This is a genomic window from Nitrospira sp. NS4 (assembly GCF_049546785.1).
Lineage (GTDB): Bacteria > Nitrospirota > Nitrospiria > Nitrospirales > Nitrospiraceae > Nitrospira_D.
The window spans coordinates 114,171-281,868 of the sequence record NZ_JBMWAN010000005.1 but is presented as its reverse complement, the minus strand read 5'-3'; the positions used below and the strand labels follow the sequence as shown (position 1 = coordinate 281,868).

The window sequence follows — 167,698 nt, the reverse complement described above, 5'->3', positions numbered from 1 at the left end:
CGCGTCCTGCTGGACGGGGTTGTCGAAAGTGAAGGGGCGAAACGGAAAGCCGGTGAGATTGCCATCAATACGGAAAAGGTGAAGTCGGTTCAGAACAACCTGATATTTCCCGAGCAAACAGCAAGTCTTGTTCACCAAATGATTCCTCGATAGAACACCTGCCGATCGCCGGGGTATAAATGTCTTCGGCCAACAAGTTCCTGTCGGGTCGTAAATCCCCCGGCAGGAACTACCGATCCGTAAATCGCTTCAGGCTGCTTCTACTACTCCTTGAAATGGAATTCCCCATGCGCTGCTGATGGAAAGGAAAAAGGGGGCGGGAGTCTTTTCTCGTGATCCTTTCGGCCGTCCTCGTGGCCGAATCGTCGATTCCATGCCGAAGCGCTTGGCCATGTGTGTCACCCAGGCTTTCACCGCATCGGGCGGTGAGCTGTCAAGAAAAAGACTCCCGACCCCTTTTCTTGTCCTCACTCCCACCCAACTCCCCACCCATCATTTTCCCGCTACCCGTTAAAGCGGATGTTTCGTCTGCGGTTCACTCCCGCGAGGGGGCATGAAAACGCCACCGCGTGAGGGTCCCGTCGTCGCTTGTTTGGCCGCCATCAGCAAATCTTACCTCATTACCTAACTTTGATACTGGGGTAAAACACGTATTGCTGTAAGCGGTATACAAGCCTACAAGGCGAGAGGGGATTGGGAAATTCGGACAGTGTGCTAAGTGGTAGCCTGGCTTCACCCACCCCACCGAGGGGTGGTCGACGAAAGGAGCGAGGCGATGAAATGAACGAGACGGAATCATGGAGCCACCTTCAAGGCCCAGGTGGCCTTGGCGGCGGTCAAAGGTGATAACACTGTGGCGGAAATGGCTGAGCAATTCCGTGTCCATCCCACCCAGATCACCGAATGGAAGCAACAGCTGCTAGCCCGGGTGGCAGACGTGTTTGGCGGGACGAAACCTGTAGCGGAGGCGGCGGATCTGAAGATCCTGCACGCGAAGATCGGTTAACTGACCTTGGAGAATGATTATTTAGAAGGGGCGCTCACCAAGGCGGGCTTGCTGAGTGCAAAGCGATGATCGATCGCACGCGCACATTACCAGTGGCGAGACAATGCCAGCTGCTGAAGCTGGCCCGCTCGACCGCCTATTACCACCCGACGCCGGTCTCCGAGACCACGCTGGCGTTGATGCGGCGGATCGACGAACTCCATCTGCAGTATCCGTTCGCCGGAGCCCGGATGCTCCGGGATCTCCTCCGACGCGAGGGGCATGGCGTCGGACGGCGCCATGTGGCCACCCTGATGCGGCGGATGGGGATCACGGCAATCTATCGCATGCCACGGACCAGCCAACGGCATCCCGGCCACCGGATCTACCCCTATCTGCTAAGCCAACTGACGATCGCGCGGCCGAATCACGTCTGGGCCGCCGATATCACCTACATTCCCATGCGGCGCGGCTTCGTGTATCTGTGTGCCATCCTGGACTGGGCGGGTCGCCGGGTGCTGGCGTGGCGGCTGTCCAACACGTTGACCTCAGACTTCTGTCTGGAAGCCGTGCAGGAGGCGATCAGCCGGTATGGCTGCATGGCGATCTTCAACACGGATCAAGGTTGCCAGTTCACCAGCCAGGAGTTTACGGGACTTCTGAAAGCCCGCGGCATTCAGATCAGTATGGATGGGACCGGACGGTGGCGGGACAATGTCTTCGTCGAACGGCTGTGGCGGAGTCTCAAATATGAAGAGGTCTATCTGCACGCCTATTAGACCGTCGGGGTCGCGCGGGAAGGCGTGGCGCGGTATCTGATGTTCTATAACCAGCAGCGACCACATCGGGCGCTTGACGGCCAGACGCCTGATCAGGTGTACGGCACCAACCTGACGACACGGCTCACGGCCGCATAGTCAGTCACCCGCGAGGCGCCACTTACGAACTGAAAGATTTTGTCCAAAGAAGCGGGACCACCTCTCAAGCAGCTTTCGAATCCTTGCGTTGCTCTGACACGAAGTCAGCTAATTCTGATTACTGAGAGAATTAATAAAGGAGGTTACATAATGGAACTGAAGGCGACGTTGCAAGCCACGCCAACCAATTATGAGGGTCCGGTCCCAGCTTTGATCACGTTTGAAGGCACAATCGAGGTAAACGGCTTGGCTGCTGACTGCACTCTTCAGTACCGCTTCCTTCGAAGTGACGGCGCATATGACCGCAATAAGCGCTTGATCGAGGTTAAGAAGCCAGGAGGCGTTTTTCCTGTTTCCACAACATGGACGCTTGCCCCGCCACAGTACACGGGTTGGGAAGCAATCGAGGTTGTCGCTCCCGAACGAGTCGTATCAAATCGAGCATCATTCTCCGTCAAATGCTGGCGTCCGGACCTGACTGTGAATACCTTCCAAGTCCACGTCAATACACAGGACCGTTCGGTAAAGTTCGCCGCGGTGTTGATGAATGTGGGTAACGTAGACGTCAGCGGTCCGTTCAAGGTCATCATAGGAGCGGGCATAGGGTTATGGACAGTTCAAGATACAGTCGACGTGCCCGCTTCTGTTGTCATCCCGCCGAATGGCAGATACGTAACCGATTACGGCGCTACGCAAGAACTGTTTGAAAACAATGAATACTGGGTGGACATCATTTTGGACCCCGATCGAAAGCTTAAAGATCTCAATCGAGCGAATGACCGCCTCCAGGCAAGGTGGATATCACCCGATATGTGAGCGCGACACGTCCCAGTGTATCTCTTGATCCCATGGCGAACATGCCTGACCTGCCCAGGGGAAACCGGTCTAGCATGAGTGCGACGTCACCCCCATATTGAGTAGCGCGACGATTTAGAGTCCAATCCCCTAACCGAAAGGAGATTGGATATGAAGAAGCGGTTTTCAGAGGCACAGATTATCGGGTTCCTGCGGGAGGCGGATGCGGGGGTGGCGGTGCAGGAGCTCTGTCGGCGGCATGGGTTCTCAGACGCGAGCTACTATCTCTGGCGGCGCAAGTTCTGTGGCCTGGAGGTGTCGGACGCCAAGCGGCTGAAGGCGCTGGAACAGGAGAACGCGCGGCTGAAGAAGTTACTGGCGGAGGCGCTGCTGGAGCAGGTGTCAAGGGGCACCCAATTCTCCCCAGTTCGGGGCATCGAAAATTCCCCACCTCGGTTACGTTGCCGGTGACGCTTCTTCGATGCGCACAAGTCCGGCCTTAAGCTTCTCCTTGAGCCGGTAGGAGTGGCCGCGGATATTGATCGTGATCGCGTGGGGGAGCACCCGATCCAGGATCGCCGTCGCGAGTACCCGGTCACCAAACACCTCGCCCCAGGCCCCACGATGAGAAAAGGGGTCGGGAGTCTTTTCTCACGATCCTTTCGGTCGTCCTCGTGGCCGAAGCGTCGATTCCATATCGAAGCGCTTGGCCATGCGTTTCACCCAGGTTTCATCACCGAACGGGCGGCCTCGTTGGACGCTCACCCGGAGCGATTCCAGCTCAGAGGCAGACTGAGGCCGATTCACGCGCGTCATCCAATCGCGTGGGCGCTCGATGGGCCAGTCACTGAGCCAGGCCGTCAGCTTGGCGTCTCCTTGAGCCCGTCGCCAGAGGCTTGACCACTGCCAGTCTTCTGCCTGTGTGACCAGCTTCGCTCGAAGCGCATTGCGTTCGACGTAGCGTGCGACGGTCAGAAAATGCGCATCGGTCTGCACCGGAAACGATTTGAAACGGCCTTGATACACCGGGCCGGTCCCGGCGGTGTGGTGATGGGCATGCCAGCGTTGCGTATGGGTGACGGTGATCCACCGCAGCACATCGGAGAGTTCCCCGTCATGCCGGGGCCAGAGGAGGAGATGCCAGTGATTCGGCATCAAGCAGTAGGCGGCAATGCGGATCTTGGTCTGGGCCTGGGCTTCGGCGAGAATCTTTTCAAAGGCGGCATAGTCAGCAGGCTTCTCGAAGAGGGGGAGTCGTCCAACACGACGATTCAGGACGTGATAGGCGAGGTCTCCGGCGGCGAGGCGTGGGCGACGTGGCATGGCGGGCTTTTACCGAATCGGGCGGTGAGCTGTCAAGAAAAAGACTCCCGACCCCTTTTCTTGTCATCGCTCCGAGGCCTTGATTCTGATGGGTGACTGGTGCGGCTCAGTATGGAGCCGACACGACTGACGACGGCAACCGGGGTGCGAGTCAGTCACGCGAACGGCGCAGTGACGGGAGCGGTCGTCGTCTGGCACTCTGCCCCACGAGCCGCGTGAGGGGGCACGAGGTGTTTTGCCCTCTTGACCAGAGGTTTCGAGATGGGCGACTCCTTATCTTCTCGACCCCTTGACTGCCTTGTCTTCTCTAGGCTATCAGTGCTTTTCTTGCTGGCATTATTCGTAGTCACCTAAGAAGGATTCCCATGTCTCGAATCAATCCATTCCGTCCGAATGCACCAATTGCACCTGGAATGTTCGCCGGGCGTTTGGCACAGGTTGATGCACTTGAAGAAGCCCTTCTACAGACCCGCGCCGGTAACCCAAAGAACTTCATGGTCACCGGCGAACGTGGTATTGGAAAAACGTCTCTGCTCCAATACTTCAAGTGGGTCGCCCAGGGTCACATACCTACCGGAAGCGGGGACACCGTCAATTTCCTAGTCGTAGAGCTCGACCTTGATTCGTCGAGCACTGATGTTGGACTGATTCGCCGAGTCGAGCTCGGATTCAACCGGGAGCTTGCCAAGACAGAACGCGCGCGCTCCTTCCTCTCGCAAGGATGGGAATTCCTCAAGCGGATTGAAGCGTTTGGCATGAGCCTACGCGAGGGCGAACAGATCACTGATCCAGAAGTGTTGCATGACGAGTTTGCTCATTCATTGGCACTGACAACCTCCCGCATTTGTGAAGCGGATGCGGAAACTATGTTCAAGGCGAAGTACGACGGCGTAATTCTTCTCATCGACGAGGCGGACAACGCTCCGAAGTCCATGCGACTCGGCGCCTTTCTCAAGTTGTTGACAGAGCGAGTGCAGCGTGAAGGGTGTAATCGTCTCATGGTGGGTTTGGCCGGCATGCCATCTCTTCGGGAGGTATTACGCGAGGGCCATCCTTCCTCGCTTCGACTCTTTGACGAACTTCCGCTCGACACCCTCTCGCGTGAAGATGTGAGCACGGTTATTGATCGCGCGCTCGATAAGGCGAACAAAGAAAATTCAGAACAAACCTCAATTGACGATGCTGCGCGCAACGCCCTCATCACCCTGGCCGAAGGTTATCCGCATTTTATTCAGCAGTTCGGTTACTCCGGTTTCGCTGCCGACACGGACTTCGTCATTGATATAGAAGATGTTCGTAAGGGGACATTCGGTCCCATGGGAGCGATGGATAAGATAGGCGATCGCTACTACCGAGATGACTTCTACAACAAGATACAGAAGGACAGTTACCGCCAGGTGCTTCACATCATGGCAGATAGCGAAAACCGCTGGGTGAAAAAAGTAGACATTCGGTCGCGATTTAAAGGAAAAACAACCACGCTCGACAACGCCATTCATGCCTTGGTTGAGCGCAAGATCATCCTCCCTAAAGAGGGTGAACGTGGTACGTACCGACTACAGCATCGGGGATTCGCATACTGGATCAAGATGTATACGTCCACCCCGGCAGAAATTCAAACACAGATCGAAGCCAATCAGCCCGGCGAGACCTAGAGCTGGAAAAGGGGAGAGGCTACTTATTCTTGTGCCTTGGTATCTGCTTAGCGTGCTTTACTGATCCATGCCTCGGATTCCGCACGGACAAGTCGCTGGGCACGCCTACCAGATTCTGAATTGAGGTAAGGGGGCGACCGTCTTCGGTATAGATCGATCCCCGCATTTCGAGCATGAACGGGTCACGTTGCGGGCCTGTGTGAATCGGCGGTAGCCATTCGGTAGGGAAGACTGGCAAGCAGCGATAGCTGAGACGTTGGGGTTGGAATCGACGATGCGGTAGCGGGGGAGGCTGAGGAAGCCGCTAGAAAAGTAGCCTTGTATCTTGCCTCCAGGATGGCAATCATACAGCACATTACTAACTGGGGCATGATAGACCGTCGTAGCCGAGGTCCATCGAGACCGTGGGACAGCCAGGGTCGTCATGCCCTTCTCCTGAACGAGCCCGAACAGTTGCATGGGCCGCGGAGCCCGCATGCTGCAAGGCTGGGCCACCAAGGAGGACATGATGACGCACACATCGGTCTTTGTCGGGATTGATGTTTCCAAAGCGCAGTTGGACCTGGCTCTCCGACCAGAAGGCAGGTTCGCCGCCCCCAATACTGAGGCGGGCATTGCCCACGTACTGACGCGTCTGCAAGCCCTCTCTCCCACGCTGATTGTGATGGAAGCCACCGGTGGGTTGGAACTTCCGTTGACTGGGGCATTGGCCGCCGCCGGGATGCCCGTGGTGGTCGTCAACCCACGGCAGGTGCGCGACTTCGCGAAAGCGACGGGGAAATTGGCAAAGACCGATGCCCTGGATGCCCAGGTATTGGTGCACTTCGCCGAGGTGATCCAGCCGGAGCTACGGCCCCTGCCGGATGAGCAGACGCAGCTGCTCGCCACGCTCTTGACGCGTCGCCGACAACTCGTCGAGATGCTGACGGCGGAGAAGAATCGGCTCGCGAGCGCTCGTCTGCCGATCCGTAAAAACCTGCGGGCGCATATCACCTGGCTTGAACGGGCCTTGCATCAGGCGGACGCCGACTTGGCAGAAGCCATTCGGGACAGTCCGGTCTGGCGGGCGAAAGAGGAGTGGTTACGGAGCGTGCCTGGCGTCGGGCCGGTCCTGACCACGACCCTGCTGGCCAATCTACCGGAACTGGGGACGCTGACGCCGAAACAGATCGCCGCCCTCGTCGGCGTGGCCCCGTTGAATCGAGATAGTGGAACCCTGCGCGGGAGACGGACGGTGTGGGGTGGGCGCGCCCAGGTACGGATGGCCCTCTACATGGGTGCCATCGTGGCGGCCCGCTTCAATCCGGTGATTCGGAATTTCTATCAGCGGCTCTGCGCCGTCGGCAAGGCCAAGAAAGTCGCGCTCGTGGCCTGCATGCGAAAATTGCTGGTCATCCTCAATGCCATGTTGAAACACCGGGCTCCTTGGCAGCCCCATGAGACGCAGCATGCTTGACAGTCAAGACAGTTGCTGTCCCCTTTTCTTGTTCTCATTCCGACCCCTTTTCATCGACGACCCATAGTTGTCCGGCGCCGGGAATGGTTCCTGACACCGCTTTTCTCTCCTTATTGTCTTGGCCCTCCGATGATGGAAGGTTTTGTTGTGGTTACCTTCCATCGATCATGCTTACTGACTAATTGCCATAGCAAGTTTGCGACACGTCCTTTGTAAATGTCAGTGTGGGAAGAGAGAATCTTAGAGGCATCGATGTTCCACACATTTAAGTAACGCGTGTTCTCGATTGTAGCCTCATTTGGAAGTGCTCCGCCTTCATCAACTTCTACGCGCGGGGCAAATGGCAATCCGCAAGCGCCAATTGAACAAACTGCCGGATCAGCTCCGTACAACGCTCCTAGAGGGAATAAGAATCGATTTGCCCAGTCATTGCTTGAGTGGACTACGTATATTTGAAGGCCGGGCAAGGAGAGATCTAAAGCGGGACGCGGTTCGTCGTTAGCTGAGTTGCCTCCCGTTGAGAATAGGGGCTCTTTTAAGACTACTGTAAACTGCCTAACGAGTACATTGTTTGACGTAACATCCCTAGGCGAAACAGCTGGTAAGAGTAGTACGAGGTTTATGCCATCAAAAGATTCAAAAAACTTCTGCTTGCTCTCTCCAGTGGCTGCGATTCTCAGTAGCGCTTTGACCAGAATTCTGCCCCCAAAACTATGTCCGATAAGGTGCAGTCTTATCGGAGCATCCTGTTTTCGAGTGATGGCTACCTCGTAGATGGTTCTAAGGATGGCCTGCATTCCCTCTTGTTCAAGATGGTCAGCGCGGTGCCTGATAACAGGATACGAAAATGGCTTAAGTAGGTCTGGATCTGAGATGCTGGGGAAGATTGTGGAAGGCCAGAAGAGGCCAACCATGATTGCATTATCCATCTCTGCTCGTGGTTTTACGGCACCTGACTGACTTCTTTTTCCACTAATGTAGAACCTGCAGATGAAGTCTTGGTAGTCGCGTTCGGCAGTATGTGCGGTCTTGTCCCACCCATGAAGGAATATATAAACATCCTTCAATGATTTATCAGCCCGCAGCCTTTGTTCAAACTCAGTTTGCTGGTCCTGATAAAGAAAGCCTCCTACATCGTTGAACTCGATAGGGAGGAAGAATCTATCCCTGCCCTCGCACGAAAGACTTGTAAGGTCTCTGCTGGTGTAGGTTCTATTTACTAGGAGTGGCCAGGCAATGAGGCCGATTATGCAAGTAACAGTGACGCAAATTGTGATGATTCTCAGCGTGTGTCCGTGATGAAATTGTCTAGACGAGGATAAAACGTTTGTAACCAAAGTCCTAAGAAGTGCCAAGGCTATTCCATTAATTAGCTATTAAGATAGCGTCCGCGTCGGGAATTGGGGCCGGAGGGCGTGGCGTCTGCTGCAACACCTGTTCATTCCTTCACGGTTCAGCAACATGAAATAAGGGTCAAGTCTTGCAATCACACATTTCTCGTGCCCAGCCATCGTTGTCCATGCATGACGCGGCGTGAATTCCTGATCCGATCGGGGTCAGGCCGATGCCAATGCGGCTTTGACGCGTTGGACTTTGATCTTTCCAGCGTGCTTTTCCACTTGCGCCAGGTCATAGGCGGCCTGCATCCGCAGCCAGGTTTCAGCGCCACCCCCAAATGCCTTTTCCAGTCGGAACGCCATTTCGGCGGAAATCCCAGCCTTGCCGCTGACCAGATTGTTCATGGCCTGCCGGGTGACACCCAGTGCCTTGGCCCCTTCCGCAATAGAAAGTCCCAACGGTTCGAGGCAGTCATGTCGCACGGCCAAACCTGGATGGGGAGGGTTCTTCATGCGCATCGTCGGCCTCCTTTAGTGATAGTCCACAAGATCCACATCGTAGGCACTGCCGTTCTCGAATCGGAAAATGATCCGCCAGTTACCGGATACAGTCACGGACCAGAAGCCTGCCAGTTCTCCCTTTAAGGGGTGGAGCCGATAGCCTGGCAGCCCCATGTCTTGCACGGTCATCGCTTCATTTAGCCGCGCCAGGATGCGGGCGATCTTGTCGATCTGTGATGCCGGTAATTTTCGCCGGTCATCGTCCTCAAAGAATCTTGCAAGCCCCTTATGCTTGAAACTCTCGATCACGTCTACCATCCTGCTCGTGTCAGGCGTGACTGTCAAGCATGCCTTTACAGCGATACCGGCCCTTCTTCAGTGCACAGACCATTTCAGTCCCGCCCTTGAATATCCTTCTCTCGCCCCCTTACAATGTGTCCTCCTATAGCTAACCCCTTGGCATTCTTTCGATTTATGAATGCCGGTGCGATAGACGAGGAGCCTCCTTCATGCGCATTGAGTATACGAAGGGCGAGCGGGCTTCCAAAGAACTGATTCTCCTCAATCGTCAGAGTTTCGAAGCTTCCAGCGGCCGGAAGATGAAGGTCATGCTGATCTTCCCGCCCGATTGGTTTCCTTCTGAACCCTATCTGAGTCTTCCCTCCCTCACAGCCGTCCTCCGCCAGGCCGGCCATACCGTCATCCAAAAAGACATCAATCTTGAGATGTGGGACTGGTACTTCAGCGAGGACTTTTTGAAGAAAGTCCTGCGCCGGGTGCCGCAGCAGCTCGACCGGCTCCGCAAGGCCTCGAAGAAGCGGGAACTGAGCGAAGCCGAGATGGATTTGCAGCTCGCGCTCTGCGACGTGACACGCCAGAAGATCGATGAGCTGATCAAGAAAGCGGAGAAGGCGAAAGCGATTATCAGAGGCGAAGTCTTCTACGAAATCGATCAGTTAGAGTGGGCTATTCAAGTCTTCCGTGAGGTCACGTCGGTGATCTCGATGGTCTATGCTCCGGCGCGGATCTGCATGCCGCCGATGGAGACGGATCTGTCCTACAAGGTCTTCGTTTCCTCCGAAGTGATGGAGGCGGTGAACGACGAGCAGGTGAATATCTACCGCGATGTGTTCGACCATCTGGTGAAGCCGGCGATCGAGCAGGCCCAGCCGGATGTGATCGGCATCTCGATCGTCTTGCAGCAGCAGATGTTCTCCTCCATGACCTTCTGTGCCCTCATCAAGCAGCACTTCCCCCATATCCACGTGACAATCGGCGGCAATACGGTGACGCGATTGCGCGATGTGCTGCCGCAGTCGCCGTTGTTCCAATACTTCGACAGCGCCGTGGTCTATGAAGGAGAGACGGCCTTTGTCCAACTCGTCTCGGCGGTGGGGGCGAAGCGGAGCCTGGCCGACGTACCGAACACGATCTACAAGGACGCCACCGGCGTGCATACGTCGGCGACCAGCTACGCCGAAGACATGCATGCGCTGCCGCCGCCGGATTTCGACGGTCTGCCGCTGGAGAAGTATTTCGTCCCGACGAAGATCCTGCCCTATCTGGCGACGCGCGGCTGCTACTGGGGCCGCTGCGAGTTTTGCGACCATGGCGAGGGCTATACCGCCGGATACCGGAGCAAGAAGATTCAGGACATTCTGGTCGAAATCAAACATCTGCGCGACAAGTACGGGGCCAAGCATTTCCACTTCACCGATGAGTCATACCCGCCGGCCCTGTTCCGCAAGCTGGCGCGTGGCTTGATCGACACGAAGATGGATATCGTCTGGACGACGCATATGCGGTTCGAGAAGAGCCTGCTTGAGGATCAAGTCTGGCAGGATGCGAAGGAGTCGGGTTGCAAGTATCTCCACTTCGGCTACGAGTCGGGGAACGAGCGGGTGCTGAAGCTGATGGACAAGGCCACGACGACCGCCATCATGACCGAGCATCTCAAGCGCACGGCGGAGGCCGGCATCTGGAACCACTGCATGGGCTTCTTCGGCTTTCCCGGCGAGACGAAAGAAGAGGCCTGGTCGTCGGTGGAGTTCCTGGAGCAGAACAAGGACTATGTGCATTCGCTGGGCTTCGGCACCTTCGACCTGGGCCGGCATAACCCGGTGGCGAAGCATCCGGAGAAGTGGGGCGTGACGGCCTACAAGAACCCCGAGTGGGACCTGGCGCTCGACTACTACTACACGGTGAAGGACGGGATGAGCATCGAAGAGGCCGAGCGGGTGTTCGAACAATTCGAGCGGAACCATTACTCCGGCTGGGACCTGCGGCTCTACATCCGGGAATATATCTTTCTGTATATCGCGAAGTTCGGGTTGGAGAAGTTGCGGGATCTGCAATATCAGTCAATGAAAACGGCTGGTGTAACGCCGACGCTCGCGGGGAAGATGTGATGAATCGTCGCTCGTCGCTCGTTGTTCGCATCTCGCGAGATACGCTTCACGAACGACGCTTCACGAAAGCTGAGCATGAGTAATTTGGTTCAAATAGACGGTCTTGCTCCACTGGCTAACGTCGAGCGGAAGAAGAGCAAGGTGATGCTGCTGTTCCCGCCCGAGTGGGTGCCGACGGCGCCCTATCTGGCGCTGCCCTCGCTGACAGCTGTCCTCCGTGAGGCCGGCCATACAGTCGTGCAGCGCGATATCAACATCGAGATGTACGACCACTTCTTCACCACGGAGTTTCTGATCTGGGTAAAGGGCCGATTGGGCATGCAGCTCAAGCCGCTGCAAGACAAGGAAAAGGCCGGGACGCTCAATGAGCGTGAAGCGGACCAGAAAGCCGTCGTCGAGCAGGCCTACGCGGTGGATGTGTTCGACCTGGCGGAGCGGGCCGAGGACTCCAAGCGGATCGTGCGGGGCGAGCGCTTCTACGAAGCCGAGAAGCTGGAAGGCGCGCTGAATTGCTTCCGTGAGGTGATGCAGTACATTTCCGCCGCCTACTATCCGGCCTCGCTCGTGTTCTATCCGATGGAAAGCAACCTGGGCTACCGTCCGGGAGTTTCGAAAGAAGTCTTCGCCTGTCTCGACGACGAGCAGGTGAACGTCTATCGCGACATCTGCAACCAGCTCGTGCTGCCGTCGGTGAGCAAGGAGAAGCCGGATGTGGTCGGCGTCTCTATCGGCACGCAGATGCAGCTGCTGGCGGGGCTGACCTTCTGCAAGATGATCAAGGAGACGTTCCCGCACATCAAGGTGGTGGTCGGGGGCAACGTCATCACGCGATTGCAGGAAGAGCTGCCGCATCACGAGCGGTTCTTCACCGAGGTGTTCGACGCGGCGATCCTCTACGAAGGCGAGCATGCGCTGCTCTGGTACATCGAGGCGCTGAACGGCCAGCGGGCGATGGAGTCGGTGCCCAATCTCATGTATCGCCATGCCGACGGGGTGAAGCAGAGCAAGGAAGTCTATACGGAGAAGACGGCGGCGCTGCCGCTGCCGGATTTCGAAGGTCTGCCGCTGGACCATTACTTTGTGCCGGAGCGGATTATTCCCTATCTCGCCACGCGCGGCTGCTACTGGGGCCGCTGTACGTTTTGCGACCACGGGCAGGGTTACTTCGATCAATACCGGGGCATGACGGCGCAGCATGTCGTCGAGCAGGTGACGGCGCTGCGGGACAAGTACCAGTGCAAACACTTCCTCTTCTCCGACGAGTCCTATCCGCCCGCGCTGTTCAAGAAAGTGTCTCAGCTACTGGTGGATCAGAATGTCGGGATCAAGTGGACGACGCTGATCCGCTTTGAAGAGACCTTACAAGACCAGGCCATCTGGGATCTGGCTGCCAAGGCCGGCTGTTGCACCCTCTACTACGGCATGGAGTCGGCGAACGAGCGCGTGCTGAATCTCATGGACAAGCACGCGAAGAAGAGCGTGATCCAGAACAATCTCCACCAGGCGGCCAAGGCGGGGATCTGGAACCACGTGATGGCCTTCTACGGCTTCCCCGGTGAAACGCGGGAGGAGGCGCTGGAGACGCGCCAGTTCGTGATCGACAACCAGCCGGTAATCCACTCCGTCGAACTCTTCTACTTCGTGGCCTACCGGCATACGCCGATGGTGCGCAATCCGGAGAAGTTCGGCATCACAATCCACAAGCAGGAGGAGTACGACCTGCCGCTGGATTACTACTACACGCTGAATGAGCCGAGCACGCTGTCTTGTCTCGACGCCATGCAGCTCTGCGAAGAATTCTACAAGAACGACTTTCAGCCTTGGGCGGTGCGGGTGAATTCCCGCGAGCATGTGTTTCTCTATATCTCCAAGTTCGGGACGAACAAGCTGCCCCAGATCTACGCGCGACAAACTGCGATGGTTGGCTCGCCGGAAGGCGTGTCAGGGCTGGTGACCTGGCCGGTGGCGCATTCGGACGGAGATGAGGGGATGAGCCGGGTGACGAGCCACGACGTGGGTAACGGCTGATGAAAACGCCATATAACTTCGTTCTCGGTCGCATGTCTCCTTGCGACGTACCCCTGAGGGTACGCCTCAGTTGCCATGCTTCCTGCGGCCTTGTTCTATGACGTTTTGCTCAGCCGGGGGGATTCTGTGATTTGTCGTCTGATTCGTCCGGGACGAGTAGCGCTGAGAGCAGGGCGTAGGACGCTTCGACGACCTTGGTCATCTCTTCGGCCTTCTTGTAGGCCTGCATGTAGGCTTTGGGGTTGTTGGTCAGATTCGAGTAGCGGGCGGGGTTCCAGTTGTACAGCTGCACGCGCCTGGCCCGTTCCAGGTCGTCGGAGGTCACGGGGAGCGTGAGCCCCAGGATTTCCAGTGCGTGGGCCACTTCTTTGTGGATGACATCGTCAGTCATAACCGTACTGTGACAAAGCATCGCTAAGCCTGTCAAACAATGCCAACGCCGATCCCAATGCTCCAGGCCGCTCCGATCTTCACGAGGAAAGATTATCGCGAGGTGCTGCGCCGTGAGATGGACGCGGGGAAGATTCCGCTCAGTCTCGGGCGCGATTGCCCGGTGAAGTGCGAGTTCTGCTACGAGCTGGACCATTCTTACCGCGAAACGCTCGATCCGCCCAAGACCAGCGACGAAGACTGGAAGTACATCCTCGACTACATCAGCAAGAAGCCGACCGACCCGAAGCAGTTCTGGTGTCTGGGCGGCAACGAGTACATGGAATGGACCGACCTCTTTCTGCACCCGAAGGCGATGGAGTGGGTCGAGGACTTTCTGAAGTACACGGACAAGAGCATCCAGTTCTTCACCGTCGGCTTCGTGCATGTGCCGAAAATCCACCAACTCGTCGCGCAGTATCCGGGGCGGATCAACTTTGAACTCTCGGTCATCACGCTCAGCGACTATCGCCAGCGGCTCATGCCGCACGCGCCTTCGGTGAAGCATGTGATGAAGGTGCTCGACGGGCCGGCCGTGTCCTCGGCGAATTTCTACTCCTTTGATGCCCATACGATGTCGAAGGACGCCATCGCCATTTCCAAGATCAATCAGAAGTGCGTGCTCTGGATGGGGACGCTCACGCCGGTGCGGGGGCTCAAGGAAGAGACGGCCAGCCTTATGCGCCAGGGCAGGAAACATCTGGCGGACGAGGCGCTGCGGATCTACGACGCGGCCTTGCCGAATCTCCAGACCATCCACACGGAAGCCTATATCACCGCGTTTCTGAGCCGGAAGCGGATCGTCAGCCTCTTCGATTCGCTTGAATTAGAGAAAAAGGATACGATTGTCACTGCCTGGAGCGTGTACAAGATTCTCTCGACGTACCGGAAGAACAAGGCCAGGTTTCTCTATGTGCCGAACGCGATGCTCAGCGGGGACTCCGATTGCACGGTGCTGCTGACGTTCGACGACATCGTGCGGCGCCTGACCACGGAGAAGGTCGTGCACATTCCGAAGTGCATCATGCAGTCGGGGCGCGGGCCTTTCACCGACATTACCGGCGTGACGCTGGAGCAGTTCACGCAGAAGACCGGTGTCAAAGTAAAGGTGCTACACAAGGTCGATACGCGCTTTGCCAACGAGCAGCTCTATCGCAACGGCTCGCTGCAAAATTATGTCGAGAACTATGTCCGCAATCCGATGGTGCAAGCGTATGAGGCGCTCCCGCGCCCCGCGTAAGCGCCTCTCCGTCGTGCGTATCTCGTGAAGCGTATCTCGCGAACGACGAGTGACGAACGACGCTTCACGCTCCCGGAGGCCCCATGCCTGATCGCCGCTCGCTGAAGTTCTATCAAGCCGACGTCTTTACCGCCGAACCCTTCGGCGGCAATCCCGTGGCTGTCTTCCCCGAGGCCGAAGGACTGTCCGATGACCAGTTGCAGCAGATCGCCCGTGAGATGAATCTTTCCGAGACCGTCTTCGTGTTTCCCCCGACGGACAAAGCCGCGGTGGCGCGGCTCCGCATCTTTACCCCGACGCAGGAGATTCCCTTCGCCGGCCATCCGGTGCTGGGCACGTTCTATGTGCTCGCCGAGTTGGGGATCATCCCGGTCAAGGGCGCCGTGATCCGCGTCATGCAGGAATGCAACATCGGGCTGTTTCCGGTCGAGCTCCATGCGGATGAGGGGCAGGTGGAACGGGTGGTGATGACGCAGCCGAGGCCGGAGTTTTTGGGGCCGGTGGAGGAAACGGAAGACCTCTACAAGGTCGCCAGCGCGCTGGGGCTCGCCAAACATGTGATCGCCGACACGAAGTGGCCGATCGAAGTGGTGTCCACCGGGCTGCCGGTGATGATTGTGCCGGTGCGGACGCTGACGGCGGTGCGGTCGATCCGTCCCGATGCCTCGGCGATCACGGATGTGTGCCGGCGATTCGGGGCGAACGGGATCATGGTGTATACGACAGTCACGGTGGAGCCGTCCTCGACGGTCCACGCGCGCATGTTTGCCCCGGCCATCGGGATTCTCGAAGATCCCGCCACCGGCAGCGCGAGCGGAGCCCTTGGGGCTTATCTGGTGCAGAACGGCGTGGTGGATGTGGCTCCGACGACAGAGATCATTGTCGAGCAGGGCTATGCCATTGACCGGCCTTCGCGCATTTTCGTCCAGGTGGATTCGGACGACGACATCATCCAGACGGTCAAAGTCGGGGGGGAGTGTGTGATGGTGATGGAAGGAACCTTAAAATTCTAGCAGGATGATGAAAACGCCATCTCACTGCGTTCTCAGTCGTACGTCTCCTTGCGACGTACCCCAGAGGGTACGCCTCAGTCGCCGTGCTCCCTGCGGCCTTGCGATATGACGTTTTGATCATCCTGTAATTCTGGTCTTCTGCTGCGGGCGGCCGGGCGACCATGTTGGGGCCTTCCGCCACTTCAAAAGTCCTCTTGTCAGGTGGAGAGGGAACGAGATGAAAGCTGTACTCTTTCGTGCGCATGGTGGGCCGGACAAGCTGTCGTACGAAGATTTGCCTGTTCCGTCGATCGGGCTGGATGATGTGCTGGTGCAGGTCAAGGCTTGTGCGCTGAATCACCTCGATATCTGGGTCCGGCAGGGCAATCCGGCCTATCCGATGCCGCTGCCGCATGTGTCCGGGTCGGACATTGCCGGGATCGTGGAACAAGCGGGGGCGCAGGTTGAGAGCGTCACGGTCGGACAAAAGGTGTTTGTCTCGCCGGGGATCAGTTGCTGGAAGTGCGAGCAATGCCTGGCGGGGCGTGACAATATGTGCCGCACCTACGGCCTGATCGGGGCGATGACGCACGGCGGCTATGCGGAGTATGTGAGGGTGCCCTTCCGCAACGTGCTGCCGATTCCTGGAAACCTGACGTTCGAACAGGCGGCGGCTTTTCCGCTCGTGTCCGTCACCGCGTCCCATATGCTCTTTGCCCTGGCTGGCCTTCAGCACGGGGAAACGGTGTTGATCATGGGCGCTGGGAGCGGCGTCGGGATGATGGCGGTGCAGATGGCGAAGCTGGCCGGATCGCGGGTCATCACGACGGTCGGGTCCGACGACAAGATTCCCAAAGCCGTCATCCTGGGAGCCGATGCGGTGCTCAATCATTCCAAGGAAAAGGTGGCGGACCGGGTGAAGCTGCTGACCGAAGGGCGCGGCGCCGATGTGGTGATCGAGCACATCGGTCCCGAGGTCTGGGAGAGTTGTCTGGCGTCTCTCGCGAAGGGAGGACGGTTGATTACCTGCGGCGCGACGACCGGCGCCGAGGTCAAACTGGATCTCCGCTACGTCTATTCCCGCCAGCTGACGATCAAAGGCTCCTATATGGGCACGCGGGCGGAACTCGTAAAGGCGGCGGAACTCATGGGCCAGGGGCGATTGATCTCGGTGATCGACCGGACCTATCCGCTCAAGGAGGCCAGAGCCGCTCAGGAGCAGATGCTGAGCCGGAAGTTTTTCGGCAAGATCGTGTTGACAGTATAAGGAACGCTGAAAACAGTCCCTTTCTCAGTGCCAACGACGGCGCGCCGAGATGCGCCGTCCCGCACCTTCGTTCTCCGTTCATTACACTCCTCAACGTGCTCTACCGGGAATGAGCTGCTGTTATAGCCAGGGGCGGGTGATGAGAAGGGCATGTCTCCGGTTTTGCCTTGCCTGCGGCCTCGCTGGCCAAGCGTTTTGAGCGTTCCTGTCCAGATGTGATAATCTACGTTAAAAGTAACTGAGCGTGCCCGGCGTCCTTCCCGAAGATCACGTTCGCGACGAAAGGAGTGAACCATGTCCACAGTTGCGCAGATCATGACGAAGCGTCCCAAGGCCATCGGGCCGAAAACCTCGATCGTCAGTGCGGCCAAGACGATGCGCACGGCGCGCGTCGGATCGCTGCTGGTGAAGAAGGGGAAGCAGTTGGTCGGGATCGTGACGGATACCGACATCGTCCGCCGGGCCGTGGCCACCAGCAAGCCGCTCGGCAAGCTCACGGTCGATAAGGTCATGACGGCTCCTTTGTGCACGATCGAGGGGAGTCAGCCGGTGGACGACGCTCAGGAAATGATGGGCGATCTGGGTGTGCGCCATCTCGCCGTGACGAAGGGCGGGGCCATCGTGGGCGTGGTGTCGGTACGGGATGTCATGATGTCGTACCGGAAGTATGCGCAGTCGCAGATTCGGCTGGAGCAGGAGTATTCGGAGCCGAAGATCGGGCAGGACTGAGGGAGGTGCTGGGGGTCGGGTGCTGAGTTCTGAGCGAGTTCTCAGAAATCTCTCTGCCTTAACTCAGCACTCAGGACTTAGTACTCAGCACTGTCGTTACTTGGTCAGTTCTTTGACCAGATGTCCGAGTTCCGGAAGTATCAGTCGTTCCATCGCCAGGCGGACGGCGTTTTCAGAGCCGGGCGTCGAGAAGAGGACACGGCCCTTGATGATGCCGGCGGTGGCGCGGCTCATGATGGCCGGTGAGCCGATGTCCAGATAGGTCAGATAGCGAAACACTTCGCCGAATCCATCCAGCCGTTTTTCCAACATCGCATCGACTGCTTCAAAGGTTGAATCCCGCCGCGAGATGCCGGTGCCGCCGTTGATGATGATGGCCTGCACCGCGTCGTTGGCAATCCCTTCCGCGATCCGTTCCTTGATCTGGGCCGGCTCGTCTTTCACGAGATGGTAGGCGGCGATGGTGTGGCCGTTTCCCTTGAGCAGCTTCTGAATGAGCTGGCCGCTGGTATCCGTTTCCGGCGTGCGGGTGTCGCTGCAGGTAATGACCATGCACCCGATGGATCTGGGTGCATGGTGTTTGTGTTCATGAGGCGTCACGCTGGCCATGATTCAATCGGGGAGGCTTACTTCCAGACGGCGTCGGGGTTCAGCTTTTCCGCAGGCTTTCCGCCCTTGATGTGTTCGTCAAGGATCGTGGCAACGTCGGCTTCGGTCACCTTGGAGTACCAGGTGGCGTCCGGATACACGACGACGGTCGGTCCCTGCTCGCAGGGGCCCAGACAGCCGGTCGCGCTGACGAGGACCTGGCCGGGCATGACCCCGCGCTGCATCAGGCCCATGTTGAATGCCATGAGCAACTGGGCGGCGCCGGCGCTGCCGCAGGACGGCTTCGGGTGGCCCGGCGGACGGGAGTTGGTGCAGACGAGGATATGGTGCGTCGGTTTCGGCATGTCGGCTCCTTCGTTATAGGACGAGCTGTCAGCTCTCAGTGTCGGGTGTGGGAAGTTCGGGTGATGGCTGATTGCTTCCCTGCTTCATTTCGGCCGATAGGCTTGCCATTGTTCGATGGCTTCCTCCGGCAGTTTCCACTGTTTGAGCCCTTTGAGGACCCAGTCGAGGTAATGGTCTTTGGGTTTGAATTTGCCGATCGGGTTGGCGGCATAGGTCGTGACGAGTTCCTTGTCTCCGGCCTCGTTCACGACGGTAATCTGGAGGTGCCGGTACGCACCCTGCGGCACGTCGTCCTCAAATTGATCCATGATCTTCAGGTCTTCGTCGGTCAGCTCGAACACGCCGCCCCACACTTTCTCGCCGGGCGAGGGCGCGATGCTGGCGAGGCCGCAGCGCCATTGCGACGACCAGCGGCAGAACTTGATGGTATGGTCCGCCAGGGTCGCCAGATACAGGAACTTATGTTCCGGGGCTCGCCGCTTGAGTTGGGTGGGATTCAGGTTATCGGCGTACAGGAAGAATTTCATGCAATGTGCTCATGGTGTGTCGATGGTTTTGCTTCAAGGTGTGCGGTACTTGTAACACACCCGCTTTTGGTCAGACAAGCGGCTCACACGGCCGGTTGAAACAGGTCGTCAGCAGGACCTGTGAAGCGTGAACGGTAAAACGAGGGGCCCGGATCTCCGGCCTTGCCCGTGGAGCGGCGCGTCTTGGCGCGCCGGGGTTGGGCGGGTGGAAACGGACGATCGTTTGAGCGGCCTGTGAGCAAATTCCTAGCCGTCCATTGACAACCTCCCGGAGGGGTTCCTAAGATGCCGAGGTGCCGTTCAGCGGTCTACTCGCCTAATGTCTGTGGAATTATTTGGGGGGTCATGAGTACCGATTCATCTCGCGCCGTCTCCGACCAACCGCGGTCATCCTCTCTCGTCAGGACTCTGCACTATGCCGTTGTGGCCGTGTTGGTTTTTGGGGGCCTGGCCTATGTCTGGATGAAGCCGCCCTCTCTGAATCCCATGGCGGACAAGCGGGCAGCCGAAGCGCTGGCGCTCGTGCAGACCCATCGGGCATTGGGATTTCCGACGATTCTTCAAGCGATGAATGAACATGTGCGCGCGAAGAAGGAACGGGGTGAAGGGGTCCGGCTCGGGGAGTGGCGGGTCAAGCAGGTGGAGGGAGATCTGTACGAGATCCGTGTCCAGCTGCGGGATCAGAGTGTGAGCGGGCAATGGTTCGAGCGGGAATTCATCTGGCACGCGCATCTGGGGGTGAAGAAGGTCAATGCGGCCTCCTTGCCTGCTGATGGCGTGACGCCCAAAGAGCCGGATTCCGAGCGCCCGCAGACGCCTGCGCCTCCGTTGCCAGGCGCGCCGCCTATGCCACCAGGTCTTCCGGGAGCTTGATCTGAATCTGGCCGTCCTCGACGCGCACTTCGCAGCAGGCCACCGTGAAGTTGGGATTGTTGACGCGTTGACCGTTCCGCACATCGAACTTCCAGCCATGCCAGGGGCATTCCACGATGCCCTCTCGCATCTTGCCTTCGCCGAGCGGCCCGCCTGCATGCGGGCAGGTGTTATCGACGGCATAGAGCGTTCCGTCGACATTGTAGAGCGCGATCCAAATGCCCTTCACGTCCACGGTGCGTCCGGTTCCAGGAGGGATGTCGGCCAGTTGTGCGACGGTCACGAATTCACTCATGCGGCGCAGTTTCCCAAAAAACAGCGCTCTCGTCTAGATGGCGCGGGGTAAGGGGTTGCTTGATTTCACCTGGGGCTTATGGCATACAGAAATGAAATATGCCCCTAGCCCTCTCGATGCCTGTTCGGCAGAGGAGCCCGGTTGGGAATGAGGTTGCTGCATGGAAATGACTCTCCTGCTCAACTCGACGTACGAACCCCTGCGGGTTGTGCATTGGCAAAAAGCGATTGCCCTTCTGTGGCAGGGTAAAGTCGAAGTCCTCGAAGTCTACGACCGTGAAATTCACGGCATTACCCTCTCAATCAAACTTCCCGCAGTCATGCGTTTGCTCAAGCTGGTCCGGCTGAAAGACAGCCACCGGGCGGTGAAATTTTCCCGTATCAATATTTTCACGCGCGACGGCTACACCTGCCAGTATTGCAACCGCAAGTTCAGAACGGAAGAGCTGACTTTCGACCACGTGGTGCCGATCGCGAAGGGCGGGAAAAAGACCTGGGAGAACATCATCACGGCCTGCTGGCGCTGCAACAACCGCAAGAGCGGGCGCACGCCTGAGGAAGCCGGGATGAAGTTGAAGAAGAAGCCGGTGAAGCCCCGCTGGAGTCCGGTCATCACGATCACGATCGGGATCCGCAATACGCCTGAAAGCTGGCGCGACTATCTCTATTGGAATATGGAGCTTGACGCCGATCCCGCCGAAACGTAGCGGGATGTTGAACCAGGCTTCCAGCGGCGTTCTCGCATCGTTCAGACCCTCAACGTAGCCCAAGGGTACGCCTCGGCCCTTCACTCGCTGCGGCCTTGCTGGAAACCTGCTTGATCATCCCGCTTTTCATGTTGCGTTTCTAGTGCACAGAATCCAGAACGATTTCCAGATCGCGTCCCCCCGACAGGGTGGGGTTCTTGGCGTAGCGCCCTTCGATGTCGCCGGGCTGCGCCGGTCCTGCCTGGCCGTCCCGATCCAATCGCGCAATGACGTCGACCATCCCGCGCAGTTCCGATCCCTCCACCATCACATCGGCGTTGGTAATTTCGAACGAGACCGGAAAGGTCGGGTGTTCGATGCGCTTGGCCGCAATGGGTCTGGGAGGGCCTTGCGGCCGCTTGACGATGACGAAGAGCACGTCTGTCGGCTTGACCTGATCGGCGAGGTTCGGGGCGATGGTGACTCGCCCGGCGATGACGCCTTCCCCCGCGGGCGGATCGCAACTGTGCGCCAGGCCCAGCCATGCCGCCATGGCCGCCAAGCCGATGATGCCTCCTGCCATTCCCACTGCTTTTCCTGACATGCCGGCCATTGATCCTCCACGCCAAAAAGAAAGAGCCCATTATAGATGGGTGGAAAAGAAAAAGGGAGGGCACGGTTTACGGTTCCGAAAGGCCTATTGTATGATACGGCCCTTGCAGGATGCTGACACACACCGCCGGCATTCTGCTCGTGTCGCGTACCGGTTCAACGATATATGGGAATTACTGAGCCGTGGGACAGATGGGGGGTTGGATCCCTTTCCCGGCGGCTTAACAGCGGACGGCTCATACGACGTGCGTGATGGAGGAATAGGTTATGGCCCCGAATCCTGGTTTTCCCCTGGTGCTCGATGTCAAAGGCTGGCCGGTCGTCGTCATCGGCGGCGACGAGGAGGCGGCTGAGAAATCTCAACGGCTGCTGGAGTCCGGTGCGAAGGTGACGGTCATCAGCCCGACCTTGCATGAAAAACTTAAGCAACTGGCGGCTTCGGCGAAGGTGATCCATCGCGGGCGGCATTTCCGCGAAACGGATTTGGAGCAGACTATCCTGGTCCTCAATATGATTCGAGGGGACCGGGAGTTTGCGAAGATGCTGCTCGGGAAGGCCCGTGAGAAAGGGTTCCTCCTCTGGTCGGTGGACCTGCCCGAGGCCTCCAGTGTCACGATGCCGGCGGTGGTGGCGTCCGGGCACGCCCGGGTGGCGATCAGCACGAGCGGCGTCGCGCCCGCCTTGTCGGGCTTTATGAAAGAGGATTTGGAGCGGATTCTCGATGGTGAGTTCGCCGCCTTTGTCGAGTGGTTGGGGCAACTCCGTGAGCAGGCCAAGGCCAACGAACCGGATGCGGAGAAGCGCCGGACGTTGCTCCGTGAAGCGCTCGACGGGTTCCGCCTGTTGGGCAAGGTGCAATATCCGAAGGTCTGGCAGGAAGAACGGGCCAAGACGGCGGCAGCCGGCCAAGACGTGAAACGTGCGGAGTCCCAGAGCTGATGGCCGATGGCAAACGTATGACGAAAGAGAGGTCCCGCAACATGGTCTTACTGGAATTCAGCATGTCTCCGTTGGGGAAGGGCGAGAGTGTGGGCAAGTATGTCTCCCGGTCGCTCGACATTATCGATAAGAGCGGCGTGGAGTATCGGCTCAATCCCATGGGAACTGTGCTTGAAGGGGAATGGGATGAGGTGTTCGAGGTCGTCAAGAAGTGTTACGAAAGGATGAGAAAAGACTGCGGCCGCATTTCGTGCAGTATCAAGGTCGACTATCGCAAAGGGCAGTCCGGAAGGCTGGTCAGCAAAGTGGCCAGTGTCGAGAAGCGGCTGAAGCGGCGGGTGAAACAGTAAACGGCCCGGGGCCTCTTGTCTGCTGACGTTTGTATCTCTGTCCTGATAGGTTCTCAGTATCAGACCGGATACTGATCCAGACTCACGGGTTGTGCAACGTTCGGCCGACATGAATACTCAAATGGGAAATGGTCTGTATGTTTTTCAGCACATGGGGGCATATACCGTGCCGACCCTTTCATCATAACCCGGCTTGATGCTGTCCGTGAGGCTGTCTCAGTGTTCATAGTTTGAGACGGAGTGGAACAGGTCTTGTGGGGGCGCTGTGGGGACAAGACGGCGATTGAATGAATGTCAGTCAAGGGGCAGTCGGTCGACAGGCTTGCCGGGTCAATGATCCGGCAAGCCTGTCGCATTTTAGGGGGCTGGAGTCAGACGAAAGAAAGGCGGGCGCAGGATGATACGTGCGCAACAATCCTCCACAGTGCTGCCCTGGATCTTCCGTCTGATCAATCGTGTGTGGCCCTGGCACAAGCTTCCGTTCATCAAGAGCCGGATTCATTTGCTGGCTGCGTTGAGTCCTCAAGTGCTGAATCTGCCGATGCTTCGCCACGACCTGCGTCGCTGGAATCTTCATGACACAAGGACCCTGCCGACTGTGGCTGAGCCGCCCGCGTGCCCTTTCCACGAGCGCGATTTGACGGCTCGTCGGGAAGACGGCACCCACAATGATCTCGCGGATCCTGCGATGGGGCGTGCCGGGGCGCGATTCGGGCGGAATCTTCCGCTCGATCGGGGATGGCCTGACACCCGTCGCTTGATGACGCCAAACCCGCGCGAGGTGAGCCTGAGGCTGATGACGCGCCGGCAATTTACCCCCGCCACGAGTCTGAACCTGCTGGCGGCGGCGTGGATTCAATTTCAGGTGCATGACTGGATCCGGCACGAGGTAAGTGAGGAGGAGTTTCACGACGTTCCCCTTCGCCCGGACGATGTATGGCCGAACGCCGAAGACCGACGCAATCCGATGAAGGTCCGGAAAACGCGTCCGGATGGCACCAGGCCCGGCGGCTGCATGGCCGGCCCGCCGACCTTCCGGAATCTCGAGACCCACTGGTGGGATGCGTCGCAGTTGTATGGCAGCTCGAAGAAACGATGCGACGCGCTCCGCCTGCACCGGGACGGGCTGATGCGGATGGAGGTCGCGGGAGAACATCATGTCCTCCCGCAGGAAACCGACCCGCTCTTGCCGGGCGTGGATTTGACGGGCATGAACGACAACTACTGGGTGGGATTGAGTCTGCTCCACACCCTGTTTACACGCGAGCATAACGCGATCGCGGCCCGCTTGCAGCGGGACTATCCGGACTGGACCGATGAGCAGTTGTTTCAAAAGGCCAGGCTCATCAATGCGGCGCTGATTGCCAAGATTCACACCGTCGAATGGACCCCGGGCATTCTGGCCCGTCCCTCCATGCAAATCGCCATGAACGGTAACTGGTGGGGCGGGATCGGTGAACGGTTGCATCACATGCTGGAGCCGGTCGGGGAGAACGAAGCAATCTGGGGGATACCGGGAACGCCCACCGATCACCACGGCGCGTCCTACTCTCTGACGGAAGAGTTTACGTCCGTCTATCGGCTGCATCCTTTGATTCCGGATGAGTATCGATTCTCCTCGCTGACCGATCCCTCCATGGCCATTTACAGAGACTTCGCCGAGGTGCAGGGCAATGGCACGCGGCCGGTCATACTCCACCCCGAAATCGGGATGGATCATGCGCTCTATTCGTTCGGGCTGATGCATCCCGGCGCGATTACGCTGGGCAACTTCCCGCGGGGCCTGCAGCACTACAAGCGGATCAAGCCGCTGCAGGGACAGGCGGAGTTTCTCGATCTCGCCGCGCTGGATATCCTGCGCGACCGCGAGCGGGGGGTGCCGCGGTATAACGATTTTCGCCGTATGTTGCGGATGAAGCCGGTCACCTCGTTCAAGGCGCTCAATGCCGAGTGGGCGGATGAGATGGCCGCTCTCTACGGGGGCGACATCGAACTGGTGGATACGCAGGTCGGGTTGTTTGCGGAGCAGCCGCCGGCGGGATTCGGGTTCAGCGATACGGCGTTTCGCATCTTTATTCTGATGGCCTCGCGGCGGCTGAAGAGCGACCGGTTCTTTACAAAGGACTATCGGCCGGAGGTCTATACGCCTGCGGGCATGGATTGGATTCGCGAGAATACGTTGACCTCGGTCTTGCTGCGGCATCATCCGCAGTTGGCTCCGGCATTGGCCGGATCGGCCAATCCGTTTGCGCCCTGGCGCAACGTGCACTCACCTGCGCTGCCGTTGTCTTAAGCTGTACGGCATTCGGGAGGCCGGGGGTGTTCTGACGTCGGCGATTGCGGCGCTCCGGCTTGAAAGGGTCTGTGGCGATGAGGATCTGGGGAGGTCTGCGGTGGAGTCTTCGCCGGGGACTCTGGAACTGGATCGCGAGGACGAAGTTCAAGCAGAATCGACCGCTCGCGATCCTTCCGGTGCCCCGCTCGTTTGGGCTGGTGGTGCCGGTGCCGCTCAGCCGCGTGTTTCCTGACGTGACGGTCTCTTCTGTGTTCGTGGCAAGCCGGATTCCCGCTGATGAAAAGCGCCCCTACGGGCAGTATCTGAAGAAACGGTTGATGTTCGCGGTGCAGCGGCTGTTGTATCGGATCTTCCCGCCCATGGAACGAGGCCTTCCCATGATTGAGTCCGACATGCATGCGGCGCTGGCTCACGGCTATCGCTCGCGCCATGACCGTGCGGCGAAAGCTGCGGCGGCGAAGGCGCGTGTGCCACGGGAACTGGTTCTTGCACGTCCGGTGCTGCCCGCGGAGCTCTGCGGCAAGCCGGATCTCGGGCTGCTTGCGGTCCGCGGGCCCTATGCCGCCTACCTCCAGCGTGTGACGGACGAGGTGTACGAATGGAACCTCCAACAGTTCGCCGAACCGGCTATGGTTTGCCATGAGGGGCTCTATCGGCCCTGGGCGCATGTGCGGTTTCGCCGCGATCCGGGAGCCAGGACCATTCGGGCGGCCGAGATTCGCACGGAGCTGGGGACGGCGCGGCCCGGAGATGCCGCGTGGCCGCTGGCGGAGCGGATCGCCCTCTGCGCGGTTACGACGCATACCGGCCTGGTTCGCCATTGGAATTGGCTGCATCTGATGGCCGGCGAATCTCTGGCCATCGCGACGCGGAATGCCTTTCGCCCGGATCACCCCGTCTGCCGTCTGCTCTGGCCGCACATCTATGGGACACAGCAGAGCAACCGCTTCGGGAACGCGGCCCAGCTGGTGCCCCGCGGGGATTTTGAGGAGACCTACAGTCTGACCCATGAGGGGATGTGTTCGTTGTTGGAGTCTTCCGCCAGGGAATTTCTCCTGGAGATGGGAAATCCGTGGCTTGATGCGGAGCGGCGCGGGCTTGCTGACAGCGGGATCGACTTGCCGACACAGGCCAATCTGGAAGCACTCTATCGCGTCATGCATCGCCATACTCAGCGGTACGCCGGGCTGTATTACAGTCAGGATGCCGAGGTCCATGCGGATGAGGCCTTGCGCGCCTGGGTGGATATGCTGCATCGGCTGTTGCCGCAGGCGGGCCTCGAAGGCCTGTGGCCGCTGACGGCGGCCGGACTTGCGGATATGCTGGCGCGCGTCATCTATCTGGTGACCGCCTATCACGAGTCGGTCGGCGCGTTGCTCTGGAATTACCAGCTATGGACATCGCTGAATCCGGTCCGTGTCTATCGGGACGGGCGGCGAGAGCCGCTCGATGTCTATCAACGGATGGTCAATACGAACTATCTGCTGCAGGTGATTCGAGCCCCGTTGATGGCCGACTATTCCGGGGTGGCGTTGGATGAGCCGAAGAATCCCCGGCGGACGGAGCTGGCCAAGGGGGTGTTTCGAACCTTTCTTGCAGAGTTGGAGGCGCTCCAGCGGGCGATGGACCTGGAGCAGCCGGGTCTGTGGACACTGCATCCCCGGATGCTCGAAGTGAATATCAATGCGTGACGAACGCGGGCGGAATCCGGGCGGCAACCGCAGGGCGGTGCGATCGCGCGGAGCCGGGTCTTCACGCAGGAAGGCCGATTCAACGCACAGGCGATTCTGATTATGGAATTGTTATCTCCTGAACATACCATTCTTGAGCGGCCCTTCATGGCGTATCGCCCGTTCGGGGTCGATGACCGGGGCGAGCGGATTCAAGATTTCGGCGGTATGGTCATCCGCGATAATGTGGAATATCTCGAAGAATGCGTCCGGCAGGTTCGCGGCGAGGCGGAGGCGGCGACGGTGGCCGAGGAACTCTGCCGGCGGCTGAACGCGCGTATCCGCGAGTCCGCCTACCATGTCACGCCGGCGTTTCTGAAGACCGTCTGGAATAGTTACTCGTATGAGTTTGCGTCCTACCTCCGGGAGTTCTGCCGACAGCTGTCCGGGAGTCCGACGTTTCATTACGACGTGGGCAAAGAGAAGCACATCTCGCCCTTGATCCAGACGCTGGGCCGGCCGTTCCGCCTCTCGCAGATCCATCGCATGTATCCCTATTTTGCGCAGAAGTTCGCCCGCGGGCTGGAGTGCACGGTCGTTGAGGTGACGGATCGGTCGGCCGTCTTACGGTTGCAATTTCCCGAGCGGATTGCCAGCCAGTTCGGCCCCTATCGGCGCGCCTGCGCCGCGCAGACCTGCGAGTCTTCCAAGGGACGCATCGTGATGGTGCCGGTGCGGTTGCACGGGTTGCCGCCATCGAGGGTGACGGATCGAGCCTGCATGGTGCGTGGCGACGCGTACTGTGAATGGGACATTCAGTGGACGCCCGAGCGGTCTCAGCCTATATGGCCCTATCGGGGCGTGACGGCAGGCCTGGCGGCGTTCGGCTATCTCATGCTCGCGCATCCGGCGATCAGTGCGCCGGAGGCCCTGGCGGTCGCGCTGGTCCCGACGCTCGTGTCCGGCTTCATGACCAGCCGGAGGATGCAACGGGAAACCCGAAAGCGCGAGGCATTGATTCAGGAACAAGTGGCGTTCGTGGAGGCGCGCCATGAGGAATTACGTGAAGCCTATCTTGAGCAGGAGCAGACGCGGGTGGAGTTGCGCCGGAAGGTGAATCAGCTGACGGCCCTCCACCGGTCCGGTTTGTTGTTCAGTTCGACCCTCGATCGCGAGGCGTTATTGCAGCAGGTCCTGGAAACGTTGATACGGGATCTGAACTATGACCGTGCCATGATCTCTTTTTTCGATCCTGTGCGGCAACTCGTCGTCGATGCGCGGGCGATGGGCGTTGCCCCAGAGGTACAGGCGTTTATCCGGTCGCGTGAAATTGCGGTCTCAGATCCGGAGACTCCTGAAGGCATGGTGGTCTTACAAGGAAAATCCCTGCTCATCGGCGACGTTCAGGCGGTCTGGGAGCGGTTGCATCCCCTCAATCAGCAGCTGATCGCGATGGTCAATACGAAGGCGTTGATCGCGGTGCCGCTCAAGACCAAAGACCGGATCATCGGCACGCTGACGGTGGACCGGATGCAAGAACATAGTCTGACGCGCGACGACCTCGAACTGATGACCACGCTGGCCAGCCAGGTGGCGATCGCCTTGGATAATGCCGCGGCCTACCAGCAGATCGAGGAATGGAACCTGCGTCTGGAGATGAAAGTGCGCGAACGGACGGCGGCGCTGGAGCAGGCCGACCGGTTACGGTCCCAGTTTCTCTCCCATGTGTCGCATGAGTTGAAGACCCCGTTGACCTCGATCACAGGGTTTATTCAGAACCTGCTCGACGGGCTCACCGGTCCGCTGAATGACAAGCAATACCGCTATCTTTCCCGGATGCTGGAGAACTCCGACCGGCTGATTCGCATGATCGACGACCTGCTGGATCGGACGCGCATCGAGACCGGCCGCTTCGAGGTGCTGCCCGCAGAGGTGGATCTGGAGGCCTGCCTGGCGGATGCGATCGAGCAACTGCGTCCATTGGCTCAGGCCAAGCGGCAGCAGATTGAGTGCGTGTATCCGTCCGCCACGCTGATTGTGTGGGCGGATCGGGATCGGCTGATTCAAGTGGTGGTGAATCTCGTCCAAAACAGCGTCAAGTTTACCCCCGAAGACGGCCTGATTACGGTGCGGGTTGAGATGGATACGCCGCGATCGGCTTGCATTGCGGTCCGCGACTCGGGGCCGGGGATCCCCGACGAGTTTTTGGACAAGATCTTCGATCCCTTCTTCCGCGTCCAGCATCGCCAGCGCAGCGGCCCGAAGGGATTGGGGTTGGGGTTGTCTATCGTGAAGACGTTAGTCGAGTTGCAGGGCGGTGCGGTCACGGTGCGGAATCATCCGGACGGCGGGGCGGAATTTTCCGTCACTGTTCCGCTTCTGCCCACGATGGCGCTTCCGGGATCGTCTATGCGGACAGCCGGGCGGCAGGTTCTTGTGATCGAGGGGGATGCCGGCATTCGGCAGCTGCTGGCCGATCGGTTGCGGGCCAACGGTCTGCATCCGCACCTGGCGGCGGATGGAGGCATGGCGTTGGAGATGCTTCGAACTGAGCCCTGTATCGGGGTGATCCTCGAAGTGGATGCGGCGCTGACCGATCGAATGGACCTTGTGCGCGAGATCAGAGCGTTCAACCAGCGGATTCCAATTCTGCTGCTGTGCACCTCCGCATCTCAGAAGCTGGCGGCCCGGGCCATGGGCTTGGGGGCGCACGCGACGTTGCTCAAGCCCTTTGAGGGGGGCGAACTGCAATCCCTCATAGACTATTGGTTCCGTCCTGGGTAGAATGCCGCCGCATTCTCTGGCATCGGTTATTTAGGGATGCCAAGGAATGAGAGGGGTGGCAGAGTGGCCGATCCAAAGTCTCGTCAAGCGGTGTCTGCTTCGATCTGCGCAGGTTTCATCTTCATATTCAGTGTATTGTGCGGGACCGATCTTCTCGCACAGGTCCCCCGCATTCAGGGGCAGGGAACCGCCGCATCGGGGCAAGCCAACGCGTTCGCCGCCCAGGCGGACGATCCGTCTGCGCTCCACTACAATCCCGCTGGTATGACGCAATTGCATGGCCTCCAAGTGATGGCCGGCGGGTTGTTGTCGGGCGGGACGACGGACTTCACCAGTTCCTATCCTCCTACGGCAGGACAGAACTCAACCGGAGACCGCAACGGAGCGCTGGCTTGGCCGCCTCCCGCCCATCTGTTCATTGTCGGGAATCTGGGAGATTTAGGCGTACGGGAACTGAGCGGGATGAGTGTGGGCATCGGGTTGACCGTACCGTTTGGCTCTCTGAGCCGGTATCCGGATAACGGGCCGTTGAGCGCAAAAACCACATTCACCGCCATGCCGCTGATGGACATTAAACCCACGTTGGCCTATCAGGTGACGCCGGACCTTTCGCTGGGGCTCGGGATGGATATCTATACGTTTTCCGATATGTTGGGAGAAGGACATTTCGAAAAGCAGTTTATCTCTTCCGGCGGCGCACTCACCCCGGTATTCGGGTCTCAAGGGGCCAAGGTGGAACTCAATGGCAAGGGCACAGCCGTCGGATACAACCTCAGTCTTCTGTATACCGCCTTACGGAATCCGGACGGAAAACCGATCGCCAACATCGGGCTGGTCTACCGCAGTCAGGCCGGTTTGCCGCTATCAGGCGTCGTCTTGTCAAACGGCGTCAAGACCGCGGGTGCCTCAACGACGTTTGTCCTGCCGCAGGTCATCTCCGGTGCGGTTGCCATCTGGCCGACCAGAACGGCTGCGCGCGAGTGGAAGCTGGAGATGGATATGGATTATGTGGGTTGGAAATCGGTTAGAAATTTGGATATCCATCTCGCCAACGGCACGGTGATTCCACAGCCCCAGAATTGGCGCAGCACCTATACCGTGATGCTCGGGACGGAGTATCGATGGTTGAAGGTGGATGCCCTTCCCGAGTGGGAGTTGGCCTTACGGACAGGATATTCACATTCGCCCGCCCAGGTGCCGGACTCGTCATTCGATCCCGCCGTGCCGTCCGCCGACGTGCATGTTCCGTCGTTCGGGTTCGGGATGCTGTGCAAACAAGGCGGGACGCTGTTCGGTATCCGCTGCGGCAATATGGGGATCGGGTCGATCAAGCCCCAAGCCATTGGTCTGGATTTGTCCTATCAGGTCTCGCTCTATGAACAGCGCACTGTGACGTGCGGGTGCCTCTTGCCGGTGGTGAACGGGCTCTACAAAACGACCTATCATACGGGCGGCCTGTCCGTTCGCGTCAATTTCTAGCAGGGTTTGGGAGGTCTGATCGGGCGTTACGATGTCTGATAGAGGCGGGGTACGCGCGGACCGATCGAGCAGAGGATTTCGTAGGGAATCGTACCCGTCCACTCGGCCAGGTCCGTTGCGGTAATTGCGTCCTGCCCCTGGCGGCCGATCACGATCACATCGTCGCCGACCGCCACGCCGGGAATATCTGTCACGTCGATCATCACCATATCCATGCACACCAGGCCGATGACCTTCGCGCGCCGGCCGTGCACCAGGACTTCCCCGCGGTTCGAGAGACGCCGGTTGTATCCGTCGGCATAGCCGATGGGGAGGACGGCCACGCGTGTCGCGCGTTTTGCGACAAAGGTGGCGTTGTAGCTGACGGTGCCGCCGGCGGGGATCGTGCGCAGTTGGGCCAGGCAGGTCTTGAGCGTCAGAACCGGCTTCAGATCGGGTGCCGGGATGGACCGGGGCAGCGTGTGGTAGCCATACAGCATGATGCCGGGGCGGACCAGGGAGAATTGCGCGTCCGGAAAACGCACGGCGGCGCCGCTGTTGGCTGCATGGATGAGCGGAGCCCGGATGCCTTGAGCCGCGAGCGTCGTCACTACACGGGTGAAAATGGTCAGTTGATCACGGGTCTGGTCGACGGCCTCTCCATCGGCATCCGCAAAATGGGTCATCAGTCCTTCGAGCTGCAGGGACGATGGCAGCCGCCGTGAGAGGAGAAGCTCGATGAGTTCGTCGGCGGCCAATCCCAGCCGGCCCATGCCCGTTTCCACCTTCAGGTGCACAGGGTATGGACTCGGGAGTGTCGCGGCACGCCGGGCGAGACCCGGGAGGACAGTCGCATCGCTGACAACGGGGGTCAGTCGGTGGCTGAAGAGGTCTTCAACCTGGTTGTGAAAGAGCGGACCCAGTACGACAATGGGGGCAGTAATCCCGGCTTGCCGGAGGGCGATGCCCTCGTCGATCGAGACGACGGCCAGACGGGCGATGCCATGTTGAAGCAGGGTTCGTGAAATCTCACCGGCCCCGTGGCCGTAGCCGTTGGCCTTGACGACGGCCATGATGTCGCATCCCGGCGAGAGGAACCGTCGAAGTTGCGTGGCGTTGTGTGCAAGGGCAGCGAGATCGACCGTTGCGGAGGTGGGGGAGAAGGTTGAAATGATTGCCACCTGACGATGGAAGGCCGCGGCTAAACTTCCAGGATTTCCTGTTCCTTCTTCTTGATCACGTCGTCGATTTTTTGCACATAGGAGTCGGTCAGCTTCTGGGTATCCTGCTCGGCCTTCCGGAGTTCATCTTCGGTCAATTTGGTGTCTTTCTGCAGTTTCTTCAACTCCTCGTTCGCGTCGCGCCGAAATCCGCGGATTTGCACCTTGGCGTCTTCTCCGTGCTTCTTGCAGATCTTGCCGAGTTCCTTCCGGCGTTCCTCCGTGAGGGGCGGGAGGGGGAGGCGGATAATCTTCCCGTCATTCGAAGGATTCACGCCGAGCCCCGAGTTCGAGATCGCTTTCTCGATTTCCTTAATGAGGTTCGGTTCCCATGGTTGGATGGTGATGAGTCTGGCTTCCGGCGTGGAAATGTTCGAGACCTGTTTGAGGGGAGTCATGGTGCCGTAGTAGTCCACCCGCACGCCGTCGAGGAGGGCAACCGATGCGCGGCCGGTTCGCAGTCCAGCCAGATCGCGCTTCAAATGCTCGAGGGCATGTTCCATCTTTTCGGTCAGTTTCTGGTGTATGGGGGCGGCGTTCGACATAACAACACTCCATGAAATGGGCTAGCGCGGACCGGTCGTCACCAACGTGCCGATCGGCTCACCGAGCGCAACTCGTTTGAAGTTTCCTTTTTCTTTCAGATTGAAGACGATCAGGGGCAGTTGATTGTCCATGCAGAGACTGATCGCCGTCGAATCCATGACTTTGAGGTTCTGGTTCAGAATTGAAAGGAAGGGGATCTCGGTATATTTTTTTGCCGTAGGGTGCTTGACGGGGTCGGCATCGTAGATCCCGTCGACCTTGGTCCCCTTCATGATCACTTGCGCTCCGATTTCCATGGCACGAAGGGCTGCCGCGGTATCGGTCGAGAAGTAGGGATTGCCGGTGCCTCCGGCAAAGATGACGACGCGTTTTTTTTCCAGGTGCCGGATGGCTCTCCGGCGGATGTAGCCTTCAGCCAGCTGGCGCATTTCAATCGCCGATTGAACTCTGGTGATCACGCCCAGGCGTTCCAGCGCGTTCTGAAGGGCGAGGGCGTTCATGACGGTCGCCAGCATGCCCATGTAGTCGGCGGAGGCCCGTTCCATGCCCGAGGCGCTGGCCGCGAGGCCTCGAAAGATGTTGCCTCCGCCGATCACCACGGCGACTTGAATGTCGAGGGCGACGACGGAGGCAATTTCTTCGGCCAAGCCTTCGAGGATGGACGGCTGAATACCGTAACCCTGCTCACCGGCCAACATCTCCCCGCTGACTTTCAGAAGGAGGCGCCGGTATTTCGCAGGGCTCATGCTTCGCCTAGTTGATAGCGGGTGAAACGCCGGATGTTCATGTTTTCGCCGATCTTGGAGATCTTCTGCGAGAGCAGATCCTTGATGGTCACGGCGGGATCTTTGATGAACGATTGTTCCATCAGGCAGCTTTCCTGATAGAACTTTTCCAGCTTGCCGTCCACGATCTTGGGCCAGGCAGCCGGTGGTTTCCCCAGTTCCTTCGCCTGTCCCTCGTAGATCTCCTTCTCTTTTGCCACGAGATCCGCGGGGATGTCTTCGCGCTTCACGTAGGACGGCTTGGCCGCGGCGATCTGGAGCGCGAGGTCATTGACGAAGGCCTTGAACTCCTCATTGCGGGCGACAAAATCCGTTTCGCAGTTGACTTCGATGAGGACACCGATTTTTCCGCCCATGTGGATATAGGCGTGGATCAATCCCTGATTCGTTTCCCGTCCGGCCTTCTTGGCGGCTGCGGCCAACCCTTTTTGACGCAGGTAATCGATGGCTTTGTCGACGTCGTTGCCGTTTTCCGAGAGCGCTTTCTGGCAATCAAGAATGCCCGCGCCTGTTTTTTCTCTGAGTTCTTTCACCAACTGACTTGATCCTGCCATGATCCAATATCCTTACCGTTATGATGAACAAATCGTGACCAATGTCATGGGGCCAGAGCGATTAGGATGCGGGTGCGCCCTGCGCGCTCATGGCCGCCTGCTTGTCTGCTCCCGCCGGTGCGGCCTGGAAGTCGGCTTCTTCGCGCTGAGACTTCAGATGCGCGCCCTCGATGCAGGCGTCCGCAATCTTCGACGTGATGAGCTTGATGGAGCGAATGGCGTCGTCGTTTCCGGGAATCGGGTAGGTGATATGATCGGGATCGCAGTTGCTATCCACGATGGCGATGACCGGAATATCCAGCCGGGTCGCTTCCTGTACCGCAATGTGCTCGATTCTCGTGTCGAGGATGAACACGGCGCCGGGGACCCCCCGCATGCTCTTAATGCCGGACAGATACTTTTGCAGCTTGACGATGTCCTTCTGCATCAGAAGGATTTCCTTTTTCTTCAGGCCGTGCTCGCTGGGGTTCGCCAGGATGCCTTCCATCTTCTTCATCTTGTCGATGCTGAGACGAATGGTCTTGAAGTTCGTCAACATCCCTCCGAGCCAGCGCTGGTTCACAAAAAACATGTTGGCCCGCTTGGCTTCTTCTTCAAGGATTTCCGCTGCCTGCCGCTTGGTGCCGACAAAGAGGACGGATTCGCCTGCGGCGACGGTATCACGCACGAAGGCATAGGCCTGCTCCATCCGCGTCAGCGTCTGCTGCAGGTCGATGATGTAGATGCCATTGCGTTCGCCGAAGAGAAAACGCTTCATCTTCGGATTCCATCGATTGGTCTGGTGCCCGAAGTGCACACCGGCTTCCAGTAATTCCTTAATTGCGACCACTCCCATGCCTTCACCTCCCCTCAGGGCTTGCAGCACACCCGTAACCGATACGGGTGAGGGGGACCAGCCCCCTTGTCTCAAGCCAAGCAGCGTCCATGCGCTGATGTGGATTTTGTGTAAGAATCCGGTTCAAGCACAATGCTCGACCCCGGGCTGTCTTGTGTGACCCGTAAAGCTTCGGCACGCTATCATAGTCAGGGCGTGTTTTCAAGCCGCCAACGAGAATTTCATTTTAGGATCGATAGCTTGCGTTGATCCTGACATAGTCATAGGACAGGTCGGTGGTCCACATGTGGGATTTGGCGGAACCCTGTCCGAGTCGCACCCGGATGGTAAATTCCTTCTTCTTGAAGACCTTGGCTATCCGGCGCTCGGCAGCCAGGCCCACGCCCATGCCTCGTTGCACCATAAGGACATCGTCAAAGTAGACGCTCAGTTTGGTCTGCTCAATCGGGACGCCGGCGCGGCCGATGGCACCCATAACCCGTCCCCAGTTGGCGTCTTCCCCAAAGAGGGCGGTCTTCACCAGGTTCGATGTGGCGATGGTTTGCGCCACCTGTCTGGCGCCAGCCGGTGTCTCGGCACCTTCGATTGCGATTTTGACAACCTTGGTAACCCCTTCTCCGTCGCGGCAAATGGAGAGGGCCAGGGTTTGGGACACGGTCGTCAGCAGCTTCACAAACTGGCGATAGGCCCCGGTGCCATAGGTAATGGTCGAGTTCTTGGCCAGGCCATTGGCGAGGCAGAGCACGGTATCGTTGGTGCTGGTATCGCCATCCACCGTGATGCAATTGAACGATTCATTCACGGCGGCCTCAACGGCCCGCTGGAGCGTCGAGGGCGCAATGGCGGCATCGGTTGTCAGGTAGCCCAGCATCGTGGCCATATTGGGGTGAATCATGCCGGATCCTTTGGCCATGCCGCCGATCGTGACCATCCGGCCGCCGATCCTGGCGCGCACCGCACATTCTTTGGGGCGCAGGTCAGTCGTCAGGATGGCCTGTGCCGCCTTGTGGCCGCCCCGGGGGCTCAATTGCGCAAAGAGCGTGGGGATACCGGACTTGACGCAGTCGATGGGCAGGCGCCGGCCGATGACTCCGGTTGATCCGACAAAAACCTCGTGCGTCGGGACCTTCAGCCGCTTGGCGACAAGCGTGGCCATTGTGAGCGCGGCGGCCATCCCGGGTTTCCCGGTGCAGGCATTGGCATTGCCGCTGTTGACGAGGATGGCGCGTCCGATGCGCTGTTTCAGGTGATCGCGATCGAGAATGACCGGAGCGGCGACCACCTGGTTCTTGGTGAATACGCCGGCGATCGGTCCGCTCACATCGGATACCAGTAACGCCAGGTCAAGGATGCCGGGCTTCTTGATCCCGCAATGAATGCCGGCGGCTTGAAATCCTTGTGGCGCTGTGACTCCTGTCGCACGTGACGATGTGGTCATGGTCATCTCGGTGTAGTTGATTGAAGGTGACGGTCAGATGTGCGGGCCTCAGGGGTACATGCCCGGAGCCGTCAAGCCGGTTTCTTCGGCGATCCCCATCATAAGATTCATCGCCTGGATTGCTTGACCCGCGGCACCTTTGACCAGATTATCGACAGCCGCGACAGTCACGATCCATCCTGCCCGCTGATCGGCGTAAATTCCGACGTCGCAGTAGTTCGATCCTTTGATGTAGCGGGGATTGGGGACGGAATCCTCATGCAAACGGATAAACCGTTCGCCTTTGTAGAAGTCCCGGTAGAGTGCGCGCAATTCCGGAAGGGGCATGGGCCGGTTCAGTTTGCAATAGGCCGTGCTCAGAATCCCTCGATTCATGGGGACGAGATGGGGTGTAAAGGCGATGGTTACGGCGCCGGTGTTCCCGCCTCTCTTGGAGAGGACTCCAAACAGTTCCTGTTCGATTTCAGGAATATGCCGGTGTTGGCCGATCTTGTAGGGTTCCAATGACTCGTGGGCTTCGGGAAAATGGTAGGGGAGGGCCGCGCTGCGTCCCGCCCCAGAAATGCCGGACTTGGCATCGATGACCACGGTGTCTGGCTGGACCAACCCGTTTGCGAATAACGGGGCAAGCTGGAGAATGGCCGCAGTCGGATAGCAGCCAGGAGAGGCAACCAGCTGTGTCTTGGCGATCGCGTCGCGGTGGAGCTCCGGAAGTCCGTAGACCGCATCTTTCAGCAGTTCTGGATGGGTATGCGGAGTCTGGTACCATTGCTCGTAAGCACCGACATCTTTGAGCCGGTAATCGGCGCTCAAATCGACCACCAGTTTTCCTGCTTTCCTGCACAGCGCCACAGGGTTCTGCGATTTCGTGTGAGGGAGTGCGAGGAAGATCGCGTCCGCCCGTTCGGCGAGCGCCTCGGGTGCCAGTGCTTCAAATGTGTGAGGCACCAGACCCGCGAGACTCGGAAATACCGCAGAGACTTTCTGCCCGGCTGATTTTTCCGACGTCACGGCGGTGATATTGTAGGCCGGATGAGCCGCAGCGAGGCGGACCAGTTCTGCTCCCGCATAGCCGCTTGCTCCCGCGATTGCGATCCGAAGTTTTTCCGTCATGGTGCCATGCCCATCAAGCTAATGAGGATAGGTGTGCAGCCGCCAGGCATAAAAAAAAGGGAAGGCGAGAAGCCTTCCCCTTTCCGGATGTCGGCTTCTTTGTTTACCGCTTCGAGTACTGGAAGCGCTTACGGGCACCTTTCTGACCGTACTTCTTCCGTTCTTTCACGCGCGAGTCGCGCGTCAGCAGGCCTTCTTTTTTCAAAGGTGTGCGAAACGTCGGAGTCATGGTCACGAGCGCTCGTGCGATCGCATGGCGAAGGGCGCCGGCCTGGCCGGTCGGGCCGCCGCCGTATACTGTCGCGTTGATCGAGTATTTGCCCATCACGCCGGCCATTTCCAGCGGGAGCTGGATAATCTGCCGGAGGGTGAGTCTCGGGAAGGCCTTCTCAAGAGGCTTCTCGTTTACGGTGATGTCGCCGGCGGTTCCGGTGACCCACGCCCGTGCGACCGCGCATTTACGTCTGCCTGTTGCGTACTGTGTGACCACTGCCATGCGATTACGCCTCCTTCTAACCTAATTCGCTAGAGAGTAATGAGTTTCGGATCTTGAGCCTGGTGCGGATGGTTCGGGCCCGCATAAACTCGGAGTTTCTTGGCCATATGGTTTCCCAGGGGATTCTTCGGGAGCATGCCTTCGATCGCGCGAACCAGAAGTTCCGTCGGGTCTTTGCGGAAGAGGTGCTGGGCCGTGGTGGTCTTCAGTCCTCCCGGATATCCGGAGTGATGGATGTACAGCTTGTCTTCCATCTTATTGCCGGTCAGATGCACCTTTTCCGCGTTGATGATCACGACATGGTCGCCCATGTCCACATTCGGCGTGAAGGTGGGCCGGTGCTTCCCTCTGAGAATGCTGGCAACTTTGGCAGCCAAGCGTCCCAATGTGTGTCCCTCGGCATTGACGAGGTGCCATTGTTCTTTGACGTCGGCTGGTTTTTCGAGATAGGTCATCATGGTCGTCTTCTACTCCTCGCGATAAGTCAAACTGCGTGTCCTAGACTTCTTGTGTGCCGATATTTTTTGTATCGAGCTTCGTCAGCCAGGCATCTAGGTGTTGCCCGCTGCGTCGTTTCCACACATCCGGTGTCGTGTAGATGGGGGCATGGGTTCGAAGGGCGAGCGCGATGGCATCGCTCGGTCGAGCATCGATCACCCGCTCGACCCCTTTGTTTTCAAGATATACGGTCGCGTAGTACGTGCTGCTTTTGACGTCGGTCAGGACGACCCGCTGGGTCTTGATGCCGAAGTGCTCGCCGAAGTTCTTGATCAAGTCATGGCTCATCGGGCGCGGCGGAATCGTCGAGTCCAGCGCACGACGGATGGAGTCTCCCTCTGGCGCGCCCACCCAGATCATAAAGGTTTCGGTCTCTTCCGGCCTCGTGAGCACGACGATTCTGGTATCCGTGTTGGAGTCTTCGACCACGCGATTCACCGTGAGCGGGATCAGGTCGTCGAGAGAGTGGTGTGGTATGGTGCTCATGATCAATGTCCCGGTTACGAGTCCAGCTTGCCGAAATCTTCCGGTTTGAGATTTTCCAGCCACTGTTCCAGTTCTTCCGAGCTTTGCTTGCGAATGACCGAATCGCTGGCGAAAATCGGGGCGTCGGACCGGATGGCGAGCGCGATGGCATCGCTTGGTCGGGAGTCGATGGCATATTCTGAATCTTCGTACATCAGATGGACTTTGGCGAAGTAGGTATGTTCGTTCAGATCCGTAATCACTGTGCTGATCACTTTGGCGTTGTACGCGTCGAGGAATGATTTCATGAAGTCGTGTGTCATGGGGCGCGGCGGCGCCACGTTTTCCAATGCCAGGCTAATGGCGCTGGCCTCCGACTTTCCGACCCAAATTGGCAGCATCTCCGCCTGATCTTCATCGCGAAGGACAACTATATAAGCGTTGTTATAGGGGTCGAACATCAACCCCTTTACGTGCATTTGTGTGATCATGACAAATTCCGCAGGTTCCTCAATCTATTGAATAGAGCAGATCGGAGAACGGCGGGGAATGAAGGAATCTATCACTTCGGAGACAACCCTGTCAACGAAGTCGGCGACAAGACTGAAGAATCACGGGTCTGGCTCCGATTGGATTCGCACGGGAGAGCGATGCGGAAGCACGGCCACTATATTTGACGCGGCGCTTGCCGACGCTCATTGACCCTGCGGGCGGAAATTTTCGGCAATCTTCGAGGTGTCTGCCTGCTCTCCCAATTTCAGGAACGCTTTCATTTGCTTCCGTACGAGCTCGCGTCCGCTTTCGTCACCCAGGTTCACCTGGTATTCATTAATGACCATTACCCGCATGCCTTCCCATTTTTTCCAGCAACTCGTGCAGACCTTGGCTTTGATTTCGGCTTCCAGCTTGCCAAGGAAGAGTGGGGTGGTAATGGCTTCGCCGGTTTGTCCGCAGGTAATGCATGCTACGTCTGCCATGAATGTATCGGGCTCCTTGTGAAGGTTATAAAGCTAATATTGCAGATTCAACACTTTTGTGGGCGTCTCACGTTTATTTGTTGTGTTGATCCCTCGGTTGTTCGTGCAATCCGTGACTTAAGGGTCATCTTAGCATTCAATTTCTGGTGAAGAAAAGAGGCCAACATGATTGACCCCGATGATTTGTCGTGCTAGAAGAATTCCCGCGCTATTCTATTCGCTGGGGTGAGCCCGGATGGCGGAACTGGCAGACGCGCCGGACTCAAAATCCGGTTCTCGCAAGAGAGTGGGAGTTCGACCCTCCCTCTGGGCACCAAACGAGCTGTTAGGGTAGCGTTGGTACTTCGTGAAGGCAAGTTCTCGTCCCGGTGTCGACCATGCTAATGGCTCAATCTAACCTAACGGCTCAATTTATTGGGGTAGGACTACTTGACAGACCCTGGATATTGGCCTATAGTGCGCCCGTTCATTAAAAAAGACTCATGCACACAGTCACTCAAGGAATCTCGTTGTTCATCACCATCATCCCTACACTTCATCATTTAACTCACAAGGAGGCAGCACATGCGTAAGGTGTTGGCACTAGGAGCTGCGGTTATCATCGTAGGCTCTGTGAGTGTTGCAGGAGCTCAAGAGCGGCTGCAGCAGTCAGCTGGTGGGTCTGCTATGGGCGTTGGAACCGGGGTCGGCGATGTGTCAGGAAGCGCAAACCGCGTTTCGGCGTTTGATCGGAACAGCTTCCTTGATCGTCTCTCTCAGCCAGAGACGATCTATGGTCGTGTGTTGGCGATCGATTTGCCTGGCGGGAAGTTGCACCTGGAGACGGGCGGAAGCTCGCATGACGAAGGACGCGCTGGTGCCGGGTCAATGAATTCCCTTATTGTGTTTCTTGACGACAAGACCAATATGGATCAGCTCAGGACGATCAACTCTGGCGATGATGTTACATTGCAGGTGGTTGAAGCGACGTCCAATGCCCAGCAGTTCGGTGTAGGCCGGAAGCTTGTTCGTGAAATCACTGTGCTTCGTGGTAACGAGAAGCTCGCCGGTTTCGGTGGATTGGGCCAACGCCCGAATCCTTCCACCGAGCGTGCAATTGAAACCAACAGCGGCAGCACAACCGGCGGTGTTGCTGGTACGGTGCTTCCAGGGAAGATTTCAGGAACCGTTGACACCACGATCGGTGAGTTCACTGGTACTGCTCCCTGCTGGAACTGCGAGCCGCAGCCAGGATGGGGCTATCAGACCGTGGCTCCAGAAACAAAGGTTCAGAACAAGTCTGACTATGGAACCGACGCTGCAAAGCCAAATCTCGTGAAGGGGCTCAACTAAGACATCACGAGGTCATGTGTTAGGAAGGGGGCAGCTTCGGCTGCCCCTTTTTTTTGTGGGTGCTTGTTGGGTATCAGTCTTATCTAGTAGGATTAGCGAACTCAGTATCCAGTCGCTGGCCATTTTCTCATTAGCCGATATCAAAAGGTGTGGTATGGATGAGCAACGGCAATCAGAGCCTAGATTAACATCAGACACTGAACTTGATCTGCGCGGGGTCATTTGCCCCTATAATTTCGTGAAGACAAAACTCAAGCTGGAGACGATGGACGAGGGGCAGGTGTTGTCGGTGCTTCTCGATGATGGCGATCCGATCAGGAATGTGCCCAGAAGTGTGGAGAATGAAGGGCACACGGTGTTGCTTCAAGAACGTGTGGATCATGCCTTTCGAGTCCTGATTCGTCGAGAGGAGACTGCCTAAGAAGAAGTCTTTTTGCGTGCGGCCGTTGTCCGTTTCCTTCTCGCTCTCCGTCCTTCCAGGATGATCGTTACCGCACTGGGTGGATTCATTTCGTTGATCAGCTTGAGTATCTGTGGGGCTGTCCCTCTCTGAATCATTTCTCGCGAAGTCGTTAAGTCGTATGCCGCGGTTATCTGCCGCCTTTTATTGAGCCGCGCGAGTGTTTCTATCACGCCCGTGAGGGATTCTGATGAGCAGAAGAAAATGCTCGGGACAGTGTGTTTAAGAGTTGCTGCCAGCCATCTTTTCTGTTGCATCGTTCCATCGGGAATCTGCCCCTGGAAAAAAAAGGAATCTCCTGACCAGCCGGATGCGGCGATGGCGGCAGTGACTGCTGAAGGGCCTGGCACCGATCGTACGGGGATATGTTGCCGGTGAGCTGCATTGATCAGCAGGCATCCGGGGTCTGATATGACGGGCGAGCCGCAATCCGAGACTAAAGCAACATGCGTTCCTCGCCGAAGCCGGTCGATCAGGAGCGAAACTTTTTCCTTCAGATGCCCCGGGCCATAACTTGTCAGGATTGCCGAGAGGCCATGGTATTGCAACAGGGCTTGTGTGGCTGCGGGGGACTCAGAGACCACGATGTCGGCATGACGGAGAATGCGGAGGGCGCGGAGCGTGATGTCGTCAGGATGCCCGATGGGAACACCGACGATAAAGAGTGTTCCCGGTTGCTGGACAGGTATCTTGTCTTGTAAGTTGGCTCGTGAGCTTTGTTGACTCCCTTCTCGTCGCATCGCTATAATTTCCCGCTAATCCCGCAATAAACAGTCTGAAATCCGTCGAGAGTGAGGGAAGACCCATATGGCAGTCGTCTGCTTCATGGTGACAATGGGGATCTATTTCGTTGCCACCATTTCGTTCCTTGCCTATCTCTTGCGACGCTCTGAGGCCTTATCAAAGGTATCACTCGGAATTACGGCTGCCGGATTTGTCGTGCATACCATCGCGCTGGTGGCGCGGATGTTTGCGAGTTCGGCCCCTTCACCTCCAAGCGTCCATGAGGCGCTCTCGTTTTTCTCCTGGATGCTGATTCTCGTGTTTCTGGCCGTGGAATTCCGCCATCGCATCCATGTGCTTGGTTCGTTTATCGTGCCGCTGGCTCTTGTCTCTCTCGTTTCCGCCGCCGCGCTGCCCGATACCGTTCCTACCTTGCAGCCGGTTTTTCGGACCCTGTGGCTGCATGTCACGTTGAGCATGTTGGGGACCGTCGGGTTCGCCGTCGCGTTTGTCGCTGGTGTGATGTATCTCATTCAGGATCGCCTTCTCAAGTCCAAGCGATTCAACGTGTTGTATGCCAAGCTTCCGGCCCTGGATTTTTTGGATCATCTCAACCAGCAATCGATTGTCATGGGGTTTCCTCTCCTCACCCTTGGTATTGTGACTGGAGCGATTTCGGCTGAATTCGCCAAAGGGGCCTATGTGAGTTGGAATCCGGAGCAGACCTGGGCCTTGGTTACGTGGCTGTTCTACTTTGTCGTGTTGCTGGGACGTCTGACGGTGGGCTGGCGTGCCAAGCGGGCGGCGTATTTGACGGTGATTGGATTTGCCGGTGTCATTTTGACCCTGGTGGGCGTGGTGCTCAAGAGTTACGGAACGGTGTCGTGAAATGCATCTGATAGTCGTCGGGCTGAGCCACAAGACCGCTCCCGTCGAGATTCGAGAGAAGCTCGCCGTTCCAGAAAGCCGGATCGGCGAAGCCTTGAGCCGTCTCTGCACCTATCAGGGGGTGAAGGAAGGCCTGCTGTTGTCCACCTGCAATCGGGTTGAAGTCTATTCGGTGGTGGACGATATCGATCATGGCTATGGACGCATCCAAGAGTTTCTCGCCGATACGCATCTCGCGCTCTCCTCGGAACAACTGACGCCGCATTTGTATTGGCATACGGGCGATCGGGCGATCGCCCATCTGTTCCGGGTTGCCGCCAGCCTGGATTCCATGATTGTCGGGGAGTCTCAGATTCTGGGCCAGTTGAAAGACGCGTTTGAAGTGGCCTTGGCGCACAAGACGACCGGCGTGATCATGAACAAGGTCGTCAAAAAAGCCATTTCAGTGGCCAAACGAGTCCGGACGGAAACAAAAATCGCCGAAATGGCTGTGTCGGTGAGCTATGCGGCGGTCGAGTTGGCCAAGAAGATTTTCTCAGATCTCGCCCACCGGACGGTGTTGTTGGTTGGCGCGGGGGAAATGGCGAAGCTGGCGGCCCAGCACCTCATTGCTCAGGGGGTCGGACAGGTACGGATTACGACCCGCACTCCGCAGCATGCCGTCGAGTTGGCGGAGCAATTCGGCGGGACTCCGGTGCCGTTTGAGCAGTTCAAGGATGATATGGCGTCGGCGGATATTGTATTGGTCTCGACCGGTGCCTCGCACTACTTGATCACCGCCGACGATGTTCAGCGCGCCGTCGATGCGCGCAGAAATCGGCCCATGTTCCTCATTGATATATCAGTGCCGCGCAATATCGACCCCGCCGTCCGCCACGTGGATAACGCCTTCTTATTCGATATCGACGATCTGAAACAACGCGTCGAGCAAAATCGCGCCGAGCGCCTGCAGGAGGCGGAAAAGGCCGAGCGTATGGTGGTCGAAGAAGTCGGCGTGGTGCTGGAATGGATGAAATCACTCGAAGTGACGCCGACGATCGTGGCGCTGAAGAATCGGGCGGACGACATCAAGCGGGGCGAGGTCGAGAAAACGATGAGCCGGCTGGCCCATCTTTCGGCCCAAGATCGCGAGATTGTCGAAGGGCTTGCGTCGGCCATCGTGAACAAGCTGATCCACAATACGATGGTGACATTGAAGTCCGAGGTGAACTCCTCAAGCGGAGCGGCGTTTATTGAGGCGGCCAGGCGTTTCTACAACCTGGACAGCCAGCCGTCTGGAGAGGGCCTGAGCGGAGACGCCGCCGCCCGGCCGCCATGTCTCTCGCCTCAACCGCAGGAGCGACAGGGGGAAGAGGCCGCTCCTCAAACGGGCGGTCGCAAGCGGACGAGCTCATAGCGGATTCGGTTTAAGATCAAGATGGGGGAGTGAAGGGTGTCCAGATCAACAGGGCAGCGGTCCACATTGGTGCTGGGGACGAGAGCGAGCAAGCTTGCGCTTCAGCAGAGCGAGATGTTTCAGGCGCGGGTGCAGGAAGTGGCTCCCGGGGTGGCGGTTACGCTGAAGCGGATTCAAACGTCCGGCGACAAGATCGTCGATGTGCCGTTGGCGAAGATCGGCGGCAAGGGGCTGTTTGTCAAAGAAATCGAGGACGCCCTGTTGAGCGGTGAGATCGACTTTGCCGTCCATAGTATGAAGGATGTGCCGACGCAGTTGCCCGAGGGACTGGAAATTCTCTGCGTGCCTCCGCGCGAAGATGCGCGCGATGCCTTGATCAGCCGTGAGGGGCGCTTGTTTAAGGATCTGCCGCCTGGTGCGCGGGTCGGGACGAGCAGCTTGCGGCGGCAGTCGCAGCTTCTCCATGCGCGGCCGGATCTGCGGATCGAGATGTTGCGCGGGAATCTCGATACCCGCTTGAGGAAATTAAAGGAAGGGCAGTTCGATGCCATTGTGCTGGCTGCCGCCGGGTTGCGGCGTTTGGCCTGGACGCAGGAAATTACGGAGTACCTTGATCCGCGACTCAGTCTTCCCGCCATCGGCCAAGGGGCGCTGGGCATCGAGGGGCGGTCGGACGACGGTTTCGTACGGGATATTCTAAACCGGCTCAACCATCCGCCGACCAGGGTGGCGGTCAGCTCCGAACGGGCCTTACTCCACCGCCTGGAAGGCGGCTGCCAGGTGCCGATTGCAGCCTATGCCACCCTGGTCGATGACGAGATACAGCTGGAGGGGCTGGTGGCGAGCGTGGACGGCAAGACGGTCATTCGCGATGCGATTCGCGGCACGATCGCCGAGGCGCAGGCTTTGGGCACGCAGCTCGCAGAGCGATTATTGTCGAGGGGCGCGGACAAGATCCTCTGCGCCATTTACGGGACGGCATAACGTTGAAGAAGACGCGACAAGGCATCGTGTATCTGGTCGGGGCGGGGCCTGGCGACCCGAAGCTCCTCACGCTGCGGGGGAAGGAGTGTCTCGAGCGGGCCGATGTCGTGTTCTATGATTACCTCGCGAATCCTGCCTTGTTGGCTCATGCCCAGACTCAGGCAGAACGCGTCTATGTGGGACGGCGGGGAACGGGACAGTATCAAGCCCAGGACGCGATCAATCGCATGCTCGTTGAGCGGGCCAGGCAGGGTGCGATCGTGGTACGCCTGAAGGGCGGCGACCCCTTCGTCTTTGGTCGTGGCGGAGAAGAGGCTGAAGCGCTGGCGTCAGCCGGCGTCGAATTTGAAGTCGTTCCGGGTGTCACGGCGGCAGTGGCGGCTCCTGCCTATGCCGGTATTCCGGTCACCCATCGAACCATGGCGTCAACCGTGACATTTGTCACCGGTCACGAAGATCCATCCAAGACGACCACGGCTCTTGAGTGGCCCAGGTTGGCGAGCAGTCACGGCACGCTCGTATTCCTGATGGGGATGAAGAACCTGCCTTCCATCGTCGCGAACCTCGTCGCCGAAGGACGCGCTGCCACCACGCCGGTGGCCCTCATTCGTTGGGGCACCAGGCCCACGCAGGTCACGGTTGTCGGAACGCTGGCAGACATTGTGGAGAAGGCCGCCCGCGCGCATCTGGAGCCTCCGACGGTGATCGTCGTCGGCGAGGTGGTGCGGTTGCGCGAGCAGTTGAACTGGTTTGAACATCGTCCGCTTTTCGGGAAGCGCGTGTTGATGACGCGGGCGAAAGAGCAGGCCGCGGAGTTGGCTAACCTGCTCGCTGAGTTGGGGGCGGAACCGGTGGAAGCGCCGACGATTCAGATCGTCGATCCGACGGATTGGACCCCGGTCGACCGGGCGATCGACGGGCTGGGGACCTATGACTGGATGATTCTGACCAGCGTCAACGGCGTGGTGCGTTTCATGAATCGGTCTCGTGAGAAGGGCGCTGATGCGCGGAGTTTTGCCGGACGCAGGATCTGTTGCATCGGTCCGCGGACGGCGGAGGAGTTGGCGAAGTACGGGATTACGGCGGATGTGGTGCCTGCCGAGTTTCAAGCCGAGGGCGTGTTGGCGGCGCTCGCTAAAACCGATCTTACGGGCTGTCGCATTCTCATCCCGCGCGCTGAAGTGGCTCGGGAGATCTTGCCGGACGAACTACGGGCCCGCGGCGCCACGGTGGATGTCATTCCGGTCTATCGGACACAGATCCCCCGCGAGGCTGTTCAGGGCTGGCGGCAGCAACTGGAAGACCGTCAGATTGATGCCATCACCTTTACGAGTTCTTCGACGGTGCGGAATTGTATGAAGTTGTTGGGGGGTGAAGCCCGGGCGCGCCTCCTGTTACAATCCGTGGCGGTGGCCTGCATCGGCCCGATCACCGCGCAGACGGCGCGGGAGTCCGGCCTGACGGTCGCGATCATGCCGGGAGAGAATACGATGCCGGCACTGGCGGCGGCGATGGCGCAGTATTTTGGAGCAGGCACACGCGTTGCGTAGGCGGCGTTCGTAGGGCGAAGTCGGTAGGTTCTTGAATTGTAAAGGGAGGGCACAGCATGGTTCCGGTGAAATCGTTCATGATTCCTCGAGAGAAGTTTGTGACCGTGGCGCGGGATACGGATGCCCAGACCGCGGCGCGCATTATGCGCGATCACGGGATCGGCAGTCTGTTCATCACGAATGACAAGGAAATCATCGGCATACTGACCGATACCGATATGATGCGCCGGGTTGTGGCTTCGGGATCTGATGCGACGAAGACGACTGTCGAGCAGATCATGTCGGCTCCCATCATGACGATCGAGGAGAACAAGACGTTGCTGGATGCCAACGACCTCATGGCGCAGGCGCATGTGCGCCATCTCGGAGTGACGCGTGACGGCAAGTTGGTCGGAGTGATTTCAGTGCGTGATCTCGTCGTGTTTTTGACGAATCTTCCTAGAAAGTAGGGGCTATGGCGTTTCCGATTCAGCGACTCAGGCGCCTGCGGCAGCACGAGGCGTTGCGGCGGATGGTGCGGGAGACCACGCTGTCCCCGGCCGATTTCATTTATCCCCTCTTTGTGGTGGAAGGCCGTGATCGCCGCGAAGAAATCACCTCGATGCCAGGCCAGTTCCGGCTCTCGATCGATCTCTTGATCAAAGAAGCCGCCGAGATCAAAGCGCTGGGAATTCCCGCCATTATCCTGTTTGGGATTCCCAATAAGAAGGATGAGCGGGGGACGTCTGGGTACGATCCCAACGGGATCGTGCAGCGGGCGATCAAGGCGGTGAAGGATCATGTGCCGGGCCTGGCAGTGATTACCGATGTCTGCATCGACGAGTACACCGATCACGGCCATTGCGGGATCGTGAAGGACGGCAAGATCCTTAATGATGAAACGCTGGATTGTTTAAGGACCATGGCCAGGACCCATGCAGAGGCCGGAGCCGACATGGTGGCGCCGTCAGACATGATGGACGGCCGCGTGGCGGCTATCCGGGCGGAGTTGGATCAGGCCGGGTTTTCCGAACTACCCATCATGGCCTACGCGGCCAAGTTCTCCTCCTGTTTTTACGCGCCTTTTCGCGATGCGGCCTATTCGAGCCCGCAATTCGGCGATCGGCAGTCCTATCAAATGGATCCGGCGAACGGACGGGAAGCGCTGCGGGAAATCGATCTGGATGTCGAGGAGGGGGCGGATATCGTCATGGTGAAACCGGCCATGCCCTATCTCGATATCATCGCCAAGGCGCGAACCAGGACCTTGCTTCCCATTGCGGCCTATCAGGTCAGCGGCGAGTACAGCATGATCAAAGCGGCGGGCCGCGCAGGCTGGCTCGACGACACCAGGGCGATGATGGAATCGCTCCTGGCGATCAAACGGGCCGGAGCCGACTTGATCCTGACCTATTTCGCCAAGGATGCCGTCCGGCAGCTTCATTGATACAGCGATGAAGGTGACGCGCGGATATTCTGACGGCGTGACACGGCCCTACCCGGTGGCCACCATCGGCAATTTCGACGGGCATCACCTCGGCCACCGGCAGTTGCTCCGGACGGTCGTGGAGACCGCCCGCCGGATGAACGGCACGGCCATGGTGCTCACCTTCGATCCGCATCCGGTCAAGATTCTCGCTCCACATGTGGACTTGAAGTTTTTGACGAGCCCGGAGGAAAAACTTCAGCATTTTGAAGAAGCGGGGATCGACGAAGTCGTCTTTCTGGAGTTCAGCCATGGGTTCGCGGGCCTCTCGGCCGAGGTGTTCGCCGATCAAATATTGTGTCAGGGGCTTGGAATTCGGCAGATTTTCGTGGGGCAGCATTTCGCCTTCGGGAAGGGCCGGGCCGGGAAAGTCGCTGATTTGGTGGCGTTCGGCCGGCGGTTCGGCTTTTCCGTGGCGCCGATCGAGCCGGTGGTTGCCGACGGAGCCGTTGTGAGTTCGACGCGAGTGCGGAAGCTTGTTCAGGAGGGCTGTGTCGATGGGGCGGCCCGGTTACTGGGACGCCAGTATGCGCTCGCCGGTGTCGTGATGCCTGGATTTCAGCGGGGGCAGGAATTGGGGTGGCCGACGGCGAACCTTCGGCTGCCAACCGAGCGGGTGATTCCGCCGGATGGGGTGTACGCCACGGTGACGGTGTGGAGCCAGCGCCGGTTCGATTCGGTGGCCTACATTGGAACCAGGCCGACCTTCGATGCCGGAGAACGGTTGCTTGAGGTGTACCTGCTCGATGAGCAGCGCAATCTGTACGGAGAACGAATCGAGGTGCAGTTTCTCCAGCGGCTGCGGGGCGACATGCAGTTCGCGGGCGGGGAGGAACTGAGCAGGCAGATCGCGATCGATGTGGCCCAGGCCAAGGCGGTCTTGCAGGCCCATCGGAGTGCGCGACAGGCAGGATAATGGCTACAATGGCCGGAGTCGAACAACGAGCGGTCCGGACCCCCTGGGTGCCGCTGCTGCATCGGGTGGTGAAGACGGTCCGGTCTCGCCGGCTCTTTGAGCCGGGACATCATCTCCTCGTGGCTCTGTCCGGGGGACCCGATTCGGTGGCGTTGCTGACGCTGCTGCATCGGCTTGCCCCGCGGTGGCGGCTACGACTGACGGCTGTGCATTTCAACTATAGGCTGCGCGGCACCGAATCGGACGAGGATGAGGCCTTTGTCGTCTCCTTGTGCGAGGCGCTCGGGATTTCTCTTCATTGTCGGACGTTGGACGTTCGGGCCAGGGCCCGGCGTGTGTCTCTGCAGGCTGAGGCGCGAGAGCTTCGCTACGGGGCGATGATGACGCTTGCCGGGGAATGCGGGGCCGACCGCATTGTGCTGGGGCACACGGCCGACGATCAGGCCGAGACGGTTTTGTTGTGGATGCTGCGTGGCTCAGGCCTGGCGGGACTGGCGGGGATGCCGGCGGTGCGAGAGGGCCTGATTGTGCGCCCCTTGTATGAGGTGCGGCGGCGGGACATTGTGGCCTACCTCACTCAAAGTGGCCAGTCGTATCGGCAGGATTCCAGCAATAGGAAGCCGGTGTATGTTCGCAACCGGATCCGGCATGAACTAATCCCGGTGATGAATCAGATTGCGCCGTCCGCGATCGACGCCCTGTGCCGGCTGGCTGACCTTTGCCGAGATGATGAGCAGTATCTTGAGGCGCAGGTTGCCGGGCTCGCTTCCTCTATGCTGCGTGAAGACGGGCAGGGCGGCTGGTCCGTTGAGCGAGGCGTTGTGCAGGCTTTGCCGGTAGCTCTCCAGCGGCGCCTGCTTCGTGAAGCGTTGCGCCGATGTCATACATCCCGCAGGCCGCCCGCGTTCGCGACGATCGAGGCAGTAAGGGCGTTGCTGTTCAAGCAGACCTCATCTGCCCGCCTCTCTCTGAAATCGGTACAGGCTGCTGTGACCGGAGAGCGCCTGCATCTGGCCCCGCGATTCATTTTAGCCGGCCCGGTGGAGAGGGAGCCTGCGGCTATCGGGGTGATTCTGCCCGTTCCCTCGCACACTGAGTGGGCTGGAACAGGGCAGCAAATTCGGGTACAACTGGTCACAATCGAACAGGTCTGTCGGCCTCCGCGGTCGCAGGCCTGGTCGATGGTGGTGGATGCCGATCGCGTGGGCGGTCCGTTGAAGCTGCGATCGTGGCAGCGGGGGGATCGATTCTTTCCTGCCGGAATGAAAGGCCGTTCGAAGAAGTTGCAGGATTTGTTCGTTGATCTGAAAGTCCCGAAAGCGAAGCGAAACAGGATTCCTCTCCTGGTATCACAGGACGGGATCGTCGGAGTGTTGGGCTATCGGCAGGACGAACGGTTTGGAGTGGGGGCCTCGACGCGGAACTGTCTGATCATTAGCATCGGTGACTCTTTGGTGAAAGAAGGAGTGCGATAGGATGGAACGAGTGTTTGGCCGGCCGGTTGTGACTCAGGAGCAAATGCGTGCCCGTATTCGCGAAATGGGGAAGCAGATCAGCACCGACTATGCGGGAAAGGATCTGGTTCTTGTGGGAGTGCTCAAGGGGGCCTATGCCTTTTATGCCGATTTGGCCCGTGCGATCCGTATCCCGATTCGGGTGGACTTCATCATCGTCACCAGTTACGGATCAAAGGCGAAGACGTCGGGGAAGGTCAAGCTCGTGACCGAGCTCACCGAGGAGATCAAAGGGAAAGATGTGCTGTTGGTTGAGGACATCGTTGATTCCGGTCTGACGGTCCAGTATCTCGTGAAAACCCTCTCTAAAAGGAAGCCCAGGTCGATCAAGGTTTGTACGCTGCTGAGCAAGCCGGAACGCAGGGAGGTTGAAGTTCAGATTGACTACGAAGGGTTCAAGATCCCCAATAAATATGTGGTGGGGTATGGGCTGGACTACCAGCAGAAGTACCGCAATCTGCCCTATCTCGCCGTTCTTGATCAGGTGGATGAAGAGGCGTAGGCTTTTGTCCCGATATTGTCAGTTTTGACAGGCCTGTGTTAACATCACCCACAATCAGTATCGGGAGTTGTGCTCGCTTTTTTAACGTTCCCACAAGGAGATCTGGATGAATTCCAGGGTCAAGAACCTGCTCTTTTGGGTGGTCGTCGGGTTGTTCATGATTCTGCTGTTCAATCTGTTCAGCGTCCCGACTCATGCCCCCGAAGAAGACGTCATATTCAGCGATTTCATGGCCAAGATTGATAAGGGCGATGTTGAGCGAGCCATTATCAAAGGCAGCCATATCAGCGCGGTGCTCAAGGATAAGACGAGGATCAGAACCTTCACACCGGACTATCCCGATCTGGTCAAGGTTCTTCGTGAGAAGGATGTCCAGATCGAGGTCAAGCCGCCGGATGAAAGCCCGTGGTACATCACGTTCTTAGTGACGTGGGGACCGTTTATTCTCTTCCTCGGACTCTGGTTCTTCCTGATGCGTCAGATGCAGATCGGAGGGAATAAGGCCCTGTCGTTCGGCAAAAGCCGTGCGCGGCTGCTGACCGAGGAGCGGAAAAAGGTCACGTTCTCCGATGTCGCCGGGGTCGAAGAGGCGAAGGAAGAAGTGCTGGAGATCATCGAGTTTTTGAAGGACCCGAGAAAGTTTCAGAAGCTCGGCGGGCGCATTCCTAAAGGGGTTCTGATCGTGGGGCCTCCTGGAACGGGGAAGACTTTGTTGGCCAAGGCCATTGCCGGGGAGGCGGGGGTCCCCTTCTTCAGCATCAGCGGGTCGGACTTTGTCGAAATGTTTGTCGGCGTCGGTGCGTCGCGGGTGCGTGATCTTTTCGAACAGGGGAAAAAGCATGCTCCCTGCATCATCTTTATAGATGAAATCGACGCCGTGGGGCGTCTGCGCGGAGCCGGATTGGGCGGCGGACATGATGAGCGCGAGCAGACGTTGAACCAGCTCCTGGTTGAAATGGACGGGTTCGATACGACCGAGGGCGTCATCCTGATCGCGGCGACCAACCGGCCTGACGTGCTGGATCCGGCGTTGCTGCGTCCAGGACGGTTCGACCGGCAAGTCGTGGTCAATCGCCCTGACCTGCGTGGCCGTACGGAAATTCTCAAGGTTCACACGAAGAAGGTCCCGGTTGCGGCAAATGTCGAGCTGGAAAAGATTGCCCGGGGGACGCCGGGATTCTCCGGCGCAGATCTTGAAAACCTGGTCAACGAAGCGGCCTTGTGGGCTGCCCGTCTGAACAAGAAGGAAGTCGAAGTCATCGATTTTGAGATGGCCAAGGATAAAGTTTTGATGGGCGCCGAACGGAAGAGTTTGGTGCTCACCGACGAGGAGAAACGGACAACGGCCTATCATGAGGCGGGCCATGCGTTGATGGCCAAGCTGTTGCCGGGAACGGATCCCGTCCACAAGGTCACGATTATTCCCCGCGGGCGAGCGTTGGGCGTCACGATGCAATTGCCGACGGACGACCGGCACAACTACTCCAAAGACTTTCTCTACAACAATCTGGCCATCTTGATGGGCGGACGGGTTGCCGAAGAACTGGTCTTGCATCATGTCACCACCGGCGCCGGCAACGATCTTGAACGGGCCACCGATTTGGCCCGCAAGATGGTATGCGAATGGGGCATGAGTGAAAAATTGGGGCCCTTGACGTTCGGCCGAAAAGAGGAAGAGATTTTCCTGGGGCGTGAAATTGCCACGAAGCGTGATTTCAGCGAGCAGGTTGCGCTGGAAATTGATCATGAAGTCCGGCGTCTGGTAACGGAAAACTATGAGCGGGCCAAACGCCTGTTGACCGAACATATGACGAGTCTCAAGGCGCTGGCCGAGGCATTGCTCGAAAAAGAAGTGCTCGATGCGCCGGAGATCGACCAGATTCTCTTGCAAGCCACCTCTCAGACGGTTCCCGCCTAGGCTCTATCAGCTTTCGCTGCGCTTCACGGGGGCACCTGAAGCGCGGCGACCGTATCGGGTCAGACATCATCAGTAGGAGAGAGACTCAGGTCTTCTCTCGTTTGAGGGTGTCTGAAGCGATGCAAATCCTGCTCGGCACGATCTCACGCATGTCTGCCGATTTTTGACTCTTGACGGGGGCACAGTGGAGCGCCGTACGTGGCTGGCGAGAGGACGGCGAATTGATGTCGGCGCGAGGCCCCTCATTATGGGTATCGTGAACGTAACGCCGGACTCTTTTTCTGACGGAGGGCGGTTCCTCGATCCCGAGAAGGCCTTGGGCCACGGGATGGATTTGGTCGCGCAGGGCGCGGATATTCTGGATGTCGGTGCGGAATCTACGAGGCCGGGTGCGTCCCCGGTCGATGCAGACGAGGAGCTTCGGCGGCTCATTCCTCTGATTACAAGTCTTGCCAAGCGTGTTCCTATTCCTATTTCAGTCGATACGATGAAGGCGCGGGTCGCCCAGGCCGCGATCGATGCCGGTGCGTCCATTGTGAACGATGTGACGGCCTTACGATTTGATCCGGAGATGGCGTCCGTCATAGCCCGTACCGGGGCCGGAGCGGTCCTGATGCATATGCAGGGGATGCCGGAGACCATGCAGCAGGCACCACAGTATGAGGATGTGGTGTCGGAGGTCTGTGAGTTCTTTGCAGCGCGGGTTGATGCCGCCGAGCAGGCAGGAATTGCCAAAAGCCATATCGTGCTTGATCCGGGGATTGGTTTTGGTAAGCTGCAAGACCATAATGTGCAATTACTTAATCGGCTGTCGGCATTCAGGGGCTTGAATCGCCCGATCCTCGTCGGGGTTTCGCGCAAAGCGTTTCTTGGAAAGATCCTGGACCGGCCTGTGGAGGACCGAATCTGGGGAACTGCCGCTGCGGTCGCATTGGCCGTGGATCGGGGGGCGGACATTCTCCGGGTGCACGACGTGGCGGAAATGCTGGATGTGGTGAAAGTGGCCGCTGCAATGAAAGCGGTTGCGGTTTCCTTGAAACGGGAAGGTTATGCGTAAATTATTTGGAACTGACGGGATACGAGGGGTCGCCAATCTTGAACCGATGACCAGTGAGACGGCGATGCAGCTGGGGCGGGCGGCTGCCCATTTGTTTATGCGGCGCGCCGGCCGGCATCAAATAGTCATCGGGAAGGACACGAGAATTTCCGGGTATATGCTGGAGTCGGCCCTGACTGCGGGAATCTGCTCGATGGGCGTCGATGTGTTGCTCGTGGGTCCGATGCCCACCCCGGCCATTGCTTTTTTGACGAGAAGCCTCCGTGCCGACGCGGGGGTGGTCATTTCAGCCTCGCACAATGCCTACCAGGACAACGGGATCAAGTTTTTTTCCAAGGACGGTTTCAAGCTGCCGGATGAGATGGAAGCGCGGATTGAGGAATTGATTGTCTCCAACGAGATCAGTCACCTTCGTCCGACGGCGGATCTGATCGGCAAAGCCTTTCGTATCGATGATGCGGAGGGGCGCTATATCGAGTTTGCCAAGCGGTCGTTGCCGAAGGACCTTGATTTTCAAGGCATCAAGCTGGTGGTCGATTGTGCGAACGGAGCGGCGTACAAGCTGGCCCCAAAAGTATTGCGCGAGCTTGGAGCCAAGGTCGAAGTCATCGGGAATGAGCCGAACGGCATGAACATCAATGCCGGATGCGGCGCGGTGCATCCGGAACAATTGCAAGAGGCGGTGCGCCGCCATCAGGCGGACATCGGGATTGCGCTGGACGGCGATGCCGACCGGGCCATTTTTGTCTGCGAACAAGGGACGATCATCGACGGCGATCATGTGATGGCCGCCTTGGGGCTCGACTTGCACCAGAACGGGCTCTTGGCCAAGCAGACCATGGTCGGGACCGTCATGAGCAACTTCGGCCTGGAGTTGTCGATGGCGAAGGCAGGTATTACGTTGCTCAGGACTCCGGTCGGAGACCGCTATCTGCTCGAGCGGATGCTGGCGGACGGGTATAATTTTGGCGGCGAGCAATCCGGCCACTTTATCTTTCTGGATCATAACACCACCGGAGACGGTCTGATTTCAGCCTTGCAAATGATTTCATTGATGAAGCGGTCGGGGAAGTCGCTGTCGGAACTGGCTTCGGCGATGTCGGCGGTTCCCCAGATTCTCCTCAATGTGACCGTCAAGCAGAAGCCTAATCTGGAATCCGTGCCGGATATCGACCGGGCGATTCGGGAAAGCGAGCGTCGTCTGAATGGCAGCGGCCGCATCGTGGTCCGCTATTCGGGGACGGAGCCGCTGCTTCGAATCATGGTCGAGGGTGAGCGGGCTGCCGAGATCAAAGAGGTGGCGGAGGATCTTGCCCGTCTTGTGCGCAGGCATCTCTGCTGAGGTTCATTCTTTCTTGTTGCGGGAAGGCTTATGCTGCCGTCCCTCTGTGCCGCCTTTCTCACCGGTCTTGTTCTCGGGGCTCTTCTTCCGTTCTTTCCCGTCTCAGTCGCTCTCGTTCTAGTCCTGTCGATCCTGGGCATGTGGATTGCCGAACGGGCCGGGGTCATGGAGTCATCGCCTGCGACGAAAGGATATGCGGCACTGCTGCTGGGTATCGTGTATTGGGTATCGGTCGTCCCGCCACCCGCCATGCCTCATCCTGTCGATGAGACGCCGGTCGATGTGGGTGAGCTAAGGACCGGGCGAATCATTGGGCCTGTGCAGCATGCACCACATCGTGTCACTCTGCTTGTCAGAATCGAATCGCCAGGGAAGCACAAGGTTGCGCCGAAGACGGTTCGACTCACCTGGCGTGATCCGGGGAGTCCGTTGTTCCATGGCGATCGAATTGCCTTTCGATCCAAGCTGAGGAGGCCTACGGGATCCTTGAACCCGGGAGGATTCGATTATGCCGCCTACGTAGAACGTCAAGGGATCGATGCCGTGGCAACGGTAACGGGACGTGAGGCGGTCCGGGTGCTGGAGCCGGGATCGACGAGTTGGTGGTGGGCCGGATGGGGGCTGATCGATCGATGGCGAGGGACTATTCATGAGGCGGCCTTACGGACGTTGAGTCAGCCGGCACTCGGGATATTTCTCGGGATGATCATCGGCGAACGGGGGTATTTGCAGGAAGATGTTCAGGAATGGTTCATGGTGACGGGGACGGTGCATCTCCTGTCGATCTCTGGGTCGCATCTGGGATTGATCGCGATCGTTCTGTTCGGCCTAGTCAGATGGATGGTGGTGCAATTGCCGGCACCGGTGCTTCTGGATCTGTCGAGACGACTCACTCCAACCCGCTGCGCCATCTTCGTGACGTGGGCTGGAGTGGCCCTCTATGCGCTGCTGGCCGGGGCAGAGACCGCCACGCTTCGCGCGTGGATCATGATTACCGCGGGACTGGCGGCGGTGTGGGTCGGTTCAGAACGGTACCTGTTTCACGCGCTAGCCGGGGCCGCGGTGGTGATCGTTCTCCACGACCCTCGCGCCATCGGTGACATTTCTTTCCAGCTTTCATTTCTGTCTGTGCTTGCGATCGTGCAGGTGGCGGAGTGGCACAGGTCTCGACCGGCTGATGCGGACCAGCGAGAGGAGACACGGTGGGAACGCTATCGTCGAGCCGCTCGTGAAGCTGTGGTTCTCAGTGTGGCGGTCACGATTGTGACGACTCCGCTGGTGGCCTGGTATTTCAACCAAATTCCTTGGATCGGGGTGCTGACCAATATGGTGGCGGTGCCGTTGACAGGGTTTGTGTTTGTCCCCCTTGGATTACTGACGGCCGCCTGGACACTGGTGTTCGGGATCGACGGGCTTTCGCTCGGCATGGTGCAGCAACGGCTCATCGAATGGCTGGTGGGAGGGCTTCACTGGATCGCGTCTTGGCCTGTGACCGACTGGCGAGTATCGGCTCCGTCTGTGCCCGTCATCGGATTGTTCTATGGAGGACTCCTGATGGCAGTGGGGATAACTGCGGGGCAACGATGCCGTGTTTTTGGTCTAACCATGCTGTTCAGCGCGACGTGCCTGTGGGGGTGGGAGGGGAGTCCCGCCTTCGACGAGGATCGGTGGCGGGTCACGTTTTTAGATGTTGGTCAGGGAGACAGCGCCGTGATTGAATTGCCGGATGAGAAGGTCGTGCTGATCGACGGCGGGGCAAAGTACGAGCGTTTCGATGTCGGGCGTGGGGTCGTCGGGCCCTTTCTCTGGAATCACGGCATCCGAAAACTCGATGCTGTCATCGCCACGCATCCCCAACTAGACCATGTCGGGGGACTGCCCTGGATCCTTCGCCACTTTGAGGTCCGGGAATATTGGCATGCCGGTGTTGAACGGCACGAGCCGCTGTTTGAAGATCTTCGTCGCGTAGTGTGGGAGCAAAAGGTGCTCGATCGCCGGGCAAGCCGCGGTCAGGATATTGTGTCTTCCGGAGGCTGCCAGCTTGCCGTCTTGAATCCCTTTGAGAGCGATGCGGCAAGGCCGGTTGCTTCGTCAGTCAGCGGCACGCAGCTGAATAATCACTCGATCGTCACGCAGCTTGAGTGTGGTGCCCATGCCATTCTGTTTGCGGCGGATGTCGAGTCCGAGGGGTTGCGCCGGTTGGCTGCGGCGGGAATATCTCCGGTGACGGTTCTGAAGGTTCCGCATCATGGTGGCCGGAGTTCGCTGGATCAGGAGTGGGTGGCGCGTGTTCATCCTCGCCATGCCGTCATTTCGGTCGGTCGGCATAATGCATACGGACATCCGGTTCAAGCCGTTCTCGACGCCTATGCGGGGAAGGGGAGTGAGGTTTATCGGACAGATCTCGACGGCGCGATCATCGTCACCGGCCGGATTTCGACAGCTGAGGTTCGTATCCAGCGGACGCGCGATGTGATCTTGCGTCCCACTAACCTGGAGAGCCCTGTGTGGCAAGCCGAGTTGGAGAATTGGCAGCGACTCTGGCGCCAGCGGAGCGGCTTGTAGGTCTCCAGCCAGCTAAACTCGTATCCCTAACGTATGGATGGTTCAAGGTTCGCTTTTTGAACAGTGCAAGAGGCGAGATGACGAAGTTTGTCCATTGTTCTACCTCCTCCCAAGTGAGACTCTCGCCTAAGTGCCCATGTTTCCTCACCTTACCATGCGGTTAGCCCTGGTTGTTCCAAGGCATGGCATGTGCAGACCTGCCTCTTCATAGGGATGTAAAGATCGGAGGAGCGTGCGTATCATGGCCAATCTCGTTCGTATTGTGATCCAACTTCCGGAAGAACTGAAGCACCAGCTCGATGCGCTCAAACAGCAAGGCTACACGGCCAGCGGATTTATTCGCGCGATGCTGGAGCGGGAATTGTCCAAGCATACTCCGGCCCCGTCTCCGGTGCTGCAGGTTGTCCCACACAAGAAGCGGATTGCGCGGGCGTAATCCGCTGACCGCGCGCGATACGGTTCGAACGCCCGGTTCTGACGAACCCTCTCCCGTCTTGCACTTCTTCACTAATCACGATACAAGGGCGCAATGGTTCCCACTGTTGAATGGAAAGACGGCGTCGTCCGGTTGCTTGACCAGAGCCGGTTGCCGGAGCATGTCGAGTTTCTTGACTGCCGGGACTATCGGGCAGTCGCCGATGCTATTCGGGGATTGAAAGTGAGGGGCGCGCCTGCGATCGGAGTCACGGCGGCCCTTGGGGTGGCGCTCGGTGCACAGGCTATTGGGGGCGCAGACTTCTCCGGTTTTTCTCAGGCGGTTGCGGCCATCTGTGATCACCTGGCTGCAACCAGGCCGACGGCCGTGAATCTCTTCTGGGCGATCGAGCGCATGAAGAAGAAGCTGGCGTCCCTGGCCGGCCAGCCGATCGCCTCCGCCAAAGCCTCGCTCATCATTGAAGCGCAAGCCATTCTTGAGGAAGACATCGCTCTCTGCAAAGCGATTGGTAAGCATGGCGCGGGTCTGATCAAGGACGGGCAAACGGTCCTGACCCATTGTAATGCCGGTGCATTAGCCACGGCGGGATATGGCACGGCGCTTGGGGTGATCCGGGCAGCCTGGGAGCAGGGGAAACAGATTCAGGTGATTGCCGATGAGACCAGGCCGGTGTTACAGGGAGCGAGACTCACGGCCTGGGAGCTGATGCAGGATCAGATTCCCGTGACGCTCATCACTGACAGTATGGCCGGCTCGCTCATGCGCCAGGGAAAAATTCAGCTCTGTGTCGTGGGCGCCGACCGTATCGCCGCCAACGGCGATGTGGCGAATAAGATCGGCACCTACTCGGTGGCGGTGCTGGCCAAGGCGCATGGAATCCCGTTCTATGTCGCGGCTCCGTATTCTACAATCGACCTCAAAACCAAGACCGGTGCGGATGTTCCGATCGAGCAACGCAACCCCCTCGAAGTCACCACCATTCACGGAAGCCATCCCATCGCACCGACCGGTGTGGCCGTCTACAATCCCGCCTTCGATGTGACACCGGCCGAGTTGATCACCGGCATCATCACCGAACGGGGCGTCTTTAAGCCGAGTGAACTGGCCCGGCAGTTTGCTTTGTGACACAGAACCATCGGCAGGTCTAAGAAGCCGAGGGTTGCGGCTCATTGGCAGCTACCGGTTTCACCAGTTGCAAGCCCGATTTCAGCCACTTATAATGCGCCAGCGCTGGTGAATTTATCTTTTAACTGTGTGGAGGAATCGTAGCAACAATGAGCGAACGGACATTAGCGATTATCAAGCCGGATGCGGTGAAGAAGAATGCCATCGGGGATATCATCAACCGCTATGAGCAGGCGGGGTTGAAGCCTGTGGCGATGAAACTCATGCAGATGTCGAAGCCGGTGGCAGAGGGCTTCTATGCCGTCCATAAGGCGCGGCCGTTCTTTGATAGCCTCTGCACCTTCATGTCGTCCGGTCCTGCCGTCGTCATCGTGTTGCAGGGCGACAACGCGATCAAGAAGAACCGGGAACTGATGGGGGCGACGGATCCTGCCAAGGCTGAAGCGGGCACGATTCGCAAGGCTCATGGGGCGAACATTGAATTCAATGCTGTGCATGGATCCGACTCCCCTGAGACTGCGGCATTTGAGGTCAGCTACTTTTTCCCCGGCATGGAAATTTTCAGTTAAGCCTGCCTCTCGGAGGGCAATGGTTTCTCTGCCCTTCAATCAGACACAACGCATGATGCGAGGGGTAGCGCTCGCGCTATCCCTCGGTTTCTTGCTAGCCTGCGCTCCAAGAGTGGTTCCCTCGCTTCCCGCGCCATCCTCGGTCGAGGAGGCTCACAATGATCCGGCTCGCGACGCTCACCTGAAATTGCTCCAAGAGGCCCATCGGGCGTTTGTGCAGGAGCGATACCCCGCTGCGGTGCTCTTCTTTCGGCGTTTTGTCGATGTGGCGCCAGGAGCGCCGAGGATGGCTGAAGCGCGCTGGTGGTTGGGGCGCTCCTTCGAACAGCTTGGCGATTATCGTGCTGCGATGGCGGAATACCGGACACTGGCCGCTGCTGAGGCAGGGGGTGAGTCCGATCAACAACTGTATCGTGCTCATGCGCTCCGCCGTTTGGATGAGTTGCGTCAAATGCCGTCCGTGGCTCAAACCGCGCCCGGGCGTCAGATTGCTGTGGGGCTTTCTGTCGCACAGGTTCCGGCTGTATCGGAGTGGGTCTCGTGGTTTCAGTCGTTGATCAAGTCCGGTGTGACGGCGTTGCTGGTTGATCCGGCTTTGTCCGATGGCGTAGCGGGAGAGGAAGTCGAGCGTGTCCAAACGCTGGTGGGTGCAGCTCATCTGGCCGGCCTTGCTGTGTGGATTTCGCTTGATCTCCATCAGGGGCGAGGGCTGCCGGTGCAGTCAGAGTGGATCACTATGGCTGTCGGCAGGAGTCAGGGAAGCTCCAATTGGAGCGTGGCCGATCCGACGAGCATGGTCCATCCCGATGTGCTGCATCCCGGTTACCAAGCGGCTGTGGAAGAACGGGCCAAGGTGCTGCTTCGAACCGGGTGCGACGGGATGCTGTTGCAGGCGCGGGAAGGGCAAGGTTTTGCCAAAGAGTATTCAGAGGCTTCGTATCAACTGTTTGCCTCCGCTTTTGCTGTGACCATTTCTCCCCAGCAATTGCTTGGGGGGAGTGGAGGGGGAAGCTTCTTGAGTCCGGAAGAGGAGGCCATCTACTGGCGGTGGGCTGGTTGGAAGGCGAGAGGCTACGCCGTTCTGGCTGCGCGCATCAGAGCACGTCTGCGCGAGGTGAATCCGACCGGGCGGTTGCTGATCGAGACGCATAATCCGATGGTGAACGGACCCCTTGCGGCGCTAGAACAGTACGGTGAGGATCTGGCCGAATTGCTTCAGCGGACCGGTGGGACCATTGTGGTGCGGCGTGAGGGGGCGGGAGACCTGTCTCTTCTGGATCCGTTGGCTCAGCAAACTGGTGCAACTGATCGATTGTGGCTCGGTGTTGCCGCTCTGGAGCCTGAAGGGGCTTCACTAGGGGAACGGGTCAGGGCGACGCTGGCAACGGTCCCGGAACAAGGGAGTTGGAACCTGGTCGTTCGCCTGTCTGACGCTGCCCGATTTCCTTGACAAAGGCCGGTCAGGCCCACTACGATCCGGTCACATTGCGGCTGATTTTTCATCAATTCACGAGCATGGGGAATGTATGATTCCGACAGATTTGCGGTATCACAAGGAGCATGAGTGGGTGCGTCTCAGCGGGACACAAGCGACGGTGGGCATCAGCCACTTTGCCCAGGATGCGCTCGGCGATATTGTCTTCCTCGACATGCCCAAGGTGGGAACGGTGGTGTCTTCCGGGCAGCAGATCGGGGAAGTGGAATCGACAAAGACCACCTCGACGATCTACACACCGGTCAGTGGCACGGTTGCAAAGATCAATGCCGATTTGAAAGACCATCCGGAAGTGGTGAACAGCGATCCATATGGGAAGGGGTGGATTGCCGTGATCGAGCTTTCCAAACCGGCTGAGGTGGATCAGTTGATGACCGCGGCTCAGTACGAAGCCTTTCTTGCCAGCCAGAAACATTAAGCTCTCCCATGGCGACACACATCGCGATTCTGGGTGCCGGCCCCGGCGGATACGTAGCGGCCATTCGGGCGGCTCAGCTGGGTGCCCGTGTCACGGTGATCGAGCAGCAGGCACTCGGTGGTGTATGTTTGAACTGGGGCTGCATTCCCAGCAAGGCCCTCCTGTCCGTCATTGAACTCGGCGATAAACTGAAGAAGGCGGAGGAGCTGGGCATTCTCCTGCCAGGCCCTGCGCGCTACGATCTCGCGCGCATGGTGGCACGCAAGAACAAAGTGGTGGCGTCGCTAGTGAAGGGCATTGCGACGCTGTTCAAAGCCTGGAATATCGAGGTGGTCGAAGGCCGCGGTGCGCTGCTCGATGCACGGACCATTGCCGTGACCGCCGGTGATGGCTCGCAGCGGCAGGTGCAGGCAGACGCGATTGTCATCGCCACCGGTTCCTCATGGCCGCAACTCGCGCAGTTTCCGATTGATGGCAAGATCATCATCACGAGCAAGCAGGCGTTGGATCTGGAGTCTGCGCCGCCGAGGATGATCATTCTTGGAGCCGGGGTGGAAGGCTGCGAGTGCGCCTCGCTGTTTAGCGGGCTCGGAACGCAGGTGACGATGGTGGAGCTGCAATCGGCGGTCCTTCCATTGGAAGACGAGGAGGTTTCCGTGCTCATGGCACGGGAACTGAAAAAACGCGGCGTCGAAGTGAAGACCGGGACGACGATTGAGCAGGTTGCCGTGCGAGACGGGGTCGTGACGGCTCATCTGAAAGACGGGAGCACCATCGAAGCGGAGATTCTCCTGGTGTCGATCGGCCGTGGATTTCAGTCTCGCGACATCGGGGCGGAGAAGGCCGGGGTGGTGCTGGGGCGGCGCGGGGAAATTCTGGTGGACGAGCGCATGCAAACGAACGTGCCGGGTGTGTATGCGATCGGCGATGTGGTTGGGAAGGTGATGCTGGCGCATGTCGCTTCGGCGCAAGGCAAGGTCGCAGTTGAGAATATTCTGGGGCATCCGGTGACGATTCGATATGATGTGATTCCGGCCGGCATTTTCACATTGCCCGAAGTGGGGCGGGTCGGGCTGACCGAGGGGCAGGCCCGTGAACAGGCGCAGGCGGCCGGTCGTGATCCGGCGCAGGCGATCAAGGTCGGGCGCTTCCGGTATGCCGCCTTGGGCAAGGCTCAAGCAACCGGTGACGTCACGGGGCTGTTCAAAGTGATTGCGGATGCGGCCAGCGGCAAGCTGCTGGGGGCGCACATTGTGGGCGCCCATGCGGCCGATCTCATTCATGAAGCCGCGCTGGCGATGGAGTCCGGAGCCACGGTGTCCCAGATAGCGCACATGATTCACGCCCATCCGACGTTGGCGGAAGGATTCCTTGAAGCGGTCGAAGACCTTGAGGGGAATGCCATTCATCAGGTGAAGAAGAAAGCATGACCCTGCTCCAATCCTGCTTGCTCAAGCTCGGCATGTTTGCCATGACAATGGGAGTTGTGTTGTGGATCGGTTGGCAGGTTCCGCAGGCCCTGCCGCGCCCGGCTCTCCCACAGCAAGCGCCTGTCGAACAATCTGAGAGGCTGGATGCACGATTGGCGCTCGGTGGAGTTCCACAGGGTGTTTCTGATCCTGCAAACGGATTGCCGGGTGTTTTAAATGAGCCGCAGCGCATTGATCTCAATCGTGCGAGCCTGGAGGACATTGAGCAGCTTCCCGGCGTCGGACCCGTGCTGGCCAGACGCGTGGTGGCCTATCGCACCTCGATGGGGCCGTTTCATAAGGTGGAGGATTTGCGCGGGGTGAAGGGCATCGGCCAGAAGAAGCTGGAGCGGTTGAGGCGGTTGGTGACGGTCGTTCCATTGGCCGAACCGGACAAGGGGGAGAAGGCCTCGATATGAGCGAACTCAGTCGGCAGCTTGATTTGATTCTGCGTGGAACGGTTGAGGTGATTCAGCAGGCTGAATTGGAGTCGAAGCTTGCCCGGTCCCTCAAAGAGAATCGGCCGTTGCGGGTCAAGGCGGGATTCGATCCGACTGCGCCGGATTTGCACCTCGGCCATACGGTGTTGATCCACAAGTTGAAACATTTTCAGGATTTGGGGCATCAGGTCTTGTTTCTGATCGGCGACTTCACGGGGATGATCGGCGACCCCACCGGCGTGTCGGAGACCAGGAGGGCGCTGACCAAGGAGCAGGTGCAGGACAACGCCAAGACCTATCAGCGGCAGATTTTCAAGATCCTGGATCCGCAGAAAACCATCATCGAGTTCAACAGCAGGTGGATGGGATCGATGACGGCGGAGGGTTTGATTCAGTTGGCCGCGCATTATCGCGTGGCCAGGATGATGGAACGGGATGATTTCCATAAACGTTTCCATGATCAGAAGCCCATTAGTGTGCACGAATTCCTTTATCCCTTGGTGCAAGGGTATGACTCGGTGGCGCTGAAGTCCGATGTCGAGCTGGGAGGGACCGACCAGAAATTCAATCTGCTCGTCGGCCGGGAATTGCAGCGCGATTTCGGCCAGGAGTCGCAAGTTGTGATCACCATGCCGTTGCTGGAGGGAACCGACGGCGTCAAGAAAATGAGCAAGAGCGTCGGGAACTACATCGCGCTCGAAGATAAGCCGGAGGAGATGTTCGGCAAGGTCATGTCGATCAGCGATGCCCTGATGGCGCGGTATTATGAATTGCTTACGACGGAAGATCTGGAACGTGTGAAGACTCTACATCCCATGGAAGCCAAGCAGGTTCTCGCGCAGTTGATTGTGTCGCGCTATCACGGTGAGGAGGCGGGACAACAGGCCCGAGCCGCATTCCAGCACAAGTTTTCGGAGCGCGAGTTCCCTGACGAACCGGATGTTCGTCTGGTTCTTCAGGTACAGGATCTCAAGGACGGCCAGTCCATCGGCCTCGTCGAGATTGTGGCCAAAACCGGGCTGGTGCCGAGCAAGAGCGAAGCCCGTCGGCTGATTATCCAAGGCGGGGTCGAGTTCGATCAGCAGAAATTGAGCGATGCCAATGCCATTGTCACGCTGGAAGCCGGACGTCAGTACCGGATGAAGATCGGTCGTCGCAAGTTTGCGCTTGTCGAGCGGGCTCAGTAAGCAACCTCTTTCTTGACTTGGCATAGAGGCCACGGGTAGGATGCGACTCAGCGAGCGGGCGTAGCTCAGTGGTAGAGTCCTTGCTTCCCAAGCAAGTTGTCGTGGGTTCAAATCCCATCGCCCGCTCCAAATAAGACGTACAACGTGAGGCCTGATACCTCACGCGCAAGTGACCAAGGACTTGAGGAGCATCTGCTTCCAGGTCCTTTTTGCTATTTGCCTGAAGATGAGACACCTTGGGGAGTCATCGGGCGGTATCGAAGGGCGCTATTCTTTCGAGCATTGGTTCATGAGCGATTATTCGATAGTGCGCATATAGTGGACCACCTCAAGGGGTCCTTAACCAGGACTTGGCGAGGGGTGTGGCTAGACGTACGTGATGGGTTTGGACTGGTGCTGGCTCGTGGAAGGCAACAGCAGAACCAGGCCGTTTCCCGCATGGTCAACTCTGCTTCCGTTGACCGCGGGAGCCTGGTTCTGTTTTCAATGCCGCAGAAAATCCCGGGAGTAGCGAAGAGGAGGACTAGACGGCCTTCTTGACCAATCCAGAACGCAGGCAGCGAGTGCACACCCGAATGCGCAAATTCGCGCCGCCGACAACTGCACGAACGGTCTGAATATTGGGATTAAACACCCGTCTCGTCTTGTTGTTGGCGTGACTGACATTATTCCCTGATTGGCGACGTTTGTTACAGAGATCGCATGAAAATGCCACGGTAACACTCCTTGTAAAGAAACCATTCATCAAGAACAGTCAATACTAACACAGCTCTGAGACGCATGACAAGCGGGAAGTCTGAATAGTGGCCGCGGTTAGCATGACACCTCTACCGGGAGTGATCGGTTGAGGCCGTGGTGATTGGGAGGGGCACGCTAATGTCGAAGCTCGGATCTCCTCCGTCATCCAGATGATCTTTCCCCACGCTATAAAGTTTTCGCTGTGTGGGGCTCCAGAGCATCGGGAGGCCCGTAAAGGGGTCGAAGTATCTGGATCCGACTTCCGCCAACCGGGTGGGAATCGTGGCCGTGGCGGTCGGTTTACGCATCAGGATCTGCAAGGAAACCAGCCGGAGGCGTGCGTCCGTTTCTACCAGCCGTTGGCTGAACGGCGTCCATTCCGGCTCAAACTCCAGCGGGTTCGCGACACGCTCGAAAAATGTGCGGTGCGAGTTTTTGGCGATGTCCTGCAGCTTGGGGAGGGGGCTATGGACGGAATCGGCCGTCGTGATAATGGCCTCATAATAAGCAGCGTAGGTATTCCATGTTTGCTGACTTTGAGAAGAGGCTGTCAGGGCTGTGCGGTTCGGCGGGTGTTCCACTTTCTGGAAGGCGTCAGATCGCAGGCGGGCACTGTGTGCAATAGACTCATAGGGGTTCCAGTCGATCCGGGGTTCCGGGAGGGGCGCCAGTTCCGCGGCACGGTTGCGTATATATGCGAGGGTGAAGTGGCTTTGAAGCGGCCATCGGAGCGAGTACTCGCCAGGGGTAAGCGGCTGAAGGAGATCGAGGCCTCGCGCCAACACGCTCCGGTCGACCGAATCCTGGCTCAGGATTCCGGATAATAGTTGCACATCGTCTTCGATCATGACGGTCGCCATGATCTTGAGGGGGAGTGTGCGGGCATCACGCAGGACCTTGCGCCATTTGCCAAGGTCAAGGGAGAGCCGCTCAAGGCCGGAAGCGGTCTGTTGCGTGAATCCCCCGGCAACGTAAAGGCGATGGGCTCCCAGCAGTTCTTCGATACGCGGGGTTCCCTGGTGCGCGTATCCCCAATCTTCAAAGGGCATCTGAAGCCATTGCTCGTAGCGTGTCACAAGGAGCCGATAACGGTCGGCCGAGGTGCGGTACAGCGCATCCTTCTTTTGCAATTCCTCCAGGGGATTGGACGCATGCCATTCGGGAACCACTTGATCGACTGCGACTGGGAGGCGCAGTTCGGATCGCCCTGACTTGGTGAAGTCGAAGCCGGTCTTGGTCGGACGGGTGTCAGATTCGAGCCAGATGTCATAGCCGGTCTGGATCGGGTCTTGCCCCCGTGGGGCCGCTATTCCCAGGAGGAGTAAGTAGCCGTTCTCCAGGGGATGCTCGATGACGCGAGGAGGCGGTTCTGTCAGGGCTAAGAAGGTTTCGCTGGGGTTGTCCTTCTTGAGCGACCACAGGAGTCCTGAGAGCTCTAAAAACAGACCGATCATGCAGACGCTAATAATGACATTTCGCATAGCTTGTTCGAGGCCTCTTACCCGCTGGTTTGGAGAAGGTTTTCCAAAGGATCGACGGAAATGCTTACTATAGATTGGAGCAAACGTCATGCCCATATCGCACAGGTGAAAAGTTGTGATGTAACGGGTACTTCTTGCCATGAGCAGTGCCGCAACAGATGCAACATGTACAGTGTTGAAACATTGATCGGACAATATGGAACTTGACAAATTTTGGCCCCGTCTCCTAGAGTGCCGACAACATATCGTGACTCCGGGGTAAGGGAAGAGGGTGCGACTCCCTCGCGGTCCCGCCGCTGTGAATGGGGACGAAACCCGTGAATGCCACTGTCCGAAAGGATGGGAAGGCACGGGAAGTAGGACGAACCATGAGCCAGAAGACCTCCCTGGAGAGTTGACCATCGTTCCCTCGAGGGCTGGGGAACAGGCGAGGATGAAGAAGCGGGGCAATCCTCAGGGTCTTTCTCAGGCCTTGGGGATTTTTTATTTTTGGCTCATTGAAAACGGTTTCCAGCGGATTCTGCAGTCTGCTCCTCTGTCTTCTCTGGATACCAGTTGGCACTGCACTTGCGTATTATGATGAGATGCCGGATATGAAGCGTCGACAGCAGGGCATTCTGACGGGCATGCCGTTTATGGCCCATGTCTCATCTCGGTCGTTCGTGGATGACATGGGGCGGAAGATCTACCTTGCCAAGGCTCCGACCAGGATTGTGTCGCTGGCGCCCAGTGTGACGGAGACGCTGTTTGCGATCGGCGCCGGTGCACAGGTAGTTGGCGTCACGCAGTTTTGTGATTATCCTCCGGAGGCAACTCAGAAGCCCAAGGTCGGGTATGCCAACCCGAATCTGGAATCGCTGGTTGCGCTCCAGCCTGATTTGATTATCTCGCCGCAGGAGTTTCTGAAGCCGGACCTTCTGGGAAAATTGGAACAACTGAAGATTCCGGTCTTTATTCTGGCCGATAGGAGTGTTGAGGACATCTTTTCGCACATCCAGACGCTGGGGCGTATGTTGGACCGTTCGACGGAAGCCGTCGCCCTGGGAATGGATCTGCGCCAGGAGATCGCGCGTCTGAAAGCCAGGACGCAGGGTCAGCCTCTGGTGCGTGTGCTCTATGTCTTGAACAGCCAGCCGCTGATAACGGTCGGGCCAGGCAGTTTCATTGATCAGCTGATCGGTCTTGTGGGCGGAGTGAATATTGCGGCCAAGAGTGCCACACCTTACCCGAGGCTCAGCATGGAAGTGGTGCTGCAGGAAGACCCGGAAGTCTTGGTGTTTCCGATCGGCAGGGCTGAGGGTATTTCTGACGGTGAACAGCAAGCCTGGCGGCGGTGGACCACGCTCACGGCTGTGAAACAGGGCCGGTTGAGCCAGATCCCTGCCGACCTGCTCAATCGGCCTGGTCCCCGGATCGGGAAGGGCCTGGAACTCTTGGCCGACATTCTGCATCCCGCGTCTGCGTCATCACCAACGACCGGCGGGAAATAATAGAGCCATGACAAACGGTCAAGCCACTCCCGCGCACCTGTCAGTCCCGTCGCCAGAGCTCGCTTCATCGGCTAGCGGGGCGGCAATATCGGATCTGAAAGGGCCGTGGCAACGCTCCGGCGCCATCCTAACCAGGCGTCGCTGGGGCGTCATTCTGGTCGGACTGCTGATGGCCAGCCTCGGCGTTCTGGTCTTCTGTAGCCGATTCGGAGCAGCTTCGGTTCCGGCGGGAGAGATATTCGAGGCGCTCTGGCACGCACTCAAAACCGGAGCATTGGATAGCGCTTCGATCGGCACATCCGGCGTGATCCTGCTGCAAGTCAGGTTGCCTCGCGTGCTGATGGGATTCCTGGTCGGCGGCAGTCTGGCGGCGGTGGGCGTCACGCTCCAAGCGTTGCTGAGAAATCCGCTGGCCGATCCCTATGTGCTCGGCGTCTCAAGCGGTGCCGCGTTAGGGGCGGCGGTGACCATGCTCTTGGGAATCGGCACGACCATGGCGCTGCTGCCGGTCCTCCCCCTGTGCGGATTTGCCGGGGGACTGCTGGCGTTGGTGGTGATCTATCGATTGGCGCAGTCACAGGGTCGGCTGCCGATTCACAGTCTCTTGCTGGCCGGCGTGATCCTCAATGCCATTCTCACGGCGCTCATCATGTTCATCACCTCCATCATGGAGCCCAACCGATCCGCGGGTCTGATGGCCTGGCTCATGGGCTCGTTGACAGCACCGGGATATCCCGCATTGGGTGTCCTGGCCGGATATGTCCTGCTGGTCTCGGCGATCTTGATGCAAAAGGCCCAGATGCTGAATGTGCTGACGTTGGGGGAGGAGACGGCTCGTTCGTTGGGGGTCCATACGGAGCGTGTCAAAAAGCAATTGTTCGTCCTCACGGCCTTGCTCACCGGGGCGGTGGTGTCGGTGAGCGGCATGATCGGTTTTGTCGGGATGGTCGTACCTCATGCTGTGCGCTTGGTGCTGGGGTCGGATCACCGGCTGTTGCTACCGGCCTCGGCCCTCGTGGGGGGGATGTTTCTGGTTGTTGCGGATACCATTGCACGCACGGTGCTTGCTCCTGCGGAGATTCCTGTGGGGATTGTGACGGCCCTGACCGGTGGGCCGTTCTTTTTGTATCTCCTGTTGTGGCGAAAAGATCGGATGTTGTGAGGTCGCCGTTCAAATGACAGCGGATGTATCTAGCCCGTCGACCACGACTGGTCTTGCAATGGAAGTTGAAGACCTGTTTTTTCGCTATGACACCGATCAGCGGGGGCGGACGTGGACGCTCGAAGGATTGTCATTCGTGGTTCAGAAGGGAGAAGTGTTGGGGATTGTCGGGCCGAACGGGTCCGGGAAGTCGTCCCTCCTGAAACTCCTGGCAGGGCTGTTACGGCCAAGCCGTGGAGACCTTCGGCTTGTCGGGCGATCCATTGGCCGGCTCGACCCGCGGGAGATCGCCCGTGCGGTGGCGGTGGTGCCGCAAGAGTATGCTCAAGTATTCCCATTCACGGTGGCGGAAACGGTGCTGATGGGACGCTTCCCGCACCGTCGCGCAGCCTGGTGGAGCATGGGTATTGGGGATGAGACCGAACAGGATATCTTCTGCGCTCAACGTGCCATGGCTGAAACCGACGTGGTTCTGCTGGCCGATCGATTGGTTTCCGATCTTTCCGGCGGAGAGCGGCAGCGGGTGGTGATCGCGCGAGCCTTGGCCCAGGAGCCGAGCATCCTCTTGCTCGATGAGCCGACGGCGTTTCTCGACATCAATCATCAGATCGAGATTTGTGCGCTCATCGGCCGGCTCAAAACGGAGCGGCAGTTGACTGTGGTCCTGGTTTCACATGATCTGAACATGGCGAGCCAGGTGTGCGATCGGGTGCTGATGTTGAAAGAAGGGCGGCTCTGTCAGATCGGGTCGCCGGCGGAGACAATCAAGCCGGATGTCTTGCGAATGGTGTACGGGTGCGACGTGGTGGTCGATCTCCATCCGCAGACCGGTCAGCCGCGGGTGACGATGCCGTCAGTATCTCCGGATCGCTAACACATGCCTGGTCGCCACGTCCCCGGCCACCAGGACCATGCAGGACAGGGGACATGTGATATTGGAGGAAGCTGCGTTTTGTAGAAACGACGCGGGTGACGGGGAAGATGGTGCAAATCCATCACGGTGCCGCCACTGTAAGCGGGGAGTATTTCTGCAAGTTGCCACTGTGCGCTCCGGTGCATGGGAAGGCGCAGAGACACGACGATCCGCAAGTCAGGAGACCCAGCCGGCTGTCGATTCGACTCAACCCTTCGAGCACAAGGGAGATGTGTCATGCTGTTGTTTGTCCGCTGGGCGTTGTGCGTCTGCTTTTTGAGTGCCTGTATTCCTTCCCCTGCCGCGTTCGCGCAAGACGTGGCGCTGGCCGATGAGCCCGACATCATTGAAACTCCGGAGGTTGTCGTCAGCAGCACACGTCTTCCTGACGCCCCTGTTGATGCCAGAACGCTCCCGGCAAAAGTAACTGTCATCACCGCCGAGGATATCCGCAAGTCTGGCGCCAAGACCGTCCAGGAGGCGATTCAGGGAGCCACCGGTATCGTGATGTACGATCTGGTCGGTAATGCATTCCAACAGACCATTGATCTGAGAGGGTTCAACGGCCAGCCGGCACCTTCCACGAGCGTTTTTGTGGATGGTCAACGGATTAACGAGCCAGATTTCAACACTATCAACTTCGACCTGATACCATTTGACACGATTGAACGGATCGAAATTATTCCCAGCCCCGCCACGATTTATGGGAAAAATGCATTGGGAGGTGTCGTCAACATCATTACGAAGCGTGGCGGGGACAAGCGCCAGGTCACAGGCGAGGCCTTGTTCGGCAGTTGGGGCCGCCAACGCTATACCATCAACGCGAGCGGGCCAATCGGCAAGTTCGACTATTATTTCAATCTTGGCAAGGAGAAGGAAGACGGATACCGCAACGACTCTGGCGGCAACATCTCGCGTGTCTATGGGAGGGTCGGCTATCGTCCGGCCGAGGAGACCGATATCACACTCTCATACACCTATGTGACGGACAAACTGTTTCAGGCAGGCACGCTCCCCATGAGTGTGGCAGTAGTAAATCCGAGATCCAATTTTACACCAGGTGACTTCGTCGACAATAATAGTAACGTGGTGAGGCTGACGGGACGACAAGGACTTCCACTGGGGTTCTCGTTGAACGTCAACGGCTTCTACCGTCAACTAGATCAAACACAGTTCGGAGTCGGGCAACCTTTTTTCCCAGGGTCTATTCTTTCAACAGCCCAAACCATTTCAACCACGCAATCGTGGGGTGGAACAGTCCAGCTAGCGCAAAACACTCCGCTTTTCGGGCACCACAATAACTTGGTGTTCGGGGCTGACGCGCAGCGAAATGATTTCGGGAGTCGGTTGGCCTCTACCTCTGGCTTCGGACCATTCAATAATAGGACCGCCACGAATGAGGATATTCTCGGATTATACGCCCAAGATACGTTGAGCCTTCTTCCGCAATTGCTTTTAACAGCCGGTGTTCGCTACGACCAAGACAGAATTTCGTCTGACTTTGAGGACACCTTTACTCCGCCCGGCGTCGGCACAAAGACGTTCTATCGGACGAATCCGCGAGCCGGTCTGACGTATCTGATCCATTCTGATGCCAGCGTGTACTTTAATTATAGTCAGGGGTTTCGGGTTCCCACTTTTCTTGAACTCTTCCCGGTCATCGGTCAGTCGAACCAGTTATTGAAGCCGATTACATCGAATAATTTTGAATTCGGGGGGAAGACGAGGCTGTGGAATTGGGGAGAGGCCAGCCTGTCACTCTTTCAATCCGATGTTCGAAATGAGATCTATTTTACCTGCACCAACTGTGATGTGTTCAGTGGAGGGTATGATGGATTGAATCGCAACATTGATAAGACGAGCCGCCAAGGGATTGAGGCGAGCTTCAAAGGCCGATACAACGAATACTTCGACGGGCTCATCAACTACACTTTTACCGAAGCCACCATCCAGTCCACGTTCAACATTTCCGCGACGAAGTCGGTCATGCCGGGAAGTACCATTCCGCTCGTCCCTAAGAACCGATTGAGCGTGACTGGCAACGTTCATCCTCTGGATGGGACGACCATATCTCTGACAGGATTGTACGTCGGGTCGCAGTATTATCTGAACGATGAAGCCAACGTGCACCCGCGCCTGCCAGACTATTTTCTGCTTAATGGCCGGCTTGCCTACGAGCGACTGGTTCCAGGGGGGCGGCTAACCGCTTTTCTGTTGCTCAACAATATCCTTAACAAAAAATACTTCACCTCCGGTACCATGGCATCCAACACGCTCACGGGAGGAGGGGGCCTGGAGCAATTTGTGATGCCTGCGCCAACGTTCGCGATCTACGGAGGACTCAGCTACCGTTTCGAGGGATTATGAGCGCTGGCAGTTTCAGTTCGAGCGACAGAGGAGGAGGCAACAATGCGCATAACGAAGGTCTATACCCGAACGGGTGATGCGGGGAAGACACGATTGGCCGGCGGACAGCAGGTTTGGAAGGACAGTCTGCGTGTCGACGTCTATGGAACGGTCGATGAGTTGAATGCATCAATCGGGGTCGTGCGCGCAATGAATGCCGATATGGTGGATGAGTATTCTGCAGCGGCGCTCCTCGAAGAGGAATTGCGCTGGGTACAGAACAAACTCTTCGATGTGGGGAGTATTCTGGCTACGGCACCGGGCCAAACCTTTAAGGACATGCCGCAGGTGGCGGCAAAGGATGTCACGCGATTAGAAAAACTGATTGATCGCTGTCAGAAAGATCTGGAGCCGCTCAAGGAATTTATCCTGCCGGGGGGAGGGAAAGTGTCCGGATTTCTACACCAGGCCAGGACGGTCTGCCGCCGGGCCGAGCGTCTCTGTGTGCGGCTGTCACGGGAAGAACCGGTCGATCCCCTGATCATCAAGTTTGTGAATCGGCTCAGTGATGCGTTGTTCGTTCTGGCTCGTTGGGTGGCCAAAACGCAGGGTGAATCGGAATTTCTCTGGGAGCGGGATACCGCAGGGAAAACCATGTAATCCCCTACACAAGACGGCGGTAGTGTCAGGACGGATCATGTTCTTGCTGGCCAATACCTCGCTTCAGAGTGCCGTGATATAGCGGAACCCATAGGGTCATCGGGGCACTCATCGGACACGTTGTGGCCAGCTGCATCACTCATGGTTTAGCCAAGGCGGAGAAGTGGCAGGAGCGGCACACATGAGGGCACGTGCATTGGCGGTTCTGGGGACAGGATCGGATGTCGGGAAGAGTCTGCTGACGTCCGGGTTGTGCAGGCTCTTCCTGCGAGCCGGGGTACGGGTTGCTCCGTTCAAGGCGCAGAACATGTCGAATAACTCCTATGTCACGCCGGACGGGAACGAAATCGGCCGGGCGCAGGCGTTGCAGGCGCAGGCTTGTGGACTTGACCCCGATGCGGACATGAATCCGGTTTTGATGAAGCCGGAGTCGGATCGCAGCGCGCAGATCGTTGTGCAAGGGAAGGTGTGGGGGAAGGCGGAAGCCCGAACCTATTTTCAGCAGCGGGCGGAACTGGCCGAGCGCGTGCGGGAGAGCTACGAACGACTGGCGAACCGCCATGAGTTGATCGTCATCGAGGGAGCGGGGAGCGCCGCAGAAATGAATTTGCGGGATCGCGACTTAGCCAATTGGTCCATGGTCGAACTGGCCGACGCACAAGTCGTGCTGGTGGCGGACATCGATCGCGGCGGCGTGTTCGCGCAGGTCATCGGCACGCTGGATCTTCTCGCTCCTCAGGAGAGGCAGCGGGTGATCGGCATCATCATCAATAAATTTCGCGGTGATGCCACATTGTTTGAGGACGGGGTGACATTCATCGAGCAGCGGACCGGACTTCCTGTGATCGGGGTTGTGCCCATGTTGCGCGACCTCGTGTTGGACGAAGAGGATAGCGTGGAGATCGAGCGAGCCCGTCACCGCGCATTTGCGCCGGATCGGATCAACATTGCCGTCGTTCTGCTGCCGCGAATGAGCAACTTTACGGATTTTGCCCGGTTGGCAGCCGAAGAAGATGTGATCCTTCGCTATGTCGCTGAACCGCGCGATCTCCCCGGGGCCGACATCATTGTGATTCCCGGCACAAAGAACACCATCGATGACTTGCGCCATCTCCGGCAATCTGGTTTTTCTGAGGCCTTCCGTGCGCATACTGCCCGGGGCGGTGAGTTACTTGGAATCTGTGGGGGGTATCAAATGCTGGGGCGCAGCATTGCCGATCCCGAAGAGGTGGAGTCCGGTGGTGTGGCGGAGGGATTTGGGTGGCTGGACGTGACCACGAGGATGCTGCCGACAAAAGTCACTCACCTGGTCGAGGCGCAGGCGCTGCATCTTGACCCCGGAACCGCCGGTGTCGTCCGGGGGTACTATATTCATATGGGTGAGACGGAACGCGGAGAGGCTCGTCCCTGCTTCCAAGTGCGTCCTGCGGGCAGTCCAAACTACAGCAGTTCATCATGGTCAGATCGTCTGGATGGGGCCATGAACAACACCGGATTCATCTGGGGTACCTACATCCATGGGGTGTTCGATCAGCCGGGCTTCCGGCGGGCCTGGTTGAATCAGGTTCGTCGGCGGAAGGGATGGCCGCCGATCAATGAGGAGGCTTCTGATAGGGTCTCACGCCGGTTCGATCGTGAACTGGATCGTTGGGCGGACCATTTGGCCAGCCATCTCCGTCAGATTGACATTCTTCGGATCCAGCCGGGCTCTTAGGCTGCATTCTCATACCGCTGCCGCGTTGTTCTTCATTTCCGTAACTCCCTCCGGGTTCCTCATCCGTCTCCTGAAGTGACAAGAATTGTCTGTCTGCGGGCAACAATGCGCCGGAAATGCCGGTCTTCAGTATTTGTCTGTTCCTGCCGATATTGATAGCACGGTGGGCCGATTGCACAGCCTGTGACAGCATTTGCGGCAGGAAGACCCAGTCAGAACCGTCCCGGGGCGATGGCGGCACAACAGTTGCGATTGTAGATGTGTTCCATATGTTCGTGCCTGAAACCAGGGCGTGAACAAATCAGCGATGACGGCGAACGTGAGGTAACGGATGGTAAAAACCAACCGTTTTCTTGCCAACCTGGCATAAGCGGCTACACTTGCTCATGACCAATGGTGATTTGGTCGCGAAGGAGGGGGGATCTATGAACGTGAAGATAGCGGCGCTCATTGTAGGGGCGGGGCTCTGTGTGATGGCGATGGGAATGCCGTCGTCTGTACGAGCAGGCGATGAAGCCGAGACGGCCGAATTGTTGATCGATCTGCTGAAGGCCGGGCGCGCCGTCGTGTCCGAGCACCAAGAGTTGATCAACGATGCCAGCAAGGGCAACAAGGGATTCACCGATGAGTTTCTTGCTCAACAAGTCATCGAGAAGTTCAAGGCCAAGACGCGCGTGGACCTGAGTCGCCCGAATGGCGCACCCCAAAGCGGCGTGCTGCTGGCTCTCTTGGAGGCGGAACGTGAAGTCGTCCTCGATGGGCAACCGGTCATCAATAAGCAGGGGGTGGGCTTCAAGGGATTCATCCCTGCCGTGTTCGGCCGGAAGGCAGGAGAAAAGTTTTACAAAAAGACCGGGATTCGATTGAAGCTCACCGGGATCGACTATCGCTATCCGGGAAACAAGCCGGATGACTTTGAGTCGGAAGTGTTGCACATGTTTGCCGATGCCCGGCATCCGAAGGGCCAGCAATATGTCAAGGCTACGATGGCCGGCGGGAAACCGGTGATGCGGGTCATGGACCCCGAATACGCCGGTGCCACCTGCCTGAGCTGTCACGGCGGGCCGAAAGGCGAGCGGGATATCACGGGAACAAAGAAAGAAGGCTGGAAAGAGGGAGATCTCGCCGGCGCAATCAGCGTGGTCATCCCTATGCGATAGGGTGTGTCATTTAATTCACGGATGGAGGCGGAGGAAGGACATTATGAGCAAGATTGTCGTCGTAGATGATTCGTATGCCGAACTGCAGATGATCGAAGGCTATTTGAAGGCGGCCAACCATACGGTGGTGTCTTTCCCGAATACGGACAAGCTCGAAGACAAAATCGCGGCTGAGAAGCCCGATCTCATCGTGATGGATGTGGTTATGCCGGGACGCAACGGGTTCCAGGCCTGCCGCGATTTGAAAAATGACGACCGGTTTAAGGGGATTCCCGTTGTGCTCTGCACCTCTAAAGGGCAGGAGAGCGACAAGTTTTGGGGCCAGCAGCAAGGGGCCAACGGCCATGTGGTCAAGCCTTTCAAGGCTGAGGATCTGCTCGCCGCGGTGAAGCGGGCCATGAGTTAACCCTTCGGAAGATTGCGTCCAGCGGACATTCTTGAAGGAAGCGATATGGAACCAGCTCTCGAACTCGCACAGGTACCAGATACGGCTCCGGACCAGACCGGACGAGCAAAGGCCACGGTCTCCTCTCGCATTTGCCTGATGAGCCTCGGGGGAGAACTGTTTGCCGTCGATCTTCGCCAGGTTCGAGAAGTGTTCGAACCGGAATCTGTGACGCCCGTGCCCGGCATGCCGGCGATGTTGGTCGGCGTGGCGAATCTCAGAGGAACGGTGATGCCCTTGGCGGACTTGCGCCCGTCCCTGGGCGTGTCGTCGCACGGAGATCAGAAATTCGCGGTCGTCTTGCGGCACGGGCAGCAGCAGGTCGGGATCCTGATCGATGAGGTGCCGGAGATCCGGACGATTCATTCGGACGATCTTGTAAGTGCCGCATCTCGGGGACTGGCAGAAACTCGGCCGTTTGTCTCAGGCCTGGCAAAAATCGAGGAGCGCATGAGCAGTGTGATGGACGTATCTAAATTGTTGGCCTGTGTTGAAGGGGTAGCCGAGTAAACGCGCGCGACGCGGACAAACTGTCACGAGAGTCTCTAACGGTCTGGTCAGGAAGGATCACCTCGAGGGGTGAGAGGAGGACGGTATGGCGAGGAACGGTAAGTCGGGGTTTTCGGTGCAGTCATGGTTTCGAAACCTGAAGACGCTGCCGAAGCTCATTATGGGGTTTTCGGCGGTCGGGGCGATCATGATCCTGGTCGGTCTGGTCGGTTTGATCGGTTTGAACCGTCTGAAAGGCGAGTTGCAGAACATTTACCACGGATCGACCCTGGCGCTTTCAAATACCGGGGTGAGCAGTACCAACCTGGGCTTGTATCACGATGCGCTGCTGAACGCGGGGCGTCAAACACGCAAGAGCGATTTCGAGGATGCCATCGCTCCGCTCGCGGAATTGAAGAAAGAGACCTTGAGCCCGCTGTCATCGTATCAGGCGAATGAAGCGCATGAGTCGTCGACGGGGCGCAGCGAGGCGAAGGACGTCGCAGCGCTCCGCACTGCGCTGGCTGAATATTTTTCCTCGACGGACGGTGCGGTGAGCGCCTTCGCTGACAGCTTTTCCAGCGGGCTGTCCGACGATCAGAAGCAAAGCATGCGGGACCTGGGTAACTTGGCGCTTAACGTCGAAGTGGCGAACAAGTACAGCACGGCGACGCTTCGGGTGCGGGAATTGATGACGACCATTCGGGAAGTGGCGAAGGATCTGAACGACAACGGGCAGGCGGAGGCCGCGTATCGTACGAACGTTGTGCTTTTGGGAGGGCTTCTGGCCCTCATCGTGGGAGGTGCGATCGGGTATTTCCTGGCGAGATATATCGCCCGCAACATTGTGCATGTGGCCGATGTCGCTGAGCAAGCCGCGGCGGGTAATCTGCAGGCCCGGGCGAAACTCGAGAGCGACGACGAGGTGGGCCACATGGCCAAAGCGTTCAACTCCATGTTGGATCGAATCACAGCCCTGGTATCCACCGAGGAAGAACGAGACATCATGCAAAAGCGGTTGATGCAGTTTCTCGTGCTGGTGTCTGATGTCGGTAAGGGGGATCTGACGAAGCGCGGTGAAGTGACGGCCGACATGTTCGGAAACTTGGCCGACGGTTTCAACCTCATGATTCAGCGGTTCGCGCAGTTGATGCGCCAGGTCCGCGAAGCGGCGGAACGCGTCAATAAGTCAGCAGGGACGTTGCGTGATAACGCCGGACAGATGGCCGGGACGGCCAAACATCAAGCCGATGAGTCGGTCAAGGCCCTGGGCGCGGTCGAACAATTGGCGGCCTCGATGCGTCAGGTGTCGGAGACCGCCGGGGCGTCTTCAGAATCGGCGCGCCAAGTGTTGCAGGCCACCGAACGAGGCCGTGTCGCGGTGCAGGAAACCGTGCAGGACATGCAGAGCATCCGTGCAGCGGTGCAACGCATGTCGAAGCAGGTGAAGGCCCTCGGCGACCGCTCCCTGGAAATTTCGCAAATCGTGTCGACGATTCGAGACATTGCAAATCAGACGAACCTCCTGGCGCTCAACGCCGCCATCGAGGCCGCCGGCGCCGGAGAGGCCGGAGCGCGGTTCGCCGTCGTCGCCGACCAGGTCAGAAAACTCGCCGAAAGTTCGACGCAAGCGACGCGCGAAATTGCCGACCTCGTCAAAGTCATTCAGAGTGAAACGCAGGATGCCGTGGTGGCCATGGAACATGAAACCCAGGCCGTGGAAGCGGGATCCGCCTCGGCCCTGCGCACGGGCGACGTGTTTAAGGAAATTTCCACGATCGCGCAACGCTCCGCCGAATTGGCCCAGAGCATTGCGTCGTCGGCCGCCGATCAGACGGCGTCGACGGATAAAGTGGGTCGATCGATCAAGGACTTCACCGGCGGTGCCGTGGCCACCCAGAAGGCGACGGACTCGGCGCGCATGACCGTCGAAGACATGGCCAAGCTGGCCGAGAGTCTGACGGCGTCGGTGTCCCAATTCAAACTGGCCTAACCAGACTACCCGGAGAACCATGCGTTCTCCGGGTAAGAAGGGATTCGGATGAGCGCGGAATTCGACCAAGAGAATCTGATCGGCATCTTCCTGGCTGAAGCGTCGGATGGGATGGCCACGCTCAAGACGGCGCTCCATCCGGTGGACGGAGCGGTGCCCAGTGCCCAGCAACTACAAAGGCACTACATCGTGGCCCATCGTATTCGCGGTGCGGCGGCGCTCTACGGGTATCAGGGTATTGCCCAGCTGGGGGAACGACTGGAAGCGCTGTGCGAGCAGGCGGAGTCTATCTCCGGGTCCGAATGGCTACGCGCCGTAGGGGCGATGCGGGAAATTATTCAAGCCGTGCAGTCGCAACTCGATGTTATCGGGCAAGGCGGGGCAGAAGATCAGGCCACCATTGAACGGTGTCTGGTCGTGTCGTCCGGCTTTCTTCACGAGGAGTCCACGGGGCGACAGGTATCCGCTGCTCAGCTCGAAGCCAGACCAGCCTGCAATCCCGAGGCGGAGCCGCTGAGTCGACAGTACCTGATTCCCGATTTGGATGAGGAGGTATTGTCCTATTTTGTCCCGGAGGCGGTTGAGTATCTCGATACGATCGACAGTCTGATTCGCGCCCTGCAGGCGCGTCCGGCAGACGATGAGGCGATGTACCGGTTCTTCAGGACGGCGCATACCCTTAAAGGGTCCGGTTATACAGTCGGATTTGCCGTGATCGGCGATCTGGCTCATCCGATGGAAGAATGTCTGGTTGCGGTGCGGGAGGAACGGCGACAGCTCACTGATGAGCTCTTTGAAGGGATGACGCGGGCGGTCAATACGCTTCGGGTCTTGCTGCGCCGGGATCCCGACCAGTTTCAGCGGCTTCAGCAGGAAGTGCCCTCGACAATCTGCCGCTTGCGTCAGATTCGGGACGGAGAGGCGATGGTGATGGGTCCTCAGGTGTCTGTGCCCCTCGCCCAGCCCGCAGCCGCCGCTGAAGTGTCGGGGCCGGATCAAGTGACATCGCCGGTGAGAGGGGCGGAGGAGCCATTGCCGGGCCTTTCTCCCGAGTACCTCGTTCCTCAGCTGGACTCGGAGGTGTTGTCGTATTTCGCTCCTGAAGCCCAAGAGTATCTGGAGACACTTGAGGCAAATTTCCTCAAGCTGGACAAGGATCCTAGCAATGCGGAACTCATTAATCAGTTGTTCCGTACTGCCCACACGTTAAAGGGGTCCGCGTATACCGTGGGATTCCAATCGATCGGCGACCTCGTTCACCATGTGGAAGATTTCATGGGGGCGGTGCGCGACGGGATAATGGCTGTATTGCCGGGCCACACCGACCTCTTGCTCCGCTCGATCGACGTGGTGCGTGTGCTTATGCGACGCGATCCGTCCATGCTGGCCTCCACGCAACAGCGGTTTGCGAAGGCGCTGTCCGAACTCAAATGCCTGCATGAGGGCGGGCTTCCATCAGAGGCTGCGGTGCCGGCGACGGCTGAATCGCTTGAACCATCGGCGCAACAGAGCAGCGGAAACCAGGAGGCGCCAGCGCAGGCTAAGGTTGCCGATGGAAAGACCTCGGAGGATCGAGAGGTCATCCGTGTCAGCCGGGATCGGTTGGAGCGGTTGCTGAATCTGGTCGGCGAGCTGGTGATCGGCCGTGGCCGCTTAGAGCAACGCTTGCGGGTCCTGGAACAACTGTCTCAACAGGTCTTGGCATGCAAGACCCGGCTGGTGGATGCCGTCCAGTCGTTTGAAGAAAAGCACACCTTCACATTTCCGACGGCGCCGTCGAGCCCGTCGGAGCCGAGCGGGCCGGGAATCGCCGGGCTCAGTGATTTCGGGAGTCTGGAATTTGACAAATACGACGATTTCAATATTCTGGCCCGCCGGATCAGCGAAGTGACTGCGGACATTTCCGAGTCCATGTCGCAACTGAGCGGATCGATCCGGCGGTCGCATGACGACATGAGCCAGCTGCAACAGTTGACGCTTGGTATGCGGGATGAGATCGCTCGCGCCCGCATGGTGCCCGTCGGCACGCCGTTCACCAGGTTCCGACGGGCGATTCGCGAAATAGCCCGCGCCTCAGGAAAAGAGGTGTCCCTTGTGACCTCGGGCGAACACACTGAAGTGGATACCGGAGTCGTGGAACGATTGGTCGACCCCTTGGTGCATCTCGTCCGCAATGCGGTGTACCACGGCATTGAGTCTGCCGCGGACCGGCTGGCAAAAGGCAAGCCGGCGGTCGGCACCGTGTATCTGCACGCGGCCCATCGCGGGAACTCGATCATCATCGAAGTGGAAGATGACGGCGCCGGCCTCGATCTCAAGAGGATTCGTGAGAAGGCGGTGAAGTTGGGGCTGGTGCGGGCAGAGCAGGCGCTGTCCATGCCGGATGCCGAAGTCTTGAAGTGTATCTTTGCCCCAGGGTTTTCAACCGCCGACAAAGTGGGCGACCAGGCCGGGCGCGGTGTGGGACTGGATGTGGTCAAGCGAGTGATCGAAGGGATGAACGGGCATATCGACGTCGAATCGGTTCCCGGCGTCGGAACGAAATTTACGCTTGATTTGCCCCTTACCCTGCTCATTGCCACCGCGTTGTTGGTGCGCGCAGGGTCTGAGCGGTATGCGATTCCGCTGCCGAGTGTCCGCGAGGTCACGATGCCGACTGCCGCATCACTCCAACATATGGGCGATCGTGCCATGCTGCACATCGGTGAAGCCGCGGTGGATCTCTATTCGCTCCGCCATCTGCTGCGTCGTGAAGTCGGGACGGTGGATAGCAGCATGCCCGTGGTGATTGTGCGGACCGTCTCCGGTCCGGTCGGGCTGGCGGTCGATGAGTTGCTGGGGCGCCAGGAAATCGTCATCAAGACGCTGGGGGCGTTGAAGCCGATGGAGCGATCATTCTTCGGCGGCGCCACGATCGATCCTGAAGGACGGGTTATTCTGGTCATCGATCCGGGCCGCTTGTTCGCCCGCGAATCGAAGGAATCGCTGGCAGTGACGACCGTGACGGAATCCACGTTGCTCCCGGAGTACGAGGGCGGGCATGGAGCGGCCTCTGAAGAGAAGATTCTCGCCCCGATTCTTCTGATCGACGATTCCCTCAGTATTCGCAAATTCGTCGGACGGATGCTGGAGAATGCGGGGTATCAAGTCGAGACGGCGGTGGACGGGGAGGACGGTTTGAGAAAGGCCTCTGCCCAGGCGTACCGGTTGATTATTACGGACCTTGAAATGCCGAAGCTGAACGGGTTTGAAGTCATTCAGGCTCTGAGGAGCCGTTCGCAAACGCAGCAGACTCCGGTGGTCGTGATGACCACTCGTGCGGGAGACAAACATCGCCAAATGGCGATTAACATCGGGGCCAGCGCGTATATCGCAAAGCCGGTTGAAGAGCGTGCGCTGCTGCAGGAAGTGGAACGGTGGGTGGGGCAGGCGCAGATCGTCCGCCAGTAGTGCGAACGGTGCCGATGGAGGATCTGTTGTGGGCAGGGAGGCGGGAACCCATGGCTGATGAGGCTGCGGCATGAGTTTGCGTGGACAGGGAGCAGGCACTCGCTCGCTGGTGTCGATGGATCGCTATCTCATCGCGACGGTCGGCGCGATGAGGATTGCGGTCTCTGCTGAAACCGTAGCGGGTCTCCTGACGATCGCAGAGAGTGGCTCGATCGAGGCCCCGATGGTACAGGGGCAGCTGTATGCGGCGGTGGATCTGGCCGCCAGACTGGGAGTTGTTCCGGAGGAGGATGGGCCGGATACGAGAGTGATTCTCCTGGCACAGGGGACTGCGCGGGCCAGCGTGCGAGTGGCTTCTGTCCATGGCCTGATCGAATGTGAAGGACGGCGGGTACTTCCCCTTCCGCGTCAGTTTCGCGGGGAGGAGCGAGGCTGGTATGGCGGACTGCTGCTCTTTGGCGAGGGGGTGGCTATCGTGCTGCAAACCCAGTGGCTCTTGGGGGGGGCTGAAGCCCTGTCGTCTTCGGGGCGTGTGTCCCAGGGGTACAGTCAGTCGCTCGTGTCGAACACGGCGGCGCCGGCAGTCGGGAGAGGCATGTCATGTTGAGAGGAACGGTCGGTCGGCAGCAAAAAGTTGAGCCCCGCTCCTGTCACCTCCTGGTGTTTACGGTTGGCGGACGGCGGTTGGCGGCAAGGACTGATGAAGTCGGAGGAATCTCCCCGTGGACAGGGAGCCTTCCGGTTCCCAGTCGGACGCCGTTTGTGTCGGCGGTGGTGAGACAGGACCGCGGCGTCTTTCCGGTATTCAACTTAGCCGGATTGCTGCAGGTGACGGTGCAAGGGGAGTTCACGTTGTGCCTGCTCGCGAAGCAACCGTGGGGCCCGATGGCCATTTGCATCGATGAGGAGATGCCTAGCCTGCATACCCTCGATGTGGCCTCGGTGCGCCCGTATCAGGGGAACGAATTTCCTGCTGCGGGGACGTTTTCAGTGGGGTTCGACGAAATCCCCATCATTTCTCTCGCACGATTAGGAAACGCATAAGACGCATTCAAAGCGGGATGGCGGTAGAAGGGAGCCGGTATGCCGAAGATCCTAGTGGCGGACGATAGCATTGCAGTCAGGAAAGTGGCCGAGCGGTTGCTCACTGAGGCCGGTCTCGGGGTTACCTTGGCCGCGAATGGCGAAGAGGCCTTGGCGTACCTCTCAAAAGAGCACCCGGATGTGATTATCTCGGATGTGATTATGCCCGACAAGAGCGGGTACGAAGTCTGCGCGTTCGTTCGCGGCAATGCCGCGTTGGCGGAAACCCCGGTCCTTCTGATTTCGGGTATTGTGAATGAGGACGTGACCAGGCAAGCCGAGTCATGCCATGCCAACGGGGTGTTGAAGAAGCCCTTTCAGGGGACCTCGCTCAAAGATCGGGTGCTAGAACTCATCGCCAAGCGTCAAACGCCTGCCGCCCGGCCGGCGCCGTCTGTTCCTCAGCCCGCCGCAGCTGTTACGGCTGAACCCTGGGCCGGTCCCAGGATTACCGAAGAGCAATTGGAGACGTATCAGCAAGCGGCAGCTCGGCTGCAGGAGATGGACGCACAATTGAAAGCCGAGCGGGACCGAGCGGACGGGCTCGCCAGGCGTGTCTCCGAACTGGAGGCGGTGGCAGGACGCGCCCAGGAGCTGGAAGGCGCCATGGAGTCCGAGCGTCAGCGAGTGGCGGAACTCAGTTCGCTTTCCGAGCGGGCGGCGTTGCTGGAGGCCGCCTTGCTTGAGGAGCAACAGCAGGTTGCCGCTTTGCGGGTGGAAGTCGCTTCGGGTGAGCAGGTGCAGGCGCAGGTTAAGGAGCTGCAGTCGGCATTGGAAGCTGAACGGGCAGCCGCGCATCAGTATCGGGAGCAATTCACCGATTTTCAAAAGGCGACGGCTCAGGTTGACGCGCTGGAAGAGGCGCTGCAAGCCGAACGTGCGGCGGCGGCCCAACTGGTGCAGCAATTAACCGCGCTGGAAAAGGCGGCGGCTCGTGCCAAGGAATTGGAAGCGCTGCTGGCGCGAGAGGAACGTCGCGCGGCCGATTGTGAACTGCAAGCGAAAGCCGCGGAGACCGCGTTGACGGAGGACAGGGCTCGTCTGGAGGAATTGAGTGCGCGCCTGGCGACAGCAGAGCGCAGCATCGCACGCGTAGCGGAGCTTGAAAGTACATTGGCAGAGATGACGCAAAGGGTCAGTGCAGGGACGGCCAGGGTTGAGGAGCTGGAAAAAGCTGCCGCCAAAATGCAGGAGGTGGAAGGGCTCCTTGCGACCGAGCGGGATCGGAACGGGTTATTGACCCGGCGAGTTGCGGAAGCTGAGCACGCCGCTGAGCAGGCCACCAAACGATTTGAGGACATGGCCCGCAAACTCGGTGAGATCGCAGGATTGGCTTCCCAGTTGGGCAATGGTAAGGGACGGGCTTGACCAGCCGGACCGGACTTCCCGCCTGACCTGTGCTTCGCAGGGGACTACGTACGATGTCCGTCGATGCAGATGATGAATTTCAGAAGGAGCTGATTACTCTCTTTGTCCAAGAGGCGCAAGAGTGGTTGCAGCAGATTCATGTCGCGCTGGATGAACTGCAGCAGGGGCCGCCGGCAGACCGCCATACCAAACTCGCCCAAACCATGAAGGCCGGTCTCACGAATCTTGGTGGGTCGGCCGCCATGATCAGTCTCAGTGAGATCGAACAGGCCAGTTTCGCCGCACTGTCTTTTGTCGAAGCGGTGGAAAATCCGGCTGCGGCGTTGTCCGCAAGCGCCTTTCTTGCCCTCTGTAAACAACTCGGACACATTCACAGTGCATTGACTCGCGCAACCGGTGTGACATTCGATGCCGAGTCATCGGTCTGCTCCGAAGCGGTGCCCGCCACGATGTCCACATCGGATTTGCTGGCCGCGCTGCAGAGCTTGTTATCGCGCCAAACCGGGGCGACCGACATGGCGCGCAATGTAACGCGGACGTTGATTGCCCAAATAGAAGGATTGATACAAACCGGTGTGACGGAATGCGACGCGCATTCACTGCGAAGCTTTCTCATCCGCGTGGCTGACGCCGAGCAGACATTCTTGGACGCGGTTCAGCAACAGGGGCCGATGGTGGTCGATGGCGTGGCACAGATGAGTCGCGGATTACGGGAATCGGACGGGATGTCGACGGGTGAAGGGCAAGCCCTGGTGGACCAGGTCAACGCGTTATGGGCGGCCTCGCAACAGGTCAATGCTCTGCAGGCCATGACGTTCTTTATGGGATTGCAGAGCTTTCTGACAATTGTGACGCAGCGGCGTGTGCTGCCGGAAGCCAGGCAGTTCGAATTGGTGGAACAGCGGCTCCGGGGCATACTGGGTCAGGCTCAGGAGTGGGCCGAGGCCGGCCGTATGGAGCGGGACGCGATCGACGCCCTTTTGCCGGCGGTCTAGATGGTCCATCTCCATGCTGGCACGCACGGGTCTGTCGATGGGTAGCGGTGGGGGGAAGTCGGTTGCAGGAAACGGGTGCTGCTGTATGAGCTTCGAGCGAGTGGTGTGCAACGGGAAGTGAGCATGAACAGAAGGGACCGGATGTCGATGCCGTGGTATCGGGAAACTGAAGCAGAATTGACGCGGTTGGCGTCGGCAGTTCACTGCCAAGATCACATTTGTCTCGATCGATTGACGTCGTTGTCCATGGACTTGGTGTCCTCGCTGACGCGGAATGATGAATTGATTGTGATGGCATTGTCGAGCCCGGCCGGTGATCCGCTCATGACAAATCTCCTGAACGTGGCGATTGTTACGACCAAAATGGGGATGAGGCTGGGCTATTTTGGCAAGGAGTTGGAGCGGCTGGCCCTGGCCGGGCTTGTCCACGATGTGGGATTGTGTGCGGTGCCCCGATCACTGGTTACGAAAGAGGGGCGTCTGAGTCCGGAAGAACGGATGGTCATTGAGCAACATCCCGAATTAGGATACGGGGTCATCAAGCGGGTCGGGCCTGAGTATCTGTGGCTGGCTCAGTTGGTGCGGCAGGCGCATGAGCGCACGAACGGTTTGGGCTATCCAAACCGGTTGAAAGGCCGACAGATCAGCGAAATGGCTCAGATTATCGGGGTCGCGGATGTGTTCGATGCGCTAATCAGCGAGAGGCCCTATCGACGCCGGATGCTCCCGCACGAAGCGATGAAGGAGTTGATGGTCGCAGAACGCCTGACCTTTCCGCGAGAGATCATCAAGGCGCTGGTCGAACAGTTGTCGGTGTATCCGCTGGGGACCACGGTTCGATTGACGACCGGAGAAACCGGCCTTGTCGTGGGGAGCAATCCACGGTATCCGCTGAGGCCGATTGTGAAGGTGGATGAGTCCCGGCTAGAGGATGGACATGCGAGCCGTCAGGTTGATTTGAGCCTGACCCCGCTCGTGGCTGTCATTGAAGCACTGAACCCTCCGGTTGTCGGGGACGTCATATTTGATTCGGAAATCGATGCGGTTGACGGACCGTTTCCTGCCAAGCCTGGGTCAGCTTCCGATCAGTTTTCCTCCTTGCTGGAGAGTCTTGATGTGATTGCCTTGGCCATTCAAGGCGTTGTGCAGACAAAGGAGGAGGAGTCCTCCAATGCGGAAGCAGATGGCAGTATGTCGGCACCGCGACAGGATCGGCAGGATGGGTCCGGTGAAAACAGCAATCCTAGTGCATTTATTCTTGAAGCTCGGGAATGTCTGGGGCATATAAAGCGTGCACTCGCCGAGCTTGCTTCGTGCTCTGGAGGAATTGATCGAACGCCTCTCTATGACTCTGTATTCAATGGAATGATCCGTCTTGTGACGGCGGCATCTAGCTCCCGCATGGAAGAGATCGAAGCACTTGCAGTTCAGGCGCTTCCTCTTTTTCGCCAGGCGGTCGGAGAGTGCCATGAATCATTCCGTGAGTTTGAAGCTGCTCTGGCAGGGATCGTGGCGGCGATCGATCGCTTAGCTTGCGAGGAGCATCACAAACAGGAAAATGCCTCAGCTCTCTGATCTGTATGAGGAACCTATCCTCCCCTGCGGAGTGTATCTTTCAGAATAGGTGCACAACTCCTCGATGTTATTGTGGGGCCCAACAGCTTGTGGCGTGATGGCCAAGCCGGCCGACGCATCTGATCGCTCTGCTAAATCGACTAAAAGTCTGCCTAATAATTGGGCGTATTGGTAGGAAGCGCGTCCGGGAAAGATCTTCCATCCCCATCCACACGGATATCCACAGGTCGCACACAGTTTTTGTGGACACAGGCTTCGGCGTGCCTTGTCCGAAATGCAAAACGCGTTATTGGCGCGGATGTGTACTCCAGACGACAGGCTTGCCGGAATAGACGAGGTACGGTATTCGCTGAAGAGATTTTTCTCGGCACCATCTTCCGATGAGAAATTACCAGCCGGAACTATCGGATGTTCAACGCAATCATGGCAAGCTGCAGGTCAGACGTAAGACAGTTGTGCAGACTGGATCGCGTCATATTGCTGTGTAGGTGGCATCGGATTGTCCGTTGTATCCGATGATGAACGGTTTCAAGATCATCACGGGATCGTTATAATCGGCTCCGGCTCACTTCCATTACCGTATCGTTTTACAGCGAGGATCCCGTGCCAAAACTGATTACCAGACCGCGACCTGAACAAATCGTGCAGCAGGCTCAAGATTATGTGAAATCGTACATCCTCCTTCCATCCGGGATTGTGGGGTTGATTTGCATGATCGGCGGCGTCGGTGGCCTGGGGTATCAATTGCTTGCGACCGACAGCTACACGTGGGGGACGTTTTATCAAAGTACGGGGTTGATTGTGCTTGGCGTGTTGATGGGCATCGCCCAAACACGCTATCATCAGTTTTTGCTTGCGCAGTTTCCTGAGGTACTTGCCGCCAGGATGAGGACGGCCACGGCAAAGAAGGGGAGCAAAGTCAAAAAAGACGCAGATCTTCCATCCATAGACCATCAAGGCCGGCAGCTTATTCCCGGCGCGTACTTCCTGGGTACGGCGTTGATCCTGGGATCCTCGTGGCTTGCGACTATGATGGGGCAGGTGGACGGTGTGCCGGCCTTGCTCTTGCCGTGGGCTGGTTTCTATTGGGCAAGGCTGTTTTTCTGGCGTGGACGGGTGTAGAGCTTCCGCAAGACCTACCGCTTTGAATGGCGTGACGATTTTTTCGGGATCTGCTTGGGAGGCTGCTTCAGTTTTCCTTCCAGTTCTGCCACGCGCTGCTCGAGATTTCTCACCAGTTGCCGGAGTTCAGGAAGGCGGGGAATGACGGCTTGGGCCTTCATCCAGGTTTCATGGGGCATTACCGGGGCACCGGAGACGATCTGATTCGGCTCCAGGCTGCGATTCACCCCCGCCCGCGCCGCGATCATCACCTGATCGCCGATCGAAATGTGATCGGCCAGGCCCGCTTGCCCGCCGATCATGACATGCCGGCCGATCGTCGTGCTTCCGGCAATACCGACCTGCGCGACGATGATGGAGTGCGCCCCGACCGTGACGTTGTGTGCGATCTGTACGAGGTTGTCGACCTTGGTGCCGGTCTTAATGACGGTCTGTCCCAGTGTGGCCCGGTCGATCGTGACGTTCGCGCCCAATTCCACATCGTCCTCGATGATCACGCCGCCGAGTTGTGGGATCTTGTGGTGCCGCCCTTGATGCTGAACGTAGCCGAACCCGTCCGATCCGATGACCGTTCCGCTGTGGATCACAACCCGCTTGCCGATCAAGCAGCCTTCACGCACGACGACGTTGGGGTAGAGGATCGAATCATCTCCGATAGTCGCGCCTGATCCGACAAAGACCCCAGGATAGAGGGTCACTCGGGCCCCGATCGTGACGCGGTCCCCCAATGCGACGAAGGGCCAGATGGAGACGTCTGCGCCGATCTCGACTGCTGTACCCCGTACCAGATCGTCGGCAATGCCTCGCGGGGGGGCGGAAGCGACAAAGAATTTCTGAGCTGTCTGGGCAAATGCCAGTTGAGGGTTGGCAACCACAATCTGAGGCACGGGAAGCTCTGCCAGATGGCGATGAACCAGGAGGGCTCCGGCGTTGCCGGCGCCGGGAGTCTTGCCGGCTTTGTCATTGGCAATAAACGATAGCGAGTGCGCATTGGCGTCGCTCAGCCCGGCAAGAGCGGTGAGCTGCGTATTCCCGTCGCCGTGCAACTCGCCACCCACCAGTTGATGCACCTGAGTGAGCGTCAGCTGAATCGAAGCTGTTGAGGCAGCCATCGGTCAGGCCTTCCTTTTCGGCTTCGGTTTGGCCGGTGGTTTTTGAGGCTTGGCCGCTGGAGCCCTCTTGGCCTGGGCCCGTTTTGGGTTGGCCGCCGGAGTCTTCTTGACCGTGGCCGGTTCGGATTCGGCTGCCGGTGCGCTCTTGGCGGGAGCCAGACGCTTCCCGACATAGGCTGCGACCGATCCCACCGTGGTCATGGCCGGAAGATCCTGGTCAGGGATTTGGAGGTCAAACGTCTCTTCGATCTTGTAGAGCAATTCAATGACCGCCATCGAGTCGAGACCCAGGTCGTCGCGTAAATGGTGCGTCTCTTGAATCGTCGAGGCGTCCCGTTTCAAATAGTCCGCGAGCGCCTGAGTAATCTTGTCAAGGATGGTACGGTGGGCCATGGTGCTGGTTCCTTTTTCGTCGCAGGGGCGTGCTAGGCTTTGAATTGTTTGAGCACAACAGCGGCGTTGTTGCTGCCGAATCCGAAGGCATTGAGCAACGCGGCTCTGATCTTGCGCTCCTGGGGAGAGCGGCTGATGCCGCCCAGACGGCAGGCAGGATCGGGATCATCGTAGTTCGCAGTTGGATGAATGTGACCGGACTGAATGGCCAGGGTCGTCGCGATTGCGCCGATCGCGCCCGCCGCGCCCAAGGTGTGTCCGACCAGAGATTTCGTTGCGCTGATGGCAATCTTGTCCGCTCGATTCTTGAAGAGGATCCGGATGGCTTTCGCCTCTACTGCGTCGCCGATGCTGGTCGAGGTGGCGTGCGCGTTGATGTAGTCCACTTCCGAAGGACTGACGTCGGCGGCCTTTAAGGCCAGTTTCATCGTGGTGGCGACTTCTTCTCCGTCTTCACGGGGAATGACCATATGGTAGGCTTCACTTGTGGCGGCATAGCCTGACAGTTCGGCGTAAATTCTCGCTTTCCGTTTCTTGGCGTGTGCCAGTGATTCGACGATCAGGGCTCCCGCGCCCTCTCCCATTACGAAACCGTCCCGTGCCAGGTCGAACGGGCGGGATGCGCGTTCAGGCTGGTCATTGAACTTGCTGGAGAGCGCGCGAAGCGAACAGAAGCCGGCGAAGACGAGGGGAGTAATGCTGGCATCCGCTCCAACGGCAATCACGACGTCGGCCTGACCGGTGCGAATGCATTGCAGCGCCTGGCCCAGAGCATGGGCGCTGGATGAGCAGGCCGTTGAAATCGTGAGGTTGGGACCTTTCGCTCCTGACGCCATGGCGACGATCCCCGAGGCTGAATTCAGGGTGATCACCGGGATGAAGTTGGGATGCACTCGATGGGGCTTCTGGGACTGGTAGAGTTGCGTGATCTCGCGCTCGCCCATCACCATGCCGCCCATGCCGGCCCCGACAATCACGCCCACACGATGCGGCGCTTCCTGCTCGATGCGCAGGCTGGCGTCGGCGATAGCCTCGCGGCTGGCGGCGAGGGCAAACTGGGCATAACGGTCCACCCGGTCGCCGTGTTGCGAGCCGATATGGAGCTCGGGGGAAAAATCTCGAATCTGGCCCGCGATCTTTGATCGGTAGCCGTCCATGGGGAACGGGTCGAAAGAGTCGATGGCGGAAATGCCCGATCGGCCGGACAATGCCGCTTTCCAGAAGGCACTGACGCCGATTCCAATGGGGGATACGACCCCCAGTCCTGTAATCACCACACGAGCTGTCACGCGATTCGCTCCTCTTGAGACAATGTCAACGGTCTTTACTTACCGGAAGGTGTTCATGCAGTCAACCGCTCTCCGGCTCGCTTAGTACCGAACTTTCAGCAGGAGGTACAGGCCGAAGCTTGCGAACAGGAGATTGGCCATCCATCCGGCGAGCATCGGGTTCAGCGCGCCGCCGCGCCCCAAGGCGATCGCGATGGAATGGGTGGTCCAGTAGCAGAAGCCGACGACGAACGCCTGGCCGATTCCCATGGCCATGCTCCCTCCGCGAACCCCGCTTCGGCGCAGGCTCAAGGCAATGCCGACGACCACCATGATGAGGGTGACAAAGGGGAACGCCAGGCGTCCGTAATAATCCGTGAGAAGACGGGAGAACGAGAACCCTTCGCCTTTGAAACGGGCCAGGTAGTGCCGGATCTCCCGTGCCGTCATCGTTTCGGAGTCTCCTGCCAGCCAGGTGGTAAAGTCGTCGGGGATGAGCGAGAGTTCGATGGGCTGTTGGGTAAACTCGACCAGCGCCACCGTGCCGTTCGGGTTGAAGCGGCGCTGGTTTCCCTGTGAGAGGACCCACCCTTCCGGAGTGTAATGCGCGGTGGCGGCCTCCGTCATCCGGTCCAGCCTGAAGCCATCCTGCAGGTGGTAGAGATGCACGTTGTGGAGGACGGCCCCGCCGATTTCAATCGCTGAAATGTGCATCAGCGTGTTGGCGTCGGTTCTCGCCCATGGACGAGGCGGCTTCACCGCCAAGGGGGCCGGCTTCTTCTCGATTTTGACGAGGCGAATCTGCTCCGCTTTTTCGGACGCCAGGGGGATGACGGTCGAGCTGAAGCTGAGCAGGATGAGGGAGATGCCCATCGCGAAGATCAGAAAGGGAGAGGCGATCCAGGGCAGGCTGATCCCGCAACTGCGCATGGCGGTAATTTCGTTGTTCCGGGAAAAGAGGCCCAATGTCAGGAGCGTGGCCATGAGGATGGCCAGCGGTGTAATTTGGAACGAGATGGCCGGCGTCTTCAGCGCGAAATAGCTCAGCACGTCGAGCATGCTGGCGTCATATCGAAGGAACCGGCGGACTTTTTCGAAGAAATCGATGACGAGGTAAATGGTCATCAGACCGGAGAAACACATGAGAAAAATCTTGGCGTATTCGCGGAGGATATAGCGGAAGAGAATGGTCATGGCGGCTATTGGCGGCTCATGTTGAAGAAGAGCCAGATGGTGAGGAGCGTGAAGAGGCCATTCGGCAGCCAGGCTCCGGCAAACGGAGAGATCATGAGCGTCGTGACGAGAAACTCGCAGGCGATATTCAAAATGTAATAGGCGACGACGATCAGGACGCCGACGGCAAATCCCCCCATGCGTCCCGAGCGTTTCGAGACAATGCCGACCGGGACGCCCATCAGGCAGAAGACCAGCGACGCGGTCGGGAAGGCGAGATCTTTATAATGCTCCATCAGGCGGCGCAAGGCCTGCTGATCCTTCCATTGGGTGGCATTCAGCGTTGCCAGAATACTGGCATAGGTGGGGCGCTCTTCAGTTGCGGCATAGCCGCTTTGACTCAGATTCATCCTCAAATCATAGTTGGTAAAGGAGACCTGCTGGTACTGATCGACGACATCCGGGCGGCTATGAATCACGCCGTTGACCAACCGGAGGGCGACTTGTTCATGCTCGGCGTCCATCAAGACCTGGTAGCTTTCGGCGACAATGATCCGCGGTTCGTCAGGTGCCCGTTCGTCCGAGACGAAGATGCCGGTAGCGGACTGTCCTGACCGGTCGTCGGGGATGTAGATGACCACATTCGGGATCGGTTCGTTGAAGGCCCCGCGTTCAAGCGCCAGGACGAGTTGATCGCGCAAGAGGTTGAGGGCGACCTTCTTCAGATTGAGCGAACTCCATGGCTGTCCCCATTGGGAAAGCAGGAGCGTCAACCCGAATACGGAGATGGCGAACAGAAGGACCGGTTGGGTCAAACGGAAGAGGCTCAGCCCCGCTGCGCGCATGGCGACCAGCTCTTTATCGAAGGAGAGGCGTCCAAAGGCTGTGATCGACGCGATGATGCCTGCGATGGGCAGCGTCAGCACCAGGAAAGAGGGCAGCAGCGTGGCGAAGACTTTCATCACGGCCCAGAGTCCGACCCCTTTGGAAACCAGGAGTTCGACGAGGCGGAGCAACTCCCTGGTGAGCATGATGAAGCACAGGGCTCCGAGGCTCAGGCCAAAGGGGGAGAGCAGTTCGGTAAAAATATACCGGTCGAGCAGGGTTCGTAGAATCACAGGTGCAATCGTTATGGGAACTGTTTCGCCACTATAGGGGAGTCGTCCCGCCTTGTAAACCGCGGGAGATGGCGCAAGGGGATGAAGTATTGCTTGACAAGGGGGAGTCGCTATGTTACTTCCAGCGCGGTTTTTCTTTCACCGATGGGTTCCGTGAGTGATTAATCTTTTTCCGCAGGTTCCCGTCACGTCTTCTCCTCGAGTCTCCATTTCTTTTCATCGCATGTATCCGGGTCCATCTACGGCTAGTCTAGCCGGCTACGCAACTGCGCGTGGTCGTTGAGGAAAGGGGGGTATTGTGAAGACAAAAGGAACGGTGAAGTGGTTCAATGACCGGAAGGGGTTTGGATTCATCCGGCTCGATAGTGGGGAGGATGTCTTCGTCCACTACTCGGCGTTGCAGGGGGATGGATTCAAGACGCTGAAGGAAGGCGAAAACGTTGAATTCGATATCGTCCAGGGGGCCAAGGGGCCGCAAGCCGCCAATGTCCTGAAGTCCGCCGTGGCAGCTTCGTAACCGCGCCAGACTGAGAGTCCGCGTTTCATGGGGGCCTGTCTTTCCTTCGGGGAAGCAGGCCCCTTTGCTTTTTGCCATTTCCTTTACAAACGGGGGGGAGACTGTTAGCGTTTGCGTATTCCTGTGTAAGGAGTGGCTTTTGGCTCTCGACCGTAGCAAGGTTTTGCACAGCGCTCAATCGCTGGCCACTCGCGGCCAGTATGATGCGGCCATCGCCGAGTGGAAGAAGCTGGCGATGGAGGTTCCGAACGACGGGAGCGTGCATAATTCCATCGGCGACCTCCATCTGAAACGGAACAGCGTCGCCGAAGCCGTGACGGCATTCCTCCAGGCGGCGGCGGCCTTCCGATCGGAAGGCGCCACGCTCAAAGCGATTGCCACCTACAAAAAGGTCCTCAAAGTCGATCCCACCCGCTACGATGTCTATCGCCATCTCGGCGATCTCAATGCCGAACGTGGATTACTCAGCAGCGCGATCCAAGACTATCTGACAGTGGGGAAATATTACCTCAAAGAGCGGAAGGGTAAGGAAGCGCTCGAAATCTATAAGAAAATCGTCAGTCAGGATCCCTCCAACCTTGACGCCCAACAGCGTGTCGCGGAGCTGTGCCTTCAGGAAAATCTCCAGGACGAAGCCACAAAGGTGTATCTCCAGCTGGGGAGAGAGCGGTCCGCACAGGGGCGGTATGATGAGGCGAAGGATGCCTATCTGGCTGTGCTGCGGATTGATCCGAAGAACAGCGAGGCGGTGCAGTTTGTGGAAAGTCCGGCAACAGGAAGCCTGCCTTCCCAGCAGGTAGAATCCTCCGGTCGCCCGGTCACGCCGGCCCTGAAGTCGATGGAGCCATTGGATCTTCTGGCCGAAGCCACTCGCCGGATGGATCAAAAGCAATATGCCGGGGCCGAGGCGATCCTGAATCAGTTGCTCACTAGAGAGCCGGGGAACCCGCAAGTCTGTCAGCTGCTGGCCCGGCTGCATTTGCTGCGCGGCGATATTCAGGTGGCGCTCGGGGAGTATCGCTTTCTGGCCGGAGCCGCGTTGCGCGCGCAGGATTATCCGCTTGCCGAAGCGCTGATCACAGAATTTCTGGCTGCCGAGCCCAATTCAGTTCCTTTGCTGGAACTCTATGCGGAACTCCATGAGGAGCGAGGGGCGGCGGGGGCAGCGGCGGAGCAGTATGCCAAGGCAGTTGAGTTGTTGTTAGCCCATCCCGAGCCGGGGATGGAGAGTTTGCACGAGGAATTGTTCGACAAAGTGAAGGCCCTTGCTCCGGGGTCGGATCTTGTGGCCCGGTTAGCGGCGAGGATGGGAGGGCCGGCAACGGGCGAGAGCGCTGTTACCGGGCCTGCAGCCGATGGCAGCCTGACGGCGGGGGTGGTTTCGCAAGAGGGCGACGCCGTTCAGGCGAATGGCTATAAGTTAGTCGGGGATGAATCTGCTTCTCAGCAGGGGGCGGCCATGCCTGGCGCGGCTTCGGATGAATTCGTATGTTCTCTGGTTGCGGCTGATTCTGAGGAGGTTGGTGCTGTGCAGGGCATGCCGGCTCCCTCATTCGATCATCTGACGCCTCCTCCCGATCACTTTGAATGCGAACCGCTGTCTGTAGCCAGCGGGGTCGCTTCTGATGGAGTGCAGGTAGCAGAGATTTCCGTTGCTGCGGTTGTGCCGCCTGTTGAGGAGATCCCGACGATTCCGGCTGCGGAGCCGGTGATCATCGCGGTTGCGTCGGATGTGGTCTCCGTGTCCCCGCAGAGCGTTCCGGATTATGAGGCCCACTACACACTTGGGGTGGCCTATAGGAACATGGGACTGTACGATGATGCGCTGGCCGAGTTTCAGATGTCGAAGGCATCCGACTCCTTTTATCTCGACTCCTGTCTCATGACCGCCGTATGCATGAAGGATCAGCGTCAGTATCGTCAGGCTATTCGGGGGCTTGAAGCGGTGTTGTCGGATCCGCGCTGCCAAGGGGCGAAGGGCCAGGCGATACGGTATGAACTCGGGATGTTGTACGAAACAGAGTCATTGTGGGAACAGGCGGCACAAACCTACGAAACCATTCCTTCATTCCATGATGTGCCGAAACGGTTGGAATCGCTTCGAGGGAAGTATTGCCCGACCCCCACGGAGTTTCGGTTCGCCAGCTAGCGGGCTGTTGAAAACGTCCGCCAGCGGCGCTCTTGCCTCGCTCAGAGGCTCAACGTCAAGATGGCGCCTCGGAGGTACGGAGCGACGGGTATTCTCCGTTCGCCAAGACATAATAGAGGGGCGAACGGATCGCACGAAGTGTGGTGTGTACCTCCTCGCCTCTTCGCTCGCTGCGACCTTGCTGGACGGCCGCGTTGAACATCTTTCGGGGAATCAGGCCGAATACTCTTGTGCGTTGTCATGTCTGAAGGGGGCGTTAATCATCAGCTGATCGAGAGTGCTGGCCCACGGGGTTGAGGGGGGCTTTTCCAGCAAGGACCGCCTCAATATTCTCTAAGCAGATGAGGCCCATCTTGATTCGGGTCTCCTGCGTCGCAGAACCTAGATGTGGCAGCAGCACGACATTTGAAAGCTGTTCCAATCCGGCCTGTATTTTCGGTTCCCGCTCATAGACATCCAGCCCTGCGCCGGCGATCGTCCCTTGTTGCAGCGCCCCCAACAGCGCCGCCTCATCGACTACGGGGCCGCGCGCGGTGTTGAGCAAGATGGCCGTCGGTTTCATGGCGGCGAGTTCCTGCGCCCCGATTAAGTGGCGAGTTGATTCAGTGAGGGGCACGTGCAGCGACAAGAAGTCTGATCGCTCGATGACCTTCTGAAGCGAGGCCTGTTCCCATCCGGCATAGAGCACGGAGTGAGGGAGTCTGTGCCGACTGGTGTAGAGCACGCGCATATCGAATCCCGCTGCCCGTCGCGCCACGGCCCGGCCGATGCGTCCCATTCCGATGATTCCCAGCGTTCTCCCTGAGACATCGGTGCCCAGCATCTGAGTGGGCGCCCAGCCCGGCCAGCTGCCGGAGCGGATCCAGCGATCGCCTTCAACCACGCGCCTGGCCACAGCCAGCATCAAGGCCCAAGTCAGATCGGCGGTGGCGTTCGTCAGCACATCCGGCGTGTTCGTCACCATAATCCCGCGCCGCGTGGCGGCCGCCACATCGATGTTGTTGTAGCCCACCGCATAGTTCGCCACGATCTTCAGGCGGGGAGCCGTTGCCAATAGGGCATCTGTGACGGGATCGGTCAGGGTGCAAATCACCGCATCGGCCTGGGCGAATCCTTTCCGGCGATCCTCGTCGGTGGGAAGGTGGTCTTCCGCCGGTTCGGACACCAACGTGTACCGTTTGCGCAGGGCGGTCATCACCGGTTCCGGCAGGAGCCGGGTCAGGTACAGCAGCGGGTGGGACATGAGACCTCCTAAGTAAGGCGCTATTCTAGGGGATTATCCGCTGAGCCAACAAGCGTGCTCTTGTTCTCCAATGGCCGGGCGTCTAGAATGCCCCACGATATTGCCATGAGTGCACCAACCCTCATTCTGCCGGATCGTTCCCACGCCATTGCCGCTGATCTTCGCGCGGCGCTTGGAACCGACAAGGTCAAAGACGATTTTCCGACCAGGACCGCCTATGCCGTCGATGCCAGCATCTATCGCATGGAGCCGAAGGCGGTGGTGCTGGCGGAGTCGGAGGAGGATATTGCGGCGACCATCGCCTATGCGGTGCAACGCGGCATTCCGCTCACGCCGCGCGCGGCGGGCACGAATCTCACCGGGTCAGCCATCGGTAGTGGGATCATTCTCGACATCTCCCGCATGAATCGCCTGCTCGAGGTAAATCGGGAAGAACACTGGGCCAGGGTTCAGCCGGGCATCGTGCTGGCGGAGTTGAATAAACAGCTCGCGCGACAGGGGCTGCTCTTTGGGCCCGATCCGTCCAGCGGCGAAATGTGCAAACTCGGCGGGATGCTCGCCAATAATTCGTCCGGACCGCACACGCTCCGCTACGGGTCGGTGAAGGACAATGTCCATGGGCTTCGTGTGTGTCTGGAGTCAGGCGCGTGGCTGGAGGCGCGGTCGTATGCGTTGGGCGATCCGGCGCTGGCAGGGCTGCTTGCCTCGACGTCGTCGCTCCGGGACCTGCTGGCCTTGACACAGTCAAACGCCGATCTGATTGCCGCCAAACGACCGACTGTGAGCAAAAACAGCTGCGGCTATAACTTATTCGGGCTGGTCGATGGGCTGGCCCAAGGGCAGCTCGATCTGCCCAAACTCTTCGTCGGCAGTGAAGGGACGCTCGGGGTCGTGAGCGAAGCGACCTTGCGTCTGGTTGATAAGCCGAAGGCGACCCTGACCGCGCTCATCCATTTCCGGCACCTGGAGGATGTGGGGTCGGCTGTGCCGCAGTTGCTCGCATTGCATCCCAGTGCGCTCGAAGTGATGGATGGCAATACGCTGGATCTGATCGGGAGGGCGAAGCATGGCATTCCTGTCGATGCGGCAGCCACGTTGCTGGCCGAACTCGATGCCGATTCAGTCGATGTTGATCTCCGGGAGCAGGCCGGGCGCATGGCGGCGGTCTGCCGGCCTTTCCGTTTGGCCGCCGACCTGACGCTCGCCTTCGATCAGGAGCAGCGCGAGCAACTGTGGAAGGCCCGCAAGGCCTTGTACCCGACGCTTTATCGGTTTGATCCGCGCAAGAAGCCCATCAATTTCGTTGACGACGTGGTCGTGCGCGCCGAGCGCATCAGCGAACTGATCCGATATCTGGAAGAGTTCTTTGCGGGGCAGAGGGTTCCGGTGGCGATCTTCGGCCATATCGGGAATGGGAACGCGCACATTGTCCCGCTGCTCGACGTCAATGATTCCAGCGACTTCGAGAATATGGTTCATGGATACCATGAAATCCATAGCGCCGTACTGAATCGATTCGGCGGGTCGATCTGCGGTGAGCATGGCGATGGGCGGGTTCGCGCCGAATATGTGAGGAAGATGTTTGGAGACGACCTCTACAGTCTCTTCATCCAGGTGAAAAAGAGCTTCGATCCTGCCGGTGTGCTCAATCCCGGTATCAAGATCAGTGAGGCCTCGTTCACCGAGCACATCGATTACACCAGGCTCTCCAAGTCCTGTGCGACCTGCGCCAAGTGCAATGCCGTCTGTCCGGTCTACGACGTGTTTCAATCGGAAGACATGAGCTCGCGGGGCTGGTTTGAGATCGTCACGTCGAAGGACTACAGCTATCTCAACTCGAAGCGGGTCGTCGAGTCTTGTCTGAACTGCAAGTCCTGCCGGACGGCCTGCCCGGCTGGCGTCGATGTCTCCGATCTCATCTTGAAAAAGCGGGCGGAGCATCCCAATCGGCTGGCGGGGTTGATCTTCCGTTGGCAGGCGAGGGGAAAGACCTTCGGTGCCGTGTTGCGGTTGCTGGGACACACGCAATCCTTCTGGGATCGACCAATGTTCCGGCGAGTGCTGGAGTGGGTGTCGAACCCCATCATGAAATTCCTCGCCCCGACGGCGAAATTGCCGCATGACCTGCTGCTGCCTCGATTGGCAGCGCTCCATTTACGGGAGCGGCATGCCGGCCTTGTTCCCCGTGACGGCGCGAGACCGGCTGCGGGAGGCGTCGCGTACTTTCATGGCTGCGCCGCAAATTATTTCGACGACGGGGTGGGTGAGGCGGTGATTGCGGTGTTGCGGAAGCACGGTGTCGAGCCGGATCTGCCGCCACAGCGCTGTTCAGGCACGCCGATTCAAACCTACGGACATCAGGATCTAGTGCGGGAAGGAGCGCGCTTTAATCTCGCCTCGTTTGCTTCATATGACACGATTGTGACAGGCTGTGCCTCCTGCACGCTGATGTTGAAGGACTATCCGGCTCTTTTCGAAGAGGGGGAGGAGCGGAGGCAGGCCGAAGCATTGGCGAAGAAGGTCGTCCATATCGCAGAATTTGTCGCCCGGTCTCCGCAACATCCTCCGATGGGCGCCGCCGCGACCGGAACGAAGCGCGTGACGTACCATTCCTCCTGCCACTTACGAGCCGCCGGCGTCACGAAAGAGCCGCGGAAGATTCTGGCAGGATTGCCCGGGATGGATTATGCGGAAATGCCGGATGCGGACCGGTGCGCCGGCGGCGCCGGCACGTTTCTGGTGAAGGATTACGATACGTCGCAGAAGATCTTCGAGCGGAAAGCCCGGGCGATCGAACAGGTCGGGGCTGAAGTGGTGGCGACCAGCTGTCCGGCCTGCATGATTCAATTAAAACATGGCTTGAAGGGCAGGGCGGACGTAAAGCATGTGGCGCAGCTTCTGCGGGAGTCCTACGAAGCGGCAGACGCTCAGAAGGCGACATCGACATGAAATTGAGAAAAGTGGATTGGCTGTTTGTGCTGTTTGCCGTGGCGGTCGTGGTGGGTGTGTCGTTGTTGCCGACGCCGAAAGACCGGAATCCCATGATTCCCGCCACGCCCGAACATCGCGATGTCACCGTGGAGAAAGGGTGCGTCCAATGTCACCAGGCGGGTGGAGCCAAGCCGGTCCCGGATCGCCATCCCAAGCGGCAGGATTGTCTCCGTTGTCATGCGCGCTCATGAAGGCACGCGCTCTCCGCTCATTGCTCCTGAGTAGGAAGGAACGAACATTGATATGGTAACCGTACTGGTATTCGGCAGAACTCTCCAGGATGCCGTGGGGGAGAACGAGTTCTCCATCGCGACGAGCGAGGCCACAACGGTCAGAAAATTGATCGAGGCCAATGCCGGTCAACTCGGTCCGCTGCTCCGGTTTATCGCCAGCCGCGAAGCGCTGATCACGGTGAACAAGAAAGTCGGGACCGAAGACACCGTTGTGAAGAATGGGGACACCGTCAAGGTCTCGTTCCAGTCGCACAACGCCTACGATGGGACGAGGGACATTCCCATGTAGCCGGTGGCACAGATTGCCTCTATTCCGAGTCTGTTGGAATGCGCCGCCAGTGCGGCCATCTCTGAGTATCCACGAGACAGCGAGCGATTCATGTCGTCACAAGGGTCTTTGCGGTCTCTCACCGCGCTCGGTTGTCTCTCGGCAGGTCTGGCAGTGGCCGCCGGCGCGTTCGGGGCGCATATGCTGAAAAGCGCGCTGGAGCCGTCGATGCTTACGGTGTTTGAAACGGCGGCGCGCTATCAGATGTATCATGCGATCGGAATGGTGGCTGCCGGGTTGGCCGGACGGGCTTTCGACCGCCCTCAGGCAGCGCGCGCGGGATGGTGCTTCGCCGCAGGGACGGTCTTGTTTTGCGGGAGCCTCTACGGCGTGTCGTTGCTCGGCATTCGCTGGCTGGGCGCGATTACACCGATCGGGGGACTGGCTTTTATCACCGGATGGAGTCTCTTCGGCTGGTCCATTTGGCGTGGGCCGATATCATCGCACGATCGAGAGTGTGGCCGGTAGCCGGGCTACGGTTTGCAGTCGCTGGTCCGTTTTCCGCTGATCGAACCCCATCCGCCCTGCGAGTTCACAAAGGTTCCTTCCAACCCCTTCCCTTCTTTGGTGAATTGCAGGCTGTCTTCCTGGACCTGGCCGTTGATTTCCCAACGGAGATAGACATTTTCTCCGAGAACCACGGTTTCGACCAGTCCTGATACCAGAGGATAGTCAGGCCCTGGAGGAGGGAAGATCAAGGAGAGCTTTTGTTCTTGGTGATGCTGCTGATGATTGTGAATGATCCATTGCCAGGTCCCGCAGAGCCGGCTGCGGCCCCGCACCGTTCGAACCCGATCTTTCCATGTTTTGAGTTGGTACCATTCCGTGATTGCCCGCTGTTGTGCCTCGAGCGCCAGCCGTCCCGCTGACAGGGCGAGCGGCGTGCGATCGGCTGCGGCTGCGTCCGGTTTCACCTCGGCCAGCTGCGTCAATTCCTTGGTTGTCTGAGCGAGAGCGGGGAAAGGCAAAGCGGCCTGGATCCAGTCTATCAGCGTTGCCGGAGGAGTGACGACGGGGTTGGTGCGCTCACTGAGGGCTTGCGTCACCCGCTCGGCCGTCTGCCAGGCGGCGAGGCTGGCGATGAGCCGTTGGGCGGAGCCCGTCAGTTCCTGGATGGCCAGCTCTTTGGCGATTTTGGATGGAATGTTTTTCGCCGCGAGCGTCGTGGCAACATCGTGCAGACCGAGTGCCGGACCGATGTGGGCCACGAAGAGCCCCATGGCCTGTGGATCGCCGGTGATGGTGCTGAGCTGCTCGCCGTACTTCTGCATCACGGGCACGAAATCAACCGGCCCGGCCGGCTGCTCCGTCGCGCTGACTGGTGTAGGACCGATGAGATGGCCGGACAGGAGCAAGAGGTTCGACAGGACAATGACGGCGACAATCATGCGGGTTGAGGCGTGCATAGCTCAGGGGTGAGGGTTGCGGATCTGCTCGTTGTGATCTGAATCAGGTTCCCTGGAAACAGGTTTTGAGGAACAGGGCGGTCCGTTCCCAGGCGGCGGCCGTCAGCTCCGGCCGATAGCTGTCACGCTTCATGTCGTTACAGAAGGCATGGGGGGCGTCCGGATAGGTCTGGATCTCGACTTTCTTCCCGTACTCCGTACCGGCGGCGCGCAGTTGCTCGGCGTCGTCGGCTGTCGCCCAGGTGTCTTGACCGGCTTGATGGTACAGGATGGGGGCCTGCACGTCTTTCATCAGCTCGCGGGGCTGGAGCATTTTTCCGTAGTAGGCGACGGCGGCGCGCAGGCGCTTCCGCTGGGTGGCGAAGCGCAACGCGAGCGATCCGCCCATGCCATAGCCGACGACCCCGTGAATGTTCCGTTTGGCAAAGTCGCGCGTATTGAGATATTCGCAGCAGGAATTGATGTCCTGCACGACCAGCGCCTCATTCATTTTTCCCATCAGCGCAGCCGCCACATCGTCGTTGGCCGTGACCATGCCTCCCAGACGGCCATAGAGGTTGGGGATCACGACGACATAGCCTTCACAGGCCAGCCGCGCGCCCAGGTCTTTCATTTGTCCGGTCAGTCCCCACCAGTCATGGAGCAGCACGATCCCCGGATACACGCCCTTTTCCTGCGGCCAGAATAAGAGCGTCTCGACCTGCACTTCCTTCGGCATGCGCGTCTTGATATAGGGGTCCACCATCGCGTCGCTATGGGTGGGGATCGGCACGCCGCTGGGGAATCGGGCGGTTCCGGTGCCGATTTGTTCCAGCGTAAAGGGTGCCGAATGTGTCGTCGTCATGGCGCTCAAACCTTTCCCAGGGGTCTCTGGTGCGGAGAAGAATATGGGGCTGAGTGTCTTGAGAGACCGACTATAGGCAACCGTTTGCGGGAATGTCAACGGAGCGAGCGCACGGTCTCATCGTACGGATGCATTGACCCGGTTTCCCTTCCTGTCTACAGTGTGGGCAACCTGGAGGGCGCATGTCTTCTTCCGTTCCCATCGGTCTCGGCCTCATCGGCGCCGGCCGCCACGGCATTCGCTATGCCCGTCACATTATTCAGGATATTCCACAGGCCCGGCTGCAAGCGGTCTGCCGGCAGCATGCCCAACAGGGGCTCGATCTTCCGGGAAGCGAGCATGTCACGATGTACGGATCCGTCAGCGAGCTGATCGCCGATCCGCTGGTCGAGGCGATCATCGTGGCGACCCCGCCCATGCTGCACAAAAATATCTGTCTTGCGGCGGTGGCCGCAGGGAAGCCGCTGCTGATCGAAAAACCGCTGGCGACGACCTATCAAGACGCCAGAGCCATGGTCGAGGCGGCGGCGAACGCCGGGGTCCCGCTCATGACGGCGCAGACGCTGCGGTTCGATCACACGATCCGGTTGCTGCGGGACGCGAAGCCGAAGATCGGCCGCTCCCATCATCTCGTGCTGACGAGCCGGATTGAAACGAAGGGGCGCGACCCCGCTCATGCGGATGGCTATGGCAGGCGGGGAGCGTTATTGGAGTTCGGCGTGCATCTGCTCGATCTTGTCCGCCATGTGACGGGGGAAGAGGTCTCTGCTGTCCGGTGTATCATGGACCGGCTTCCGCCTGCCGATCCGGAGACCCTGGCAATGGCGCATCTCCTCACGAAGGGCGGCACGCATTGCGTGATCGAGGTGGCTCGCGTCGTTGCCGGCCGCGTCGGACGCGCCGAATGGATCGGTTCGGAAGGGCAGCTGACGGCCGATTGGGGCAACCGTCAGCTGCGCGCGATCCTGCAGACCGCAGTCGTTGAGGAACAGGCGGTTCCTCAAAGTCAGACCGTGCTGGTGACTGTCCGGGAATTTCTGCGGGCGCTGGGACAGCATGCGCCCATGACGATCACCGGTGAAGACGGCTGCCGCGCGGTGGAACTCGCCGAAGCCTGCTACCGGTCCGCACAATCCGGCGGAATTCCGATCGTCTTGCCGTTGGCCGACTAGCCTTCCGCGACGATATGCGTATCCGTTTCCTCCACTCCTTCGATAGAGTGGACTTTCGTAATCACCACGTCCGAGAGGGCCCGTTCGTCCGGCACACTGATGAAGACGAAGATATCCGGCCGGCCGAAGCAGGAGTGGGCCTGCTCAACTCCGGAAATCTTTTTCAGCGACTGGACGACATCTTTGGTTTTGCCGGCCTTCACCTTGATCAGAATGTACGCTCTGGTTGCCATCGGAACCTCCTTGTTTCACATCGAGACGCGATGTCGTTGAACATGATGGATGCCTAACTCGAACCGGCTCCCGGCATCTCCTTCCTGCGTGAGGCGAACACGGTCCGGAATTCGAGCCCGCGCTGGTTGAATGACCGTCGTGCCTCGCGCACGAGCTGCATGAAGCCGTGAAAATCTTCCACGGAGAGATTGAATTGGCCGAATCCTGGGACGAGGGTTTGTCGCACGTCCTCGCCCGTGCGGGCGTCCTCATCGGCGAGCGCCTCCAGCATCTCGGCTGTCCATCCGGTCGAACGGAGCGACGCCAGCATACCTGCCGCCTGCTCCCCGTAGGACGGCGCGAGGGCCCGGCGGGCAAAGGCCTGTACGCTTGCATCCTCGCTTTTCATGAAGACGGATTGAAACTGGATCACCCACTTGACGATGTGATTGGCTTCGGGGGTTCCCTCAGGGGGCAGCACCTCGGCATCCTGCAAGGTGGCCAGCACGGCCATGACAGATCCGATCTGCGGAGAAGAAGCTTTTCCTGATCGCGGCGTCTGAACAAGCTGCGTGGCGGCGTGGCCCGGCGCGGGGGACAAGCCTATGGAGAGGGTGCAGATCAGCGCGAGTTGCGCCAGGCAACGGGCAGGATACAGTCGTCTGATCATGAGGGCGGGGAGATCGAGACGAGAATCCCCTGGGAGAGCCGTCCAGAGGTACATGGACCGCATTATACAGAGTTGGCCGGAGCGGAGCTACCGACCGGGTAGTGCCGGGTCTGTTCCCTTGCAACCAATTCCAGGACTTTCTATAATTCCGTGTCTCCCGGGCACAGAAAGGCTGTGTATCGCATGCTGGCCAAGGTCGCGAGCGCTGCGCTCGTCGGTCTCGATGCCCATCTGGTCGACGTCGAGGTCGATATTTCCGGCGGACTTCCGCAATTTTCCGTGGTGGGCTTGCCCGACGCGACGGTGCGAGAGAGCCGGGATCGTGTCCGCGCCGCGCTCAAGAACACCGGGTTTCATTTCCCCGCCAAACGCATTACTGTCAATCTTGCTCCCGCCGGGATCAAGAAAGAAGGCTCAGGGCTGGACCTGGCGATCGCCATCGGAATTCTGGTGGCAGAGGACATCATTCCCCAATCCGCGCTCGACCGGCGTGTCCTGCTGGGTGAGCTGTCGCTGGATGGCCGGATCAAGCCGATTGTGGGGGCCTTGTCGTTCGGGCTGGCCTGCCGCAAAGGCTACGAGCTTCTGCTGCCGGCGGAGAACGGGCCGGAGGCGGCGCTTGTCGAGGGGGTGACGGCCTATCCGATCCAGGCCCTTCCGGAGGCAGTCGAATTTCTGAAGGGGGCTCAGGCGTTGCCGCCCTGTGTCTCGAATCGGGTGCATCGGGAGTCGCTCCGTCCGGCGGAGGATGAAGATTATGCCGATGTGCGGGGCCAGGATCACGCCAAACGAGCGTTGGAAGTGGCGGCGGCCGGCGGCCATAATCTCCTGATGGTCGGGCCGCCGGGATCCGGCAAGACGATGCTCGCGCGGCGGCTGCCGTCGATCCTGCCGATCATGGAATTGGATGAAGCGATCGAAACCACCCGAGTCCATAGTGTGGCGGGGCAACTGGCTCCTGAGAAACCTCTCTTGATGGTACGTCCGTTCCGGGCTCCTCATCACAGCATTTCCGATGCGGGGCTGGTCGGCGGGGGAGTCATTCCCAAACCGGGCGAGGTGTCATTGGCGCACAACGGGGTGCTCTTCCTTGATGAATCTCCCGAGTTCAAACGGCCGGTGCTCGAAGGGCTGCGGCAACCGCTCGAAGACGGCCATGTCACGCTCACCAGAGCCAGCGGGTCGTTGCGGTATCCCGCCCGGTTTATGCTGATCGCCGCGATGAATCCCTGTCCCTGCGGCTATTATGGTGACCGGTCACGGCCCTGCGTTTGCACGGTGCCTCAGATCCGGCGTTATCGGGCGAAACTGTCCGGCCCCTTGCTGGACCGGCTGGACCTCCATCTGGAGGTTCCTCCGGTGCCGGTGCGGGAGCTGCGGACGGAACAGCCGCCCAGCGAAAGTTCTGCGGCGATTCGCTCGCGCGTGCTGGCCGCCCGCGACCGCCAGCGGGCCCGGTACAAGTCGGACGGCATCTATACGAATGCCCAGTTGAAGCCCAGACTCGTGAAGCGGTATTGTGGGCTGTCCACGGCCCCCCAGGAACTCTTGGAACAGGCAATGGCCCGGCTCAATTTGTCGGCGCGCGCGCACGGACGGATTTTGCGGGTGGCCAGGACGATTGCCGATTTAGCTGACGCGGAAAAGATCGAGGCTGTGCACATCGCCGAAGCGATTCAATACCGGGCGCTCGATCGGGCCATTGAGGTATAACACCAGGCGTGTTTCCCACAATGAAAGTCTTTTTGTGGTGGTTCCTCATCGGAGCAACGATGGCGTTGGCCGTCATCATGCTGCAAGGCGGCATTCGTGAAGTCATGCAGGCGCAAGGGTCTGTGTGGGAACTCAAACTCGTCGAACTGCTGACGACGATCATCGGCGGGGGACTCCTGGGCGGTTGTATCGCGTTGATCCTCGATCGGATCAAGAAATCGTAGGACAGGTCCAGTTACATAACGAACGCGCAGCAGGTAAAGGGGAATCATGGATCTTCAAATCGGCTCGAATCTCTATCGCAATACCGACGGCACGATTGAAGTGGAAGGCGTGCCTCTTATGCAAGTGGCGCAGCATCCCTCGACGGGAGCGCTGCTGGTAAGTTTCGCTTTGTTCGATCAGACGGGGAAGATGCTCGTGAAGCTGGTCGATAGCAACATTACATTCAACGAACGGCGCGCGTACGACGTGACGAAGACTCCCAAGACCGTCGTCCTGAAGGAAACGGCTTCGGGGAAAGTGCTGCTTCAGTTGGAGGCGAAAGCGCCCGATGTCGTGATGTTTTCCAAAGGAGAATTCCGCACCATGAAAGGGCATACCCTGGAAGTGTCGGAGAAGGAGTGGAAGCTCGACAAGCTCAAGGCCGGCGGTGTGACGCAGGACCAAAAGGGCGGGTCGGTCACGATTGGCTAGCAGGATGCCGGCAATCCAGCCGGCTACTGAGCGACTCCTGCTTTCCTGAGCACACCGGGTTTTCGCCGCATCGGCCAGGGGAGGGCATCAGCCCTCCGCCGTGACCGTCGGAGTAATGACCAGCGTATTCTCTTTCCTGTCCACGGAGGCCGTGTCTCCGTCGCGCAGTTCGCCTTTCACCAGGAGCCGTGCGAGCGGCGTTTCGAGTTCCTGCTGAATGAGCCGCTTCAGCGGCCTGGCTCCGTACACCGGATCGTAGCCGCGTTCCCCCAGATAGGCCAGCGCCGCAGCCGTGATCGCCAGGGTGATGCGCCGCTCGGCGAGCCGCGCTTTCAACCGTTCCAGCTGAATTTCAACGATCTTTACCAGCTGGCTGGAAGCCAACGGATGGAACACCACCGCTTCATCCACCCGATTCAAAAACTCCGGACGGAAATGCTGCCGGAGCTCACCCATGACGACCTCTCGCATCTGCTCATAAGAAGCGCCCGTCTGCTGCGCTTCGAGAATCTGCGGGCTGCCGATATTCGAGGTCATGATGAGGACCGTGTTCTTGAAGTCGACGGTCCGGCCCTGAGAATCGGTCAGGCGCCCGTCGTCGAGCACTTGAAGCAGCACGTTGAACACATCGTGGTGCGCCTTCTCGATTTCGTCGAAGAGCACGACACAGAAGGGCCGTCGCCGCACCGCTTCGGTCAGCTGGCCGCCTTCTTCGAAACCCACATAGCCCGGAGGCGCTCCGATCAAGCGGGCGACCGTATGCTTCTCCATGTATTCGGACATGTCGATCCGGATGAGGTTGCCTTCGTCGTCGAAGAGAATTGACGCCAGGGCGCGCGCCAGTTCGGTCTTGCCCACGCCGGTCGGGCCCAGAAAGAGGAAGGAGCCGATCGGCCGGTTGGGGTCTTTGATGCCGGACCGCGCGCGGAGCACGGCATCGGCCACGGCCCGGACGCCTTCATCCTGGCCGACGACCCGCTGGTGCAGCAGTTCTTCGAGCTTGAGGAGCTTATCCGATTCGCCTTCCATCAATCGCGAGACGGGGATACCGGTCCACCGGCTGACGACGGCGGCGATCTCATCCTCGTCGACCTCTTCCTTGAGCAATCGACTTTCATTCTGTTTCTTGCCCAACGACGTTTGTTCGATCGCTAATTCCCGCTCCAGGCGGGGGAGGTCGCCATAACGGAGTTCCGCCACCCGATTCAGATCGTAGGCACGCTCCGCCTGCTCGATCTTCTGCTTGACCTCCTCGATGGCTTCGCGGGTTTTGCGCAGACGCCCCACGGACGCCTTTTCGGAGTCCCACTGCGTCTTGAGCGCCTGCACCGTCCCCTGCTTCTCGGCGAGTTCGCTCTCCAGCGCGCTCAACCGCGCCGCGCTGGCCTGATCCTTTTCCTTCTTGAGCGCTTCGCGTTCGATTTCCAGCTGGAGCACTTTGCGTGAGACTTCGTCCAACTCGGCCGGCAGGCTGTCGATCTCCGTCCGGAGTCTTGCCGCCGCTTCATCGACGAGGTCGATGGCCTTGTCCGGCAGGAACCGGTCCGCAATATACCGATGCGACAGCTTCGCTGCCGCCACCAAGGCCCCGTCCTTGATGCGCACGCCATGGTGGATTTCATAGCGCTCTTTGAGCCCGCGGAGAATGGAGACGGTATCCTCGACCGACGGTTGATCCACCAACACGGTCTGGAATCGTCGTTCCAGTGCCGCATCCTTTTCGATGTGTTTGCGGTATTCGTCGAGCGTGGTGGCTCCGATCAGGTGCAACTCGCCGCGGGCGAGCATCGGTTTCAAGAGATTCGCCGCATCCATCGCTCCTTCGGCCGCGCCGGCGCCGACGACCGTGTGCAGTTCGTCGATAAAGAGGAGAATTTGCCCCTGCGAGGATTGGATTTCCTTCAGGACCGCCTTGAGACGCTCCTCAAACTCACCCCGAAACTTGGCCCCTGCGACTAAGGCGCCCATATCGAGCGAGATGACCCGTTTTTGCTTCAGACCTTCGGGCACGTCGCCTTTGATAATGCGGATGGCCAGTCCTTCCACGATGGCGGTCTTCCCGACGCCCGGCTCGCCGATCAGGACGGGGTTGTTCTTCGTCCGGCGTGAGAGAATCTGGATCACACGGCGGATTTCGTCGTCCCGGCCGATGACCGGATCGAGCTTTCCCTGCCCGGCCAGCTTCGTGAGGTCCCGGCCGTATTTTTCGAGAGACTGGTAGGTGCTTTCCGGGTCCTGACTGGTCACCCGTTGATTGCCGCGGACCTGTTGCAGTCCTGACAGGAGGCGGTCTCTGGTCACGCCCAGCTTCTTGAAGATGCCGCCTTCCTGCACCATGGCGAGGAGGACATGTTCAACGCTGAGATAATCATCCTTGAGTGAGGTTCTTTCGTCCTCCGCCTTGGCGAGGACCTGGCTGAGCCGGCTGGTGACGTGGATCTGTCCCGGTCCGCCGGTCGCCCCTTGCACCTGAGGTAATTTATTCAGTGCCTGGTCTGCCGCCTGACGCGCCGCAGAAACGGCCACCCCGGCTTGTTCCAGCAAGGCGGAGGTCGTGCCCCCTTCCTGCTCGATCAAGGCAAGGAGCACATGCTCCACGTCGATCCCTTGATGGCTTCGCCGCATGGCGTGGGAAGAGGCGGTCTGTAAGGCTTCCTGTAATTTCACCGTCATTCGGTTCATATCCATGGGTGTCTGCTCCGGGTTCGTTTCGATAATTGTCCTATAGGTGTCACATAATCACGGGCCGGAACGAGTCAACCCATAAGGACGGGAGATTACGATTTCCCGAGCCCGAATCTTGACCGCCGGCACGATCCGGACTATGGTGGCCAGCGCATCCTGGCGTGAGTGGTCGGCTCCGTGCGGCCTCTTCAGTTCATCGGTTGAGGGATGCCATAGAGTGCTTCCTCCGTCTGTCGGGCGGGCGGGGCTGTTAATTAGGGGCAACGAGGAGGGGGCGCCTTGAAAACCGCTTTTTCCGGCCTGCGGGACGTGAATGCATAACCATTGGTCTTCAGTGGTCTTGCTGTATCGTGACGCTCTGCGCGCGACCGGCCGGTCCATCTCCCGTGGCTGGGTCGCGATGATCGCGCTGGTCGGATTTGCCGCCTTGTTTGTGGTCATTTCCCAGATTGCCGGCCCTTTGGGGATGGCCGGAGGATTTATTCTCGGAGCGGCCAATGCGCTGCTCGTCGGGGCCACTCTTCATCTGATCGAGCAATCGCTCAGCGGGGCGCGCACACTACAATTTCAGGACATTCTCGACAGTCTGGGGTATTACTTCTGGGATGTCATCGGGGTGGGCTTTGTCCTCTGGCTCCCCATCATGGCCCTGGATATGGGCACGCAAGCCAATCCCTATGGTCAGTTTCTTTCTTCTGCCTGTCTCGTGCTCCTCTTTATTTTGCTCAATCCTGCTCCCGAGGTCATTTACCAGGTTCGGCATAACTCCCCCCTTGATGTGTTCAAGACCTGCTATGAGTTTGTGCTGGAAAACTGGATCGAATGGTTTCTCCCCTTCGCCGTCTTCTTGCTCCCTGTGGTGCTGTCGCCTACCGGTCTGCGGGAGTTTGTTTCCTTGTCCAGCCGGCTCGGTCGTGGAGCAGGGCTCGATTTCTTCCAACTGCTGATTCTGCCTTTCACGGTGCTCGGTGGATGGTTTTCCTACCTGGGGCTTCCTGCCGACGCCTATTGGATTCTCGCCATTCTTCTCACTCCTCCTGTGGCCATGAGCATTCTCCTATTTCGTGGCCACCTCTTTGCATTGCTACACGGATCCTCTCGCCGTCAGCGGCTCTTCGCCCGTGGGTTCGACCCAGGGCGTTAGCGCAACCGCGAGAGCATAGGCTGTCAGGATTCCCTTATCCATGGCGGCGTTGCGGTAGCGTGCCTCCACGTAACGTTGGTTAACAATAATCCGCCAAGCGACCCTGAGGCAGGTAACGCGCTTGAGTCGAGAAGTGAAATAGTGTATGGGTTTAACTACACTTCAGTCTGGTCTAGCATACACTCCACGGACGGAAGTTTCCCGGAGCGTGCAATTGTCGATTTTTTGGCGACTGGTCCTGACGTGCCTGGTGATCATTGTGGTGATGGCCGGCGTGAATTTGTACGCGCTGTTTCAGCTCCGGCAGCTGACGGCGCTGAGCACCGAAATGGCCTTGTCCCATTACCCGGCGGTTGAGGCCGCGAAACATCTTCAAGCGGCGCTGTATGAACAGTTAAACAGCGAGAAGAAATATCTGGCGACCAAGGACCAAACGTTTCTCACGAACTTTCATGAAGAGGTTGAAGAATTCCGGAAGAGTCTGGAGCATTTGCGGACGCAGGAAACCGGGTCGCCGGGGCTGGCGCTGTTGCAGGAAACCGGCCGCATGTTTCAGGAGCGGCTGGTGCTCGCGCATGATGAAATGTCTCAAGCCAACGATCAGTCATTTACGGCGTCGCCGGCCTATGAGGAACGCCGCGATCTCCTCATGGATCAGATGACCGCTGCCATTCAGCGCTACATTGAGCTGCATGAGGCCCGCATCAGCGCGGGAGTAGGCGAGTCGCGCGCGCGCGCCGCTCAGGCCGAAGCGGCGACAGAGCAATTGGTGCTGGTCGCCTTGGTGTTCGGTCTCGGATTGGCTGGGATTGCGAGCTACAGCATTCTCTTTCCGCTTCGCCAGTTGCAGGGCCACATCAAGCACATCGGCCAAGGCCATTTCGGCACGCCGCTTAACATTGCCGCGCCGCCCGAGCTGCGCGAGCTCGTCGATACCGTGAACTGGATGGGGGAAAAGCTGCAGGAGCTGGACGATATGAAAGCGGAGTTTCTCGCGCACGTCTCGCATGAACTCCGCACGCCGATGGCGTCCATCCAGGAGGGCACGCATTTGTTGCTCGACGAAATTCCCGGTCCTTTGAAGGCGGAGCAACGCACGACCTTGCTCATCATGGCGGACAGCAGCCGGCGTCTGATCAACCTGATCTCGACGATTCTTGACTTATCCAAGATGGAAGCCGGTATGATGGAGTATCGAATCGTACCCACCGAATTACGGCGGGTGGCTGATATTTCCGTCAAAAAAGTGCAGTTACTGGCTGATTCCAAGCATGTGCAGGTGTTTGTCGAGCATCCGGAGGAACGATTGTGGGTGAAAGCCGATGCGGCACGCATCGAGCAAGTGCTGGATAATCTCCTCTCCAATGCCCTGAAATTCAGCCCGGACGGAGGCATCGTCAAAATTCAGATTAGGCCGGACCAGAAGGCCGGCACGTTGGAAGTCGCGGTGTCGGATTCCGGTCCGGGCATCGCGGCGGAAGACCTGCCATACATTTTTGAGCGGTTCTATCAGGGGAAGAATAAGTCGAAGCATAACTTAGCCGGCAGCGGACTGGGGTTGGCGCTGGCCAAGAGGGTTGTCGAGGCGCACGGGGGTCGAATTTGGATCGAGAGCGAGGTCGGAAAAGACACGACGGTTCGGTTTGTTCTTCGCTTGACCAAGCCCGGTGGAGCAAGCTGAGCATGGCTGTGCTGAGAAGAGCGGGATGGGTACTGCCGATCCTGTTGAGCGGATGTACCATGTGGACCACCCCCTTGCCCATGCATCAGCCGTATTTCACTGCGGATCCCTCAGACGTCAAGGCCTATCAGGCACTGGTCAAGAAGCAGGACGCGTTAGCGATGAAATGCAACGAGAACAACTCGTGCGATCACGTGTATTTTACCCGAGCGCTGTTGGGTCTCTACGAAAGCCGTGAAGTCGCAGAGAAGTATTTCGGGAAAGTTCTGGCTGTGGCACCCAAGAGCCGGCTCGGAGCTTCGAGTCAAGCCTGGCTGCAGCTGTTGCAGGAGCGGAACGTTCAAAAGGAACAATCGTGGGCGCAAGCGGTATTCAATGCGCCGGCGCTGGCTGACACGCATGCATCGTTGAGTCAGGTGGCGAGTCGGCTGGTGCGGGACTTGCTGGACAAGGAAATCATCACGCAACAGCTGCGTGTTCTCAAAGAATCGGATGCGCAAATGGTCGAGTCGCTGCAGCGGGAAGTCGCCGAGCTGGAACGAAAAATTGAGGTGCTGACGTCGAAGAAAGAAAAGGACGTTCCAAAGCCTGCGTCCGAACCAGTCCCGGTGCAATCGTTACAAAAGCAGTTGCAGGAACGTGACAAGAAGATCGATGAGTTGTCCGCCCAGCTCGACGCGCTGAAGCGGATTGATCAGGAGATGCGAGAGAAGGTCCGCCCGATTCGTCCACCAACAGGGGGTATCCCGGTCCCAAACCAGGAAAGCATTCCCCAATAAGGAAGATCATGGAACACGAACATATTCTGGTTGTTGACGACGACGAGGGCTTGCTGCATCTCCTGAAAATGCGCCTGTCGGCCATGGGATTTGCGGTCACGCCCTGCACAACAGGAAAAGAGGCGCAGGCCGAGGCGAAGAAAACGATGTTCGATCTCGCCATTACCGATCTGCGTCTCCACGGAGAAGACGGGCTCGAAGTGACCGAAGAGCTGCTTCGTCTTCATCCGGAGCTTCCCGTGATTATCCTGACCGCGCACGGGAGCATTCCCAATGCCGTGGAGGCCATGCAGCGAGGAGCCTTCGGCTATCTCACCAAGCCGTTCGACGACAAAGAATTAAAAGCCACCATCGAAAAAGCGCTGTCACAGCAACGGATGAGCCGGGAAATCCTGCGGCTCAAATCGCTGGTCAAGGAACTCTACGGGCTTGAAAATGTCGTGGCCCGCAGCCCGGCCATGCAGCAGCTGTTTCAGCAGGTCGCGCAAGTCGCCGATTCGGATGCCACGATTCTGTTGTTCGGCGAGACCGGCACCGGCAAAGAAGTCATGGCGCGCGTCATTCACACCAACAGCCGGCGCAGCAAGGGCCCCTTTGTCGCGTTGAACTGCGCCGCGATCCCAGAAATGCTGTTCGAAAGCGAGCTCTTCGGCCATGTCCGGGGGGCCTTTACCAGCGCGCATGGTCCGAAAAAGGGACTGTTCCAGAGCGCGAACGGCGGGACCCTGTTCCTCGACGAAATCGGGGAGATGCCCCTCTCGATGCAGGTGAAACTGCTGCGTGCCGTTCAAGAGCGGGAAGTGCGCGAGGTGGGGTCCGAGCTTTCCACCAAAATCGATGTCCGCATCATTGCCGCGACCAATAAGGACCTCGGCGCAGCGGTCAAGAACGGGAGTTTCCGAAACGATTTGTATTACCGCCTCTCCGTTGTGCCGTTGTTCATTCCGCCGCTTCGCGAACGGCGTGATGACATTCCGCTCCTGGCGCAGCACTTTCTAAAGATGAGCGTCAAGCGGGCGAATAAGGATGTCCGCGGTTTTACTCCTGCGGCGCTCCACCGGCTCATGGTCAATCCCTGGGCCGGCAACGTGCGTGAATTGGAGAACGCCGTTGAAAAAGCCGTCGTCCTGTCCCGCCAGGACATGATTACGCCGGAATTGCTTCCGTCGGTCAGCGTGTCTGCGGAGACACCGTTGAAGCCTCTCACGGAGGCAAAAGAGGAGTTTGAGCGCACCTACCTCAAGAATGTCTTGCAGTTGACGGGAGGAAATATCTCGCGGGCGGCTCAGTTCGCAGGCCGCTATCGAGCGGACTTCTATAAGATGTTGCGGAAATACGGCCTGCATCCGTCGTCCACCAAAGACGCGGCGGCGGAGGAGGAGATGGAGGACATGGAGGGAGAGCAAAAGCTGATCAAGTCGTAATCGGCGAGCGAGGTCTGGCGTGCAAGGTACTGAAATCTAAGCGCAAGATTGAAGTCTTCTGATTCGGTACGGCACTGAGAGATGTGTGGAGCTGGCGAGAGGAATTGAACCTCCAACCAGCGGTTTACAAAACCGCTGCTCTGCCATTGAGCTACGCCAGCCCGCTATGTTTCATGCCGCGCACGATGAGCGCAGAAAAACACCCTAGCAACTCCCGAAAGATCCTGTCAAGAAAGTCTCCCTTCCTGCGATCTGACGCGATCGGATAGCCTCCCTTGCATTGCTGACAGCGGCGCATTATTCTAGCCCGAATTTCAACCGCGCTGCACCGGAACTAAACACCATGGCTCAGACGCACATTCTCATCATCGATGACGATCAAGCCGTTCGCGAGGTGTTGGAAGAAACACTCGTAAATGAGGGCTATGCGGTCTCCGTTGCGGAGGATGCCACGAGCGGCGTCCAAATGGTGAGGGATCACCCCGTTCAGATCGTCGTGACAGACTTTCAGTTGCCGGACTTCGATGGTCTCGAGGTCATTGATCGGATTAGCCGAATCGACGCGAAGATTATTCCTATCGTGATGACGGGGTTTGGAACGGTGGAGTGCGCGGTTCAAGCCATGAAGGCCGGGGCCTTTGATTTTATTACCAAACCGTTCGATCCGGAAACCGTGATTGTCGTTGTGCGAAAGGCGGTGGAGTTCCAGCGCCTCCGTCAGGAAAATCATCTCCTTCGAAAAGCGGTCCGCGATCAATATCGGCTTGAGCAATTGATCGGGGTGAGCGAGCCCATTCGCCAGGTTCTTGATTTCGTGGAAAAAGTGGCCGATAGCGACAGTACGGTGCTTATTCAAGGAGAAAGCGGAACCGGTAAGGAGCTGGTCGCGCGGATGCTTCACTTCAACAGTTCTCGAAAAGACCGCCCCATGGTGCCTGTGAATTGTGGCGCGATTCCGGAAAACCTGTTGGAGTCTGAACTGTTCGGTCATGAAAAAGGGGCGTTCACCGGCGCTGCCAACACCAGAATGGGGCGATTTGAAATGGCCAACGGGGGGACGATCTTTCTCGACGAGGTCGGTGAAATGAGTCTCCCGCTTCAGGTCAAGTTGCTGCGGGTCCTGCAGGAACGGGCGTTTGAACGGGTAGGGGGAAACCGGACGATTCAGGTCGATGTGCGTATCGTTGCGGCCACGAACCAGGACCTTGAGAAGATGGTGGAGGAAAAGCGGTTCCGGCAGGATCTCTACTATCGCCTCAATGTGATTCCTATCGTGACCCCTCCGTTGCGCGATCGACGGAGCGACATTCCGCTGCTGGTCGAGCATTTTCTGGCCCGCTTTAATGATACGAAACACACCCAGGTGACGGGATTTGCTCCCGAAGCGATGGGTTTCCTTGCGGCGTATGACTGGCCCGGGAATATTCGAGAGTTGGAAAATATGGTTGAGCGGCTGGTGGTCCTGAAAAAGCAGGGGCTGTTGACTGTGGCCGATTTGCCCGAGAAGATCAGGCACAAGCCCGCGCGTCCCGCCGAAATGAAAGAGCACTTCATCCGATTCACGGAAGACGGGATTCATCTCTCCAACGAAGTAGAACAGTACGAGAACCAGTTGATCGTCGAAGCCTTGCGGAAAGCGAACGGGGTGACGGCCAGAGCCGCACAGCTGCTGCATGTCAATCGGACCACTCTCGTCGAAAAGCTCAAACGTAAAGGTTTTGACGTCAAGGCTCAACTCGACGCGCTCTCCAACTAGTCCCCCCCTTGTCAATTCATTGACTGTCTCATCCGGTGCACTGTCGAGAGTTCTGACAGCGCAATGGATGGTCACCAGGTCAGAGCTGCCGGTTGCTCAATTTTCCCCAGTTATTGCCGTTCCTGCGAAGGGGCATGGTCTTTGCTGATCAAGTCCAGCTGTGAACTCGTTACGATTGGTTTGGAAACAATTCACGCCTGTTCTGCTCCTATGGTGCATCGAGCGTTCCCTTGCGTTCGGTGAATCCCCAAGCGCCACCCAGGAATTCTCACAAGCCCCAGGGCCAGCCTCGTTCGTACAGCCGGAGCCGGTCGATATGCCGGGCGGGACGTTGTCTGATAAAGGGCCGCGTTGTAAAGGCCTTTCCCAAGGGATGGAGAGCCTGGCCCTGCAGGAAGGCATCAGCGCCTGCAAAAATGAGAATGGGCGCGGGTCCGGCATTATTTCGGGAAGGTGCCGGCGCAGTGGCCGGGGATCGCACTGGCTCCCTCAGTCCTCGCATTTACGGCAGAGGTGTTTCTGCGCGAAGGCTTATCCAGCACGCACCGTCTCAATGCCATCAACCTCTATAAGACCATGGCGGTTGAGTCCCCTCAATCAGACAATGCGAAACGCGGCGAGTGGCGCATCGCGGATCTTGACCTCCAACAGGCCTGGTACCAGGAGCGCAATCCACGTATGAGCGCGCCATGGCCCATAGGCGGCACCAGCCGGACGGCCATCGCGTCTTGCTGGCCCTCGGGTGCGCTTTTCTCGCCAGGAAGAAAGGGAACAATGCCGGAAAGGCGATCACTCGGATCGGACAATAGGTCATACAGTGACAGAGGTCTGTGTTCTCCAAGAATTCCGTGCATTTGCTGTGGGAACGATTGATCCACACCACCTCGGCAGTCTGATGGAGCGATAGCGAATCTATGATGAGCAAAGCCGCAGTCAGTCGAGAGCATCCGGCAATTCCCAGCGGAATGGTTTATCGCGAAGAGCTGATCCGGGAGTTCGCGTATGTGATACGGGCCATGGCCAATCGTCTGGCCTTCAGGCTTCCCGCCTATCTGGATGCGGAAGATTTGATTTCAGTGGGGACGATCGGCCTCATGGATGCCATGGACAAGTACGATCCGTCCCGTGAGGCAAAATTCAAGACCTATGCGGAATTCCGCATCCGCGGCGCCATGCTGGATGAAATTCGTTCAATGGATTGGGTGCCGCGATCGGTGCATGAGCGCATCGGGATTTTACAAAAAGCGCATCTCACGCTATTAAACCGGCTGGGGCGTCCGCCGTCTGATGAAGAAGTAGCGAACGAACTCAAGATGCCGATGGAAGAGCTTGACGGTTTTCTCTCGCGGGCGAGAGGAGCTGTCATGATCAGCATCGATGAACTGGGGCTGCAGGAACCGGACGGGCACAAGGTCGTCAAAATGCTCGCCGACACGCATCAGCTTGATCCGCTCTCCAGTCTGGTGAACGGGCGTGAGCGGGAATCGGTTGCAGAAGCGATCCAAGACCTTCCTGAGAAAGAGCGGCTTGTTCTGACGCTCTACTATTTTGAGGAGCTCACGATGAAAGAAATCGGCGAGTTGCTGAAGGTCACGGAATCTCGGGTCTGCCAAATCCATACGAAAGCGATCGTGCGGCTGAAAGCTCATCTTCACGTTAAACAGTGACAGGGTAACATCTCGCGTCTCGCCCTCGCATGCGCGGATGGCGCATTTCAGCCATAGGGTGCAGGCGCTGTTGCAAGTGCGTAACCGGTCGAGCTCTTGTTTGTCTAGCGGATCCGCCGGAGCTTGAGTTCGTACCAGGGTTGGAGGATTACTCTGCGGAGCCCCGTTGGTGTCGATTCTTGCTCCTTGTGTTACGACCTCAAGTCCTTGCTGGATCAGCCGATAAGAATGACAGTCAATCTACAGGCGTTGACGGAGGACATGACGGCCTTGGTCCCGGCCTCTAATAAGCTCGCGAAGTTCATCAATGAGCGGAATCAGTATCATGTCACAACGAACAAATGATCGTGTTTCATGGGATGCCGAAGGCCGGGAGTGCCACGCGCACAAGACGGTTGCGATGGTGCCCGGACATCCGGATAAACCAAGGAAGCCGTGAACATTCAGGGAGACATGATGCCGTCGACTGTCCTACTGGTCGGCACCTCGGCCCTGCATCGAGATCGACGCTGGCATCATCTGGCCGATCGCGGCATATCCTTCGTGCCGGTGCCCCGCGCCGGGTTCCGCCTCGATCACTCAATTAGGGCGGGTGTCCATGCCATTCTCTATCAGGTGGGGCCGGACACTGACGCCACCCTGGCGTTTCTGGATGAAGCCGCCGCAGGCCCAAGCGATCTCTGCATCATTCTGTTGGGGCGAAGCAGCAAGGCGGATTCTGTGGCTCTCTACCTCAGGCGAGGTGCGTATGACTATATCAGCTGGCCCTGTTCGATCGGCCGTCTTGCCGACTCGATTACCAGCGGCCTGGCCAAGCGACGCATGTCCATCGAGGTCCGGAATCTGTCAGGAACACTGGCCTCGGCAAACTCCACGCTGGCGCATGACCGGGATATGTTGAAACAATACAACCAGCGCCTAGCCGGGTTGAACCAGCTGACGCAAGCGCTCGCCGGATCGCTCAAATCCGAGGACGTGGTACAGGCCTTGTTTGCAGGCCTGCCGGCATTGATCGGCGCCGACCTCATCGGGGTGGCTCGAAATACTCGTGCTCAGATCTGGACCTGGTCACGTGAGGCCGACCCTGTGCGCGAAGAAGCGGCCCGCGCGCACCTCCTCAGGAGCGTGGAGCATGCACCCAGCCGGATCACCTCCGGTGCGACGACCTTGAGATTGATTCATTCACGCCCCCTGCCGATTGTATCGTCTGCGACAGATCCAGCGGGGAAGTGCCGGTTCCCGCATGGGGTGGCCTACGACATTCCCCTCGTCTTTGGACCGCATAACAATGGTGTGTTGCATGTCGCGAGATCCGGATCAATCCCTTTTAGCGAGCAGGAGCACCAACTCCTGGCCACCGTGGGCACGTCATTGTCCCTCAGCCTGCGTAACGCTGACACCTATCAGGATATTCAGGAGCTGGCCTCGCGCGATCCCCTCACAGGGGTCCTCAATCGTCGCTCCCTCGACGGTCCTCTCACGCGCGAATTCAAAGCCGGCCTGCGATATGGTGCCTCGGCCTGCCTGATGCTGCTGGATCTCGACTATTTCAAAACCGTGAATGACCGGCTTGGCCATACCGCCGGCGACCGGGTGCTAAAAGATTTGGCGAAACTCATGACTGATACGGTGCGCGATGTCGATATCGTCGGCCGTTACGGGGGAGAAGAGTTTGCCGTGATTTTGCCGCACACGTCGCTTGAACAGGCGAAGAGTCTGGCGGAACGGCTGCGCAGCCTCATCGAACGGCAGGCCTTCAGCCTGGATGATGGAATGGTACGCACCACCGTCAGCATCGGCATCGCCGATGCACCCCATCCTACGATCGCCTCGATCGCCGACTGGGTGAACGCGGCGGATACGGCGTTGTATGCGGCCAAGGCCCAAGGGCGTAATTGCGTTGTCGTTTACAGCCCATTGCATTTGGCGCCCGTTCAGGCGGCGGCGCTTTGCGCGGCGGCCTGAATATCATCTGAAGGAGGAGGGGAGGGCGGTTCCGGCGCATAAAGCATCTCTCGCCCGTATCGCGGAGACTGCGACGAGGATCGTGAGTGGATGCACATCGATAACCGACTCTTAATGGAAGTGCCGTGTCGTGAGCGATTGCCCCTGTGCGACGGATGCAATCCCTGCCGTGATGACAGGTTCCTGTCGGTTGACAGCGGATACCGGCACTGTCTTCGGTTCCCCGTCGGCAAAACCCGAACAGGCATGACCCCTCTCTCGATGGCTCATCCACCGGCAGGCGACACTGAAATACCACTCGCCGCATCAAGCGCCATCGCACTCTCAAGTTTTCCAGCGGTCACACCGATACTCTATTCACTATGAATAATTCTGAAGCAACTCCAATCATGCTCCATGCATCCACAACGGATGGCGAGATCATGACAGTGACGGAAGTGGCACAATTTTTACGGGTGCCTAAATCTACTGTCTACAAACTCGCCCGGATCGGCGAATTGCCGGCGTCAAAAATCGGGAAACATTGGCGCTTTCTCCGACGCGACATCCACGAGTGGATGCATACCCGGTCCCTGGCAGCGTAACGTCTCCCTGCTGTTCCGAAGGCCGACCGTACAAGCCGATGAGGGGGAAGTCTGTCTTCCCGGCGTCAGACAGGTGTCGTTGCGTAGCATTCCTGCGGTGACAAGGGAATGCGATCTGTTGTCCTCTAAGCAATGCAGAAGGCGAACACCGTCGGCATCACCAGAAGTATTGGCTCGTAAGCCGGCTGACATCGCGATTGGAGGAACACAATCTTTCTGCCTATGCCGAATGCTGAACTATCTTCGATTCGAAACCTACTCCAGTTAGATCGGGAGCTAGTCCGCTATACAGGCTGATTGTCACGAATGAGGCTATTGCCATCGTGATCAAGCCCTGCTCGATATCTTGCTTAATAGTATTCTGCTGGTGGTGATCGACACGAATACCGCGTCCCGCTCATTATGCATGTGAAGTGTCGCCCGTTCGTCTGGCGACACACTCTAGCAGGCCGTTGAAAAAGTCCGCCAGCGGCGTTCTCGCGTCTGAGCTCACTGCGGCCTTGCTGGACGGCCTTTTTGAACGGCCTGCGGGCGGTCCTGATGTGGCACGTAACCCCATGCGGATCTGGAATGCACAGGGTACAGAACGGTTCTTCAGCAGCCTGCTACATGCCGGCAATCGTGCTCATCGAGCATGCTCCGCTGGTCAACGGAAATATTGAGAATAACGCCGTCGATATCCGCGAGCCAACTTGCAGGTTGTGTGCGCACGATAGCCACGGTGACGAGAAGGCCAAGCAGCAGATCGTGAGCGATCTGCTCGCCTTGCCAAGGCTGAATGGCTCTCCCGTTACAGGCTTTTCAGAATCGCTCTCGAATCTGGGCCAGGTGTGTTGTGCGGAACGGGCAGGTCGTGTCGGTTCTAATGATCATTCACGAGTCCTATCCATTCCGATGCACTGATCAATGGACTGGTACGTTCCGGTACTGCTGCCACTATCGCCAAGATCGGGTTCTGATTGTGCTGAATCTGAATCTCGCCCTGCTCCCCAACAGGCAATCGGCGATGGAGGATGCGACGAACTAGATGGGCGGCTCACTTGGAGGAAGGTTCTGAGAGTGCCGGTGCTGGGTCTCGATGACACGCTCCAGCAGCTTGAGAGAGTCGTTCAACAGGTCTGCGGCGCAACTCATGGTCGTCTGGAATTGTTGCCTCGCCTCGGCCCATCTGCCTTCCCGTTGGAGGGCCTGAAAGCGGCGATGCTGCTCTTCAAGTATCGCCTGCTTTGCGTCGAGGATTAGACTGTCCGACGAGTTCATGCGGTCCCCCATCGTGCGACCTGGCAACACCGTATCAAAGACCGGATTCCGGGTACAATAGCTCAAAAGTAGTGGTGAGGAATCAGTTGCTTCCATCGCCCTGAGCATTGTCCCGACAGAACCATTTCAACGTGAATATCGCGACCATGGCCGGCATTGCGCCTGCCATCGGGTCGACCATCGAAGGACAGGTCCTTGAAGGGGCACATATCGACTCCATCCTGCAGCTCACCACCGTTATCCTTGTGATCGGGGCACCATCGTTGCGTGTTGTGTGCAACACCCACTGCCCGTTGTTATCGACGCAGTCCGGCGGCATCTTTTCGCACAGGTCCTCTTCTCTCGCAAAGAAGGGTGCGGCCGGCCTCTTAAAGAACGGATAACAACACGATAGAAGTCCAGAGGGAGGGTATGTCATGAGAGGGGAGTGTTTCTCGCTCCGGAGTGCCGGTTCGAATGGGGAGGAGGATCTATAGATCTGAAGACACTCCGTTTCGAGTAGCAAGGATGGCATGACCTTCTCGGTTCTCCTTGATTAACGGGCGGGCTCCGGTCCTCTTCGCCGTGATCAACCTCGATTCTCTCACCCCGCTGTTCTCTCTGGCCTTATGCGGAGGGCCGCCGCTTTGCACCGGTCTGGTCGGGACGGAGTTTACCGGGAATTAACCAGGCCGTGACGTCCCCGGAATAGGGCTCCGGTAGAGTCTCTCCAAGAAAGAAAGCAGACTTCCGCTTCCGGGTAAACAGGAGATCGGAATCATGGAGCATGAGCCCTGGATATTTGTCGCGGTGTGGTGTCTCGCCCTTCTCATTCCACTGGTTTATGCCTGCAACACGCTTCTGGGACTCCGGAGAAAAACCATCATCCCGCTCCTCCGCATCCGCGATGCGGACGGGCTCTCACAGTGCCTGAGTATTCCCGTTCCGCCATCGATTCACAGGAGGTCTGCATGATTACTGTCAGCCACGTTATGACTCAAGGCGTGATTCACGTCGAGACGGGGACATCGGCTATCGAAGCGGCCAAGACGATGACTGTCCATAAAATCGGCAGTGTCTTTGTCAAAAAGAACGATCGTTTCGTCGGGATCGTCACCGAGCTGGATATTGTGAGGAAAGTGGTCGGAGCGGAGCGGGCGCCCTACTACATACCTGTCGAAGAGATCATGAGCAGCCCGATCGTCGGCATCGACGAGCGGCGTCCGATTACGGAAGCCGCCGATCTGATGGAGCAACATGGCACCAGGCATCTCGCGGTACTTAAAGCGGACGAGATCGTGGGGATTCTGTCCGTCCGTGATTTGCTGCATCCGGTTTCGATCGATGAGTTTTAACCGGAGGGAAGTGTATTCATGGCAGAACTGATCGGTGAAGCGATGGGCCTCGGCTTGCAGGGACTGGCGGTGCTGGGACTCTTCCTGTTTGCGCAGTCCTTCTACAAGGATCTAGCCAACTTCTGTTCAGGAAAGGACGGGCGATGACCGGCGCTTCTATGCCTGCCTGGCTCCAATTGCGCTTTCCCAAGCCGGGGCGCGAAGCCGGTCCCTCCGATCTGGCGGCAATCTGGGAGAAGGGTACCCAACTGGTACTGAGCCTGCTGATCGTGACCATTCTGGTAGGGCTTGCCGGAGGCGTGATGAAGACGTTCATCGGCCTGCGTCTGTTATGGACCGCCGACCTTGAGATCGGGCTCCGGCATCTCATCGTCAGCACGCTGACCCTGCTGGCGGTCGTGGAAGTGCTCAAAACAACTCTGGCCTATTTTTCGGAAGGGCGAGTCCGTGTCACCTTTATCGTCGATACGGTGCTCGTCGTGATGCTGACGGAGGTGATCTCGCTCTGGTTCACGGGAGGGGAGTGGGAGAAGCTGGCGCTTCTCGCGGGTATTCTGCTGACTCTCGGATTGATCCGGGTCGTGGCGGTGCGCTTCAGTCCAGCACAGCCGGCACAAGCCGGGCAGACACAGCCACCTGGGCTGTCATTGCCTTAATACGTTCAGGAGGATGCTATGACAACCAATGCTTTGCTGGATGCACCCCTTTCACGTGCGACGTCCGCGGACAGGATTGAAGGAGTCATTCTCAAGCACCTCGACGAGCAGGCCGTGATTGGTCTGGATGCCTTGATCGTCCTGATGCCCGAATATGGCTGGAGTCAGATCTTCCACGCGATCGATCGTTTGGCCCGCTGCGGCCAGATCACCCTGCGCCGGCATCGCTCCGAGTACACCATATTCGCCTCCCACTACGCTGCCTAACCCCCTGCTACCGCCGGTAGAGGCACGCGAGCAGCATGAACCCGGTGCGATCCTTCCCGCCTTTCCTGCTTCTTCAATGAGTCGTATCAGGGTGTGCGGAGGAGGTCATGTGGCGGATGATCTTGCCTTCCACCATGTAGATCACCAACTCTGAGATATTGGTGGCATGGTCGGCAATTCGTTCGATGGACTTACTGATGAAGGTCAGGCGGATGGCACGGGAGATCGTTCCGGGATTCTCAATCATGAAGGAGAGAAGTTCCCGAAAGAGCTGATGCGTCAGATTATCGACAAAGTCATCGTCGGCACAGACTTTCCTCGCCAGCGCCGCATCCGACCGGACGAAGGCATCAAGGCATTCCCGGACCATTCTCATCGCCCAATCGGCCATCCGGGGAATATCGATGTAGGGCTTCAGTTGCGGCTCTTCGTTCAGTTCAATGACCCGCTCGCAGATGTTTTCCGCGAGGTCGCTCATCCGCTCGAGTTCCGTGGAGATTTTCATGGCGGTGGTGACAAACCGCAGGTCTCCCGCGGTCGGCGCCTGAAGCGCGAGCAGCCTGATGCACCGTTCATCGATGTCGACATCGAACCGATTCACCAGCGAGTCTCGCTCGATGACCTGAGAGGCCAAGGCGACGTCCCGATCGACCAAGGCCTTGATCGATCGCTCAATTTGCTCTTCGACCAGGGCGCCCATGCGTAGAATTTGCGCTCTCAGATCGGCGAGTTCGTCATCGATGTGTCGGTGCATCTCCGTCCTTGTTTCTGCCGTCGTTAGCCGAACCGGCCGGTCACATACTCCTCGGTCAGCTTATTCGAGGGGTTGGTAAAAATGATTTCTGTGCGGTCACGCTCAACCAGCCGGCCCTCATACATGAAGGCCGTGTAATCCGAGATGCGCGCCGCCTGCTGCATGTTATGAGTCACGATGACAATCGTGACCTTCTCTTTGAGCGTTGTCACGAGTTCCTCGATACGGGCCGTGGCGGTCGGATCCAACGCTGATGTCGGCTCGTCGAAGAGCAACATTTCCGGGCCGGTTGCCAGGGCTCGGGCGATACAGAGCCGTTGTTGTTGGCCTCCTGAGAGGTTGAATGCGAGGCCATGAAGCCGGTCTTTGACCTCAGACCAGAGCGCGGCATCGCGCAAGGCGCGCTCGACAATATCGTCAAGCTGATCGCGTCGTGAGGTGCCGCGGATGCGCAAGCCGTATGCCACATTTTCATAAATGGATTTCGGAAAGGGGTTGGGCTTTTGAAACACCATGCCGACGCGCATACGGATTTCAATGGGGTCCACGTCAGGGCCGATAAGATTGACCTGATCGGGATAGAGCAGGACTTCTCCCTCGTACCGATTGCCCGGATACAAATCGTGCATGCGATTCAGACAACGCAGGAAGGTTGTTTTTCCGCATCCGGAGGGACCGATCAGGGCGGTCGCCCGTCGGTCGGGAAGTTCCAAGGAGATCTGCTTGAGGGCTTGGACGCTGCCGTAATAAAAACTCAGGTTCTTCGCCTCGGCTTTGAGCAGCGCGTGCGGTTCGGTTGCGATCGTCATGCTGTCACCAATGGATCCGTTTTCTGAAGCGCGCACGGATCACGATCGCGAGCGCATTCATGGCTAAGGTCATTAGGAGCAGCACCATCCCGGCCGCGGCGGCATTTACATGAAAGGCCTCCTGCGGCCGTGACACCCAGTTGAACATCTGAATGGGCATCACGGTAAACGGATCGAAGATCCACTCAAAGGACAGGAAAGGCATCTCCGACTGCCACGGAGGGTGCGGGAGAAAGGCGATAAAGGACAAGGCCCCTACGGTCAGCAGCGGCGCGGTTTCGCCGACAGCCCGGGACAGCGCGAGAATCAATCCGGTCAAGATACCGCCCATTGAGTAAGGGACCACGTGATCCTTGACCGTTTGCCATTTGGTGGCGCCCAGCGCATAAGCCGCTTCCCGAATCTGCGGCGGCACCGCCCGAATGGCTTCGCGCGTGGCGATGATGACCATCGGCAGAATCAACATGGCCAGGGTCAAACCGGCCGTGAGGAAGCTCTGCCCAAGATGAAATTCATACACGAACAGGCCGAGCGCCATCAGGCCATAGACGATCGACGGGACGCCCGCCAGGTTCGCAATGTTAATCTCGATCAGGTCGGTCATCCAATTCCGGGGGGCATATTCTTCCAGATAAATGGCGGCTCCCAGTCCCAACGGAACCGCGGTCAGTGCCGTCAGGAACATGACCAGAATAGTTCCTATCCAGGCGCTCAGAATACCGGCCTGGTCTGGAAAGCGTGACGGGAAGGAGGTCAGGAATTGCCATGACAGGCGACCGGCTCCGTCCAAGGCCAACCGGCCCAACAGGGCTAGCAGGACGACGAGCGCCACGAGCATGGCCAAGAGTCCTGCGACGGCAAAGAGCAGATCGGCGCGCTTGTGGCGCGCGATGATCCCTTGCAGCGGGGCGGGTTTAATAGACTTGTCGATAGCGTTTTCTGAGGACATGGCCGGCAATGTTAAATACCAATGTCATAAGTAAGAGTGTGAGACCTGTCGCAAAAATCGTTTGATAGCCGATGCTGCCGTGCGGGACATCGCCAAGGCTGACTTGTACAATGTAGGCTGTCATCGTGGCGGCCGGTTCAAGCGGGTTCCAGGTCAATGTCGGCTGCATGCCGGCGGCGATCGCCACCACCATGGTTTCCCCGATCGCGCGTGACACCCCCAGCACATAGGCGGCCGCAATCCCCGAGAGTGCGGAGGGAAAGACCACTCGAAGGGCGGTCTGCATCCTGGTGGAGCCCAGCGCATAGGCGCCTTCTCGAAGATAGACAGGAACGGCTCGCATCGCGTCTTCGCTGACCGAACTGACGTACGGCACAATCATGATGCCGATGACCAATCCGGCGCTGAGCATGTTAAAACCGGGTAGATCAGGCCAGATCTTCTGGAGAGTCGGTGTGACAAACAATAACGCAAAGTACCCGTACACCACGGTGGGGACGGCGCTCAAGAGTTCCAGGGCTGGCTTCACCGCCTCGCGGACAGAGTGCGGCGCATATTCGCTCAGGTAAATAGCCACCATGCTGCCGACGGGAATCGCCACGAGCAGTGCGACCGTCGTCGTCACCAACGTGCCGGACACCAGCGAGAGCATGCCATAATGCGGCTCCGCAAAAAGCGGAGTCCATTGCCGATCAGTCACAAACTCGAGGAGAGAGACATGCCGGAAAAAGGAGAAGGACTCGTAGGCGAGCACCCCGACAATGCCTACGGTGATGGCGACTGAGGTCAATGCCGCCAGGAATAACAGCAGCTCAATGCCCTTTTCCTTGGCTCGTGGGAATAGGGGAGTGGCGATCCGAAATGCAGCGGGCTTTTTGAAGGCCGCGGTTTTCACAACATCAGCATCCATAGGGTACCGTTACAGTGTCGCTTCCCGGCGCAGGAGATCTTCGATTTTCATGCCGATGGTGGAAATGCCCTGAAAGGCCGTTCCCAGTTTCCCCTTTTGAAAATGCGAGACCGCCAGGTTATAGGCTTCCTTGGGGAGCGGCACATACTTTACCTGAGGCACCAGGAGCGGAGCCTGTGCCAGATAAAACTCGACGAATCGTTTCACCTCCGGCTTGCCCGCTGCCGTCGCATTCACATAAATGAACATCGGACGGGACAGCGGCTGGTAGGAGCCGTTCTCGACTGTCTCTCTTGACGGGAGCACCGGGCCATGGCCTCCATCCACCGCGACGGCTTTCAATCGCTTCTTGTTCGGCTCGAAGTAGGCGTAGGGGATATAACCAAGGGCATGTTTGTCGTTGGAGATGCCCTGAACCAGCGTGTTGTCATCTTCGCTCGCCGTGTAATCGCCGCGACTCGCCTTGGCCTTTCCGACGACTGCTTCGGTGAAATAGTCGAAGGTGCCTGAGTCTGAACCGGCTCCGAACAGTTTCAGCGGCTGGTCGGGCCAGGTGGAACGGATCTGATTCCACTTTGTCACTTTTCCTTGAGCCGGTGGTTCCCAGATCTTCTTCAGTTCTTCCACAGTCACTGTATCAATCCAAGTCGCTTGAGGACTGACGGCCAGGGTCAAGGCGTCGAACGCGACCGGCAATTCGTAATATTGAATGCCGTTGGCGCGACAGGCCTCCATCTCGCTTGCCGAGATAGGGCGGGAAGCATCCTGCACGTCTGTTTCACCGCGACAAAACTTCTTGAATCCCCCGCCTGTGCCGGAGATTCCCACCGTCACGCGGACCGTTCCGCGAGTCTCTTTCTGAAACTCTTCGGCGACTGCCTCGGTAATGGGGAACACGGTGCTGGACCCATCGATTTTCACGAGGGTGGTAGGTTCAGAATGTGTGGGACTGACGGGCCAGGCCAAGAGCCCCAGGACAGCGAGGCTCATCGCCACTCTCATTCCATTTATTTGCCCAAACCGCATAGCGCTCCTCCTCAGATATGTCATTCCCTAGCCAAGCCAGTATAAGTTCTAGATGTGTCCAAGATAGCCGGAGCCTCTTCCATCTCTGTTACGCGGATGTTAACTCTATGTTAACTTCTCCTGACGAGCAGGGGGCAATCCTTCATATCAGCGTGTAGCTAGCAACCAGGCGTAATGAGCACAGCCATCTCTTGGAAAGGCTCACCCGACAGTTGGGTTGGAGGAGGTTATTGGGCAGGAGATTTCCGTGAGGGCTGCTTCTTGGACCTGGCTGCATCAAGTTCAAGGCGGAGCTGCTCCATTTGCTGATTCAGCTGTTCCATCCGCTTTGTCTGTTCCTCAAGGCGGCTGCGAAGCTCCAGATTGGAACTGGTCAGTTCGCGAATTTGGAGTTGCAGATCTTCCGACGAAACACCGGCCGGAGCCGTTTTCGGGAGCAATGGCGCAGGCGGGGGGAACAGTGGCGCTCTTGCTTCTCTATTTATGCGGGCAGGGAACGGTTTGGCCTGCCTGGCCAAGGTGTCTTTGACGTTCAATGACACATGCACGGTCTCGAAGGGCGCCCATCGCGGCTCTTCGAGGTCGGGCACTGTTGCGGCTTGAGCCTCGTTTGAGACCCAGAGGTTCATGCCTTTGGTGTCACGAACGTCCCGAAGATCTCCCCCGGCCGTGTCGGCAGTGAGGAATGCCGAATGGTCTGTGACGACCACGTGCAAGTAGCGTCCTCGGAGAAACAGGGCCCCGGCTGTTCGATCTTCGCTATAGGAAACGTCCGGTTTGGGTAAAGAAAAGAAGACCCGTTCGGTTGGTTTTGCCTCGCGGAAGGCGGCGACAAGCGCTGATGAGATTGTCGAGAGCTGCCGCTCGGTAAACAGGGGGACCGGTCGTGGTGTTTCCACCATGCCGAGAATCGTTCCGCTCCAGCCGCTGACAAAAATGACGTGGAGCAACGACTGGATTTCTTCTGACGTGAGAATGGCCGGGTGATCGTTGACTGGCTGATTGCCGGAACGAGCTATCGTGGGATCGGCTTCGAGTCCGATGCGAATGCCTTGCTGGTCGTACACCAACCGTTCGGGGTTCAGGAGGCTGCATCCTGAAAGGACTTCAATGCTCAGGATAAGCGCACAGGCCAAAAGGAAGGGTCGAGAACAGGCGCCTATTTGCATGTGAATTGAATCCCCCATATTCGATCGGTCCCGATCTGGGGTCCCCAGGCGCGATCGGCGGCCCGGCTAACTTTGGGGACTCCACCTTCCTTGACGATCTGATAGCCGGACGGACATTTGTCCTCCATGATGCGTAAGGCTTCTTGCCGGCCGTCAGAAGTGAGTACGTCGGCCTCAGATTGAATGGCGAACGTCACCAGGCCTCCGTTTGGGGTTTCGCGTTGGAGCGTTGCATCGTATCCGCAGCTGGCCAGACCGCTCAGGCACATGGCGGCGGTACAGACCCGCCATATGTCGAACGGAACGCGCAGCAAGCATCGTGAGAAGAGAAAAATATCACGGCCTCTTAGGGCTTGGTTGCGCACATGGTCTCTTCCTCAAGCGTTTCATAACCGCCACCGTACGACGGAAAATCCGCAATGTCTCGCCCGCCGGTCTTCCAGAAATGCACACAGGCCGCTGACACGGTCGGAAGACTTCTCGGAAGATCATCGACGTTAACGACCATCGGCGCATGGGTCGTGCCGATCACAATCAATCGATTCCCCGGCTGGAGAAATGCTGAATTGATGGTGCCCTGGTAGGAAATCGCAAACTCGCCGCTCCTCTTTCCGGTATCCTTCGGACCATAGGCGGGATGTTCGACGATAGGAAGCTGAGCGACCACGATGGTCACCGTGTCACCTTTCGTCTCGGCATTCACAATGCGGCCGCCAAGCTGAATCTTTTTTGCTTCGGCCTGGTTCGGCAGCATGCGCCAATGAGCAAAGTCGAAGTTAGGGTCCACGTCCTTTACCACCTCAGGTGGAAACACGGCCTTTGCTGTGCAGGCGCTAAGTGCCAGGCCTGCGAATAGTACTGCGCCCAAGGTGATCGATTTCATACCGTTCCTCCTTACTCCGAGCCAAGGAACAATGCAATGCCAAACTTCTGGTCAGGCTACATTGCCCAAATTATCTTTACATAAACCGAACCTGGAATTGGACAAAGAAGGCGTTGTTCGCAAACGGGTCTGTTGCCGAATTATAACCAGCCGCTGCCGGTCCCGTTCCCAAGCCAGAGTGGTCACGGAATTCATAGTTGAATTGGATCTTGGATTGGATTTTGGGCGGAAAATTCTCGAAGTAATAGGTGAGCCCGATGATCGTTCTCGTGTACATGTCATTGGACATCCACGTGTTGGGATCGAATTGTTCATACATCACTGTCGGTTCAAAGTTCTCAAACGGGCCGCTTGTGATGAGATACTTCGAAAGGACATACCAGGTGCGCCGGTGCATGCCCGGTGCGCCAGACCCGCCGCAGCCGACAGGACAGTCTCCGTTGGCGCCTGTGCCCACCGTCGTGGCGTTGGCCCCGTCGTGCCCCTGCCAATATTCTCCCTGAAGCACGAAGCCGGGGAGTATCTTGGATGTGTAGCGGAAATCGATGCCATACCGGTCGAAGTCGCCTTTGCCGCGACCATTAATCAGGGTCCCGGCGTTGTTCGATTCACCTAGAATCGTCGTGAAACTGATAAACGACACATCATTTCCAAAAAGTCGTACCCGTGTATAAAAGGCTTTGGGCTGGTTGGCCCCGCCAACGCCCGATGTCGTGCTCACGAGAGAATTAGCCTGAAAATTATTATTGTTCATGACGCCAACCACATATTCGAGCCGGTTGGCGATTTTCCCTCGCACATCGATAAAATAGTCGCGCTCTTGGATGAAGTCGATCGCGCCACCGGTACCATTTCTATTTTGTCCCGGTCCTCCACCGCCGCCAACCGAGGTTAGATAGGGGGAACTGATGATATCCCGCAACCCACCGGATGTTTCGGTAAAGATACCGAACGGCATACGGAAGATGCCGAGGCGAATCATATTGAGGTTGGGGGCCCAGGATTGAATCGGACGGACATCGATATAGGTTTCCCGAAAGAAGGTCGCTGAAGCCGGCGACCCGGATCCGCTGGTTGGTGTGTTGCTCGTCAAACCGGTGCTCTGGAACTCCATCAGCACGTGCCAGCGGGGAATCGTTTCACTGATTTTTCCCCAGAAGAGCATTTCTGAGCGTCTGATGGAAAAACTGTCCTGGCTTTTGCCCTCTGGAACTTTGGCGTCGACATGGCCATAGAGGAACTGCAGGGCGTTCAGGCCGAAATTGACCTTGTCTCTGAGCATCGGTAAGAGCTCGGTTTTCGATTTCCATTCTTCCACCGAATCGAGCCGTCTGGTCTGGTCGGCGATTTTATATTCCTGCTCGGCACGGATCTGAATCCATTCATCCATCGTAATCGTGCCCTTTTGGAGGAGCAGATCCTCGACGGAGATTCCACCCGGTGGAAGCTCTCTGGCTGGTGGTGCAGCCTGTATGGTTGAATCCGGGGCGGGGGGCTGAACGGGCCGTGGTTCTTCGGCGTAGGCCGCCGACAGTCCTCCTGTGATCATGGCAAGTGCCGCCACCTGGGCGATACCAGCCATCCTGCGAAATGCTCTCATCACGATCTCCTTCTTCCGTTCCATGAGAAATATGCGTGGCTGCGAGACGTATGTGCCGTTGTCGCTCCTTGCCGCATTACCGGACCGGTGCCGCAGCGGGCGTCAGCCCGATGGCCACGGCGCTCTTTGCCGCTTGGGTAGGAGGCAAGGGGAAAAATCCGGCTTTGACCACCGCCTCTTGTCCGTCCTGGCTCATAATAAAAGTCAGGAATTCTTGCACGGCAGCCGGGAGCGGCGTCTTCGGATCCTTATCAATGTAGAGATACAGCACTCGCCGCAAGGGATAAGTCTGATCCGCGACCGTCGCTGACGACGGGGTCACAAACGGCATACCGGTTGTTTCCGCGAGCGGAACGACCCGGACGGCAGAGGCTTGCAGCCCGAGCCCGCTATAGCCGATCCCCAATTGATCGCGACTCAGGTCCAGAATCACGGAGGCGGCGCCCGGATCTTCGTGCAGGCCAGGCATGAACTCGCCACCGGCTAGGCAATGTTCTTGAAAGAAGGCTCTGGTGCCTGATTTGCGGTCGCGACCATAGAGCTGGATCGGAGCCTTCTCCCATCCTTCTGTCAGCCCAAGCTGTCCCCATTGGGTAATGGCCGATTTGTATCCCCGATTGCGGGTTGTCGAGAACATGGCATCCACCTGATCGAGCGTGAGACCTGTCAGTGGATTGTCCTTGTGCACATAGAGTGCGACCGCATCGACGGCAACCGGAACCGCAGTCGGTTCATAACCATGCTGGGCCACAAACTCTTTCGTTTCGGCATCGAACAACTCACGCGAGGTGGTCATGATAGGGAAGTTCTTGGTGCGTTCTTCGAGCAGCATGACCTTGCCGGTCTTGCTGAGAGGCGGCTGGAGGAACTCTGCAATGGCTTTGGTCGATCCTCCTCCCTTGACCTCAATCGCGACTTTCGGCTGACGCCGCTGAAATTCCATGCTAAGGCGATTCAGGAGCGGATACATGGTTTCGGATCCCTGCACTTTCAAACTCCCGGACACTTGGGCCTGAGGATTGTATCGGGGCAGCGAGGAATCGCCTGGGATAGCCGCCAGCGGCCCAGCGATTTCGGCCGGGGCTTCGCTGACCCAGGAAACCAGCACGAGCACGATGGTCAGAAACATCCCTGCAACTGATCTTCCTTGAAATGATCGGTGATCTGGGTGGTATCGCTGCATCCCGTGTCCTCCCTGTTTGGTGGTAACGTCTCGTAACGGTGCCAACTCTACCGACGGAGGGTTGCGGGGGAGTAACCTCAATGTTACAGGACTGTTAATTATTCGTTTAGAAATGGGGAATGGGCTCGGGAGGTGGAAAAACCGATGGGCAACCGCTCATATGAGTGCTCGGCCGGGGGAGGGAGAAAACGCTTACTTGCTGATAGCCTGTGGCTGGCTTCGGCCAATTGAATATTCACGTGCACGACCCCCTCGTTCAGATTCCGGTAGGATAGTCGGACCTAATCAGCGGGAGGGTATTGGCTTGGGCCTGTTTGGTAATGATGGGGAGGGCCGGCACATAACGGCCGAGGCGACTTTGACGCCGATGAGCTTGGCGCCAGGCTCGACGACCACATGATCGCCCTGCTCTGACCGGATGACGAGCGCCTGCATGCCCACGAACGTGTCGTCGCCGACTTTGGCCGGTCCATGCACCTGCGATTGATGAGCGAGGAGACGCGATTCCCGACATAGACGGAATATTTCTTTCCGTCGACCTCGACTTCGTTTTCGGACAGCTCGTGATCGCCTTCAAAGGTTTCCAACCCGTGCAAGACCACCCCATCCTGGACGTTGCTTTCATGGCCGATATGAATATGCTGGCCTTCGTCGCCGCGCACCGAGGCGGCAGGGGCCACATACACATGGTCGCCGATCGCGACAGATCCGATCACCGCCGCCAACGGACGAATGCGTGTATGCTGGCCGATGATCGGCGTTTCGATGTCCGGCATGAAGGTCGTTTTGACATTCGGCGTGATCCATCCCACCAGGAAGACACTGAGGAGCAACACGTTCAGACTGATCGACAGGGTCAGCCCTCAAGTCGCGAGGAGCTCCTTGCTGGTAAATACGTCAGGCTGAGCTGAGAGCCGAGGAGGGGGGACGCGAACCGTTAGAAGGTCTGTAGATGCAGTACGGCGCTCTCGCCTTTGCCGGGATCGCGGCGCAGGACCGCCCAGGCCGTCTTGGTCGTATCGTTGACCGTAACCGAGAGATGGGTGGAAAAGTAGTCGCTTTTGACGTCGTATCCGCTCTGTGAGGCGCGTAATTGTGCGCCGATCTCCTGGAAGCTGCCGATTCGATCCAAGTCCTCTTTTTTCTTATACGGTCGACCCTGGACAATTTCCATCGCCATGGATTGCGAGATGGCAGGATCGAGCGATTGGATCACTATCAGGTCAGCCGTATTCAGATTGACCAAGGCCCCGCCTCCCGCGGGAAAGACCGTGGCATAGCGGGAGAGCCGGTCGATGATGTCCGGAGTAAACCCTTTGACCAGCCGGAGATCGCCGAGACCGGTGAGGGGTGCATTGGCTGCGCGATAGGGCGGGCGTTGCGACTGGTAATAGAGACTTTCCGCTCCCGCCGGTTCCTGGGTTTCGTCCTGATCGACCCAATCGATCAGGGCCTCCACCAGATCAGGATTGAGCTGCAGCAGCTCGAACAGTCGTTTGTATCGTTGGATCTTGGCCTTGCGTTGCAGCTCGTCTCCGGGGTTAGCGGCCAACTCATTGAGGTTCAATTTTCCGCTCTCGTCTTCAATCTGAGCGTTCAACAATCCGTCGCCGATGGCGTAGTTCTTGATCGGCATGGCCCAGAGGTCGGTGGGCGCATCGTAGGCTTCGCCGGCCATTTTGTCCTTCAGAAAATCCTGTTGTAAGACCGCCCGCGCGGCCTGGACCGCCGCCCGCGTCAGCGTCCTGGCTTTGAAATTATCGCGGAACGCGGCGGCATCGCGATATTCTCGCCGGGCCTCCGCGTCGAATTCGAGGATAAGGGCCGTGAGGAGGGTGAGAATCAGGAGGGCGAGCAGGAGGGCGACGCCCCGTTCATCATCTCGTCGCATGGCTGAGTGGCCGGAGGGTGGCATTGAGACTCACCGGGCAATTGAAAAGGACACTGATCTGGAGTGGCCGGACCGCAATCGTTATCCTTTCACGTAACTGAGCACACGGATCGTCGCGTCCAGGTTCATGGGGTTGTCGAATTTTGGCCGCACCTGGAAATGGCGAATGTGAAGATCGTACGGAGCTTGCTCAATCTCCGTGAGCAAGGCCAACAGTTCAGGCAATTGGACTCCTTCGAGGCGCAAGTCGACCGCCGTCTCTTGATAGCCTTGGGGCAGCGTTTGCATTTGCGGCTGCATGCCGGCAATCCGGTCGCGGATATGCGCCGTGTTTGCGGCATCCTCCATGAACGCCAGGAGGGAAAATCCGCTGTCGGCGGTCGGCATGCGGCTTTCCGCCTTGGCGAGGCGCGCATGCTTGGCCGCATACTCCTGCGCCAGCAGGGCCAGCTCACTGCTTTCCTTTTGCTTCTTGCTCGCCTGGCGGTCCAATCGATCCATGGTCGAGAGGAGGGGATCGACAGCCAGAACAAACAACAGGCTGACGGCGGTGATCACCCCACCGATCATCAGCATCGTCCGCTCGCGCGGAGCCAGGTGTTTCCAGCGGTCACGAAGCTGATGCATCATGGCTGCACCACCGTGGCGCTCATGCGGAAGACGATCTGATTCGGCGAGGCGCCGACCCGGGTCTCGCTGACCGCCACTTCTTTGAATTGGCTTCCGGATGAAAATGTCTGTTTGATTTTTTCCACACTCTCAAACGACGTGGTTTCTCCCTCCAGGAGGACGATCCCTCCGTCCACGGTCAACTCCCGCACCTTGACGGGAAGGCCGGCCGGCATCTGCTTCATAAAGATGGCCATCGTCGCCAGGATACGTCCTTCCGAACCATCGATGGCAGAGAGTGATTTCTCGACGGCGGCCAGGCGGAAGCGGGCCTGATCCAATTCCTCGCCCGGCGCCGCGCCGGGACCGAACCCCTGCTCGTACTGGCTCTGCAGCGTCCGCTTCAACTGGCCCAGGCGTTGTTCCTTCAGGGTCAGATGCACGACGCCGTCGGCGATAGCCAGTGTGCCCAGCAGGACCGCGCCCAGGAAGGCCAGCCGGCGATCCCGCGGCGAGGTCTCCGTTTGAGGCGCTGCGGCATCGGACACCGCCTTCAGATCGACCGCGAGCCCGGCCGGAGTCGGCTTGAAGCGCCAGCGCGGCCGGACGATCTTCGGATGAATCGCCAGACCGAAGGCAATGGAAAATGCGCGCGGGCTGTTGGCCCCGAAGCCCTGCCGCGGGCCGACCGGATAGAGGCCCAGGTGCTGCGCGACGTAGCCGCCGATGTCTTTGAGTTTGGCGCCGCCGCCCGATACCCAGCAATGGGTCAGCCGTCCCCGTTCGGTGCCTTCGTAGGCCTGCAGGGTGACGCGTAATTCTTTGAGGAGGGGTTCCAGCCAGGCCTCGACCTGTTGCACCGCCAGGGTCCGTTTGCGTCGTTCGGCTTCGGCAAAGCTACAGGCGTGCCGCACCGCCAGCGCTTGGGTCAGATGATTGCCGCCCCAAAGGATCGTCCGCAACACGACCGGCCTACCTTCCTGGATCAAACACAGCGTGGTTTTGGAGGCGCCGACATCGATGATCGCCAGATCGCGTGGAACCGTGCCCCCCTGCTCACGCAGGTATTGCGTGACCGAAAACAGGGCCATGGCATCGACGTTGATCGCGTCCGGCTCCAGGTCCGCCTCGGCGAGGAAACGAAGGTGTTCCGATAGCTTATCCTTCGGGGCTGCGGTGACCAGGACATCCGATCCTTTTGTGGTGCGCAGATCGCCTGCGGCATCCATGCCGGGCGGCAGGAGGAGACTGCCGATTGCCAAGTCCTCCAGGGGCATCGGGACGAGATTCTCCATCTCAAACGGTACGACTTGTGAGAGCTTATCGGGGTCTTTGAAGGGAAACGACAAGGTCCGTACGAACAGATCCTGGCAGGGGATTGCCGTTACCAGCCGATCCGTCGCATAGAGTCCGTTCTGCCAAAGAAACCCGCGCAACGATTGCACGCGGCGCGCCGGCTCGAGATCTTCCGGCCTGGCGAACGGCATGGGATGATGGAAATAGTCGATCGTTTCCCGCCCGCTCAACCGGCGGCGAAAACGCACCGCTTTCAGGCCGGTCTGGCCGATATCCAACCCCACACATTCAGTGGCAATGCTCATCGTCGCTCCGATCGTCCCTGCGTATCTTTGCCTACTCTACAATGCCAGCCTGGCCCGTGCCAATGTTCCCTGCACTTTAAACGTGAACGGGGTCCCCGGAGGAAGGGGAGGAATACCGAGGCTGCCCGCCTTTGCCGCAAAACCCGCCCCCGGAATGACCGTCAGCGAGAGGGCCAGCTGACTCTGCTGGACCGGAAGTTGTACGGCAATGGTCCCTTCTCCGGAAAGGGACCCGTCGATGCCGTCGCCCTTCAGTTCCGTGACGGTACAGATCTGCTCTCGACAACTGAGTCCGACTGAGAGGGTGTTGACGGCCAGCGAGAGGGTTCGGCCGTTGCCGACCGGAACCTCATCCAGCGACAGGTCTTTAACGTCCATTCTCCAGGTGCCTTCCCCGAACGAAGCCGGGGAGGCGGCAGGCAGAGTGTCCAGTCGCTGTGTAAATTCGCCTGTGAGCGTCCCTCGACTGACATACTGGCCGACCAGCTTTGAGAGATCGATCTGCTTGATGTTTCCGGTGACTGTCAGCGGTCCGGTCAATGACCAGGAGGGCGCCGTGACGGTCGATGACACCGTTCCCTTGGCCGGGGATTGCGCGTCCAGTTGCGCCGTCAGATCGAGGGCCACGCCTCCGGTCAGGGCCTGAAGGACGCCGAGCCGCGCGCGCATGGCCCCGAGCTCAACGGGAGCCCATCCGGCTTTCGACACAGTCACGTGGCGCCATTCCAAAGCCAGCGGGAATCCGACCGTCCAGTATGCGGCATGGACTTCGATTCCGGTTCGCCGCTGTAATTCACCGATGACCCTGGTGTGCAGGGCCTCATAGGGGAACGTGAGCCCGAGCCAGAGCGCAAACACTACCACACCGCCGCAGACCCAGATCACGGGTTCTTTCCATGCCGCCATATTCTTGAAAGGCCAGCCCGTCATGAGACACCCACAGTGATCCATTCACGGATCGTATAGGGTTCGGCCCCGGCCTCCTGGAATGTCACCTCCACGAGGACGGCCGTCGGCATCGGCCCGTTCGCCGTCCATTCATCGGCCCAGACGCGGCTCTGTCCGCTATAGTAACGGACATTGAAGCCCGTGACTTTGTTCGCCAGGTCTATCTGCTCGAGGGACTCGTCGGTCAGGCCGTAGAGGTTGCGCCGGACAAACCGGATGAGACGATCACCTTCCCTGGTATAGATCACCCGGAGCCGGTCGCTCTCTTGTGCCCCCTGTGCCCCGAGGCCGTCGCTGAGCGTGACGAAGGCCAGCGTATCCGCCGGTTGGCCATCCTGCGTCCCGTTCATGCCTGTCCAGGGATAGATCGGTTCCTGTACTCCGATGGAGAGCTCTTCGGCCATCAGTCGAAGCACGCGCCGGACCGTTTGTTCTTTGGTCGCGGCGGCACGCCCGGCCTCGACGACCCGCGTCGTTGTCACCAGGGAACCAAAGACAATCGCTCCCATCGTCGCCAGCATGGCGATGGCCAGCAGGGCTTCGACCAGCGTGAAGCCGGCTTCCGCGCTAGAACGTGAGACCGGCAAAGACATACGTGCTCACCTCGAGGGTTTCTTCGTTCTGGCCGCGTGGCCAGACAATCTCAATGCGCACTTCCCGGATCAATTGCAGAGGAGTCGGCAGGATGCTCCGCTTCCACCGATACCCGCTGGCCCGATCCGCCAGTTCCGCGGTTGTCGGCACTCCGGGCGGCGGGGCCTGAAAATCGCCCGTGGTCTCGCCGATGGGGAAGGCACCGGAGAGTTCCGTTTCCAGCAGCTTTTCCTGAGCCAGGAGTGTTGCCCTCATGAGCTCGGCCGATCTGGCTTGCAAGTCAAGATCGAAATTCCTGAGACCCAACAGTACAGGCAGGGCAATAGCCAGAATCGCCACCGCCAGTAATACTTCCAGGAGGCTGAAGCCTTGTTCGTTCTGCGGGTCTCGTTTGCACATTGTCGGTTCCATATCCTGACGACGTCAGCGTCTGATCGACCCCGGCGTTCCTCCAGCGGCAATCGCGGTGGATGGCGTCAGAAGGGTTTTGACTCGATCGGGAATGGTCTGCAGCCGCTTCGGTTCAATCCGTTCATCGCTGGTGCGGATCGCTCCGGTCGCGGACTCGACGGCGATGCCCAGGATGTTATTCGCAGTATCGGTCAGATGGAGAATAGCCGGATCGATCCGGCCATTCGGATAGAGCATCAGATCGATGCGACCGGATTCCCGCTTGACCGGGCCGGCCGAGATGTCGGCAAAACGAATGCTTTCCGGAAGCGACCGAGGCGTGACCCAGCTTGCATCCGGCAACGGCCGTTCTTCCTTTCCCTCAAGCGTCACGGCCCAGTAAGTGTTCTGATCGATGTTCATGGAGAGCTTCACCGGCTTTTGAGTGGCCATCGCAATGCCCTGGAGTGTCCGTACCGTCCCGATCAGCTTCCGGCCGGTCGAGGCCAAATCCTCGCCCAGATTCACCCGCGGAATGACGATGCCCAGCACCGCGACAAGGAGAAACATGACGATGATCATCTCCAGCAGCGTAAAACCATTCGCTGCAGGCACGGGGCACGGGGCACGGGGCGAGGGGGCCGGATGTTTTCGGTAGCCTCCTTCGATATTCCGCCTCGTGCCTCTCGCCTCCCGTCTCGAAGCGCTCAGCATGGACTAATCCTTGTCCAGGTTCCAGTTGGTGATGTCGGCATTCACGCCTTCGCCGCCGACTTCGCCGTCCGTGCCGAGGGACATGATTTCATAATCAGCCTTGATTTGCCCGAATTGCCCCTGCTGGACCGGTGCCGGACTGAGATACTTGTAAGGGTTTCCCCAGGGATCTTCGGGAAGCTTGTCGATATATCCGCCGATCTTCCACTTCTTGGGGACCACACCCACCGACGGCTTCTGGACCAACGCCTTGAGCCCTTGCTCGCTGGAGGGATAGACCCCGTTGTCCAGCTTATACAGCTGGAGCGCTCCTTCGATGTTCCGGATCTGCACTTTGGCTGCTGTTCGTTTCGCGTCATCGGTGCGGCCCATGATCCGCGGCACCACCAGCGCGGCAAGGATGGCAAGGATCGCCACCACCACCATGATTTCGATAAAGGTGAAACCGGCGGCTCCGCCGCCGGCGCGAGGCATAAGGCGTGAAGGGAGACGCAGCCGTCGCTTTCTCATCCAGTGCTTCATGGGTTCCGTGCTCCATTCCTGACGATCACTCATTCTCAACCCTCCCTTTCAAACACTTCACTGTCCACTCATCACGCATTCCCGGTTACCGAACCATTTGGCCCATTTCGAAGATGGGCAGGAGAATGGCCACCACGATGAAGAAGACGATCACGCCCATCACGAGAATCATGATCGGTTCCAGCAACGAGGTAAACCGTGTGATGACCCGTTCGACTTCTCCGTCATAGATCTGGCCGATCCGGCGCAGCATCTCCTCCATCTCGCCGCTTCGCTCGCCGACGGCGATCATGTGCGTCACCAGGGACGGGAACTGGCCGCTGCGCTTCAGGGGATCGGCGATGGTTTCGCCCTCCCGGATGTTCTGCCGGGCTCCTTCGACGGCTTCTTCCAGGATACGATTGTTCATGACGCGCTTGGAGACATCCAAGGCGTCGAGTAGCTGGACCCCGCTGGACAACATCGTGGCCAATGTCCCCGTGAGCCGTGAAATCGACACCATGCGGGCGACTTCGCCGATCAATGGGATGCGCAAAATCAGCCGGTCCGCCATGACGCGTCCCGACTCGGTCTGTATGTAGCGGCGAATCATCAGGCCGCCGCCGATCAGCGCCAGCATCATCACAGGCCAGTAGGTGGAGCAGAAGTGGCTGATCGACATGAGCACGACGGTCGGGAAGGGGAGCGCCTGTTTCATGCTGGCGAACACCGCGGTGATTTTCGGCACCACGAACGTCATGAGGAAAAATAGCACACCGACCCCGACGGTCAGCATGAGGGCCGGGTAGAGAATGGCGTTCGTGACTTTGTTTCTGAGCGCCAGTTGTTTTTCCAGAAACTCCGCGAGGCGGAACAGAATTTGATCGAGCGCGCCGCTGGCCTCGCCCGCCCGCACCATATGCACATAGATGGGAGAAAAATCCTTTTCGTACAATCCAAGGGTATGGCTGAGCGCTTTGCCGCCGCGCACCTGTTCGCGCACGTCGGCCAGCAGCGCTTTGGCCGGCTTCTTTTCCGTCTGATCGATCAGGACCCCCAAGGCCTCAACGAGCGGGAGGCCGGCGACAAGCAAGGTGGCAAACTGTCTGGTGAGCATCGCGAGTTCTGAGGAGGACAGGACTGCGGACCGGCCGAGCGGCGGACCGCTCGTCAGCTGGTCCCGCGACACCTGACGGCCGCCGGTCTGGTTCTGCTCCACGACATCCGTGGGGAATACGCCGTCTTTCCGCAGTTTCAGGCGGGCGACTTTCACACTTTCGGCGTCGACAATGCCGGCAGCCGCACCGCCATCGCTCCGATACCCTCGGTATTGATAGACCGGCATGACTACAGTTCGATCTCCTGCTGCGTAATTCGCATGACCTCTTCCATGGTGGTCACGCCCTGCGCGACCTTGGCGGCACCTTCCTGCTTGAGCGTGATCATGCCCTTGGCAATCGCCGCCTGTTTGATCGCAGCCGCGTCGGCCTTCGTCCCGATCAGCCGGCGAACCTCATCATCGAGAATCAGCAGTTCGTAGATTCCCGTTCGCCCCCGGTACCCGGTTTGGGAACAGGCCGGACAGCCCGCGCCTCGATACAACGTCATCGGGGTCTTGCTGTCCAGGCCCAGCCGGACGAGTTCATCTGCACTGGCTTTGTAGGGGCGTTTGCAGTCGGGGCAGATCTGCCGCAGAAGTCGCTGCGCCAGCACGGCCACCACGGACGAGGCCACGAGGAACGGCTCGATCCCCATGTCGATCAAGCGGGTCGCCGCGCTCGCCGCATCGTTGGTGTGCAATGTCGAAAAGACCAGGTGGCCGGTCAACGACGCATGGATGGCGATTTCCGCGGTTTCCCGATCGCGGATTTCCCCGATCATGATGACATCGGGGTCCTGGCGGAGAATCGAACGCAGCCCTGCGGCAAAGGAGAGGTTGATCTTGGGGTTTACCTGCATCTGGCCGATCCCGAGGAGCTGATATTCGACGGGATCCTCGACGGTGATGATGTTTTTGTCCGGCGCGTTGATCTGGCTCAAGGCGGCATAAAGGGTCGTGGTCTTGCCGCTTCCGGTGGGCCCTGTGACCAGAATAATTCCGTGGGCCAGTTGAATCATCTGTTGAATGGCCGCGAGCCGGTCGGCGGAAAATCCCATCTCCGTCAAATTGAGCAGGCGATTTTCTTTTTCCAGGAGCCGGAGGACGACACGTTCGCCGTGAGAGGTGGGGAGGACCGAAACACGCAGGTCTACGTCCTTACCGGCCGTGCGAATAGCGAAGCGCCCGTCTTGTGGCAGGCGTTTTTCGGCAATATTCAGCCCGGCCATAATCTTGATTCTGGCCACGATGCTTGCCTGGAGCCGTTTTGGCGGGGTGAGCACGGGATACAGCACTCCGTCGATCCGGTAGCGGACCACCAACCCGCGTTCGAAGGACTCGAAGTGGATGTCGCTGGCCCGCTGGCGAACCGCCTGGAAGAGCACCGAATTGACGAGACGGATGATCGGGGCTTCATCGGTCGAATCGAGCAAATCCTGTGGTTCATCGAGTTCGTGCGCCAGCTGATCCAGATTTTCCGTCGCCGCGATGTCTTCCATGACCTGCTCGGCTCCGGCGGGACTGGCGGCTTCATCGTAGACGCGATTGAGACAGGCGAGGAGGGCGACCCCGGTGGTCAGGACGGGCCGAACCGGCATCCCCAGGAGCAGCCGAAGATCGTCGATGGCAACGGTTTCCAGCGGATCACTGGTCGCCACGACGATCGCGCCGCTTTCCTCCCGAAGGGGCAGCACGCGATAGCGCCGCGCGAACCCGATCGGAACTCGTTTGATCAGAGCATGGTCGATCTCAGCCGTTTCAAGTCGCGGCATCCAGGGCAGCTCAAATTGCAGCGCCAACGCTTCGAGGAGCTCTTCTTCACGCAACATGCGCAAGTGGAGCAGGGCTTCCCCCAGCCGGCCGCCTTTCTCGTGCTGGTAGGCGAGCGCCTCATTCAGCTTGGAATCGGGCAGATTGAACTTCTGGCCAAGAATCCTGCCGAGAAGCGGTCTCCCGAACCGTGCCGGTTGTTCATCGTTTTCGTCGCTCACAGTCCCTCGCACGCCCTGTCACAGTCCGGAGTCATGACGAAAGTCCTCAGCCTGACCATTCATGTTTCGTGGCACGACCCGATAGAGGAGTGGGGCTTAACACCAAGAAAAATAAGAACAACTGGATCAAACATACTCTCCAATCCCCATACGTAGCAAGGAAATGAGCAGAGATAACCAGCCTACTGCGAATGAGTCAATGAGGTGAAACCTGAGAAAGAGAGATTCTCTGCCCTGCGGAAGACGTCGAGCATGACACATGATCATGCAACCCGGAGCGGAAAGGAGAGGAGACTTACCGCAGGTCGTAGGTCATCGTCACCCGCTGATTATTCCGCACCATATCGACTTTGACCGTCCGTTCATTCTTGAGCTGTTGGAAGAGGCTGAGCATCGTGGACGGATCGCGCACATCAACCCCGTTGACCCGCTGCAGCACATCGCCATATTGGATGCCGATCTTTTCGTAGAAGCTGGCCGGGGCAATGTAGTCCATCCGATACCCGCTGGGAGTTCCGTTGACCATGTAGGGAACCGCGCGGGCTTGCGTCAGGAGCTTGGGCAAGTCCGCCATGGCCTGCTCGACTTCCCGCCGGTCAAGTACTTTTCGCAACGGAGCCCCGGAGGTGGTGACCGCCGGAGGAGCGGCCGCCACCGCCGTCTGGGTGGGCTTGTCGGTAGGCGCCAATTCAAGCAGTTCCTGAAGGTCGCCACTGCGCACCACGATGCCATCGCGGCGAATCTCACTCACCTCTCCGACGTCAGGGATCTGGGCATGCAACCGATAGAGCGACTGTCGTTTGCTGGCCAGCTCTTCGACAATGGCAAAGGCCCCCTGTTGATTGCCGACGACCACTCCGATCAGCCGGAGCTTCGTGGCCACTCCCAGGGAGGCGCGCACCGGCGCGTTCGCCTGTCCGGTTCCTAGGCCGATCAGGGCGGGGGGCAGGACAAACAACCCGCTCGATCGGATTTGATCGATATACTGGTGAGACGAAGGAGCGGCGACGGGTACAGTCGAGTTGCCGGCGGCAGACCCCGACGACTTCAAGCCGGGCAGATAGAGTGACTCGGCCACGAATGCATTGATCGAATGAGCGACAAAAAACAACCCGACCGACAAGTACACCGCCAAAATAACACGGCGAAGATGATGATAATGAGCGGCTTCAAAACCCATAACTAGGTACACCCCATCTTGCAATATATATTTTTATCCTAGCCCATCGGGGGAGGGTCAAGCAAGATTCCTGCCGATTTGGGAAGAAGAATCCAGCCTCTGATCAGGAATCATGGCCAGGAGAGACGCAAGAAAGCGGGGTGAATTTGAACGCCTTCGGCAAAGAATGCGTGCTGATTTCAGAGTCTCTAGTAACGATAACTTGTAAAGCATTGAAATGCCGACAGCTCTACGGCTTGATTTACCGGCTCAATACTTGCTGCATTTGTCGAGTGGTGGTTGGTTTGGGGAAAAAAGGAAACGGTACCGTGAATCATTCTGACGGAATGTTCCCGATTCAAGAAGTTCCAAATGTTTCAAGTCTAACCTCCCTGAAGCATGAACTCACGCCGGCGCCTTCTGTGCCTGAGGTACCGGGGGATAGAGCGCGCGAACCGGTGAACGCAGAGTGCTCACTCGCGCACGAGGCCTTTGAGCGGGGAACCGCCCTCAAGCGGGCAGGGCTATTCAATCAAGCGGCTGCGCATTTTGAGCGAGCGGCGCAGCACCCGGATTATGCCGTCAGAGGTATGGCCCAGATGGGGTTCTGTTTCAAAAGGTGCAGTAGAAGGGAAGAGGCAGTGGCTGCCTTTCAGCGGGCTGTGCAGATCTCTTCCGGATCTTCAAACGAACGTGTGCCCATTTTGTATCTCCTTGGGAAAACGTATGAATGTCTCGGGCGCACATTTGAGGCCTTGGAAACCTATCGCTGGATCAGACGTGAAAGCCCCGGTTACCGGGATGTTGCCGATCGGATTGTCCGCCTGAGCTCACGGCGAGCCAGCACCGGTTCAGGGAAGCCACCGGCGGCTCTGTCCGCGCCTTGGGCAGAAGATTTTCTCACGACATGGTGGGCCATACTTCGCCCACGCAAGTAATCCCACGAATCTTTTCCGGACGTCCGGACTCACGTCAGAAAACCATCATGTCGCCGGGCTTGAAAGCGGAGCCGACGACATTCCGGCGAAGCCTTGTAGTTCGCGTGAGCTTGTGGCGCGCATTCATGCCGTCCTTCGGCCTGTTGCGACGAGTGCCCACGAGAATGTCGGCGATCCCGACACAGAGATCACCCTGGAACAGACTTAGCACGGTGCGACCTTTCTTGGCCAAGATTTGCTGTGGTGCAAACCGGAGTGGCGAACGCTCCTGCGTCCGGCAAAAACGACGGACAGGGTGGTGCCATCTGAGGAGGTTCGGACCATCCTGTGGGGGAACGATAGTTGGCGACACGATCGGGATCTCGATCAGATCATCACTTCACTCAATCTCAAACCGGCCCCTCAGCCAGGAAGCCCAAAGCACATTGCCCAGGTTCCCGGGACCGGGTATCGTCTGATCCGCAAAAAACAGGCTCTCCCCCTCAGCACCTAAACCAGGGCCATCAACTTTCGGGAGGAAGGTGCACGGCGTCGGCCGTCTGTGGTAGCGTCATTCCGATTCCGGAGCACGTTTATGGACTGTATTTTAATGCGCCACGGCATCGCGATTGACGGCGAAGCCTGGGACGGCCCGGACGAGACCCGCCCCTTGACCGGACAGGGGAAGAAAAAGCTGCGGGAAGCCGCCAGGGGGCTTGCAGCGATGGGACTTTCGCCCACGCATATTCTGAGCAGTCCGCTGACCCGGGCACGGGAAACCGCCAGGCTTGTGCGGGAGAGTATCGGTTCATCGCCCGATATCGTCGAATGCAAGGAGCTCGCTCCGGGAACTTCTCCGGAACAGCTGACGGCGTTGCTCTCAGGCTTGCCGTCGGACGCGCTTGTCTTGTGCGTCGGCCATGAACCTCTGTTGGGCGAAACGGCTGGCTATTGGCTCACGGGGCGGTCGCGCAAGAACTTTCCTCTCAAGAAAGCCGGGGCACTCCATGTCCGCTTCGATCAGACGGTCGCAGCGGGACAGGGTATCCTGCGCTGGTGCTGCCAGCCCGCGCAGCTTCGCCTCATAGGGGAGCGACATCCGGACGCTCGGTGACCGTGTTCTCTGATGCCGGACCCAGGGTGTTGTCGATCTCGGGCTCTCCTGTAACAGGGTGATTATCGGGCAAGGTGTCCCATGCTGTCGATGGGGCCGGTCAGGATTTTTCTGCCTGCTGCGACACCGCTGTAAACTGGACCCGTCGACGAAACACCTGTTCCAAGAGATCGGTCCGCTGTTTCGCGGTCCACAGTTCCATCTCCGCATCTCCGCTCACGGTTGCCGCAATCGTCAATGTCTGACCGACTTTGACATGCACTGTCTGAACGACAGAAAAGTGGGTGCGGTCCAGTGCATCGGCCACGCGGAGCAGCGCGGCCAACACCCGCACCGTTCGTTTCAACTTGAGTGAGAGGTTGCCGAATCCCTCGTGCTTGGTCGCGGGCAGGGCCCGGCGATGATACCGGGCCACGTTCGCGACCACGTCGATCTCTTCGGCGGTCAGCCCGCCGATGTCGCTATACTTGATCAGATAGTACGCATGTTTGTGATGCTGCCGGGGATTAATGAGATAGCCGATGTCGTGCAGCACGGCGGCATACTCGAGCAAATTGCGCTCTGATTCACCCAGGCCATGCAATCGCCTGGTTTGGTCAAAGAGCCGCAGGGCCAGACCGGCCACATGCAGCGAATGAACTTCAGGAGCCCTGCAGCGTCTGGCCAGTCCCATCACATTGCGGCGGCGCACGTCCGGAATGTCACGCTCCGCTTTCAACCCGTCACGGTGCCGTTCGATAAAATCGTAAATGACCCCTTCCCGAATGGCCTTGTCGCAGAGGGTCATCTCATCGGACCCGGACAGCTCCAATAGGCGGCGCAGCACGACGGCCGCTGGCAGTAATGTGTCGACGCGTTTCGGGTCCAGCCCGGGAATGGCCAGCCGGGCTCTGATCGAGGATCGTCGAAGCTCGGCCTCGACGGCGCGGACGTCTTTAAGACTCACGGTGGCCAGATTCAATTGCGGCAGGGGACGACCCGTGTGGCGCAGGTGAATCACCTCGGCGAGATTGCCGGCCATCCCGGACGTCGCAACGACGGAGTCGAACGTCTTCACCTTGAATCTTTCGAGCGCCGGTTCAAGCGAGGAGGTTACCTCATCTGACAGACTCTTCATCATGGCTTCCGTCGGCGGTGTCTTTGCAAGGTGCCGCTCGGAGAGCCGGATGGCCCCCAGCTTCAGACTTTGCACTTGCTGCAAACCATCAGAGTTCCCGACGATGAGTTCCACTGACCCGCCGCCCACATCCACCACCATGGCCGGTTTCTCGGAGAGGGCGATGCTGTGTTTGACGCCGAGAAAAATCAGCCGGGCTTCTTCGCCTCCGCTGATCACCCTGATCTTGATTCCTGTTTGCTCCTCAACGAGACCGACGAAATCGCCTCCGTTCCTCGCTTCGCGCACCGCGCTGGTGGCCACGGCCACAATGCGCTCAAAGCCCTTATTGCGCGCCAGCGTCACGAGCGTCTTGAGGACCTCCAAGGCCCGGCCTATCGCCTCGTCGGACAGCCGACGCGTTTCAAACGCTCCGTTGCCCAGGCGTGTCATATCCTTAAAGCGGTCGAGAATTTTGTAACTGGCGTCGGGAAGAATTTCCGCCAACACCATATGAATGGAGTTGGTTCCGATGTCGATCACGGCGAGTTTTGCCATAGGAAAGATGCTCCGAAATCGCAGCGAGAGGGAGGCACGGACCTTAACGAAGGACCGTCATACTGTCAAGGCGCAGTGGCATCCCCGAGAAGCTGGCGTTGTGCGACGGGCACAGGAGAAGCCCTGAACAGTCCTGTGAGAAAGACTGCCGCCGTTACTCTTTTACGACGAAATGGACGCTCCGGTTCTTTTGCCAGCAGGTTTGGGTATGCTCAAAGCAGAGCGGCCGGTCTTTCCCATAGCTGGTTGTGCGCAATTCGACGTTGAGGCCCAGTTGTTGAAGATAGCCCTGCACGCTCTGCGCACGTCGTTCGCCCAGCACAAGATTGTAGGCCGCGGTACCGATTTCATCCCCCCGGCCCTCCAGGAGAATCCGCTTGGTTCCTTCCTCTTTCAAGCGTCGGGCGTTGGCTTCCAGCACCGGCAATGCGTCGCTCCGCAGCGTGGCGCGGTCGAAATCGAAGAGCACGTCTGTAATGGAGATGCTCGCCGCGCCGGTCGCATTGCGAGCCGCCAGTTCCGCTCGCATCATCGGACTGGTACGCGAGGCCGGCGTCGCCAAATCGCTCTGGGCCAGATCCCGGATCCCCGGATCGACAATCCGCTCTTCGTCCGGGGCGTGCGCCTCTCCGCCGGACCTTCCGGACTGGGTCGCGCACCCTTGTGCTCCGAGGGCGATGATGATCACAAATAGTCCCGAGGTGATCAAGTATGAAGGTGTTCGCATATTGCCTCCTGACGTCATCGCACTAGCGTACTGCAATTATTAGGGAAAGGCGACGGCTTTGAACTTTTCATAAAGGGGTCTCACCGGGTGAAGCAGAGGCCATTGCAACACCGCCATCGAATCATCGACATAGCCCGGTGTCCGCATGCCGTTCAGCACACTCGTCACGCCCGGCGTGCTGGCCAGGACCCAGAGGGCTTTGCGTGAGAGTGATTCGCGACGACGTTCTACGGGCAGGAAGGGGTTCAGCGCTTCGGCCACCGCTGCCGTTCGTCGTCGGCTGCGCTCCGTCGCTTCGCGTCGCAGCCCGCGCAGCAGCGTCAGCAGCTCGGGCACGTATCGGTCGCGCCAGGCTTCCCATTGCTCGGCCACAGCCCCGGACAGATGGCGCGACAGGGCCTGCAGGACCTGGTTCACATGCGGAGCGATCATCTGATGTTCGATCTGCTCCCAATGCTCCAGGCCCTGAATCTGCGCGTGGATCCGTTCGAGTTCCTGGGCCCAATTGAAGAACTCCGACGGTACCATGCCCTGACCGCCATGTTGGACGGACGGGGCAATCACGCGTCGGTACTCATCCTCCAACTCCGCGACGCGCTGACGTTGTCCGGGGAAATCCACCGGCTGATCTTCGAGCGGAAAATCAGCGAGACGCAGCATGCCCCCACGCCCTGTCGGCATCGCATTCAAGGGCCGATTCACCAGCACGGCCAGCCCCTCCTGCTGCGCGAGTTCGAGCACCGTCTGGCTGTCGTTCCCTCCGGTATTGGCTTGGAGCGCGGCGCCGGATTCGAAGAGGTTCATCGGACATTGCAGTACCCTGCAGTGATGGGTCGGGTGACCGGCCTGCTGCGCTGCTGCCTGGGCCGCCTGGAGCATGCGACTGAGCGAGGTGGCTTCCGGATCATCCGGAGCCGCCGTCACGGTATTGGACGAGACCCCGTAATACTGAAGCCGCCCGGCGGCAACCTGGGATTCGAAATAGGCGAAGGCTCGCTGCAATCGCCCGTAGAACCTGTTCCGGAGGTCGGCAAGAGGTCCCTCTCCACGATGGGCCGCTTCCGACAAGTAGTATTCGGGATTATGCAGTAGACAAACATCGAGCGTCGCCAGGCCCAATCGATCCAGTGACAAGGCCAATTGATCCGCGAGAAAGTCTGGATGCAGGCAGTGCCAGATCCCTTCCCCGTACTTCACCATATCGGGATAAGGGCGGCCGGATTGTTCCCGCGCCTGAGCCAGCTTCAAATTCTGTCCCTGTACGTAGCCGATCTTGGAGACGACGACGACTGCTTCGCGGGCGAGTTGTCCGGTCTTCACCAGTTCGGCCAGCACCGAGCCTACGAGGCGCTCGCTGTCCCCATCCATGTAGTTGGTCGAGGTGTCAACGAGATTGCAGCCGCCAGCCAAAGCGTTCTTCAATGCCTGACGATGCTCCGATTCCTTGGCGTCTACCCGATAGGTGCCGAACCCGAGCCGCGACGTGGTGAGCCCGGTTGACCCGAAGGAGGTTAACCCGTGGGCCAGGGACCCGGAGGGCGACAGGCCGACCATGCGCGTCGCATAGGCCGCCGTGCCTTGTACCGTGGCCCGGCCGGGCAGCTGCGCTCCTCGCAGCATATTCCCTGTGGCATGTTCCGCGGAGTTCGCGTTTATTCGATTTGCATGAAGGGTTTCGGCCACAGCCTGGGGATCGGTGACGGGTCGCTGGCAACTGAAATTCCGGCACACATACAGAGCCGGTTGACCCGCAACCATCGTCTTGCCTTGCAACAAGGGGAGGTGTGAGCTGTGATTCGGCCCGCTCGTCGCCATAATGCGATTCGGCAGATATTCGTCCGCCACCGCTCGTCGCAGGGATTGGAACGTCGCCTCCTGCTCGTCGCCCACAAGGGCCAATTCCACCGGACCTTCCATCAAAAAATCGACGACGGCCAGGCTCTTGGCAAAGGCGCGGGGATAGCGGGTGATCTGCCGCCCATAGGCCCGCACGGCGCCCACTGCGGCGTCCCGCCAATCCTGCCGATCAAAATGACTCGCCAGCCGTGCGAGCGCCGAGGCTGCGACGGCGTTCCCGCTGGGTGTTGCGCCATCGGCTCCTTCCCGACTGCGGAGAATGAGCGGCTCGTGCCCCTTGGCGGTGGTGAAAAACCCGCCCTGGTCGGCATCAAGAAACTCGGTCATGACACGGTCGGCCAATCGAGCGGCGGCATGCAGATACCGTTCGGATGCACCGGCTTCGTACAGATCGATGAGTCCCTCCGCCAAATATGCGTAGTCCTCAAGATAGGCATCGAGATGCGCGCGTCCGGCTCGAGAAGTGCGCAGGAGCCGGCCATCCTCCCGCATATGGTTCGATAACAGGAAGTCGGCTGTGCGCACAGCGGCTTCGCGATAGCGCGGGGCATCGAAGACGCGGGCCGCCTCGGCCATCGCCGAGAGCATCATCCCATTCCAGGCGGTGATCACTTTATCGTCGAGACCGGGGGCTATACGCTGTTGACGGGCGCGATACAGCAGCGGCGTCACGCGGGCCGCGGTCTCCAGCAATTCGTCGCTCGTGAGATCGAGTTCCTTTGCCACGTCGGGCAGCGGGCGCAATCGATTGGGGATGCTGGTGTGTTCCCAGTTGCCGGATTCGGTGATGTCGTACAACACGCAGAACCGCCGCGCGTCTTCTGTGTTTCCGATCGCGTCCAGCACCTCGGCCGGTTTCCAGACGAAGAATTTTCCTTCGACCCCTTCGGAGTCCGCGTCGGTCGCCGAATAGAATCCGCCCGAGGGCCCGGTCATGTCTCTCAACACATAGTCGAGGACCTCGCAGGCCACCCGGCGGTAATCGGCCTTCTTGGTCACCTGATAAGCTTCGACATAGACGCGAGCCAGGAGCGCATTGTCGTAGAGCATCTTCTCGAAGTGCGGAACCAGCCATCGGGCATCGGTCGAATAGCGTGCAAAGCCGCCGCCGATGTGGTCGTAGATGCCGCCCGCCGCCATCATGTCGAGGGTCTTTGTGACCATGGCCAAAGTTTGAGCGTCGCCGGTCCGCCGATGGCAGCGGAGGAGCAACGACAGTCCAGCGGCCGGTGGAAACTTGGGCGCCCCGCCGAATCCGCCATAGGTCTTGTCGAAGTCCTCTTTGAATGAGACAACCGCATCGTCCAGGACAGATTCACCGACCGAGACGGGGGAGGGGATCCGGCCTTCGCCCTTCAAGCGCTCAGTCATTTCCCTGGCCTGCGTGCGTACGCCCGCCGTATCTCGCTTCCAATAGTCGGCAATCTTTTTGAGCAGCGTCGGAAACCCGGGCCGGCCCCAGCGATCTTCCGGCGGGAAATAGGTGCCGGCAAAGAAGGGCTCTTGATCGGGTGTGAGAAACACCGTCATCGGCCAGCCGCCTTGACCATTGTTCATCGCCACTGTGGCGGCCATGTAAATTTCATCCAGATCCGGCCGCTCCTCGCGGTCCACTTTGATGCAGATGAAGTCGGCATTCATCAGCGCGGCAATCGATTCGTTTTCGAAGGATTCCCGCTCCATCACATGGCACCAATGGCAGGAGGAATAGCCGATTGAGAGCAGGATGGGTTTATCGGCAGACTTGGCTGCCCTCAGGGCCTCCTCACCCCAGGGATACCAATCCACCGGGTTATAGGCATGTTGAAGGAGATAGGGGCTGGTTTCGGAGGCAAGACGGTTCGGCCGTCGAGTTGGTGATGAAGTAGTCATGGTCAGGACGGTACCATCGGTGGGGAGAGGGGGTCAACGGACTCAACATTGAAGATGGAATACCCGCAAGGGGACGCATAATAAAAAGGCCCACGATCCGAAGATCGTAGGCCTTTCGAGACTTAGAGTCAGGCTTGTCTGATTCAGACAAACGACGTATGTCGTAATTACTTGCCGCCCTTCTCTTCCTTCTTCTTCTCGTCGCCGAACACGACGTGGCCGCCCTTCTTCTCTTCCTTCTTCTTCTCTTCACCGAACACCACCACGTGGCCGCCCTTCTTCTCTTCCTTCTTCTTCTCTTCGGCAAAGGAAGGAGCGCTGAAGGTCACTGCCACTGCCACCGCCATGATCGCCATCAACATGCTCTTCATAACCAATTACCCCCTGTTTGGTTTGGATGATGTGCCCGTCAATGCCGGGCAAACTGGCGACGGAGGTTAGCCAAAACGAGAGATAAAGTCAACTCTTCAAATCCTCAAGCCAGCGAACGAGCAAGCGAAAAGGGAAACCGAATATCAGAAGCAAACGTGCGACTTCTCCTCCCGAGTCTGAGGAGACCGTCCACTCGCCTGAGTGTGATAGGCTGAATGCGTGATTGCACAAGCGGAGGCTCAATATGGCGGAAATTGGACCCTATTCGAATTATCGCCTGACGGCCAGGCTGGAATTGGCCAATAAGCCCGGTATCTTTGCCCGGGTTGCGGCCGCTCTGGCCGAAGAAGGGGCCAACCTTGGGGCCGTCGACATCGTCTCAGCCACCAAGACCCGGATGGTTCGGGACGTGACCTTCGATGTTCACAATGAAGACCATGGTGAGAAGGTCCTGGGCCGATTAAGCGCACTGCCCGATGTCACCGTACTTTCGGCTTCCGACCGGATCTTTCTCCTCCACCTCGGCGGGAAGATCCGTGTCGAGGGCAAGTTTCCCGTCAGCACCAGAAATGTCCTTTCAATGGTCTATACGCCCGGCGTCGGCCGTGTGGCTCAAGCCATTGCGAAAGACACATCAAAGGTCTATGCGCTGACGAGCAAGAGCAATAGCGTGGCGGTCGTCACGGACGGGTCCGCCGTGCTGGGACTCGGCAACCTCGGCCCGGAAGCCGCTTTGCCGGTGATGGAGGGCAAGGTGATGCTGTTCAAAGAGTTGGCTGGAATCGACGCCTGGCCTCTGTGTCTGAACACGCAAGATCCGGATGAAATCGTGCGCATTGTGGAGGGCATCGCCCCGGGCTTCGGGGCCATCAATCTGGAGGACATCGGCGCCCCCCGCTGCTTCGAGATTGAACGAAGGTTGAAAGCGTCGCTCGACATCCCGGTGATGCATGATGACCAGCATGGCACGGCTGTCGTGATTCTCGCCGCGCTGACCAACGCCCTTACCGTGACAGGCAAACGGCTGGGGAGCATCCGCATCGTGGTCAACGGTCTGGGAGCGGCAGGCACGGCCTGCTGCCGGATGTTGCTGGCTGCCGGTGTGTCGCACCTGGTCGGGTGCGATAAGGAAGGCATCATCCTGCAGGGAGAGGCCGATGAACTGCGCGCCTGCCGGACCAATCTCAGCACGTGTCTGACCCGTGATAAACCGACCGGTTCCTTGCGCGATGCGTTGAAAGGGGCTGACGTGTTTATCGGCCTCTCGGTCGGCAATCTTCTGACCGGGGAAGACCTCGACGTAATGGCCGCGGATCGAATCGTTTTTGCCATGGCCAACCCGGACCCAGAAGTTCCGCCGGAACTTGCGGCTTCGCACTGCCGCATCTTTGCCACCGGTCGGTCCGATTATCCCAACCAAATCAACAATGCGCTCGCGTTTCCCGGTATCTTCCGTGGCGCGCTTGATGTCCAAGCGACCGACATCAACGAACCGATGAAGCTGGCCGCAGCCAAGGCGATCGCGCAGACCATTCCACAGGGCGCCTTAAGCGAGGACTACATCATTCCCAGCCTCTTCGACAAAGACGTCGTCCCGTGCGTCGCCCGCGCCGTCGCGGCTGCCGCTCGCGACAGTGGTGTCGCACGCAGGCGAGCAAAAGCGGACGACCTGCCGTTTCCGGTGTAATTCCGTACCTCGGAGAGACAGGCCGGCAGGCGGAATTCCTCGCCGTCGGCACTCTTCTGACTACGAATCCCACTGTGTTACAATGCGCGGCGCCGGGAGCGCACACAAGCCATGCCGTTTTCACAAGCCAAATTCATCAAGTTCCAGGGCGGTATGCGCAAGCGGATCGATTCGCTTCGCATCAAGACGGAAGACAGCCTTGAAATCGCCGTCGACACGATGATGGAAGAACGGGTGGACAGCTTTTTCCGGGTTGAACAGGGGTTGGAGGAGATTATCAAGTCGCTGTTGGAGATCGAGGAGGAACTCGGCCTGGTCCGGGATCTCTCCGGGGCCATGCGGTTGGAATCCCGCCTGGAATTTGTCGAAGACCGGTGGGACGAGTTCGATAGCGAGATCCGCGAACGGCCGCGCCGCCGCCGCAAAAAAATCAGTCTCGCCGACATGTTGAAAGCCGCCAGCGGCGACCTGTCGCAAGGCTCCAGCGGCATCAACAATGCCATGGATGCCTATGCCACCATGGGTGTCGAGTTCGGCAGTTCCCTCGCCGATGTGACCGCGGCCTTCAGGCAGAGGGCCAAACAACTGCATCCGGATGCGAACAACGGGGACCGCAGTTCCGAGCCGGAATTGCGGCGCATGCTGGAAGCCTATCAGTTTCTGAAAGAATATTTGAGCCTTAGCAATGTGGAGCCGCCACGGCAGGCTGACGCATCTTACAACCCGACCGAATAATGGATAGGAGTGCCGTGCATTCAACCAGATATATTAAGACCACCGACGAGCTTGAACGGTTGTGCGATCACCTGGCCACGGCTTCCCGCCTTGCCCTGGATACGGAGTTCGTCGGCGAAGAAAGTTTTGTGCCCAGGCTGGAGCTGATTCAGGTCGCCACGGAACAGCACTCGGCCATCATCGATTTTCCCGCGTTGCAAGAATCCACCGCATTGGCCCCGTTTTGGGAGATCGTCCGCAATCCGCAGGTTGAGAAAATTGTGCATGCCGGGCGGCAGGACCTGGATCTCTTCGCCACCCATGCCGGTGCGATTCCCAAACCTTTCTTCGACACGCAGATCGCGGCCGCGATGGTCGGATACGGCGCTCAGGTGGCTTATGCCAACCTCGTCTTGCGGGTGCATGGGAAAAAACTTGCCAAGGCCCATACCTTTACCAATTGGAGCGCGCGACCGCTCACCTCCGATCAGCTGGCCTACGCCCTGGAGGATGTCGAGTTTTTGCTCGCCATTCATGATCACTTGCGCGCGCGCCTCCACAAACTGGGCCGGCTGGCATGGGCCGATGAAGAATTCTCACGGCTGGAAACCGCAGTCGGCGACACCCGTCGGGAACCTCAAGAACGGTACCAACGCGTTCGCGGGTGGGACAGCCTCAAGCCCAAATCTGCTGCGGTGCTCCGGGAACTCGCGGCCTGGCGTGAAAGCGAAGCCCGGCGGCGGAATGTGCCCCGGGGCCGCGTGATGCGCGACGAAGTCCTGCTACAGCTGGCGCGGCATCCGCCGCGCTCGGTCGAGGAACTGCGCGCCGTGCGCGGCCTGCATGGATCGGAAGTCGACCGTCACGGCGAGACGTTGCTCGCCACAATGCAATCCGCTCTGGCGCTTCCGGCTTCCGCGTGGCCGGATGTGCCGAAGGAGCGCAAGGTTGAACCGGAATCGACCGGAATGGTGGAACTGCTGCAGGCGGTCATGAAGGCGCAAGCGGCCCACCATGAAATCGCCCCGACGCTCCTCGCCACCACCGCCGATATCCAGGCTTTGGTCGATGCAAGAGCGCAAGGCACCACACCTGACCTCCCGGTCATGCGCGGGTGGCGGCGGATCCTGCTCGGAGACCTCTTGTTGCAGGTGCTGAACGGGGAGGTCGCCGTGAAGATTGACCCCTCCTCGGGGAAGCTTGCCTGGTCGTAGGCCATCACGCGGCCCCTTCGGGGGCCTCATCGCTGTGATCAGAGCAGCTTCTTGACCGACTCCGCGGGCCTCGCGAGGATGGCCGTATCGCCCTTCACCACGATGGGACGCTGAATGAGATCGGGATGCTGCACCATCAGAGCGATCAGCTCGTCGTCGCTCAGATTCTTCTTTGCCAGGCCGAGCTCTTTATAGATATCCTCCTTGGTGCGGAGCACGTCCTTGGGCGACAGTCCTGCTTTCTTCAGCAACCCCTTGAGTAACTCTTTCGTAAACGGCTCCTCATAGTAATTGATCGCCTTGAAGTCCATGCCGCTGTCACGGACCAACTGCATAGTCTGGCGGCATGTGGTACAGGTCGGTTTTTGATAAATCGTGATGTCGGACATGGTCACTCCTTTGTCATTTCTGTGGGGACTGCCTTGACGCCATTTTTCCGGCTGTGCTAGACCTCAGTCAAGTTTTCATTCACTGGGCCCTCGTGTGAATCCTATGCCGCTTGTTGGAACCAGCTCTTCGGGGCAATTCTCCTGTGCCACGTCCGCGCACCACACCTTGCGTGAACTCCGCACGAAGCGGAAGGGGCAGCCGGTGTTTGTATTGGGCCATCTCCTGCAGCGGAAAGGACAGGAGGCGACCTTTGAAGTTTTTAACGACCGCATTGCGCTGGTGAAGTTTTCCGATGGAGCGGTGGTCGGATATGATCCGATTGAACTCTTGCTCCCGACGGAAATCGACGACAAAGGTGTGGCCTATTTCGAAATCCGGCCCTGTGCCCAATGCGAGATTCTCTTTTCCCTCACCGCCGAAGAGCGCGACGCAGAGGTTGAGCCGACGCACTGTCCCGAATGCCGCGGATAAACTAATCCACCAGCGGCGCGACGTCCAACGCCTTTTTCAGCAAGCAGTCTCCGGCAAATCCCTGCAGAACCATGGGCAGAAGTGAGGCATCGATTGCGCGCACCGAACTCACACGGAACCCGTCTCCGGCCCGCTGTCCCTCCAGTTTCAGTGCATGGCAGATTTCCAGCTTCTTCCAGATCAGATTGCCAAGGATAGTTTCTGAAGCCAGCAGCTTTATGTCTGAGACGGTTCCGTCGATCGCCACTTTGGCCGGCACTTTGGCCTTGTCTTTAGGGGCTTCGCTCACCACGGCATAGGCCAACTGGTCTTCCTCGGCCATGGCCAAGCCCGTTCCCACGCATCCCAATCCGACCAGCAGACATCCCAGGAGGGTCAGCGAAAGACGCATGTTATGGATTTCTCCCCGGCCCCTCCGGCTGTGCAATGCCGATCGGTGGGGAAACGGCCGATCGCTCCGGTGAAACCGGTCCGCCGTGTCCGATGGTGCTCGTTCCGACCGTTCGTGAAGGCGGTCCTGTCTGCGCGGGAGCCACGGGCGTACGATCCCGTGTGCGCCAAAAGACAATGGCTGCCGGCACAAGGACCAACACTCCCAAGATCAACAAGACTCGCAACATTGAGACTCCTGAAACATCTGCGCGTGGAAGACAGTATGCCAATCGACCGGGATCAATTCAAGGACAGGCGCTCCTTGGACGGCTATTTCATGGTATTGTAGCCAGGAAGCGATTTGTGTCGATCATTTTCCGGAGGTCGTCGCATGCCACACGATTTCATGCCGGGGTTGGCGGGAGTGCCGGCCGCCACCTCCTCGATCAGCGATGTGGATGGTCAGCAGGGTGTGCTCGAGTATCGTGGAATTCGTGTCGAGGAACTCTGCGCACAATCGTCCTTCCTGGAAACCTCCTATCTTCTCCTGTTCGGCCGCTTGCCAGCCGCATCGCAATTGGAACAATGGACGAGTGATATCTCCCATCATCGCCGTGTCAAATTCCGTATCGTCGATCTTTTGAAATGTCTTCCGGAACACGGCCATCCGATGGACGCGTTGCAGGCGGCAGTGGCCGCGCTCGGCATGTTCTATCCGGGACGGCAGGTGAAAGATGCGGAGACTAATTATTGGTCTGCCGTGCGGCTGATCGCGAAGCTCCCCACCATCGTCGCCGCCTGGGCGAGACTGCGGCATGGAGATGATCCGATCCCGCCGCAGGACGATCTCGAGTTCTCCGAAAACTTCCTCTATATGCTCACGGAGCGTAGGCCCCATCCGCTCTGGAAAGAGATCTTCGACGACTGTCTGATCCTGCATGCCGAACATACGATGAATGCCTCGACCTTTACAGGCCTCGTCACCGCCTCCACGCTCGCCGACCCCTATACAGTCGTCGCGTCGTCGATCGGTGCCTTGAAGGGGCCGCTGCACGGAGGCGCCAATGAGGAAGTCGTTCAGATGCTCAGGGAAATCGCCAGCCCAGACCACGCACAGGCTTATGTCGAACAGCAATTGGCGGCCAGGCGAAAACTCATGGGCTTCGGCCATCGTGTCTACAAAGTGAAAGATCCACGCGCGACGGTGCTGCAACGGCTCTGCGAACGTCTCTTCCAGGAATGCGGTCCTTCGCCCCTCTACACGATCGCGCTGGAAGTGGAACGGACGGCAGGGGAGTCGCTCAATGGGAAAGGGATTTATCCGAACGTCGATTTCTACTCCGGCATCATCTATGACAAGATGGGGATCGATGTGAATCTTTTCACCCCGCTGTTTGCCATGGCCCGCGTGTCCGGCTGGCTGGCGCACTGGCTGGAGCAGCTTCAAGAAAACAAGTTGTTCCGTCCCGATCAGATTTACTCGGGGGAACACAACCGCCCCTATGTCCCGCTGGCCCAACGCTAGCGATCGATCTTCGTCCCTTCCCCTTGACTCTCCCGGAGTCGAAATTATCTTTCGTCCAGGCAGAATGACAGGCGCGCGCCGGCTTACACCATCATTAACGTGCGGAAAATTCTGACAGGAGGTTTGCCATGAGTGCACTGATGCGCTGGGATCCGTTTCGTGAACTTGAAGATGTGTCGGACCGGTTGAATCGCATGTTTGCCCGGCCCGCGGTGCGTACGAACGGCAAAGAAACGCTGACGGTCGCCGACTGGGTGCCCACGGTGGATATCAGTGAAACCGACGGGGAGTACCTGATCAAGGCGGAACTCCCGGAGGTCAAGAAAGAGGATGTGAAAGTGACCCTGGAAGAGGGCGTCCTGACCATTCAGGGACAGCGCCGTCAGGAGAAGGAGGAGAAGACGACGAAATACCACCGGATTGAACGGTCGTACGGTACGTTTCTCCGGAGCTTCTCTCTGCCGGATCAGGTGAACGAGAGCGGGGTGAAGGCCGAATTCAAGGACGGGATGCTGAATCTTCACATCCCGAAGTCGGAAAAAGCGAAACCACGCGCGATCGAAGTGAAAGTCGGGTAAATCTCCCGATGCCAGTGCTCTGATGAAAGGCCCGCTCCGGCGGGCCTTTCTTTTTTTGTACGGGTCGGACTCCGCATTCCTGCCTCCAATACTCTTGAGCTTCCACGCAGCAACCGTTTAAGATGCGCGGTCCTTTTGTCCACACGACTCTTTAGCGAGGAGATCAGGTTATGAAGAAGTCTTCCGGTAAGAAGTCCGCAGCGGCCTCAACGCACACGGCTCCGGTCGGCACCCGCATCGAACGAGATACCATGGGTGAGTTGGCCGTCCCGTCGGACGCGTACTACGGAGTCCAGACCGCCCGGGCGATTGAAAACTTTCCGATCAGTTCCTTGCGGATGCCGCGCTCAGTGATCCGGGCGATGGGGCTCATCAAACGCGCGGCAGCTTCGGTGAATCACTCGCTGGGTCTCCTTGATAAGAAACAGGCGGATGCGATCAGACAGGCCGCGACGGAAGTGGTGGATGGCAAGCTTGACGCTGAGTTTCCCGTCGATATCTTTCAGACCGGATCCGGCACCTCCACCAACATGAATACGAACGAAGTCATCTCGAATCGGGCCACCGAACTTCTGGGCGGCTTACGCGGCAGCAAGCTGGTACATCCCAACGACCACGTGAACCTGGGACAGTCCAGCAACGACGTCATCCCCACCGCCATCCATATCGCGGCCGGGGAACTGATGCAGCGGGAACTTCTCCCGGCATTGACCCGCTTGCACAAGGCGCTCGATCGCAAAGCCAAAGAGTTCGACAAGATCGTCAAGATCGGCCGCACTCATTTGCAAGATGCCACGCCGGTCCGGTTGGGGCAGGAATTCGGCGGCTATGCGCGCCAGATTGAACTTGGTATTCAACGGGTGAGGCGTGCTCAGGACGCCCTGAGCGAAGTGGCGCTCGGCGGGACGGCTGTCGGTACCGGATTGAACTGCCATCCCAGGTTTTCCTCCAAAGTGATGGCGATCATTTCCAAAGAAACCGGCTGTACGTTCAAAGAAGCCAAAAATCACTTTGAGGCCCAGTCGGCTCAGGATTCATTGGTTGAAGCGAGCGGGGAGCTGCGGACACTTGCCGTGAGCCTCATGAAGATCGCCAACGACATTCGCTGGCTCGGCTCAGGCCCGCGCTGCGGATTAGGAGAAATCAATCTGCCGGAGACGCAACCGGGTTCCTCCATTATGCCGGGGAAGGTGAACCCCGTGATCGCAGAATCCGTCACGATGGTCTGCGCGCAGGTGATCGGCAATGACGTGACGGTCGCCATCGGCGGACAGGCAGCCAACTTCGAGTTGATCGTGATGTTGCCGGTGATGGCCTATAATCTGCTGCAATCCATCGAATTGCTTGCCACGGTTTCAAATAACTTCGCGGCGAAGTGCATCGAAGGCATCAAGGCGAATGAAGAACGCTGCAAGAGCCTGATCGAGGAAAGCCTGGCGATGTGTACTGCTCTGGCGCCGGAGATCGGCTACGAAGCGGCCGCGAAACTCGCGAAGGACGCCTATAAGTCCGGCAAGACCGTCCGTGAAGTGGCGAAGGAGCAAAAGGTGCTCTCAGACAAGCGCCTCACCGAACTCCTCGATCCCTGGCGCATGACGATGCCAGGGGGACCGGTAGGGAGTGCGGGGGGATAAGCCGGAGGCTGGAAGGGTGTGGTGCTGTGTTGACCATGGATCAAAAAGGGACGGCTCAGAACGCCGAGGATTATCACACGGAATCTTTGACACCCCAAAACGCTCTATGCTAATGTCCGCGAAACTGTTGGGGTTCTAGGCACTTTCTATCCACTTTTCCCAGGGAACATCGCATGAGCGCACAGAGCAAGCACGTGATTATTGTGGCCGGAGCCGGACCAGCCGGGATGGCCGCTGCGAATATGCTGGCGAAGGCCGGCCATGAAGTCATTATCTTGAATCGCGACATCAAGTTCGGCGGACTGGCTGAGTACGGTATTTTCCCGGCCAAGCTGAAGCTGCGTGGCGGATTGAAGAAACAATATTGGGAGATGCTGGAACAGCCGAACGTCCATTATTTCGGGAATGTGTCGATCGGCAAGGACAAGGATCTGAGTGTCGAAGATGTTCGTGCACTCGGGGCCAGTGCAGTCGTGTTTGCCATTGGTGCGCAGGGCACGAAGGCGATCGGTGTGGAAGGCGATTCAGCTCAGGGTGTATTTCACGCCAAGGATGTCGTCTATCACTTCAACCGCTTGCCGGGTTTCGGCGATCGGCCATTCGACATGGGGAAGCATGTGGCGGTGATCGGTGCCGGTGACGTGATGGTGGATATTGCCCATTGGCTCATTCGCTACAAGAAGGTGGATCGGGTCACGGCGATTGTGCGGCGCGGTCCGCTTGAGAGGAAATACAATCCGAAAGAGATTCGGTCGGTCTGCGCGAATATGGATGTCGAAGGGATTACCACGGAAGTCGCGCGTATCAAGGATCGTCTTGCGGCGGTGGGACAGAATGCAGACGAAGTCTTGAAAGGACTGACGGACGAATTTACGAAATGTGAACCCGCAGTCAGCGAGACCAAAATGGGCTTTAAGTTTCTGGCCTCGCCCAAGCGGATCCTGGTGGATGGAAACAATCGCGTGCGCGGACTGGAGATGGAAGACAATAAGCTGGAGCCCAAAGGCAACGATACGGCGGCGGTCGGGTTGAAACAGTACTATGAGTTCCCCTGCGATGCCGTCGTCTTCGCCGTGGGCGATCGAGTCGATGAAACAGTCGGTCTGCCCTATAAAGGCGGCGTGTATGTGACCAATCCCAACAAGACGAACAACGATCCTGACGATGCGCTCTTTCAGGCGTATGACGAAGCCTCGGGAAAAGTGGTAGAGGGCGTGTTCCTCGCGGGGTGGGCACGAAAGGCGAGCGAAGGACTTGTCGGCGTGGCCAAGCGGGACGGGGAGTGGTGTGCGGAAGTCGTCACGCGCTATCTGGATACCAACCCATCCGGCAACCCGTCTTCTGCGAAATCCGTGTTGGATAAACTGAACGCGCTTCTAAAGGAGCGCAAGAGCCATCCGGTCGATCTTGCCGGTCTGAAGGCGCTCGATGCGGCAGAGAAGGCCCACAGCGGTGCGACCGATTGTATCGGAGAGTTTAAGTACGCCACGAACCAGGACATGCTCAAGTTCATTGAGCAACGGACTCGGTAAGCGGTTCTGCAAGAGAAATTGGATTTACCCATCCCCCCATTTCAACTTTTCTCGTAATACATCGTAGTAGCGAGTCTCAGGAAACCGGATCAGCCTGGTCCGGTGTTCTGAGACTTTCATCTCCACGGAGTCTCCCTGGGACAGCGCCACGCCGACCTGTCCATCCATGGTGGCCATAGCTCCGTCATCCTTGCTGGTGAGCGTCACTTCAATTTCAGCGTGAGCTGGCACGATTAACGGGCGATGCGTGAGCGTGTGGGGACAGATGGGGGTGAGCATGAGTGACTGCACGGCCGGCTCGATGATGGGACCGCCTGCCGAAAGAGAGTAGGCCGTCGATCCCGTCGGGGTGGTCACGATCAATCCGTCGCCGCGCAAGTTCGTGACGAATTCGCCCTGAATCGCAATCTTCAACTCGATCATCCGGGCCAGAGTCCCCTTGCTGACTACGACATCGTTCAATACACCCCCCTGCGCGACTGTTTCGCCATGGCGATGGATATGCGTCTTCAACATGAGCCGCTCATCCAATACATAATCGTTGGCGAAAACCCGTTCGAGTGAAGGGTAGAGATTATCCAGACGCACTTCAGTGAGGAACCCCAGCCCTCCCATATTGACGCCGAGAATGGGGATGCTCCGCTCGCCCGCCAGCCGCGCGGCATTGAGCATGGTTCCGTCACCCCCAAGGACGAGCAGAACGTCCGCCTTTCCCGCCAGCTGAGTCTTCTGTATTCCCCCCGGCTCACCGAGGAGCGATGCCGAAGTGGTATCCAGCAGAACATCAATGCTTCTGGCCCGCAGCCAGTTCACGACATTCTGCAGCGTGGCCTTGACCTCTGGAAACTTGGGCTTGATCAGAATGCCGATACTTTTGCTTTTCATGAGAAGTGTCCAGCGAGCCGTTGATGATGGGACAGCGTGAAAGGTGCGGGATTGTATAGGGACGATTCTTTTTCTGTCAACGCGACACAGACCGTTCTTCCGTTCATCATCGAGTAGCAACCCCTCGTCTCCAGAGGCATTTCATGCCGCCGTGCGATTCGCGCCGAACCTTGACACTCAAAAGACCTCTGGTTACAATCAGACCAAGGTTTTTCATAGGTTTGCGCGAACACACCTATTACCAGCGTATACCACAAGGAGGCAGGATGTTCGAACGATTCACGGACAAGGGTCGGAAGATCATCATCCTCGCACGAGAGGAAGCCGAGCGACACCAGAATGATTACCTAGGGACGGAGCATCTCGTCCTGGCGATTCTCCGTGAATCCGATGGTATCGCTCTTATGATCCTCAAGAAAATGGGGCTCTCTACGGAGCAGATCCGGCTTGAAATCGAGCGGAATCTGCCCGGTGGCGGAACCACTATGACCTTCGGGGAGATTCCCTTCAGCCCTCGCGTCAAAAAAGTCATTGAATACGGTGTCGAGGAAGCCCGGCTTCTCGGCCACAATCATATCGGCAGCGAACATCTTCT

The 167,698-nt window shown here is 58.6% G+C and carries 158 protein-coding genes, 3 tRNA genes, 3 pseudogenes and 2 riboswitches (1 of these 166 running past the window's edge); of the genes and pseudogenes, 97 read left to right on the top strand and 67 right to left on the bottom strand.

Features of this window, described 5'->3' with window-relative positions; all coding sequences use genetic code 11:
• Positions 1 to 6 precede the first annotated feature (6 nt).
• The 4 genes and pseudogenes from ACO9S2_RS15940 to ACO9S2_RS15925 all read left to right on the top strand — a co-directional run.
• Positions 7 to 153 (top strand): BON domain-containing protein, encoded by a 147-nt coding sequence (locus ACO9S2_RS15940; RefSeq protein WP_423723387.1) that lies wholly within the window; start codon positions 7 to 9, stop codon positions 151 to 153.
• A gap of 667 nt (positions 154 to 820) precedes the next feature.
• Positions 821 to 1,902 (top strand): annotated as a pseudogene (locus ACO9S2_RS15935) (IS3 family transposase).
• A 150-nt stretch (positions 1,903 to 2,052) separates the two neighbouring features.
• The gene (locus ACO9S2_RS15930; RefSeq protein WP_423723379.1) at positions 2,053 to 2,718 is read left to right on the top strand and encodes a hypothetical protein; all 666 of its coding nucleotides are present in this window, start codon (positions 2,053 to 2,055) and stop codon (positions 2,716 to 2,718) included.
• A gap of 150 nt (positions 2,719 to 2,868) precedes the next feature.
• Positions 2,869 to 3,093, top strand: a pseudogene (locus ACO9S2_RS15925) (transposase); the annotation flags it as partial.
• Positions 3,094 to 3,153: 60 nt separating this feature from the next.
• Here ACO9S2_RS15925 and ACO9S2_RS15920 read toward each other — a convergent pair.
• A pseudogene (locus ACO9S2_RS15920) lies at positions 3,154 to 3,312 on the bottom strand (ATP-binding protein); the annotation flags it as partial.
• 36 nt (positions 3,313 to 3,348) lie between these two features.
• Positions 3,349 to 4,020, bottom strand: a complete 672-nt coding sequence (locus tag ACO9S2_RS15915; protein ID WP_423723377.1) for a transposase — start codon at positions 4,018 to 4,020, stop codon at positions 3,349 to 3,351.
• A 365-nt stretch (positions 4,021 to 4,385) separates the two neighbouring features.
• Between ACO9S2_RS15915 and ACO9S2_RS15910 the strand changes: the two genes are divergently transcribed.
• Complete coding sequence (locus ACO9S2_RS15910) at positions 4,386 to 5,675, top strand: AAA family ATPase (RefSeq protein ID WP_423723375.1); 1,290 nt, start codon at positions 4,386 to 4,388, stop codon at positions 5,673 to 5,675.
• Positions 5,676 to 6,183: 508 nt separating this feature from the next.
• Positions 6,184 to 7,131: an IS110 family transposase gene (locus ACO9S2_RS15905; protein ID WP_423723386.1), complete on the top strand. Its 948-nt coding sequence runs from the start codon at positions 6,184 to 6,186 to the stop codon at positions 7,129 to 7,131.
• 110 nt (positions 7,132 to 7,241) lie between these two features.
• On the opposite strand, the gene ACO9S2_RS15900 is transcribed toward ACO9S2_RS15905, so the two are convergent.
• From ACO9S2_RS15900 to ACO9S2_RS15890, 3 genes are all read right to left on the bottom strand, one after another.
• Positions 7,242 to 8,486: a hypothetical protein gene (locus tag ACO9S2_RS15900; RefSeq protein ID WP_423723373.1), complete on the bottom strand. Its 1,245-nt coding sequence runs from the start codon at positions 8,484 to 8,486 to the stop codon at positions 7,242 to 7,244.
• A gap of 201 nt (positions 8,487 to 8,687) precedes the next feature.
• The gene (locus ACO9S2_RS15895; protein ID WP_423723372.1) at positions 8,688 to 8,987 is read right to left on the bottom strand and encodes a HigA family addiction module antitoxin; all 300 of its coding nucleotides are present in this window, start codon (positions 8,985 to 8,987) and stop codon (positions 8,688 to 8,690) included.
• A gap of 12 nt (positions 8,988 to 8,999) precedes the next feature.
• The gene (locus ACO9S2_RS15890; RefSeq protein ID WP_423723371.1) at positions 9,000 to 9,287 is read right to left on the bottom strand and encodes a type II toxin-antitoxin system RelE/ParE family toxin; all 288 of its coding nucleotides are present in this window, start codon (positions 9,285 to 9,287) and stop codon (positions 9,000 to 9,002) included.
• Positions 9,288 to 9,478: 191 nt separating this feature from the next.
• On the opposite strand from ACO9S2_RS15890, the gene ACO9S2_RS15885 reads away from it, so the two are divergent.
• On the top strand, positions 9,479 to 11,377 hold the full coding sequence (locus ACO9S2_RS15885; RefSeq protein ID WP_423723370.1) for a B12-binding domain-containing radical SAM protein: 1,899 nt from the start codon (positions 9,479 to 9,481) through the stop codon (positions 11,375 to 11,377).
• A 75-nt stretch (positions 11,378 to 11,452) separates the two neighbouring features.
• A complete protein-coding gene (locus ACO9S2_RS15880) occupies positions 11,453 to 13,405 on the top strand; it encodes a B12-binding domain-containing radical SAM protein (RefSeq protein ID WP_423723369.1) in 1,953 nt (650 codons plus the stop codon).
• 109 nt (positions 13,406 to 13,514) lie between these two features.
• On the opposite strand, the gene ACO9S2_RS15875 is transcribed toward ACO9S2_RS15880, so the two are convergent.
• Positions 13,515 to 13,796: a hypothetical protein gene (locus ACO9S2_RS15875; RefSeq protein ID WP_423723368.1), complete on the bottom strand. Its 282-nt coding sequence runs from the start codon at positions 13,794 to 13,796 to the stop codon at positions 13,515 to 13,517.
• A 39-nt stretch (positions 13,797 to 13,835) separates the two neighbouring features.
• On the opposite strand from ACO9S2_RS15875, the gene ACO9S2_RS15870 reads away from it, so the two are divergent.
• From ACO9S2_RS15870 to ACO9S2_RS15855, 4 genes are all read left to right on the top strand, one after another.
• Positions 13,836 to 15,074 (top strand): radical SAM protein, encoded by a 1,239-nt coding sequence (locus ACO9S2_RS15870; protein ID WP_423723367.1) that lies wholly within the window; start codon positions 13,836 to 13,838, stop codon positions 15,072 to 15,074.
• Positions 15,075 to 15,157: 83 nt separating this feature from the next.
• Positions 15,158 to 16,087, top strand: a complete 930-nt coding sequence (locus ACO9S2_RS15865; protein ID WP_423723366.1) for a PhzF family phenazine biosynthesis protein — start codon at positions 15,158 to 15,160, stop codon at positions 16,085 to 16,087.
• A 217-nt stretch (positions 16,088 to 16,304) separates the two neighbouring features.
• Complete coding sequence (locus ACO9S2_RS15860) at positions 16,305 to 17,333, top strand: zinc-binding dehydrogenase (protein ID WP_423723365.1); 1,029 nt, start codon at positions 16,305 to 16,307, stop codon at positions 17,331 to 17,333.
• A gap of 294 nt (positions 17,334 to 17,627) precedes the next feature.
• Positions 17,628 to 18,062 (top strand): cyclic nucleotide-binding/CBS domain-containing protein, encoded by a 435-nt coding sequence (locus tag ACO9S2_RS15855; protein ID WP_423723364.1) that lies wholly within the window; start codon positions 17,628 to 17,630, stop codon positions 18,060 to 18,062.
• A gap of 96 nt (positions 18,063 to 18,158) precedes the next feature.
• Here ACO9S2_RS15855 and ACO9S2_RS15850 read toward each other — a convergent pair whose 3' ends face one another.
• The 3 genes from ACO9S2_RS15850 to ACO9S2_RS15840 form a co-directional block, all read right to left on the bottom strand.
• The gene (locus tag ACO9S2_RS15850; protein WP_423723385.1) at positions 18,159 to 18,662 is read right to left on the bottom strand and encodes a MogA/MoaB family molybdenum cofactor biosynthesis protein; all 504 of its coding nucleotides are present in this window, start codon (positions 18,660 to 18,662) and stop codon (positions 18,159 to 18,161) included.
• 26 nt (positions 18,663 to 18,688) lie between these two features.
• Complete coding sequence (locus ACO9S2_RS15845) at positions 18,689 to 19,015, bottom strand: (2Fe-2S) ferredoxin domain-containing protein (protein ID WP_423723362.1); 327 nt, start codon at positions 19,013 to 19,015, stop codon at positions 18,689 to 18,691.
• A gap of 84 nt (positions 19,016 to 19,099) precedes the next feature.
• Positions 19,100 to 19,543 carry a gamma-glutamylcyclotransferase family protein gene (locus ACO9S2_RS15840; protein WP_423723361.1) on the bottom strand — a complete coding sequence of 148 codons (444 nt, stop codon included), beginning with the start codon at positions 19,541 to 19,543 and terminating at the stop codon, positions 19,100 to 19,102.
• A 345-nt stretch (positions 19,544 to 19,888) separates the two neighbouring features.
• Here ACO9S2_RS15840 and ACO9S2_RS15835 point away from each other — a divergent pair, with 345 nt between their 5' ends.
• Positions 19,889 to 20,416: a hypothetical protein gene (locus tag ACO9S2_RS15835; RefSeq protein ID WP_423723360.1), complete on the top strand. Its 528-nt coding sequence runs from the start codon at positions 19,889 to 19,891 to the stop codon at positions 20,414 to 20,416.
• Here ACO9S2_RS15835 and ACO9S2_RS15830 read toward each other — a convergent pair.
• Complete coding sequence (locus ACO9S2_RS15830) at positions 20,388 to 20,711, bottom strand: Rieske (2Fe-2S) protein (protein ID WP_423723359.1); 324 nt, start codon at positions 20,709 to 20,711, stop codon at positions 20,388 to 20,390. The two genes, ACO9S2_RS15835 and ACO9S2_RS15830, sit on opposite strands and share 29 nt — an antisense overlap.
• Before the next feature lie 160 nt (positions 20,712 to 20,871).
• On the opposite strand from ACO9S2_RS15830, the gene ACO9S2_RS15825 reads away from it, so the two are divergent.
• Positions 20,872 to 21,417, top strand: a complete 546-nt coding sequence (locus tag ACO9S2_RS15825; RefSeq protein ID WP_423723358.1) for an HNH endonuclease — start codon at positions 20,872 to 20,874, stop codon at positions 21,415 to 21,417.
• A 139-nt stretch (positions 21,418 to 21,556) separates the two neighbouring features.
• On the opposite strand, the gene ACO9S2_RS15820 is transcribed toward ACO9S2_RS15825, so the two are convergent.
• On the bottom strand, positions 21,557 to 22,000 hold the full coding sequence (locus ACO9S2_RS15820; RefSeq protein WP_423723357.1) for a c-type cytochrome biogenesis protein CcmI/CycH: 444 nt from the start codon (positions 21,998 to 22,000) through the stop codon (positions 21,557 to 21,559).
• A 275-nt stretch (positions 22,001 to 22,275) separates the two neighbouring features.
• On the opposite strand from ACO9S2_RS15820, the gene ACO9S2_RS15815 reads away from it, so the two are divergent.
• From ACO9S2_RS15815 to ACO9S2_RS15790, 6 genes are all read left to right on the top strand, one after another.
• A complete protein-coding gene (locus tag ACO9S2_RS15815; protein WP_423723356.1) occupies positions 22,276 to 22,947 on the top strand; it encodes a precorrin-2 dehydrogenase/sirohydrochlorin ferrochelatase family protein in 672 nt (223 codons plus the stop codon).
• 41 nt (positions 22,948 to 22,988) lie between these two features.
• Positions 22,989 to 23,297 carry an MTH1187 family thiamine-binding protein gene (locus tag ACO9S2_RS15810; RefSeq protein ID WP_423723384.1) on the top strand — a complete coding sequence of 103 codons (309 nt, stop codon included), beginning with the start codon at positions 22,989 to 22,991 and terminating at the stop codon, positions 23,295 to 23,297.
• Between the two features lie 397 nt (positions 23,298 to 23,694).
• Positions 23,695 to 25,590 (top strand): peroxidase family protein, encoded by a 1,896-nt coding sequence (locus ACO9S2_RS15805; protein ID WP_423723355.1) that lies wholly within the window; start codon positions 23,695 to 23,697, stop codon positions 25,588 to 25,590.
• A gap of 77 nt (positions 25,591 to 25,667) precedes the next feature.
• Positions 25,668 to 27,284, top strand: a complete 1,617-nt coding sequence (locus tag ACO9S2_RS15800; protein WP_423723354.1) for a lipoxygenase family protein — start codon at positions 25,668 to 25,670, stop codon at positions 27,282 to 27,284.
• Positions 27,285 to 27,386: 102 nt separating this feature from the next.
• Positions 27,387 to 30,047, top strand: a complete 2,661-nt coding sequence (locus ACO9S2_RS15795; RefSeq protein WP_423723353.1) for a hybrid sensor histidine kinase/response regulator — start codon at positions 27,387 to 27,389, stop codon at positions 30,045 to 30,047.
• Between the two features lie 63 nt (positions 30,048 to 30,110).
• Positions 30,111 to 31,526, top strand: a complete 1,416-nt coding sequence (locus tag ACO9S2_RS15790; RefSeq protein WP_423723352.1) for an OmpP1/FadL family transporter — start codon at positions 30,111 to 30,113, stop codon at positions 31,524 to 31,526.
• Positions 31,527 to 31,552: 26 nt separating this feature from the next.
• On the opposite strand, the gene alr is transcribed toward ACO9S2_RS15790, so the two are convergent.
• The 12 genes from alr to ACO9S2_RS15730 all read right to left on the bottom strand — a co-directional run bounded on the left by alr (position 31,553) and on the right by ACO9S2_RS15730 (position 40,432).
• Complete coding sequence (gene alr / locus ACO9S2_RS15785) at positions 31,553 to 32,686, bottom strand: alanine racemase (RefSeq protein ID WP_423723351.1); 1,134 nt, start codon at positions 32,684 to 32,686, stop codon at positions 31,553 to 31,555.
• A 20-nt stretch (positions 32,687 to 32,706) separates the two neighbouring features.
• Positions 32,707 to 33,270, bottom strand: coding sequence for a ribosome recycling factor (frr, locus tag ACO9S2_RS15780; protein ID WP_423723350.1), 564 nt, complete (start codon positions 33,268 to 33,270; stop codon positions 32,707 to 32,709).
• A gap of 21 nt (positions 33,271 to 33,291) precedes the next feature.
• Positions 33,292 to 34,017 (bottom strand): UMP kinase, encoded by a 726-nt coding sequence (pyrH, locus tag ACO9S2_RS15775; RefSeq protein ID WP_423723349.1) that lies wholly within the window; start codon positions 34,015 to 34,017, stop codon positions 33,292 to 33,294.
• Entirely contained in the window at positions 34,014 to 34,610 is a 597-nt protein-coding gene (gene tsf, locus ACO9S2_RS15770) for a translation elongation factor Ts (RefSeq protein WP_423723347.1), read from the bottom strand. The genes pyrH and tsf overlap by 4 nt, the downstream gene beginning before the upstream one ends.
• A 61-nt stretch (positions 34,611 to 34,671) precedes the next feature.
• On the bottom strand, positions 34,672 to 35,445 hold the full coding sequence (gene rpsB / locus ACO9S2_RS15765) for a 30S ribosomal protein S2 (RefSeq protein ID WP_423723346.1): 774 nt from the start codon (positions 35,443 to 35,445) through the stop codon (positions 34,672 to 34,674).
• A gap of 226 nt (positions 35,446 to 35,671) precedes the next feature.
• Positions 35,672 to 36,883: a bifunctional glutamate N-acetyltransferase/amino-acid acetyltransferase ArgJ gene (gene argJ, locus ACO9S2_RS15760; RefSeq protein ID WP_423723345.1), complete on the bottom strand. Its 1,212-nt coding sequence runs from the start codon at positions 36,881 to 36,883 to the stop codon at positions 35,672 to 35,674.
• 48 nt (positions 36,884 to 36,931) lie between these two features.
• Positions 36,932 to 37,996, bottom strand: a complete 1,065-nt coding sequence (argC, locus tag ACO9S2_RS15755) for an N-acetyl-gamma-glutamyl-phosphate reductase (protein WP_423723344.1) — start codon at positions 37,994 to 37,996, stop codon at positions 36,932 to 36,934.
• A 103-nt stretch (positions 37,997 to 38,099) separates the two neighbouring features.
• Entirely contained in the window at positions 38,100 to 38,492 is a 393-nt protein-coding gene (gene rpsI, locus ACO9S2_RS15750; RefSeq protein WP_423723343.1) for a 30S ribosomal protein S9, read from the bottom strand.
• Positions 38,493 to 38,521: 29 nt separating this feature from the next.
• A complete protein-coding gene (rplM, locus tag ACO9S2_RS15745) occupies positions 38,522 to 38,950 on the bottom strand; it encodes a 50S ribosomal protein L13 (RefSeq protein WP_423723342.1) in 429 nt (142 codons plus the stop codon).
• Between the two features lie 40 nt (positions 38,951 to 38,990).
• Positions 38,991 to 39,476 (bottom strand): bifunctional nuclease family protein, encoded by a 486-nt coding sequence (locus ACO9S2_RS15740; RefSeq protein WP_423723341.1) that lies wholly within the window; start codon positions 39,474 to 39,476, stop codon positions 38,991 to 38,993.
• Positions 39,477 to 39,490: 14 nt separating this feature from the next.
• A complete protein-coding gene (locus ACO9S2_RS15735) occupies positions 39,491 to 39,946 on the bottom strand; it encodes a bifunctional nuclease family protein (protein ID WP_423723340.1) in 456 nt (151 codons plus the stop codon).
• 204 nt (positions 39,947 to 40,150) lie between these two features.
• Positions 40,151 to 40,432, bottom strand: coding sequence for a Fe(2+)-trafficking protein (locus tag ACO9S2_RS15730; protein ID WP_423723339.1), 282 nt, complete (start codon positions 40,430 to 40,432; stop codon positions 40,151 to 40,153).
• A gap of 229 nt (positions 40,433 to 40,661) precedes the next feature.
• Between ACO9S2_RS15730 and ACO9S2_RS15725 the strand changes: the two genes are divergently transcribed.
• The 3 genes from ACO9S2_RS15725 (at position 40,662) to ACO9S2_RS15715 (ending at position 42,185) form a co-directional block, all read left to right on the top strand.
• Positions 40,662 to 40,748, top strand: a tRNA-Leu gene (locus tag ACO9S2_RS15725).
• 248 nt (positions 40,749 to 40,996) lie between these two features.
• Positions 40,997 to 41,764, top strand: coding sequence for a hypothetical protein (locus tag ACO9S2_RS15720; protein ID WP_423723338.1), 768 nt, complete (start codon positions 40,997 to 40,999; stop codon positions 41,762 to 41,764).
• Between the two features lie 154 nt (positions 41,765 to 41,918).
• Positions 41,919 to 42,185, top strand: a complete 267-nt coding sequence (locus tag ACO9S2_RS15715) for a sulfurtransferase TusA family protein (protein ID WP_423723336.1) — start codon at positions 41,919 to 41,921, stop codon at positions 42,183 to 42,185.
• Here the strand turns inward: ACO9S2_RS15715 and rsmI are convergent.
• On the bottom strand, positions 42,182 to 42,964 hold the full coding sequence (gene rsmI / locus ACO9S2_RS15710; protein WP_423723335.1) for a 16S rRNA (cytidine(1402)-2'-O)-methyltransferase: 783 nt from the start codon (positions 42,962 to 42,964) through the stop codon (positions 42,182 to 42,184). The genes ACO9S2_RS15715 and rsmI overlap by 4 nt on opposite strands.
• A gap of 67 nt (positions 42,965 to 43,031) precedes the next feature.
• Between rsmI and ACO9S2_RS15705 the strand changes: the two genes are divergently transcribed.
• The 22 genes from ACO9S2_RS15705 to ACO9S2_RS15600 all read left to right on the top strand — a co-directional run bounded on the left by ACO9S2_RS15705 (position 43,032) and on the right by ACO9S2_RS15600 (position 66,312).
• Positions 43,032 to 43,835 (top strand): cytochrome C assembly family protein, encoded by an 804-nt coding sequence (locus tag ACO9S2_RS15705; protein WP_423723334.1) that lies wholly within the window; start codon positions 43,032 to 43,034, stop codon positions 43,833 to 43,835.
• A gap of 1 nt (position 43,836) precedes the next feature.
• The gene (hemA, locus tag ACO9S2_RS15700) at positions 43,837 to 45,231 is read left to right on the top strand and encodes a glutamyl-tRNA reductase (RefSeq protein ID WP_423723333.1); all 1,395 of its coding nucleotides are present in this window, start codon (positions 43,837 to 43,839) and stop codon (positions 45,229 to 45,231) included.
• A 36-nt stretch (positions 45,232 to 45,267) separates the two neighbouring features.
• Entirely contained in the window at positions 45,268 to 46,215 is a 948-nt protein-coding gene (gene hemC / locus ACO9S2_RS15695; RefSeq protein ID WP_423723332.1) for a hydroxymethylbilane synthase, read from the top strand.
• Positions 46,216 to 46,217: 2 nt separating this feature from the next.
• A complete protein-coding gene (gene cobA / locus ACO9S2_RS15690; RefSeq protein WP_423723331.1) occupies positions 46,218 to 47,765 on the top strand; it encodes a uroporphyrinogen-III C-methyltransferase in 1,548 nt (515 codons plus the stop codon).
• A gap of 56 nt (positions 47,766 to 47,821) precedes the next feature.
• Positions 47,822 to 48,214 carry a CBS domain-containing protein gene (locus ACO9S2_RS15685; RefSeq protein WP_423723330.1) on the top strand — a complete coding sequence of 131 codons (393 nt, stop codon included), beginning with the start codon at positions 47,822 to 47,824 and terminating at the stop codon, positions 48,212 to 48,214.
• A gap of 5 nt (positions 48,215 to 48,219) precedes the next feature.
• A complete protein-coding gene (hemB, locus tag ACO9S2_RS15680) occupies positions 48,220 to 49,191 on the top strand; it encodes a porphobilinogen synthase (RefSeq protein WP_423723329.1) in 972 nt (323 codons plus the stop codon).
• A 37-nt stretch (positions 49,192 to 49,228) separates the two neighbouring features.
• On the top strand, positions 49,229 to 50,146 hold the full coding sequence (locus tag ACO9S2_RS15675) for a bifunctional riboflavin kinase/FAD synthetase (protein ID WP_423723328.1): 918 nt from the start codon (positions 49,229 to 49,231) through the stop codon (positions 50,144 to 50,146).
• 8 nt (positions 50,147 to 50,154) lie between these two features.
• Positions 50,155 to 51,621: a tRNA lysidine(34) synthetase TilS gene (gene tilS, locus ACO9S2_RS15670; RefSeq protein ID WP_423723327.1), complete on the top strand. Its 1,467-nt coding sequence runs from the start codon at positions 50,155 to 50,157 to the stop codon at positions 51,619 to 51,621.
• 1 nt (position 51,622) lies between these two features.
• On the top strand, positions 51,623 to 52,162 hold the full coding sequence (gene hpt, locus ACO9S2_RS15665; RefSeq protein WP_423723326.1) for a hypoxanthine phosphoribosyltransferase: 540 nt from the start codon (positions 51,623 to 51,625) through the stop codon (positions 52,160 to 52,162).
• A gap of 106 nt (positions 52,163 to 52,268) precedes the next feature.
• Positions 52,269 to 54,080 (top strand): ATP-dependent zinc metalloprotease FtsH, encoded by a 1,812-nt coding sequence (gene ftsH, locus ACO9S2_RS15660; protein WP_423723325.1) that lies wholly within the window; start codon positions 52,269 to 52,271, stop codon positions 54,078 to 54,080.
• Between the two features lie 247 nt (positions 54,081 to 54,327).
• Positions 54,328 to 55,137 carry a dihydropteroate synthase gene (gene folP, locus ACO9S2_RS15655; RefSeq protein ID WP_423723324.1) on the top strand — a complete coding sequence of 270 codons (810 nt, stop codon included), beginning with the start codon at positions 54,328 to 54,330 and terminating at the stop codon, positions 55,135 to 55,137.
• The gene (glmM, locus tag ACO9S2_RS15650; protein ID WP_423723323.1) at positions 55,130 to 56,479 is read left to right on the top strand and encodes a phosphoglucosamine mutase; all 1,350 of its coding nucleotides are present in this window, start codon (positions 55,130 to 55,132) and stop codon (positions 56,477 to 56,479) included. Before folP ends, glmM begins: the two co-directional genes overlap by 8 nt.
• A 30-nt stretch (positions 56,480 to 56,509) precedes the next feature.
• Entirely contained in the window at positions 56,510 to 59,044 is a 2,535-nt protein-coding gene (locus ACO9S2_RS15645; RefSeq protein WP_423723322.1) for a DNA internalization-related competence protein ComEC/Rec2, read from the top strand.
• A 241-nt stretch (positions 59,045 to 59,285) separates the two neighbouring features.
• Entirely contained in the window at positions 59,286 to 59,480 is a 195-nt protein-coding gene (locus ACO9S2_RS15640) for a ribbon-helix-helix domain-containing protein (RefSeq protein ID WP_423723321.1), read from the top strand.
• 93 nt (positions 59,481 to 59,573) lie between these two features.
• Entirely contained in the window at positions 59,574 to 60,605 is a 1,032-nt protein-coding gene (gene mtnA / locus ACO9S2_RS15635; RefSeq protein ID WP_423723320.1) for an S-methyl-5-thioribose-1-phosphate isomerase, read from the top strand.
• A gap of 149 nt (positions 60,606 to 60,754) precedes the next feature.
• Positions 60,755 to 61,174: a nucleoside-diphosphate kinase gene (gene ndk / locus ACO9S2_RS15630; protein ID WP_423723319.1), complete on the top strand. Its 420-nt coding sequence runs from the start codon at positions 60,755 to 60,757 to the stop codon at positions 61,172 to 61,174.
• 286 nt (positions 61,175 to 61,460) lie between these two features.
• Entirely contained in the window at positions 61,461 to 62,624 is a 1,164-nt protein-coding gene (locus ACO9S2_RS15625; RefSeq protein ID WP_423723318.1) for a tetratricopeptide repeat protein, read from the top strand.
• Between the two features lie 76 nt (positions 62,625 to 62,700).
• A complete protein-coding gene (gene gcvH, locus ACO9S2_RS15620) occupies positions 62,701 to 63,087 on the top strand; it encodes a glycine cleavage system protein GcvH (RefSeq protein ID WP_423723317.1) in 387 nt (128 codons plus the stop codon).
• 8 nt (positions 63,088 to 63,095) lie between these two features.
• A complete protein-coding gene (lpdA, locus tag ACO9S2_RS15615) occupies positions 63,096 to 64,517 on the top strand; it encodes a dihydrolipoyl dehydrogenase (protein WP_423723315.1) in 1,422 nt (473 codons plus the stop codon).
• Positions 64,514 to 64,975, top strand: a complete 462-nt coding sequence (locus ACO9S2_RS15610; RefSeq protein WP_423723314.1) for a ComEA family DNA-binding protein — start codon at positions 64,514 to 64,516, stop codon at positions 64,973 to 64,975. Before lpdA ends, ACO9S2_RS15610 begins: the two co-directional genes overlap by 4 nt.
• Positions 64,972 to 66,183, top strand: a complete 1,212-nt coding sequence (gene tyrS, locus ACO9S2_RS15605) for a tyrosine--tRNA ligase (RefSeq protein WP_423723313.1) — start codon at positions 64,972 to 64,974, stop codon at positions 66,181 to 66,183. The genes ACO9S2_RS15610 and tyrS overlap by 4 nt, the downstream gene beginning before the upstream one ends.
• Before the next feature lie 54 nt (positions 66,184 to 66,237).
• Positions 66,238 to 66,312: transfer RNA gene (locus tag ACO9S2_RS15600), tRNA-Gly, on the top strand.
• A 394-nt stretch (positions 66,313 to 66,706) separates the two neighbouring features.
• Here ACO9S2_RS15600 and rpmB read toward each other — a convergent pair.
• Both rpmB and ACO9S2_RS15590 read right to left on the bottom strand, forming a co-directional pair.
• Positions 66,707 to 66,898 (bottom strand): 50S ribosomal protein L28, encoded by a 192-nt coding sequence (gene rpmB / locus ACO9S2_RS15595; protein ID WP_423723312.1) that lies wholly within the window; start codon positions 66,896 to 66,898, stop codon positions 66,707 to 66,709.
• 112 nt (positions 66,899 to 67,010) lie between these two features.
• On the bottom strand, positions 67,011 to 68,402 hold the full coding sequence (locus tag ACO9S2_RS15590) for a hypothetical protein (protein WP_423723311.1): 1,392 nt from the start codon (positions 68,400 to 68,402) through the stop codon (positions 67,011 to 67,013).
• Positions 68,403 to 68,640: 238 nt separating this feature from the next.
• Positions 68,641 to 68,806, top strand: a riboswitch (cobalamin riboswitch).
• Between the two features lie 189 nt (positions 68,807 to 68,995).
• Here ACO9S2_RS15590 and ACO9S2_RS15585 point away from each other — a divergent pair.
• The 17 genes from ACO9S2_RS15585 (at position 68,996) to ACO9S2_RS15505 (ending at position 90,367) form a co-directional block, all read left to right on the top strand.
• Positions 68,996 to 69,892: an ABC transporter substrate-binding protein gene (locus ACO9S2_RS15585; protein WP_423723310.1), complete on the top strand. Its 897-nt coding sequence runs from the start codon at positions 68,996 to 68,998 to the stop codon at positions 69,890 to 69,892.
• 7 nt (positions 69,893 to 69,899) lie between these two features.
• The gene (locus ACO9S2_RS15580) at positions 69,900 to 71,054 is read left to right on the top strand and encodes a FecCD family ABC transporter permease (protein ID WP_423723309.1); all 1,155 of its coding nucleotides are present in this window, start codon (positions 69,900 to 69,902) and stop codon (positions 71,052 to 71,054) included.
• A 58-nt stretch (positions 71,055 to 71,112) separates the two neighbouring features.
• Positions 71,113 to 71,928: an ABC transporter ATP-binding protein gene (locus tag ACO9S2_RS15575; RefSeq protein ID WP_423723308.1), complete on the top strand. Its 816-nt coding sequence runs from the start codon at positions 71,113 to 71,115 to the stop codon at positions 71,926 to 71,928.
• 52 nt (positions 71,929 to 71,980) lie between these two features.
• Positions 71,981 to 72,176, top strand: a riboswitch (cobalamin riboswitch).
• Positions 72,177 to 72,204: 28 nt separating this feature from the next.
• Positions 72,205 to 74,334 carry a TonB-dependent receptor gene (locus ACO9S2_RS15570; protein ID WP_423723307.1) on the top strand — a complete coding sequence of 710 codons (2,130 nt, stop codon included), beginning with the start codon at positions 72,205 to 72,207 and terminating at the stop codon, positions 74,332 to 74,334.
• A 42-nt stretch (positions 74,335 to 74,376) separates the two neighbouring features.
• A complete protein-coding gene (locus ACO9S2_RS15565) occupies positions 74,377 to 74,973 on the top strand; it encodes a cob(I)yrinic acid a,c-diamide adenosyltransferase (RefSeq protein ID WP_423723305.1) in 597 nt (198 codons plus the stop codon).
• Between the two features lie 181 nt (positions 74,974 to 75,154).
• On the top strand, positions 75,155 to 76,687 hold the full coding sequence (locus ACO9S2_RS15560; RefSeq protein ID WP_423723304.1) for a cobyric acid synthase: 1,533 nt from the start codon (positions 75,155 to 75,157) through the stop codon (positions 76,685 to 76,687).
• Positions 76,688 to 77,112: 425 nt separating this feature from the next.
• Positions 77,113 to 77,847: a Tll0287-like domain-containing protein gene (locus ACO9S2_RS15555; protein WP_423723303.1), complete on the top strand. Its 735-nt coding sequence runs from the start codon at positions 77,113 to 77,115 to the stop codon at positions 77,845 to 77,847.
• Positions 77,848 to 77,890: 43 nt separating this feature from the next.
• A complete protein-coding gene (locus ACO9S2_RS15550; protein WP_423723302.1) occupies positions 77,891 to 78,253 on the top strand; it encodes a response regulator transcription factor in 363 nt (120 codons plus the stop codon).
• Between the two features lie 45 nt (positions 78,254 to 78,298).
• Positions 78,299 to 78,802 (top strand): chemotaxis protein CheW, encoded by a 504-nt coding sequence (locus tag ACO9S2_RS15545; RefSeq protein WP_423723301.1) that lies wholly within the window; start codon positions 78,299 to 78,301, stop codon positions 78,800 to 78,802.
• Positions 78,803 to 78,887: 85 nt separating this feature from the next.
• Positions 78,888 to 80,774: a HAMP domain-containing methyl-accepting chemotaxis protein gene (locus ACO9S2_RS15540; RefSeq protein ID WP_423723300.1), complete on the top strand. Its 1,887-nt coding sequence runs from the start codon at positions 78,888 to 78,890 to the stop codon at positions 80,772 to 80,774.
• 48 nt (positions 80,775 to 80,822) lie between these two features.
• Positions 80,823 to 84,224 (top strand): Hpt domain-containing protein, encoded by a 3,402-nt coding sequence (locus tag ACO9S2_RS15535; protein ID WP_423723299.1) that lies wholly within the window; start codon positions 80,823 to 80,825, stop codon positions 84,222 to 84,224.
• A gap of 70 nt (positions 84,225 to 84,294) precedes the next feature.
• Positions 84,295 to 84,831: a chemotaxis protein CheW gene (locus tag ACO9S2_RS15530; RefSeq protein ID WP_423723298.1), complete on the top strand. Its 537-nt coding sequence runs from the start codon at positions 84,295 to 84,297 to the stop codon at positions 84,829 to 84,831.
• Positions 84,825 to 85,268 (top strand): chemotaxis protein CheW, encoded by a 444-nt coding sequence (locus ACO9S2_RS15525; protein WP_423723296.1) that lies wholly within the window; start codon positions 84,825 to 84,827, stop codon positions 85,266 to 85,268. Before ACO9S2_RS15530 ends, ACO9S2_RS15525 begins: the two co-directional genes overlap by 7 nt.
• A 39-nt stretch (positions 85,269 to 85,307) precedes the next feature.
• Entirely contained in the window at positions 85,308 to 86,675 is a 1,368-nt protein-coding gene (locus ACO9S2_RS15520; protein ID WP_423723295.1) for a response regulator, read from the top strand.
• Positions 86,676 to 86,728: 53 nt separating this feature from the next.
• Positions 86,729 to 87,670: a hypothetical protein gene (locus ACO9S2_RS15515; RefSeq protein ID WP_423723294.1), complete on the top strand. Its 942-nt coding sequence runs from the start codon at positions 86,729 to 86,731 to the stop codon at positions 87,668 to 87,670.
• 324 nt (positions 87,671 to 87,994) lie between these two features.
• Positions 87,995 to 89,245 carry an HD-GYP domain-containing protein gene (locus ACO9S2_RS15510; RefSeq protein WP_423723293.1) on the top strand — a complete coding sequence of 417 codons (1,251 nt, stop codon included), beginning with the start codon at positions 87,995 to 87,997 and terminating at the stop codon, positions 89,243 to 89,245.
• A gap of 603 nt (positions 89,246 to 89,848) precedes the next feature.
• Complete coding sequence (locus ACO9S2_RS15505; RefSeq protein ID WP_423723292.1) at positions 89,849 to 90,367, top strand: hypothetical protein; 519 nt, start codon at positions 89,849 to 89,851, stop codon at positions 90,365 to 90,367.
• A 14-nt stretch (positions 90,368 to 90,381) separates the two neighbouring features.
• Here ACO9S2_RS15505 and lpxD read toward each other — a convergent pair whose 3' ends face one another.
• The 5 genes from lpxD to lptF form a co-directional block, all read right to left on the bottom strand.
• Positions 90,382 to 91,479: a UDP-3-O-(3-hydroxymyristoyl)glucosamine N-acyltransferase gene (gene lpxD, locus ACO9S2_RS15500; protein WP_423723291.1), complete on the bottom strand. Its 1,098-nt coding sequence runs from the start codon at positions 91,477 to 91,479 to the stop codon at positions 90,382 to 90,384.
• Positions 91,480 to 91,482: 3 nt separating this feature from the next.
• Entirely contained in the window at positions 91,483 to 91,872 is a 390-nt protein-coding gene (locus ACO9S2_RS15495; protein WP_423723290.1) for an acyl carrier protein, read from the bottom strand.
• A 32-nt stretch (positions 91,873 to 91,904) separates the two neighbouring features.
• Positions 91,905 to 93,161 carry a beta-ketoacyl-ACP synthase II gene (gene fabF, locus ACO9S2_RS15490; protein ID WP_423723289.1) on the bottom strand — a complete coding sequence of 419 codons (1,257 nt, stop codon included), beginning with the start codon at positions 93,159 to 93,161 and terminating at the stop codon, positions 91,905 to 91,907.
• A gap of 81 nt (positions 93,162 to 93,242) precedes the next feature.
• Positions 93,243 to 94,334 carry an LPS export ABC transporter permease LptG gene (gene lptG / locus ACO9S2_RS15485; RefSeq protein WP_423723288.1) on the bottom strand — a complete coding sequence of 364 codons (1,092 nt, stop codon included), beginning with the start codon at positions 94,332 to 94,334 and terminating at the stop codon, positions 93,243 to 93,245.
• A 5-nt stretch (positions 94,335 to 94,339) separates the two neighbouring features.
• Positions 94,340 to 95,431: an LPS export ABC transporter permease LptF gene (lptF, locus tag ACO9S2_RS15480; protein WP_423723287.1), complete on the bottom strand. Its 1,092-nt coding sequence runs from the start codon at positions 95,429 to 95,431 to the stop codon at positions 94,340 to 94,342.
• A 298-nt stretch (positions 95,432 to 95,729) separates the two neighbouring features.
• On the opposite strand from lptF, the gene ACO9S2_RS15475 reads away from it, so the two are divergent.
• Positions 95,730 to 95,948, top strand: coding sequence for a cold shock domain-containing protein (locus ACO9S2_RS15475; RefSeq protein WP_423723286.1), 219 nt, complete (start codon positions 95,730 to 95,732; stop codon positions 95,946 to 95,948).
• A 139-nt stretch (positions 95,949 to 96,087) separates the two neighbouring features.
• Complete coding sequence (locus ACO9S2_RS15470) at positions 96,088 to 98,097, top strand: tetratricopeptide repeat protein (RefSeq protein WP_423723285.1); 2,010 nt, start codon at positions 96,088 to 96,090, stop codon at positions 98,095 to 98,097.
• A 256-nt stretch (positions 98,098 to 98,353) separates the two neighbouring features.
• On the opposite strand, the gene ACO9S2_RS15465 is transcribed toward ACO9S2_RS15470, so the two are convergent.
• Positions 98,354 to 99,340, bottom strand: a complete 987-nt coding sequence (locus ACO9S2_RS15465; protein WP_423723284.1) for a 2-hydroxyacid dehydrogenase — start codon at positions 99,338 to 99,340, stop codon at positions 98,354 to 98,356.
• Between the two features lie 105 nt (positions 99,341 to 99,445).
• Between ACO9S2_RS15465 and ACO9S2_RS15460 the strand changes: the two genes are divergently transcribed.
• From ACO9S2_RS15460 to ACO9S2_RS15445, 4 genes are all read left to right on the top strand, one after another.
• Positions 99,446 to 102,289: an FAD-binding and (Fe-S)-binding domain-containing protein gene (locus ACO9S2_RS15460; RefSeq protein WP_423723283.1), complete on the top strand. Its 2,844-nt coding sequence runs from the start codon at positions 99,446 to 99,448 to the stop codon at positions 102,287 to 102,289.
• The gene (locus ACO9S2_RS15455) at positions 102,286 to 102,522 is read left to right on the top strand and encodes a hypothetical protein (RefSeq protein WP_423723282.1); all 237 of its coding nucleotides are present in this window, start codon (positions 102,286 to 102,288) and stop codon (positions 102,520 to 102,522) included. Before ACO9S2_RS15460 ends, ACO9S2_RS15455 begins: the two co-directional genes overlap by 4 nt.
• A 52-nt stretch (positions 102,523 to 102,574) precedes the next feature.
• The gene (locus ACO9S2_RS15450; RefSeq protein ID WP_423723281.1) at positions 102,575 to 102,853 is read left to right on the top strand and encodes a MoaD/ThiS family protein; all 279 of its coding nucleotides are present in this window, start codon (positions 102,575 to 102,577) and stop codon (positions 102,851 to 102,853) included.
• Positions 102,854 to 102,943: 90 nt separating this feature from the next.
• Entirely contained in the window at positions 102,944 to 103,360 is a 417-nt protein-coding gene (locus tag ACO9S2_RS15445; protein WP_423723280.1) for a DUF423 domain-containing protein, read from the top strand.
• Positions 103,361 to 103,365: 5 nt separating this feature from the next.
• Here the strand turns inward: ACO9S2_RS15445 and ACO9S2_RS15440 are convergent, their stop codons facing one another.
• Both ACO9S2_RS15440 and ACO9S2_RS15435 read right to left on the bottom strand, forming a co-directional pair.
• Entirely contained in the window at positions 103,366 to 104,298 is a 933-nt protein-coding gene (locus ACO9S2_RS15440; RefSeq protein WP_423723279.1) for a hypothetical protein, read from the bottom strand.
• A gap of 43 nt (positions 104,299 to 104,341) precedes the next feature.
• A complete protein-coding gene (locus ACO9S2_RS15435; RefSeq protein WP_423723278.1) occupies positions 104,342 to 105,142 on the bottom strand; it encodes a dienelactone hydrolase family protein in 801 nt (266 codons plus the stop codon).
• A 182-nt stretch (positions 105,143 to 105,324) separates the two neighbouring features.
• Between ACO9S2_RS15435 and ACO9S2_RS15430 the strand changes: the two genes are divergently transcribed.
• Positions 105,325 to 106,314: a Gfo/Idh/MocA family protein gene (locus ACO9S2_RS15430; RefSeq protein WP_423723277.1), complete on the top strand. Its 990-nt coding sequence runs from the start codon at positions 105,325 to 105,327 to the stop codon at positions 106,312 to 106,314.
• Here the strand turns inward: ACO9S2_RS15430 and ACO9S2_RS15425 are convergent.
• Together ACO9S2_RS15425 and ACO9S2_RS15420 are read right to left on the bottom strand one after the other, a co-directional pair.
• Entirely contained in the window at positions 106,311 to 106,547 is a 237-nt protein-coding gene (locus ACO9S2_RS15425; protein ID WP_423723276.1) for an Lrp/AsnC family transcriptional regulator, read from the bottom strand. The two genes, ACO9S2_RS15430 and ACO9S2_RS15425, sit on opposite strands and share 4 nt — an antisense overlap.
• 53 nt (positions 106,548 to 106,600) lie before the next feature.
• Positions 106,601 to 107,251 (bottom strand): hypothetical protein, encoded by a 651-nt coding sequence (locus ACO9S2_RS15420; protein WP_423723275.1) that lies wholly within the window; start codon positions 107,249 to 107,251, stop codon positions 106,601 to 106,603.
• A gap of 129 nt (positions 107,252 to 107,380) precedes the next feature.
• On the opposite strand from ACO9S2_RS15420, the gene ACO9S2_RS15415 reads away from it, so the two are divergent.
• From ACO9S2_RS15415 to ACO9S2_RS15405, 3 genes are read left to right on the top strand one after another with little or no spacing between them, the layout of a single operon-like run.
• Positions 107,381 to 108,910 carry a YifB family Mg chelatase-like AAA ATPase gene (locus ACO9S2_RS15415; RefSeq protein WP_423723274.1) on the top strand — a complete coding sequence of 510 codons (1,530 nt, stop codon included), beginning with the start codon at positions 107,381 to 107,383 and terminating at the stop codon, positions 108,908 to 108,910.
• Between the two features lie 20 nt (positions 108,911 to 108,930).
• On the top strand, positions 108,931 to 109,134 hold the full coding sequence (locus tag ACO9S2_RS15410; RefSeq protein ID WP_423723273.1) for a hypothetical protein: 204 nt from the start codon (positions 108,931 to 108,933) through the stop codon (positions 109,132 to 109,134).
• A 46-nt stretch (positions 109,135 to 109,180) separates the two neighbouring features.
• Positions 109,181 to 109,606: a hypothetical protein gene (locus tag ACO9S2_RS15405; RefSeq protein WP_423723272.1), complete on the top strand. Its 426-nt coding sequence runs from the start codon at positions 109,181 to 109,183 to the stop codon at positions 109,604 to 109,606.
• Between the two features lie 87 nt (positions 109,607 to 109,693).
• On the opposite strand, the gene clpB is transcribed toward ACO9S2_RS15405, so the two are convergent.
• A complete protein-coding gene (clpB, locus tag ACO9S2_RS15400; protein WP_423723271.1) occupies positions 109,694 to 112,294 on the bottom strand; it encodes an ATP-dependent chaperone ClpB in 2,601 nt (866 codons plus the stop codon).
• Between the two features lie 310 nt (positions 112,295 to 112,604).
• On the opposite strand from clpB, the gene ACO9S2_RS15395 reads away from it, so the two are divergent.
• The 4 genes from ACO9S2_RS15395 to ACO9S2_RS15380 all read left to right on the top strand — a co-directional run bounded on the left by ACO9S2_RS15395 (position 112,605) and on the right by ACO9S2_RS15380 (position 117,319).
• Entirely contained in the window at positions 112,605 to 113,435 is an 831-nt protein-coding gene (locus ACO9S2_RS15395; RefSeq protein WP_423723270.1) for a hypothetical protein, read from the top strand.
• 208 nt (positions 113,436 to 113,643) lie between these two features.
• Entirely contained in the window at positions 113,644 to 115,116 is a 1,473-nt protein-coding gene (locus ACO9S2_RS15390; protein ID WP_423723269.1) for a sensor histidine kinase, read from the top strand.
• A gap of 2 nt (positions 115,117 to 115,118) precedes the next feature.
• Positions 115,119 to 115,895 carry a hypothetical protein gene (locus ACO9S2_RS15385; protein ID WP_423723268.1) on the top strand — a complete coding sequence of 259 codons (777 nt, stop codon included), beginning with the start codon at positions 115,119 to 115,121 and terminating at the stop codon, positions 115,893 to 115,895.
• Between the two features lie 8 nt (positions 115,896 to 115,903).
• Positions 115,904 to 117,319 carry a sigma-54-dependent transcriptional regulator gene (locus ACO9S2_RS15380; protein WP_423723267.1) on the top strand — a complete coding sequence of 472 codons (1,416 nt, stop codon included), beginning with the start codon at positions 115,904 to 115,906 and terminating at the stop codon, positions 117,317 to 117,319.
• A gap of 86 nt (positions 117,320 to 117,405) precedes the next feature.
• Here ACO9S2_RS15380 and ACO9S2_RS15375 read toward each other — a convergent pair.
• A tRNA-Thr gene (locus tag ACO9S2_RS15375) sits at positions 117,406 to 117,480 on the bottom strand.
• A gap of 182 nt (positions 117,481 to 117,662) precedes the next feature.
• On the opposite strand from ACO9S2_RS15375, the gene ACO9S2_RS15370 reads away from it, so the two are divergent.
• From ACO9S2_RS15370 to ACO9S2_RS15350, 5 genes are all read left to right on the top strand, one after another.
• A complete protein-coding gene (locus ACO9S2_RS15370; RefSeq protein ID WP_423723265.1) occupies positions 117,663 to 119,075 on the top strand; it encodes a sigma-54-dependent transcriptional regulator in 1,413 nt (470 codons plus the stop codon).
• 914 nt (positions 119,076 to 119,989) lie between these two features.
• A complete protein-coding gene (locus ACO9S2_RS15365) occupies positions 119,990 to 120,742 on the top strand; it encodes a sigma-70 family RNA polymerase sigma factor (RefSeq protein ID WP_423723264.1) in 753 nt (250 codons plus the stop codon).
• A gap of 435 nt (positions 120,743 to 121,177) precedes the next feature.
• Positions 121,178 to 122,707, top strand: coding sequence for a diguanylate cyclase (locus ACO9S2_RS15360; protein WP_423723263.1), 1,530 nt, complete (start codon positions 121,178 to 121,180; stop codon positions 122,705 to 122,707).
• A gap of 362 nt (positions 122,708 to 123,069) precedes the next feature.
• Positions 123,070 to 123,291, top strand: a complete 222-nt coding sequence (locus ACO9S2_RS15355; protein WP_423723261.1) for a helix-turn-helix domain-containing protein — start codon at positions 123,070 to 123,072, stop codon at positions 123,289 to 123,291.
• A gap of 609 nt (positions 123,292 to 123,900) precedes the next feature.
• Positions 123,901 to 124,194 (top strand): hypothetical protein, encoded by a 294-nt coding sequence (locus tag ACO9S2_RS15350; protein ID WP_423723260.1) that lies wholly within the window; start codon positions 123,901 to 123,903, stop codon positions 124,192 to 124,194.
• Between the two features lie 120 nt (positions 124,195 to 124,314).
• Here ACO9S2_RS15350 and ACO9S2_RS15345 read toward each other — a convergent pair whose 3' ends face one another.
• Positions 124,315 to 124,551 carry a hypothetical protein gene (locus ACO9S2_RS15345; protein WP_423723259.1) on the bottom strand — a complete coding sequence of 79 codons (237 nt, stop codon included), beginning with the start codon at positions 124,549 to 124,551 and terminating at the stop codon, positions 124,315 to 124,317.
• A 131-nt stretch (positions 124,552 to 124,682) separates the two neighbouring features.
• Here ACO9S2_RS15345 and ACO9S2_RS15340 point away from each other — a divergent pair, with 131 nt between their 5' ends.
• The 5 genes from ACO9S2_RS15340 to ACO9S2_RS15320 all read left to right on the top strand — a co-directional run bounded on the left by ACO9S2_RS15340 (position 124,683) and on the right by ACO9S2_RS15320 (position 126,808).
• The gene (locus tag ACO9S2_RS15340) at positions 124,683 to 124,934 is read left to right on the top strand and encodes a hypothetical protein (protein WP_423723258.1); all 252 of its coding nucleotides are present in this window, start codon (positions 124,683 to 124,685) and stop codon (positions 124,932 to 124,934) included.
• A gap of 567 nt (positions 124,935 to 125,501) precedes the next feature.
• A complete protein-coding gene (locus ACO9S2_RS15335; RefSeq protein ID WP_423723257.1) occupies positions 125,502 to 125,885 on the top strand; it encodes a cyclic nucleotide-binding/CBS domain-containing protein in 384 nt (127 codons plus the stop codon).
• Between the two features lie 18 nt (positions 125,886 to 125,903).
• On the top strand, positions 125,904 to 126,032 hold the full coding sequence (locus ACO9S2_RS15330) for a hypothetical protein (protein ID WP_423723256.1): 129 nt from the start codon (positions 125,904 to 125,906) through the stop codon (positions 126,030 to 126,032).
• 11 nt (positions 126,033 to 126,043) lie between these two features.
• Positions 126,044 to 126,541 carry a phosphate-starvation-inducible PsiE family protein gene (locus tag ACO9S2_RS15325; RefSeq protein ID WP_423723255.1) on the top strand — a complete coding sequence of 166 codons (498 nt, stop codon included), beginning with the start codon at positions 126,044 to 126,046 and terminating at the stop codon, positions 126,539 to 126,541.
• Between the two features lie 18 nt (positions 126,542 to 126,559).
• Complete coding sequence (locus ACO9S2_RS15320) at positions 126,560 to 126,808, top strand: hypothetical protein (protein ID WP_423723254.1); 249 nt, start codon at positions 126,560 to 126,562, stop codon at positions 126,806 to 126,808.
• 73 nt (positions 126,809 to 126,881) lie between these two features.
• Here ACO9S2_RS15320 and phoU read toward each other — a convergent pair whose 3' ends face one another.
• The 21 genes from phoU to ACO9S2_RS15215 all read right to left on the bottom strand — a co-directional run bounded on the left by phoU (position 126,882) and on the right by ACO9S2_RS15215 (position 147,609).
• Entirely contained in the window at positions 126,882 to 127,562 is a 681-nt protein-coding gene (gene phoU / locus ACO9S2_RS15315) for a phosphate signaling complex protein PhoU (protein WP_423723253.1), read from the bottom strand.
• 23 nt (positions 127,563 to 127,585) lie between these two features.
• Entirely contained in the window at positions 127,586 to 128,371 is a 786-nt protein-coding gene (pstB, locus tag ACO9S2_RS15310; protein ID WP_423723252.1) for a phosphate ABC transporter ATP-binding protein PstB, read from the bottom strand.
• A gap of 4 nt (positions 128,372 to 128,375) precedes the next feature.
• Positions 128,376 to 129,320: a phosphate ABC transporter permease PstA gene (gene pstA / locus ACO9S2_RS15305; RefSeq protein WP_423723251.1), complete on the bottom strand. Its 945-nt coding sequence runs from the start codon at positions 129,318 to 129,320 to the stop codon at positions 128,376 to 128,378.
• On the bottom strand, positions 129,286 to 130,230 hold the full coding sequence (pstC, locus tag ACO9S2_RS15300; RefSeq protein ID WP_423723250.1) for a phosphate ABC transporter permease subunit PstC: 945 nt from the start codon (positions 130,228 to 130,230) through the stop codon (positions 129,286 to 129,288). The genes pstA and pstC overlap by 35 nt, the downstream gene beginning before the upstream one ends.
• A 9-nt stretch (positions 130,231 to 130,239) precedes the next feature.
• On the bottom strand, positions 130,240 to 131,220 hold the full coding sequence (locus ACO9S2_RS15295) for a PstS family phosphate ABC transporter substrate-binding protein (RefSeq protein WP_423723249.1): 981 nt from the start codon (positions 131,218 to 131,220) through the stop codon (positions 130,240 to 130,242).
• A 263-nt stretch (positions 131,221 to 131,483) separates the two neighbouring features.
• A complete protein-coding gene (locus ACO9S2_RS15290) occupies positions 131,484 to 132,392 on the bottom strand; it encodes a hypothetical protein (protein WP_423723248.1) in 909 nt (302 codons plus the stop codon).
• 379 nt (positions 132,393 to 132,771) lie between these two features.
• Complete coding sequence (locus ACO9S2_RS15285) at positions 132,772 to 133,308, bottom strand: Slp family lipoprotein (RefSeq protein ID WP_423723247.1); 537 nt, start codon at positions 133,306 to 133,308, stop codon at positions 132,772 to 132,774.
• Positions 133,309 to 133,384: 76 nt separating this feature from the next.
• Positions 133,385 to 134,908, bottom strand: coding sequence for a hypothetical protein (locus tag ACO9S2_RS15280; RefSeq protein WP_423723246.1), 1,524 nt, complete (start codon positions 134,906 to 134,908; stop codon positions 133,385 to 133,387).
• Between the two features lie 76 nt (positions 134,909 to 134,984).
• The gene (locus ACO9S2_RS15275; RefSeq protein WP_423723245.1) at positions 134,985 to 136,037 is read right to left on the bottom strand and encodes a PstS family phosphate ABC transporter substrate-binding protein; all 1,053 of its coding nucleotides are present in this window, start codon (positions 136,035 to 136,037) and stop codon (positions 134,985 to 134,987) included.
• Positions 136,038 to 136,372: 335 nt separating this feature from the next.
• Positions 136,373 to 136,927, bottom strand: a complete 555-nt coding sequence (locus ACO9S2_RS15270) for a hypothetical protein (protein WP_423723244.1) — start codon at positions 136,925 to 136,927, stop codon at positions 136,373 to 136,375.
• A gap of 101 nt (positions 136,928 to 137,028) precedes the next feature.
• On the bottom strand, positions 137,029 to 137,982 hold the full coding sequence (gspK, locus tag ACO9S2_RS15265; RefSeq protein ID WP_423723243.1) for a type II secretion system minor pseudopilin GspK: 954 nt from the start codon (positions 137,980 to 137,982) through the stop codon (positions 137,029 to 137,031).
• An 81-nt stretch (positions 137,983 to 138,063) separates the two neighbouring features.
• Complete coding sequence (gene gspM / locus ACO9S2_RS15260) at positions 138,064 to 138,612, bottom strand: type II secretion system protein GspM (RefSeq protein ID WP_423723242.1); 549 nt, start codon at positions 138,610 to 138,612, stop codon at positions 138,064 to 138,066.
• On the bottom strand, positions 138,609 to 140,192 hold the full coding sequence (pilM, locus tag ACO9S2_RS15255; RefSeq protein WP_423723241.1) for a pilus assembly protein PilM: 1,584 nt from the start codon (positions 140,190 to 140,192) through the stop codon (positions 138,609 to 138,611). The genes gspM and pilM overlap by 4 nt, the downstream gene beginning before the upstream one ends.
• Before the next feature lie 36 nt (positions 140,193 to 140,228).
• On the bottom strand, positions 140,229 to 141,122 hold the full coding sequence (gene gspN / locus ACO9S2_RS15250; RefSeq protein ID WP_423723240.1) for a type II secretion system protein GspN: 894 nt from the start codon (positions 141,120 to 141,122) through the stop codon (positions 140,229 to 140,231).
• A complete protein-coding gene (locus ACO9S2_RS15245) occupies positions 141,119 to 141,733 on the bottom strand; it encodes a type II secretion system protein GspJ (protein ID WP_423723238.1) in 615 nt (204 codons plus the stop codon). The genes gspN and ACO9S2_RS15245 overlap by 4 nt, the downstream gene beginning before the upstream one ends.
• Entirely contained in the window at positions 141,708 to 142,133 is a 426-nt protein-coding gene (locus tag ACO9S2_RS15240) for a prepilin-type N-terminal cleavage/methylation domain-containing protein (protein ID WP_423723237.1), read from the bottom strand. The genes ACO9S2_RS15245 and ACO9S2_RS15240 overlap by 26 nt, the downstream gene beginning before the upstream one ends.
• Positions 142,134 to 142,157: 24 nt before the next feature.
• Positions 142,158 to 142,838 (bottom strand): pilus assembly FimT family protein, encoded by a 681-nt coding sequence (locus ACO9S2_RS15235; protein ID WP_423723236.1) that lies wholly within the window; start codon positions 142,836 to 142,838, stop codon positions 142,158 to 142,160.
• Positions 142,839 to 142,841: 3 nt separating this feature from the next.
• Complete coding sequence (gene gspG, locus ACO9S2_RS15230) at positions 142,842 to 143,348, bottom strand: type II secretion system major pseudopilin GspG (protein ID WP_423723383.1); 507 nt, start codon at positions 143,346 to 143,348, stop codon at positions 142,842 to 142,844.
• Between the two features lie 97 nt (positions 143,349 to 143,445).
• Positions 143,446 to 144,684, bottom strand: coding sequence for a type II secretion system inner membrane protein GspF (gene gspF / locus ACO9S2_RS15225; RefSeq protein WP_423723235.1), 1,239 nt, complete (start codon positions 144,682 to 144,684; stop codon positions 143,446 to 143,448).
• 2 nt (positions 144,685 to 144,686) lie between these two features.
• Positions 144,687 to 146,429 carry a type II secretion system ATPase GspE gene (gspE, locus tag ACO9S2_RS15220; protein WP_423723234.1) on the bottom strand — a complete coding sequence of 581 codons (1,743 nt, stop codon included), beginning with the start codon at positions 146,427 to 146,429 and terminating at the stop codon, positions 144,687 to 144,689.
• A 295-nt stretch (positions 146,430 to 146,724) separates the two neighbouring features.
• Positions 146,725 to 147,609: a type II secretion system protein N gene (locus ACO9S2_RS15215; protein WP_423723233.1), complete on the bottom strand. Its 885-nt coding sequence runs from the start codon at positions 147,607 to 147,609 to the stop codon at positions 146,725 to 146,727.
• Positions 147,610 to 148,761: 1,152 nt separating this feature from the next.
• On the opposite strand from ACO9S2_RS15215, the gene ACO9S2_RS15210 reads away from it, so the two are divergent.
• Both ACO9S2_RS15210 and ACO9S2_RS15205 read left to right on the top strand, forming a co-directional pair.
• Positions 148,762 to 149,019 carry a winged helix-turn-helix domain-containing protein gene (locus ACO9S2_RS15210; protein ID WP_423723232.1) on the top strand — a complete coding sequence of 86 codons (258 nt, stop codon included), beginning with the start codon at positions 148,762 to 148,764 and terminating at the stop codon, positions 149,017 to 149,019.
• An 81-nt stretch (positions 149,020 to 149,100) separates the two neighbouring features.
• Positions 149,101 to 149,619, top strand: coding sequence for a SixA phosphatase family protein (locus tag ACO9S2_RS15205; protein ID WP_423723231.1), 519 nt, complete (start codon positions 149,101 to 149,103; stop codon positions 149,617 to 149,619).
• A 100-nt stretch (positions 149,620 to 149,719) separates the two neighbouring features.
• On the opposite strand, the gene ACO9S2_RS15200 is transcribed toward ACO9S2_RS15205, so the two are convergent.
• From ACO9S2_RS15200 to ACO9S2_RS15185, 4 genes are all read right to left on the bottom strand, one after another.
• Complete coding sequence (locus tag ACO9S2_RS15200; protein WP_423723230.1) at positions 149,720 to 151,273, bottom strand: HD domain-containing protein; 1,554 nt, start codon at positions 151,271 to 151,273, stop codon at positions 149,720 to 149,722.
• A 154-nt stretch (positions 151,274 to 151,427) separates the two neighbouring features.
• Positions 151,428 to 152,000 (bottom strand): OmpA family protein, encoded by a 573-nt coding sequence (locus ACO9S2_RS15195; protein ID WP_423723229.1) that lies wholly within the window; start codon positions 151,998 to 152,000, stop codon positions 151,428 to 151,430.
• Between the two features lie 39 nt (positions 152,001 to 152,039).
• A complete protein-coding gene (locus ACO9S2_RS15190) occupies positions 152,040 to 155,729 on the bottom strand; it encodes an aldo/keto reductase (protein WP_423723228.1) in 3,690 nt (1,229 codons plus the stop codon).
• Between the two features lie 167 nt (positions 155,730 to 155,896).
• Positions 155,897 to 156,100, bottom strand: coding sequence for a hypothetical protein (locus ACO9S2_RS15185; RefSeq protein ID WP_423723227.1), 204 nt, complete (start codon positions 156,098 to 156,100; stop codon positions 155,897 to 155,899).
• Positions 156,101 to 156,345: 245 nt separating this feature from the next.
• On the opposite strand from ACO9S2_RS15185, the gene ACO9S2_RS15180 reads away from it, so the two are divergent.
• From ACO9S2_RS15180 to rnd, 3 genes are all read left to right on the top strand, one after another.
• On the top strand, positions 156,346 to 157,788 hold the full coding sequence (locus tag ACO9S2_RS15180) for an NAD-dependent malic enzyme (RefSeq protein WP_423723226.1): 1,443 nt from the start codon (positions 156,346 to 156,348) through the stop codon (positions 157,786 to 157,788).
• Between the two features lie 111 nt (positions 157,789 to 157,899).
• Positions 157,900 to 158,523: a J domain-containing protein gene (locus tag ACO9S2_RS15175; RefSeq protein WP_423723225.1), complete on the top strand. Its 624-nt coding sequence runs from the start codon at positions 157,900 to 157,902 to the stop codon at positions 158,521 to 158,523.
• 14 nt (positions 158,524 to 158,537) lie between these two features.
• Positions 158,538 to 159,716 (top strand): ribonuclease D, encoded by a 1,179-nt coding sequence (rnd, locus tag ACO9S2_RS15170; protein ID WP_423723224.1) that lies wholly within the window; start codon positions 158,538 to 158,540, stop codon positions 159,714 to 159,716.
• A 38-nt stretch (positions 159,717 to 159,754) separates the two neighbouring features.
• On the opposite strand, the gene arsC is transcribed toward rnd, so the two are convergent.
• Positions 159,755 to 160,105 (bottom strand): arsenate reductase (glutaredoxin), encoded by a 351-nt coding sequence (arsC, locus tag ACO9S2_RS15165; RefSeq protein ID WP_423723223.1) that lies wholly within the window; start codon positions 160,103 to 160,105, stop codon positions 159,755 to 159,757.
• Between the two features lie 103 nt (positions 160,106 to 160,208).
• On the opposite strand from arsC, the gene ACO9S2_RS15160 reads away from it, so the two are divergent.
• Positions 160,209 to 160,577: a hypothetical protein gene (locus tag ACO9S2_RS15160; RefSeq protein WP_423723222.1), complete on the top strand. Its 369-nt coding sequence runs from the start codon at positions 160,209 to 160,211 to the stop codon at positions 160,575 to 160,577.
• Between the two features lies 1 nt (position 160,578).
• On the opposite strand, the gene ACO9S2_RS15155 is transcribed toward ACO9S2_RS15160, so the two are convergent.
• Positions 160,579 to 160,968 carry a hypothetical protein gene (locus ACO9S2_RS15155; RefSeq protein ID WP_423723220.1) on the bottom strand — a complete coding sequence of 130 codons (390 nt, stop codon included), beginning with the start codon at positions 160,966 to 160,968 and terminating at the stop codon, positions 160,579 to 160,581.
• 372 nt (positions 160,969 to 161,340) lie between these two features.
• Between ACO9S2_RS15155 and ACO9S2_RS15150 the strand changes: the two genes are divergently transcribed.
• The 4 genes from ACO9S2_RS15150 (at position 161,341) to ACO9S2_RS15135 (ending at position 166,218) form a co-directional block, all read left to right on the top strand.
• Complete coding sequence (locus tag ACO9S2_RS15150) at positions 161,341 to 162,474, top strand: citrate synthase (protein ID WP_423723219.1); 1,134 nt, start codon at positions 161,341 to 161,343, stop codon at positions 162,472 to 162,474.
• Positions 162,475 to 162,602: 128 nt separating this feature from the next.
• The gene (locus tag ACO9S2_RS15145) at positions 162,603 to 163,052 is read left to right on the top strand and encodes an Hsp20/alpha crystallin family protein (protein ID WP_423723218.1); all 450 of its coding nucleotides are present in this window, start codon (positions 162,603 to 162,605) and stop codon (positions 163,050 to 163,052) included.
• Positions 163,053 to 163,222: 170 nt separating this feature from the next.
• Positions 163,223 to 164,686: a class II fumarate hydratase gene (locus ACO9S2_RS15140; protein WP_423723217.1), complete on the top strand. Its 1,464-nt coding sequence runs from the start codon at positions 163,223 to 163,225 to the stop codon at positions 164,684 to 164,686.
• Positions 164,687 to 164,859: 173 nt separating this feature from the next.
• A complete protein-coding gene (locus ACO9S2_RS15135; protein WP_423723216.1) occupies positions 164,860 to 166,218 on the top strand; it encodes an FAD-dependent oxidoreductase in 1,359 nt (452 codons plus the stop codon).
• 24 nt (positions 166,219 to 166,242) lie between these two features.
• On the opposite strand, the gene ACO9S2_RS15130 is transcribed toward ACO9S2_RS15135, so the two are convergent.
• Positions 166,243 to 167,103, bottom strand: coding sequence for an NAD(+)/NADH kinase (locus ACO9S2_RS15130; RefSeq protein ID WP_423723215.1), 861 nt, complete (start codon positions 167,101 to 167,103; stop codon positions 166,243 to 166,245).
• A gap of 266 nt (positions 167,104 to 167,369) precedes the next feature.
• Between ACO9S2_RS15130 and ACO9S2_RS15125 the strand changes: the two genes are divergently transcribed.
• Positions 167,370 to 167,698, top strand: the 5' end (the start) of a protein-coding gene (locus ACO9S2_RS15125; RefSeq protein WP_423723214.1) for an ATP-dependent Clp protease ATP-binding subunit. 2,098 nt of this gene lie beyond the right edge of the window; the window shows 329 of its 2,427 coding nt (coding positions 1-329); its start codon is at positions 167,370 to 167,372; the stop codon falls past the right edge of the window.

Excerpts from the sequence above, each read along its gene's own strand:
- ACO9S2_RS15930 (WP_423723379.1), top strand. The coding sequence starts at position 2,053 with ATGGAACTGAAGGCGACGTTGCAAGCCACGCCAACCAATTATGAGGGT.
- ACO9S2_RS15915 (WP_423723377.1), bottom strand. The coding sequence starts at position 4,020 with ATGCCACGTCGCCCACGCCTCGCCGCCGGAGACCTCGCCTATCACGTC.
- ACO9S2_RS15910 (WP_423723375.1), top strand. The coding sequence starts at position 4,386 with ATGTCTCGAATCAATCCATTCCGTCCGAATGCACCAATTGCACCTGGA.
- ACO9S2_RS15905 (WP_423723386.1), top strand. The coding sequence starts at position 6,184 with ATGACGCACACATCGGTCTTTGTCGGGATTGATGTTTCCAAAGCGCAG.
- ACO9S2_RS15895 (WP_423723372.1), bottom strand. The coding sequence starts at position 8,987 with ATGCGCATGAAGAACCCTCCCCATCCAGGTTTGGCCGTGCGACATGAC.
- ACO9S2_RS15890 (WP_423723371.1), bottom strand. The coding sequence starts at position 9,287 with ATGGTAGACGTGATCGAGAGTTTCAAGCATAAGGGGCTTGCAAGATTC.
- ACO9S2_RS15885 (WP_423723370.1), top strand. The coding sequence starts at position 9,479 with ATGCGCATTGAGTATACGAAGGGCGAGCGGGCTTCCAAAGAACTGATT.
- ACO9S2_RS15880 (WP_423723369.1), top strand. The coding sequence starts at position 11,453 with ATGAGTAATTTGGTTCAAATAGACGGTCTTGCTCCACTGGCTAACGTC.
- ACO9S2_RS15875 (WP_423723368.1), bottom strand. The coding sequence starts at position 13,796 with ATGACTGACGATGTCATCCACAAAGAAGTGGCCCACGCACTGGAAATC.
- ACO9S2_RS15870 (WP_423723367.1), top strand. The coding sequence starts at position 13,836 with ATGCCAACGCCGATCCCAATGCTCCAGGCCGCTCCGATCTTCACGAGG.
- ACO9S2_RS15865 (WP_423723366.1), top strand. The coding sequence starts at position 15,158 with ATGCCTGATCGCCGCTCGCTGAAGTTCTATCAAGCCGACGTCTTTACC.
- ACO9S2_RS15860 (WP_423723365.1), top strand. The coding sequence starts at position 16,305 with ATGAAAGCTGTACTCTTTCGTGCGCATGGTGGGCCGGACAAGCTGTCG.
- ACO9S2_RS15855 (WP_423723364.1), top strand. The coding sequence starts at position 17,628 with ATGTCCACAGTTGCGCAGATCATGACGAAGCGTCCCAAGGCCATCGGG.
- ACO9S2_RS15845 (WP_423723362.1), bottom strand. The coding sequence starts at position 19,015 with ATGCCGAAACCGACGCACCATATCCTCGTCTGCACCAACTCCCGTCCG.
- ACO9S2_RS15840 (WP_423723361.1), bottom strand. The coding sequence starts at position 19,543 with ATGAAATTCTTCCTGTACGCCGATAACCTGAATCCCACCCAACTCAAG.
- ACO9S2_RS15835 (WP_423723360.1), top strand. The coding sequence starts at position 19,889 with ATGAGTACCGATTCATCTCGCGCCGTCTCCGACCAACCGCGGTCATCC.
- ACO9S2_RS15830 (WP_423723359.1), bottom strand. The coding sequence starts at position 20,711 with ATGAGTGAATTCGTGACCGTCGCACAACTGGCCGACATCCCTCCTGGA.
- ACO9S2_RS15825 (WP_423723358.1), top strand. The coding sequence starts at position 20,872 with ATGGAAATGACTCTCCTGCTCAACTCGACGTACGAACCCCTGCGGGTT.
- ACO9S2_RS15820 (WP_423723357.1), bottom strand. The coding sequence starts at position 22,000 with ATGTCAGGAAAAGCAGTGGGAATGGCAGGAGGCATCATCGGCTTGGCG.
- ACO9S2_RS15815 (WP_423723356.1), top strand. The coding sequence starts at position 22,276 with ATGGCCCCGAATCCTGGTTTTCCCCTGGTGCTCGATGTCAAAGGCTGG.
- ACO9S2_RS15810 (WP_423723384.1), top strand. The coding sequence starts at position 22,989 with ATGGTCTTACTGGAATTCAGCATGTCTCCGTTGGGGAAGGGCGAGAGT.
- ACO9S2_RS15805 (WP_423723355.1), top strand. The coding sequence starts at position 23,695 with ATGATACGTGCGCAACAATCCTCCACAGTGCTGCCCTGGATCTTCCGT.
- ACO9S2_RS15800 (WP_423723354.1), top strand. The coding sequence starts at position 25,668 with ATGAGGATCTGGGGAGGTCTGCGGTGGAGTCTTCGCCGGGGACTCTGG.
- ACO9S2_RS15795 (WP_423723353.1), top strand. The coding sequence starts at position 27,387 with ATGGAATTGTTATCTCCTGAACATACCATTCTTGAGCGGCCCTTCATG.
- frr (WP_423723350.1), bottom strand. The coding sequence starts at position 33,270 with ATGTCGAACGCCGCCCCCATACACCAGAAACTGACCGAAAAGATGGAA.
- pyrH (WP_423723349.1), bottom strand. The coding sequence starts at position 34,017 with ATGAGCCCTGCGAAATACCGGCGCCTCCTTCTGAAAGTCAGCGGGGAG.
- tsf (WP_423723347.1), bottom strand. The coding sequence starts at position 34,610 with ATGGCAGGATCAAGTCAGTTGGTGAAAGAACTCAGAGAAAAAACAGGC.
- rpsB (WP_423723346.1), bottom strand. The coding sequence starts at position 35,445 with ATGGGAGTGGTCGCAATTAAGGAATTACTGGAAGCCGGTGTGCACTTC.
- argJ (WP_423723345.1), bottom strand. The coding sequence starts at position 36,883 with ATGACCACATCGTCACGTGCGACAGGAGTCACAGCGCCACAAGGATTT.
- argC (WP_423723344.1), bottom strand. The coding sequence starts at position 37,996 with ATGACGGAAAAACTTCGGATCGCAATCGCGGGAGCAAGCGGCTATGCG.
- rpsI (WP_423723343.1), bottom strand. The coding sequence starts at position 38,492 with ATGGCAGTGGTCACACAGTACGCAACAGGCAGACGTAAATGCGCGGTC.
- rplM (WP_423723342.1), bottom strand. The coding sequence starts at position 38,950 with ATGATGACCTATCTCGAAAAACCAGCCGACGTCAAAGAACAATGGCAC.
- ACO9S2_RS15740 (WP_423723341.1), bottom strand. The coding sequence starts at position 39,476 with ATGAGCACCATACCACACCACTCTCTCGACGACCTGATCCCGCTCACG.
- ACO9S2_RS15735 (WP_423723340.1), bottom strand. The coding sequence starts at position 39,946 with ATGATCACACAAATGCACGTAAAGGGGTTGATGTTCGACCCCTATAAC.
- ACO9S2_RS15730 (WP_423723339.1), bottom strand. The coding sequence starts at position 40,432 with ATGGCAGACGTAGCATGCATTACCTGCGGACAAACCGGCGAAGCCATT.
- ACO9S2_RS15720 (WP_423723338.1), top strand. The coding sequence starts at position 40,997 with ATGCGTAAGGTGTTGGCACTAGGAGCTGCGGTTATCATCGTAGGCTCT.
- ACO9S2_RS15715 (WP_423723336.1), top strand. The coding sequence starts at position 41,919 with ATGGATGAGCAACGGCAATCAGAGCCTAGATTAACATCAGACACTGAA.
- rsmI (WP_423723335.1), bottom strand. The coding sequence starts at position 42,964 with ATGCGACGAGAAGGGAGTCAACAAAGCTCACGAGCCAACTTACAAGAC.
- ACO9S2_RS15705 (WP_423723334.1), top strand. The coding sequence starts at position 43,032 with ATGGCAGTCGTCTGCTTCATGGTGACAATGGGGATCTATTTCGTTGCC.
- hemA (WP_423723333.1), top strand. The coding sequence starts at position 43,837 with ATGCATCTGATAGTCGTCGGGCTGAGCCACAAGACCGCTCCCGTCGAG.
- ACO9S2_RS15685 (WP_423723330.1), top strand. The coding sequence starts at position 47,822 with ATGGTTCCGGTGAAATCGTTCATGATTCCTCGAGAGAAGTTTGTGACC.
- hemB (WP_423723329.1), top strand. The coding sequence starts at position 48,220 with ATGGCGTTTCCGATTCAGCGACTCAGGCGCCTGCGGCAGCACGAGGCG.
- tilS (WP_423723327.1), top strand. The coding sequence starts at position 50,155 with ATGGCCGGAGTCGAACAACGAGCGGTCCGGACCCCCTGGGTGCCGCTG.
- hpt (WP_423723326.1), top strand. The coding sequence starts at position 51,623 with ATGGAACGAGTGTTTGGCCGGCCGGTTGTGACTCAGGAGCAAATGCGT.
- ftsH (WP_423723325.1), top strand. The coding sequence starts at position 52,269 with ATGAATTCCAGGGTCAAGAACCTGCTCTTTTGGGTGGTCGTCGGGTTG.
- folP (WP_423723324.1), top strand. The coding sequence starts at position 54,328 with ATGGGTATCGTGAACGTAACGCCGGACTCTTTTTCTGACGGAGGGCGG.
- glmM (WP_423723323.1), top strand. The coding sequence starts at position 55,130 with ATGCGTAAATTATTTGGAACTGACGGGATACGAGGGGTCGCCAATCTT.
- ACO9S2_RS15645 (WP_423723322.1), top strand. The coding sequence starts at position 56,510 with ATGCTGCCGTCCCTCTGTGCCGCCTTTCTCACCGGTCTTGTTCTCGGG.
- ACO9S2_RS15640 (WP_423723321.1), top strand. The coding sequence starts at position 59,286 with ATGGCCAATCTCGTTCGTATTGTGATCCAACTTCCGGAAGAACTGAAG.
- mtnA (WP_423723320.1), top strand. The coding sequence starts at position 59,574 with ATGGTTCCCACTGTTGAATGGAAAGACGGCGTCGTCCGGTTGCTTGAC.
- ndk (WP_423723319.1), top strand. The coding sequence starts at position 60,755 with ATGAGCGAACGGACATTAGCGATTATCAAGCCGGATGCGGTGAAGAAG.
- ACO9S2_RS15625 (WP_423723318.1), top strand. The coding sequence starts at position 61,461 with ATGGCTGAAGCGCGCTGGTGGTTGGGGCGCTCCTTCGAACAGCTTGGC.
- gcvH (WP_423723317.1), top strand. The coding sequence starts at position 62,701 with ATGATTCCGACAGATTTGCGGTATCACAAGGAGCATGAGTGGGTGCGT.
- lpdA (WP_423723315.1), top strand. The coding sequence starts at position 63,096 with ATGGCGACACACATCGCGATTCTGGGTGCCGGCCCCGGCGGATACGTA.
- ACO9S2_RS15610 (WP_423723314.1), top strand. The coding sequence starts at position 64,514 with ATGACCCTGCTCCAATCCTGCTTGCTCAAGCTCGGCATGTTTGCCATG.
- tyrS (WP_423723313.1), top strand. The coding sequence starts at position 64,972 with ATGAGCGAACTCAGTCGGCAGCTTGATTTGATTCTGCGTGGAACGGTT.
- ACO9S2_RS15590 (WP_423723311.1), bottom strand. The coding sequence starts at position 68,402 with ATGCGAAATGTCATTATTAGCGTCTGCATGATCGGTCTGTTTTTAGAG.
- ACO9S2_RS15585 (WP_423723310.1), top strand. The coding sequence starts at position 68,996 with ATGAAGCGTCGACAGCAGGGCATTCTGACGGGCATGCCGTTTATGGCC.
- ACO9S2_RS15580 (WP_423723309.1), top strand. The coding sequence starts at position 69,900 with ATGACAAACGGTCAAGCCACTCCCGCGCACCTGTCAGTCCCGTCGCCA.
- ACO9S2_RS15575 (WP_423723308.1), top strand. The coding sequence starts at position 71,113 with ATGGAAGTTGAAGACCTGTTTTTTCGCTATGACACCGATCAGCGGGGG.
- ACO9S2_RS15570 (WP_423723307.1), top strand. The coding sequence starts at position 72,205 with ATGCTGTTGTTTGTCCGCTGGGCGTTGTGCGTCTGCTTTTTGAGTGCC.
- ACO9S2_RS15565 (WP_423723305.1), top strand. The coding sequence starts at position 74,377 with ATGCGCATAACGAAGGTCTATACCCGAACGGGTGATGCGGGGAAGACA.
- ACO9S2_RS15560 (WP_423723304.1), top strand. The coding sequence starts at position 75,155 with ATGAGGGCACGTGCATTGGCGGTTCTGGGGACAGGATCGGATGTCGGG.
- ACO9S2_RS15555 (WP_423723303.1), top strand. The coding sequence starts at position 77,113 with ATGAACGTGAAGATAGCGGCGCTCATTGTAGGGGCGGGGCTCTGTGTG.
- ACO9S2_RS15550 (WP_423723302.1), top strand. The coding sequence starts at position 77,891 with ATGAGCAAGATTGTCGTCGTAGATGATTCGTATGCCGAACTGCAGATG.
- ACO9S2_RS15545 (WP_423723301.1), top strand. The coding sequence starts at position 78,299 with ATGGAACCAGCTCTCGAACTCGCACAGGTACCAGATACGGCTCCGGAC.
- ACO9S2_RS15540 (WP_423723300.1), top strand. The coding sequence starts at position 78,888 with ATGGCGAGGAACGGTAAGTCGGGGTTTTCGGTGCAGTCATGGTTTCGA.
- ACO9S2_RS15535 (WP_423723299.1), top strand. The coding sequence starts at position 80,823 with ATGAGCGCGGAATTCGACCAAGAGAATCTGATCGGCATCTTCCTGGCT.
- ACO9S2_RS15530 (WP_423723298.1), top strand. The coding sequence starts at position 84,295 with ATGAGTTTGCGTGGACAGGGAGCAGGCACTCGCTCGCTGGTGTCGATG.
- ACO9S2_RS15525 (WP_423723296.1), top strand. The coding sequence starts at position 84,825 with ATGTTGAGAGGAACGGTCGGTCGGCAGCAAAAAGTTGAGCCCCGCTCC.
- ACO9S2_RS15520 (WP_423723295.1), top strand. The coding sequence starts at position 85,308 with ATGCCGAAGATCCTAGTGGCGGACGATAGCATTGCAGTCAGGAAAGTG.
- ACO9S2_RS15515 (WP_423723294.1), top strand. The coding sequence starts at position 86,729 with ATGTCCGTCGATGCAGATGATGAATTTCAGAAGGAGCTGATTACTCTC.
- ACO9S2_RS15510 (WP_423723293.1), top strand. The coding sequence starts at position 87,995 with ATGACAAATCTCCTGAACGTGGCGATTGTTACGACCAAAATGGGGATG.
- lpxD (WP_423723291.1), bottom strand. The coding sequence starts at position 91,479 with ATGGCTGCCTCAACAGCTTCGATTCAGCTGACGCTCACTCAGGTGCAT.
- ACO9S2_RS15495 (WP_423723290.1), bottom strand. The coding sequence starts at position 91,872 with ATGGCCCACCGTACCATCCTTGACAAGATTACTCAGGCGCTCGCGGAC.
- lptG (WP_423723288.1), bottom strand. The coding sequence starts at position 94,334 with ATGACCATTCTCTTCCGCTATATCCTCCGCGAATACGCCAAGATTTTT.
- ACO9S2_RS15465 (WP_423723284.1), bottom strand. The coding sequence starts at position 99,340 with ATGTCCCACCCGCTGCTGTACCTGACCCGGCTCCTGCCGGAACCGGTG.
- ACO9S2_RS15460 (WP_423723283.1), top strand. The coding sequence starts at position 99,446 with ATGAGTGCACCAACCCTCATTCTGCCGGATCGTTCCCACGCCATTGCC.
- ACO9S2_RS15455 (WP_423723282.1), top strand. The coding sequence starts at position 102,286 with ATGAAATTGAGAAAAGTGGATTGGCTGTTTGTGCTGTTTGCCGTGGCG.
- ACO9S2_RS15450 (WP_423723281.1), top strand. The coding sequence starts at position 102,575 with ATGGTAACCGTACTGGTATTCGGCAGAACTCTCCAGGATGCCGTGGGG.
- ACO9S2_RS15445 (WP_423723280.1), top strand. The coding sequence starts at position 102,944 with ATGTCGTCACAAGGGTCTTTGCGGTCTCTCACCGCGCTCGGTTGTCTC.
- ACO9S2_RS15440 (WP_423723279.1), bottom strand. The coding sequence starts at position 104,298 with ATGCACGCCTCAACCCGCATGATTGTCGCCGTCATTGTCCTGTCGAAC.
- ACO9S2_RS15435 (WP_423723278.1), bottom strand. The coding sequence starts at position 105,142 with ATGACGACGACACATTCGGCACCCTTTACGCTGGAACAAATCGGCACC.
- ACO9S2_RS15430 (WP_423723277.1), top strand. The coding sequence starts at position 105,325 with ATGTCTTCTTCCGTTCCCATCGGTCTCGGCCTCATCGGCGCCGGCCGC.
- ACO9S2_RS15425 (WP_423723276.1), bottom strand. The coding sequence starts at position 106,547 with ATGGCAACCAGAGCGTACATTCTGATCAAGGTGAAGGCCGGCAAAACC.
- ACO9S2_RS15420 (WP_423723275.1), bottom strand. The coding sequence starts at position 107,251 with ATGTACCTCTGGACGGCTCTCCCAGGGGATTCTCGTCTCGATCTCCCC.
- ACO9S2_RS15415 (WP_423723274.1), top strand. The coding sequence starts at position 107,381 with ATGCTGGCCAAGGTCGCGAGCGCTGCGCTCGTCGGTCTCGATGCCCAT.
- ACO9S2_RS15410 (WP_423723273.1), top strand. The coding sequence starts at position 108,931 with ATGAAAGTCTTTTTGTGGTGGTTCCTCATCGGAGCAACGATGGCGTTG.
- ACO9S2_RS15405 (WP_423723272.1), top strand. The coding sequence starts at position 109,181 with ATGGATCTTCAAATCGGCTCGAATCTCTATCGCAATACCGACGGCACG.
- clpB (WP_423723271.1), bottom strand. The coding sequence starts at position 112,294 with ATGGATATGAACCGAATGACGGTGAAATTACAGGAAGCCTTACAGACC.
- ACO9S2_RS15395 (WP_423723270.1), top strand. The coding sequence starts at position 112,605 with ATGCATAACCATTGGTCTTCAGTGGTCTTGCTGTATCGTGACGCTCTG.
- ACO9S2_RS15385 (WP_423723268.1), top strand. The coding sequence starts at position 115,119 with ATGGCTGTGCTGAGAAGAGCGGGATGGGTACTGCCGATCCTGTTGAGC.
- ACO9S2_RS15380 (WP_423723267.1), top strand. The coding sequence starts at position 115,904 with ATGGAACACGAACATATTCTGGTTGTTGACGACGACGAGGGCTTGCTG.
- ACO9S2_RS15370 (WP_423723265.1), top strand. The coding sequence starts at position 117,663 with ATGGCTCAGACGCACATTCTCATCATCGATGACGATCAAGCCGTTCGC.
- ACO9S2_RS15365 (WP_423723264.1), top strand. The coding sequence starts at position 119,990 with ATGATGAGCAAAGCCGCAGTCAGTCGAGAGCATCCGGCAATTCCCAGC.
- ACO9S2_RS15355 (WP_423723261.1), top strand. The coding sequence starts at position 123,070 with ATGAATAATTCTGAAGCAACTCCAATCATGCTCCATGCATCCACAACG.
- ACO9S2_RS15350 (WP_423723260.1), top strand. The coding sequence starts at position 123,901 with ATGCCGGCAATCGTGCTCATCGAGCATGCTCCGCTGGTCAACGGAAAT.
- ACO9S2_RS15345 (WP_423723259.1), bottom strand. The coding sequence starts at position 124,551 with ATGAACTCGTCGGACAGTCTAATCCTCGACGCAAAGCAGGCGATACTT.
- ACO9S2_RS15335 (WP_423723257.1), top strand. The coding sequence starts at position 125,502 with ATGATTACTGTCAGCCACGTTATGACTCAAGGCGTGATTCACGTCGAG.
- ACO9S2_RS15330 (WP_423723256.1), top strand. The coding sequence starts at position 125,904 with ATGGCAGAACTGATCGGTGAAGCGATGGGCCTCGGCTTGCAGGGACTG.
- ACO9S2_RS15325 (WP_423723255.1), top strand. The coding sequence starts at position 126,044 with ATGCCTGCCTGGCTCCAATTGCGCTTTCCCAAGCCGGGGCGCGAAGCC.
- ACO9S2_RS15320 (WP_423723254.1), top strand. The coding sequence starts at position 126,560 with ATGACAACCAATGCTTTGCTGGATGCACCCCTTTCACGTGCGACGTCC.
- phoU (WP_423723253.1), bottom strand. The coding sequence starts at position 127,562 with ATGCACCGACACATCGATGACGAACTCGCCGATCTGAGAGCGCAAATT.
- pstB (WP_423723252.1), bottom strand. The coding sequence starts at position 128,371 with ATGACGATCGCAACCGAACCGCACGCGCTGCTCAAAGCCGAGGCGAAG.
- pstA (WP_423723251.1), bottom strand. The coding sequence starts at position 129,320 with ATGTCCTCAGAAAACGCTATCGACAAGTCTATTAAACCCGCCCCGCTG.
- pstC (WP_423723250.1), bottom strand. The coding sequence starts at position 130,230 with ATGGATGCTGATGTTGTGAAAACCGCGGCCTTCAAAAAGCCCGCTGCA.
- ACO9S2_RS15295 (WP_423723249.1), bottom strand. The coding sequence starts at position 131,220 with ATGAGCCTCGCTGTCCTGGGGCTCTTGGCCTGGCCCGTCAGTCCCACA.
- ACO9S2_RS15285 (WP_423723247.1), bottom strand. The coding sequence starts at position 133,308 with ATGAAATCGATCACCTTGGGCGCAGTACTATTCGCAGGCCTGGCACTT.
- ACO9S2_RS15280 (WP_423723246.1), bottom strand. The coding sequence starts at position 134,908 with ATGAGAGCATTTCGCAGGATGGCTGGTATCGCCCAGGTGGCGGCACTT.
- ACO9S2_RS15275 (WP_423723245.1), bottom strand. The coding sequence starts at position 136,037 with ATGTTTCTGACCATCGTGCTCGTGCTGGTTTCCTGGGTCAGCGAAGCC.
- gspK (WP_423723243.1), bottom strand. The coding sequence starts at position 137,982 with ATGCGACGAGATGATGAACGGGGCGTCGCCCTCCTGCTCGCCCTCCTG.
- gspM (WP_423723242.1), bottom strand. The coding sequence starts at position 138,612 with ATGATGCATCAGCTTCGTGACCGCTGGAAACACCTGGCTCCGCGCGAG.
- pilM (WP_423723241.1), bottom strand. The coding sequence starts at position 140,192 with ATGAGCATTGCCACTGAATGTGTGGGGTTGGATATCGGCCAGACCGGC.
- gspN (WP_423723240.1), bottom strand. The coding sequence starts at position 141,122 with ATGACGGGCTGGCCTTTCAAGAATATGGCGGCATGGAAAGAACCCGTG.
- ACO9S2_RS15245 (WP_423723238.1), bottom strand. The coding sequence starts at position 141,733 with ATGTCTTTGCCGGTCTCACGTTCTAGCGCGGAAGCCGGCTTCACGCTG.
- ACO9S2_RS15240 (WP_423723237.1), bottom strand. The coding sequence starts at position 142,133 with ATGTGCAAACGAGACCCGCAGAACGAACAAGGCTTCAGCCTCCTGGAA.
- ACO9S2_RS15235 (WP_423723236.1), bottom strand. The coding sequence starts at position 142,838 with ATGCTGAGCGCTTCGAGACGGGAGGCGAGAGGCACGAGGCGGAATATC.
- gspG (WP_423723383.1), bottom strand. The coding sequence starts at position 143,348 with ATGAGAAAGCGACGGCTGCGTCTCCCTTCACGCCTTATGCCTCGCGCC.
- gspF (WP_423723235.1), bottom strand. The coding sequence starts at position 144,684 with ATGCCGGTCTATCAATACCGAGGGTATCGGAGCGATGGCGGTGCGGCT.
- ACO9S2_RS15215 (WP_423723233.1), bottom strand. The coding sequence starts at position 147,609 with ATGGGTTTTGAAGCCGCTCATTATCATCATCTTCGCCGTGTTATTTTG.
- ACO9S2_RS15205 (WP_423723231.1), top strand. The coding sequence starts at position 149,101 with ATGGACTGTATTTTAATGCGCCACGGCATCGCGATTGACGGCGAAGCC.
- ACO9S2_RS15200 (WP_423723230.1), bottom strand. The coding sequence starts at position 151,273 with ATGGCAAAACTCGCCGTGATCGACATCGGAACCAACTCCATTCATATG.
- ACO9S2_RS15195 (WP_423723229.1), bottom strand. The coding sequence starts at position 152,000 with ATGCGAACACCTTCATACTTGATCACCTCGGGACTATTTGTGATCATC.
- ACO9S2_RS15190 (WP_423723228.1), bottom strand. The coding sequence starts at position 155,729 with ATGACTACTTCATCACCAACTCGACGGCCGAACCGTCTTGCCTCCGAA.
- ACO9S2_RS15185 (WP_423723227.1), bottom strand. The coding sequence starts at position 156,100 with ATGAAGAGCATGTTGATGGCGATCATGGCGGTGGCAGTGGCAGTGACC.
- ACO9S2_RS15180 (WP_423723226.1), top strand. The coding sequence starts at position 156,346 with ATGGCGGAAATTGGACCCTATTCGAATTATCGCCTGACGGCCAGGCTG.
- ACO9S2_RS15175 (WP_423723225.1), top strand. The coding sequence starts at position 157,900 with ATGCCGTTTTCACAAGCCAAATTCATCAAGTTCCAGGGCGGTATGCGC.
- arsC (WP_423723223.1), bottom strand. The coding sequence starts at position 160,105 with ATGTCCGACATCACGATTTATCAAAAACCGACCTGTACCACATGCCGC.
- ACO9S2_RS15160 (WP_423723222.1), top strand. The coding sequence starts at position 160,209 with ATGCCGCTTGTTGGAACCAGCTCTTCGGGGCAATTCTCCTGTGCCACG.
- ACO9S2_RS15155 (WP_423723220.1), bottom strand. The coding sequence starts at position 160,968 with ATGCGTCTTTCGCTGACCCTCCTGGGATGTCTGCTGGTCGGATTGGGA.
- ACO9S2_RS15150 (WP_423723219.1), top strand. The coding sequence starts at position 161,341 with ATGCCACACGATTTCATGCCGGGGTTGGCGGGAGTGCCGGCCGCCACC.
- ACO9S2_RS15145 (WP_423723218.1), top strand. The coding sequence starts at position 162,603 with ATGAGTGCACTGATGCGCTGGGATCCGTTTCGTGAACTTGAAGATGTG.
- ACO9S2_RS15140 (WP_423723217.1), top strand. The coding sequence starts at position 163,223 with ATGAAGAAGTCTTCCGGTAAGAAGTCCGCAGCGGCCTCAACGCACACG.
- ACO9S2_RS15135 (WP_423723216.1), top strand. The coding sequence starts at position 164,860 with ATGAGCGCACAGAGCAAGCACGTGATTATTGTGGCCGGAGCCGGACCA.
- ACO9S2_RS15130 (WP_423723215.1), bottom strand. The coding sequence starts at position 167,103 with ATGAAAAGCAAAAGTATCGGCATTCTGATCAAGCCCAAGTTTCCAGAG.